Here is a 230,686-nt window from a genome sequence, read left to right as displayed (position 1 = left end):
CTCGGCGGCGCGGTCGGCGACGACCCCGCCGCCGTTCTGGCCAATCGCGAGCGCGCCGCCCGGACCCTCGGTCTGGACCCGGCGCGCGTCGTCTGGATGAACCAGGTGCACGGGCGGGACGTCGCCGTCGTCGACGGCCCCTGGGGGGACGCCTCGCGGATCCCCGCCGTCGACGCCGTGGTGACCGCGCGGCCCGGACTCCCGCTGGCCGTGCTCACCGCCGACTGCACCCCGGTACTACTCGCCGATCCGGTGGCGGGGATCGCGGCGGCCGCGCACGCCGGCCGTCCCGGCCTGGTCGCCGGAGTCGTTCCCGCAGTGGTCGAGGCCATGATCGGACTCGGAGCCGAGGCATCCCGGATTGTCGCCCGCACCGGGCCGGCCGTCTGCGGACGGTGCTACGAAGTCCCGTCCGGGATGCGGGCCGAGGTGGCCGAGGCCGTACCGGCCTCCTGGTCCGAGACCAGCTGGGGCACTCCGGCCGTGGATGTCACCGCCGGGGTCCACGCCCAGCTCGACGCCCTCGGGGTGACGGACCGGCAGGCATCGCCGGTCTGCACCCTCGAATCGGTTGATCACTTCTCGTACCGCCGCGACCGCACCACAGGGCGGCTCGCCGGATATGTCTGGTTGGACGGATAGGGCATGACGGACCGCAGGGCTCAACTCGCCGAGAATCTGGCACGGGTGGAGGAGCGCATCGCCGCGGCGTGCGACGCCGCCGGCCGTGCGCGGCAGGACGTGACCCTCATCGTGGTCACCAAGACCTACCCCGCGAGCGATGTGCGGATTCTGCATGAACTCGGTGTGCGCCATGTCGCGGAGAACCGCGATCAGGACGCCGCACCCAAGGCGGCCGAATGTGCAGATTTGCCGCTCACATGGCACTTTGTTGGTCAGTTGCAGACGAATAAGGTTCGTTCTGTGGTCAGTTACGCCGATATCGTGCAGTCCGTGGACCGGATTCGACTGGTTACCGCCCTGTCCGCGGCGGCCGCGCGCGAGGGCCGTGAACTCGGCTGCCTCGTCCAGGTCGCGCTCGACGCGGAGAGCGGGGAGCGGGGCGAACGGGGCGGCGTCGGGCCGGACGGGATCGAGGAGTTGGCCGCCGCGGTCGAGTCCGCACCCGGGCTGCGGCTCGACGGTCTGATGACCGTGGCGCCGCTCGCCGGACCGTATGCCGGACGCCAACGCGCCGCCTTCGATCGGCTGATGGAATTCTCATCCCGCCTGCGCGGGAACCATCCTGCTGCGAACATGGTCTCCGCGGGGATGAGTTCGGACCTGGAGGACGCGGTGGCGGCCGGAGCGACACATGTACGCGTCGGTACGGCGGTACTCGGAGTCCGACCGAGGCTCGGGTAACGTCGCCAAGCGAGTCGGACCACAGCAGAAAATATGGTCAATCCCGCCGATGGCGGGCAGGCCACAGTGGATCGCGGGGCACTTGGTGACAGATGCCGATCCACCACAGAGCGGAGGATGCAGAGCATGGCCGGCGCGATGCGCAAGATGGCGGTCTACCTCGGCCTCGTGGAGGACGATGGGTACGACGGTCCGGGGTTCGACCCCGACGACGAATTCGAACCCGAGCCGGAGCCCGAGCGGGACCGGCGGCGGCACCAGCCCGCGCATCAGGTCGAGCGGGAGCGCGAACGGGAGCGCGAGCGGGACGAACCGGTGCGAGCGGTGCAGCCTCCCGCACAGCGGGAGCCGGTTCAGATCCCGGCGGAAAGGGAGCGACCCGCCCGAATCGCCCCCGTGGCATCCATCACACCTGAACGTCCGAACATGGAGAAGAACGCACCGGTGATCATGCCCAAGGTCGTGTCCGAGCGGGAGCCGTACCGCATCACCACGCTGCACCCCAGGACCTACAACGAGGCCCGTACCATCGGGGAACACTTCCGTGAGGGCACTCCGGTGATCATGAATCTCACGGAGATGGACGATACGGATGCGAAGCGACTTGTCGACTTTGCCGCAGGACTCGTCTTCGGTCTCCATGGCAGCATTGAGCGCGTGACGCAGAAGGTGTTCCTGTTGTCGCCTGCTAACGTCGATGTCACGGCGGAGGACAAGGCCCGCATCGCTGAGGGCGGATTCTTCAACCAGAGCTGAGAACACGACAACGGGAACGACTCGGCCGAGAGGCCGGAGCCAGAGAGCCAGGGGAGAGGGAAGCGCGAGATGGGCGTCGCACAGCAAGTTGTCTATATCGCGTTGACGTGCTTCTTCATCGTGCTGATCTTCCGGCTGGTCATGGACTACGTCTTCCAGTTCGCACGTTCATGGCAGCCCGGCAAGCCGATGGTCGTCATACTCGAGGCCACCTATACGGTCACCGATCCACCGCTCAAGCTTCTGCGACGGTTCATCCCGCCGCTGCGTATCGGGGGCGTGGCACTTGACCTGTCCTTCTTCGTTCTGATGATCATCGTTTTCATCCTGAGAGGCATCGTGATCGGGTTGTGAGCGATACGGTCTTGCCGACTGCCGACGACTACGTAGAGGTGAAGAAGAGATGCCGCTGACCCCCGAGGACGTGCGGAACAAGCAGTTCACTACCGTCCGTCTCCGAGAAGGCTACGACGAGGACGAGGTCGATGCCTTCCTCGACGAGGTCGAGGCCGAGCTGACCCGCCTGCTCCGTGAGAACGAGGACCTGCGCGCCAAGCTGGCCGCCGCCACGCGTGCCGCCGCGCAGAACCAGCAGCAGCAGGGAATGCGCAAGCCGGAGCCGCAGGACCGGCCCGGGGCCCCCGTGCCCGCCGCCATATCGGGTCCGCCGGTCCAGCAGCAGCCCCCGCAGATGGGTCCCCCCCAGCTGCCCGGTGGTGCTCCGCAGCTGCCCGCCGGTCCCAGTGGTCACGGCCCCGGTCCCCAGGGCCCGCACGGCCCCGGTCCGCAGGGCCCGCACGGCCCCGGCCCGATGCAGGGCGGTCCCATGGGCGGCCCGATGGGTGGTCCCATGGGCGGTCACGCCCCGCAGCAGCAGATGCAGCAGATGCAGCAGCCGCCGCAGATGCAGCAGCCCGGTCAGGGCCCCGGCGGCGACAGCGCCGCCCGTGTCCTCTCCCTCGCGCAGCAGACCGCCGACCAGGCGATCGCGGAGGCCCGTTCCGAGGCCAACAAGATCGTCGGCGAGGCGCGCAGCCGTGCCGAGGGTCTGGAGCGCGACGCGCGGGCCAAGGCGGACGCGCTGGAGCGGGACGCGCAGGAGAAGCACCGCGTGGCGATGGGCTCGCTGGAGTCGGCCCGCGCGACGCTGGAGCGCAAGGTCGAGGACCTGCGCGGCTTCGAGCGCGAGTACCGGACGCGGCTGAAGTCGTACCTGGAGAGCCAGCTGCGTCAGCTGGAGACGCAGGCGGACGACTCGCTCGCCCCGCCGCGGACCCCGGCTGCCGCCTCGCTCCCGCCGTCCCCGTCCCCGTCGCTGGCCCCGGCCGGTGCGGGTGCCATGGGGCACAGCATGGGCGGCAACCACGGCAGCCAGCCGATGGGCGGCAGCCCGTCCATGGGCGGTGGGCCCTCGTACGGCGGCCAGCAGCAGATGTCGCCCGCGATGACCCAGCCGATGGCGCCGGTGCGCCCGCAGGCGCCGCAGCCGATGCAGCAGGCACCCTCGCCGATGCGCGGCTTCCTCATCGACGAGGACGACAACTGAGCCGGGTGCGCGCGGTGAGCGCGTAGCCGTCGGCAGGCTGAGGGCCGGGCCCCGGGGATTCCCCCGGGGCCCGGCCCTTTGCCGTGGGCGGGCCGGGACTCGCCGGGAACATGCCGGAGGCCCGCCCCGGAACAGGGCCTGTTCCGGGGCGGGCCTCCGTGCGGTGCGCTCGGACTACTGCCCGGTGTGCTCCGTCTTGCGGAGGCGGAACGTCAGGGCCAGGCCCTCGTCCTCGAACGGGGTGCCGTAGTCCGGGTCGGCCTCGCCCTGCGCGTAGTCGAGTGCGAGGACCTCATCCGCGATCAGGGCGGCATGTTCGGTCAGCGCCTCCGCCGTGGCGGGGGAGGCCGACGTCCAGCGGACGGCGATGCGGTCGGCGACGTCAAGGCCGCTGTTCTTGCGGGCCTCCTGGATGAGCCGGATCGCGTCACGGGCGAGGCCCGCGCGCCGCAGCTCCGGGGTGATCTCCAGGTCCAGGGCGACCGTCGCTCCCGAGTCGGACGCGACCGACCAGCCCTCGCGCGGGGTCTCGGTGATGATCACCTCGTCGGGGGCGAGGGAGACCGTCTCGCCGTCCACCTCGACCGAGGCCGTCCCCTCGCGCAGGGCCAGCGAGAGCGCGGCCGCGTCGGCGTCGGCGACCGCCTTGGCCACCGCTTGGACGCCCTTGCCGAAGCGCTTGCCGAGCGCGCGGAAGTTGGCCTTCGCGGTGGTGTCGACCAGCGAGCCCCCGACCTCGGAGAGCGAGGCCAGCGAGGAGACGTTCAGCTCCTCCGTGATCTGGGCGTGCAGTTCGGGCGAGAGCGACTCGAAGCCGGACGCCGCGACCAGGGCGCGGGACAGCGGCTGACGGGTCTTGACGCCGGACTCGGCACGGGTGGCCCGGCCCAGTTCGACAAGGCGGCGCACCAGCGCCATCTGCGTCGAGAGCGACGGGTCGATCGCCGCCGGGTCCGCCGCGGGCCAGGTCGAGAGGTGCACCGACTCGGGGGCGTCCGGGGTGACCGGAACCACCAGGTCCTGCCAGACCCGCTCGGTGATGAACGGGGTGAGCGGGGCCATCAGCCGGGTCACCGTCTCGACGACCTCGTGCAGCGTGCGCAGCGCGGCCTTGTCGCCCTGCCAGAACCGGCGGCGCGAGCGGCGGACGTACCAGTTGGACAGGTCGTCGACGAAGGCGGACAGGAGCTTGCCGGCGCGCTGGGTGTCGTAGCCCTCCAGCGCCTGCGTGACCTGGGCCACCAGCGTGTTCAGCTCGCTCAGCAGCCAGCGGTCCAGGACGGTGCGCTCCGCCGGGGCCGGGTCGGCCGCGGACGGCGCCCAGTTCGACGTCCGGGCGTACAGGGCCTGGAAGGCGACCGTGTTCCAGTAGGTCAGGAGGGTCTTGCGGACGACTTCCTGGATGGTGTTGTGGCCGACGCGGCGGGCTGCCCACGGGGAGCCGCCGGCCGCCATGAACCAGCGGACCGCGTCGGCGCCGTGCTGGTCCATGAGCGGGATCGGCTGGAGGATGTTGCCGAGGTGCTTGGACATCTTGCGGCCGTCCTCGGCGAGGATGTGGCCCAGGCAGACCACGTTCTCGTAGGACGACTTGTCGAAGACCAGGGTGCCGACCGCCATCAGCGTGTAGAACCAGCCGCGGGTCTGGTCGATGGCCTCCGAGATGAACTGCGCCGGGTAGCGGCTCTCGAAGATCTCCTTGTTCTTGTAGGGGTAGCCCCACTGCGCGAACGGCATCGAGCCCGAGTCGTACCAGGCGTCGATGACCTCGGGGACGCGGTACGCCTCCAGCTGGCAGTTCTCGTGCGAGCAGGTGAACGTGATCTCGTCGATGAACGGGCGGTGCGGGTCGAGCCCGGAGAGGTCGGCGCCGGTGAGCTCGCCGAGCTCCGCGCGCGAGCCGACACAGGTGAGGTGGCCGTCCTCGCAGCGCCAGATCGGCAGCGGGGTGCCCCAGTAGCGGTTGCGGGACAGCGCCCAGTCGACGTTGTTGTTCAGCCAGTCGCCGAAGCGGCCGTGCTTGACCGAGTCCGGGAACCAGTTGGTCCTCTCGTTCTCCGCGAGCAGCCGCTCCTTGACGGCGGTGGTGCGGATGTACCAGGAGGGCTGGGCGTAGTAGAGCAGCGCGGTGTGGCAGCGCCAGCAGTGCGGGTAGCTGTGCTCGTACGGGACGTGCCGGAAGAGCTTGCCGCGGGCGGACAGGTCCTCGGTGAGCGCCTCGTCGGCCTTCTTGAAGAAGACGCCGCCGACCAGCGGCAGGTTCTCCTCGAAGGTGCCGTCCGGGCGGACCGGGTTCACGACCGGGAGGCCGTACGCCTTGCAGACCAGGAGGTCGTCGGCGCCGAAGGCGGGGGACTGGTGGACCAGACCCGTGCCGTCCTCGGTCGTCACGTACTCGGCGTTGACGACGTAGTGCGCCTCGGCGGGGAAGTCCACCAGCGTGAACGGGCGCTCGTACGTCCAGCGTTCCATCTCGCGGCCGGTGAAGGTCTCACCGGTGGTGGTCCAGCCCTCGCCCAGGGCCTTCTCGACGAGCGGCTGGGCGACGACGAGCTTCTCCTCGCCGTCGGTCGCCACGACGTACGTGACGTCGGGGTGGGCGGCGACGGCGGTGTTGGAGACCAGGGTCCAGGGGGTGGTCGTCCAGACCAGCAGCGCGGCGTCGCCGGCCAGCGGGCCGGAGGTGAGGGGGAAGCGGACGAAGACCGAGGGGTCGACGACTGTCTCGTACCCCTGCGCCAGCTCGTGGTCGGACAGGCCGGTGCCGCAGCGGGGGCACCAGGGGGCCACGCGGTGGTCCTGGACCAGCAGGCCCTTCTTGAAGATCTCCTTCAGCGACCACCACACCGACTCGACGTACTCGGGGTCCATCGTGCGATAGGCGTCGTCGAGGTCGACCCAGTAGCCCATCCGGGTGGTGAGCTCGGTGAACGCATCGGTGTGGCGGGTCACCGACTCGCGGCACTTGGCGTTGAACTCGGCGATGCCGTACGCCTCGATGTCCTTCTTGCCGTTGAAGCCCAGCTCCTTCTCCACCGCGAGCTCGACCGGCAGCCCGTGGCAGTCCCAGCCGGCCTTGCGGCCGACGTGGTAGCCCTGCATGGTGCGGAAGCGGGGGAAGACGTCCTTGAAGACGCGGGCCTCGATGTGGTGGGCGCCCGGCATGCCGTTGGCGGTGGGCGGGCCCTCGTAGAAGACCCACTCGGGGCGGCCGTCGGACTGTTCGAGGGTCTTGGCGAAGACCTTGTTCTCGCGCCAGAAATCGAGCACGGCGTGCTCCAGCGCGGGCAGGTCGACCTGGGCGGGGACCTGGCGGTACTGCGGCGATGTCATGGGCGGACTTCCTCCGGCGGACGATTTCCACTTCCGTCGGAGGGACGAGAGCCTGGCTCCCGCGGTACCACCCTCCTTGGCCCCGGGCACAGGCCCGTGGCCCCCTCATTGGGGTCGCGATGCCGGTTCTACTTGCCCTGGGGCGTTCTTCCGGCTGCTCCGGGTGATCTTCACGACGCGCTCGCCCCCGGGCTTCCACCGTCCCCGGGTCGCTCCTGGCTGCGTACGACGCTACTCGTCCCATCCACGCCTCTCGCTCAGGCCAGTGTACGGGCCCGTACGGGCATCGGCCGACCGGATATCGCGCGGCGCGGGCGTGACCCGAATGGGCAGACGGGGACGGGGCGGTCCGGAGGCGGTCGCCGGGCTGCCGGGGGCCGGATTACCGGGCGGTGAGCTGGGCACAACGGATTCAGGCAGGTCGGCGTACGGGGGCGGGCGCGCGCGAACGGGCGGCGTGCCACGTTGCCGCGGGGCCGGTGTCGATTTATCGTCCCAGCACGATTCACGTGCAAGATCACAATATGTGAAGGGGCCGCGGCCATGGTGGCGAAGAAGTCCGCCGCGAAGAAGACGGCGTCGGCGAGATCCACGGGGGCGGCGGCAGGGAGCACGGGTCCGAAGGAGGGTACGGAGAGCGGCGAGGGGGCGGGCTCGGCCACGTCCGGCGGGAGGAGCGGTGCCGGGCCCGCCGCGGCGGAGGGGACGGCCCCGGCAGGGACGTCCGCGGGGAGGACCGCGGCGAAGAGGGCCACGGGGGCGAAGGCCGCGGCACCGGCCCGCAGGGCCCCCGCGAGGAAGAGCGCGGCAGAGAAGGCTTCGAAGAAGGCCGCCCCGGCGGCCACGGAGGCGGCCGAGTCCGCCGAGCAGACGGGAGTCCACACGGTGGTAGCCAAGAAGAGCAAGGCCGGGGCCCGCAGGGCCGACGAGGACGCGCCGGGCGGCGGGGTCGCCACGACCGCCCCGGGCGAGCTGGCGGTTCGGCCCGGAGAGGACCCCTGGACCCGCGAGGAGGTGGACGAGGCACGGGCCGTCCTGACCGGCGAGTTCACTCGGCTGCGCAGCGAACTGGAATCGGCGGGCGCGGCGCTCGCCGGGCTGATGCGCGACTCCGGTGACGGGGCGGGCGACGACGAGGCTGACACCGGGACCAAGAACATCACCCGGGAGCACGAGATGGCGCTCGCCGCCAACGCCCGGGAGATGCTGGACCAGACCGAGCGGGCGCTGGCCCGGCTCGACGCCGGCACGTACGGACTGTGCGAGGTCTGCGGCAAGCCGATCGGCAAGGCGCGGATGCAGGCGTTCCCCCGCGCCACCCTCTGCGTCGAGGACAAACAGAAGCAGGAGCGACGCGGTTGATCCACCGCGGTGTGCCGTACCCTCGTCCTCAGTCAGGAACCTAGGTTGAGGGACTCACGTGGCAGAGGCGGAGCGCATCATCGATACGCCGGACATCCCCGATGCTGAGGGGGCCGAGGGGGAGGGGACCGGGAGCCCGGTCGGCGGGACGTCCGGGGCGACGACGGAGGAGACGTCCGAGGCGGCGCCCGGTGCGGGCAGGCGGAAGATCGCGGTGCTCTTCGGCGTGGCCGTCGTCGCCTACCTGCTGGACCTGGTCAGCAAGGTGGTCGTGGTCGCGAAGCTGGAGCACCACCAGCCGATCGAGGCCATCGGCAGCTGGCTGAAATTCGACGTGATCCGCAACTCGGGTGCCGCGTTCAGCTTCGGCGAGGCGTACACGATCGTCTTCACCGCCATCGCGGCGACGGTGATCGTCGTGATCGCACGGCTGGCCCGCAAGCTCTACAGCCTGCCGTGGGCGATCGCGCTCGGCATGCTGCTCGGCGGCGCGCTCGGCAACCTCACCGACCGTCTCTTCCGCGCCCCCGGTGTCTTCGAGGGCGCGGTCGTCGACTTCATCTCCGTGGAGCACTTCGCCGTCTTCAACCTCGCCGACTCCGCGATCGTCTGCGGCGGCATCCTGATCGTGCTCCTCTCCTTCCGGGGCCTGGACCCCGACGGCACCGTGCACAAGGACTGACCGCCGAGACCGGCCGAGAGTGCACGGTGGCCGACGGCACCGTGCACGCGGACCGGCGACCGCAAGGCATACTCGATCGGGTGAGTACGTATCCCGAGGTCCGCACCCTGCCCGTTCCCGACGGTCTGGAGGGCGAGCGCGTCGACGCCGCCATCTCCCGCATGTTCGGCTTCTCCCGCACCAAGGCCGCCGATCTGGCCGCCGCCGGGAAGGTGCAGGTGGACGGTGCGGTGGTCGGGAAGTCCGAGCGGGTGCGGGGCGGCGCCTGGCTGGAGGTGGAGATGCCGCAGGCGCCCGCACCGGTGCAGATCGTCGCCGAGCCCGTCGAGGGCATGGAGATCGTGCACGACGACGACGACATCGTGGTGATCGTGAAGCCGGTCGGGGTCGCCGCCCATCCGAGCCCCGGCTGGACCGGCACGACGGTGATCGGCGGGCTCGCGGCGGCCGGGTACCGGATCTCCACGTCCGGTGCGGCCGAGCGCCAGGGCATCGTCCACCGCCTCGACGTCGGCACCTCCGGCCTGATGGTCGTCGCCAAGTCGGAACGCGCGTACACCCTGCTGAAGGCGCAGTTCCGCGACCGGGTCGTCGAGAAGAAGTACCACGCGTTGGTGCAGGGCCACCCCGACCCGATGAGCGGCACCATCGACGCCCCCATCGGGCGCCACCCGAACCACGACTACAAGTGGGCCGTCACGGCCGAGGGAAAGCCCTCCGTGACGCACTACGACCTCATCGAGGCGTACCGGGCCGCCAGCCTCCTGGACATCAAGCTGGAGACCGGCCGCACGCACCAGATCCGGGTGCACATGTCCGCCCACCGCCACCCCTGCGTCGGCGACCTCACCTACGGCGCCGACCCGACGATGGCCAAGCGCCTCGGTCTGACACGGCAGTGGTTGCACGCCGTCCGGCTCGGTTTCGAGCACCCCTCCGACGGCAGCTGGGTGGAGTTCTCCAGCGACTACCCGGACGACCTGCGGACGGCGCTGGACAGGATCGCGGCGGAGAGCCGGTGACCGGCATCCCCGCCACCGCGTACACCACCCGCGTCGCCGTCGGTGAGCAGGACCTCGCTGCCTGCTTCCAGGTCCGCAAGGACGTCTTCGTCGGCGAGCAGAACGTGGCCGAGGAGATCGAGTACGACGACCTCGACGCGGTCGCGGTGCACGTGCTCGCCGTCGCCGCGGACGGCACCGCGCTCGGCACCGGCCGACTGCTGCACGGCCCCGAGGCCGCCGACCGGACCGGCGGCGACCTCGCCGTCGGCTCGCTGGGCCGGCTTGCCGTCACCGCCCGCGCACGCGGCCTGGGCGTCGGGGCGGCGCTGGTCCGGGCGATCGAGGACGCGGCACGCGACCGCGGCCTGACGGCCGTCGACCTGCACGCCCAGACGCATGCGCTCGGCTTCTACGAGCGGCTCGGATACGCGGCGTACGGCCCGGAGTTCCCGGACGCCGGCATCTCCCACCGGGCGATGCGCCGCACCCTCTGACGGCCCGCGGATCAGCGCCGGCCACGGGTACGTCGCCCGGCCGCAAGTCGGGCGAAGGGGGTGTTGTCCGGAAAGTGACCCTTGCGTGGCAGGCTTGAGGTCCAGACCGGTCGGCCGCGGAGGTCGGCCCACCGTGCTCCGGAAGGCATCCCGTGGACCAAATGGCCCTGCTCCTCCTGTTGTTGCTCGGAGCCGTGGTCACGGTGCCACTCGGGGCGCGTCTCGGCCTGCCCGCTCCGGTCCTGATGACGCTCGCCGGAGTCGGCATGGCGTTCCTCAGCTTCGTGCCGAACGTGAACATCCCGCCGGAGGTCATCCTGCCGGCGCTGCTGCCGCCGCTGCTCTACGCCTCCGTACAGCGCACCTCCTGGCGCCAGTTCGCCGCCAACAAGCGGCCGATCTTCCTGCTGGCCGTGGCACTGGTCTTCGTCACCACGGCCGCTGTGGCAGCGGTCGCCAACGCGATAGTCCCCGGACTGCCCATCGCCGCCGCCGTGGCGCTCGGCGCGCTCGTCGCGCCGCCCGACCCGGTCGCCGCGACGGCCGTCGCCGGTTCGGTCGGGCTGCCGCGCAGGCTCGTCTCCATCCTGGAGGGCGAGGGCCTGTTCAACGACGTGACCGCGATCGTGCTGTACCACGTGGCGATCGCGGCCGCGGTGAGTGGGACCTTCTCCCTGCCCGAGGCGTTCGGGCTGCTGATCCTCTCCGCGGTGGTCGCCGTGGTGGTCGGGCTCGTGCTCGGCTGGTTCACCATCAAACTCATGGGCCTGCTCGGCGATGCCACGCTTCAGGTCGGTCTCACCCTGCTGGTGCCGTTCGTGAGTTACGTGCTCGCGGAGGAACTGATGGGCTCGGGCGTTCTCGCCGTCCTCACCACCGCTCTCTTCCTCGCCGAGCACACCGCCGACGCCGACGACGTGCTCGGCCGGCTCACCGGCCGCTCCTTCTGGGAGATCGTCGACACCCTCGTGACGGGGGTCGCCTTCGGACTGATCGGCCTCGAACTCCACAACGTCTTCGGGACCTCGGACGGCCGCGAACTGGAGATGCTCGGCTGGGGGCTGGCCGTCGTCGCGGTCGTCGTCGGGGTGCGGCTGCTGTACCTGCTGCCCGCGACCTGGCTCGCGAAGCGGCTGCACACGCGGCGCGACGTCAGCGAGGAGATCCCCACCAGCTGGCGGGAGACCGTCGTCATGTGGTGGTCCGGGATGCGCGGGGTCGCCTCCGTCGCGCTGGCCCTGGCCATTCCGCTGAAGACGGACGCCGGACAGCCGTTCCCCGGCCGCGATGAGATCATCTTCATCGCCTTCGCGGTGATCATGGCCACGCTCGTGGTCCAGGGGCTCACCCTGCCGTGGCTCGTCCGCAGGCTTCACGTCAAGGCCGATACGGCGGCCGAGGAGGCGCTGGAGAAGGACCTCGCGATCCGTGCCGCCAAGGCCGCGAAGCTGCGGCTGAAGGAGATCGAGCAGGACGAGGAGTTCCCGGAGGAGGTCGCCGAGCGGTTGCAGCGCCTCGCGTACGACATGGGGGCCCGGATCAGCCCGGACATGGTCGACGAGGAGCGCCGCGAGGCGTACGCCCAGCGGGCCGAGCGTTTCAAGGCGGTCAGCCGCGTCCAGCGCGAGATGATGTCGGCCGCCCGCCATGCGGTGCTGGCGGCCCGCAACGAGGCGGGCACCGACCCGGAGGTCGTCGACCGGGTGCTGAGGCAGCTGGACGTGCGCAGCCTGCGATGACTCCGGGGCCCGCGGCCCGCCGGAGCGTGTCCGGGCCGCGCAAGCCGTGCGGCGGGCCCCCGGCGGCCCTGGCACCATGGGCCCATGAACATCATGCTCTTCCACTCGATGTACGGTCTGCGTCCGGCGGTGCACGCCGCCGCCGCCCGGCTGCGTGCCGCCGGTCACGAGGTACAGGTGCCCGATCTCTTCGAGGGACGCACCTTCGACACCGTCGAGGAGGGCCTCGCCTTCAAGGAGGAGCTGGGCAAGGACGAACTGCTGCGCCGGGCCGTGCTGGCCGCCGCGCCCTATTCGGACCGGGGCCTGGTGTACGCCGGGTTCTCCCTCGGGGCGGCCGCCGCCCAGACCCTGGCGCTCGGCGACGCGAAAGCGCGCGGCCTGCTGCTGTTCCACGGCACCTCGGACATCGCCGAGAACGCCTCGGTCGACGAGCTGCCCGTGCAACTGCACGTCGCCGACCCCGACGTGTTCGAGACGCACGACTGGCTGAACTCCTGGTACCTCCAGATGCAGCGGACCGGCGCGGACGTCGAGATCTACCGCTACCCGGGAGCGGGCCACCTCTTCACCGACCCCGACCTGCCCGACCACGACCAGGCGTCCGCCGAGCTGGCCTGGAAGGTCGCGCTCGGCTTCCTCGCCACGCTGTGACCGCCGTGCGGGCCCGGCCGAGCGGGCCCGCACCGGGGTCTTCCGGCATCGGGCCGCTCAGCGCACCGGCCGGTCCGCCCGCTCGATCCGCTGCGTCCCGCTGAGCGTCCGGTAGGACCGTGCCCAGGCGGAGGTCGCGTCCCGCTTCGTCCGGTCGGACACCACGTAGTAGTCCATCTGCGAGCGCTCCGCGGTCACGTCGAGCACGCCGTAGCCGTGCGAGTCCATGTCCACCCATTTGACATGGCGGTTGGCGGCCTTGACCGCCGCGCCCGCGACGGCCGAGACGGTCCCCGGCGCGACGCGCAGGATGTCGTCGAGGTTGTCCGAGGTCACCGACGTCACCACGAACTCGGTGGCGGCCGAGGCCGAGAGCGGGTACGTGGCCGCCTTCACCGGCACGTCGTTGGCCCATGCCATGTGGATGTCGCCGGTCAGGAAGACCGTGTTGGTGATCGAGCGGTCCCGCAGATGCGTGATCAGTTCCTTGCGGTCGCCGGTGTAGCCGTCCCACTGGTCGACGTTGACGGCGATGCCCTCCTTCGGCAGCCCCAGCAACTCGGCCAGCGGCTCCAGCAGATGCGCGGGCAGGGAGCCGAACGCGAGCGGCGAGATCATCACGGACGTCCCGACCAGCTTCCAGGCGGCGTCCGAGCCGGCCAGCCCCGACTTCAGCCAGTCCAGCTGCGCCCGGCCGGTGATCGTACGGTCCGGGTCGTCGACCGAGCCGTTGCCGATCGACGACTGCTGGGAGCGGAAGGTGCGCAGGTCCAGGAGGTGGAGATCGGCGAGGCTGCCGAAGCGCAGCCGCCGGTAGACGGTGCCCTCGGTGGACGGGCGGACCGGCATCCACTCGAAGTACGCCTGCTCGGCGCCCGCGGCGCGGTCGGTCCAGGAGCCCTCCGTGCCCGGCGTGTGGTTCTCGGCACCGCCGGACCAGGCGTCGTTGGCGAACTCGTGGTCGTCCCAGATCGCGATCACCGGGTGGGCGGCGTGCAGGGACTGGAGATCGGTGTCCGTCTTGTAGTTGCCGTGCCGGGTGCGGTAGTCGGCGAGGGTGAGGATCTCGTGCCGGGGCTCGTGCGGGCGCACCGTGTACTTCGCGGCGGGGTAACTTCCCGACGCGTACTCGTAGATGTAGTCGCCGAGGTGCAGCACCGCGTCGAGATCCGTGCGGGCGGCGAGGTGCCGGTACGGGGAGAAGAACCCGGCCTCCCAGTTGGCGCACGAGACCACGCCGAAGCGCACACCGGCGACGGCCGCCGAGGTGGCGGGCGCGGTGCGGGTGCGGCCGGTCGGCGAGAGGACCGTCGCGTCCTCGCCCGCCGAGAAGCGGAACCAGTACGTGGTGGCCGGGGCCAGCCCGCGCACGTCGGCCTTGACGGTGTGGTCGGACGCGGCCCGCGCGACGGTGGAACCGTGCGCGACGACCCGGGCGAACCCCTTGTCCTCCGCGACCTCCCAGCGCACCGCCGTATCGGCGCCGCGGCCGGAGCCGGGCACGGCGTCCGGCGTCGGGGTGACGCGGGTCCACAGGAGTATGCCGTCGGGGAGCGGGTCGCCGGAGGCGACACCGTGCAGGAAGGCGGGTCCGTCCGCGGCGCGCGCGGTGGCGGCGGAGCCCAGCACGGGAGCCGCGACGGCGGTGGCGGCGACGGCCTTGACGACCGTGCGGCGGCTGGGGGCGGAGAGCTGCGGGGAAGGGTGTCGACTGGTCACGACGCTGCACCTTACTGACTGGTAAGGCGAACGGGCAGGCGAACGAAGGAAGTTCGCCTGCCCGTCGGGAAGCCGACGCCGGGATTTCGCCACGTGCCGGGCGGTGGCACGACCACCCGGCACGTGGCGAGCGGCTCAGCCCTTCAGCGCCTTGTCGACGGCGGTGGTGAACTCCTCCACGGTCATGGGGGCGTTGTCGCTGCCCTCGCTGGTGACCAGCTTGCCGTCCATCTTCAGCGACGGGGTGCCCCTCACGCCGCTCTTGTCGAAGGCCGCCGACATCTTCATCGCCCAGGCGTCGAACGTGCCGTCCTCGACGTCCTTCTGGAACGCCTTGTTGCCCTTCAGCGCGTCGACCGAGTTCGCGATCTCGATCAGGTAGGAGTCCTTCTTGAACTTGTCGTCGGTCTCCTCCGGGTGGTACTTCGCGGAGTAGAGCGCGTTCTTGTAGTCGAGGAACGCCTCCGGGCTGACGTTGAGCGCCGCACCGAGTGCGCTCAGCGCGTTCTTCGAGCCCTCGCCGTTGGCGGCGTCGTCGATGAAGGTGGCGCCGACGTACTTGATCTTGTACTTCCCGGCGTCGACGTCCTTGTGCACCGTCTCGCCGATGGTCTGTTCGAACGTGGCGCAGATCGGGCAGCGCGCGTCCTCGTACAGCTCCAGGGTCTTCTTCGCGGTCGGCTTGCCGATGACGACCGTCGTGCCGTTCTCGCCGGAGGTGTTCTTGGGGGCCGTGACGTTCTTCTCGTCCTTGGCCGCCTCCCAGTGGCCCGGCTTGTTCATCTCCATGATGCCCCAGCCGACGCCGCCGGCGATCGCCAGCACGGCGACGATCGAGACGCCGACGACTACCTGCCGACGGGTCTTCTCCCTCTTGGCCTGGCGCTCGCGCTCGGCGCGCAGACGCTCGCGGGCCGCCGCCTTGTTGGCCTGGCTGTTGCGCTTGCTCATGTTCTTCTCTCCATGGATGTGGGTGGTACGTCGTCGGGGACGTGCGTGCTCAGGCGATGGCGCAGGCCGAGCGCGGCGGTCCCCTCCGTCCCACGGAGTGCACGAGCAGACGGGCGTGGACGAGCGAGCGCGGGCCGTATCCGGCGGGCCGTACCCGGCGCGGTACGCGGTGACCGGCCGCGCCGACCGCGCCGACCGCGGTCAGCAGCGGGCGGAATGCCAGGGCGGCAGCCGCGCCCACCAGGGAGACCAGCGCGGACTCGCCGCGCCGGAGCCAGGCCGCGGCGAGCAGCCCGACCGAGACATGGGCGGCGAGCAGCAGCCAGGGCACCGCGGGAGCGGGCGAGGCCAGCAGCGCGGCGGCCGTGTGCCCGGCGTCCGTCACGTTGGCGAACGGCGTACCGACGTCACCGGCCGCGGCGCCCGCGCCGATCTCGCCCCCGCCGCACAGCAGGTCGACCCCGACCGAGCGCAGCGGTCCCGTGATCGGGCCGCCCGCCGCGCCGTAGCAGAGGTGCTGACCGGAGGTGAAGACGGTGTCGGCGGCCAGCTCCAGCGGGACCAGCAGCCCGGCGATGGCCCCGAAGCCGCGCTCCCGGCCGGCCAGCGCGTACGCCACGGCGAATACCGCGCCGGCCAGCAGCGCGACGACGTTCAGCGGCAGCGCGACCCGGGAGAGCAGCACGTGGGACGCGGCGGAGAGCGTCACGACGAGCGCCGTGAAGAGCGCCGCGCGAACGACTCTGAGCTGCGTCCCGGATATGTCCATCGTCGAGGAGTGTGCCATGCGAACCTGTGGGCGTACCCCGAAGGGCCCGGATTTCCCGGCCGCCCCGTGAAGCCGGGGCGGCCCCGTGAACACCACGGCGGCTACAGCCCCGGAATGCGGCCGTTGCGGAAGAGGTCCACGAAGACCTGGTGATCCGCACGGGCGCGGGCCCCGCAGTCGTGGGCGAAGTCCACCAGCAGGCCGGCGAAACCGTCCTCGTCCGCCGCGATGGCCGCGTCGATCGCGTGCTCCGTGGAGAACGGCACCAGCGAGTGGCCGCTCTCGTCGTCCGCCGCCGCGTGCATCGTCGCCGTCGCCCGGCCGAGGTCGGCGACGACGGCGGCGATCTCGGCCGGCTCGTCGATGTCGGACCAGCCCAGATCGACCGCGTACGGCGACACCTCGGCGACCAGCTGCCCCGCGCCGTCCGGCTCGGTCCACCCGAGCCACGGGTCGGCGTGCGCCTGGAGGGCGCGCCGGGAGATGACTGTGCGGTGACCCTCGTGCCGGAAGTACTCGCGCACGGCCAGGTCGGTGATGTGACGGGAGACCGCGGGCGTCTGCTTCACCCGGAAGGCGGCGGGGTCGGCCGCCGGCAGCTCGCCGAAGGCGGTGTCGAAGACCTGAAGAATCTGCTCCCCGCGCTGCGCTTCCGGCATCTGTGCTGCCTCCTGCTGCCTGACGTGCATGGACGAACCGGGTCGGTCCTCCCCCGCACCTCACTACGCGCGACCGGGCCGGGGAGTGCCCCTCGCCCGGCCGTCCGGAGACGTAGACTTCCACGCTGTCCCCTCCCGTCACCCACCGCCCGTTCCCCGGAGGCACAGCGCCGTGAGCAAGCCGCCCTTCACGCACCTTCACGTCCACACCCAGTACTCGCTGCTGGACGGTGCCGCGCGGCTCAAGGACATGTTCAACGCGTGCAACGAGATGGGCATGACGCACATCGCGATGACGGACCACGGCAACCTGCACGGGGCCTACGACTTCTTCCACTCCGCGCAGAAGGCGGGTGTGACGCCGATCATCGGCATCGAGGCGTACGTGGCCCCCGAGTCCCGCAAGCACAAGCGGAAGGTCCTGTGGGGCCAGCCGCACCAGAAGCGCGACGACATCTCGGGTTCGGGCGGTTACACCCACAAGACGATCTGGGCGTCGAACTCCACCGGTCTGCACAACCTCTTCCGGCTGTCCTCGGACGCCTACGCCGAGGGCTGGCTGCAGAAGTGGCCGCGCATGGACAAGGAGACCATCGCCCAGTGGTCCGAGGGGCTCATCGCCTCCACCGGCTGCCCGTCGGGCGAGGTGCAGACCCGGCTGCGGCTCGGCCAGTTCGACGAAGCGGTCCAGGCGGCCTCCGACTACAAGGACATCTTCGGCGAGGGCAGGTACTTCCTGGAGCTGATGGACCACGGCATCGAGATCGAGCGCCGGGTCCGTGACGGGCTCCTGGAGATCGGCAAGAAGCTCGGCATCCCGCCGCTGGTGACCAACGACTCGCACTACACCTACGCGCACGAGGCCACCGCGCACGACGCGCTGCTGTGCATCCAGACCGGCAAGAACCTCTCCGACCCGGACCGCTTCCGCTTCGACGGCACCGGCTACTACCTCAAGACGACGGACGAGATGTACGCCGTCGACTCCTCCGAGGCATGGCAGGAGGGGTGCCGCAACACGCTGCTGGTCGCCGAGCAGATCGACACCACCGGCATGTTCGAGAAGCGCGACCTGATGCCGAAGTTCGAGATCCCGGACGGCTACACGGAGGTCACCTGGTTCCAGGAGGAGGTCCGGGTCGGCATGAACCGCCGCTTCCCGGGCGGCGTCCCCGAGGACCGGCAGAAGCAGGCCGAGTACGAGATGGACGTCATCATCCAGATGGGGTTCCCGGGGTACTTCCTGGTCGTCGCCGACTTCATCATGTGGGCGAAGAACAACGGGATCGCGGTCGGCCCCGGCCGCGGCTCGGCGGCCGGTTCGATCGTGGCGTACGCCATGGGCATCACCGACCTCGACCCGATCGAGCACGGGCTGATCTTCGAGCGGTTCCTCAACCCCGAGCGCGTCTCCATGCCCGACGTCGACATCGACTTCGACGAGCGTCGGCGCGTCGAGGTGATCAGGTACGTGACGGAGAAGTACGGCGCCGACAAGGTCGCCATGATCGGCACGTACGGCAAGATCAAGGCGAAGAACGCCATCAAGGACTCCGCCCGCGTCCTCGGCTACCCGTACGCGATGGGCGACCGCCTGACCAAGGCCATGCCCGCCGACGTCCTCGGCAAGGGCATCGACCTCGACGGCATCACCAACCCCAAGCACCCGCGCTACAGCGAGGCGGGCGAGATCCGGGGGATGTACGAGAACGAACCGGACGTGAAGAAGGTCATCGACACCGCCAAGGGCGTCGAGGGCCTGGTCCGGCAGATGGGCGTGCACGCGGCCGGCGTCATCATGTCCAGCGAACCGATCGTCGACCACGCCCCGGTCTGGGTGCGGCACACCGACGGTGTCACCATCACGCAGTGGGACTACCCGCAGTGCGAGTCGCTCGGCCTGCTGAAGATGGACTTCCTCGGCCTGCGCAACCTCACCATCATGGACGACGCCGTCAAGATGGTGGAGAGCAACAAGGGCGTCAAGCTCGACCTGCTCGGCCTGCCGCTGGACGACCCGAAGACGTACGACATGCTCTGCCGCGGCGACACGCTCGGCGTGTTCCAGTTCGACGGCGGGCCGATGCGCTCGCTGCTGCGCCAGATGCAGCCCGACAACTTCGAGGACATTTCCGCCGTCTCGGCCCTCTACCGGCCGGGCCCGATGGGCATGAACTCGCACACGAACTACGCCGAGCGCAAGAACGGCCGCCAGGAGATCACCCCGATCCACCCGGAGCTGGAGGAGCCGCTCAAGGAGACGCTCGGCCTGACCTACGGCCTGATCGTCTACCAGGAGCAGGTGCAGAAGGCCGCCCAGATCGTCGCCGGGTACTCGCTCGGCGAGGCCGACATCCTGCGCCGCGTGATGGGCAAGAAGAAGCCCGAGGAACTGGAGAAGAACTTCGTCCTCTTCCAGGCGGGTGCCAAGAAGAAGGGCTACTCCGACAAGGCGATCCAGGCGCTGTGGGACGTGCTGGTCCCGTTCGCCGGGTACGCCTTCAACAAGGCGCACTCCTCCGCGTACGGCCTGGTCACCTACTGGACCGCGTACCTCAAGGCGAACTACCCCGCCGAGTACATGGCCGCACTGCTGACCTCGGTCAAGGACGACAAGGACAAGTCGGCGGTCTACCTCAACGAGTGCCGTCGCATGGGCATCAGGGTGCTGCCGCCCAATGTGAACGAGTCCCTGTCGAACTTCGCGGCGCAGGGCGACGACGTGATCCTCTTCGGCCTGACGGCGGTGCGCAACGTCGGCCAGAACGTGGTCGACTCGATCATCCGGTGCCGCAAGTCGAAGGGGAAGTACAGCAGCTTCCCGGACTTCCTGGACAAGGTCGAGGCGGTGGTCTGCAACAAGCGGACCGTCGAGTCGCTGATCAAGGCCGGGGCCTTCGACGAGATGGGCCACACCCGCAAGGGCCTGGTCGCCCACCACGAACCGATGATCGACAACGTGGTGCAGGTCAAGCGGAAGGAGGCCGAGGGACAGTTCGACCTCTTCGGCGGCATGGGCGAGGAGGAGAGCGACGAGCCGGGCTTCGGGCTCGACGTCGAGTTCTCCGACGTCGAGTGGGAGAAGTCCTACCTGCTGGCCCAGGAGCGCGAGATGCTCGGCCTGTACGTCTCCGACCACCCGCTCTTCGGCCTGGAGCACGTGCTGTCCGACAAGGCCGACGCGTCGATCTCCCAGCTGACCGGCGGCGAGCACGCCGACGGCGCCGTCGTCACCGTCGGCGGCATCATCTCCGGCCTCCAGCGCAAGATGACCAAGCAGGGCAACGCCTGGGCCATCGCCACCGTCGAGGACCTCGCCGGTTCCATCGAGTGCATGTTCTTCCCCGCCACCTATCAGCTGGTCTCCACGCAGCTCGTCGAGGACACCGTCGTCTTCGTCAAGGGGCGCCTGGACAAGCGGGAGGACGTGCCCCGGCTCGTCGCGATGGAGATGCAGGTCCCGGACGTCTCCATGGCCGGCACCAACGCCCCGGTGGTCCTGACCATCCCCACCGTCAAGATCACCCCGCCCATGGTCAGCCGTCTCGGCGAGGTGCTCAGCAGCCACCGGGGCGACACCGAGGTGCGGATCAGGCTCCAGGGCCCCCGCAAGACCACGGTGCTCCGCCTCGACCGGCACCGGGTGAAGCCGGACCCGGCACTCTTCGGCGACCTGAAGGTGCTGCTCGGGCCGTCCTGTCTGGCCGGCTGAGGGTCCGCCCGGCCGAGAGCCCGTCCGGCTGAAAGCCAGTCCGGCCGGAGGCCGCCCGACGGACTTCGGGCGAGGCCGCCACGGCGACGCGCGAGGGGGGCGCCCCGCGAAAGCGGGAGCGCCCCTCTCGGCCGTCCGGGCCGTCGGCCGGACCGGCAGTCCGCCCGGTCAGTTGTGGCCGAAGCGCCGCTGGTGCTTGCGCGCAGCATCGGAAGGGCTGCCCTGGGCCTGCGACTGGGGCTGTATCTGCGACTCGTACGCGGTCTGCTTGGCCTCATCCGTGCCGTGCTGCGGAGCGGACGCGCGGTTCTGCTGGCTGCCCTGCTTGCGGTTCTTGTTCTTGGCCATGGTCTTCCTCCTGGGGGGACTCTCGGGGCCAGGACCGCGTTCAGACTCACATAATTGGGTAAAGGGTGCATGTTGGATCATTACCGTGTGTAGTGAAGGGGGTATCATGCGCCGTTTTCCGGTTCCGCCACGCCGATGATCGAGTTCCGGCCGTCAACCCCCGCTCATTCGGGCAGACTCGATGGAAACCCTTGGCAAAGACCGCACCCAACCTTCCGGAAGAGGGTGGAACGCGTGGACCGTTGCGTCGTCCTGGTGGACGCCGGCTACTTGCTGGGCGCAGCCGCGAGCCTGCTGGCCGGAGAACCCGCCCGTTCCCGCATCGCCGTCGACCACGCGGCCCTCATCCGGGGGCTGCGTGAACTGGCGGAGACCGACACCCGCCAGCCACTGCTGCGGATCTACTGGTTCGACGGCGCCCCCGACCGGGTGCCCCAGCCCGAGCACCGCAGACTCCGGGTGATGCCCCGGGTGACCGTCCGGCTCGGCGCCCTCACCCGCAGTGACGGGCGCTGGGCGCAGAAGGGCGTCGACGCCGCGATGCACGCCGAACTCACCGAGCTGGCCAGGAACCGGGCCTGCTCCGACGTGGTACTGGTGACCGGCGACGGCGACCTGCTGCCGGGGCTGATGTCCGCCAAGGAACACGGCGTCGCCGTCCATCTGTGGGCCGTGCAGGCCGCCGACGGCGACTACAACCAGTCCGAGGACCTGGTCGCCGAGGCCGACGAGCGCCGGGTGCTCGACCGCAGCTGGATCACCCTCGCCGTACGGGCCAAGGAGACCGGTGGTGTCTGCGCCCCGCCGCCCGTGCCCCGCCCGGAGATCGCCGCGATCCTCTCCGCGCCGCTGCCCGAGGCCGCCCTCGCCGCCTCCGCCGAACGGGCGTCCGAGGCCCAGGCGGCGGCCGCGGCACGCGACACCGTCCCGCCGGCCGAGGAGAACGCCGCCGACCGCCCCGGCCAGGGCCCGAGGTCCGTCCCCACTCCGAAGGACCTGGCGGGCAGCCTGCGCGGTCCCGGCGCCCAGCCCTCCGTCCAGACACCGCCCGCGGGCGCCACGCTGCGCTGGTCCTCCGACAAGGGGTGGATCGAGCGGGGCGGGCCGCTGGGCGAACCCGCCGACACCGCGTCCCTCCCCACGCTCGCCCAGCTCACCAGCGCCGAGCAGCGCTGGGCGGACCGCGAGGAGGACATCACCACCGTCGGCGGCGACCCCTTCGAGGTGGGCCAGGTCTTCGCCCGCCGATGGATGGAGCGGCTGCCCGAGACCACCCACCTCCAGAAACTGTCGACGATGTATCCGCGCATTCCGCACCGCATCGACGGCGAACTGCTGCGCTACGCCGCGCGCTTCGGTCTGCTCGCCCACAAGGACGACCAGATCGACGAGCACGACCGCTACGCCATCCGGGCGGGATTCTGGCGGGAGATCGATGTGCGCGCCGCGGCCGAGCACGCCCCGGTGCCCGAGCGCACCGGCCCGTCCGCCGGTTGACGGTCGGGCGGACCCCCGAACGGGCGACGCGGCCGCCGGACGCGGCGGCGTCGCCCCGCGGGCATGGCCCCGGGCGCGATCCGGGCCGTCCGACCCCGTACCCTCATACCTCGTGAGCACGGGCACAGCACAGGCGCAGACGGAGACCGAAACCGTGTGCACGGTGCGTGAACTGGTCAAGACCTATCCCCCCGCCCGCGGCCGCCGCGGCGTACCGGCCGCACCGGAGGTCCGCGCCACCGACGGGATCAGCCTGGATGTGCGGCGCGGCGAGATCTTCGGACTGCTCGGCCCCAACGGCGCCGGCAAGTCCACCCTGGTCCGCCAGCTCACCGGGCTGATGCGGCCCGACTCCGGCACTGTCACCGTGCTGGGCCACGATCTCGTGCGCCATCCCGAGCGGGCCTCCCGGCTGATCGGCTACCTCGGGCAGGAGTCCACCGCGCTCGACGAACTCACCGTGTCGCTCGCCGCCGAGACCACCGGACGGCTGCGCGGTCTCACGGCGGGAGCGGCCCGCGCCGAGCGCGACGAGGTCCTCGACGAACTCGGTCTCACCGGGATCGCCGGCCGTCCTTTGAGGAAACTCTCCGGCGGGCAGCGCCGGCTCGCCTGCTTCGCCGCCGCGCTGGTCGGCGAGCGCCCGTTGCTCGTGCTGGACGAACCGACGACCGGCATGGACCCCGTCGCACGTCGCGCCGTATGGGCGGCCGTGGACCGGCGCCGGGCCGAGCGCGGCACGACCGTGCTGCTCGTCACCCACAACGTCATCGAGGCCGAGACGGTCCTCGACCGGGTCGCGGTCGTCGAGCACGGCCGGGTCATCGCCTGCGACACGCCGACCGGGCTCAAGGAACGCGTCGCCGGTGAGGTCCGGGTCGAGCTGGTGTGGCGGGAGCGGGCGCCGCTGGACGTGCCGGAGGTGGCCGCCCTGCGCGGCTCGGCGCAGGAGTCGGGGCGGCGCTGGACGCTGCGCCTGGGACCCGACGAGGCACGGGCTGCGGTCGCCGCGGTGACCGGCGGTGCCGCGTTCGCCGCGCTCGACGATTTCACGCTGGCGACGCCCAGCCTGGAGGACGTCTATCTCGCGCTCGGCGGGGACGAGACCGGGGGACTGGTGAAGTCGTGACCGCGGCGTGCGGGGGGCCCGGAGCGATCGGAGCGGCCGCGGGCGCACGCCCGGCCGGGCAGGCAGTGAACAGGAGCAGTACCAGGTGACGAGCATCGTTCCCGCCCGCACGGCGGCCGGACCGGTCCGGCCCGCCGACGACATCCCCGCCGCGGGCGGTGACGGCCGTGACCGGGCGGCACCCGTGCCACTCGCGCCGCGGGCCCGGCTGTTCCCCTCGCTCGGGGCCGTGTACCGGGCCCAGCTGTCCCGGGCCCGGGTCGCCCGTATCCCGTTGCTCTTCGTCGCGACGTTCCAGTCCATCGGGATCATGGTGCTGATGCGCGGAGTCGTCGACGGCGGCTCCGAGGCACGGGCGGTCGTCGCCGGTTCCAGCGTCCTCGTGGTGGCCTTCGTCGCGCTCAACCTGCTCGCCCAGTACTTCGGGCAGCTGCGGGCCGGCGGCGGGCTCGACCACTACGCCACCCTGCCGGTGCCGCCCGCCGCCGTGGTGCTGGGCGCGGCCGGGGCGTACGCCTCCTTCACCGTGCCCGGCACGATCGTCACGGCGGTGACGGGAAGCGTGCTGTTCGGACTCCCGCTGTCGCATCTGTGGGTGCTCGTCGCCGTCATCCCGCTGTCCGGGGCGGCGCTCTCCGGGCTCGGTGCCGCGCTGGGGCTGCTCGCGCCCCGGCAGGAACTGGCCACGCTGCTCGGGCAGCTGGGCATGTCGGCGGCGCTGCTGCTCGGCGTCCTGCCGGCCGACCGGCTGCCCGCGCCGATCGGCTGGGCCCGCGACCTGCTCCCGTCGACCTACGGGGTCGAGGCGCTCTCCCGGTCGTTCGACGCCCACCCGGACTGGGCGGTCGTCGCGCTGGACCTCGCCGTCTGCGCCGTCGTCGGCGTCCTCTCGCTGGCCGTGGCCACCTGGGCCTACCGCAGGGCGGCGGTCCGATGAGGCGGCACACAGGCATGCCTGGCACGATGGCACGGTGACCGCACCTCTGACGCCGCCCCACCGGCCCTCCTCCGACGATCCCTGGCAGACCCCGCCGCGCTGGGACGGTCCCGGGGGGTCCCACCCCGTCCCCTCGGCCCCGCAGGGCGAGGGGGACGTCGGACGGGAACTGCTCGGTGCGGCGGCCGTCACCCTTCTGGTGGCCGTCACCGGTGTCGGGCTCGGGGTCCTCTGGGCGTGGTTGGCGCCGAAGGTTCCGTTGATCTCCGACGGCACCGCCGTTTTCCTGCGGGACAGCGAGGGCGAGGAGGCGATCGGCGCCGACGGAACGTTCGTACTGCTGGCGCCGGCCTTCGGAGCCCTCTCCGCCGCACTGGTCTTCTGGTTCCGGCGGCGCGGCGGCATCGCCGTGGTGGTGGGACTGGCGCTGGGCGGGGTGCTCGGTTCGCTGCTGGCCTGGCGGCTCGGGGTGTGGCTCGGGCCGGAGCAGGACGTGGTCGCGCACGCGCGGGCGGTCGGCAAGGGCGTCGTCTTCGACGCGCCGCTCCAGCTGCGGGCGGTGTGGGTGGCGTGGCTGGCCTGGCCGGTGACGGCGATGGCGGTGCACCTCGCGCTGACGGCGCTGTTCGGACCGCGGGACCCGGAGCCGGAGTGGGGCGTCTTTCCGGGCTGGGCCGCGGGCGGACCGGTGCCGGGCGCGGGGTACGGGGCGCCGGTACCGGGAGCGCCCGGCAACGAAACCGCACCTCCGACGCCGCCGGCCGCCTCGTAGCGGAGCCGGCCCGGCCGGGTGCCGGGAGCCGGGCGTCCGCGGGGCGGTGACGGCCGCGGGCCCGGGGCGCCGGGCTTCCCGGCCGGGCGCGGTGGCCCGGCCCCGGGCGGACGGCGGCGTGGCGACACGGCCCGGGGTCCGTCCCGGTGACGGGCCCCGGGCCGGGCGCCCGGCTTCCCGGCCGGGTGCGACGGCCCGGTCACCCGCGGCCGATCTCCGCGAACACCGCCCCGGTCAGCGTGGCCAGATCCTCCGGGGACAGTTCGACCTCCAGGCCGCGACGGCCCGCCGAGACGCAGATCGTCGCGTGCGACCGCGCCGACGCGTCCAGCACCGTGCGCAGCCGCTTGCGCTGGCCGAGCGGGGAGATGCCGCCCCGGACGTAGCCGGTGGTGCGTTCCGCCGCGGCCGGGTCGGCCATCGCGGCCCGTTTGCCGCCCACCGCGGAGGCCAGCGCCTTGAGATCGAGCGAGCCGGCCACCGGGACGACGGCCACGGTGAGGGAGCCGTCCACGTCGGCGACCAGGGTCTTGAAGACCCGGTCGGGGGAGACGCCGAGCGCCTCGGCGGCCTCCTCGCCGTACGAGGCCGACGCCGGGTCGTGGTCGTAGGCGTGGACGGTGAACGCCGCGCCGGCCGCGGTCAGCGCGACCGTCGCGGGAGTGCCGCCGGACTGTTGCTGCTTCTTGGGCTTCTTCGCCACGGTGAGGGGTCCTCGGACGGGGTCGGTCGGGCGGTCAGTTGGGGTGGGTCGGGGCGCGCGTAAGATCCACCGCCGGAAGCGACGGCAGATGCCGGATGACGGCGGTCTCGGCACGCAGCATCTTCAGTTCCTCGCGCAGCCGGGACGCGGTGTCCGGGGCCTGGAGCAGCCGCTGCTTCGACGGGACATCGAGTACGGCGGCCGCCGCGACGAGATACGAGACGACCGAGGGGTCGTCGGGCAGCTCCGCCCCCGTCGTCAGGGAGCGTTCGCTCGCCCCGGCCAGACGCTTCTGGTAGCCGCGGAAGGCCCGCAGGACGCCCTCGGCGAGCGCGCCCGCCTCCTCGCCCGGCTTTTCTTCCAGCTCCTTCAGCTCCGCCGTCAGGAACGGGCCGCTCGCATCGACGGACAGCAGCTCGACCCGGGTGGTCCCGGTCGCGAGGACCTCGAAGCTGCCGTCCGGCCGCTCCCGGATCTTCGCCGCGTCGGCGACGCAGCCGACGTGATGGAAGGACCGGATCGGCTCGGCGCCGAAACCGGCTGCGGGGCCCTTGTCGACGGGGGTGCGCACCGTGTCCGGCATCCCGGTGGCGGTCGGTGCCACCTCGTGGCCGTCGCGGATCGCGACCACCGCGAAGCGGCGGGGCTCGTCCTCACCGGTCCTGAGCAACTCGCGCATCATGGCGCGATATCGCTCCTCGAAGACGTTCAACGGCAGCACGAGGCCCGGGAAAAGCACCGCGTTCAGCGGGAACAGGGGCAGGCGAGCGGTGGTCACAGCGGTCAAGCGTAACTTCCCCGCCGACGAGGGTCAGCGGCGTCGGTGGGCCCGGACCGCCGCGGACCCCGTGGTGCCGCGGCGCAGGGCCTCGCCCCGTGCGTCGAGGAACCGTCGGAGCGGGTCGTCCGAGACCGACGACCACGGGAACGACGCCGCGTGGGGCCCGATCCGCCGGAACTGTTCCAGCGCCGCGTCCCACCTGCCCAGGGCGACCAGGACGAACGCCAGCAGGTTGCGGACCTCGGCGGGCCAGGGGTCGCCCGGTGCGAACGAGGCGGACAGGGTGATCGCCAGATCCGCCGCCGCGTCGATCCGCTCCTTCTGGACCGACGTGATCCGTGTCCCCGGCCCCTCGATCATCAGGGCGAACGCGGCCCGCAGCGGCAGCGCCCGCACCAGCGAGCCGGGCAGGGAGTCCTCGGCGGCCCGCTCGGCGAAGTCGAAGCACTCCCGGTGCGAGCCGTACCAGGCGGCGGAGAGGTACCGCAGGGCCGCGACGTGGCAGCCGTAGTGGTGCGAGGACCGGCGGACCGCCTGCTCCCACAACGCCTCGAAGACGGTGTGCGTGGCGTGGGTGCCGCGGGCGTGGTCGAGTGCGAGCCGCCACGGCACCGGGTCGCGCGGATCGCTCTCCGCCGCCGCGGTGATCAGCGGCCCCACCTCGCGCAGCTGATCGGCCCGGACCGGCGACTCCCAGGCCCTGCGGACCGCGAGTTCGGCCTTGACCAGCAGCGCGTCGGGGTCGTGCGGGGCGGCGGCGAGCCAGGCGGCCAGCCAGCCGTCGCGACTGCGGGCGAAGACGACGAGCCGGCCGAGGTACCGGTCCCGGTTCTCCCACTCGGCGTCCTCCCGGGTGGTGGCGAGGAGCTTCGCGGCCGGCTCGTACTCGCCGAGGGCGGCGGCGACCAGCGCCGGGGAGAGCCTCTCGTCGGGGGCGTCGAGCAGCACCGCGTCGTCCGCGAGCAGCCCGGCGGACCCCTGGGGGGAGCGCCGGGGCAGGCGCGCGGCACGGAGCAGGGCGCGGAGGAATGGCATGGTGCAGACCATTGAAAAGCGCTGGTCGGGACGGCGCCAGGGGAGCACTGTGAAACTTTGGTGCCGAGTGAACGGGTTGTATCGAGCGCGGTCAATAAAAAGTAAAGAAAAACGTGGAACCTGGCTTGTTCCTGTCTTCGCCGTGATCGGTGTCCGGGGCTTCGTCCGGGGGCGTGCGGCCGTTCGAGCCCGCTCCCGGGCCGTGGTGCCCGCTACGCCACGGCGGCGGGTCCGTGGGCCGGGCGGTCGGCCGCCCGACCCGTCATGGCCGGATCGCGTTCAGCCCCGGCGCAACAGCCTGGTCGCGCCGGTCGCGACCGTCGTGGCCAGGATCCAGCCCAGCAGGATGATCACCGTCGCCGCCCACTGCCAGCCGCCGTCCATCCGCCAGTAGCCGTCCTGGCCGAGATTGATCACCGGAATCAGCAGGTCGAGCGCGTAGAGCGCCGGATTCCACTGCGGATGCTCGTCCTCCTTGATCGGCACCGGCGCGTGTTGGGAGAAGGCGAGTGTCCCCGCCGCCCACAGCACCGCCATCCACACCGCGGCCCGTCCCGGCCGGTAGCCGTACGCCACCGTCCAGTCCTGGAGGAACCCCCACAGCTTCGCGGCGAGCGGCAGCGTCTCGCGCCGCCGCCGCTGCTTGGCCAGCAGCACCTCGCGGGCGTCGGCGTCCTCCCCGCAGTTGCGCAGCACCGTCGCCAGGCGCTCGTACGGCTCCGGCACGTACTCCGGCGTCGCGGCGGTCACCCACTCCAGGCGCCGGGCCAGCGGGAAGTGCCCGTACGGCACGAGGTTCTCGTACACGAAGCCGCCCATCGCCAGCCCGCCCGGCCCCGGCCAACTCGTCGACACGTCGATCAGCGTGACCACCCGCGCGCCGTTCAGCACGACCCGGCCCTCCTCCGGCCGCTCCGCGTTGAACCGCAGCTCCGGGGTGACGATCCGGCGCAGCGACAGCTCCTCGTGCCGGGCCAGCACGAAACGTGCCTTGTGCAGGTCGACCGCGTCGCCGAACCGCCCGTCGTCCAGCCGCACCCCGCCGCGGCACTCCAGGGTCTGCGAGCGCGTGCCGTGCGCCGGGGTGGCGGCCGTGACGATGCCGTACGGGGGAGTGGTGCCCTGGATCCCGGTGTCGACGCTCACCCACGCCTCGCTCATGTACAGCGTCCGCTCGACCGTCAGCTGCGGTGCGTTCAGCGCGCGCCGCCCCTCCCGGCCGCGCAGCCGGCTGCCGCGCAGGCTCAGCGAACCGCCGACCTTCGCCCCGCGCAGGCTCAGCTCGCCGCGCGCCTCGATCAGCTCCGCCTGGAGGTCCTGGGCGACCGCCAGCCCGTCGGCGGCCAGGGCGCGCCCGCTGCGGTCGGGGCCGATCTCGATCTGGTTGATCAGCAGATCGGTGCCGATCTGGGCGTCGGTGATCCGGATCCCGCGCGGAATCCGGCAGCGCGGCAGATGCAGGTCGCCCTCGGTGCGCAGCCGGGCCGCCTCCAGACGGGGCATCGCGCAGCCCACGATCCGCAGGGTCGTGAAGTGGCACTCCGGCAGCACCACCTCGTTCTCGAAGCGGCAGCCGGTCATCTCGACGTACGGCGCGACGCGCCCGCCCGCCAGGTCCAGCGTTCCGGTGATGCGCACGCCGCGGAGCTTCAGCGCGGCCACCCGGCCGGGCCGCGGCGGCGGACCGGACAGCAGCAGCCGGGCGACGACGCGCCCGTCCACACTGCGCTCCGGACCCCAGACCCGCGGAGCGAACGGATCGTCCCGCGCCGGGTCGCGGGTACGCAGGTCGTAGGTGCTGCCGTTCCGGAACGACTGCCACATGCCCAGCTCCGCCGCGCTGAGACCGTCCGGAAAATCGCTGTCGTGCGGTTCGGTCACGGGTGACCCCCTTCCGCTCGGAGCTGTTCTTCCCCGCGAGTGACGACGTGAACGCTATTGGTGAGCACCGGCGGCCGGGACACGTATCAGCCAGTGATACGGACGACCGGGCGCGCGCGGTGGTCTGCGAGAATTGCGGTGTGATCTCTCGAATCGATCTGCGCGGCGACGCCCTCCCCGAGGGCGGAGCCCTGCGCGACCTGCTGCCCCGTGCCGAGTTCGACGTGGAAGCCGCCCTGGAGAAGGTGCGGCCCATCTGCGAGGACGTGCATCATCGGGGCGACGCGGCGCTGATCGAGTACGCGGAGAGGTTCGACGGCGTCCGCCTGGAGCGGGTGCGCGTTCCCGCCGGAGCGCTCACCGCCGCGCTCGACGGACTGGACCCGCTGGTGCGGGCCGCCCTGGAGGAGTCGATCGCCCGCGCCCGGCTCGTCCACCGCGAGCAGCGCCGCGCCGCGCACCCCGTCCGGGTCGTGCCCGGCGGCACCGTCACCGAGAAGTGGGTGCCCGTCCAGCGGGTCGGCCTCTACGCTCCCGGCGGCCGGTCCGTCTACCCGTCCTCCGTGATCATGAACGCGGTGCCCGCGCAGGAGGCCGGTGTCGAGTCCATGGCCCTGGCGTCCCCGCCGCAGAAGGAGTTCGGCGGCCTGCCGCACCCGACGATCCTCGCCGCCTGTGCCCTCCTCGGCATCGACGAGGTGTACGCGGCCGGCGGCGCCCAGGCCGTCGCGATGTTCGCGTACGGCACCGAGAGCTGCGCGCCCGCCAACATGGTCACCGGCCCCGGCAACATCTGGGTCGCGGCGGCCAAGCGCTACTTCACCGGCCGCATCGGCATCGACACCGAGGCCGGGCCGACCGAGATCGCGGTCCTGGCCGACGACACCGCGGACCCGGCGCACGTCGCGTCCGACCTGATCAGCCAGGCCGAGCACGACCCGCTCGCCGCGGCCGTCCTCGTCACCGACTCCGAGGCGCTCGCCGACGCGGTCGCCGCGGAACTGGAACCGCAGGTCGCCGCCACCAAGCACGTCGAGGACCGGATCGCCCCGGCCCTGAGCGGCAAGCAGTCCGCGATCGTCCTCGTCGACGGCCTCGACGAGGGCCTGCGCGTGGTCGACGCCTACGGCGCAGAGCACCTGGAGATCCAGACCGCCGACGCCGCCGCCGTCGCCGAGCGCGTGAAGAACGCGGGCGCGATCTTCGTCGGCCCCTGGTCGCCGGTCTCGCTCGGCGACTATTGCGCGGGCTCCAACCACGTGCTGCCGACCGGCGGCTGCGCCTGCCACTCCTCCGGCCTGTCCGTGCAGTCCTTCCTGCGCGGCATCCACATCGTCGACTACTCGCGCGACGCCCTCGCCGACGTGGCGCACCACGTGGTCACGCTGGCCGAGGCGGAGGACCTGCCCGCGCACGGCGCGGCGATCAGGGCACGCTTCGGATGGGAGGTGCCGAACCGGTGAGCACGTCCCCCGAGCGCCCCGTGCGCATCGACGACCTCCCGATCCGCGACGAGCTGCGCGGCAAGTCCCCCTACGGGGCCCCGCAGCTCGACGTCCCCGTGCGACTGAACACCAACGAGAACCCGTACCCGCTGCCCGAGGCACTGGTCGACCGGATCGCCGAGCGGGTCCGCGAGGCCGCCCGCGACCTCAACCGCTACCCCGACCGGGACGCCGTCGAGCTGCGCACGGAACTCGCCCGCTACCTCAGCCGCACCGCCGGGCACCAGGTCGCCCTCGCCAACGTCTGGGCCGCCAACGGCTCCAACGAGGTCCTCCAGCAGCTCCTCCAGACCTTCGGCGGCCCGGGGCGCACCGCGATCGGCTTCGAGCCCTCGTACTCCATGCACGCCCTCATCGCCCGCGGCACCGGCACCGGCTGGATCTCCGGACCGCGCAACGAGGACTTCACCATCGACGTCGAGGCCGCCCGCGCGGCCATCGCCGAGCAGCGGCCCGACATCGTCTTCATCACCTCGCCCAACAACCCGACCGGCACCGCCGTCGACGCCGGGACCGTCCTCGCCCTGTACGAGGCGGCCCAGGCGGCCAAGCCGTCGATCGTCGTCGTCGACGAGGCATACGGCGAGTTCAGCCACCGCCCCTCGCTGCTCCCGCTGATCGAGGGCCGCCCGCACCTGGTGCTCTCCCGCACCATGTCCAAGGCGTTCGGCGCCGCCGGGCTGCGTCTGGGCTACCTCGCCGCCGCCCCGGCCGTGGTCGACGCGGTCCAGCTGGTGCGGCTGCCGTACCACCTGTCCTCCGTCACCCAGGCCACCGCGCTCGCCGCCCTGGAGCACACCGATACGCTGCTCGGATACGTCGACCGGCTCAAGAGCGAGCGCGACCGGATCGTCGCGGAGCTGCGCGGACTCGGTTACGAGGTCGTCGAATCGGACGCCAACTTCGTCCAGTTCGGCCGCTTCGACGACAGCCACACGGTCTGGCGGCGGATCCTCGACCGGGGCGTCCTGGTCCGGGACAACGGCGTGCCGGGATGGCTGCGGGTCTCCGCGGGCACCCCGGCGGAGAACGACGCGTTCCTCGATGCGGCACGCGAACTCAAGAAGGAGCACCACGCATGACCCGCGCGGCCCGCGTAGGAAGAGTCGAACGCACCACCAAGGAGACGTCGGTCCTCGTCGAGATCAACCTCGACGGCACCGGCACGGTCGACGTGTCGACCGGCGTCGGCTTCTACGACCACATGCTCGACCAGCTCGGCCGCCACGGCCTGTTCGACCTCACCGTCAAGACCGACGGCGACCTGCACATCGACTCGCACCACACCATCGAGGACACCGCCCTCGCGCTCGGCGGCGCGTTCCGGCAGGCGCTCGGCGACAAGACGGGCATCTACCGCTTCGGCAACTGCACCGTCCCGCTGGACGAATCGCTCGCCCAGGTCACCGTCGACCTCTCCGGCCGCCCGTACCTGGTGCACACCGAGCCGGAGAACATGGCGCCCATGATCGGCGCCTACGACACGACGATGACCCGGCACATCCTGGAGTCCTTCGTCGCCCAGGCCCAGATCGCCCTGCACGTCCACGTGCCCTACGGGCGCAACGCGCACCACATCGTGGAGTGCCAGTTCAAGGCACTCGCCCGGGCCCTGCGGTACGCCTGCGAGCACGACCCGCGTGCCGCGGGGATCATCCCCTCCACGAAGGGCGCGCTGTGACCGGGCTGAGCACCATATTGATCGTCGTCGGCCTGTTCCTGGCCGGCGGTGTCATCTCCTTCTCCAAGCAGAAGATGCCCCGGGGCGTCATCGTCCTGCTCGGAATCGGGTCCGCGATGTGCCTGGTCGCGGGCGTCATGCGGATCCAGGGACTCTGGGACTGAGGTACGGCCGGATGAGCGAACAGAGCAAGAGCGGCAAGAAGAAGGTCGTCGTCTTCGACTACGGCTTCGGCAACGTCCGGTCCGCCGAGCGGGCCCTCGCCCACGTCGGCGCGGACGTCGAGATCACCCGCGACTACGACACGGCGATGAACGCCGACGGCCTGCTGGTGCCCGGCGTCGGTGCGTTCTCCGCCTGCATGGACGGGCTCCGGAAGGCCCGTGGCGAGTGGGTCATCGGCCGCAGGCTGGCCGGCGGACGCCCCGTCATGGGCATCTGCGTCGGCATGCAGATCCTCTTCGAGCGGGGCATCGAGCACGGCGTGGAGACCGAAGGACTCGACGAATGGCCCGGCACCGTGGGCCCGCTGAGGGCCCCGGTCGTGCCGCACATGGGCTGGAACACCGTGCGGTCCCCCGAGGACTCCCAGTTGTTCGCCGGGCTCGACCCGGACGCCCGGTTCTACTTCGTGCACTCGTACGCCGTGCACGACTGGACTCTGGAAGTCACCAACGCCAAGATCCGCGCCCCCCGGGTCACCTGGTCCACCCACGGCGAACCGTTCGTCGCGGCCGTGGAGAACGGCGCCCTGTGGGCCACCCAGTTCCACCCCGAGAAGTCCGGCGATGCCGGCGCCCAGCTGCTGACCAACTGGATCGAGACGCTGTAATGCCGAAGCTTGAACTCCTTCCCGCCGTCGATGTCCGCGACGGCCAGGCCGTCCGCCTCGTCCACGGCGAGTCCGGTTCCGAGACCTCCTACGGCGACCCGCTGGAGGCGGCCCTCGCCTGGCAGCGGGCGGGTGCGGAATGGCTGCACCTCGTCGACCTGGACGCCGCGTTCGGCACCGGTGACAACCGGGAGCGGATCGCCGAGGTCGCCCGGTCGATGGACATCAAGGTCGAACTGTCCGGCGGCATCCGCGACGACGCCTCGCTCGCCGCCGCCCTCGCCACCGGCTGCACCCGGGTCAACCTCGGCACCGCCGCCCTGGAGACCCCCGAATGGGTCGCCGAGGTCATCGCCGAGCACGGCGACAAGATCGCTGTCGGCCTCGACGTCCGCGGCACCACGCTGCGCGGCCGCGGCTGGACCCGCGACGGCGGCGACCTCTACGAGACGCTCGCCCGCCTCGACTCCGAGGGCTGCGCCCGCTACGTCGTCACCGACATCGCCAAGGACGGCACCCTCCAGGGCCCCAACCTGGAGCTCCTGAAGAACGTCTGCGCCGCCACCGACAAGCCCGTCGTCGCCTCCGGCGGCGTCTCCTCGCTGGACGACCTGCGGGCCATCTCCACACTCGTCCCGGACGGCGTCGAGGGCGCGATCGTCGGCAAGGCGCTGTACGCGAAGGCGTTCACCCTCGAAGAAGCCCTGCGGGCGGTCTCCGCATGACCGACTCCGTCAACCGCGTCTCCTCCGGGGCCCCCTGGGAGGAGAGGTTCGGCTACTCCCGCGCGGTCCAGCTGCCGAACGGGCTGGTCCTGGTGGCCGGCTGCACCTCGGTGGAGAACGGCCAGATCGCCGCGGGCGGCCCCTACGAGCAGACCGTCACCTCCTTCAAGGTCGCCTTCGACGCGCTGAAGCAGCTCGGCCTGGGGCGCGAGGACGTCGTCCGCACCCGGATGTACGTCACGCACGCCCGGGACGTGGACGAGGTCGGCCGTGCGCACAAGGAGCTGTTCGACGACGTCCGGCCGGCCGCCTCCATGATCATCGTGGCCGGCCTTGTGGACCCGAGCCTGGTCGTCGAGGTCGAGGTCGAGGCGTACCGGGCAGGTGCCCGATGACCCTCGCCGTACGCGTCATCCCGTGCCTGGACGTCGACGGCGGCCGGGTCGTCAAGGGTGTCAACTTCCAGAACCTGCGCGACGCCGGTGATCCCGTCGAGATGGCGAAGCTGTACGACGCCGAGGGCGCCGACGAGCTGACCTTCCTCGACATCACCGCCTCCAGCGGCGACCGGGAGACCACCTACGACGTGGTGCGCCGCACCGCCGAACAGGTCTTCATCCCGCTCACCGTCGGCGGCGGCGTCCGCACGGCCGACGACGTCGACAAGCTCCTGCGGGCCGGTGCGGACAAGGTCGGCGTCAACACCGCCGCCATCGCCCGCCCCGACCTCATCCGGGAGATCGCCGAACGCTTCGGCCGCCAGGTCCTGGTGCTCTCCGTGGACGCCCGGCGCACCCCCGGGGGCACCTTCGAGGTCACCACGCACGGCGGTCGCCGGGGCACCGGCATCGACGCCGTCGAATGGGCGCACCGGGCCGCCGAACTGGGCGCGGGCGAGATCCTGCTCAACTCGATGGACGCCGACGGCACCAAGGACGGCTACGACACCGAGATGATCAGGGCGGTCCGCGAGCACGTGACCGTCCCGGTCATCGCCTCCGGCGGCGCCGGACGGCTCGCCGACTTCGCCCCGGCCATCGCGGCGGGCGCCGACGCGGTGCTGGCCGCGTCCGTCTTCCACTTCGGCGACCTGCGGATCTCCGAGGTCAAGGGCGCGCTCCGGGAGGCCGGGCACCCGGTCCGCTGACCGGGCCGGCGCACCGGCCCACCGGGCGGCCCCACCACGGGCCGCCCGGTGCCGGGGGCGGCACTACATTCCCAGCTCCGCCGTCCGCAGCCGGTCCACCGCCTCCTGGTCGCCGTCCAGCCCCACCGCCGCCGCGTTCTGGCGGCCGAACGCGAAGAGCAGCAGCTCGCCCGGCTCGCCGGTCACCGTCACCACCGGGGCGCCCTTGTGCGCCACCACCGTCTGGCCGTCCGGGCGGCGCAGCACCAGCCCCACCGGGGACTTGCGGCCCAGCAGCCGGGCCGTCCGCTCCGCACGCGACCACAGCAGATCCGCGAAGACCGGGTCCAGCTCGCGCCGCGACCAGTCCGGCTGGGCCCGGCGCACGTCCTCCGTGTGGACGTAGAACTCGACGGTGTTGGCGGCCTCGTCGACCTGCTTCAGACCGAACGGGGACATCCGCGGCGGCCCGGTCCTGATCAGCTGGATCAGCTCCTCGTACGGCTTCGCGGCGAACTCCGCCTGCACCCGTTCGAGGCGGTTGCGCAGGACACCCAGCACCATCCCTCCCGCGGCGTCCGGACGGCGCTCCCGCACCACCACATGGGCGGCCAGGTCCCGGGTCGTCCAGCCTTGGCACAGGGTCGGGGCTTCCGGTCCCGCCGCCTCCAACAGGTCGGCGAGCAGAAGTCGTTCACGCTTCGCATGGGTCGACATGTCCGCCAGCGTACGACCGCCGCACCCCGTCCGCCCAGCGGACGGCGCACCGGCCCGACCCCGCGACCACGGCACAATGGGCGCATGACCAGCGCGCCCACGCCCAGCACCCCGCCGCCGTCCGGCACCCTCGACCCGGCCATCGCCGCCCGCCTCAAGCGCGGCGCCGACGGCCTCGTCCCGGCCATCGCCCAGCAGTACGACACCGGCGAGGTGCTGATGCTCGGCTGGATGGACGACGAGGCCCTGCACCGCACCCTCACCACCGGCCGCTGCACCTACTGGTCCCGCAGCCGCCAGGAGTACTGGGTCAAGGGCGACACCTCCGGCCACATCCAGCGGGTCAAGTCCGTCGCCCTCGACTGCGACGCCGACACCGTCCTCGTCAAGGTCGACCAGACAGGTGCCGCCTGCCACACCGGTGACCGCACCTGCTTCGACGCCGACGTCCTCCCGCTCGGCCAGTAGGGTCCAGGGCCATGGATCTCGACACGTTCCGCAAGCTTGCCGTCGAACGGCGCGTCATCCCCGTCAGCCGCAGGCTCCTCGCGGACGGCGACACCCCGGTCGGCCTCTACCGCAAGCTCGCCGCCGAGCGCACCGGCACCTTCCTCCTCGAATCCGCGGAGAACGGCCGCACCTGGTCGCGCTACTCCTTCATCGGGGTGCGCAGCGCCGCCACCCTCACCGCGCGCGACGGGCACGCGCACTGGCTCGGCACCCCGCCGGTCGGCGTCCCCGTCGACGGCGACCCGCTGGAGGCCCTGCGCGCCACCGTCGAAACCCTGCACACCCCCCGCGACCTGGTCGCCGACGACGGACTTCCCCCGTTCACCGGGGGCATGGTCGGCTATCTGGGCTACGACGTCGTGCGCCGCCTGGAACGCATCGGCGAGAGCGGGGAGGACGACCTCCGCCTCCCCGAGCTGACGATGCTGCTCACCTCGGACCTGGCGGTGCTCGACCACGGGGACGGCAGCGTCCTGCTGATCGTCAACGCGATCAACCACAACGACCTGGCCACCGGCGTCGACGAGGCGTACGCGGACGCCGTCGCCCGCCTCGACGCCATGGAACGGGACCTCTCGCGCCCCGTCGAGACCACCCCCGCCGCCCTCCCGCCGTCCGAACTCCCCCCGTACACCGCCCGCTGGGGCGGCACGGCGTACCAGGACGCCGTCGAGGACGTGAAGGAGCGCATCCGGGCCGGCGAGGCCTTCCAGGTCGTGCCCTCGCAGCGCTTCGAGACCCCCTGCTCGGCGAGTGCGCTGGACGTCTACCGGGTGCTGCGCGCCACCAACCCGTCCCCGTACATGTACCTCTTCCGCTTCGACGGCTTCGACGTCGTGGGCTCCAGCCCGGAGGCCCTCGTCAAGATCGAGGACGGGCGGGCGATGCTCCACCCGATCGCGGGGACCCGGCACCGGGGGGCCACCCCGCAGGAGGACCAGGCCCTCGCCGAGGAACTCCTCGCCGACCCGAAGGAACGCGCCGAGCACCTGATGCTCGTCGACCTCGGCCGCAACGACCTGGGCCGGGTCTGCGAGCCCGGCAGCGTCGAGGTCGTCGACTTCATGTCGATCGAGCGGTACTCGCACGTGATGCACATCGTGTCCACCGTCACCGGCCGCGTCGCCGAGGGCCGCACCGCCTTCGACGTGCTCACCGCCTGCTTCCCGGCGGGCACCCTCTCCGGCGCCCCCAAACCCCGCGCGATGCAGATCATCGAGGAGCTCGAACCGACCCGCCGCGGACTGTACGGGGGCTGCGTCGGCTACCTCGACTTCGCCGGGGACTCCGACACCGCCATCGCGATCCGCACCGCCCTGCTGCGCGACGGCACGGCGTACGTCCAGGCCGGAGCGGGCGTCGTCGCCGACTCCGACCCGGTCGCCGAGGACACCGAATGCCGCAACAAGGCGGCGGCCGTGCTCCGGGCGGTGCACACCGCCAACCGGCTCCGCGACGCGTGAGACCACCGTGACCTCCCCCGCGGCCGGGCATCGGGACCCCGCTCCCCGCCGCGGTGGGGGCCGTGGGGGATAGTGGAGCACGTGAGTGCTGTCCCCGTACCCCAGCCCCGTGCCCGCACGGCCGCCGCCCCCGGCGCCGCGGGAAGCCGCCGCAGCCTGGCCGCCGGCCTGCTCCTCGGGGCGGCCGGTGCCACCGTCGTCCTGCTCGCCTCCGGCCAGACCTGGGCCGAGGGCACGGCGGCCGTCGGCGGCGGTTCCCTGCCGCTGACCGCCGACGGCCAGGACGTCACCGGCCTCCCGGCGGCCCTCGCCATCGTCGGCCTGGCCGCCCTCGTCGCCGTCTTCGCCGTCCGCAGCGGCGGACGGCTGGTCGTCGCCTGCCTGCTCGCCCTCAGCGGCCTGGGCGCCGGACTGAGCGCCTGCCTCGGTGCCTCCGACAGCGCGGCACTGGACGAGAAGGCCGCGCAGACCACCGGCGACACCTCGGCGACCATCCAGGCCCTCAGCCACACCGCCTGGCCCTACGTCACCGCGGCCGGCGGCCTGCTGATCCTCCTCGCCGGGCTCCTCGCCCTGCGCTACGGCAAGCTCTGGCCCAGCATGTCGGGACGGTACGAACGGGCCGGCACGTCCCGGCCGCGCAGGGGCGCCCGCACCGCCCCGGACCCGGACCGGCCCGAGGACCTGTGGAAGGCCCTGGACCGCGGCGAGGACCCGACGCGCGAGGGGTGACCCCCCAAGCTCACGTCCTACCCGCACGTACGGGACAATGGAGTTGAGCTTTCAGCAAGCGGCACCAACAGCGGCACCAGCTTTGCGTACAGCGATACCAACAGCGCAACACCAACAAGGAGCAACTCATGGCGGGCAGCAGCCACGGACACACCCCGGCCGCCTGGACCGGTGTCATCATCTCCTTCATCGGATTCTGTGTCGCGGGCGTCTTCATGGTCGCGGCCAACCCGGTCGGCTTCTGGGCCGGTATCGCCGTCGTCCTCCTCGGTGGGGTCGTCGGCCTCGCGATGAAGGCCGCGGGTCTCGGCATGCCGAAGGAGTCGCCGGAGATGGCCGCCGCCCGGGCGCGCGCCGCGCAGGCCCAGACCTCCTGACGCAGGCGGAAGCCGTACGGACGCGAGGCGCAGCCCGGACCGGGCTGCGCCTCTCCGCGTCAACGGGGACAATCACCGAGTGGACGCAACCTCTCCCGCCGCACCGCGGACGCCCGGCCCCGCCGCCGACCGCCCGGCGACGCCCGTGCCCCCGCCGCCACCGGTCCGCCCGCCGGGCGCCGTGCCCGCCTCACGCGTACGGCGGGTCGCCGTCCCGGTCGGAGTCATGGCCGCGGTCGTCGGCGCCTTCGGCTACGTCGGCGCCGTGGACCCCAACGAGCCGGGCCACTACCCGGTCTGCCCGCTGCTCCGCCTCACCGGTCTGTACTGCCCGGGCTGCGGCGGACTGCGCAGCGCCCACGCCTTCGCACACGGGGACGTCGCCGCCGCCCTCGGCTCCAACGCCGCGGCCGTCGTCGGCTACGTGGTCTTCGCCGTGCTGTGGGTGGTCTGGATCTCCCGGGCGGCCCGGGGCAGGCCCATGAGCATCGCCGCGAAGCCCGTCGTCTGGTGGGGCGTCGGGGCCGTGCTGATCGTCTTCTCGGTCGTCCGGAACCTGCCGTTCGGCTCGGCGCTGGCGCCCTGAATGCCCACGTAGTGGGACGCCCGCCGACAGGATTCGGGCCTCGGCCCTCCTGCGGATAGCATTGACCTGATTGATCCTGTTCCCTCAGCACCGTTCCGGAAGGGGGCCGCTCGCGTGAGTGTGCTCGACGAGATCATCGACGGCGTACGCGCCGACCTCGCGGAGCGACAGGCGCGCGTCGGCCTCGACGAGCTGAAGGAACGCGCGGCGCGCGCTCCGCAGGCCAAGGACGGAGCCGCCGCCCTGCGCGGCGAGGGCGTCAACGTCATCTGCGAGGTCAAGCGCTCCAGCCCCTCCAAGGGAGCCCTGGCCGCGATCGCGGACCCGGCCGGGCTCGCCGCCGACTACGAGGCGGGCGGCGCGTCCGTCATCTCCGTCCTCACCGAGGGGCGCCGCTTCGGCGGTTCGCTCGCCGACCTGGAGGCCGTCCGCGCCAAGGTCGACATCCCCGTCCTGCGCAAGGACTTCATCGTCACCTCGTACCAGCTCTGGGAGGCCCGCGCGCACGGCGCCGACCTCGCCCTGCTGATCGTGGCGGCCCTCGACCAGGAGGCCCTGGTCTCCCTGATCGAGCGGGCCGAGTCCATCGGCCTGACCCCGCTCGTCGAGGTGCACGACGAGGACGAGGCCGAGCGCGCGGTGGATGCCGGGGCGAAGGTCATCGGTGTCAACGCGCGCAACCTGAAGGACCTCAAGGTCGACCGCTCTGCCTTCGAGCGCGTCGCCCCCGAGATCCCCGACCACATCGTCAAGGTCGCCGAGTCCGGTGTCCGCGGCCCGCACGACCTGATCGCCTACGCCAACGCCGGCGCGGACGCGGTGCTCGTGGGGGAGTCCCTGGTCACCGGCCGCGACCCGCGGGCGGCCGTCGCCGACCTGGTCGCCGCGGGCGCCCACCCGGCCCTCCGGCACGGGCGGGGCTGACCGCCACCATGTCCGCCGACCGTCCCGCGTCCCGCGTCCGGCCGGGCGTGCGACCCGCCGCGACGGCGGCCCGGGACCCGCACGCGCCGCTGGCGCGCGGGTGCAGGCCCCGCGGCTGCCGTGCCCCGGCACGCCGCGTGCACGGCCGACGGGTTCGGTACGTGATCGGCGACGAGCCCGGCCAGGTCAACGGCATGCGATGGCGCACGGGGTCCGCGCCGTAGCGAGCCCCGGCCGGCGTATCGGCACCATGTCCGCCGTACGTACGACCGGCACCGCCCGACCCCCTGCGGTCGCGGCGGCGCTCCGCCCACGGCGCATACGGTGAAATCACCCGTTGCGATGTCGAGGAGCATGTCGGATGTCATCTGACTTCTTCATCCCGGACCCGGAGGGTCTGATCCCCAGCGCCGAAGGCTACTTCGGTGCGTTCGGCGGCAAGTTCATCCCGGAGGCGCTGGTCGCCGCCGTGGACGAGGTCGCCGTCGAGTACGACAAGGCGAAGGCCGACCCGGCGTTCGCCGCCGAGCTCAACGCGCTCATGATCGATTACACCGGCCGGCCCAGCGCGCTGACCGAGGTCCCGCGCTTCGCCGAGCACGCGGGCGGTGCCCGGATCTTCCTCAAGCGCGAGGACCTGAACCACACCGGCTCACACAAGATCAACAACGTGCTGGGGCAGGCGCTGCTCACCCGGCGCATGGGCAAGACCCGGGTCATCGCGGAGACCGGCGCCGGCCAGCACGGTGTCGCCACCGCGACCGCCTGTGCCCTCTTCGGCCTCGACTGCACCATCTACATGGGCGAGATCGACACCGAGCGGCAGGCGCTGAACGTGGCGCGGATGCGGATCCTCGGCGCCGAGGTCATCGCCGTGAAGTCCGGTTCCCGGACCCTGAAGGACGCCATCAACGAGGCGTTCCGCGACTGGGTCGCCAACGTGGACCACACGCACTACCTCTTCGGCACGGTCGCCGGACCGCACCCCTTCCCGGCCATGGTCCGCGATTTCCACCGGGTCATCGGTGTCGAGGCCCGCCGCCAGATCCTGGAGCACACCGGCCGGCTGCCGGACGCCGCGATCGCCTGCGTCGGCGGCGGCTCCAACGCCATCGGCCTCTTCCACGCCTTCATCCCGGATGCCCGCGTCCGGCTGATCGGCTGCGAGCCCGCCGGACACGGGATGGAGACCGGTGAGCACGCGGCCACCCTGACCGCGGGCGAGCCCGGTGTCCTGCACGGTTCGCGCAGCTACGTCCTCCAGGACGACGAGGGCCAGATCACCGAGCCGTACTCGATCTCGGCCGGTCTGGACTACCCGGGCATCGGGCCGGAGCACGCCTACCTGAAGGACATCGGCCGCGGCGAGTACCGCGCGGTCACCGACGACGCCGCCATGCAGGCGCTGCGCCTCCTCTCCCGCACCGAGGGGATCATCCCGGCGATCGAGAGCGCCCACGCGCTGGCCGGGGCCCTGGAGGTCGGCAAGGAGCTCGGCAAGGACGGACTGCTCGTGGTCAACCTCTCCGGCCGCGGCGACAAGGACATGGACACGGCGGCCCGCTACTTCGGGCTGTACGACGAGACCGACGGGGTCGTCGAGGCCGATGTGGCCGACGGGGAAGAGGAGGTCACCAAGTGAGCGGCAAGGTGAAGTTGCTGAGTTCCACCCTCGCGCGGGCGAAGGCGGAGAACAGGGCGGCGCTCATCGCGTACCTCCCGGCCGGCTTCCCGACCGTCGACGGCGCGATCGCCGCCGTCAAGGAGGTCGTGGCGGGCGGTGCGGACGTCGTCGAGGTGGGCCTGCCGCACAGCGACCCGGTGCTCGACGGCCCGGTCATCCAGACGGCGGACGACATCGCCCTGCGCGGCGGTGTGCGGATCGCCGACGTGATGCGCACGGTCCGCGAGGCGCACGAGGCGACCGGCGCCCCGATCCTGGTCATGACGTACTGGAACCCGATCGACCGGTACGGCGTCGAGCGCTTCACCGCCGAGCTCGCCGAGGCGGGCGGGGCCGGGTGCATCCTGCCCGACCTGCCGGTCCAGGAGTCCGAACTGTGGCGCGAGCACGCCGACAAGCACGGCTTGGCGACCGTCTTCGTCGTCGCGCCGAGCAGCAGGGACGAGCGCCTGGCCACCATCACGGCGGCCGGCTCCGGCTTCGTCTACGCGGCCTCGCTGATGGGGGTCACCGGCACCCGCGAGTCCGTCGGCGAGCAGGCCCAGGACCTCGTCGCGCGCACCCGCGCCACCACCTCGCTCCCGGTCTGCGTCGGCCTCGGCGTCTCCAACGCCCGCCAGGCCGCCGAGGTCGCGGGCTTCGCCGACGGGGTGATCGTCGGCTCCGCCTTCGTCAAGGGCCTGCTGGACGCCCCCGACGAGGAGGCGGGCCTGGCCGCGGTCCGCGCCCTGGCGGGTGAACTCGCCGAAGGCGTTCGAAAGCGCTGAATCGGAGTCATCCGAACGGGTGGACCTGGACCGGGGAGGCACGCACGTGCCTCCCCGGTTCGTTGCTGCGGGTGTGAGCGAGAAGAACGAACAGGGAAAGAGAGCCGCGCGCGAGCGGCTCGTCCGGCAGCGCGAGCGCGAGAAGGCGCACGAGCGCCGCAGGCGCACGCTGATCGTCGGCGGCGCCGTGGTGGGAGTGCTGGCGCTGGCCGCCGTCGTCGGCGTGATCGCTGCGAACAGCGGCGGCAAGAGCAAGAAGAACGAGGCGTCGGGCCCCGCCGTCGCACCGTCCGGCGCCACCGGCAAGGACGCCCTCGCCATCCGGGTGGGTCCGGACGACGCCCCGTCCACGCTCACCATCTGGGAGGACTTCCGCTGCCCGGTCTGCGCCCAGTTCGAGAACGTCTTCCGGGACACCTTCCACGACCTGGAGCGCGCCGGTCAGATCAAGGTCGAGTACCACCTCGCCACGATCATCGACGGCAACCTCGGGGGCACCGGATCACTTCGGGCGGCCAATGCGGCGGCCTGCGCCCAGGACGTCGGCAAGTTCGGCGCGTACCACGACATCCTCTACCGCAACCAGCCGAAGGAGTCCGACGACGCCTTCGCGGACAACGCCAAGCTGATCGACCTGGCAGGCGAGGTCCCCGGCCTCGACACCCCGGCCTTCCGCAGCTGTGTGGACGACGGCAGGCACGACAACTGGGTGCGGAAGTCCAACACGGCCTTCCAGAACGGCGGGTTCAAGGGCACGCCGACGGTTCTGCTCAACGACGAGGCGATCTTCCCCAAGAAGGGGGACGAGCCGATCACCACGGAGAACCTGAAGAAGTGGGTCGCCGAGGCCAACAAGGGCAAGAAGCCGGGCACGGTCGCGCCCGCGAAGTCCGGCACGGCCGCTCCGGCGCCGTCCGGTACGGCGGCCCCCTCGTCGCCCTCCGGTGCGGCTCCCGAATCGTCCGGTGCGGTGGTCCCCGCGCCGCCCGCCTCCTGACCGCTCGGTGACGGCCCGGGGGTGCTCCGCGCCTCCCGGGCCGCGGGGGAAATCGATGACCCGCCCGTTACGCAGACGTTGCCCGGTGGGTTGCCGTAGGCCCCACCCGGCAGGGTAGCGTCGACCTTGCCATGGACCTTGCCTACATTCCCAGCCCGTCGACCGGCGTGATCAATCTCGGCCCGATCCCGCTCCGCGGCTACGCGTTCTGCATCATCATCGGTGTCTTCGTCGCCGTCTGGCTCGGCAACAAACGCTGGATCGCCCGCGGCGGAAGAGCCGGCACCGTTGCCGACATCGCCGTCTGGGCGGTGCCCTTCGGCCTCGTCGGCGGTCGGCTCTACCACGTGATCACCGACTACCAGCTGTACTTCAGCGAGGGCGAGAACTGGGTCGACGCCTTCAAGATCTGGCAGGGCGGCCTCGGCATCTGGGGCGCGATCGCGCTCGGTGCCGTCGGCGCCTGGATCGGCTGCCGTCGGCGCGGGATCCCGCTTCCCGCCTGGGCGGACGCGCTCGCCCCCGGCATCGCCCTGGCCCAGGCGTGCGGCCGCTGGGGCAACTGGTTCAACCAGGAGCTGTACGGCAAGCAGACCGACCTGCCGTGGGCGCTGAAGATCAGCGAGGGCCCCAACCGTGTCGCCGGCACCTACCACCCGACGTTCCTCTACGAGTCGCTGTGGTGCGTCGGTGTCGCCCTCCTGGTGATCTGGGCGGACCGCCGCTTCAAGCTCGGACACGGCCGGGCGTTCGCGCTGTACGTGGCCGCGTACTGCGCGGGCCGCGGCTGGATCGAGTACATGCGGGTCGACGAGGCGCACCACATCCTGGGCCTGCGTCTGAACGTGTGGACCGCGCTGATCGTGTTCGTCCTGGCGGTGGTCTACATCGTGATCTCGGCGAAGCTGCGACCGGGCCGCGAGGAGATCGTGGAGCCGGCGGCGGCCGAGGACGCGAAGGACGCCGAGGCTGCCGAGAAGGCGAAGGATGCCGAGGGCTCCGAGAAGGCGGCGGACGTCGCGGACCCCGAGGAGACGGCGGACACGGAGGGCTCCGAGAAGGTGGAGGACGCCGCGGACCCCGACGCGAAGGCTTCGGGGAAGTCCGGCACCGCGCGGGCGGAGACGGCGAAGAACGCCTGAGCCGTATGTGTCGATGGGGCCCGAACCGGACGGTTCGGGCCCCACGCGTGTGTCCCACGCGTGTGCCCCGCGCGGGTCAGCGCGCCCGTCGTGCCAGTGCCAGGGTGCGGTGGGCCGTGGCCACCACGGCCGCGTCGACGAACCGGCCGTCCGGGAGGGCGAGCGCCCCCTGCTCCGTCGCCGTCGCGGCCGCGATCTCCTCCGCCGCCTCGATCTCCCGGGCCGTCGGCCGGAACACCCGCTCGATGACGGGGAGCTGGCGGGGGTGGATCGCGGCCCGGCCCAGAAAGCCCAGCGCCCGGCCGTGCGCGCAGGACGCGCGCAGCCCGTCCAGGTCCCGTACGTCCGGATAGACCGACTGGGTCGGGGGAGCGAGCCCGGCCGCGCGGGCGGCGACCACGACCCGGCCGCGCGACCAGTCGAGCCCGGTGTCGTCCCGCAGCCCCAGATCGGCCCGGAGGTCGGCCTCGCCCAGGGCGATGGAGCGTACCTGGGGATGGGCCGAGGCGATCGAGTACGCGTGCTCGATGCCGAGCGCCGACTCCAGCAGCGGACACAACGCCACCCCGGGGGCCACGGCCGCGAGGTGGTGCACCGACGCCGCGTGAGTGATCTTGGGCAGCCGGAACTCGGCGAGACCCGGCAGACCGGCCAGGGCGCGGACGTCCGCCTCGGTGTGCACCCGGACGTGGAGCGGTACCGCGGTGTCCCCGGCGGGTTCGGACAGCAGCTCGGCGGTGGCCGACCGGGCGTACTCCTTGCGGTCCGGCCCGACCGCGTCCTCCAGATCGACGATCACCACGTCCGCGCCCGCCCCGCGCGCCTTGCGCACCACCTCCGGCCGGTCGCCCGGGACGTACAGCAGGGTCAGCGGGACCGCCTCCGTCACAGCACGCCCTCCGCCCGCAGCACGGCGATCTCGGCCGCCGGCAGACCGAGGCCGGTGAGGATCTCCTCGGTGTCCGCGCCGTGCGGGCGGCCCGCCCAGCGGATGGAGCCGGGTGTTCCGGAAAGGCGGAACAGGACGTTCTGCATCCGCAGTGGGCCGAGTTCCGGGTCGTCGATCTCGGTGACGGAGTCCAGGGCCCGGTACTGCGGGTCCTCCATCACGTCCCGGACGTCGTACACGGGGGCGATCGCCGCCTCGGCCTTCTCGAACGCGGCAAGGGCGTCCTCGCGGGTGCGCCGGGCGATCCAGCCGCCGACCGCCTCGTCGAGTTCGTCGGAGTGCTCCGCGCGGCCGGTGCCGGAGCCGAACCAGGGCTCGCCGATCAGCTCGGGCCGGCCGACCAGACGCATGACCCGCTCGGCGACCGACTGCGCGGAGGTGGACACGGCGACCCAGTGCCCGTCCGAGGTGCGGTAGGTGTTGCGCGGGGCGTTGTTGCGGGAGCGGTTGCCGGTGCGCTGCTGGACATGGCCGAGCTGGTCGTACCAGAGGGGCTGCGGGCCGAGCACGGTGAGGATCGGCTCGATGATCGCCATGTCGACGACCTGCCCCTGCCCGGTCCGGTCGCGCCCGGCGAGCGCGGTCATCACGGCGTACGCGGTGGCCAGGGCCGCGATCGAGTCGGCGAGACCGAACGGTGGCAGCGTGGGCGGACCGTCCGGCTCCCCGGTGATCGCGGCGAACCCGCTCATCGCCTCGGCGAGGGTGCCGAAGCCGGGGCGATGAGCGTAGGGGCCGAACTGGCCGAAGCCGGTGACCCGGGTCAGGACCAGGCGCGGGTTGACCGCGTGCAGTTCCGCAGGGCCCAGGCCCCAGCGCTCCAGGGTCCCCGGCCGGAAGTTCTCGATGATCACATCGGTGTCCGCGGCCAGCCGGAGCAGGAGGTCGCGCCCGGCGGGGACGGAGAGGTCGAGGGTCAGGTTGCGCTTGTTGCGGCCGAGGAGTTTCCACCACAGGCCGACCCCGTCCTTCGTGGGGCCGTGCCCGCGCGAGGGGTCCGGCCTGCGCGGATGCTCGACCTTGATCACCTCGGCGCCGAAGTCGCCGAGCACGGTGGCGGCGAGCGGCCCGGCGAAGAGCGTGGCGAGGTCGACGACCCGCAGTCCGGACAGGGGCGGCTGCGCGGGCGCGCTCATGCGGTGTCGATCTCGTGGCGGTACGGCATGGACGACGACGCGCCGGGCCGTTGCACGCACAGCGCGGCGGCGGACGACGCCCAGGCCAGGGACTCGGGCACGGGGCGACGCTCGCCGAGTGCCACGGCCAGGGTGCCGACGAAGGTGTCACCGGCCCCGGTGGTGTCGACGGCGGTGACCTCGGGGGCCGGGAAGAGGACGGGCTCGCCGCCCCGGGCCGCGTACAGGCAGCCCTTCGCCCCGAGCGTGACGACGACCGCGGGGACCTGGCCGAGCAGCAGTTGGGCCGCCGCGCGGGGGTCCTCGGTGCCGGTGAGGGCCGCCGCCTCGTGCTCGTTGGGGATCAGCAGGTCGACGCAGTCGAGGAGCTCGGGAGGCAGGGGCTGCACGGGGGAGGGGGTGAGGATGGTGCGCACCCCCTGGGCGTGGGCCACCCGCGCCCCTTCCACCACGGCGGTCAGCGGCAGCTCCAGCTGGAGCAACAGCAGGTCGGCGGAGGCGATGGCGGCCATCTCGCCGGGGCCCAGGGCGGTGACGGTGCCGTTGGCGCCCGGGACCACCACGATGGAGTTGGACCCCAGGTCGTCGACGACGATGTGCGCGGTGCCGCTCGGGCCCTCGGCCGTGTGCAGCAGGTCGGTGTCGACCCCCGCGTGTTCCAGACCGGTCCGCAGCACGGTGCCGTACGCGTCGTTCCCGACCGCGCCGATCATCGTCACGTCGCCGCCCGCGCGGGCGGCGGCCACGGCCTGATTGGCCCCCTTGCCGCCGGGCACGGTGCGCAGCTCCCGTCCCGTGATGGTCTCTCCGAGACGTGGAGCCCGTGCGACGTATACGACAAGGTCCATGTTGGTGCTGCCGAGCACCGCGATGCCGGTCATGGGCGGCGTGCCTCCTCGGGGGTGGGCCGGTGGGTCCGTGCACGGCGTGCGTCCGGGCCGGTGGTGGGGCCGGGCCCGGCCGCCGCGGTACGGTCCCGGACCGTACCGCCGGGACGTCCGCCGCCGACAGGCGCTGCGCCGGACCGTTCACCGGGTGCGGGCGGTGCGGTTCCCGTTCCGGTCCGGAAGATCCTCGTGCACGTCATGACCGAATTGTCCACCCGTGGGCCTCGGTTCCCTGTCTGCCAGCAGCCCGGCGAGTTCGATGAGATCGGTTCCCGCGAGCCGGGGCAGCGCGCAGCCGGCGAGGGTGCGGCACGCCTCGCGCCAGCCGTTCGGCACGGCGTCGATGCCGTCGAGCGCACCGGTGAGCGCGCCGGCCAGGGCGGGCGCCGAGTCGGCGACCCGGGACAGGCAGGCCGCCGCGGGAACGGCCTCGGCGATCCGGCCGCGGGCGGCGGTGGCCAGGGCGAGGGCGACCGGGACGGTCTCGGCGGCGGCGATCCCGTAGCTGTAGACGTGGTCGACGATCTGGTGCTCCAGCACCGGCACGAGGCCGAACACGCCTGTGGCCCCGCCGGCGAAACCGCGGGCGAGCCGGACGGCGTGGGCGGCGTTGCGGGCGATCTCGGTGCCGTCGGGGAGCTGTGCGAGCGCGGCGTCCACCGCGATGTCGACGTCCGCGCCGCCCAGCGCCTCGGCGACGGCCGCCGCCATCGCACGGGCGCCGTGCACACCGTCGCCGTCCTGGGTGTAGCGGGCGTCGAACTCGGCGAGGTCGGCCGCTGCGGCCGGGTCGCCGGGATGGGCGACGGCCAGTACGGCGGCCCGCACGCAGGCCGCGTCGTCGAAGTAGTGCGGGTTGTCGTGGCCGGTGGCGGGCGGGCGCAGTCCGGCGGCGAGATTGCCGAGTCCGGCCCGCACCGAGATCCGGGCCCGCAGCGGCAGCACCGCCGACTCCACCTCGGGGGCGCGGGCGGCAGCGGCGGCGACCTCGGCCGCCAGCGCGTTCCAGGCGATGTCGACGGCCGCGCGCAGCCGCTGCCCGGGGGACAGCCCGTGCAGTGGACCGGCCGCGGAGGCGAGCACGGTCCCGGCGGCGAACGCCGCCCATTCGGCGTCGTCGGAGGGGCCGAGCCGCAGGGGTTCGGGCGGCTGGTTGAGCGCGATGGGGACGGGCAGCGTCGTCGTGGCGTTCTGCTCGGCGAAGGTGTCGAGCTCCCGGGTGAGGCGACGGGTCCATTCGGGCATCCGGGCCGCCCGGTGCCGTGCGGCGGGCCATCCGGCGGCATCCCCGGCGGCGAGCCCGAGCAGGAGTCCCTCGACCCGGGCCCGGTGTCGGTCGCCCGGTGGGGCCGCGGGTCGGCGCGGGCGCCGGCGCGGCGGGTCCGCCTCGGGGGACACGGACCCGGCGCGGGCCGGTGACACGTGCCCGGCCCGGGTGCCGCCGCAGGGCGCCGGACCGCGCTCCGGCGCGGGGGTGGCGCCGGACCCGCGCCCGGGGCCGTCGTACGGCTCGTCGGGGATGAGCAGTTCCGCGATGTCCAGGACGTGGTGGCCCCGCATCGACGGCAGGCAGCTGCCCCGCACCGGGCCGATCGCCTCCGCCCAGTGCCGCGGGATCGCGGACGCCCCGTGCAGCGCACCGGCCAGGGCCCCCGCCACTGCCGCCGTGGTGTCCGCGTCGCGTCCCATGTTGACGGCGGTCAGCACCGCCGTGCGGAAGTCCCCGCGCGCCGCCGCGAACGCGCCGAAGGCAAGGCCGACCGCTTCCGGCGCCAGGTCAGTCCAGGGGTAGCCGCCGACCACCACCGCGGAACGCACCGCGCGTTCCCCGGTGAGCCGGTCGGGATACGTGCGCTGCGCGGCGGCCACCGCGCGGCGCAACGAGCGCGCCGTCCAGGAGTCCATGGGGACGACGGACAGCGCGGCGGCGATCACCGAAGCGACCCCGCCGCCCGTCATGGCGGCTGCCACCCCGGCCGCCACCGCCCGGCCGCCGTAGATGCCCTCCCCGTCGTGGCTGACCCGCCCGTCCACGGAGACCAGCCGTGCCGCCTCGTCCGGCCGGCCCGCCGCGAAGACGCCGAACGGTGCCGCCCGCATCGCCAGCCCGTCGCTCCAGGCGTGCCGGTGCTGGGCGGAGATCGGGGCGGCGAGCCCCCGGCGGAGGTTCTCCAGCGTGCCGCGCTCGCTGAAGCCGGCACCGCGGAACGGGCCCTCGTCGAGATCGGCGATCCACAGGTGCCAGGCCCGCTCCACATGGGCGACGGTCAGCGCCGAGCCGTGCCGGGCGAGCAGCAGCCCGGAGAAGATCGCGTACTCCGTGTCGTCCGTACCCGCCGGGTCGTCGTCCACGAAGCCCTCGATGCGTCCCCAGCGGCGGCGGATCTCGGACGGCCGCAGGTTCTCCGCCGGTGCGCCCAGCGCGTCACCGACCGCGAGGCCGAGCAGTGAGCCGCGGGCCCGGTCGACCGGACCGCCGCAGGGCGCGCCGCCCGTGCCGTCCCGCACCCCCGCCCGCGCCGGATTTCCTGAAGTCAACTCCATCGTGTCGACCCTTCGCTCGCCCCAGACAGTTCTGGTACTTGCTCGATCTGTGCCACGCCGGGCCCCGGCAAAGGCGGGTATCCGCGACAAAAGGGCCAGTCGGATGATGGCTTCCGGACAGCAAGGAAGGCCGTACTTACCTGGTCACTCAGCGTGGTAAGTACGGCCTTCCTTGCTGGCGGGAGCCGTTTTTCGTGCGTATTTTCGAGCATGTTGAGCGGGGGCGGAGCGCAGGAACCCGCTGCCGGAGAAGGGGAGAACCGTGGCCATCATCGAGACCGACGCCGTACTGCACGAGGCGCACCGCGACAACCACACCCACCGCGACGTGAACGGCGGCTGGCTGCGTCCGGCGGTCTTCGGCGCCATGGACGGGCTGGTCTCCAACCTCGCGCTGATGACCGGTGTCGCGGGCGGTGCAGTCTCCCAGCAGACGATCGTGATCACCGGCCTCGCGGGCCTGGCTGCCGGTGCGTTCTCCATGGCGGCGGGCGAGTACACCTCCGTCGCCTCGCAGCGCGAGCTGGTCGAGGCGGAACTCGACGTCGAGCGGCGCGAGCTGCGCAAGCATCCCAAGGCCGAGGAGCGGGAGCTCGCGGCGCTGTACGTGTCCCGCGGCGTCGAGCCCGAGCTGGCCCGTGAAGTGGCGCGGCAGCTGTCGCGCGACCCCGAGCAGGCCCTGGAGATCCACGCCCGCGAGGAGCTCGGCGTCGACCCCGGCGACCTGCCCTCGCCCCTCGTCGCCGCCGTGTCGTCGTTCGGCGCGTTCGCGCTGGGTGCTCTGCTGCCCGTGCTGCCGTACCTGCTGGGGGCGAACGAGCTGTGGCCGGCCGTGCTGCTCTCGCTGGTCGGGCTGTTCGGCTGCGGGGCGGTGGTGGCCCGGGTGACGGCGCGCAGCTGGTTGTACAGCGGGCTGCGCCAGCTGGCGCTGGGCGGAACGGCCGCCGCGGTCACCTACGGTCTGGGCACGCTCTTCGGCGTGGCCGTCGGCTGACGCACCCCCGATCGGGGGAACCGGTCAGGACCCGGCGGCGGGGGTGCCGGCCCATGGGCCCGCACCCCCGCCGCATCCGCCACCCGTGTGATGTACGTCCTGGCACCTGCCTCTGGGCGGGGCGGCGCCATCCGGCGTAAAATGAGTCTCTATACGGGGCCTCACATAAGCAGTCATGACCCGGCGGTTTCGTTTTCTGCTCCGCCGGGCAAGAGCCGTAGACACCGCGGGCAACGACGCCTGCTCTCTGCGGCCCCTGCGGGCGCCGGTCTTCCAGCTGCGACACACCCCCCACCGCACCACCCCCTCTTCGCACCACCCCCTTCGCATCCCCCCAGTGCGTCACCCCATCGCGTCACCCCCACGCACCACCCTCGCCGCATCACGTGATGTCCGCATGCTGGAACGAACTTTCCGCTTCTTGGGAAGCGCCTCATCATGTAAATCTGCACGAACTTTCGCAGAGGGCCAACGTCGTCCCTCGGCACAGCACATGCCACGACGACGACGGGAGAGCCCATGCGTACCGACGCCTGGTCGCCCATGGACGGTCGCCCCGCCCAGCAGGGGCTGTACGACCCCCGTAACGAACACGACGCCTGCGGTGTCGGGTTCGTGGCCACCCTGACCGGTGTGGCCAGCCATGAGCTGGTCGAACAGGCGCTGACCGTACTGCGCAACCTCGAACACCGCGGCGCCACCGGTTCCGAGCCCGACTCCGGCGACGGCGCCGGGATCCTCCTCCAGGTGCCGGACGCCTTCCTCCGCGAGGAGGTCGCCTTCGACCTCCCCGAGGCCGGTGCGTACGCCGTCGGCATCGCCTTCCTGCCCGCGGGCGACTCCGTCGAGGCCGTCCGGAAGCTGGAGAAGATCGCCGCCGAGGAGGGCCTCAAGGTCCTCGGCCGACGCGAGGTCCCGGTCACCCCCGACATCCTCGGCAACGGCGCCCGCGCCACCATGCCCGAGTTCTGCCAGCTCTTCGTCGCCGACGGCGAGTCCACCGGCATCGCGCTCGACCGCAAGGCGTTCGTCCTGCGCAAGCGCGCCGAGCGGGAGGCCGGGGTGTACTTCCCCTCGCTCTCCGCCCGCACGATCGTCTACAAGGGCATGCTCACCACCGGGCAGCTGGAGCCGTTCTTCCCGGACCTCTCCGACCGTCGCTTCGCCACCGCCGTCGCCCTGGTCCACTCGCGGTTCTCCACGAACACCTTTCCGAGCTGGCCGCTCGCCCACCCGTACCGCTTCGTCGCGCACAACGGCGAGATCAACACGGTCAAGGGCAACCGCAACTGGATGCGGGCCCGCGAGTCGCAGCTCGCCTCCGCCCTCTTCGGCGACGCGCGCCTCGACCGGATCTTCCCCGTCTGCACCCCGGACGCCTCCGACTCCGCCTCCTTCGACGAGGTCCTGGAGCTGCTCCACCTCGGCGGCCGCTCGCTGCCGCACGCGGTGCTGATGATGGTCCCCGAGGCATGGGAGAGCCCCGAGTCCACCGCCACCATGGACGCCGGACGGCGGGCCTTCTACCAGTACCACTCCACGATGATGGAGCCCTGGGACGGCCCCGCCTGCGTCACCTTCACCGACGGCACCCAGGTCGGCGCGGTCCTGGACCGCAACGGACTGCGCCCCGGACGCTACTGGGTCACCGACGACGGACTCGTCGTGCTCTCCTCCGAGGTCGGCGTCCTGGACATCGACCCCGCGAAGGTGGTCCGCAAGGGCCGCCTCCAGCCCGGCCGGATGTTCCTCGTCGACACGGCCGAGGGCCGCATCATCGAGGACGACGAGATCAAGGCGTCGCTGGCCGCCGAGCAGCCCTACCGGGAGTGGCTGGAGGCCGGCGTCATCGAGCTCGGCGACCTCCCGGAGCGCGAGCACATCGTGCACACCCACGCCTCCGTCACCCGCCGCCAGCAGACCTTCGGCTACACCGAGGAAGAGCTCCGGGTCATCCTCGCCCCGATGGCCCGCACCGGCGGCGAACCGCTGGGCTCCATGGGCACGGACTCCCCGATCGCCGCCCTGTCCGAGCGCCCCCGGCTGCTCTTCGACTACTTCACCCAGCTGTTCGCGCAGGTCACCAACCCGCCGCTGGACGCCATCCGCGAGGAACTCGTCACCTCGCTGCGCTCCACCCTCGGCCCGCAGGGCAACCTGCTGGAGCCGACCGCCGCCTCGTGCCGCAGCGTCACCCTGCCGTTCCCGGTGATCGACAACGACGAGCTGGCCAAACTGATACACATCAACGCCGACGGCGACATGCCGGGCATGAAGGCCGCCACACTCTCCGGCCTCTACCGGGTCGGCGGCGGCGCCGAGGCCCTCGCGGCGCGGATCGACCGGATCTGCACCGAGGTCGATGCCGCGATCACGGACGGCGCCCGCCTCGTCGTCCTGTCCGACCGGCACTCCGACGCCGAGCACGCGCCGATCCCGTCGCTGCTGCTCACCGCGGCCGTCCACCACCACCTCATCCGCACCAAGCAGCGCACCCAGGTCGGGCTGCTGGTCGAGGCCGGGGACGTCCGCGAGGTCCACCACGTCGCGCTGCTGATCGGCTACGGGGCCGCCGCAGTCAACCCGTACCTGGCGATGGAGTCCGTCGAGGACCTGGTGCGCGCCGGCACGTTCATCGAGGGCATCGAACCCGAACGGGCCATCCGCAACCTGATCCACGCCCTCGGCAAGGGCGTCCTGAAGGTCATGTCCAAGATGGGCATCTCGACGGTCGCCTCCTACCGCGGCGCCCAGGTCTTCGAGGCGGTCGGCCTGGACGAGGGCTTCGTCGCGACGTACTTCGCCGGCACCGCCACCAAGATCGGCGGCGCGGGCCTCGACGTCGTCGCCCGCGAGGTCGCCGCCCGCCACGCCAAGGCGTACCCGGCGTCCGGCATCTCCGCCTCGCACCGCGCACTGGAGATCGGCGGCGAGTACCAGTGGCGCCGTGAGGGCGAACCGCACCTGTTCGACCCGGAGACGGTCTTCCGCCTCCAGCACGCCACCCGCACCAAGCGCTACGACATCTTCAAGAAGTACACCGACCGGGTCAACGAGCAGTCCGAGCGCCTGATGACGCTGCGCGGCCTGTTCGGCTTCACGTCCGACCGCGAGCCGGTCCCCCTCGACGAGGTCGAGTCCGTCTCCGAGATCGTCAAGCGGTTCTCCACCGGCGCCATGTCGTACGGCTCGATCTCCCGCGAGGCGCACGAGACCCTCGCCATCGCCATGAACCAGCTGGGCGGCAAGTCCAACACCGGCGAGGGCGGCGAGGACCCCGACCGCCTCCACGACCCGGCGCGCCGCTCGTCCATCAAGCAGGTCGCCTCCGGCCGCTTCGGCGTGACCAGCGAGTACCTGGTCAACGCGGACGACATCCAGATCAAGATGGCCCAGGGCGCCAAGCCCGGCGAGGGCGGCCAGCTGCCCGGCCACAAGGTCTACCCGTGGGTCGCGAGGACCCGGCACTCCACGCCGGGCGTCGGGCTGATCTCCCCGCCGCCGCACCACGACATCTACTCCATCGAGGACCTGGCCCAGCTGATCCACGACCTCAAGAACGCCAACCCGGCGGCCCGCATCCACGTGAAGCTGGTCTCCGAGGTCGGCGTCGGCACGGTCGCCGCCGGTGTCTCCAAGGCCCACGCGGACGTCGTCCTGATCTCCGGCCACGACGGCGGAACGGGTGCCTCCCCGCTCACCTCGCTCAAGCACGCGGGCGGCCCCTGGGAGCTGGGCCTCGCCGAGACCCAGCAGACCCTGCTGCTCAACGGCCTGCGCGACCGGATCGTGGTGCAGACCGACGGTCAGCTCAAGACCGGCCGCGACGTCGTCATCGCCGCACTGCTGGGCGCCGAGGAGTTCGGTTTCGCCACCGCGCCGCTCGTCGTCTCCGGCTGCGTCATGATGCGCGTCTGCCACCTGGACACCTGCCCGGTCGGCATCGCCACCCAGAACCCCGTCCTGCGGGACCGGTTCTCCGGCAAGGCCGAGTACGTCGTCAACTTCTTCGAGTTCATCGCGCAGGAGGTCCGCGAGCTCCTCGCCGAGCTGGGCTTCCGCACGATCGAGGAGGCCGTCGGCCACGCCGAACTGCTCGACACAGACCGGGCGATCACCCACTGGAAGGCGCAGGGCCTCGACCTGGCCCCGCTCTTCCACGTCCCCGAACTGCCCGCGGACGCCGTCCGCCACCAGCGCGTCGAGCAGGACCACGGCCTCGCCAAGGCCCTCGACAACGAGCTGATCCGGCTGGCCGCCGACGCCCTGGACGCGCGCAGCGCCGAGGCCGCCCGGCCGGTCCGGGCCCAGGTCGCGATCCGCAACATCAACCGGACCGTCGGCACCATGCTCGGCCACGAGGTGACCAAGCGGTTCGGCGGCGCCGGACTGCCCCAGGACACCATCGACATCACCTTCACCGGCTCGGCCGGCCAGTCCTTCGGCGCCTTCGTGCCCAGCGGGGTGACGCTGCGCCTGGAGGGCGACGCCAACGACTACGTCGGCAAGGGCCTCTCCGGCGGCCGGATCGTCGTCCGCCCGGACCGCGGCGCCGACCACCTCGCCGAGTACTCCACCATCGCGGGCAACACCATCGCCTACGGCGCCACCGGCGGCGAACTGTTCCTGCGCGGCCGTACCGGCGAGCGGTTCTGCGTCCGCAACTCCGGCGCCACGGTCGTCTCGGAAGGCGTGGGCGATCACGGCTGCGAATACATGACCGGCGGCCACGCCGTCGTGCTCGGCGAGACCGGCCGCAACTTCGCCGCCGGCATGTCGGGCGGCGTCGCCTACGTCATCGACCTGGACCGCGCCCACGTCAACGCCGGCAACCACGGCGCGATCGAGGAACTCGCCGACACCGACCGGCAGTGGCTGCACGACGTGGTGCGCCGCCACCACGAGGAGACCGGTTCCACCGTCGCCGAGAAGCTGCTCGCCGACTGGGACACCGCCGTGGCCCGGTTCAGCAAGATCATCCCGTCCACGTACAAGGCAGTGCTCGCCGCCAAGGACGCCGCTGAGCTCGCCGGTCTCTCCGAACAGGAGACCACCGAGAAGATGATGGAGGCGGCGACCCATGGCTGACCCCAAGGGCTTTCTGACCACCGGGCGCGAGGTCGCCGAGACCCGCCCCGTCGCCGAGCGCGTCCAGGACTGGAACGAGGTCTACGTCCGCGGCTCGCTGCTCCCGATCATCAGCAAGCAGGCGGGCCGCTGCATGGACTGCGGCATCCCGTTCTGCCACAACGGCTGCCCGCTCGGGAACCTCATCCCCGAGTGGAACGACTACGCCTACCGCGAGGACTGGTCGGCGGCGTCCGAGCGCCTGCACGCCACGAACAACTTCCCGGAGTTCACGGGGCGGCTCTGCCCCGCCCCGTGCGAGTCGGCGTGCGTGCTCGGCATCAACCAGCCGGCCGTCACCATCAAGAACGTCGAGGTCTCCATCATCGACAAGGCGTGGGGCAACGGCGACGTCACCCCGCAGCCGCCCGAGCGGCTCTCCGGCAAGACCGTGGCGGTCATCGGCTCGGGCCCGGCGGGTCTCGCCGCCGCCCAGCAGCTGACCCGGGCCGGTCACACCGTCGCCGTCTACGAGCGCGCCGATCGGATCGGGGGCCTGCTGCGGTACGGCATCCCCGAGTTCAAGATGGAGAAGTCGCACATCAACCGCCGCATCGAGCAGATGCGCGCGGAGGGCACCAAGTTCCGCACCGAGACGGAGATCGGCCGCGACATCGACGCCGCCAAGCTCCGCCGCCGCTACGACGCGGTCGTCGTCGCCGCCGGTGCCACCGTCTCCCGCGACCTGCCCGTCCCGGGCCGCGAGCTCAATGGCGTCCACTTCGCCATGGAGTACCTGCCGCTCGCCAACAAGGTGCAGGAGGGCGACCTGACGGTCTCCCCGATCACCGCCGAGGGCAAGCACGTCGTCGTCATCGGCGGCGGTGACACCGGCGCCGACTGCGTCGGCACCGCCCACCGCCAGGGCGCCCTGTCCGTCACCCAGCTGGAGATCATGCCGAGGCCGGGCGAGGACCGGAACGCCAACCAGCCCTGGCCGACCTTCCCGATGCTCTACAAGGTCACCTCCGCGCACGAGGAGACCACGTACCTGGCGCAGAAGAGGGCGGGCCTCGATCCGGACGAGGGATCCTCCTGCCCGAAGGCGGGCGAGGAGGGGCGGGTGTACTCCGTCTCCACCACCCACTTCGAGGGCGACGAGAACGGCGACGTCCAGGCGCTCCACCTGGTCGAGGTGGAGTTCACGGACGGCAAGCTGGAACAGAAGCCCGGCACCGAACGCAGGATCCCGGCCCAACTGGTCACCCTCGCCATGGGCTTCACCGGCACCGACCGGTCCAACGGCCTGGTCCAGCAGTTCGGCCTGGAGCTCGACGAGCGCGGCAACGTCGCGCGCGACGCGGACTTCGCCACCAACGTCGACGGCGTGTTCGTCGCCGGTGACGCGGGCCGCGGCCAGTCCCTCATCGTGTGGGCCATCGCCGAGGGCCGCTCCGCGGCGCGCGGTGTGGACCGCTACCTGACCGGCGCCAGCGCCCTGCCGGCCCCGATCCGCCCGACGGACCGCGCGCTCATGGTCTGATCACGGCCCCGAGGATGTCCCGTACAACGGCGTACGGAACTCGACGCGGCGCCTGCCCGTCCCCGACCGGACACCCGGCAGGCGCCGCGGCATGTACGGGGACGGGCGGCACGGCGCGCCAACAGGGGCGCGGCGCCCCGGTACGGGGCCGGAGCGGCCGGTTCAGCCCGACAGCGCGGACGTCTTGAGCACCACCAGCAGCACCAGCACGGCGAGCAGCACCACGCACGCGGCGGCCTGGACCACCGTGCGCCCCTTCGCCGGGGCGTACGCGTATGCGACCGTGACGATCCCCCCGGTCAGCAGCCCGCCCAGGTGGCCCTGCCACGAGGTGAATCCCGCCGAGACCAGCATCCAGATCAGGAACCCGGCCATGAACCGGTTGACCGCCTGCATGTCGCGCCCCAGACGCCGGTTGATGACGTAGAACGCTGCCCCGAGCCCGAAGATCGCGCCCGAGGCCCCCACCGTGCCGTCGAACGGCGCGATCAGGTACACCAGGACCGAGCCGCCCAGCGCGGACAGCAGGTACAGCGCCAGATACCGGGCCCGGCCCAACTGCTCCTCGACCACCCGGCCCAGATTCCACAACGCGTACATGTTGAAGGCGATGTGCAGCACCCCGAACGGCAGCGGTCCCAACATCGCCCCGCCCGGCGGGAGATGAAGGAACGCCCCGGTCAGCAGCCGGTACCACTCCCCGTCCACCACGCCGATCACGTCGAAGCCGATGAAGCTCCCGTTCTCGTACAGGTACTGGCTGCCGTCGGGGGCGGTGAGCCCCGCGCCGAGCATCGCGAACCGGTCGACGATGTCCGGGAACACCAACTCGCCCAGGTACACGAGGATGTTGAGGCCCATCAGCAGGTACGTGACGAGCGGCACCGCGGACCGTGCCACGGAACCGCCGAACACCGTGCGGGCCTGCCGGACCGACCGCTGTCCCTCCCGCACACACTCCACGCAGTGATGACCGACGGCCGCCTCCCGCATGCAGTCGGGGCAGATGAAGCGTTCGCAGCGGGTGCAGCTCACATACGTCTCGTAGGACGGGTGGCGGTAGCAGGTGGTGGCCGCGGCCTCCACGGCGGACTCCTTCACGGTGGGCGGGTCACGAAGCGGCCGGTGGGGGCGGCGGCGATCAACATAGCGAACATCGGCGCGGGGGGTGCGCGCGGGTGCCTCCGGCCCGGGCCTGCACACTGGCGTCGCACGCAGGCAGCAGTTCGAGGAAGCGGCTCGGGCCGGGGAGCCCGGCACGTCGAGGATCGGAGTACCCGCATGACCGGCTCGTCCACCGCCCCAGGCCCGGCGATCAGCCTCCGGAAGATCGAGGAGACCGCGCCCGCGCTCGTCGGCCTCTACAAGAACGCGTCGGTCTCCCTGACGAAGAACGGCATGAGCGGGGTGCGGGCCGCGGTCTACCTGGTGCTCGACTACTCCGGTTCCATCTCTCTTCGGAGGGAATCCTCGACTGTAGGCGGGGAGGGAATCCGATCTCAGGAATGCTCTGACCCGCAGACTACGATGGACGTTTCTGCTGCTCGATGTACTGCTCGACGATGCTCGGCGGAGCCCCGCCGCAGGACCCGGCGAAGTAGGAGCCGGACCAGAACCGGCCGTGCGTGATGAAGCGATTGACGCGGTCGGTGAACTCCTGTCGCAGGTAGCGTGACGACACCCCCTTGAGTGAGTTGACCAGGGAGGACAGAGCGATCTTCGGCGGATAGTGCACAAGAAGGTGTACGTGGTCCTCTTCGCCGTTGAACTCGATCAGGTCCGCGCCGAAGTCTGTGCAGACGTTCCGCATGATCTCCTCGCACCTGGTCAGCATCTCGTCGCTGAAGACCCCCCGCCGGTACTTGGTCACGAACACCAAGTGGGCGTGAAGGTTGTGGACGACGTGACGACCCCGGCGGATATCGGGATTTGGTTCCCAACGTGGTGACATAGACCAAGCGTAGTAAGCTCTTCAGGGCTAACCAGGAAGGGGGTGGGCCAAATGATCCGTGCGTACAAGTTCCTCATGCGGCCCACCGTCCGCCAGGCGCAGGCCCTCGGCGAGATGCTGCGCGATCACTGCTCGTTGTACAACGGCGCCCTTCAAGAGCGTCGTGACGCCTACCGGCACGTGTCGAAGACCTCGGTCAAGTACGGGCAGCAGTCCGCGCAGCTCAAGGACATCCGAGCGTTCGACCCGGAACGTCAGGGCCGCTGGTCCTTCTCGTCCCAGCAGGCGACGCTTCGCCGTCTGGACAAGGCGTTCGCCGCGTTTTTTTCGCCGGATCAAGTCCGGGGAAACACCCGGATATCCGCGATTCCGGGGCGTGAGCTGGTTCGACACGGTGGACTTCCCGAAGGACGGGGACGGGTGCCGCTGGGACTCCACCCCGCACGCCCCTGTCACCCGCGTCCGTTTCCAGGGTGTCGGGCATGTCAAGGTCAACCAGCACCGTGCCGTGGTCGGCAAGGTCAAGACCGTCTCGGTCAGGCGCGAAGGCAACCGCTGGTACGTCGTCCTGACTGCCGAGCAGGCCCGGCCCGAGCCGCTTCCGGTGACCGGCGGTGTGATCGGCATCGACATGGGCATCGCTTCCTTCCTCACCACGTCTGATGGGGAGCACGTCACCAATCCCCGACACGCGCGGAAGGCTGCTGCGAAGCTTGATGCTGCACAGCGAAGGCTCAGCCGGTTCGGGCGGGTGCGCCGTGACAAGCGGTCGGCCAATCACCAGCGGGCTGTTCAGAGGGTTGCTGACCTTCACCGGAAGGTTTGCCGTCAGCGCCTTGATCACGCGCACAAGACCGCGCTTGGCCTCGTGCGGGAGCATGATGTCATTGCGCATGAAGACCTCAAGATCCGCAACATGGTCAAGGCCGCCGCGCCAAAGCCCGACCCCGACCGGCCGGGTGTCTTCCTGTCCAACGGGGCCAGTGCGAAGACGGGCCTGAACCGTTCGATCTCGGATGCCGGGTGGGGGGTGTTCCTGACGATCCTGCACGCCAAGGCTGAAAGCGCCGGACGGGAAGTGATCGCCGTGGACCCCCGCAACACCTCCCGGACCTGCCCCGAATGCGGGTATGTCTCGGCGGAGAACCGGCTCACCCAGGAGAAGTTCCATTGCGTCAGCTGCGGCCATCGGGCGCACGCCGACCATGTTGGGGCGCTCAATGTTCTACGGGCCGGGCTGGTCCGTCGCGACGCCAACCAGGCGTAGCGAGAAGCCACCCCGTTCACGGGGTGGAGGAGTCACGCGGGAGTACTGCAAGGACGATTCCGCTGTTCTGGCAGTTCATCGGCTTCGGCGACAGGCGCAGCAACCAGTTCGACTTCCTGCGCAAGCTCGACGAACTGCCCGTACCGGCCGAGCGCCCGGTCGACAACGCGGGTTTCTTCCACGCCGGATCCGACCCGAGCCGGGTGCCGGACGCGGAGTTGTACGACCGGCTGGTCGGTGAGTTCCCGCAGTGGCTGGCGGCGGCCCGGACCGCGGGAATCGTCGGCTGACGACGCGGGCGAATTCCGCGCACTGCCGCTGTCCCGTTCGTCTCGGGCCCTTGTCGCCCTGCCCGGAGGTCCCACAGACTGGCGGCATTTGCCGCACAGACTCAGGGGGACCGATGGTCAGGGAAGCCGAGCGCGCGTTGGGTGCATTCGTCCGCAACCATCCGACGGACAACGATCGTCGGGGGCGCGTCGCGATCGTCGTGCTGCTGATCGGCCTGGCCCTCACAGGCGTCGCCATCCCGGTGACCATCGCCGTCTTCTCCTCGAACGGCGACGGCACCAATTTCGCCGGGCTGCTGTGGGGCGGTGCGTTCCTCGGCGTCTACGGCGGAGTCTCCAACGGCCTGCGGGCCCTGCGGCGGCACGGCGAGGTCTTCGTCCTGCGCGAGCAGGGACTGGTCTACCGGCGGACCGGGGAGACCCGGGTACTGCCCTGGACGGCGATCCGCGGCGTGGTCGAGCGCGGGCAGGACCACGCCCTGGGCCGGCTCATGGGCTGGGACGTCCACCTGGTCATCCGGCCCCGGGACGGCGGACGGCTGGTGCTGACCGGATACACCGAGGACGCGGCCCGGCTCTCCGGGGTGATCCGGACTGCCGTGGCGGCGGCCGGCACCCGGTAGGGCGGCGCCCGGCACTCGCCGGGACGGATCGGGGGAGGCGGCGGGTCGTGGTGCTCCGACCTGCCGCTCCCGTTCGATCACTCCCGTCCGACCGCTCCCGTGAATCCGGACAGAGGATGTCGGGTATCCGGGGTTCCATGTCCGCATGACACCGACACCGACACCGACACCGACACCGACTCCGACACCGGCCGCCCGGAACTCCTGGGCGGAGTTCCGGGCGGCCGAGCCCGCCCTCGCCGACACCGTTCGCACCCGCTTCGGGCAGTACCGGCACCACGTCCTGGCAACCCTCCGCAAGGACGGATCCCCGCGGGTGACCGGCCTGGAGGTGGACTTCCGCTTCGGCGAGCTGTGGCTCGGCATGATGCCGTACTCGCGCAAGGCGCAGGACCTCCGGCGCGACCCGCGGTTCGCGGTGCAGGCGAACCCGGGCCCGGACGCCGAGATGGCGGACGGCGACGTCCGGGTGTCCGGCCGCGCGGTGGAGGTGACCGATCCCGACGTCCTGGCCCGCTTCGTCGCCGAGGTGAAGCCACCGGAACCGTTCCACCTCTTCCGCGCGGAAATCGCGGAGGTGGTCCTGACGGGCCTGGAGGGCGAGGAACTTGTGGTACGGGTGTGGCGGCCCGGCGTGCCGGTGCGCACCATCCGCCGGGGCCCGGACAACATCGCCAGAACCGACCCCTGACCGGACCGGCGCCTGACCGGCCCGCCGCTCAGGCGCCTCCCGCTCCCCGGTCCGGCGTGCGGGAGGCGTCCTGGCCGGCGGGCCCCGCGGGCTTCGCCAGCACCCGCGCCCGGCAGGCTCCGGGCGTCCCCCACGCATCCCGCAACGGCCGTGCCTTGCGGAGCCACAGCGACAGGTCCAGTTCCTCGGTGTACCCCACCGCACCGTGGAGTTGCAGCGCCGCCCGCGCCGCCGCGTACCCGGCCTCGCCCGCCGTCACCTTCGCCGCCGCCACCTCCGCGTCGGCGTCCGGCGCCCCCTCGGCCAGCGCGACCGCCGCCCCGTACAGCAGCGGGCGGGCGAACTCCAGCCCGAGCAGGACGTCCGCGAGCCGGTGCTTGACCGCCTGGAACGACCCGATCGGCGCACCGAACTGGCTGCGCCGCCCGACGTGGGCGACCGTGGCCCGCAGCAGCGCCTCCCCGACACCGAGCGCCTGCGCGGCCGTCGCGAACGACGCCCACCGGCCGGCCCGCACGGCCGCCCGGACCACCCGCGGCCCGGACGCCAGCAACTCCCCGCCCGGCGGAGGGCTCAGCAGCCGCCGGGCCGGGTCCGTCGAGACCGTGAGGGCGCCGGGCCCGGGGGCGAGCCGCAACTCGTCGCCGCTCACCGTGAACACGGCGTCCACCGCGTCCGCGTCCAGCGCGTACGGCCCGTACCCGTCCGTGCGGAGCGTCGCCGTCGCCGCCCCCGACGCCAGTCGCGGCAGCCACTCCTTCGCCGCCGCCTCGTCCGCCCCGGCCAGCAGCACCCCGGCCGCGACCGTCTCCACCACCGGCCCCGGCACCGCGTGCCGCCCCAACTCGGTGAAGGCGACCGCCAGTTCCACCGGCAACGGTCCGACACCCCCGTACGGCTCCGGGACCGCGAGGGCGAACACCCCCGCCTCCGCCAGCCGGTTCCAGAGCGTCCGGCCCGGCCCGTGGTCGCCCGCCGCCCAGGCCCGTACCACCGCGGGCGTGTCCGCGGCCGTCAGCATCGCGTCCAGCGAGCGGGCGAAGTCGCGCTGCTCGTCGTCGAGGAGGAAACGCATTAGCGCCGTCCCTTCGGCAGGCCGAGCAGACGCTCGGCGACGATGTCGCGCTGGATCTCGTTGGTGCCCGCGTAGATGGGGCCCGCGAGGGAGAAGACGTACCCCTCGGCCCACGGGGAATCGGCCGACTCCGCGTCCGGGCCCAGCAGATCGAGCGCCGTCTCGTGCAGGGCGATGTCGTACTCGGACCAGAACACCTTGTTCAGGCTCGATTCGGCGCCGATGGCCGCCCCCGCCGCGAACCGCGAGGCGCCCGCGCAGGTGAAGAGCTGGTAGGCGCGTGCCCCGATCACCGCGTCGGCGACCCGGTCGCGCAGCGCGGTGTCCGAGGGGTCGCCGTGCGCGCGCCACAGTCCGGCCAGCCGGTCCGCCGCCGCGAGGAACCGGCCGGGGGAGCGGAGCGTCAGCCCGCGCTCGTTGCCCGTCGTCGCCATGGCGATCCGCCAGCCCTGCCCAGGCTCCCCGATGACGTCCGCGTCCGGTACGAACACCTCGTCCAGGAACAGTTCGGCGAAGGCCGGCTTGCCGTCCAGCCGCCCGATCGGCCGCACCGTCACCCCCGGCGCCGACAGGTCGAACATGAGGTACGTCAGCCCGTGGTGCGGCTTCGCGGGCGCCGGATCCGTGCGGAAGATGCCGAACGCCCGGTCCGCGAACGCGGCCCGCGAGGACCAGGTCTTCTGCCCCGACAGCAGCCAGCCGCCGTCCGTGCGCACCGCCCGTGATCGCAGCGACGCCAGGTCCGAGCCCGCCTCCGGCTCCGACCACGCCTGCGCCCAGATCACCTCGCCGCTCGCCATCGACGGCAGGATCCGGGCCCGCTGCTCCTCGGTGCCGTGGTCGAGGAGGGTGGGGGCCAGGAGGTTGATGCCGTTCTGCGAGACCCGGCCGGGCGCGCCCGCCGCGTAGTACTCCTCCTCGAAGACCAGCCAGTGGAAGATGTCCACCCCCCGGCCCCCGTAGGCGCGCGGCCAGGACACGGCCGACCAGCGGTCCGTGTGCAGCGTCGCCTCCCAGGCGCGGTGCGCGGCGAACCCCTCGGCGGTCTCCAGCGACGGCAGCGGCCGGTCCGGTACGTGCTCCCGCAGCCAGGCACGGGCCTCGGCCCGGAAGTCCTGCTGCCCGGCGGTGTACGACAGGTCCATCAGCTGCCCGCCCGCTTCATCGCGGCGACGTCCATGCCGCCGAGCGGGTCGGCCGCCGTCTCCGCGTTGTGCGCGTGCGCGAGGTGATGCAGCCCGAAGACCGAGTCCAGGCCGGTGTGCAGCCCCTGGAGGTCCTCGGCCTGGTTGACCGCGCGCTTGGCGAGGGCCAGCCCGAGGCGCGGCATCCGTGCGATGCGCTGCGCCAACTCATCGACCGAGGAGGTGAGTTCCCCGTCCGCCACCACCTTGTTCACCATGCCGATCTCGTACGCCCGGCGGGCGGTCATCCGGTCGCCGGTGTACAGGAACTCCTTGGCGATCCGGGGCGGCATCACCCACGGGTGGGCGAAGTACTCGACGCCGGGGATGCCCATCCGCACCACCGGATCGGCGAAGAAGGCGTCCTCGCTCGCCACGATCAGGTCGCACACCCAGGCGAGCATCAGCCCGCCCGCCACGCAGGCCCCCCGGACGGCGGCGACGACCGGCTTCGGCAGCTCGCGCCAGCGCCTGCACATGCCGAGGTACACCTCCGACTCGCGGGCGAAGCGGCTCTCCGCCCCCGCCTTGTCGGTGTGGTCCCACCACAGCCCGGCCCGGCGCCCGAACGGGAGATGGGCGTCGCGTCCCGGGGAGCCGATGTCGTGGCCCGCGGAGAAGTGGTCCCCGGCGCCGCCGAGCACGACCACCTTGACCTCGCCGTCCTCGGCGGCCCGGTAGAACGCGGCGTCCAGGGCATAGGTCATCGCCGAGTTCTGCGCGTTGCGGTAGCGGGGACGGTTCAGCGTCACGTACGCGACCGCGCCCCGGCGTTCGTACAGCACGGGTTCGGTGTCGGGGCGGTCGGCGGACGTGTCGTGGGCAGCGGGCATCGGCTCATCCTTCCCTAACAAGTGTTTGGTAGGTTAACGTACGGGTCGGGCACCGTCGAGCACCCCGCGGAACGGCACCGAGGAGGCACGGGCGTGAACGCACCGCAGTACGTACCCGGACACGGGCTGCTGGCCGGCCGGGGCGCCGTCGTCACCGCCGCCGCGGGCGCCGGAATAGGCGGCGCCACCGTGCGCAGGTTCCTGGAGGAGGGCGCCCGCGTCGTCATCGGCGACACGCACGCCCGACGGCTGAAGGAGACCGAACGGGCCCTCGCCGACGAGTTCGGCGCCGGCCGGGTCGCCGCCCTGCCCTGCGACGTCACCGACGAGTCCCAGGTCCAGGCACTCCTCGCGCTCGCCGAACGCACCCACGGCGGACTCGACATCGTCGTCAACAACGCCGGCCTCGGTGGCACCGCGACGCTCACCGAGATGACCGACGAGCAGTGGACCAAGGTCCTCGACGTCACCCTGAACGGCACCTTCCGCTGCACCCGGGCCGCCCTGCGCGCCATGCGGACGGCGGGCCGCGGCGGCGTCGTCGTCAACAACGCCTCCGTCGTCGGCTGGCGCGCCCAGAGCGGTCAGGCCCACTACGCCGCGGCCAAGGCGGGTGTCATGGCGCTCACCCGGTGCGCCGCGGTCGAGGCGGCCGAGTACGGCGTGCGCGTCAACGCCGTCGCACCCAGCCTCGCCATGCACCCGCACCTGGTGAAGGTCACCTCCGCCGAACTCCTCGACGAACTGACCGCGAAGGAGGCGTTCGGCCGCTGGGCGGAACCGTGGGAGGTCGCCAACGTCATCGTCTTTCTTGCCAGCGGCTACTCCTCGTACATGACGGGCGAGGTCGTCGCCGTCAGCAGCCGGCGTGCCTGAGCGGGGCGCCGCCGCGCCGGCCGCGCGGTCCGCGGCGACGCGGGCGCCGGGGGCGCCGACGGGCCCCGCGCCGCCCCCGGCGGAGTGCGGCGGGCGGAGAATGGGCGGGTGCCTACAAAGAAGAAGCCCCAGGTGACCCCCTCGCCCGAGCGTCGCCGCGAACTGCTCGACACCGCCGCCGAGGTGTTCGCCGCGCACGGATACAACGCCACCACGGTCCGCAGGATCGCGGACGAGGCAGGGATGCTCGCGGGCAGCCTCTACTACCACTTCGACTCCAAGGAGTCGATGATCGACGAGATCCTCTCGACCTTCCTCACCGAACTCTGGGAGGGCTACGACACGGTGCTCGCCGCCGGGCTCGGGCCCCGGGAGACCATCGAGGCCCTCGTCACCGAGTCCTTCCGGGAGATCGACCGGCACCGCGCCGCCGTCGCGATCTACCAGAAGGAGTCCAAGCACCTGGCGGCCCAGCCGCGCTTCCAGTATCTCGCCGACTCCCAGCGGAAGTTCGAGCAGGCCTGGCTCGGCACGCTCGAACGCGGCGTCGCCGACAAGTCCTTCCGCGCCGACCTCGACATCCGCCTCACCTACCGCTTCGTCCGCGACACCGTCTGGGTCGCGGCGTCCTGGTACCGACCCGGCGGACAGCACAGCCCCGACGAGATCGCTCGCCAGTACCTCTCGATGGTCCTGGACGGCATCGCCCTGGACACCTGACCCGTGTGACACCCCGCGAAGGAGCAGCAGTCATGGCCGAGGCATACATAGTCGAAGCGGTACGCACCCCGGTCGGCCGGCGCGGCGGGGGACTCGGTGCGGTCCACCCCGCCGACCTCGGCGCCCACGCCGTCAAGGCCCTCGTACGGCGGTCCGGTATCGATCCGGCGGCCGTCGACGACGTGGTGTTCGGCTGCCTGGACACCGTGGGCCCGCAGGCCGGGGACATCGCGCGGACCTGCTGGCTGGCGGCCGGACTGCCCGAGGAGGTCCCGGGCGTCACCGTCGACCGCCAGTGCGGCTCCTCCCAGCAGGCCGTGCACTTCGCCGCCCAGGGCGTCCTCTCCGGCACCCAGGACCTGGTCGTCGCGGGCGGCACCCAGAGCATGACGCAGATCCCGATCGCCTTCGCCTCCCGCCGGGCCGCCGACCCGCTCGGCCTGACCGACGGCCCGTACGCGGGCAGCGCGGGCTGGCGCGCCCGGTACGGCGACGCACCGGTCGACCAGTTCCACGGCGCCCAGTTGATCGCCGAGAAGTGGGGCATCAGCCGCCTCGACATGGAGGAGTTCGCCCTCCGCTCCCACCGGCGCGCGATCCGCGCCATCGACGAGGGCCGCTTCGCACGCGAGATCGTCGCCCTCGGCGACGTCACCACCGACGAGGGTCCGCGCCGCGACACCTCCCTGGAGAAGATGGCGGCGCTCAAGCCGGTCGTGGAGGGCGGCACGATCACCGCCGCGTGCTCCTCCCAGGTCTCCGACGGTGCCGCCGCCGTGCTCATCGCCTCCGAACGCGCCGTCGCGGAGCACGGCCTCACTCCTCGCGCCCGGATTCATCACCTCTCGGTACGCGGCGAGGACCCGATCCGCATGCTCTCGGCGCCGATCCCGGCCACCGCCCGCGCCCTGGAGAGGACCGGCATGACGATCGACGACTTCGACCTCGTCGAGATCAACGAGGCGTTCGCCCCGGTCGTCCTGGCCTGGCTGAAGGAGACCGGGGCCGATCCCGACCGGGTGAACGTCAACGGCGGCGCGATCGCGCTGGGCCACCCGCTCGGCGCGACCGGGGCGAAACTCCTGACCACGCTGCTGCACGAACTGGAACGGACGGGGGGCCGCTACGGGCTCCAGACCATGTGCGAGGGCGGCGGCCAGGCGAACGTGACGATCATCGAACGGCTCTGACCGCCCGCGTGGCCGGGCGGTGCCGCGCGGACGAATTCGGCGGAGTCCCGGCCCCGCTCCCGGCCAGTTGTGCCAAGGGCGGGGCCGGAACGCAGCCGGTCGACGAGCGACGCCTTCCGTTCGCGGACCGGTGGGACGTGCTACCGTTGCCACGTTGCAGTTTTGGTACCCATGAACTTTATGTGCGCCTGACGGGAATGCTTCGTCAGGCGCATTATTGTTTTCCGGCTTTCTCCGGATGGGGCTCAATGCGGCGACTTGGAATTCGTAAAGTGCGGATTTCCGGCACTGCACCTGTTTGAGGAGAATGACATGGCCACTGGAACCGTGAAGTGGTTCAACTCGGAAAAGGGCTTCGGCTTCATCGAGCAGGACGGCGGCGGCGCCGACGTCTTCGCCCACTACTCCAACATCGCGTCCTCCGGCTTCCGTGAGCTGCACGAGGGCCAGAAGGTGACCTTCGACGTCACGCAGGGCCAGAAGGGCCCGCAGGCGGAGAACATCGTCCCGGCCTGACCGTCGGACGCGTAACCCGCAGCCGGGGCCCGCACCGTCAAGGTGCGGGTCCCGGCTTGTGCTGTCCCCGGCGCACGACGCGGCAGCGCGCCGTCCCGCAGGGGGCGGACGGACCGGGCGGTCCCCTCCGGCCCGGTCCGTCCGGCCGGTCCCCGCGGTCCGGCCGGTCCCGCGCGCAGCCACGGCGGCCCGCGTACACCCAGCAGCGGTCTCAGCAGTCCAGCAGCAGTCCAGCAGACTTGTAGTCCCGTAGTCCCGTAGTCCCGTAGTCCCAGCGGTTCCCGGCGGTTTCCGGGGATTCCTGGGAATCCTCAGGAATCCCCCAGGAGGGCAATTCCGTATGACCCGCTCCGAGCGCCAGGACCGTCCCGCCCGCAACCGCCCGTCGAGGGGGCGCGGTACGGCCCCGGCAAAGGCGACCGCCAAGGGTTCCGGCAAGGGACCCGGCAAGGCGTCGTCCCGTCGCAGGGCCACGCCGCCGCAGGGAGAGTTCGCCCTGCCCGAAACCATGACCCCGGCCCTGCCCGCCGTCGAGGCGTTCGCCGAGCTGGACATGCCCGCAGCCCTGCTGAAGACCCTGGCCGCGCAGGGGGTCACCGCCCCCTTCCCGATCCAGGGCGCCACCCTGCCGAACTCGCTGGCCGGCCGGGACATCCTCGGCCGCGGTCGTACCGGCTCCGGAAAGACCCTCGCGTTCGGGCTCGCGATGCTGGCCCGCACCGCCGGGCGCCGCGCCGAGCCGCGCACCCCTCTCGCCCTGGTCCTCGTCCCGACCCGGGAGCTCGCCCAGCAGGTCACCGATGCCCTGACGCCGTACGCGACCTCCCTGCAACTGCGCCTGACCACCGTCGTCGGCGGGATGTCGATCACCCGGCAGTCCGGTGCGCTGCGCCGCGGTGCCGAAGTGCTCGTCGCCACCCCGGGGCGGCTCAAGGACCTCATCGAGCGCGGCGACTGCCGGCTCGACCGGGTCGCCGTCACCGTCCTCGACGAGGCCGACCAGATGGCCGACATGGGCTTCATGCCGCAGGTCGTCGCCCTGCTCAAGCAGGTCGAGCCGGACGGGCAGCGGATGCTGTTCTCGGCGACGCTCGACGCGAACATCGACCGTCTGGTCAGGATGTTCCTGACCGACCCCGTCGTGCACTCGGTCGACCCGTCGGCCGGGGCGGTCACCACCATGGAGCACCACGTGCTGCACGTGGCCGACGAGACCGACAAGAAGGCGGTCGCCACCCGGATCGCCGCCCGCGACGGTCGCGTGATCATGTTCGTGGACACCAAGCGGTCCGCCGACCGCTTCGCCAAGCGGCTGCTGGCCAGCGGTGTGCGGGCCGCCGCCCTGCACGGCGGACGTTCGCAGCCGCAGCGCAACCGGACGCTGGACCAGTTCAAGAACGGCCAGGTCACCGCGCTCGTCGCGACCAACGTGGCGGCGCGCGGCATTCATGTGGACGATCTCGACCTCGTCGTGAACGTCGATCCGCCGACCGATCACAAGGACTACCTCCACCGCGGCGGGCGCACCGCGCGGGCCGGGGAGTCCGGCAGCGTCGTCACCCTGGTGCTGCCCGAGGAGAAGCGGGAGATGACCCGGCTGATGGCCGACGCGGGCATCGTGCCGCGCACTGCCCGCGTCAGGTCCGGCGACGCGGAGCTCAGCAGGATCACCGGGGCCCGCGAACCGTCCGGTGTCGCTGTCGTCATCGAGGTCCCGCAGCCGGTGGCCCCGCCGAAGCAGCGCACCCGGTCCGGTGCGGACACGCCGGGTGAGTCCGGCCCCCGCACGGGCGGTCGTCGTCGCCGACGCGGTGGCAGCGGCCGGAGCGGTGACGGCGAGGGCCGGGGGACGGGCGGCTCCGCCGCCGGTGGGGGCGCGGGCGGTTCCTCCCGTGCCTCCGGTACGGGCGGCCGGTCCGGTGGCGCGGGCCGCTCCGGATCGGCGGGTACGGCCGGTTCGGCGCGGGGTGCCGGGGCCGGCGCCGGGCGCTCCCGGTCCGGAGCCGGACGCGGCGGCGCCGAGCGTCCGGGACGCGGCGGACGCCGGGCCGCGTAGTCGGCGGCGGATGCCTCGCCCGGCCGCCCGGCAGACGGCGGCCGGGCGAGGCATCCGGCACGTCCGGCACCCCGCCCCACCCGCTCCTCTGCCCCGCCCGCTCCTCTGCCCCGCCCGCTCCTCTGCCCCGCCCGCTCCTCTGCCCCACCCCGTCCCGGGTTCCGGTACGCGGGGTGTACGGGCCGGGCGCGGAACGGTGGCTGCGTCGGAGGGATGCCGGGCCGGGTGCGGAACGGCGGGTGCGGTGCGCCGGAGGTGCCGGTCACCGTGCGGCGGTGCCGCCTTCCCGGGGGGGCGTCGGCGCGTCCAGGGCATGGGCCACCGTGTCCAGCGCGGCGTGCGCCTGGGCCATGACGCGTTCCACCAGTTCCGCGCAGCTGGGCAGATCCTCGATCACGCCCGCCACCTGCCCCGACGCCATCACGCCCAGATCGGTGCGGCCGTCGACCATGGACGCCTTCAGCAGCATCGGAGTGTTCGCGGCCAGCAGGACCTGGCTCCAGGACAGGCCCTTGCCGTGTTTCATCGCGAGGCCGTCGCGGACCATCCTGGTCCAGCTCGTTTTGGAGATCCGGCGGAAGCCCGCCGCCCGGCGCACCGCGTGGGCCAACGCCCGGACCCGGCCCGCGTGTTCGAGCGCGGCGACCATCTCCGTACGCAGCATCCGGTGCGGCAGCCCGTCCACCGCCGTGGTCACCGTCACGTCCCGGACGCCCGCCGCCAGGTAGCGGGCCTTCACCGCGTCCGGCACCGTCGAGTCGGACGTCAGCAGGAACCGCGTGCCCATCGCGATGCCCGCCGCCCCGTAGGCCAGGGCCGCGACCAGGCCCCGGCCGTCGTGGAAGCCGCCCGCCGCGATCACCGGGATGTCCACGGCGTCGACGACCTGCGGCAGCAGCACGGTGGTGGCCACCTCACCGGTGTGCCCGCCGCCCTCGCCGCCCTGGACGACCACCGCGTCCGCGCCCCATGCCGCGACCTTCTCGGCATGTCGCCGGGCCCCGATCGACGGAATCACGATCACACCGGCGTCCTTCAGCTCCGCGATGAGGTCCTTCGACGGGGCGAGCGCGAAGGACGCCACCCGCACCCCCTCCTCGACGAGGATCCGCACTCGCTCGCGGGCGTCCGCGGCGTCGGCGCGCAGGTTGACGCCGAACGGTTCGTCCGTGCGGGACCTGACCTCCCGTATCGCCGACCGCAGTTGCCCGGTGGTCATCGTCGCGGACGCCAGGATGCCGAGCGCCCCGGCCCGGGCCGTGGCGGAGACCAGCCGGGGGCCCGCGACCCAGCCCATGCCCGTCTGGACGAGGGGGTGGCGCACGCCGACCAGATCCGTGAGCGCGGTTCGCATCAGCCCCGCACCTCGCGGTTTCGGGCGCCGTCCGGGTCGATCACCTCGCGGATGAGGGCGAGTTCGGCGGCAGTGGGCTCCCGGGTGAACGGGACGTCGTCCGCGACGGCGAGCGCGAAGCCGGTGGCCTCGCGGACCTGTTCGACGGTGACGCCGGGGTGCAGCGAGGCCAGGCGCATCGAGTGGTCCGGGGTGGCGAAGTCGAGGACACCGAGATCGGTGACGACCCGGGGGATGCGGTGGTGTCGCGTCGCCGACGGACCCGCCGCCGCGGCGCTGTCGTAACCGACGCCGCAGATCATGTCGACCCGTTCCACGAAGACCCTGGGTGAGTGCTTGGGCACCCAGTAACTTACCGGGTTGTTCAGGGTGTTGACGGGTGCGCCGCGCACACCGAGCAACTGACGGCCGGGCCGGTGCCAGTCGCCGATGCAGGAGATGTTCTGATTGCCGAACCGGTCGAGCTGGCTCGCCCCCATCATCACGTGACGTCTGCCGCCGGTGACCAGGGCGAGGTGCTGCCGGTACGGCAGCCAGCCCTCCGCGGCGCCGTCCGGGCCGACGATCAGCGCCTCGCCGTCCGTGAGCAGCAGATCGGGCGAGAAGGTGAGCCGGGCGAGCCGGGCGCCGATCGACGGGATCACGCCCATCGGACTGGCGAGCACCTCGCCGTCACCGCGCCAGGCGTCGGCGCACGCGATCACGCAGTAGTCGGCCCGGCCGGCGGGCGCGGCCCCGGCAGTGGTGTGCTCGGCGGCGGTGTGCTCCGTCACTTCTTCTGCTCCTCGTGCCAGGCCCGGACGGCGCGCCGGTAGCTCTCCTCGTCGCCGTGCGCGGGCAGGAAGCGTTCACGGAAGGCCGCCCAGGCGGCGGGGTCGGCGGCAGCGGTGGCGTAGGCCCTTTGGAACGCCTCGTCGCGCGGATGGTCGGGGACGCACGAGGTGAAGTGCGCGCCGTTCGGGGTCTCGACGACGCCGGTGACCGAATGTCGTTTGACCAGGAGGGTCTGCGGGGCTGCCTGCTCGGTCAACTCGGCGGTTTCCACGAGGCGTTCGCAGGACATGTAGGCGGTGTCGGCGGCTTCGCAGAACAGGTCGTCGAAGTACGGGTCCGGGCCGAGGTACTGGCCGTTGCCGAACCGGTCGGCGCGGTTCAGATGGACGAGTGCCGCGTCCATCCGCAGGGCGGGCATCGCGACGAATTCCTCGCCGTCGTCGTACGGTGAAGTGACCGTGCGCAGACCGGGGTTGACCCGCATCACGTCCGAGCCGAGGCCGGCGCGGACGGGGAGGAACGGCAGCCGGTTCGCGGCGGCGTGCAGCCCCCACATGAACATCGCCTCGTCGACCTCCGCCAGTTCGAACGCGGCGCGCTGGCGGGCCGCCCTGAAGTGCGGTTCGAGCGGGATCGAGTCGAGCGTGACGAAGGCCGTGACCAGCTTTCGGATCCGGCCCGCCGCGGCGAGCAGGCCGACGTCGGGGCCTCCGTAGGAGATCACGGTGAGGTCGGTGACGTCGGAGCGGAGCAGGGCCCGCACCAGCGCCATGGGTTTGCGGCGCGAGCCCCAGCCGCCGATGCCGATCGTCATCCCGCTGCGGAGCCGGGAGACGACGTCCCGGACGGTCATGGTCTTGTCGGTCCTCGCGCCGAAACCGGTCGCGGTCACGGTCGTGCCTCCTTGCCGAAGGTGTCGCGGACCCGGTCGGCGACCCCGCTGAGATTGGCCTCGAAGGTGAAGCCCTGCTCGAAGCGGTAGCTGCGGCGTACGTCCACCGGGTCGATGCCGTTGATGGCGGCCTTGGCGAGCCGGATCAGGTATCCGTCCTTGCGGGCGATCTCGCCCGCCAACTCCAGTGCCGCATCGAGGAGTTCGTCGCGCCGGACGACCTTCCAGACCGAGCCGTGGGCGTGCAGCTCGGCGGCGGTGGCGGTGCGCGAGGTGTAGTACAGCGCGCGCATCAGGTGCTGCGGCACGAGCCGGGCGAGGTGGGTCGCGGCACCCAGCGCGCCCCGGTCCAGTTCCGGCAGGCCGAAGGTGGCGTCCTCGCTCGCCACGATCGCGTCCGCGTTGCCGGCCAGGCCGATGCCGCCGCCGAGGCAGAAGCCGTGCACCGCGGCGACCACCGGCACCTCGCACGCGTACACCGCCGAGAACGCCTCGGCGCACCCGCGGTTGGCGCCGAGCAGGGCGTCGTGCCCGCTGTCGCGCTGCATCTCCTTGATGTCGACGCCCGCGTTGAAGCCGCGGCCCGCGGCGGCCAGCACGACGCAGCGGACCTCCGCGTCGCGCCCGGCCGATCGCAGGGCGTCGGCGAGGTCGTACCAGCCCTGGACCGGCAGTGCGTTGACGGGTGGGTAGTCGACGGTGACCAGCCGGATGCCCTTGTCGGGGCTTGTGGTGGAGACACCCATGAGCGAATCAGCTACCTTTCCACCAAACATTTGTTAGGTGTGGAAGGTAGCAGTCTGCCCCCGCATCGCCAACAGGGGAGAGGTGTGATGGCCACGAGCAGCGACGGACACGGTGCCGTACGGGGACGGCCGGAGCGGGGCGAGGGGGAGCTGTGCGCCGGGCGGGTGGTGGTGGTGACCGGCGCCGGACGCGGGCTGGGCCGGGCCCACGCGCTCGCCTTCGCGGCCGAGGGGGCGCGGGTCGTGGTCAACGACCTCGGTGTCGGCGCCGACGGGGCCGGGGGATCGGACGGCCCGGCACGGCAGGTGGCCGACGAGATCACGACCGCGGGCGGCGAGGCGGTCGCCCACACCGGCGACGTCGCCACGAGGGAGGGGGCCGCCTCCCTGGTCGCCACCGCGCTGGAGACCTTCGGACGGCTGGACACCCTGGTCAACAACGCGGGGTTCCTGCGCGACCGGATGCTGGTGAATCTGGACGAGGACGACTGGGACGCGGTGATGCGGGTCCATCTGAAGGGCCACTTCCTGCCCCTGCGCACGGCGGCCGCGCACTGGCGGGCCGAGGCCAGGGCGGGCCGTCCACCGGTCGCCCGGGTCGTCAACACCAGCTCCGGCGCGGGGTTGCTCGGGAGCGTCGGGCAGGGCAACTACTCCGCCGCGAAGGCCGGCATCGTGGGACTGACCCTGGTCGCCGCGGCCGAACTGGGTCGGTACGGGGTCCAGGTCAACGCGATCGCCCCGGCGGCCCGGACGCGGATGACCGAGCGGACGTTCGCCGAGGCGATGGCGGCCCCGAGGGAGGGGGAGTTCGACGCGATGGCCCCGGAGAACGTGTCCCCGCTGGTGGTGTGGCTCGGCTCGGCGGCGAGCGACGGGGTGACCGGACGGGTCTTCGAGGCGGAGGCCGGCCGGATCACGGTCATGGAGGGCTGGCGTCCGGGCCCCACGGCGGACCGGGGGGCGCGATGGGCACCGGCCGAGGCGGGGGCGGCGGCCCGGGAACTGCTCGCCCGGACAAAGGAGGCGCGTCCGGCGTACGGGGCGGAGTAGGGCGTCGCGGTAACGCCCGTGGCGCGAGATCCTCGTGGCCGCGGGCGCACGGGGTGGCGCGGGCGTGGTGGCGGACTCCGGCGTCCCGGCCGAGGGGTCAGGTCTCGCAGTCCAGGACCGTCCGGCACAGCCCGCACCGGGCGCGCGTCGGCCCGCGCACCGGGAGACGGATGCGCTGGAGGCAGGTGGGGCAGGGGAAGGAGACCCGGAGCCCCTGCGGGCCGTGCTCGAAGGCGTACGGGGTGTTGGAGCCAGGGGACGCGGCCGGGCGGTCGCGGGCGTGGCGGCGGTCCTGGGCGTAGCGGCGGCGGGCGGACCAGCCGGCGGCGGCGAGAGGCGGCTGCCGGTTGTCGCGCAGGGCCCGGGCGCGCCCCTTGGTGTAGGCCGTGTACCCCTGCGGGCTGGTGAACCACGGGGAGGGGTCCTCGTCGAAGGCGAACGCCCTCTTGGCCAGGACGTACCCGAACTCCTCCGGGGTGAGGTAACCGAGCTTCTGGCTGGAGACGGCGTCCTCGCGGAAGGCGTCCAGCAGCAGCCAGCCGGCGCCCAGGTACGTCGTCACCGTGTCGGTGAGGATCTCGTTGTCGCGGGTGCCGGGGAACTCCAGGCCGAGCCGGTGCAGCAGCACATGGGTGGTCTCGTGCGCGAGCGCGGCTCCGACGTCCGCGCGATGGGTGCGGAATCGGTCGTTGAGTTCGACGAAGTACTCGGGCCCCGCGGCGAGTTCGACGGCGGCGGCATGCTCCATGGTCCGGAAGCCGACGATCATCCGGGCGTCCGGCAGGTTCAGGTGCTCGACCACGGCCCGTGCCACCCGCTGGGCGCCGAGGTGCGGATCGTCATGGTCGAAGAAGGCGACGTCGGCCGCGGTGAGGCTCGTGTCGTGGGCGCGGACGCCGTCGCAGGACAGCCGCCGGTACAGCGCCGTGATCGCCGAGCGGACGGTGTCGAGGTGCGGGAAACCATGAACGACCGGGCCGCCGCCGCTCCGGCCGCCGTCCCGGTCACCGCTCCGGCCGCTCCCCGTCACGTGCCCACCCCCGTCCGTGTCCTTCGACCGTCCCACTGTATCGGCGCGGGAAACAGGCGATCTTGGCCGAAAACTGAACCTTGTGGAGGGTGTGATCACTTCCCGATAATCCCAACCATGTCTTTGTCACGAGCATGACCATCGGGTGTTCCTGTCCGGTGGCCGGCCCGCGACGAGGACGCGCGTACTCCGCGAGACACGTGGGAGGCCCGTCGACGGACCTCCCGAAACCCCCCACGAAAGAAGGCAGTCTCTTGAAGCAGCTCCTGCGCGCAGTGAAGAGATGCTCCGTCATCGCCGCCGTGGCCCTCGCGGCCGTCAGCCTCCAGCCCGCCGGCGCCTCCGCGGCGCCCGCCCCCGTCGTCGGCGGAACCCGCGCCGCCCAGGGCGAGTTCCCGTTCATGGTCCGGCTCTCGATGGGCTGCGGCGGCGCCCTGTACGCCAAGGACATCGTGCTCACCGCCGCGCACTGCGTGGACGGCTCGGGCAACGACACCTCCATCACCGTGACCGGCGGCGTCGTCGACCTCCAGTCCTCCAGCGCCGTCAAGGTCAAGTCCACCAAGGTCCTCCAGGCCCCCGGCTACAACGGCCAGGGCAAGGACTGGGCACTGATCAAACTGGCCAAGCCGATCGACCAGCCCACCCTGAAGATCGCCAACACCACCGCGTACAACAACGGCACCTTCACCATCGCCGGCTGGGGCGCGGCCACCGAGGGCGGCGCCCAGCAGCGCTACCTGCTCAAGGCCAACGTGCCGTTCGTCTCCGACGCCGAGTGCCAGGCGGCCTACGGCGGCGACCTCGTCCCCGGCGAGGAGATCTGCGCCGGCCTGATCGACACCGGCGGCGTGGACACCTGCCAGGGCGACTCCGGCGGCCCGATGTTCCGCAAGGACAACGCCGGGGCCTGGATCCAGGTCGGCATCGTCAGCTGGGGCCAGGGCTGCGCCAGGGCCGGATACCCGGGCGTCTACACCGAGGTCTCGACGTTCGCGTCCGCCATCGCGTCCGCCGCTGCCACCCTCTGACCAGGTCCACCGGCCGGTGAGGGTCCGGGCCGGCCGCGCACGAGGCGGCCACGCACGACGGTCCGGACCGACCGCACACGACCGCCCCGCCACCGGCGACCGCCGGCGGCGGGGCGACCGTGCGCCGACCGGCCGACGCGTCACCCCCGGACATCCCCGGGGCTGCCCGTCCGGACCGGCAGCCCCGGACCCACCTCCACGTACGGCGGGCCCGCGTCCTCCAACTCCAGCACCCACACCTCGTTGACGCCCTCCCGCAGCACCGGCCCCGGAACGTACAGCGTCCGCTGTGCGCCCCTCGACCAGTACCGCCCCAGGCAGAATCCGTTCACCCACACGAACCCCCGCGTCCAGCCCGGCAGTTCGAGACCCGCATGCCCCGTCTCCGCCGCGCCCGCGACCTCGAACGTCCCCCGGAACAGCCCGGTGCGCCCCGCCTCACCGCTCTCCCCGGCCCTTCCGAACACCACCTCGGCCAGCGCGTCCGGCTCCTCGAACGCCTCCAGCCGCAGCGCCCGCGCCCGCACCCCGTGCAGGTACTGCCGCTCGTGCATCACCCCGCCGCTGATCCCCTTGGGCTCACCGAGCCGCGGCCCGTAGTTCACCCGGCCCAGCGACTCCACCCACAGCTCGACCTCGGCGGGTCCGGCCACCGGCTCGTCCAGGGTCTCGTTCTCCTCGTCCAGCACCCCCGCGCGGGCCCCGTCCACGTACACCACGGCCCGGTCCCGCAGCCCCGCCGCGGTCAGCGCGTACGGGCGGCGCGGACCCGGCACACCGACCCGGTAGCGCACCACACCCCGGTCCACGCCCAGCTCCTCGAACGTCGGCGCGGCCCCCGACGCGGCGGGCTCCTCGTCACCCAGCACCTCCAGCACCGCGGACAGCGACGCCCACCCGGTGAGCTCGGCGCGCACCTCGGCCGCCAGCGGCGCCGGCTCCGGCGGCACGTCCGGAACCGGCCCGTCCGTGTACGGTGCGAGCACCTCCCGGAACCGCCAGAACTTCTCCGTGGGGCGGCCGTACTCGTCGATCGGCGCGTCGTAGTCGTACGACGTCACCGTCGGCAGGAAGCCCTGGTCCTGCAACGTCCCCGACCGGTTGGCCCCCGCCCATCCGCCGAAGTTCGTCCCGCCGTGCGCCATGTAGACGTTCACCGACGCCCCGCACTCCAGAATCTCCCGCAGCGCCCCGGCGGCCTGCTCCGGACCCCGCACGATCGGCTCGGCACCCCAGTGCTCGAACCAGCCGCACCAGAACTCCATGCACATCAGCGGCCCCTTCGGCTGATGCCGACGCAGCACCTCGAACGCCTCACGGGCCCCCGACCCGAAGTTCGCCGTGGCGAGCAGCCCCGGCACCGAACCACCCGTGAGCATGTGGTCCTCCGGCCCGTCGGACGTGAACAGCGGCACCGTCACCCCGAACTCCCGCAGCATCCCCGCCACCCGCCGCAGATAGACCGCGTCGCTGCCGTAGCTCCCGTACTCGTTCTCCGCCTGCACCATGATCACCGGGCCGCCGCGCCCGATCTGCCGCTGCACCACCTGCGGCAGCAACGCCGCGAACCAACGCTCCACGGCCTCCAGGTACTCCTCGTCACGGGTCCGCACCCGGCGCCCGAACCGCCCGGTCACCCAGACCGGCAGCCCCCCGTTCTCCCACTCCGCGCAGATGTACGGCCCCGGACGGACGATCGCCCACAGCCCGGCCCGCTGCGCCGCGTCCAGAAACCGCCCCAGCGCGCCCACGTCCCGCAGCCGGCCCGGCCGCGGCTCGTGGAGGTTCCACGGCACGTACGTCTCGACGCAGTTCAACCCCATGGCGCGCAGCATCGACAGCCGGTGGTCCCACTGCGCCTCGTGGACCCGGAAATAGTGCAGGGCCCCCGACAGCAGCCGTACGGGCTTCCCGTCCAGCCGGAAGTGGTCGTCCCCCACGGTGAAGTCAGCCATCGTGCTCGTACTCTCCTGTGCGTGCGGTTCCGGGCGGACCGGCCCCGGTCGCACGAGCGCACGCACCACGGAGCGGGCGAACCCGGGAGGAATGTCGCGGCCAAGCCTCGCCCCCTGGCGTGCCGCCGGTCCATGGACAAAGATCATGGCTGTTTGGACACAATTGTTCGGACCAATGCGATGAGACGATTCCGGCCGGTGGGACGGTTCGGACCGGCCGGAACGGCACCGACCGACACGACGAGGGGGAGGCAGGAAGGCCGATGTACCACACCTGGATGCGTTTCTTCACCCCCAGCCCGCTCCACCACCGGCTGGGCCTCGTCTGCCTGGGCGTGGGGCTCCAGCACGGTGCCCTGCCGACCGTCGGCCCGCGCACCCTGGACCACCACGTGGCCGTCGTCATCAACTCCGGCAGCGGCTGGTTCACCGGACCCGACGGCCGCCGGGTCCCCGTCGTCGCCCCCAGCCTGATCTGGCTGACCCCCGGCACCCCGCACCACTACGGCGCCGACCCGGGCACCGGCTGGGACGAGAGCTTCGTCGACTTCACCGGCCCCGCCACCGCCACGTACACCGAGCTCGGCTACATCGAACCCGACCGCCCGCTCGTCCCGCTCTCCGACACCGCGGGCCCCCGCGCCGCGGTGAGCCGGATGGTACGGGCCGCCCGGCGAGGGAACCCGCTGCTGGAGGTGGAGACCGGGGCCGCCGTCCACGAGCTCCTCGTCGCCCTGCGCCGGGCCCGCGCCGACGTCGGCCCCGACGGCGACCCGGTCCTCCGGGCCCTCGCCCGTGACGCCTTCCAGCCGCTGTCCGTCGCCGAGCACGCCGCCCGGCACGGCATGACCCCCGCCGAACTGCGCACCGCGGTCCGGCGCGGCGCGGGCTGCAGCCCCAAGGACTACCTCCTCGGCATCCGGCTCGGCCGCGCCAAGGAACTCCTCGCCGCCACGGACCTGCCGGTCGCCGCGGTCGCCCGGCGCGTGGGGTACGACGACCCCGCCTACTTCTCCCGCCTCTTCGCCCGCAGGGTCGGCACCGCCCCGGTCCGGTTCCGCGAACAGCAGGGCCGCAACGTTCCGGGCGGCTGGAGCGACCGGGTGCCGGACCCGGAACACCCGCCCATGATCAACCCGCCCGGCCCGGCCGTCTGACCCCACGCCGCTCCCCGCCCGGCCGTCGGCCCCGCACCGCTCCCGCCGGCGTCCGTGGCCGGGACTCACGGCGCCGGGCCGCCCCGGGACCTCGGACCGACGGCCGTGGGCGAGGCCGTAAGCTCGCTGACCATGACCACGAAGGACATCGACGAGTCCGTGAGCACGGAACTGAATCGGCTGCGCGAGAGCATCGACAACATCGACGCGGCTGTTGTCCACATGCTCGCCGAACGCTTCAAATGCACCCAGCAGGTCGGCCACCTCAAGGCCGCCCACCACCTGCCCCCCGCCGACCCGGCCCGCGAGAGCCGGCAGATCGCCCGGCTCAGGCAGCTGGCGGAGAGCGCGCACCTGGACCCGGCGTTCGCGGAGAAGCTGCTGAACTTCATCGTGGCGGAGGTGATCCGCCACCACGAGCGGATCGCGGAGGAGTCGGCGAACGGGGACGCGGGGGTCTGAACGGCCCGCGTACGTGCGCGCGGGGCCCGAGCGGTCCCCTACGTGCGCGCGGGGGCCCGAGCGGCCCCGCACGTACCCGCCGCGGGGATCAGTGCGGCATGTCGTCCAGGGCGGTGGAGACCTCGGTGACCTGCGGAGGTTCCACCACCATCAGGGTCACCGTGCGTTCGTGCAGATCGGCCTCGGCGACCGTACGGAAGTGCCCCGCGGTGTACCGCTCCCGGGCGGGAACGTCCTCGGCGTCCGGGGCCGCCATGATGCGGCGACAGCGCGGGTCGGCGCCGAAGAGGGCCCGGGTGAGCGCGCCGAGCAGGGCGGCGGTCTCCGGCTCGGGCTGCGGGGCGAGCGGCTGGAGGACGAGGAGCAGGTCCTGGGCGCCCACCGGGTAGCAGCCGCGCAGCGGGTGGCTCAGCACCCGCTGGATCTCCACCCGGAACGCGGGTGCGGATTCGCCCCGCCGCGCGCTGTACGCGCGGGCGGTGACGGGAAGGGGAAGGCCGCCGTCCGGGGGTGTGGACGGTACCGGCCGCAGGGTCCACGTGCCGAGGTCGGCAGGGAGAGCGGGTACCGGCTCCGGGCCGTGACTCATGGTGTGGGGGGACATCGGCGTCCTTCCGCGGGACGAGGGAGGAGGGCGTGTCGTCGTACGGCGAACGGCAGTCCGACGACACGACCGGGGAGAGCGCCGGGCGGACGCGGGGCGCAGGAGTCGCCCCCGCCGCACCATCCGCCGCGGGCGTGGTCAGTCCGCGACCGCGGTGCCCTGCTGGAGGACGATGTCGCGCACCTGGCCCTTGAGCAGCTTGCCGCCCGCGTTGCGCGGCAGCTCCGGGGCGACCATCAGCCGGGTGGGCAGCTTGTACCGGGCGAGCTGACGGCTCGCGAAGTCACGCACCTCCGCCAGCAGCGGCTCGACTCCCGGCTCGCAGACCAGGACCGCGACGACGGTCTCGCCCCATTTGGGGTCGGGTACCCCCACGACGGCGACCTCGACGGTTCCGGGAAAAGCGCTGAGGACCCGCTCCACCTCGGCGGGGTAGACGTTCTCCCCACCGCTGATGATCATGTCCTTGAGGCGGTCGACGATGAAGTAGTGGCCGTCCTTGTCCCGGTAGCCGACGTCGCCGCTGTGGAACCAGCCCGCATCGTCGAAAGCCTCACGGGTGGCGGTCTGGTTGTTCCAGTAACCGCTGACGACATTGGGGCCGCGCACGCAGATCTCACCGCGCACATCGGGCTCCTCGATGGTGCCGCCCTTCCCCGGCGCCCTCAGGCACACCTCCGTGTACGGCATGGGAAGCCCTGCCGAACCGGTCTTCTCCAGGGTGAGCGCCGCCGGGAGGTAGGTGGCGAACGGGGCGGTCTCGGTGAGGCCCCACGCCTGCTGGAGAAGGACCCCGTGGGTGTGCGCGTAGTCCTCGATCAGCTGCGGCGGCACGGCCGCACCCGCCACGATGACCGCCCGCAGCGCGGACAGGTCCGCCTCGGTGAACCCCGGCACGCGGGCGAGCGCCGCGAACATGGCGGGCACCGCGAAGATGCTGGTCACCCGGTGTTCCATCAGGTCGTTCAGACACTGCGCGGGGTCGAAGGAGCGGCGCACGACGACCGTGCCGCCACGGGTCAGGGTACGCAGCGTGAGGGCGTTCAGCCCGCCGATGTGGAACAGCGGGGCGACGGCAAGGTTCACGTCGTCGGGGCGGGTGTCGACCATGGAGTCCACGTTGACCGCGTTCCACCACAGATTGCCGTGCGTGAGCATGACGCCCTTGGGACGGCCGGTCGTCCCCGACGTGTACATCAGGGCGGCCAGGTCGTCGTCGCACAGCGGCACCGCGGCCGGCCGTCCCCCGTCGACCGACAGCAGCTCCGACAGGAGCGTCCACACGGCGGGCGGAGCGGGTGCGGCCGGGCACGCGGGGTCCGTGTCCACGAGGACGGGCCGGCGCACCGGAATCTCGGCGAGGATCGACTCGGCCAGCGCGCGGTGGCTCTCCTCGACGACCAGGGTGTGGGCACCGGAGTCGGCGAGGATGTGCCGCACCTCGTCGGCCGCGAGGCGGTGGTTGAGCGGCACGAACACCGCCCCCAGATGGCCGGCGGCCAGCAGCGCCTCGAACAGCGTGACGCTGTTGAGCCCCAGATACGCCACCCGGTCACCGCGCCGCAGCCCCCGTGCCGCGAGGCCCGCGGCCAGTCGGCTCACGGTGGTGGCGAGGGCGCCCGCGGTGACGGTCCTGCCCTCGTAGACGAGGGCGGTCGCGGCTGCGTCGTACCGGGCTCTGCGCTGCACGGCGGCGGCGGGACTGATGTCGACCATGACCCGAACGGCTCCTTCGGTGGCTGTCGGCAGGTGGGCGTGATAGGGGAGGGACAGGCGGTGGGGCGACCTCGGGGCCGGGCTCAGAGATCGCTGCCACCGGCCGCGCTGCGGAATCCGCGAACGGCGATACCGCCGTCGACGGGCACCACGGCACCGGTGATGTTGCCGCTGTTGCGGCGGGAAGCCAGCAGAACGTACGTGCCGGTGAAGTCCTCCGGCTCCACACTCGCCTCGTACAGCGGCACGTGCGGACGGGCGCCGGCGGCCTCGGCGCGGGCGAACGAGTCCTCGATCCGGCGTGCCTCCAGCCCCAGGCTCTCCGGACCGCGCAGCTGGGTGCGCATACCGCCGCAGGCGACACCGTTGACCCGGACCTTGGGGGCGAGCTCATAGGCGAACTCGCGGACCAGACCGAGACAGGCGTGCTTGCTCGCGGTGTAGACCGGTCCGCCGCCGTTGGCATGGAAGGAGGAATTGGAGAGCGTCATGATGATGCTGCCTCTGGTCTCGACCAGCTCTCGCCAGGCCGCCTCCACGGCGAGCAGATAGCCCTTGACGTTGACGGAGAAGATCTCGTCGAACGCCTCGGCCAGCTCCGCGCCCGAGAGCCGGGTGAGGCTGCGGTGATAGTCCCAGATCCCGGCATTGGGTACCAGGACGTCCAGTCTGCCGAACCGCTCGACGGTCCCCGCGACCGCTCCGTGCAGATCCTCGGTCGAGCGTACGTCACCGGAGATCGGCAGCACCCGGTCGGCGTGCTCGCCCGCGGCCTCGACCAGCGCCGCGAGCTGCCCGGCATCCCGGTCCAGGACGGCGACCGACGCGCCCTCGGCGAGGTAGCGCAGTGCGATGGCGCGGCCCAGGCCGCTCGCGCCGCCCGTGATCAGCGCGACGTCTCCGGCGAGCCACCCCGCGGCCGGGGCGTTCGCGGTGTTCGGTACGGGCTCGGACATGATTCAGCGCTCCTGGAGGAAGTCGGTGACGAGACGCTCGAACTCGGCCTGCCGTTCCAGCTGCACCCAGTGGCCGCAGCCGCCGAAGACATGCAGCTGGACATCCCGGATCTGCCGGAGCATGAGCTGCGCGCCGTCCAGGGTGATGGTCCGGTCGTCGCGGCCCCACAGCAACAGGGTCGGGGCCTTGATCCGGTGCACGTCGCGCCAGAGCGGGTCCATGCCGTGCCGCTTGGCGAACGCGGCGTTGTAGCGGTGGTAGAACTCGATGTGGCTCGGGTCCAGGGACGCCTCGTAACGGGCCTGGACGGTGTCCTCCCACCGCTTGGGCTCGGCCGTCATGACGCGGATGAAGTCCCGCATCTTCTTCACCGTCGGGCCTTCGCCGTTGTAGTACCGGAACATCGCCTTCTGCCCCTCGGTGGGGGTGGGGCCGAAGGGCAGCCAGCCGCCGCCGGGCGCCATCAGCACCAGCCTCTCGACCCGTTCCGGGGCCGCCAGGGCGATGCCGAGGGCGGCCGCGCCGCCGAGGCTGTTGCCCAGCAGATGGAAGCGCTCGATGCCGAGGCCGTCCAGCGCCCGGAGGACGGCGTCGACGCCGATCTCGGTGATCGACCGGGCGTCGAGATCCTCCTCGGTCGGGCGGTAGCTGCCGCCGAAGCCCGGCTGGTCGGGCAGCACCACCCGGAAGTGCGGGGCGAGCGCGGCCAGGTTGTGCCGGTAGTTGGCCAGGCCGTCGGCCCCCGGCCCGCCCCCGTGCAGCATCACGAGCACCGGGCCTTCGCCCGCCTCGCTGACCGAGACCGGGCCCAGCGAGGTCTGGACGGTGTGGGTGATGATCCGGGGCTGTACGGCGTCGTCGAGGGCAGGGGCCACGGGGAACTCCAGGAGATGCGGGGGATTTCGGGGATACGGGGACAGGCGGATACGGGGACAGGCGGATACGGGGCAGGGGACCGGGGGCGCCCGCCGGGAGCGCGACCGGCGCCCAGGAGACTGCCGGGTGACCTCCGACCGGTCGGTCACGCCCCGGCACGCACGTCTCCCGCGTCGCCGAAATGCCCTGGTGGCTCCTCCCGAGTTCGCCGGGAGCAGGGGGACCCCACCCGAGGACGTCTCGGCGCCGTGGAACCGCACGCACCGGACAGCGTCCGCCGACCGGCCGAAGGCCGCCCGGCAGCCCCTCAGAGGAAGGTGCTGATGTTCTTGGCGAGCAGCACGTTCTGGTCGAGCAGGATGTGGCGGCGCACCACCTTCAACGAGCCGTCGGCGGCCCGCCGCAGCAGATCGGTGCGGCCGCCCGCGTACAGATCGACCTCACGTTCCAGACGGTTGCGGTAGACCAGGAACGAGGACTCGGCGAGGTACGTGCCGTCCTCGTCGCCGGGGCGCACGGCCACGTTGGTGATCAGGTGCCGGGTGCGCGACGGCGGGTCCTCGGCCCAGGCCATGCCGGAGTCGAAGCGCCGGATGCGCCAGGCGAGGCTGTCCTTCGTCTCGTCGAAGATCGCCACCTCGCCGGGGGTGCCGTCGGCGAGCGACTGCTGGCGGCGCAGCCGGTTGGTGCGTACGGGCGCCCAGTAGTGCAGGTCGTCGGCGAGCAGCTCCAGCCAGTCGGCGTACCGGTGCTGGTCGAGCAGATGGGCTTCGAGGGTGTAGAAGCGCTCCACCTCGAAGTGGAGCAGCAGATCGTCCAGGGCCGGCCCGCCCGTGGGGGCGGCGGCGGATTCCGTGGTGTGGATGCTCATGGATCCTCCTTGCGTGCCGCGCTGTGTCGGCCATCCCATCGCACGGCGGCGGGTGCGGGGAGCGGGTGTGCCGAAGGGCGGCACACGCCATGACGGGGCCGGGGGAGAAGGGCGCAGCGGGGCGGTTCAGCCGCGGAGCAGGGCGCGCAGCTCGGTCGCCGGGTCGGCGAGCCGGTCCGCGGAGACGGGCACCGCGCGGGCGATCAGCCGCTGGGCGGCCTTGATGTCCTTGGGCCGGTCGATCGCGGCTGCGGCGACCAGCACCGGGCCACGCAGCCCGAACACCGTGAAGGCGCCGGAGGCGACGTCACCGCGCACGACGGTCTCCTCGGCGTCGGCCATCGAACCGACCCCCTCCAGCCGACTGCCGTACCGGTCGGACCAGAACCACGAGGCGCCGCGGTCGGGCGCGGCCGCCCCGAGCAGTCCGGCGGCCGCGGCCCGGCCACCGTTCCGGGCGGCGTCCCAGTGCTCGTGCCGCACCGGTTCACCGTCCCGCCGGGCCACGTCGCCGACCGCGTACACCCGCGGGTGCGAGGTGCGCTGCGCAGCGTCGACGACGATGCCGTTGTCGACGGTGAGCCCCGCGGCCTCGGCCAGCGCGGTCGCCGGGCGGATGCCGATGCCGACGACCACGGTGTCGGCGGTGACGGGCTCGGGGCGTCCGCCCACGGTGACGGTGACCTCCTCGGCGCCGGGTGCCCGGTCGATGCGCTCCACGCCCCCGGTGACGACCTCGACGCCCTCGGCGCGGTGCCGGGCGTGCAGCGCCCCGGCGATGTCCGGGCCGACGACCGTGGTCAGCGGTACCGGCACCGGGTCGATCAGGGTGACGGAGCAGCCCAGCGCGGTGGCGACCGCCGCGGTCTCGGCACCGATGAGCCCGGCACCGACGACGGCGATCCTGGCCCCCGGCACCAGCCGCGCCCGCAGCCGCCGCGCTTCCTCCCAGGTGCGCAGGGTGTGCACGGCCGGGTCGTCCCCGCCGGGCACCGGGAGGGTGCGGACGGTGCCGCCGGTGGCCAGCACGATCCGGTCGGCGGTCAGCTCGGTGCCGTCGGCCAGTTCCAGCACACCCTCGTCGGGGCGCAGGGCGGTGACGACGGCACCCGTCCGCAGCTCGACGCGCTGCTGCTCGTACCAGTCGGCCGGCCGCAGGGCGATGCCGTCCTGTGCGGTCACGGCACCGTTCAGGACGTCCTTGCTCAGCGGGGGACGGTCGTAGGGCAGCCCGTCCTCGCCGCTCAGCAGGACGATCTCGCCGTCGAAGCCGCCGCCGCGCAGGGCGTCGCAGGTCGACACGGCGGAGATCCCGGCACCGACCAGGGTGATCCTCGTCATGACGTCGGCTCCTGGCCCGGGTGCAGCCAGATCTCGCCGTCGACGACCTCGACCCGGTGGGCCCGGACCGCGAGGGTGGCCGGCATGCACTGCGGCTCGCCGGACTTGAGGCAGAAGCGGGCGCTGTGCAGGGGACACTCCACCTCGCCGTCCTCGATCCAGCCGTCGGCCAGGGACGCCTGGCCGTGCGAACAGGTGTCGTCGAGGGCGTAGTACTTCCCGCCGTCGTGGAAGACGGAGATGGCGTCGAGGTGCCCGGTCTGCTCGGCGGGCACCCGGAGGGCTTCGCCCTCCTCGATGCCGCCCGCGGCGGCGACGCGCACGGAGGTGAGCGCGGTGTCGGTGGATTCGGCGGAGATCATCGTTCGTCAGCTGCCTTCTCGTGCCAGGCCGGGGTGTTCATCAGGTCGCGCCAGCGGGTGTAGAAGCCCCGTGCGGCCCCGTCGGAGTACAGGTGTCCGGTGGTACCGGGGTGGACGCCGTCCTCGGCGCCCATGCCGATGCCCATCTGGTAGTTGAGCGTCATGCCGCCGGCCATGAAACCGTGCGCGGTGGCCTGGCACTCGCTCCAGTTCTCGCCGTCGTCCTGCTCGAAGATGCCGGTCGGCCCGAAGGTGCGCAGGTTGTACAGGCGCTGGGCGTTCTTGACCTCGTCGGGCATCGACTTGTCGACGACCGTCCAGGCCCAGACCTCCATCTTGTCCGGCCCCTTCGGGTGCCAGACCCGGATGCTGCCGTTGACCGGCAGATACGAGAAGTTGGGGAAGACGTTGGCGTGCCCGGTCGTCATCGGACCCTCGGCACGGCCGTCGCCGAGGCGCTCGCGCAGCCGGTCGTAGTCGTAGTACTCGTGCACCACGCGGTCGTCGAAACGGCTCTTGGGGTGGGTCGGGAAACCGGCGCCGTGACCGTTCGGGTCGGTGTACTGGCGGCCCGGGGTCTGCACGATCCCGGCCTTGGGGCCCTTGCCGCTGGGCGACATGACCATCAGCGCGGAGGCGTGCGAGATGTTCACGTGGTACCAGTCGGAGGAGAACTGCTCGGCGGCGAGCTTCCAGTTGCCCTCCAGGACCCACTTGTGCACACCGCCGATGACCTCGGTGCCCTCCGGGTCACGGTCCAGCATGGCGTCCATGTACCAGGTCATTCCGCCGAGCGCCTCGGTGAGCGCGGGCGCCTCCGGGTTCCAGGTCGCGAAGATCAGCCCCCGGTACGTGTCCAGCTGGGCGACCTCGGTCAGGCCCCAGCGGTCCTGGTCGAAGCTCTCCGGATACCCCTCCCGGTTCGGGACGTTGATCAGCGCGCCGGAGGTGTCGTACGCCCAGCCGTGGTAGCTGCACGTGAACGCCTTGGTCGCACCGGCGTCCGCCCGGCAGACCCGCATACCGCGGTGGCGGCAGGCGTTGAGGAAGGCGCGGATCCGCCTCTCCTTGTCCATGGTCACGATGACCGGGTCCTCACCCATGTACGTGGTGAAGAAGTCGCCGGGCTTGCGGAACTGCGAGGTGTGGGCGAGGAAGAGCCAGCTCGGCGCGAAGACGCGGCGCAGCTCCTGCTGGTAGAGGGCGGTGTCGCCGAAGATACCGCGGTCGACGAGACCGTTGTCGAGGTCGAAGTACTCGGTGACGTCGACCGCGGGGGCGGGGGTGCGGTGGAGGTCGCTCATGCCTTCGTTCCTTCCTGTCCGGCCGGGGCGGCGGGTCGCGCCGGGCGGTGGTGACCCCACAGGGTGGTGCCGTCGACCCGGGTGGCGGTCCAGGGGTCGTCGACGGTGATGGCGCCGTACCCGTACTCGACCTCGAAGCCGGACGGAGTGACCGCGTAGAAGGACAGCATCCGGTCGTTGCTGTGCCGCCCGATCGTCAGGGCGAGCGGCGCCGCACCGTCCAGGCAGCGGTCGTACGCGTACCCCACCGTGTCGAGCGCGTCGGCCTCCAGCATGAAGTGGAAGAGCTCGCCCGGCTCCACGTCCTTGCGCGGCTTGCGCTCGGGCTCGATGACGAGCCCGGCGAACGCCAGTGAGTGGTGACGCGGGTTGGTGTGCAGGAACGCGACCCGCTTGCGGCCGAGGTCGCAGAAGTCGGAGATCCGGAAGCCGAGCAGCTCGGTGTAGAACCGCAGGGTCGCGGCGTAGTCCTCGACGGAGAACACCACGTGGCCCAGGCCCTGTTCACCCGTGACGAAGCGGGCGCCGGTCGGCGAGACGAACGGGGTGATGGCGGTGCGCGCACCGTAGAAGATCTCCACGCGTACGCCGTTGGGGTCCTCGATGTGGAAGAGTCCCAGGACGTCCCGGTCGCGGAGCAGCTGCTCGTCGGCATGACGGACCTCGACACCGGCCCGCGTCAGTTCATCGGCCGCCGCGGCGAGTTCGGCGGGGCCCGGAACCTCCCAGCCGACGTAGCCGAACTCCTCGGAATCGGCCTCGTGCAGCGCGATCCGCCAGGCGCGGTCGTCGGCGCGCAGCCGCAGCCCGTCGTCGGTGGTCCGCACCGACAGGCCGAGCACGTCCTCGGCGAAGGTGCGCCACTCGTTGATGCGCCGGGTTCGGAGTCCGAAGTATCCCAGTCCGCTCAGTTGCATGACGGGCCGTCCCTTCAGGTCTGATTCGGGGAGTAGGGCCGGACGGCTCGGCGGTCCGTTCGGGCATTTCACAGCAGACCGCCTCCGGCCCGGTCGTGCCATGTGCTGTGCCGCCCTGTGGAACACACCGCGTCACGTTCCGGCGCGACGGTCCCGGCCGGCAGAACCGCATGGGTACGGGGGCGGGCTCCGGCGTGCCGCGTCACGGCACGGCCGCTTGTCCGGAGGGACGCGGACGCGGAGCGTGGCCGCCGTGCGCTGCCGCGCACCGCCCTGTGGACCCCCTCACGCCCGGAGGACCGATGCTCGCCGCCGTCGCCGTACGCCAGGACCCCGCCGACCCGCTGAGCGGGCTCGAACTGCGCGAGGTGCCCGCGCCGGTGGCCCCGCCGGGCTGGACCGTGGTCGAGGTCGTCGCGGCGGCGCTGAACCACCACGACATCTGGACACTGCGCGGTGTCGGTCACCCCGCCGACCGGCTGCCGATGGTGCTGGGCTGCGACGCCGCCGGGTACGACGAGGACGGCAACGAGGTCGTGATCCACCCGGTGATCGGCGACCCCCGGGCGGGCGGCGGCGACGAGACCCTCGACCCCGGACGGGCATTGCTGTCGGAGCGGCACGACGGGGCGTTCGCCGAGCTGCTGTGCGTGCCGCGCCGCAATCTCGTCCCCAAGCCGGCGTCGCTGTCCTTCGCGGAGGCCGCATGCCTGCCGGTCGCCTGGCTGACGGCGTACCGGATGCTGTTCACCCAGGCCCGGATCCGGCCCGGCGACCGGGTGCTGGTGCAGGGCGCCGGCGGCGGGGTGGCCTCGGCCGCGATCACCCTGGCTCGCGCCGCCGGGGCCAGGGTGTACGCGACCAGCCGGTCGGAGCGCAAGCGCGCGGCGGCCCTGTCGATGGGCGCCCACGTGGCGCTGGAAACGGGGGAGAGGCTGCCCGAGAAGGTCGACGTGGTCGTGGAGACCGTCGGAGAGGCGACCTGGCCGCATTCGCTGCGGTCGCTGCGCCCGGGCGGCACGGTCGTGGTCGCCGGGGCGACCAGTGGGGCCAATCCGCCGGCCGACCTGAACCGGATCTTCTACCTCCAGCAGCGGGTGCTGGGCTCCACGGGCGGCACCCGTGAGGAGTTCGTCTCGCTGCTGAGGTTCATGGAGAGCGCCGGGATCCGGCCCCGGATCGACCGGGAGATCCCGCTGTCCGGCATCCACGACGGCTTCCGGGCCATGATCGACGGCGAGGTCACCGGGAAGGTGATCGTCAACCCGTGACGCCCGCGCCGCGATCGGCGGCGCACCGGGACGCACCGATCGGGGTGCCCCGTACGGAACGACCGGTGCCGTATGCCCGATTGTGACGTACGTGGCACCGCGATTTCTGTTTTGCCTGCTCTTGACGGTTCACACGCGGCAAACCGTTCTCTACAGTGGACGGACGTCCACTGAAGTGGTCGCCAGGAATGTGCGGAGGCGAACATGCTCGACCGTGTCCCGATCGACGAACTCACCGGAACCACCGGCCCGAAGGGCCAGGACACCGCTCGTGAGCAGCAGACCGCCGTGGACAAGGCGCTCACCCTGCTGATGTCGCTCGCCGAGGAGGACCGCGAGGTCGGCGTCAGCGAACTCGCCCGCCGCACCCGGCTGACCAAGTCCACCGCCTTCCGGCTGCTCGGCATCCTCCAGCGCAACGACGTCGTCGAGAGGGTCGGCAGCAGCTACCGGCTGGGCCCCCAGCTCTTCGACATCGGCCGCCGGGTCTACGGCCCGACCCCGCTGATGCTGCAGGAACGGCTGCTGCCCTTCCTCACCGAGCTGTACGTCCTCACCCAGGAGACCGTCCACCTGGCCGTGCTGCACCGCACCGACGTCATGTACGTCAACAAACTGCACGGCCACCGCCGCGCCCGCACACCCACCCGGATCGGCACCCGGCTGCCCGCTTCCTGCACCGCCGTCGGCAAGGCACTGCTCGCCTTCGACCACGACGCGGCCGAGCAGGCGATCGCCGACGGACTGCCCGCACCGATGGACAACTCGGTGACCGACCCCGAGGACTTCCGGGCCGAGCTCGCCCGTATCCGCCGCGAAGGGATCGCCTACGACCGGGAGGAGATCCTGCCCGGCGTCTCCTGCGTGGCGGTCCCCGTCATGGGGGGCGGCGGGCGCCCCGTGGCCGCCGTCTCCGTCTCCGGCGTGGCAGGACGCTTCGAACCCGCACGCATCGCACCCGAACTGCGCCGGGTCGCGTTCGAGGCCGCCAGGGAACTCGGAGCCACGACCCGCACACGGCCCCGCAGGAATCCCGGGGCGAGCCGGGAGACGGCCGCCGCCTGATCCCTCCCACCGCATGGGCGCGACCGGCCGGACGGGGGCGGACCCGGGCGGGCCGGGCGGATCGGCCGGACACGAGCGGGCCGGGCGGCCCGGGGCGCCGCGGCCCGCGGATGTTTCCGGACCCGGGGGCGCCGGACACGGCCGGACCCGGGCGGGCCGGCGGGACGCGGGCGGGCCGGCCGGACGCGGGCAGACCTGAGCGGAACGGCCGGGGCCGGACGGCCCGCCCGGACCGGCCCGCAGCAGAACCGCGGCAGACCCCGGCGGGCGGCTCAGGAGGACGGCGCGTCCCTCCCGGCCCCGTGCGCGTGGCCCCGCGCAACGCCGCCCGTACCCGGCTGGACACGTGGCACACTCACCACGATGTGCACCACGCACTCACCCCCGAGGGCCGCGTACAGATGCGGACGGTCGCCGGGAAACCGCACGAAGTCGCCCGCACCCAGCTCCACCGGGCCGTCCTCGGGACCCACCCTGACCCGCCCGCTGATCACGTACAGATGCTCCAGCGTGCCCACCGGATGCGGCCCCGAACGGCCCGTGCCGCGTATGCGCAGGATGTAGTTCTCGATGACACCCGAACCGTAGACATGGTCCAGGCTGCGGCTCTCGTACCCCTCGTGCTCCTGCCAGACGGCCTCGTCACCCGGGCGCACCGTCATGACCTGCTCGCGCTCCGCGACCAGCCGCGTCACCGGCACACCGAGGGCCAGCGCCACCGCGAACAGCGTCTCGACAGTGGGGTTGCCCGTGCCCTGCTCGACCTTGGACAGATTCTGCTTCGACAGACCGGCCTGCCGGGCGAGCTCGGCCAGCGACAGCCCGCGCTGCTCCCTGAGGATGCGCAGGTTCCGCGCGACCACGTCGTTTCCTGTTGACACCGCACCACCATAGGTCACACGAAACAGCAGGTCCCCGGGCCGGCCGACAGGACGACCGCACCCGCCCACGGAATTCGCCGACACCGTTCCATGTCGCGGAACGACCCTTGGCGCAGGCACCGCCCCGACGTCTATACCGGAGTCCCGGCGGCGCCCGCGCCACGCCGACGACGCGTTCCCGCACCCCTGCCCCCTTCCCTTCCCCGGAGGTACCCCGTGACCGCCGCACCGTTCGCCGCCGTCGCCCAAGCGGCCGAGGCTCTGGCCGAGGCCGCGCGGTCCGGCATCCCCTGCCCACCCGTACGCGATCTCTTCGACACCGGGGACGTGGCCTCCGCATACGCCGTGCAGCGCCGCACCATCGAGTCGAGCCTCACCGGCGACCGCCGCATCGTGGGCCGCAAGATCGGCCTGACCTCGCCGGCCGTCCAGCGCCAGCTCGGCGTCGACCGGCCGGACTTCGGCGCACTCCTGTCCGACATGGCCGTCCCCGACGGCGGCACCGTCCCGGCCGGCCGGCTTCTCCAGCCCAAGGTGGAGGCCGAGGTGGCCCTGGTGCTGGGCACCGGTCTCCCGCACCCGCAGCCGACGGTCGCCGACGTGATCCGCGCGGTCGACTTCGCCCTGCCCGCCCTGGAGATCGTCGACAGCCGGATCGCGGACTGGGACATCAGCCTCGTCGACACCATCGCCGACAACGCCTCCTGCGGACTGTTCGTCCTCGGCGGCGCCCCCGTGCCACTGACCGCCGTGGACCTGCGCGGAGTCCGGATGACCATGACCCGCGACGGCGAGAAGGTCTCCGAGGGCACCGGCTCGGACTGCCTCGACGGCCCGCTGAACGCCGCGGTCTGGCTGGCGTCCACCCTCGCCGCTATGGGAGACCCACTGCGGGCCGGAGACATCGTCCTCACCGGAGCGCTCGGTCCGATGGCCGTCGCGGCGCCCGGCGACACCTTCGAGGCCCGGATCTCGGGCCTCGGTTCCGTACGGGTCGGCTTCGCCGCCCCCGAACAGGGAGACCAGAGTTGAGCAGCGCAATGACGGACGGCGGCCGCACCAAGGTCGCGGTGATCGGCTCCGGGAACATCGGCACCGACCTCATGATCAAGGTCCTGAGGCTCTCGGACCGCCTGGAAATCGCGGCGATGGCCGGCATCGACCCGGCATCCGACGGCCTCGCACGTGCCCGCCGACTGAAGGTCGCCACCACCCACGAAGGCGTCGACGGCCTGCTGGAGATGGACGAGTTCGCCGAGGTCCAGATCGTCTTCGACGCCACGTCCGCAGGCGCGCACCGCTACCACGACCAGGTGCTCCGCGCCGCCGGCCGCACCGTCGTCGACCTCACCCCGGCCGCGATCGGCCCCTACGTGGTCCCGCCCGTCAACCTCGGCGAACACCTCGGCGCCAACAACGTCAACATGGTGACCTGCGGTGGACAGGCCACAATCCCCGTGGTCGCCGCCATCAACGCCGTCACCCCGGTCCACTACGGAGAGATCGTCGCCTCCATCTCGTCCCGCTCCGCCGGACCCGGCACCCGCGCCAACATCGACGAGTTCACCGAGACCACCTCCTCGGCCATCGAGAAGGTCGGCGGCGCCGCCCGCGGCAAGGCGATCATCGTCCTCAACCCGGCCGAACCACCGCTCATCATGCGCGACACCGTGTACTGCCTGGTCGGCGAGTGCGACGACGCCGCCGTGACAGCCTCCGTCGAGGAGATGACCGCCCGCGTCCAGACGTACGTACCCGGCTACCGCCTCAAGCAGAACGTCCAGTTCGACCGGGTCACCGACGACGACCCGCTGCGCGGGCTGCTCCCCGCAGGCGCCGGAAAGGAAGCCGTGAAGGTCTCCGTCTTCCTCGAAGTCGAGGGCGCCGCCCACTACTTGCCCGCCTACGCCGGCAACCTCGACATCATGACCTCGGCCGCTCTGCGCACCGCGGAGCACATGGCCGCTCACCGCTCCAGCAAGGTGGCACCCCGATGACCGACCACACCACCACCGCGGCCACCACTGCACAGCCCCACCCCCGCGGCCCGCTGTACATCCAGGACGTGACCCTGCGCGACGGCATGCACGCAGTCCGCCACCGCTACAGCGTCGAGCAGGCCCGGACCATCGCGACCGCCCTCGACGACGCCGGAGTCGGCGCGATCGAGATCGCCCACGGCGACGGCCTGTCCGGCTCCTCCGTCACCTACGGCGTCGGCGCACACACCGACTGGGAATGGATCGAGGCCGTCGCGGACGCCACGAAGAAGGCAATCCCCACCACCCTGCTGCTGCCGGGCATCGGCACCCTGCACGACCTCCGGCAGGCGCACGCGCTCGGCATCCGCTCGGTACGCGTGGCCACCCACTGCACCGAGGCCGACATCTCCGCGCAGCACATCGCGGCCGCCCGCGAACTCGGCATGGACGTGGCGGGCTTCCTGATGATGTCCCACATGGCCGAGCCCGCCGAACTCGCCCGCCAGGCAAAGCTGATGGAGTCCTACGGCGCACAATGCGTGTACATCACCGACTCCGGCGGCCGACTCACCATGGACGGCGTACGGGAACGGGCCCTCGCCTACCGCGAGGTGCTGGACGCCACGACGGAACTCGGCATCCACGCCCACCACAACCTCGCGCTCGGCGTCGCCAATTCGGTCGTCGCCGTCGAAAACGGCGTCACCCGGGTCGACGCCTCACTGGCCGGCCAGGGCGCCGGCGCGGGCAACGCCCCGCTCGAAGCGTTCATCGCCGCCGCCGACCTGATGGGCTGGGAACACGGCTGCGACCTGTTCCCGCTCATGGACGCCGCCGACGACCTGGTACGTCCGCTGCAGGACCGCGAGGTCCGAGTCGACCGCGAGACCCTGACCCTCGGCTACGCGGGCGTGTACTCCAGCTTCCTGCGGCACGCCGAGAACGCGGCCCGCCGCTACGGACTCGACACCCGGGCCATCCTGGTCGAGGCCGGCCGCCGCAAGATGGTCGGCGGCCAGGAAGACATGATCACCGACATCGCGCTCGACCTGCTGAACCTCAAGGCGGCGCAGGAGACGACGCCCCGCGACTGACCCCACCGGGCAGCCGGAGCGACACCGCCCCCCGACCCCGGGAGCGCCCCCGCCCCACGACCCCACCGGCGGCCCGCCCGCCCCGGCACACGAGACGGGCCGGCCCGTCGGCACGGGCCGGCCCCGGCCCGCACACGAAAGCCGCCGCCCACCCCCCCGGCGGAAACCACCCACCTCCCCACCCGAGCCGACACAACCCGCAGCCGGACCCCCGCGAAACCCGCGCCCCCCGCAGCACTCAGCCCTGCGAGAACCCGCCTGCGCCCCGCCCCACCCGTACGGCAGCATGGACACATGTCCGTACTGACGCGCGACGAAGCGCAGACCCGAGCCCAACTCCTCGACGTGCACCACTACACGATCGACCTCGATCTGACCGCGGGGGAGGAGACCTTCGACTCCCGCACCGTCATCCGGTTCACCACCACCGAAGCCGGAAACACCTTCGTCGAACTCAAGCCGGACACCCTGCGCTCCATCAGCCTCGACGGACACCCCCTCGACCCCGCCGACCTCGTCGAGAACCGCTTCCCCCTCACCGCCCTCACCGCCGGCCCGCACGAACTGCGCATCGACGCCGCCATGCGCTACTCCCGCACCGGCGAAGGCATGCACCGGTTCACCGACCCCACCGACGGCGAGACCTACGTCTACACCCAACTCTTCATGGAAGACGTCCAACGCGTCTTCGCCGCCTTCGACCAGCCCGACCTCAAATCCGTCTTCGCCCTCACCGTCACCGCCCCCGAAGGCTGGACCGTCCTCGGCAACGGCATCGCCGACCACCGGGGCGACGGACACTGGACCCTCGCCCCCACCCCCCTCATCTCCACCTACCTCGTCGCCGTCGCCGCCGGCCCCTGGCACTCCGTGACCACCGAACACGCCGGCCTCCCCTTCGGCATCCACTGCCGCCGCTCCCTCGCCCCCCACCTCGACGCCGACGCCGACGAAATCCTCGACATCACCCGCGCCTGCTTCGACCGCTTCCACGAAAAATTCGACGAGCCCTACCCCTTCGACTCCTACGACCAGGCATTCGTCCCCGAATTCAACGCCGGCGCCATGGAGAACCCCGGACTCGTCACCTTCCGCGACGAATTCGTCTACCGCTCCGCCGTCACCGACACCGAACGCCAGACCCGCGGCATGGTCATCGCCCACGAAATGGCCCACATGTGGTTCGGCGACCTCGTCACCCTCGCCTGGTGGGACGACATCTGGCTCAACGAGTCCTTCGCCGAATACATGGGCTACCAGACCCTCGCCGAAGCCACCCGCTTCACCGACACCTGGGTCGACTTCGGAGTCGCCCGCAAGGGCTGGGGATACGACGCCGACCAACGCCCCTCCACCCACCCCGTCGCCCCCGACCCCGCCGCCGTCCCCGACACCGCCGCCGCACTGCTCAACTTCGACGGCATCTCCTACGCCAAGGGCGCCTCCGCCCTGCGCCAACTCGTCGCCTGGCTCGGCGAGAAGGACTTCCTGGCCGGCATCAACACCCACTTCGCCCGCCACAAATTCGCCAACGCCACCCTCGCCGACTTCATCGACAACCTCGCCTCCGCCACCGACCGCGACGTCCACGCCTGGGCCGACGCCTGGCTGCGCACCACCGGAGTCGACACCCTCACCCCCCGCATCCAGGAAACCGACACCACCTGGACCCTCACCGTCGACCACCACGGCAGCCGCCCCCACCGCATCGCCGTCGCCGCCTACGACCACGCACCCGACCACCTCACCACCCCCGGCAACCACCCCGGACCCGAACGCCTCACCCTGCGCGAACGCATCGAGATCGACGTCCCCGGCAACGGCACCCCCACCACCCTGACCGGCCGCCGCCCCGCCCTCGTCGTCCTCAACGACAAGGACCTCAGCTACACCAAGGTCCGCCTCGACCCCACCTCCTGGAACACCGCCCTGCACCGCCTCTCCGGCATCCCCGACGCACTCACCCGCGCCGTCATCTGGAACACCGCCCGCGACATGGTCCGCGACGGCGAACTCGCCCCCACCACCTACCTCGACGCCGCCCGCACCCACCTCCCGCACGAAACCGACCTCGCCCTCGCCCAAGGCGTACTCGCCTTCGCCGGCACCCACATCACCGGCCACTACCTCACCCCCGAAAAACGACCCGCCGCCCTCGCCACCCTCACCGCCCTCTGCCGCGACCTCATCCGCCGCACCGAGGACGGCCACAACCCCGGCCTCCGCCTCATCGCCGTACGCCACCTCATCGACGCCGCCACCCAACCCGACACCATCCAGGACTGGCTCACCAACGGCACCGTCCCCGGCGGACCCGAACTCGACCCCGAACTCCGCTGGCGCATCCTCACCCGCCTCGCCGTCCTCGGCGCCACCGACGAAACCCACATCGCCACCGAACTCGAACAGGACCCCAGCGCCACCGGACAGGAAGGCGCCGCCCGATGCCGCGCCGCCCTCCCCACCCCCGAGGCCAAAGCCGCCGCCTGGCACTCCCTGTTCGACGACGACACCCTCTCCAACTACCTCTTCACCGCCACCGCCCAAGGCTTCTGGCAACCCGAACAGACCGACCTCGTACGCGACTACATCCCCCGCTACTACCCCGACGCCACCCGCCTCGCCGCCCGCCGCGGCCCCGCCATCGCCGAAGCCGCAGGCCGCTACGCCTTCCCCGCGCACGCCGTCGACACCGACAACCTCCACCACGGCGAACAAGCACTCGGCGACCCCCACCTCACCCCGGCCCTCCGCCGCAAACTCACCGACCAGATCGACGACCTCCGCCGCGCCCTCGCCGTACGCGAAGCCCACTGACCGACCCCCACCCACCGCACCACACCACCCACCCGGTCGACCGGACCGCACCACATCACCCACCCGGTCAACCGGACCGCACAGCACCACCCACCGTGCCCGGCGCCACCCCCACCCCAACGGGGGAGACGCCGGGCACACCCATGCCCACCACACGCCATTACCACCCGAACACCCACCACCCACCACCCACGCACCCCACATCCCCCATACGAGTTCAGAACACGGCACTCCACGGCCACGCCCCCGAAAACCCGGACAAGCTGACACACACACCCATGTCCGCACACCACACCCGAAGGGCCCCGCCGCCGTGCCCACCCCACCCCTCGCCGGCTCCACCACCGGCCCCACCGCCCTGCGCCCCCTCATCGACACCGTCCTCACCGCACTCCACGACGGTGCCCACCGACGCAACGGCCCCCTCCCCACCGGCGGCCCCGAAACCGTCACCCACCACACCCGCACCACCACCCACCCCGTCCTCCCCGACCACGGCACCGGCCCCCACGAAGCCCTCCGCACCCTCATCACCACCCTCACCGAAGGCGCAGCAGACCCCGCACACCCCCTCTGCACCGCCCACCTCCACACCCCACCCCTCGCCCTCGCCACCGCCGCCGACCTCGCCGCCTCCGCCCTCAACCCCTCCATGGACTCCTGGGACCAGGCACCCGCAGCCTCCACCCTCGAAACCCAAACCACCGCCGCCCTCGCCGCCGAGATCTACCCCCGCCACCCCACACCCGACGCCCTCATCACCACCGGCGGCACCGAAGCCAACCAACTCGCCCTCCTCCTCGCCCGCGAACGCCACGGCCCCGTACAAACCATCTGCGCCGCCAACGCCCACCACAGCATCACCCGCGCCGCCTGGCTCCTCGGACTCCCACAACCCCTCGTCGTCCCCGCCCCCACCGGCGTCATGGACCCCAACGCACTCCACGACACCCTCATCCGCCACCACCACCGCCACCTCCTCGTCACCGCCACCGCAGGCACCACCGACACCGGCCGCATCGACCCCCTCACCGACATCGCCGACCTCTGCGCCACCTACGGCGCCGAACTCCACATCGACGCCGCCTACGGCGGAACCCTCCTCCTCAGCCCCACCCACCGCCACAAACTCCACGGCCTCGACCTCGCCCACAGCGTCACCCTCGACCTCCACAAACTCGGCTGGCAACCCGCACCCGCAGGCATCCTCGCCGTCCCCCACCACACCCACCTCGACCCACTCCACCACCACGCCCCCTACCTCAACGCCGACGACGACACCGAAGCCGGCCTCCCCGACCTCCTCGGCCGCTCCCTGCGCACCACCCGCCGCCCCGACGCGCTCAAAATCGCCGTCACCCTCAAAGCCCTCGGCCGCGACGGACTCGCCGACCTCATCGACCACACCATCACCACCGCCCACCACCTCGCCGACCTCATCACCAAACACCCCGCCCTCGACCTCCACGACCGCCCCACCATCACCACCGTCCTCTTCCGCCCCACCCACACCGACGACCACACCGTCGCCACCATCCGCCGCACCCTCCTCACCCGCGGCCACGCCGTACTCGGCCGCGCCCGCATCGACAACCGCCTCTGGCTCAAAGCCACCCTCCTCAACCCCCACACCACCCCCCACGACCTCCAGACCCTCCTCGACCTCGTCGCCGACACCGCCGCCGACATCACGAAAGGCCCCACCCGCCGATGACCGACCGACCCACCCCCCCAACCGGCCAACCACACGACCTCGTCGGCATCGGCATCGGCCCCTTCAACCTCTCCCTCGCCGCCCTCGCCCACCCCCTCCACCCCCTCACCACCGCCTTCTACGAACAACGCCCCGCCTTCCACTGGCACCCCGGCCTCCTCATCGACGGAGCCACCCTCCAAGTCCCCTTCCTCGCCGACCTCGTCACCCTCGCCGACCCCACCAACCCCTGGACCTTCCTCAACTACCTCCGCACCCGCGACCGCCTCTACCCCTTCTACTTCGCCGAACGCTTCCACATCCCACGCACCGAATACGACGCCTACTGCCGCTGGGTCACCCACCAACTCCCCACACTCCACTTCGGCCACCAGGTCGAAGCCATCCGCTGGAACGACCGGCACCACCACTTCGAAGTCGACTACACCCAACTCAACGCCGACGGCGAAGCCGAAGCACTCGGCCGCACCCACACCCGCAACATCGCCCTCGGCATCGGCACCGAACCCCGCATCCCCGAACCCCTCAAACCCCTCGCCGACGACCCCTCAACCCCCGTCATCCACTCCGCCGACTACCTCCACCACCGAACAACCCTCCGCAACGCCGAACACATCACCGTCATCGGCTCCGGACAATCCGGCGCCGAAATCTTCCTCGACCTCCTCCGCGACCGCCCCACCGGCCACGAAAACCTCCACTGGCTCGCCCGCACCCAGGCATTCGCCCCGATGGAATACTCCAAACTCGGCCTCGAACACTTCACCCCCGACTACACCCGCTACTTCCACGCCCTCCCCGAATCCGTCCGCGACGAACTCGTCCCCCGCCAATGGCAACTCCACAAGGGCATCGACGCCGACACCATCGCCGCCATCCACGACGAGCTCTACCGCCGCACCCTCCACGACGACTGGCCCCGCACCACCCTCACCCCCGGCGTCTCCGTACGCACCGCAGAACGCACCAACAACACCCGCATCGAACTCCACCTCGAACACACCCAACAAAACACCCGCACCACCCTCACCACCGACGCCGTCATCCTCGCCACCGGCTACCAGGAACGCCCCCTCGACCGCATCCTCACCGCCCTCCACCCCCACCTCCACCGCGACACCTCCGGCCGCCCCCGCATCGACCAGCACCACCGCCTCGAACTCGACCCCGCCATCACCGGCAACATCTACGTACAGAACGCCGAACGCCACACCCACGGCGTCGGCGCCCCCGACCTCGGCCTCGCCGCCTGGCGCAGCGCCACCATCCTCAACCACCTCACCGGCACCACCCCCTACCCCCTCCCACAACGCACCGCCTTCACCACCTTCGGCCTCACCCCACAAACACCCCCCGCACCCACCCACAACCACATCCCCGCCCCCCTCAGCAACCACAACTGACCCACCACGCCCCACCCACCACGCCCCACCCCGCCCACACCGCCGACCCGCCGCCACGACGAACCACCCCCACACAAGGCGGCCGCCCCCTCCCGAAAGAGAAGACGGCCGCCACACACCACACCCGCACCGCCCCGAGCGGCCCGACCATCAGAACACCGGCACACCGTCCCGCGTCAGACGCCAGTCCACCGAAGCGAACTGCGAAGCATCCACCGAACCCTTCGCCTGCACCCACGCGATAATCGTGTTCCGAATCTCCTCGGAGTTCGCCCACACCTGCTTGGCAGCCGCCACATGCGGGAAGTTGCCACCACCACTCGCCCGGTAGTTGTTCACCGCCAGCACGAACTCCGCAGCAGGATCGATCGGCTTGCCCTCGAACGACAGATTCACGATCCGCGAACCACTCGGCTTCGCAACGTCGATCTCATACGTCAACCCCGACACCGCGTCATAGTTGTAATCAGGAGTGTTCTCCGCATTCGTCAACTTCGACGGATCCACCGGAGCCCCCGCAGCCGTCTGCACGTAATAACGCGCCGAGAACTCCAGATACTCCCTGACCTGCGCACCCGTCAGCACCCGGGCCTCAAGCGTATTCTCGAACGGATACAACCCCGCCGCATCCCTGATCGTCACATTCCCCGCCGGAATCTGCGCCGTACGAGAAAAACACGACGCCTGCGACAACACCGGCAGCGACGCATACGCACCACCCGCCAACGCCGACCTCACCGTCTCCGTCTGAACGACATTGATCAGATCGATGATCGGCTCGTCCTTCCAGGCCGCCTCCGCCGTCGACATCGCCGCCGTCGACGTACCGATCACCTGATTGACATACGCCACAACCTTCTCGTGCTCATCCGCCAACAACCGCGTGATCTTCGGATCCTCGGCCACCGTGTTCGAGTTCAACACCCGGGAACCGGCCCGCTCCACCACCCAACGCCCCTTCTCCCACACCAGATCGAAGTCGAACAACGTCAACCGCTGCCCCCACTTCAACGGCTCGGACAACACCACCTTCTTACCGGTCCGCTTGTTCTCCACGAAATACTCGGGAATCTCCAGATGCGCATGCCCGACCAGAATCGCATCAATACCCGGAACCTGCTCGGCCACCAGACCCGCCGCATTCTCCACATACGGAATCTGATCACCGTACGACGACGTGCCACTGTTCCCCGAATGCGCCGAAACGATCACCACATCCGCACCCATCGAACGCAACCGCGGCACAAACTTCGCCGCCTGCTCCTCCAGCCCCGGAAACACCATCTTCCCGGACACATTCGCCTTGTCCCAGATCGCGACACCCGGATTCGTCAGCCCAAGAATCGCCACCCTCACATCCCGACCGTGCGGCGTACGCATCCGCTTCATCACATACGGCGCGAACGCCGGCCGCAACGACTTCGCATCCAGCACATTCGCACCCAGCAGCGGAAAATCACACTGCTCCTCGAACTTCCGCAGCACCGGAATCCCATAGTTGAACTCGTGATTCCCCAACGCCGCCGCGTCATAACCGATCGCATTCATCGCCTGCGCCATCGGATGCACCGGACCACGTCGCGCCGTGATCGGATCCACCTTCGCGTAGTAATACGACAACTGAGTGCCCTGAATCGTGTCACCCGCGTCGATCAACAGCGTGTTGCCACGCCCCTTCTCGCGACGCACCTGATCCACCAACGTGGAGATCTTCGCCAGACCCACATCATTGTGATCCTTGTCGTCGAACTCCTTGTCCGTGAAATAATCCCAATTGAACACATTCCCATGCAGATCGGTCGTCCCCATCACGGTGAACGAATACCGCTTCGACGGGCGCCCACGCCCATGACCAGGCTCCTGCCCACGACCGAACGCCGCAGCCGGAACAGCGGAACCACCCACCAACGCCGCACCGGCACCGGCAACCGCCGACGTGCCCAGGAACGCCCTACGATTCAGCGGCATTTCGTCTCCCACATCCCATATCTCGCACAACTCGGTTCTCGCGCCACCCGGTTCCCGCCCGGACCAGCGCACGCGCGACGCAGCTCCCACCGCGCACAACGCGCGTAGATAATGACCCAGGACCCACACCCCGCAACACCCCCCACACGTGTCGATCTGATGACCACCCGCTGTCCGACCCCGATGCGACAGTGGAACCATGACCGACACACCAGCCCCCTACGGCACCCCCGAACACCCCCGCGTCGCCGTCCGAGGCGAAGCCCGCATCGAAGTCGACCCCGAAACCGCCCGCATCGGCATCACCGTCAGCGCCCGCGGCAAAGACCGCCGCACCGCCCTCGACGACCTCACCCGCCGCAACAACACCGTCCTCGAACTCGTCCGCACCTACGGACCCGCCGTCGAAAAACTCGAAACCGGCACCCTCTCCATCACCCCCGAACTCACCACACGCAGCCGCGACGAAAAAATCCGCGCCTACCACGGCCGCGTCCACATCACCGCCGTCCTCAACGACTTCACCGCCCTCGGCGAACTCACCACCCGCATCGCCGACCTCGACATGACCCACGTCAACGGTCCCTGGTGGTCCCTGCGCCCCGACTCGCCCGCCCACGCCGCCGCCCGCCGCCACGCCGTGCACGAAGCCGTCCAGCGCGCCCGCGAATACGCCGAAGCCCTCGGCTCCCACCTCACCGCACTCGTCGAACTCGCCGACCTCGGCGCCGAGAACACCACCCCCGCACTTCCCATGCCCCCCGCGCCCGGCGGCCTGCGCAGCGCCGCCGGCTACGGCGCCGCACCCGACACCGCACCGGCCCTCGACCTCGAACCCCAACGCCAGACCGTCTACGCCCAGGTGAACGCCCGATTCAACATGGCACCGCCGAAACTGTAGAAGCAGAAGCGCTCATCCGAGCACCCCGGCGCCCATTCAATACTTGTCAACAACCCTTCATCCAAAGGTCGTTGGGTAGTCACACGCGGCCAAATAACTACCCGTAGGTAAGGTCTAGGGTCGAACCATGCGCCGAGCGAAAATCGTTTGTACCCTGGGCCCCGCCACCACCTCGTACGACCGGATCAAGGCACTCGTCGAAGCGGGAATGGACATCGCCCGCCTCAACCTCAGTCACGGCACCTACGGCGAACACGAAGAGCGATACCGCCGTGTGCGCAAGGCAGCCGACGAGACCGGACGCAGCGTCGGCATCCTCGCCGACCTTCAAGGCCCGAAGATCCGCCTCGGCCGCTTCCGCGAAGGCCCCGTACTCCTTGAACGCGGCGACACCTTCACCATCACCGTCGAACCCATCGAGGGCGACCGCCACACCTGCGGCACCACCTACGACGGCCTCGCCACCGACGTCACCCCCGGCGAACGCATCCTCGTCGACGACGGCCGCGTCACCCTCGAAGTCACCGACGTCGAAGGCCCCCTCGTGCGCACCACCGTCGTCGAGGGCGGCATGGTCTCCGACCACAAGGGCCTCAACCTCCCCGGCGTCGCCGTCTCCGTCCCCGCACTCTCCGACAAGGACATCGAAGACCTCCGCTGGGCCCTGCGCACCGGCGCCGACGTCATCGCCCTGTCCTTCGTGCGCAGCGGACGCGACATCGAGGACGTCCACCGCATCATGGACGAGGAGGGCCGCCGCCTCCCCGTCATCGCCAAAATCGAGAAACCCCAGGCCGTCGAGAACATCGAAGGCATCGTCGCCGCCTTCGACGGCATCATGGTCGCCCGCGGCGACCTCGGCGTCGAAATGCCCCTGGAACAGGTGCCGATCGTCCAGAAGCGCGCGATCAAACTCGCCAAACGCAACGCCAAACCGGTCATCGTCGCCACTCAGATGCTCGACTCGATGATCGACAACTCCCGCCCCACCCGCGCCGAGGCATCCGATGTCGCGAACGCCGTCATCGACGGCACCGACGCGGTGATGCTCTCCGGCGAGACCAGCGTCGGCACGTACGTCGTCGAGACCGTCCGCACGATGGCCCGTATCGTCGAGGCCGCCGAGGAGGACCTCCTCGCCAAGGGCCTCCCGCCCCTCACCGAGCGCAACAAGCCCCGCACCCAGGGCGGCGCCGTGGCCCGCGCCGCCGCCGAGATGGGCGACTTCCTCGGCGCGAAGTTCCTGGTCGCCTTCACCCAGAGCGGCGACACCGTCAGGCGCCTCTCCCGCTACCGCTCGCCCATCCCGCTCCTTGCCTTCACCCCCGACCCGGCCACCCGTTCCCAGCTGAACCTGACCTGGGGCGTCGAGACCTTCCTCGGCCCGCACGTCGACTCGACGGACGCGATGGTGGCCCAGGTCGACGAGGAGCTGCTCAGGATCGGCCGCTGCCAGGAGGGCGACGTCGTCGTGATCACAGCCGGCTCCCCGCCCGGCCTCCCGGGCTCGACGAACCTGGTCCGGGTGCACCGCATCGGCGAGGACGACGGCGCGCGGTAGGCCGCGCCAGCACTCAGTACTCAGTACTTCGGCCCGACGTGGGCGTCCATGAGCGCGACGGACGCCCGCCGGGCGACGGAGATGTTGCGTGAGTTGGCCTGCTTCCATTCGGCACCGACGAGGTCGAGAGCCCCCGTGAACAGCCCGATGATGTCGGAGGACAGGTTGGTGAAGAAGTAGCGCGGGTATTCGTAACGACGTTTTTCTCCGGCAACGACACGAGTTGTCCAGTTGATGACGCGGCAGCCGTCGGAATGAATGAGGCCTCGAATGAATTCCCATGGATGGGCGTCGACGAGACCCCGTTGCCATGGTTCGAGGGCGATCTCACGCCCGTGTTTCTTACCGGGACCATGCTGGGGGAAGAAGCAGGGCCAATGCTTGCTGTGGCACGTGACGTATTGGCAGCCCTGACGCTGGACCCGGAGCACTTTGTTCTCGGGCCGCACCGCCTGCACGGCTTCGGAGCAGGCATCGATCAGGCCGGGCCAGGCGTCAGCGCACGCGATGCGGAGGGAGTACACGCCTTGCTTGGTGCGGTTGATGCATCCGTCGCCGAGGTAGAGGCCCAGTAAGTAGACGTAGGCGGAGGGGGCTTCGAGATCGCCCGGTGGGTCGCTGCACATGGGGCAGGTTGCGGACGGTCCGCAGCGCAGGGGTTCTATCCGTGTCTGCCATGAACGGATGGCGGCGCGAGAGATTCCCGTCTGCTTGCTCACGGAGTTCTGACTGAAGCCCTGGTCGATGAGGGCCAAAGCCCGTCGACGCGTATCGAGGTCGTACACGCAGCCGATTTTGGTCCGAGTGTCATGTGTGAAGGTGGACTCCATGAAACAGTCACACGATCAAGTGAAGTCCCGCTATCGGCTTACAGCCTTCGAAATGAAGGAAAAGTGCCCCGAGTCGGACTCGAACCGACACTGGATGGGTTTTGAATCCATTGTCTCTAACCAATTGGACTACCGGGGCTCGACGAATCGAAGGTTTCCTTCAACCCGCTGGGCACCTACCTTACCCCAGCTGGGTAGGCTGCTTGGCAGTAGTACCGTTCTGGAACGAGGAGCACCGTGACAACCCCCGAGTCGCCCCAGCCCGCCGACGACGACAAGTCGCACGTTCCGCCGATGACGACGCGTGTCGTCATCGCCGAGGACGAGGCGCTCATCCGTCTCGATCTCAAGGAGATGCTGGAGGAAGAGGGCTACGCGGTCGTCGGCGAGGCCGGTGACGGGCAGAAAGCCGTCGAGCTGGCCCGGGAGCACCGGCCGGACCTGGTCATCCTGGATGTGAAGATGCCCATCCTGGACGGGATCTCCGCGGCGGAGAAGATCGCGGAGGAGTCCATCGCGCCGGTTCTGATGCTTACCGCGTTCTCGCAGCGGGATCTCGTGGAGCGGGCCCGGGACGCGGGGGCGATGGCGTATCTGGTGAAGCCGTTCAGCAAGAGCGACGTGGTGCCGGCCATCGAGATGGCGGTGTCGCGGTTCGCGGAGCTGAAGGCGCTGGAGAGCGAGGTCGCGGACCTCGCGCAGCGGCTGGAGACGCGGAAGCTGGTGGACCGGGCGAAGAGCATTCTGCAGACGGATTATGGGCTGTCGGAGCCTGCCGCGTTCCGGTGGATCCAGAAGACGTCGATGGATCGTCGGCTGTCGATGCAGCAGCTTGCCGAGGCGTTGATCGCGGATGCCGAGGAGAAGAAGGCCGAGGAGAAGAAGGCTGCGGAGTAGGCGTATGTGCGCGTGTGCGTGCATGGGGAGGGGCCCGCGTCCGGATCGGTGAATCCGGGGGCGGGCCCCTTCCATGGGTGGGGCCACTCGGTGTGTGAGCGGTCAGTCCTCGCCGAGGTAGGCCTTGCGGACGGATTCGTCGTGCAGGAGGTCCGTGCCGGTGCCGGAGAGGACGATCTTGCCGACTTCCATGACGTGGCCCTGGTCGGCGAGGGAGAGTGCGGCTTGGGCGTTCTGTTCGACGAGCAGGATGGTGGTGCCCTGGGCCTTGAGCTCGACGATGGTCTCCATGATCTTCTGCATCATGATCGGGGAGAGGCCCATGGAGGGTTCGTCGAGCATGAGGAGCTTGGGCTGGCACATGAGGGCCCTGCCCATGGCGAGCATCTGCTGTTCGCCGCCCGAGAGGGTTCCGGCTGCCTGCTTTCGGCGTTCCCCGAGGATGGGGAAGAGGTCGTAGGCGCGCTGGATGTCTTTCTCGATGCCTGCTTTGTCGCTGCGGAGGTAGGCGCCGAGCTGGAGGTTCTCGGTGATCGTCAGCCGGGGGAAGATGTGGCGTCCCTCGGGGGAGTGGGCGAGGCCCAGGGAGACGATCTTGTGGGCGGGGACGTTGCCGAGTGGGCGGCCGTCGAAGGTGATGCGGCCTCCGGCTGGTTTGAGCAGTCCGGAGAGGGTGCGCAGGGTGGTGGTCTTGCCGGCGCCGTTGGTGCCGATGAGGGTGACGATCTGGCCGGCTTCGACGGTGAAGGAGATGCCTTTGACGGCTTCGATCTTGCCGTAGGCGACGCGGAGGTCCTCGACTTCGAGAAGTGTGGTCATCGGGCGTCCTCCTCCTCGTTGCCGGTGGTGGCGTCGGTGGGTTCGGTGGGTTCGGTGGGTTCGGTGGTGGTGTCGGTCGAGTGTGTCGTCTTGGTGGTGGCGCCGGCTTCGGCGGCCTCGACTTCGGCGACTTCCTCGGCGCCGGGGGCGCCTTCGAAGGGGGTGCCGAGGTAGGCGGCGACGACGCGTTCGTCGCTCTGGACGACGTCGGCGGTGCCTTCGACGAGTTTTTCGCCCTGGACGAGGACGGCGACGCGGTCGCAGAGGTTGAAGATGAACCGCATGTCGTGCTCGATGACGAGGACGGCGATGCCCTGGTCCCGGATGGCGAAGATGAGTTCTTCGGTGACGCGGGTTTCCTGGGGGTTCATGCCGGCGGTGGGTTCGTCGAGGAGCAGGAGGCCGGGTTCGCTGGCGAGTGCGCGGGCGATTTCCAGTTTGCGCTGGTCGCCGTAGGGGAGGTTGCGCGCGAGGTGGTCGGCCTTGTCGGCGAGGCCGATGAACTCCAGGAGTTCCATGGCGCGTTCGCGGCTTGCCTGTTCGGCTCTGGTGAAGCCGGGGAGGCGCAGGAGGGCTGACCAGAGGCCTTCCTTGGTCCGGGTGTGTCGTCCGACGAGGACGTTTTCCAGGACGGTCATGTTGGCGAAGAGCCGGATGTTCTGGAAGGTGCGGGCGATGCCTGCCTGGGTGACGAGGTGGGGCTTGGGGGGCAGGACGGTGCCCTTGTAGCTGACCTTGCCCTCGGTGGGGACGTAGAGGCCGGTGAGGCAGTTGAAGAAGGTGGTCTTGCCGGCGCCGTTGGGGCCGATGAGTCCGACGATCTCGCCTGCGTTGACGGTGAGGTCGACGCCGCGTACGGCGGTGAGGCCACCGAAGCGCATGGTGACGCCGTTGGCGTCGAGGACGGTGGTGGCGGTTTTCGTGGTGGTGGTCATGGTGGTCACGCCCCCGCCTTGGCGATGCCGGTGCCGGTCTCTTCGGGCCGGTGTGGTTCCGGTACGTCGGGCTGGTCGGTCTCGTGGAATTCGAGTTGTTTCCTGCGGTCGGCGACCAGTCCTTCGGGGCGCAGGCGCATCAGGAGGATGAGGGCGACGCCGAAGAGGAAGAGCTGGTAGTCCTGCATGAATTGGAGTTTGGCCGGGATGAGGTAGAGGAGTGCGGCGCCGATGAGGGGTCCGCTGAGGGTTCCCATGCCGCCGAGGATGACTGCGGCGAGGAGGAAGGCGGAGTTGGGTGGGACGGAGCCGGCGAACTGGTATTGCTCGGGTGTCACGGTGTAGTTGACGTGTGCTTGGACGGTTCCGGCGAGTCCGGCGAGGGTGGCGCCGAGGGCGAAGGCGATGAGTTTGAGCCGGAAGGCGTTGATGCCCATGGCGGTGGCGGCGGTTTCGTCTTCGCGGATGGCGACCCAGGCGCGGCCGATGCGGGATTCTCCGGAGCGGCGGAAGACGAGGACGACGACGGCGGTGAAGACGAGCATCAGCAGGTAGTAGTTGGCGGACCTGCCGAGGGTGAAGCCGAGGATGTCGTGTTTGGTGCCGAAGTCGAATCCGAAGAGGTTGAGGTCGGGGATGCTGGGGATGCCTTGGGAGCCGTTGGTGAGGTCGGGTCCGCTGTTGCCGTTGAGGTTGTTGACGGTGAGGCGGAAGATTTCGCCGAAGCCGAGGGTGACGATGGCGAGGTAGTCGCCGCGGAGTCGGAGTGTGGGTGCGCCGATGAGGACGCCGAAGACGAGTGAGGCGGCGGCTCCGGTGAGTACGGCGGCCCAGAAGGGGAATTCGACGCCGATGGCGGACATGGTGGAGCCGGATACCAGGGCTGCGGCGTAGGCGCCGACGCCGAGGAAGGCTACGTAGCCGAGGTCGAGGAGGCCGGCGAGGCCGACGACGACGTTGAGGCCGAGTGCGACGGTGCCGAAGATGAGGATGTTGGCGCCGATGAGCGCGTATTCCTCTTTCTGCTGGGTGAAGGGGAAGCAGACGGCTGCGACGAGGGCGGCGGTGAGGGTGATGTTGCGGTGCTTCGCGGTGAGTGCGGTGAGGCGGGAGATGAGTCCTGCCCGGTGGAGTGCGGTGAAGGCGAAGCCGGTGGTGATGAGGAAGCCGATGAAGAGTTCGGTGTAGTCGGTGTCGATGCCGTAGGTGAAGACGTAGAGGCCGATGCCGAACGCGGCGACGACGATGAGGATTTCGGCCCAGTCGGGGAGGGCCTTGGCGCGGGGGGCGGTGGGGGCGCGGAGGCTTTCGCGGAAGCGTTCCCAGGCGGTGGCGCCGGTGGTGGTGTGGGGTTGGTCGCCGGGGAGGCCGAGTGCGGCGATGGCGGCGATGAGGGCGCCGGCGGTGCTGACCCAGGCGCCGGGTTCGAGGTTGACGACGCCGCCGAGGGCGTAGGAGATGGCGCCGATGGCGTAGCCGGTGGTGCCGAGGGTGCCGAGGGCGAGGAGGCGGGCGGGGCTGTTGGTGCCGCCGGGGGTGAGCCAGCCGAGGCCGCGGATGCCGTATCCGGAGAGTGTGATCAGCAGGGTGAGTGCGGCGCCGATGAGGGTGAGGACTTGGAGGCCGCCGGGGTAGCCGGTGACGGTGAGGTCGCCGGGGAATTGTTTGGTCCAGGTCCAGGCGAGGAAGGTGCCGGCGAGTGCGACGGCGGCGCCGGTGAGGGTGCCGATGCGGGCCGCGTTCGCGGGGATGGGGAGGAGGGGTGCCGTGGTGGTGTGGTTGGTGGTCATCGGTATCACGCCCGATCCGCGACGCGTTCGCCGAGCAGGCCCTGGGGGCGGAGCAGCAGGACGATGATGAGGAGGACGAAGGCCCATACGTCCTTCCAGGCGCCGCCGCCGAAGAGTTCCATGCCGGGGACGTTGCTCATGTAGCCGGTGGCGAGGGATTCGGCGATGCCGAGGACGACTCCGCCGAGCATGGCGCCGTAGATGTTGCCGATGCCGCCGAGTACGGCTGCGGTGAAGGCTTTGAGGCCCATGATGAAGCCCATTTTGAAGCCGATCTGGCCGTTTTTGAGTCCGTAGGCGACGGCGGCGACGGCGGCGAACGCGGCACCGATGGCGAAGGCCATGACGATGATGCGGTCGGTGTTGATGCCCATGAGTTTGGCGGTGTCGGGGTCCTGGCTGGTGGCTTGCATGCCGCGGCCGGTGCGGGTCTTGGAGACGAAGAGGCCGAGGGCGAGCATGCAGAGGGGTGCGGTGATGAGGACGAAGAGGTCACCGCGTTGGATGTGGGCGCCGAGGATGTCGAGGGCTTCTCCCTTGAATTGGGGGAAGGACCGGTCCTTCTTGGCGTCGGGGTACCACTTCCAGATGGCTTGCTGGAGTGCGAGGGAGAGCCCGATGGCGGTGATGAGGGGGGCGAGTCGGGGTGCGCCGCGCAGGGGCCGGTAGGCGAAGCGTTCGGCGGCGGTGCTGACGGCGACGGAGCATATGACGCCGCCGATGATCATGAGTGGGATGATCGCGAGGAGGGAGACGCCGGCCGGCATCCAGAGGTACACGGTGAGTGCTCCGAAGCCTCCGATCATGAAGATTTCGCCGTGGGCGAAGTTGATGAGCTGGATGATTCCGTAGACCATCGTGTAGCCGATCGCGATGAGTCCGTACATCGCGCCGAGGATGAGTCCATTGGCCAGCTGTTGCGGCAGTTCGTTCACCGCAGGGCCTCCGTGGAGTGGTTCGGATATGGCACCGCGCGGGGCGCTGGTAGCGCTCCCGCGCGGTCTGGGTTCTGCTTCAGTGCGGGTGCCCGGGAGGGCTGGGTGGGGTGGGGGTCAGGGCTTGTAGACCTCGCTGAGCTTGGAAGTCCACTTGCCGCCGTCGACCTGGTAGGCGGTCATCATGGTGTTGGTGGTGTCGCCGAATTCGTCGAAGGAGACGGGGCCGGTGACGCCTTCGAACTTGACCTTGGCCATGGCTTCGAGGACCTTGGCGCGGAGGTCGTCGGGGGCCTTGCCGTTGTTGTCGGCGACGGCGATCTTGACGGCCTCGATGATGGACCAGGTGGCGTCGTAGGTGCCGCCGCCGTAGGCCTCGTAGGCGTCCTTGTATCCGGCGGTCTTGTAGTCCGCGATGAACTTCTTGGCGGATTCGAGTTCTTCGACGGGCTTGCCGACGGAGGTGGCGATGTCGCCCTGGGCCTTCTTGTTGAGCTTGATGAAGTCGGCGCTGTACATGCCGTCGCCGCCCATGAGCGGGATTTGGACGCTGTCCTTGAGCTGCTGGCTCAGGGGTGCGCCGGCGGGGTATTCGCCGCCGTAGTAGACGGCCTTGGCGCCGGACTTCTTGACCTGGGTGACGACGGCGTTGAAGTCGCGGTCGTCGGGGTTGACGTGGTCGGTGCCGACGATCTTGCCGCCGAGGGCGGTGAAGGTGTTCTTGAAGGAGGCGGCGAGGCCGGCGCCGTAGGGCTTCTGGTCGTCGATGAGGTAGACCTGGTTGATCTTCGCGTTGTTGAAGAGGTACTTCGCGGCGAAGGCGCCCTGGATCTGGTCCGTGGTGGCGGTGCGGAAGTAGGTCTTGAAGGGGCGCTTCTTGTCGCCGGTCTTCCAGTTCTCGCCCTGGGTGAGTTCGGTGCCGGTGTTGGCGGGGGAGACCTGGGTGAGGCCGGCGTCGTTGAGCGGCTTCTGCATCGACTGGGAGACGCCGGAGTTGAGGGGGCCGACGACGCCGACGACGTTCTTGTCGTCGATGAACTTCTGTGCGTTCTGCTGGCCGACGGAGGGCTGCGCCTGGTCGTCGAGCGGCTTGACCTCGAAGGTGATGCCGGGGACGATTTTTTCCTTGTTGGCCGTTTTGGCGGCGAGGTCGGCGGAGTTCTTGATGCCGAGGCCGAGGGCGGACAGGTCGCCGGTGATGGGGGCGTCGAGGCCGATGACGACGGTTTTGGTGTCTCCGTCGCCGCTGCTGTTGTTGTCGTCGCGCGACCCGCAGGCCGTGAGTGTCAGTGCTCCTGTGGTGAGCGCTGTGGTGAGTATGAGCAAAGAACGGTGTCGCACGAAAGGTCCTTTCCCTGGCGCGGCCTCCTCTGCATGAGGTGCCGTTTCGTTCGCCGGGCCGTACGGGTTGGTACAGGGCCGTGCTCGATGACGCGCCCGGCGGCGCGGTGACTGGCCGTGACTCTAGGCGCAGGCGTGGTGGTGCGGGGTGGGTCCGCCGCAGGATGTGACTTTCTTGTTATGCCCTTGAGCAAGGCTTGAGGTGGCTGTGCGGACATGTACGGCTTTTTACCGGCCGGTGGAATTGACCGCATGGTGAGAACGCGCAGCTCTGCTAAGGGGCTTGAGGGGATCTTGCTGCTGTCGCGCGTTGTGGGGAGGCGGGTGGGCGCGGGTGGGCGCGGCGGGGTGTCCGGTCTGTTTCGGGGCCGGGTCCGGGGTGTGTTTTGTGGCCTGCACGCACCGCATGATGGTTACGCAGGGTAATTTTTGACGTGATGTGTTCGACGCGGTGTTGCGTGTGTGGGGTGGGTGGTCAGGGTGGTTGGCGTGCCGAGTGGGCCATACAAGGGGTTGCGCGGTCAAGGGAGTTGACTGGGGTTATTGCTCAACTGTGCTTGTTTGCTTGGTGGTTGTGTGCGGGAATGCGGCTGCCCGACCGGATTGTGTTCCGGTCGGGCAGGGGAGGTGGGGTGTGCGGCGTGATGTGTTGTGTTTCGGTCAGGCGGCGTCGGGGCGTGGTGCGTCGCGGAGCAGGCAGGTGAGGCGGGCGGTGCAGACCCGCTTGTCGTGTTCGTCGGTGATGACGATTTCGTAGGTGGCGGTGGAGCGGCCGCGGTGCACGGGGGTGGCGGTGCCCGTGACGAGTCCGCTGCGGACGCCGCGGTGGTGGGTGCAGTTCAGGTCGACGCCGACGGCGATCTTCGTGGCGCCGCCGTGGAGCATGGAGCCGACCGAGCCGAGGGTTTCGGCGAGGACGGCGGAGGCGCCGCCGTGGAGCAGGCCGTACGGCTGGGTGTTGCCCTCGACGGGCATGGTGCCGACGACCCTGTCGGCGGACGCTTCGACGATCGTGACGCCCATGCGTTCGCCGAGGTGGCCGGCGGAGAAGAGGGCGGGGAGGTCGACGCCGAGTGCGGCGTACTCGTCGATGATCTCCTGGGGGAACGTGGGTGTGGTGTGCTCGCCCATGGGGTCCGGCTCCGATCGTCTGCGGTGGTTCGTGGTTCGGTGCTGTCTGCACCGTTCATATCAGACGGCTGAGCGGGCGCTTAGTAGCTGAGTCGTGGAGGGAGGTGGGACGGGGGCGCGGCCTCGCTCCCGCTCCTGTTCCTGGCCTCGCCCCGTCCCCGTCCCCGTCCCTGGCCGGTCCCCGGTCCGTCCCCGGCCCGTCCCTGGCCGGTCCCCGGCCCCGTCCCCGTCCCGTTCCCGTCCCGTCCCTGGCCGGTCCCCGGTCCGGCTTCCGCTCCGGGCGCGGGGCAGGTGGTCAGGTGGTGGCCGGCAGGAAGTCCTCTCCGCTCGACGGGCGCAGACCGTCGCCGCGATCGGCGAAGTAGCGATCGGCGAGCAGGGACCCCGGTACGTGCCGTGCGTCGGCGAAGCCCGCTTCGTGGGCCAGGGACAGCATGTCCTGCGGGGTGCAGAAGCTGAGGAACGGTGTTCCGGACGTCTGGGGGCCTTCCTTGCTCGTCCGGAGGCCGGGGCGGTCGGCGGGGGCGACGAGTTCGGGTGGCGGCAGGAAGGTCATGGCGAGCGTGGTGCCCGGGGCGAGCCCGGCGATCCGGCGCAGGGTGGCGGCGGTGGCGTCCCGGGTGAGGTACATGGTGACGCCGGTGGAGACGACGACCGCGGGCCGGGTGCTGTCGAATCCGGCGGCGGCCAGCTGCTCGGGCCAGGAGTCGCCGCCCTCGAAGTCCACCGGAACCAGGCGGAGCCGGTCGGGGATGCCGTAGCCGAGTTCGATGAGGCGACGGCGTTTCCAGGGCTGGGTGGCGGGCCGGTCGATCTCGGGGGATCCACCTGGACGTGCATCGCCCGCCAGAGGGCGACCCGTAGTGCGGTGTTGTCGGGTGCGCCGGCCTGCTCGTCCGTCATGGTGTTTCCCTTCCGCTCGCTCGCGCCGGGGCGTTCTCGGGCTATTCCCGGGCGTTCTGCTCCCGGACGTTCTCGAAACGGATGACGACGGACTTGCTGGCGGGCGTGTTGCTGGTGTCGGCCGTGGCGTCGAGGGGGACCAGCACGTTGGTCTCGGGGTAGTAGGCGGCGGCGCAGCCGCGGGCGGTCGGGTAGTGCACGACGCGGAAGTCCGGGGCGCGGCGTTCCACTCCGTCCTTCCATTCGCCGACGAGGTCGGTGTAGGCGCCGTCGGGCAGGGCGAGTTCGTGGGCGTCGTCGGGGTTGACGAGGACGACGCGGCGGCCGCCCTTGATGCCGCGATAGCGGTCGTCGAGGCCGTAGACCGTGGTGTTGTACTGGTCGTGGGAGCGCAGGGTCTGCAACAGCAGTCTGCCTTCGGGGAGTTCGGGGTATTCGACGGGGGCGGCGGTGAAGTTGGCCCTGCCGGTCGTGGTGGGGAAGCTGCGTTCGTCGCGCGGGGCGTGGGGGAGGGTGAAGCCGCCGGGGTGGGTGACGCGGGCGTTGAAGTCCTCGAAGCCGGGGACTACGCGGGAGATGCGGTCGCGGATCGTGGCGTAGTCCTTCTCGAACTCCGCCCACGGGGTGGTCGAGGTGGGGCCGAGGACGGCGCGGGCGAGGCGGGCGACGATGGCGGGTTCGGAGAGCAGGTGCGGGCTCGCGGGGGTGAGGTTGCCGCGTGAGGCGTGGACCATGCTCATGGAGTCCTCGACCGTGACGAACTGTTTGCCGCTCGCCTGGATGTCCTTGTCGGTGCGTCCCAGGGTCGGCAGGATCAGGGCCCGGGTGCCGGTGACCGCGTGCGAGCGGTTGAGCTTGGTGGAGATGTGGACGGTGAGGCGGGCGCGGCGCATCGCGGCCTCGGTGACCTGGGTGTCGGGGGTGGCGGCGACGAAGTTGCCGCCCATGGCGAGGAAGACCTTGGCGTCGCCGTCGCGCAGTGCCCGGATGGCGCGGACGACGTCGTAGCCGTGGTGGCGCGGTGAGGTGATGGAGAACTCTTTGTCGAGTGCGTCGAGGAAGGCGGGGGAGGGGCGTTCGAAGATGCCCATGGTGCGGTCGCCCTGGACGTTGGAGTGGCCGCGGACGGGGCAGACTCCGGCGCCGGGGCGGCCGATGTTGCCGCGCAGGAGGAGGAAGTTGACGATTTCGCGGATCGTGGGGACGGAGTGTTTGTGCTGGGTGAGGCCCATGGCCCAGCACACGATGGTGCGTTTCGAGGCGAGGACCATGGCGAGGGCCTGTTCGATGGCGGTGCGGTCGAGGCCGGTGGCGGTGAGGGTCTGTTCCCAGTCGGCTTCGTGGGCCGCGGCGGCGAATTCCTCGTAGCCGTGGGTGTGTTCCCGGACGAAGGTTTCGTCGACGGCGCCTTCGGTGCGGAGGATCAGTTTGTTGAGGAGGCGGAAGAGTGCCTGGTCGCCGCCGATGCGGATTTGAAGGAAGAGGTCGGTGAGGGGGGTGCCCCTGAGCATGCCGCGCGGGGTCTGCGGGTTCTTGAACCGTTCCAGGCCGGCCTCGGGCAGCGGGTTCACCGAGATGATCTTTGCGCCGGCGGACTTGGCCTTTTCCAGGGCGGAGAGCATTCGGGGGTGGTTGGTGCCGGGGTTCTGTCCGGCGATGATGATCAGGTCGGCCCGGTGGAGGTCTTCGAGGGAGACGCTGCCCTTGCCGATACCGATGGTCTCGGTGAGTGCCGAGCCGGAGGACTCGTGGCACATGTTGGAGCAGTCGGGGAGGTTGTTGGTGCCGAATTCGCGGGCGAAGAGCTGGAGCAGGAACGCGGCTTCGTTGCTGGTGCGGCCCGAGGTGTAGAAGACGGCCTCGTCGGGGGAGGCGAGTGCGCGCAGCTCCTCGGCGATGATGTCGAAGGCGCGTTGCCAGGTGATCGGCTCGTACCGCTCGGCGCCTTCGGGGAGGTACATGGGGTGGGTGATCCGGCCCTGCTGGCCCAGCCAGTAGCCGCTGCGGCCGGCGAGGTCGGCGACCGGGTGCGCGGCGAAGAACTCGGGGGTGACGCGGCGCAGGGTCGCCTCCTCGGCGACGGCCTTGGCGCCGTTCTCGCAGAATTCCGCGGTGTGGCGTTTGTCGCCCTCGGGCCAGGCGCAGCCGGGGCAGTCGAAGCCGTTCTTCTGGTTGACCTTGAGGAGGGTCTGTGCGGTGCGTCGCGCGCCCATCTGCTGTTGGGCGATGAGCAGGCTGTGGGCGACGGCCGGCAGGCCGGCGGCGGCGTGCGGTGCCGGTTCGACCCGCGGTGCGTCCTGGACCGGGTCACCGGTGGGCGGCTTCGTGGCCATGGTGGACTTCCCTTCGGTCGATGCGGGGCCGCGGTGTGCGCCGCAGGGCGTGCGCCGGCCGTTCTCCCTCGATTGTCGTTCGCCCCTCGATCCTGTCACGCGGTACTGACAGTGAGGGAGGCCGAGCGAGGTCCGGTCGGGTTTGTCGGTGGTCCGTGGCAGGATCGGGGGCGTGGCTGAGACGGCATCGAAGAAGACGGCAGACAACCGACCGCGCCTGCTCCTGATGGACGGGCATTCCCTGGCGTACCGGGCGTTCTTTGCGCTGCCCGCGGAGAATTTCACGACCGGGTCGGGGCAGACGACGAATGCGGTGTACGGCTTCGCGTCGATGCTGGCGAACACGTTGCGTGACGAGGCGCCGACGCATTTCGCGGTGGCGTTCGACGTGTCCCGCAAGACGTGGCGCTCGGAGGAGTTCCCGGAGTACAAGGCGAACAGGTCGAAGACCCCGGACGAGTTCCGAGGTCAGGTCGAGCTGATCGGCGAGCTGCTGGACGCGATGCGCGCCGATCGTTTCGCGGTCGACGGCTTCGAGGCGGACGATGTCATCGCGACGCTGGCCACGCAGGCCGAGGCGGCGGGTTTCGAGGTGCTGATCGTCACGGGCGACCGGGATTCGTTCCAGCTGATCACGGACGCCGTCACCGTGCTGTACCCGACGAAGGGCGTCTCGGAGCTGACGCGGTTCACTCCGGAGAAGGTCGAGGAGAAGTACGGTCTCACGCCGCAGCAGTATCCGGATTTCGCCGCGCTGCGGGGTGACCCGTCGGACAATCTCCCGGGTATTCCGGGTGTGGGGGAGAAGACCGCGGCGAAGTGGATCAAGCAGTTCGGTTCGTTCGCGGAGCTGGTGGAGCGGGCGGAGGAGGTCAAGGGCAAGGCCGGGCAGAATTTCCGTGACCATCTGGACGCGGTCCGGCTGAACCGTCGGCTGACGGAGATGGTCCGGGACGTGGAGCTGCCGAAGACCCCGCAGGACTTGGCGCGTGCCCCGTACGACCGCACGGCGGTGACGGGGGTGCTGGACGTGCTGGAGATTCGCAATCCGAGCCTGCGCGAGCGGCTGCTGGCCGTCGATCCGGGCGCGGCTGAGGACGAGTCCCCGGCGCTCGCGGCGGGCGTCGAGCTGGACGGTGCGGTGCTGGGCGCGGGCGAGCTGGCGCCGTGGCTCGCCGAGCACGGCGGGGAGCCGCTCGGTGTCGCCACCGTGGACACCTGGGCGCTGGGCGCCGGTACGGTCACCGAGGTGGCGCTCGCCTCGGCCGGCGGTGCTGCCGCCTGGTTCGATCCCGCGGAGCTCGACGAGGGCGACGAGCGGGCGTTTGCCGCGTGGATCGCCGACGCGGCGCGGCCGAAGGTCATGCACAACGCGAAGAACGCCATGCGGGTCTTCCCGGAGCACGGCTGGCGGGTCGACGGTGTCGCGATGGACACGGCGCTGGCGGCCTATCTGGTCAAGCCGGGCCGTCGTTCCTTCGCGCTCGACGCGCTGGCGGTGGAGTACCTGGGCCGGGAGCTGGTGCCGGCCTCGGCGCCCGACGGCCAGCTGGCCTTCGGTGCGGACGACCGGGCCGAGGCCGACGCCCTGATGGCGCAGGCGCGGGCGGTGCTGGATCTGGGCGAGGCATTCGGCACCCGGCTCGCGGAGGTCGGGGCGGCCGAGCTGCTGCACGACATGGAACTGCCGACGTCCGCGCTGCTGGCCCGCCTGGAGCGGCACGGCATCGCCGCCGACCGGGCTCATCTGGAAGGCATGGAGCAGCAGTTCGCGGGTGCGGTGCAGCAGGCGGTGAAGGAGGCGCACGCGGCGGTCGGCCGGGAGTTCAACCTCGGTTCGCCCAAGCAGCTCCAGGAGGTCCTCTTCGGTGAGCTGGGGCTGCCCAAGACGAAGAAGACCAAGACCGGGTACACGACGGACGCCGATGCCCTGGCCTGGCTCGCCGCGCAGACGGAACACGAGCTGCCGGTCATCATGCTGCGCCACCGCGAGCAGGCGAAGCTGCGGGTCACCGTCGAGGGTCTGATCAAGACGATCGCGGCGGACGGCCGTATCCACACCACGTTCAACCAGACGGTGGCGGCGACCGGCAGGCTCTCCTCCACCGACCCCAACCTGCAGAACATCCCGGTCCGTACGGACGAGGGCCGGGCCATCCGCCGGGGCTTCGTCGTCGGCGAGGGCTTTGAGTCGCTGATGACGGCCGACTACAGCCAGATCGAACTGCGGGTGATGGCACACCTCTCCGAGGACGCGGGCCTGATCGAGGCGTTCACCTCCGGCGAGGACCTGCACACCACGGTCGCCTCGCAGGTGTTCGGGGTCGAGAAGTCGGCCGTCGACCCGGAGATGCGCCGCAAGATCAAGGCGATGAGCTACGGGCTGGCGTACGGGCTCTCGGCGTTCGGTCTCTCCCAGCAGCTGAACATCGAGGCGGGTGAGGCGCGCGGCCTGATGGACACCTACTTCGAGCGGTTCGGCGGGGTGCGTGACTACCTGCACCGGGTGGTGGAGGAGGCAAGGGCCACCGGCTACACCGAGACGGTCTTCGGCCGGCGCCGGTACCTCCCGGATCTCAACAGCGACAACCGTCAGCGTCGTGAGATGGCCGAGCGGATGGCGCTCAACGCTCCGATCCAGGGCACGGCGGCGGACATCGTCAAGGTCGCCATGCTCCAGGTCGACCGGGCGTTGACGGAGGCGGGGCTGAAGTCCCGGATGCTGCTCCAGGTCCATGACGAAATCGTTCTGGAGATCGCCCGGGGCGAGCGGGAGCGGGTGGAGGAGATCGTCCGCCACGAGATGTCCACGGCCGTGCAGTTGCGCGCTCCGCTGGACGTGTCGGTCGGTGTGGGTACGGACTGGGAGTCCGCCGCGCACTGACGGGCGCACCGGGAAGGGTGGTGCCGGGCGAGGGCGGAACCGGCCCGCCCGGCACCGTTGTCCCGGCACCGTTGTCCCGGCACCGTTGTCCCGGCACCGTTGTCCCGGCACCGTTGTCCCGGCACCGTTGTCCCGGCACCGTTGTCCCTGGCCGGGGCGCCGCAGCCGGGGCCGGCGGCCCGGGGATGCGCGGCCCGGGTCAGCGGGGCGAGCGGGGCCGTTCGTCGTCGGCGGAGGCGGGATCGGGCGTGCGCGGCCGCCGCAGCCGCATCCACAACCCGTACAGCACCAGGCCCACGGCCAGCCCCGCCCCGGCGCCGAAGCACGCGGTCGGGATGATGTCCAGCGGGGTGTCGACGCGCCCGAAGTACGCGTACCGGCGTGCGCATCGATGAGCGAGGCCGAGCAGTACGCAGACGCCCAGCAGCGTCCCCGCCGCGCGGCGCTCGCGTCGGCTCAGCACGGGGACGTCCGGCGGGGCCGGCTGCGGCCCGGTGCGCCGCAGCCCCGATGCCGTGAACCGGGCGAGCACGCCCAGGGCCATCGCCGAACTGCCGTACTGCACCAGCTGGAACACGGGATACCCGGCGATCTCCCCGTCGAGTCCCGGGACCAGTCGCACGCCCCAGCGGTCGTGATGGGTGAAGGCGTCCCAGACGACATGGGTGACGGACCCGATCGCCGCCGACAGCGCGAACCACCCGCCTTCCCGGATCCGGGCGCCCGCCCGGCCGTTCCGGGCCTCCGGGCCATGCCCGCCACGCCCCCCGGGGCGTCCCCGGAGGAACGAGTGGACCCGCCCCTGCCAGGCCCTCGGCAACAGCGCCACCAGCGGTTCGCGCAGCAGCAGCCACAGTGCCACCGCCGCCCCGGTGATCAGCACATCGACCGTGAACACGCCCCACACCGCATGCGTGACCTGCCCGAACTCCATGGCGCCGGGGATCACCGAGTCCGCGAAGTACGTCAGGTCGGGGGCGAACGAACCCGCGACGAGGGCCGATGCGAGGAGCGGTCCGCGCGCCGTACCGTCGCGCCGCATCCCCGGCAGCACCGCCGCGGCATGACTGAGTGTGAACGGCATGGCGGCAAGTATGCGCGAGGCACCTTCGCCTCCTCGCACGGCGTCGGCGCCGGCGTCGTACACCGCACAGCCGCGGTACGACTTGGCGACCGGAACGTGAAAAACAGGTAAGAACCGGTCGGTGTGCCGTGCCTCCGCCGCACGAGGTGCCGTAGGGTCGCCTGAGTCCCGGCGCCGGGGAGCGCGGGCAGCCGATGACGGGGAGGGGCCACGGGTATGGCAGCGCAGTTCGGTCGTCGACTTCGCAAGGGGGCGACCACCACCGCCGTGGCCGCCATTGCCGTGGCGGCGCTGTCCGCCTCGGGGGCACCCGGGACACCGCTGGTCGGCGCCGACGGCGACCCGCAGGCGGCGGGCACGACGACGCCGCCCGACGACAGCGCGGCCACCGGCAACTCGCCCTACTACACGGACCTGCCGCCGCTGAACACGCCCGACAGGCCGAGCACCACGACCGAGTCGCCCCTCACCGGGCGATCGGAATCCGGCATACCGGCTTCGGTCCTCGCCGCCTACAAGAAGGCGGAGCAGAGCCTGGCCGACAGCGACGCCGCCTGCCGGCTGCCGTGGCAACTGCTCGCGGCGATCGGCAAGGTCGAGTCCGGCCACGCCCGCGGCGGACGCGTCGACGCGAACGGCACCACGTTCGCCCCGATCCTCGGCCCGGTGCTCGACGGCCGGGGGTTCGCCCTGATCAAGGACACCGACAACGGGGCGTACGACGGGGACGCGACGCACGACCGCGCCGTCGGCCCGATGCAGTTCATCCCGTCCACCTGGGCGAACTGGGGCCAGGACGGCAACGGTGACGGCAGCAAGGACCCCAACAACGTCTACGACGCGGCGCTCGCCGCCGGCCACTACCTCTGCGCGGGCTCGCGCGACCTGTCCGTCGCCGCGGACCTCGACCGGGCGGTGCTGAGCTACAACCACTCGAACGCCTACCTGCGCACGGTCCGTTCCTGGTTCGACTACTACAAGCGCGGCACCCACGAGATCCCCGACGGCACCGGCACGGTCCCGCCCGGCCTCGGCACCACGAATCCGTCCCCCTCGCCGTCCGGAAGCACCCATCCGACGTCGAAGCCGAAGCCGAAGCCGAAGCCGACGTCGAAGCCGAAGCCGGGCCCCGATCCGACGAAGCCGGGCGGCGGCACCGACCCGTCGCCGACGCCCACGCCGACCCCGACCCCGACCCCGACCCTTGCCAAGGTGGAGAACGCGGGCACCGGCCCCCTGACCGCCACCGCAGGCGGCGAGTTCGCCGAGCGGATCAAGGTGCGGGCCGAGAACAGCCTCGGCGGCCCGCTCGCCAAGGTCTCCGTCACCTTCACGGTCACCGGCGACACGGACGCCGCCTTCACCGGCAAGAAGAGCACCGTCACCCTCCTCACCGGAGCCGACGGGACGGTCACCGCCCCGGTGCTGAAGGCGGGCGAGAAGACCGGCACGTTCACCGTGCGGGCCGTCGCCACCGGCCGCTCGCTGCCCGCCGTCACCTACACCGCGACCGTCGGCGCCCGCCGGGCCGACGCGATCGTCCGGACCGACGACAAGGTCCTTACCGCCGCACCCGGCACGGAGTTCGCCGACACCGTCGAGATCGCGGCCACCTACAAGGACGCGGTCGCCGCGGGCGTCGCGGTCACCGCCACCATGATCACCGACGCCGACGAGCCGGTCGAGAACGACAAGGGCCCGTACTTCGAGGACGCGGACGGCAAGGCGGTCCGCACCCTCACCGACCTGCGGACGGACAAGGACGGCAGGTTGACGCTCCCGAAGATCCACGCCGACGGCACCGAAGGCACGTACAAGCTGCGCCTCACCACCGAGGACGGCGCCACGCTGATCGTCGAGCTCACGGTCGAGGCCCCCGCCGCCTGACCCCCACCACCACGGCACCACCACGGCCCCTCCGCCACCCGGCAGAGGGGCCGTTCCACGTGTTCCCCTCTCGCGCCCGTGTTGCTACGGTGCCCCAATCCTGACGCACCATCAGATTCGCGCTCACCGGGAGGCCCGACATGCGTGCCCTCGTCGCCGCCGCGATCGGACTCACCGCGGCCCTCGCGCTCGTCCTCACCGCCGCCGCGATCGGCGCCCCGCCCGGAAAGACCTCGCCCGAACCCCTGCTGACCACCGTCCCGAGTCCCGGGAACCGGTGACCGCGAGCGGTCGGCACCGCACGAAGCGGCAGAGGCCGCAGAAGCAGAAGGAGGGCACCACCATGCGCCGCCGAGCCAGCCTCGTACTCCTGGCCCTCGCCGTCTTCTTCACCGCCATGGCGCCCCTGCTGCGCTGGTACGCCTTCCCGAGGCTGGCGAAGATACCGCCCAGCCAGTACCAGGAGACGGTGATGGAGGCGAAGCCCGCCACCCTCCTCGACTACAACGACAACATGAAGGTCAAGCAGGTGCCCCGGGTCACCATCGTGCAGACCCTCAAGGGCAACGTGGAGGAGTCCGAGCGGATCGAACGCGACGCCGGACGCGACGTCGTCGTCTGGGACGCCCTCAGCTTCGTGGCCGGCCCGGACGGCAGGATGGTCTCCGAGATCCCCGAGCGCTACATCTTCGACGCCCACAGCCAGGAGCCCGTCCACGCCACCGGCGAGATGGTCGACGGCGACCCGGTCAGGCGCGAGGGCATCGAGTTCAAATGGCCCTTCCTCACCGAGAAACGCGACTACGAGTACTTCGACGCGCAGGCCCGCACCAGCTCACCCATCCACTATCGGGGCACCCGCACCTTCCGCGGCATGGACGTCTACTACTTCGAGCAGACCGTCCCGTGGACCAGGGTTCCGATGCCGAAGAAGATGCCCATCAAGGGCGTCACCCCGGAGCAGATCGCGAAGACCGGCATGACCCGCTGGTACACCACCAAGCGGATGTTCTGGGTCGACCCGGTCACCGGAGCACCCGTCAACGGCGAGGAGGTGCACCGGGAGGAGCTGCGCAACGCCAAGGCGATGGGGATGCCGCAGGACACCGTCACCGTGTTCGCCGGACACGTGAAGATGCGCGAGGACTACGTCGACTCGACCGTCGCCCTCGTCAAGTCCCAGCGGGTGCTGGTCCTGCTGCTCACCTCGTACCTGCCGTGGGGCTTCCTGGTCCTCGGCGCGCTGCTGCTGCTCCTCGCCCTGTGGCTGGAGGCGCGCTCACGCCGACCGGACGGCGAACGTCACGACGACACGACGGCGGCCGCCCCCGACCCGGCGCCCGCCCCCGCCTGAACCGGGGCGCCGGGACGGGGGAGGGGCGGCGCCCCGGGACCCGCCGCCTACCGCCCGGCCCGTTTGGTGAACCGCGTCGCCGCCACCGTCGTGGGATCCTCCGGCCACGGATGCTTCGGATAGCGGCCGCGCAGTTCCGCCCGCACCGCCCGGTAGCCGTCCCGCCAGAACGACGCCAGGTCCGCGGTGACCGCTGCGGGCCGGCCGGCGGGGGACAGGAGATGGACCAGCACCGGTACCCCGGCCACGCTCGGCGTCTCCCGCAGGCCGAACAACTCCTGGAGCTTCACCGCGAGCACCGGCTGCTCCCCGCCGTAGTCCACCCTGATCCGGGAGCCGCTCGGCACCTCGATCCGCTCCGGCGCCAGCTCGTCCAGCCGGGCCGCGTCGCCCGTCGCCCACGGCAGCAGCCGCCGCAGCGCCTGCCCGGCGTCGATCCGCGCCAGATCCGAACGCCGCCGGGCCCGTGACAACTCGGGCTCCAGCCAGTCCCCGGCACGGGCCACCAGCGCGGCGTCCGACATGTCCGGCCAGGGCGCCCCCACCGTCCGGCGCAGAAACGCGAGCCGTTCCCGCAGATGCTCCGCCTCCCGCGTCCAGCGCAGCAGCCCCAGGCCCTCGCGCCGCATCCCCTCGGCCAGCGCCTCGCGCACCGCGTCGGGCGCCGGCTCCCGCAACGGACGCACCGACAGCTCGATCGCGCCCAGCCGCTCGACCCGACGGGCCACCACATCGCCGTCCGCCCAGCGGACCTCCTCGCCCGTGACCCGCACGTGCCCGGCGGCCGCGCGGGCGGTGTCCTCATGGATCACGGCGGCGAGCCGCACCCGCGCGGACGCCGCATGGGCGGGCCGGTCGGCGACCGCGACCGCCAGCCACGACGCACGGTGCAGCCCGGACCCCTCGCCGACCTGCGCACCCGTCCCCGACGCCATCAGGAACGCGCCCGCACCCCGCGCCCGCGCCACCCGCTCCGGGAACGCCAGCGCGGCCACCAGGCCCACGGCGGCATCGTCGGCAACGGCGTCCCCGGTCCCCCCGACCGCGGCGGAGAGCCGCCGGACCTCCTGCCGCCAGCGCGCCGCATAGCCGTCCCCGCCGCGCCGGGCCGTACGCAGCGCCGCGGCCAGATCGTCCCCGTACGCGCGCGGCGGTTCCTCGCTCAGCAGCGCCACCGTCTCGGCCGCCCGCCGCCCGCCCACCTCGGCGGCGCCGTCCAGCAGCGCCCGGGCCAGCCGCGGATGCAGCCCCAGCCGGGACATCCGCACGCCGCGCTCCGTGGCCCGCCCCCGTGCGTCCACCGCGCCGACTGCCGCCAGCACCTCGCGCGCCGCCGCCATCGCCCCGGCCGGCGGCGGGTCGAGCAGTGCCAGCCGCGAGGCATCCGGATCGCCCCAGCAGGCCGCCTGGAGGGCGAACGCGGTCAGATCGGCGACCGCGATCTCCGGGGACGGGAACCGTGCGAGCCGCCCGTCCTCCGCCTGCTGCCAGCACCGGTACACCACCCCGGGCGCCTCGCGTCCGGCCCGCCCCGCCCGCTGCCTCCCCGTCGCCTGCGAGGCCCGTACGGTCGTCAGCGCGCCCAGCCCCCGTGCGTGATCCGTGCGGGGCTCCCTGGCCAGCCCCGAATCCACCACCACGCGCACCCCGGGCACCGTCAGCGACGACTCCGCGACCGCGGTCGCCAGCACCACCCGCCGACCGTCGGACGACCCGGCCAGCACGGCGTCCTGCACTGCCGCCGGGGCCCGTCCGTGCACCTGGAGCACCTCGGCGTCCACCCCCGCGAGCATCCCCGCCACCCGGCCGATCTCGCCGACACCGGGCAGGAAGCACAGCACGTCGCCGTCGCGTTCGGCGAGCGCCCGCCGCACCGTCGCCGCTACATGCCCGAGCAGCACCGGATCGACGTGCATCCCGTGCGGCGGCCGCACCTGCCCCGTGGGCGGTGCCCACACCGCCTCCACCGGGTGCGAGACACCCCGCGCCTCCACCACCGGGGCGTCGCCCAGCAGCCGGGCCCAGCCCGCCGCGTCCGTCGTCGCGGAGGCGGCGACGAGCCGCAGATCGGGCCGGAGCGTCTCGCGCACGTCGAGCAGGAACGCGGCGACCGTGTCCGCGTCCAGGTGCCGCTCGTGGCACTCGTCGACGATCACCGCGTCGACCCCGGCCAGCTCCTGGTCGCGCTGGAGCCGCTGGAGCAGTACCCCGGTGGTGACCACCTCCACCACGGTCTCGCGCCCCGCAGCCCGCTCCCCGCGGACCGTGAAGCCCACCCGCCCGCCGACGTCCTCCCCGACGAGCCAGGCCATCCGCCGTGCCGCGGCCCGCGCCGCGATCCGCCGCGGCTCGGCGACCACCACCCGGCGGATCGGGCCGTCACCGGTCAGACCGGCCAGGGCCAGGGGCACCAGGGTGGTCTTGCCGGTGCCGGGCGGTGCGCACAGCACCGCGGTGCCGTGTCCGTCGAGGGCCCGCCCCAGGGCGGGCAGGGCGGTGCGTACGGGCAGTTGTCGCAGGGCGTCGGTACGGATCACGCCCCCAGTCTCGTACGGGGCGCCGCAGCCGCCCGTTCCCGGGCCCGGGTCGTCAGTCCCGCTCGCAGACGAAGATCGCCGTGCCCGGGATCAGGTTGCCGCGCAGCGGGGACCAGCCGCCCCACTCCTGGTGGTTCCAGGCGGGCCACTCCGGTTCGACGAGGTCGACCAGCCGGAAGCCGCCCGCGACCACGTCCCGCACCCGGTCGCCCAGCGTCCGGTGGTGCTCGACGTACACGGCCTCGCCCCGCTCGTCCTGCTCGACGTAGGGCGTGCGGTCGAAGTAGGAGGCCGCGACCGACAGGCCCTCGGGCCCCGGCTCGTCCGGGAAGGCCCAGCGCACCGGATGCGTCACCGAGAACACCCAGCGCCCGCCCGGCCGCAGCACCCGGTGGACCTCGCGGAACACCCGCACGGGGTCGGCGACGAACGGCACCGCGCCGTAGGCCGAGCACGCGAGGTCGAACGACCCGTCCCGGAACGGCAGCACCCCGGCGTCCGCCTCCACCAGCGGGACGTCGCCGCCGATCCGCAGCGCGTGCTGCAACTGCCGGTGCGACAGGTCCAGGGCGACCGGGTGGGCGCCCCGGGCGGCCAGCCAGCGCGAGCACTGCGCGGCACCCGCGCCGATCTCCAGGACGTCCAGGCCCTTCAGCGACCCGGCCGGGCCGAGCAGGCCGGCCTCGGCCTCGTCGAGCCCCTCGGGGCCCCAGACGAAGCGGTCGTCGCCGAGGAAGGCGCCGTGGTCGCCCTGGTACTCGTCGGCGTTCCGGTCCCACCAGCCGCGACTGGCCCGGCTGCTCTCGGTCTCCGAGGCGTCCCGGCGTGTCGCCTCGGGCTCGGAGGTGTACATCTCTTGGCTCATCGGGTCCGTCGTTGTAGTTTGCCTTCACCCCGTCGTACGCGATACGCACCAGGGGTCGTCCGTCGGCGGGGCTCCGTGCCCATGGACGGTCTCCCGCAGCCGACACGGCACCGGAGAACACGAAATCTGCCGGATATGGTCCGGTGCGCCCTTGGTGTGTGCCTTCGCGCATTGACCGTGCCCGGCCGCCCCCGTATGCTACAAGTTGCGCTGCGAGCCTGCGCGCCTCAGACCTAGCAGGTCGCGCTCGCATCTGCATGTATGTCCCCTCGGTTCACGAGGCGCCTCCCGTTCGGCGGGTCCGGTGCTTCCCGGGCTGTCCGGCTTCTGCAGAGGCGATACGGGCTCCTGGCGTAGCAGTACCTACGACTCACTGTCCGTACCGGAGCCCTTTCCCACATGACGAGCAGCACCGAGACCACCGCCACCACCCCGCAGGTAGCGGTCAACGACATCGGTAACGAGGAAGCCTTCCTCGCCGCGATCGACGAGACGATCAAGTACTTCAACGACGGCGACATCGTCGACGGCGTCATCGTGAAGGTCGACCGGGACGAGGTCCTGCTCGACATCGGTTACAAGACCGAAGGCGTCATCCCCTCCCGCGAGCTCTCGATCAAGCACGACGTCGACCCCAACGAGGTCGTCAAGGTCGGCGACGAGATCGAGGCCCTGGTTCTCCAGAAGGAGGACAAGGAAGGCCGCCTGATCCTGTCCAAGAAGCGCGCTCAGTACGAGCGTGCCTGGGGCACGATCGAGAAGATCAAGGAAGAGGACGGCATCGTCACCGGTACCGTCATCGAGGTCGTCAAGGGTGGTCTCATCCTCGACATCGGCCTCCGTGGCTTCCTGCCGGCGTCCCTCGTCGAGATGCGTCGTGTCCGTGACCTCCAGCCCTACGTGGGCAAGGAGCTCGAGGCCAAGATCATCGAGCTGGACAAGAACCGCAACAACGTGGTCCTGTCCCGCCGTGCCTGGCTGGAGCAGACCCAGAGCGAGGTCCGCCAGACGTTCCTCACGACCCTGCAGAAGGGCCAGGTCCGCTCCGGCGTCGTCTCCTCGATCGTCAACTTCGGTGCGTTCGTGGACCTCGGTGGCGTCGACGGTCTCGTGCACGTCTCCGAGCTGTCCTGGAAGCACATCGACCACCCCTCCGAGGTCGTCGAGGTCGGCCAGGAGGTCACGGTCGAGGTCCTCGACGTCGACATGGACCGCGAGCGCGTCTCCCTGTCGCTCAAGGCGACGCAGGAAGACCCGTGGCAGCAGTTCGCCCGCACGCACCAGATCGGGCAGGTCGTTCCCGGTAAGGTCACCAAGCTCGTTCCGTTCGGTGCGTTCGTCCGCGTCGACGAGGGCATCGAGGGCCTGGTCCACATCTCCGAGCTGGCCGAGCGCCACGTGGAGATCCCGGAGCAGGTCGTCCAGGTCAACGACGAGATCTTCGTCAAGGTCATCGACATCGACCTGGAGCGCCGCCGCATCAGCCTCTCGCTGAAGCAGGCCAACGAGTCGTTCGGTGCCGACCCGGCCTCGGTCGAGTTCGACCCGACCCTGTACGGCATGGCCGCGTCCTACGACGACCAGGGCAACTACATCTACCCCGAGGGCTTCGACCCCGAGACCAACGACTGGCTCGAGGGCTACGAGGCTCAGCGCGAGGCGTGGGAGACGCAGTACGCCGAGGCGCAGCAGCGCTTCGAGCAGCACCAGGCCCAGGTCATCAAGTCCCGCGAGGCCGACGAGGCCGCTGCTGCCGAGGGCGCTGCCGCCCCGGCCGGCGGTGCCCCGGCCGCCTCCGGCGGCAGCGGTGGCTCGTACTCCTCGGAGTCCGCGGACAACTCCGGCGCCCTGGCGTCGGACGAGGCCCTGGCCGCCCTGCGCGAGAAGCTGGCGGGTGGCCAGAGCTGACGCTCTGATCCGCCGCATCGCCGGTCGGTGATTGACCGGACCAGCTGACGGTGAGGCCCGTTCCCTTCGGGGGACGGGCCTCATACGTGTCCGCGGACCTGTGTTCGCGACGGTGTCACGGGGGCTGCTACGGCGTGACCACGATGTTGGTCAGCCCCTTGCCGCCGGTGACGGTGTTGCTGCTGTGGACGGTGGTCGGGCAGTTCGCGCCGAAGTTCGTGACGTTGATGGCGATCCGCCGGTCGCCGGTGGAACCGGACAGGTCCGAGGCGTTGTCGCGGAAGACCGTGCCGCAGCCCCAGCCGCTCTGCTGGGTGTGGGTCTCGTAGCCGTTGTTGGTCGTGCGGGAGCCCCTGTTGCCCTCGACCAGGACGTCGTTGCCCTTCACATCGACCCAGGAGTCGTCGTAGTTGGCACCCGGTCAGTCCGCTGCCGTCGAAGGTGTTGCCGGTGATCCTCGCCCCGGTGGTGCCCTCCTTGATGTCGACGTTCTCGCCGCCGACCCCGGGGCCGATCGTGTTGTTCAGGATCTGGATCCCATCGCTCCGGTCGGAGAGGTCGCCGGCCGTGCCGACGTAGACGCCTTCGCCCATGCCGCGGCCGTCGTGCCCGGTGTCGTGGATCCGTGAGTTCTTGATGACGCCGTTCCTGCTGGACCTGCGGAAGTGGACGCCCTCCATGTCCAGGTCGTGCACGGTCACGGAATCGATCACGACGCCGGTGGCGGCGTCGGCCATGATGCCCTTCTGGCCGCCGGTGACGGTGACGCCCCGGACGGTCCAGTAGGAGGCGCCGTCGAGGTGCAGGCCGTAGCCGCCGCCGGTGGTCAGGATCGCCAGGGCGGAGCCGGTGAGGGTGATCCTGGCGGAGGCGGTGCCGGGTGCGGTCGCCTTGAAGTTGCCGCGGTAGGTGCCGTCGGCGAGCCGGATCGTGACTCCTGGTGCCGCGGCGGCGAGGGCGGACTTGAGCTGTGCGGCGGTGCTCACGTCGACCACTGCGGCGGCCGGGGCGGCGGTGGCGGCGGTGGGGGCGAGGCCGCCGGTGGTGAGCAGTGCGGAGGCCAGCAGGGCGGGGAGCAGGACGCGGGTGAGCATGGAGGCCTTCCCGTCGGAGGAGTTCGAGAGATGCTCGGTACGTGCTGTGCTCGTGGGGGGAACAGCGGCGTTCTCGTACATGAATGCGGTGCGAGTCCCTGAACTTGCTGCCGAGTGACGGTATGGACGCCCTGCTGCCCTGTCAAGGTATGGACCAGCGCTGGGGAGGGCGGTGGCGCGGAGCCGACGGGCGGGGTGGTGAAGGTGCGGTGGTCGGACGTCCACGGTTTTCCGGTGCGTGGTCCAAGTCCCTTGATGGGAAAGGGAAATGGCGGGCCCCGCAGCCCCCGGTCGCGGGGCTCGGCCCGCGGGGTGCCGAAGGTCGCGTGAACTCGACGCCCATGCGCGCGAGTTCATCCGGGTGACGTTCGACGCCGCAGCCATCGGCCCGCCGTCGTGCGGATGTTCCGTGGTGCGGCGAGGTGATCGTCCCGGCGCGCAGAGCGGGGATGACCGTGTACGCCCGCCGTCTCGCATAGGTTGCCGGCATGAACCGTCGGGCGTGGGGGCACGCTCCGGGAATGCCCGTGCCCCGCCTGACGTTCTTGTGCAGGAACACGAGGAGGAGCGGTAACCGTGCCTGATCCGCAGAGTTTGTACGAATGGGAGCCGAAGGGGCTGGCCGTCGTCGACATGGCGCTGGCCCAGGAGTCGGCCGGTCTGGTCATGCTCTACCACTTCGACGGGTACATCGACGCGGGCGAGACCGGCGAGCAGATCGTCGACGGCCTGCTGGAAACGCTGCCGCACCAGGTCGTCGCCCGTTTCGACCACGACCGGCTCGTCGACTACCGCGCGCGGCGTCCGCTGCTGACCTTCCGGCGCGACCGCTGGACGGCCTACGAGACCCCGGCACTGGAGGTCCGGGTCGTCCAGGACGCCACCGGCGCCCCCTTCCTGCTGCTCTCCGGTCCGGAGCCGGACGTGGAGTGGGAGCGGTTCGCCGCAGCCGTCGAGCAGATCGTCGAGCGCCTCGGCGTCCGTCTCGCGGTCACCTTCCACGGCATCCCGATGGGCGTCCCGCACACCCGCCCCGTCGGCATCACCCCGCACGGCAACCGCACGGACCTGATGCCCGGCCACCGCAGCCCGTTCGACGAGGCGCAGGTCCCGGGATCCGCCGCCGCCTTGGTCGAATACCGGCTGATGGAGGCGGGACACGACGTCCTCGGCGTCGCCGCCCATGTACCGCACTACGTCGCCCGCTCCGCCTATCCGGACGCGGCGCTCGCCGCGCTGGAGGCGATCACGGCCGCGACCGGCCTGGTCCTGCCGGCCGTCGCCCACGCCCTGCGCACGGAGGCCCACCGCACCCAGACCGAGATCGAGCGGCAGATCGGCCAGGGGGACGAGGAGCTCGTCTCGCTCGTCGAGGGACTTGAGCACCAGTACGACGCTGTCGCGGGCTCCGAGACCCGGGGCAATCTGGTCGCCGAGCCGGTCGACCTGCCGTCCGCCGACGAGATCGGCCTCGAATTCGAGCGGTTCCTCGCGGAGCGCGAGGGAGACGCGTGAGCGGGTGCCCGGGGCCCGCTCCGTGCGGGAACCCGGCGGGGCACTAGGCTTCCCGGCATGCTGAAGGTGGGCCTGACCGGCGGGATCGGCGCCGGCAAGAGCGAAGTGTCACGGCTGCTCGTCGGCCACGGGGCCGTGCTGATCGACGCGGACCGGATCGCGCGCGAGGTCGTCGAGCCGGGCACGCCCGGGCTCGCGGCCGTCGTCGATGCCTTCGGCGCCGATGTCCTCACCGCCGACGGCGCACTGGACCGTCCGAAACTCGGCTCGATCGTCTTCTCCGACCCCGACCGGCTCGCCGTCCTCAACGCGATCGTCCACCCGCTGGTCGGCGCCCGTTCCGCCGAACTGGAACAGGCCGCGGGCGAGGATGCGATCGTCGTCCACGACGTCCCCCTCCTCACCGAGAACGGCCTCGCACCGCTCTACGACCTCGTCGTCGTGGTGGACGCCGGCCCGCGGACCCAGCTCGACCGGCTCGTCCGGCTGCGCGGCATGACCGAGCCCGAGGCCCGTGCCCGGATGTCCGCACAGGCGACCCGGGAGGAGCGGCGTGCCGTTGCCGATCTGGTCATCGACAACGACGGCCCGCTGGCGGAACTGGAGCCGCAGGTGCGCGCGGTGTGGTCGGAGCTGACCCGGCGGGCCGCGGCCAAGGGCTGACGGGGCGTCGCGCCGGGTGGATCCCGGGCGCGTCGTCCGGTGTGCCGGATGCCGGACAGCGGCCCCGCGCCGACGCTCCGGGGAGGGAGGGAAGGTGCCCACGTGCCCGGGAGGACCCCGGAAACGAATGTGATCGACTTCCGCGCGGCGGAGCGTCTGCCGGCCGCACGCGACCCGCGGGGCGCGGTCAAGCTTCTGGACCCGGTGATCGCGGCCCATCCCGAGAACACCGCGGCCCGGCTGCTGCGCGCCCGCGCGTTCTTCGCCGCCGCCCAACTGTGCCCGGCCGAGTTGGAGTTCGAGCTCGTTTTGGAGCGTGAACCGGACAACGCCTGCGCCCACTTCGCACTCGCCCGCACCTTCGAGCGCTCCGGTCGCACCGATCGGGCCTCCCGCCACTTCCGGCTGGCCGCCGCGCTCGACCCGAAGCCGGAGTACCTGAGGGCGGCCCGCTTCCGCACGGCGGACTGACCGCCCCCGGGTGCCCGCCGTCCGGCGGCGGGCCGGGTCAGTGACCGTACCTGCCGGGCCCGCCGTGGTCGGGTTCGTACGGCGGGATGTCGCGTCCGGGCTGGTAGTGCGGGCCCTGGTGGATGTGGTGGATGATCACCGCGAGATCCACGAGGACCAGCACGAGAAACAGGCCGCAGGCGGCGGCCCAGCCCGGGCGTCCGGTCAGGGTGAAGGCCGTCAGGCCGAAGACTGCCCAGGCCAGCCCCCATAGACTCAGGCACAGCCGCAGCCGCAGAGGACTGCGGGCCGTCGTCGGTTCGTTACCGGTACGCATGGTGATCGCCTCACCTACCAGGATGGACCCGCGGCAGCGATTTGGGGATATGAGGGCATGGGGACATGTCGACATCGATTCGAGGGGATCGTGCGTGAACGGCGCATCGTGGGAGGACCGTACGGACCGCAGGGCGCGGGTGCGGGGCTGTCTGCTGGGCGGGGCGATCGGGGACGCGCTGGGCAATCCGGTGGAGTTCCTTTCGCTCGCCGGTATTCGGCGCGCACACGGTGAACATGGGGTGCGCGGACCGATCGCGGACGACGAGGGCGTCGTCGGCCGGATCACGGACGACACCCAGATGACCTTGTTCACGGCCGAAGCGCTGATCAGGGCCCACTCCCGGGCGGCGGCGAAGGGCATCGGCGGCGCCGAGACCGGGATCGTGCGCAACGCCTATCTGCGCTGGCTGGACACGCAGAACCACCCCGCCCCGCCGGTGCGCGGGGGCGACGACCAGGTGCGGACCGGCTGGCTCCGGCGGCAGCCCTGGCTGTACGCGCGCCGGGCCCCCGGCAACGCCTGCCTGACCGGCCTCGCCACCGGTCACGTTCCGGAACCGGTGGACCGGCTCGGTGCGCCCGGTCCGGTGAACACCGGCTCCAAGGGGTGCGGCACCGTGATGCGGTCCGCCCCGTTCGGACTCGTGGCGCGGGACGCCGAGGAGGGCTTCCGGCTCGCCTACTGGTGCGCACAGATCACCCACGGCCATCCGACCGGCGGGTACGCGGCCGGGGCGCTCGCCGCGGTCGTCACCCACCTCCTAGAGGGCGACTCCATGGCCGGCGCGGTGCTGCGGGCCATGGAACTGCTGGGCCGGCACCCGGGCCACGAGGAGACCACCGCGGCGCTGCGCGCGGCCGTCGAGCTGGCCGCCGACGGGCGGCCCACGGCCGAGAAGGTGGAGACGCTGGGCGCGGGCTGGGTCGCCGAGGAGGCCCTGGCCATCGCCGTGTACTGCGCGCTGGCACTGCCGGACGCCGATCAGGTGGGCGGGGCGCTGCTGCTCTCGGTCAACCACTCCGGCGACAGTGATTCCACCGGTGCGATCTGCGGCAACCTGGTCGGCGCCCGCCACGGTGACGTGCACCTCCCGTCGTCCTGGCTGGTGGCGACCGAGGGCCGGGGCGTGATCGCCGAGGTCGCCGACGATCTGTGCCTGGAGTTCGCGCACGCGGTCGACTGGCCGGACGACCGGTACCCGATGTGCTGACGGCCGACGGGCGGCCGCCCGCCGGCACATGATGCGTCAGTCGGTCAGCAGCTTGGCGCGCAGCGCGGCCACCGTCGCGTCGTCGAGCTTCAGGCCGTCGCGCACGTAGGTGTCGAAGTCTCCGTAGATGTGGTCGACCTCCGCGAACGCCGCCCGCAGCCAGCTCAGCTCGACGGCCTTCGGGTTGCCGGTGTACTGGTTGCTGGCGAGGTAGTCCGCCTCGACGGTCTCGCGCGGGACGCCGAGCAGGGTGAGCAGGACGGCGGTGCCCCAGCCGGTGCGGTCCTTGCCCGAGCTGCAGTGGAAGACCGTCGCGCCCGAGTCGTTCGTCGCGACGGCCGTGAGCAGGTCCCGGAACGCGTAGTCGGCGCCCACGAAGTTGACCATGAACGGGTAGCCGATGGACTGGCCGAGGTCGGACGATCCGGAGAACAGTCCGGCGGCGATGGCCTCGGCCAGGGTCATCAGCGCCGAGTCGTGGAAGCGGAGGCCGTGGCTGAGCGACACCACGTCGGCGACCTGGTACTTCACCCCGGCGGGCACCCGGTCGGGATCGTCGTGCCGTTCCACCGCGTTGCGCAGGTCCACGTCGAGGGTGAGCCGCTGGGAGAGCAGGCGCTGCTGCTCGGCGTCGGTCAGCTTGTCGAGCTTGTTGGAGCGGTAGACCAGGCCGGGGCGCACCCAGCGGCCGTCTGTGGTGCGGTAGCCGCCGACGTCCCGGAAGTTGCGGGCGGAGTCGATCCCGAGCGAGCGCTCGGCGACGACGAGGGAGGAGCCGCTGTCCGGCGTCAGCCGGAAGTACCAGCGTCCGGTCCCGGAGAGGGCGGCGGCCGGGACGGTCAGCGATCCGGTGCCGGGGCCGCTGCCCACCGGGGTGCCGGTGGTGGCGTCGGGGGAGGTGACGGCGGTGACGGTCACCGAACCGGCCGGGGACGACCAGGAGAGGGTGTGGCCGCCGTCGGCGTCGCGCCGGGCGGTGGCCGCGGTGAACGGCACGGTTGCGGCCCGCGCGCCGGCCTCGGCGCTCGCCGCCGGTGCGCCTGCCGGGGTGGCGGCGAGCGCGGGCGGGACGAGGACCGTGCCGGCGAGCAGAGTGGCCGCGACGGCGGCCTGGACGATGCGGTGCGTACGCATGGTGCTCCTTGTCTGCATCCCTGTCGGGGTGGGGGGTGTCAGGAGGTGGGGACGGCGGTGCACGGCGTGTTGCCGCAGACATCGAGGACACGGCCGGTGGTCAGGAAGGTGGCCTTCTGCTGACGTGCGGCCGACGAGTTGCGGGGGTCGGAGTGCGGATCGTGGCCGTACTCCGGTTCGGTGGGCGGGGTGTTGGTGGTCGGGGGCGACGGTGTGCCGCTGTCCCACACCGTCATCGCGGAGCCCCGGTAGGGCAGTTCGGTGCGTTTGAGGGGCCTGATGCCCCAGTACGGGACGGTGTCCGGGCTGCGGCCGGGCGCGAGTGCGGGGGCGAGCAGCCGGGCGCCGACGGTGCGCGCCTCCACGTCGGCCGCCGCGTTCGCGACCTGGTGGTCCCCGTACGCGATGTGCATCAGCACCTGGTGGTGGTCGGTGAGGCGGTTCGCGTACCCGTCGGTCTCGCCCCGGTCCCACACCATCTGGAAGAGCTGGAGGACGATCTGCTGGCGCAGCTTGTCCGGGTAGGACCGGTCCAGTACCTGCTGGAACGGTGCGAAGTCGGCGCTGCGGTTGAGGAGCAGGCCGTAGTTCATGCCGGTGACGCCGAGGACCCCGCGCCGGATGTCGGGCGAGGCGGCCAGCAGGGCGCCGCCGAGGATGCCGCCCTGGCTGTTCCCGTCGTATGCGACGCCGTGCCGGAGGTCGACGAGCGGGCGGCCGGTGTCGTCGCGGAAGGCGGCGTCGGTGGTCAGCCCGCGGGGGTGGATCAGGGCGCGGGCCAGGAAGAGGGCGTTCAGCATGCCCTGTTCGGTGCGCTCCGGGACGGCGGGGAAGAGGTTCGGGTCCGCGAGCGCGCCGAGGACCACGGGGATGTCCTCCTCGGCCATCCCGATCCAGTCCGTCGCGCAGAACGTGAAGTCGCCCTCCGCCGCCATCGCCCTGACGTTGCCCGCGCCGACCTCGGAGCGGCGGCCGAGGAGGCCGTGCCCGTAGAGGGAGGGCCGGGAGGGGGTGCGGAACGCGGCGCGCGGGATCTCGCAGCGGAACGTGGCGACCTGGGTGTGGTGCGGGAGCCGGCGTGGTTTTCCGTCGCGGCCCCGGTGCAGGACGGAGCCGGGCGGGCCGCCGGGCCGGTCCAGGTAGCTGGGCACCCGGATCCGTCCGGTCACCTCGCGGGCGATCCGCGGATCCTGTTCGACGGTGAGGTCCGTGACGTCGGTGATGTCGGCATCGGGGGCACGGCCGCCGAGACGGCGGAACGCGTCGTCGCGGAGGGCGAAGAGGTCACCGGTGAGGCTGCGGGTGCTCGCGACGGTGAAGTCCCAGGCGAGGTACAGATCCTCGGAGGACACCCCGGCGCTGTGCAGTGCCGCGAGCGCCGGGCGCAGTTGGCGTTGCCGGGCATGCAGCGGGTGACCCGTCGGCAGTGCCCCGCCGGCGACGGCGGCGAACGGGGCGGCGGCCGGGATCGTGCGTCCCGCGTCGTCCTTCAGCCGCCGCAGGGCGACGGCGTAGTGGTGGCCGTCGCGGAAGTTGCGGGCGGGGTGGACCAGCAGCGCCCGGCGGGAGGTATCGGTGGCGTTCGCGTCGAGTTCGGCCCAGTACGGCCACCGCTCGCCGGTCCCGGTGTCGAGCAGGACGACGGGGGCGTCCGGGGCGAGGGAGCGGCCGATGTCGGTGAGCGGGGCCGCTCCGGTCGCCGTCAGGTCGACGCCGGGAACCTGTGCGATCAGGGCGGAGCCGGGGGAGAAGCCGTCGGACCGGTTCCAGGCCGTGGGGTCGATGGCGCCGCCGCCCGCGGTGCGGGGGAGGTCGGCGGTGCCGAAGGCCACCCGGCGCCCGGTGTCGGTGCCGGGGTCGGGCCGGGTGTACCAGTCGTTCGGGAACGGCAGCAGACACTCGGCGGCTGCCAGCGGATCACAGCCCGGTGTGTGCGGTGCGGCGGCCCGTGCCGGGGGCGCGGACGGTACGAGCGTGGCGGCGGCGCAGAGCGCCGCCGCCATCAGCCCGTGCAGCAGTCGCTGCCGCAACGGGGATCAGCTCCCCTGGATGTGCGCGCCGATGACGGCCGCGTAGTTCGCCTCGCCGTTCCGGTTGGGGTGCAGCGGGGCGGCGAGCGAGGTCGGGACGTACCCCTCGACCCACCGGTCCGACGGCTCCTGGCAGGAGTCGTGCCCCTTGCTGGGCGTGGCCAGGTCGATGTACTCGGCGCCGTGCGCGGCGCTCTGCTCGGCGATCGTCGCGTTCATCCGGTCGACGCTGCCCTGCAGGAAGTCGGCGTCCACCGGCAGCACCGGTTGCGTCGGCCAGCAGCCGCCGGGCTTGATGTAGAGGCCGTAGCCCGTCACGACCACCCGGGCCTGCGGCGAACGCTGGTGGATGGTGTCCAGCACGGTTCCCAGCTTCGGCGCGAACTCCGCGATGCGCTGCGCCACCTGGTCCACTCCGCCCTCGTTGTACTTCTCCTTGCACGGAGTGGCGTTCGGGTCGAGGGTGGTGCACTTCTGCGCGATGCCGACCAGGCCGGCGTCGTTGCCGCCGATGGTCAGCGTCACCAGGTCGGTGTCCGGGCGCAGCGCGTCGAACTGGGGCGGCGCCGAACCCATCGGGATGTCGAGCAGCGAGAGCGACTGCTTCTCGGTCATGTGCTTCGATGCGGCGCCGCTGCACGTGACGTCGGTGAGCGACGCGCCCAGCCGCTCGGCGAGTTCGTGCGGGTAGTTGTGCGTCGACCGTCCGCAGGCCAACGGCCCGGTGATGTCCGGGATGAGCGGCCCGGAGGCCATCGAGTCGCCGAGTGCCACGTAGGACACGGTGTCGTCGGCGGTGGCGGACGCGGGCACCGCGCCGGCCCCCAGGGCCAGTCCGGCCAGGGCGAGCGCGCCCAACACTGTTCTGACGGGACGACGGAAAGCCTTGTTCCGCTGCTGGTTCACAGAATCCTCCGACGGTGGGGGGAGGGGGAGGTGTGGCATGGCGTGTGACGCCGGTCATCATGCAGACTCGGGTGCCGTCGTTTAACTGGTGGGTAACGCAGACTTCCGCGGGGGAACTTGTGACGCGTGACAATCGGCGGCCGGTCGCGACGGATGAGCGGGACGGCTCCGGGCGCCCGGCGTCCGGGCCGCTGTCCATCGCGGGACGGCCGGTCGCCCCGTACCTGCGCGCCCGGGTCCCCGCCCTGACGGGCAGGGTCGTCGCCCGGCTCCTCGCCGACCTGCCCGTCTACGCCGACCTCCCCCGGGAGGAGATCTCCGGCGACATCGCGGACATCGTCCAGCACAACCTGCGACTGTTCGCCGATGTCATCGAGTACCGCCGCCCCGCCACCGAGGGCGAACTCGCCCAGCAGCGCGACTCCGCCGCACAGCGGGCCGAGGAGGGCGTCCCGCTGGACGCGATTCTCACGGCCTATCAGGTCGGTACGGCCATGTGCTGGCAGGAGACGGCGAAGGGGGCGCTGCCCGGCGATCTGCCCGCCGTGCTGGAGATCATGGACCGCATCATGGTGCTCCAGCAGCAGCTGACGTCCGCCGTCAGCAACGCCTACCTGGAGGCCCGCCGGATTCTCGACAGCCAGGAGCACGGCGGACGTCACGCCCTGATGGCTGCCCTGCTGGCCGGTGACGCGCTGGACCGTTTCAGCCATGCCACCGGGCCCCGGCCCGCCGCGTGCTACCTCGTCCTGACCCTGGCCCTGGCGCCGCACCCGGACGAACGGGTCCAGCCGCCGGGTCCGGGAGCCGGTGTCGCGGCGCGCCGCAAGATCCGCCGGGTCCGCTCCGTCCTCGACCGCTTCGCCGGTGCGCCGGTGCTCACCGCCCTGGACGCGTCCGGCGGCACGGTGCTGCTGCCCGCCCCCGAACCGCTCCCGTGGCACGGCCCGGACGGGCTGTGCGCCATGGTCGACGAGGCGGCCCGGGCCGCGGGGGTTCCCGTCGTCGCGGCCGCGGAGGCCGTCGAACCGGAGGCGGTTCCGGCCGCCGCGGCCCGTAACGCCGAGATCGTGGACCTGGTGGCCCGCACCGGCCGCCCGCCCGGCCTGTACCGGCTGGCCGACGTTCTGCTGGAGTACCAGCTCAGCCGGCCCAGCGAGGCACTGCACGGGCTGGCGCAGTTACTGGCGCCGCTGGAGGCGAAACCCGAACTGCTGCAGACCCTGGAGACGTATCTGGAGCTCGGCCTGGACCGGCGGACCACTGCGGCGGCCCTGCACATCCACCCCAACACCGTCGACTACCGCATCCGTCGCATCGACCGGCTGACGGGTCTCTCCCCGTCCCGCCCGGCCGATCTCCAGCACATCAGCGCGGCACTGGTGGCACGTCACTCCTTGTGATGAGGCGTGCGTGTACGGGAACGGGTGCGGAAGGTTGCTCGTTCGGCCGTACATGAGCGAGTCATATGTGCGAGAAGGGTATGCGGGGACGGGACCCGGTGCCATCACGCCGGACGGCTGTGCGGTCGAGCTGTACCGGCGGCTGGCCGTCGGCGACGAGCCCGAGGTGATCGCGTCGGCGGTGCCCGCCGGGGCGAGCATTTTGGAGCTGGGCTGCGGGGTGGGACGGGTGACCCGTCCCCTGGTCGAACGCGGCTTCGTCGTCACCGCGGTGGACGAGTCGGCGCAGATGCTGGAGCACGTGACGGGCGCCCGCACCGTACGCAGCCCCATCGAGTCGCTGGACCTCGGGGACGAGAGGTTCGACGTCGTGATGCTGGCGTCGCTGCTGGTGCACGCGAGTGAGCACCGGGTGCGCGACGGCATGCTGCGGGCCTGCCGGAAACACGTGAAGGACGACGGGGTCGTCCTCATCCAGCGCGAGCGCTTCGGACCGCGTCCCGAGCTGCCGAGGGAGCGGATCGACCCCGGCGGCTGCGTCATCCGGTTCGTCTCGGCCGAGCCGGTGGGCGACGGGGTGGACTCCATGCACGTCGAGTACGTCTTCGACGACGCGCGGTGGACCCAGACGTTCCTGACCCGGAACCTGCCCCGGGACCAGTTCGAGAGATACCTGGACGCGGCGGGCCTGGCGGTGGACCGCTATCTCACGGATGACGGGATATGGGTCCGGGCCGTGCCGCAGTAGCGCCGGGGCGAGCGGGGTCCGCCGGTGGCCCGACGGGAGGGGACCACGCGGCCGGGGGTGGTCCGTCAGTGGACCGTGGAGAAGCTGCGCCAGGGCGGTTGCCCGGTTCCGACGACATCGCTGACCGTGGCCGCGAGGTAGGTGGTGCCCGGTCCGGTGCAGTCGGGCGTCCGATACAGGATGAGGTCGATGAGCGTGCGGTTGGCCACCTCCTTGGCGCCCGCGGGGGCGAGCCGGTGGCAGCCCCTCACCAGCGGGCTGTGCACCGTGACCACGGCATCCCGCTCGGTCGTGTACGTGACCGGTCCGACCGCGGTCCTGCCGAGTCCGGAGCAGCCCGCGACGGTGAGGGCCAGGCATGCGGTCGCGGCTGCGATGCCGGGGCGGCGGCGGTGATCGATCACAGGCATGGGCGGGGTCCTCGTCTGTCTCGTCCGGCTCGTTCGTCGGCTCGCCCCGCCCGCGTCCGGGGATGACGTGGTGACGCCTGCGCCATCGCGGAGCAGCACCGTCATACGGAACGCATGCGTCGTCCCGAGGCGTCCACGCCGCGGGACGCGTGCGTCGGGGAGATCGTGCCGACGCTCGTCACCCTGCCCGTTTCCGGCCGCGGCGGCATCCGGTGTGCGGCCGGGCGGGCGAAGGCGCGCAGGAGGCCGCACGGCCCCGCGCACCGGATGCAGCTGTGCGGGGTTGTGCGGGGTCCCCGCGCGGAGGCCGCGCGGGGACCCCGCGCGCCGAGCCTGCGCGGAGGCCGCGCGGGGACCCCGCGCGCCGAGCCTGCGCGGAGGGCTTCCCGCCCGTCTTCATATCGGTAGATATTGGGCATACCGTGGTATCAGCGACGAATTGCTTTTCATGGTGCAGATGTTTCCGGTCAGGGGGCCGTCATGGTCCAGGAGCTCGTGATCGCGATAGTGGCGGCAGTGGCGGCGGGTGCGCTGTACCTGGCCGCGGCGGCCAAGGTCGTCAAGCAGTACGAGCGGGGTGTCGTGCTGAGGCTCGGCAGGCTCCGCGACGACGTGCGCGGCCCAGGGTTCACCATGGTGATCCCCGGCATCGAACGGCTGCGCAAGGTCAACATGCAGATCGTCACGATGCCGGTGCCCGCGCAGGACGGCATCACCCGGGACAACGTGACGGTGCGGGTGGACGCCGTCATCTACTTCAAGGTGGTCGACGCGGCGAGCGCGGTGATCCAGGTGGAGGACTACCGGTTCGCGGTGTCGCAGATGGCACAGACGTCACTGCGGTCGATCATCGGCAAGAGCGATCTGGACGACCTGCTGTCCAACCGCGAGAAGCTGAACCAGGGGCTGGAGCTGATGATCGACAGCCCGGCCGTCGGGTGGGGCGTGCAGATCGACCGGGTGGAGATCAAGGATGTCTCGCTGCCGGAGACGATGAAGCGCTCCATGGCGCGCCAGGCCGAGGCCGACCGTGAGCGCCGCGCCCGGGTGATCAACGCGGACGCCGAACTCCAGGCGTCGAAGAAGCTCGCGGAGGCGGCGGGAGCGATGTCGTCCCAGCCGGCCGCGCTCCAACTGCGTCTGCTGCAGACGGTGGTCGCGGTCGCCGCCGAGAAGAACTCCACACTGGTGCTTCCGTTCCCCGTGGAGCTGCTCCGCTTCCTGGAGCGGGCGCATCAGGAGGTGCCGCAGGCGGCGGCACAGCCGCAGCAGGCGATCCGGCCGCCGCAGCCGGGCGCCCGGACGCCGCGCCCCGCGTCGTCCCAGCGAGCCGCGCAGCCGCAGGAACGGCCGCGGCCGCACCCGCCGCAGCACCCACCGACGGCGGCACCTGCCGCCCCCGCCGCCCCGCCCGCCGCGCCACCCGAACCTGCTCCGACGCCGGCCGCCGCGTCGGGGGAGCGGCCGGGGACCTCTCGCCCGAAGCCGTTCGCCCATCACTGACCGGGGCCCCGCCCCGGCCGATCGGTTCCGTGCGCCGGCCCGGGGCTCCTGCCCGGGTCCGGGACTCCCGCCCCGGCGGAGGCGGGGAACCGAGGCCGAACCGTGAGCCGTTCCTCATGCCCGGTGACTACCAGGGCATCCCTGGTGATCGCGGGTGGTGATCCAGCGGTTGTCCGAGGGCCGTCCGGCAGCGGTCGGAGGGGGTGCGGCGGTCCCGGGGCGACGACGACGGGGGAGTCGTGGCGGAGGCCCGCACACGACTGGTCCGGTGCTTCTGACCTGCTGGGACGCAGACGTGAGAGACCGGTTGTCGGACCCCCCGCCTAGACTCGCAGGAGTCATGTGGACCAAGGCGGTCCGAGGAGACCGGAGCGGGGCGGGAGGGAGCCGATGTCCACGGCGCGGCACCAGCTGGACGCATCCGCCGTCCGCCTGCTCGGCTGTGCGGCCGTCTTCCTGCCCGCACCCCTGCCGAGGGACGGGCAGATCGCCTTCTGGGCCCCCGACGGCGGCAGACTCCCGGAGCCCGATCACTTCCGAGACCGCCTCACGGCTCCCGGGGACGACAGTTCCCCGGCTCCCGGAGGCGCGGCATCCGGAGCCGCCGCCGGGGAGATCACCGTCGTCCGCAGGCACGGGCAAGGGGGCGGCGTCCGCCGGAGCACGGTGGAAGCCGTGCTGCTGCCCGTGGCCGACGCGCTGCCCCTGCTGACCCACGCCCGACACCTGCGGTCCGCGCACCCCGCCACCCGCTGCTGGGGCGCCGCCGCACTCCAGGCGCTCAACCTGGCGGCGCGCGGCAGGCTGCTCCCCGGCCTGACGGCCGATGACGTCGACGCCTGGCGGGCCGGCCCGCGCGATGCCGAGGACATCGCCCACCTCCGGGCGATCGCCGCCGCCCTGCCGGCCGAGGGACACGCGGTTCCGCTTCCGGACCGCACACCGCTCCGGCTCCCCGATCCGGAATGGTTGCTGGGATCGTTCCTCGACGCCGTGGCGGACACCCTGCCCCGCACGCCCGCCGCCGCATTCGCGATGGGGGCGCCCTTCGCAGCCCGGGAGGCCCAGCACCTGCCCGGAGCCCGTGACTGGGCCGTCGAGGTCGCGGCCGGCCTCGACGCGGGGGTGAAGATCTCGCTGCGCCTCGACCTCTCCGCGTACGAACTCTTCGACACGGTCGGTGGCCGCGACGACACCGCCAGGACCCACGACCGCCCGCGCGGTTCAGATGGCCCCGACGGGGACGACGCGGGCGCGGCCGCTGAGGACGTTCTCGTCCCGGCCGCTGTGCACCCGGGTGATGGCCGCGGCGCCGCACGGCATGCCGCCGCGGCCATCACCCAGGTGCACAGCCTGGCCGACCCGACCCAGGTCGTCGACGCCGCCGCGCTCTGGCACGACGGCGGGGGAGAACCGTTCGGCCCGAGGGCGAGAATCGACGCCGTCCTCGCGCTGCGCCGCGCCGCTCGTGTCTGGGCACCGTTGGAGCGGCTGCTGGAACAGCCGGTTCCCGATGTGCTCGCGCTCGGCGAGGACGAGCTGTACGAGCTGCTGAGCGACGCCGGGGCCCGGCTGGCCGCGGCGGGCGTCGGCGTCCACTGGCCCAGGGAACTCGCCCGTTCCCTCACCGCCACCGCCGTCGTGCGGCCCGCGCCGGGCTCGGCCACGGACGGCACCGCCTTCTTCGACGCCGAACAGCTCTTCGCCTTCGACTGGCAGTTGTCGCTGGGCGACGAACAGCTCACCGAGCGGGAGATGGACGTTCTCGCGGAGGCCCACCGTCCCGTGGTGCGCCTGCGCGACCGGTGGGTCGTCGTCGACCCCGCACTCGTCCGCAAGGCACGCAAGCGCGAGCTCGGCCTGCTCGATCCGGTCGATGCCCTCGCCGTCGCGCTGACCGGCAGCGCCGAGGTGGACGGCGAACAGGTCGAGGCGGTGCCCGTCGGGGCGTTGGCAGCCCTGCGGAGCCGTATCACCGCCGACACCACCGCCATCGCCCCGCCGCCCGGTCTCCATGCCACGCTCCGCGACTACCAGCTCCACGGGCTCGCCTGGCTGGACCGGATGACCTCGCTCGGCCTCGGCGGCTGCCTCGCCGACGACATGGGACTGGGCAAGACGATCACCCTCATCGCGCTGCACCTGCGCCGCGCCCGTCCCGCGCCCACCCTGGTCGTCTGCCCCGCCTCCCTCCTGGGCAACTGGCACCGGGAGATCAACCGCTTCGCCCCCGGCGTCCCCGTGCGCCGATTTCACGGCACCGACCGCACCCTCGCCGAATCCGACGGCGGCTTCGTCCTCACCACCTACGGCACGATGCGTTCCAGTGCGGCACAACTTGCCGATCACACCTGGGGGCTGATCGTCGCCGACGAGGCCCAGCACGTGAAGAACCCGCACTCCTCCACGGCGAAGGCGCTGCGCACCATTCCGGCTCCGGCCAGGGTGGCGCTCACCGGCACGCCGGTGGAGAACAACCTCTCCGAGCTGTGGGCCCTGCTCGACTGGACCACGCCCGGACTGCTGGGCCCCCTCAAGGCGTTCCGGGCCCGCCACGCCAGGATCGTCGAGAGCACCGGGACGGCGGCGGGAATCGGCAACGACGAAGCAGTGGAGCGTCTTTCCCGTCTGGTCCGGCCCTTCCTGCTGCGCCGCAAGAAGTCCGACCCGGGCATCGCGCCCGAGCTGCCGCCCAAGACGGAGACCGACCACCCCGTCTTCCTCACCCGCGAGCAGGCCACGCTCTACGAGGCCGCGGTCCGCGAGACGATGGCACTGATCGAAGCCTCGGAAGGCATCGCCCGGCGCGGGCTGATCATGAAGCTGCTCGCCTCCCTCAAACAGATCTGCAACCACCCCGCGCAGTACCTGAAGGAGGAGCCGACCCGCCTCGTCGGCCGGTCGGGGAAGCTCGTCCTGCTCGACGAACTCCTCGACACGATCCTCGCCGAGGACGGCTCCGTCCTCATCTTCACCCAGTACGTGACGATGGCCCGCCTCCTCTCCGCCCATCTCGCCTCACGCGGCGTCCCCTCCCAGCTCCTGCACGGCGGCACACCGGTGGCCGAACGGGAGCGACTGGTGGACCGCTTCCAGTCGGGTGAGGTCCCGGTGTTCCTGCTCTCCCTCAAGGCGGCGGGCACCGGGCTGAACCTCACCAGGGCCGCCCACGTCATCCACTACGACCGCTGGTGGAACCCCGCCGTCGAGGAACAGGCGACGGACCGGGCGTACCGCATCGGCCAGACCCAGCCCGTGCAGGTGCACCGGCTGATCGCGGAGGGCACGGTCGAGGACCGGATCGGCGAGCTGCTGGCGGCCAAGCGGGACCTTGCCGACGCGGTCCTGGGCACCGGAGAGACCGCGCTGAGCGAACTCAGCGACAGCGACCTGGCCGACCTCGTCTCGCTCAGGAGGCCGGAGTGACCCCCCGACACGAGCCCGGCCCGCACACCGGCCGCGACGTCCGGCCCGGACACCCTCCGCACACCGGCCGCGAGCGCGGTGCCGTCGTGCGTCCGCGCCCCGGCCCCGACGACCTGCGCCGCACGTTCGAGGCCGTGCCGCCCCGCACCTCCCGGGACGACGAACCCTTCGCTGACAGCTGGTGGGGGCGCGCCTGGGTGTCCGCCCTGGAGTCCCTGTCCATGGACGGCGGGCGGCTCGCCCGCGGCCGTGCGTACGCCGACAGCGGGAAGGTCGCCGCGATCACCATCACGCCGGGCCGCGTCGTCGCCTACGTCCACGGCAGCCGCCCCCGCCCCTACCGTGCCGAACTGCGCCTGAGGCCGTTCACCGACCCGGACTGGAACACCTTCCTCGACGCGATCGCCGCCCACCCCGGACACCTCGCCGCACTGCTCGGCAAGGAGATGCCGCACTCGCTGGTCGACACGGCGACCGGGGCCGGAGTCCGACTGCTGCCCGCCGGCGACGACCTCGACCCGGGCTGCTCCTGCCCCGACCACGGCCGGCCCTGCAAGCACGTGGCCGCCTTCTGCTACCAGACGGCCCGGCTCCTGGACGCCGACCCGTTCGTCCTGCTGCTGCTGAGAGGCAGGGGCGAGCGCGAACTCATCGAGGAGTTGGGTCGCCGCAACGCCGCGCACGAGGCGCGGGAACGCCCCGCCGCCCCCGCGACGCCCTCGGTGCCGGCCCGCGAGGCCCTCGCCGATCGCTACCTCCCGCCGCTTCCCGCCCCGCTCCCGGTCCAGCCGTATCCCGGCGAGTCGCCCTCGTACCCCAGCCTGCCCGGTGCCCGCGACCCGCTCGCCCTCGACCATCTCGCCACGGACGCGGCGGCCCGCGCGCACACGCTCCTCACGACCGGCCGCGATCCGCTCGCCGGCCTCACCGCGTGGCAGGACGCGGTACGACTCGCAGCGTCCCGCCCCACCGCCGGACTCACGGCGACCACCCGCGCCCTGTACCGCGAGCTCGCGTATGCCACCGGCCGTACCACCACCGACCTGGCCCGGGCCGTCGCCGCCTGGCGCCAGGGCGGTGCCGCAGGACTGGCCGTCCTCGAAATACCCTGGGACCCACCGGCGGGTCCCTTCGACCGGGCCCGCCCCGCGCTCGCGGCGGCCGACTTCCCGCGGTTCCAGCCGTGGCGCAACCGCCTCACCCACCCCGACGGCACGTTCCAGCTGCGCTTCGGCAATGACGCCCGCTGGTACGGCTACGAGTCGGAACCGGGGGAGGACGACTGGTGGCCGCGCGCCGCCCCCGACACCGACCCGGTCGGCGCGCTCATGGAGCTCGTCGGGAGCTGAACCCCGCGGCGGCGCTCCCCGCCCCGTGCCCGGAGCCGGGTCGCCCCGGAACCGGGTAGCACACGTCGACGGCGAGGGACATGGGGCGCCCGCCCGTATCCACCCGCCCGTACCGGTCCGCCGGTCCGGCGGACTGCCGCGAACGCCGTGGCGTCTTCTCGCACGGGTCGGTCGGACTCGGCGCATGACCTCGGAGATCAGAAGGACCAAACCGGACGCGCTGCACGCCACACCCGGCTGTCACCACATCACCGTCGTGGAGGCGGACCGTGCCCGCACCCGGCCCCGTCCCGCGACGCTCCCGTCGCACCCATGCGCCGATCACGGCTCCCCGCGTCCCGCCCACGACACCCCGCGCCCCGCGAAGAAGGGCTCGAACTCGGACAGCGCCAGATCCGCCGCCCGTGTCCCCGCCGTCGTGCCGGAGGGGTTGTGGAAGTGGACGCCCCCGCCGTCGGCCGTACAGGAGGTCAGCAGCACCAGATGCCCGCCCCGTCCGGGCGCGGGGCGTCGTGCGTGCCGGATGCCGGGGTGCACGGAGGCCATGACCGTCCGGCCGTCGTCCAGCAGGCCGAGGAGCTCGTCCGGCGAGAGATGCCGGTGGACCGTGGCGTCGAGGGCGTGCGCCTGCCGGACGTACGCCGCGAACGGCGCGTAGATCAGGCCCCGGATCGTTCCTTCCGCGTCCTGGGTGTAGGCGCCGTGCTCGACCGCCCCGTCGCGCAGTGCGAACAGGGACGGGGCCCCGGAGCCGAGCGCCATGCGCAGGCAGGTCATACCGCACAGATGACCCGACCAGCGCGCGTACTCGGCCGGTGACACCGCGCCCGACTCCGCCCAGGCCGGATCGGTGGCCGGGTCGCCCCCGCCCTCGACGATCGGGCCGACGAGGGCGGGCGAGGCGAACTGGGTGAGGACGGGTACGGAGCAGGCGGAGCAGATCACCGGGGCATCCCTCGTCGGCAGCGTGCGTTCGATTCGATTACTGACGGTATCCGGTCAGGAAGCGCCCGATGCGACTGATGGCCGCATCGAGATCGTCGGCGTACGGAAGGGTCAGGATGCGGAAGTGGTCGGGCCGCGGCCAGTTGAAGCCCGTGCCCTGCACCACCTGGATCTTCTCCCGCAGCAGGAGATCGAGAACGAACTTCTCGTCGTCGACGATCGGATACACCTTCGGATCGATGCGCGGAAACGCATACAGTGCGCCCTTGGGCTTCACACACGACACACCCGGGATCTCGTTCAGCTTCTCCCAGGCCCGGTTGCGCTGTTCGTACAGCCTGCCGCCCGGCGCGACCAGCTCCCGGATCGACTGCCGGCCGCCGAGTGCCGCCTGGATGGCGTACTGGGCCGGTGCATTGGGGCACAGCCGCATGGAGGCGAGGGTCGTCAGCCCCTCCAGATAGCTGCGGGCGTGCTGCTGCGGGCCGGAGACCACCATCCAGCCGGAGCGGAATCCCGCGACACGGTACGTCTTGGACAGGCCGCTGAACGTGAGGCAGAGCAGGTCGGGGGCGAGGGACGCCGCCATGTGGTGCTCGGCGTCGTCGTAGAGGATCTGGTCGTAGATCTCGTCGGCGAACACCATCAGGCCGTGCCTGCGTGCCAGATCGAGGATGCCGTCGAGGACCTCGCGCGGATAGACGGCGCCGGTCGGGTTGTTCGGGTTGATGATCACGACGGCCTTCGTGCGGTCGGTGATCTTCGATGCCATGTCGGCGAGGTCAGGGTTCCAGTCCGACGCCTCGTCGCAGGTGTAGTGCACCGCCCTGCCGCCCGCGAGCGTCACCACCGCCGTCCACAACGGGTAATCAGGGGACGGGACGAGCACCTCGTCGCCGTCCTCCAGCAGCGCCTGGACCGCCATGGAGATCAGCTCGGAGACGCCGTTGCCGAGAAAGATGTCGTCGACCCCGACATCCGTCAGCCCCATCGCCTGGTAGCGCTGCGCCACCGCCCGGCGCGCGGACAGAATGCCGCGCGAATCGGTGTAGCCGTGGGCCTGGGGGAGCATCCGGATCATGTCCTGGACGACTTCCTCCGGGGCCTCGAATCCGAAGAGCGCGGGATTGCCGGTGTTGAGGCGGAGCACGCTGTGACCCGCCTCCTCCAAGGCGTTGGCGTGCTCGATGACCGGGCCCCGGATCTCGTAACAGACCTCATCCAGCTTGCTGGACTGCCGGAATTCCATGCGGTGGCCTCCCCGACCTGATTGCGATACTTGGTTTTACCAAGCTCGGGCTTGGAAAGTCCAACAACATGTCTAGACTGCGTCGCATGCCACGTCAGCAACAGCCCGCAACGCGCCCGCCCCGCCGCCGGAGTTACGACCAGTTCTGCGCCACCGCGCGCTCGCTCGATTCCGTGGGCGACCGGTGGACGCTGCTGATCGTCCGTGAACTGCTGGCGGGGCCGCGCCGATACACCGATCTCCACGCCGACCTGCCGGGCGTCAGCACCGACGTCCTCGCCTCCCGGCTCAAGGACATGGAGCAGAACGGGCTGGCCACCCGCCGTCGGCTCCCGCCGCCCGCCGCGGCCTCGGTGTACGAGCTGACGGAACGCGGTCGTGGCCTGCTGCCGGTGCTCGCCGCCCTCGCCGAATGGGGCGCGCCCGCGCTCGTCGAGCGGCGGCCGACCGACGCGGTGCGCGCGCACTGGTTCGCGCTTCCGCTGTTGCGCGCCCTGGACGGGGTGGCCCACCCCGGGGTCGTCGAAGTCCACCTGGACGAGGGCGAGTTCCACGTCCGCGCCGGCGCTGGTGCCAGTGCGGGTGCGGGTGCTGCGGGGCGTGCCGGGGAGGACGGCGCGGCAGTGGCGGACGACGGGCGGTCGTCGGTCGGTGCGGTCGTGTATGGGGACGGTCCGGCCGCCCACGCCGATGCCCGTATCACGCTCGACGCCGAGGTCTGTCTGGCGCTCGGACGGGGAGAGCTGACTCTGGCCGAGGCGGTCGGGGACGGACGCGCCGAGGTGGTCGGCGACGGACCGCTCGCCGTCGAGCTCCGCGGGGAGTGACGGCGGATACGCAGGTAACGGTCCGACCGGCGTGCGCGGAAGCCCGGCGACTTCCGTAGCCGGGAGGGGCGTTCGGGAGCCATGGTCGGGCCGGAGCGCTGTGCCGACCGGTGGTTCCGTGCTGACCGGTGGCCGTCGGCCCGCTCGGACCGGTGGCCCTGTACTGTCCGGGAGCCCGGAGTGTCCGGGAAGCCTGGAGCGTCCGGGAGTTCGCACCGTTCGGGAGTTCGCACCGTTCGGGGCGATGATGGCCGTGTGCGATTCGAAGCGATCACCTGGGAGCGGCTGTCCGAAGCCTTCGCCGCGCGTGCCGACGGCCTGAGCCCGGCCGAGGCCGGACCCTGGCCGAAGGTCGCCGTCGACGGGGCTCCGGCCGCCCCCACCGGAGAGTTCGCGGGACGGATCGCGCAGGCGCTGCGTGTCCAGGGACGCGCGGTGCTCGTCGTGTCCACCGAGGGGTTCCTGCGGCCGGCGAGTCTCCGGTACGAGTACGGCAAGGAGGACCCCGACTCGTACTACGGCGGTTGGTTCGACACGGGCGCGCTGTGGCGTGAGGTGTTCAACCCCCTGGAGCCGGGCGGCAGCGGGCGGGTACTGCCCGACCTCTGGGACCCCGTCACCGATCGGGCGACCCGCAGTCCCTACCGGTCCCTGCCCGGGGGAGGGGTGCTGGTGCTGCACGGCCCGTTGCTGCTGGGGCATTGGTTCCCGTTCGACCTGAGCGTCCATCTGCGTCTGTCGCCCGGCGCGCTGCGGCGGCGTACCTCGGAGCACGAGCAGTGGACCCTGCCCGCCTTCGCCCGGTACGAGAACGAGGTGGAGCCGGGCAATCACGCGGACGCGGTCGTACGCGTCGACGACCCGCTGAGACCCGCCTGGAGTGGGTGGCGGGACGGCTAGCCGGTGGTGGTCCGTCCGGGCCGGAATCCGGCGGCGACCGGACACGTCGCCGCCGGTGGCGGCACGGAGGACGTCGGTACCGACGTGTGGCGAGCCCGGCGGGCCCGACACGTCGGGGGCCGGAGCGGGCCGTCCGGGCATCGCCGCACCCGATGCCTCAGGGGGCGGGCCGGGCCCCGACCGTGGCAACGGCCTCGGCCCCCGACCGGCAGCCCGCCGCCAGGGCCGAGGCGTCGTCCGACCCCGAGAGGCTCGCCGCGAGGAAGCCGCCGGTGAACGCGTCGCCCGCGCCCGTCGAGTCCACCGCCGCCGGCACCGGGACCGCCGGTACGCGGGCCGTTACCGTGCCCCCGGCGGCCAGCAGGGCTCCGCCGCCGCCGAGCGTCACGACCACGCGGGGTATCCGGCGACTCAACTCGGCGGCGGCATCCGCCGGTTCGATGAGCCCGGTGAGCAGCCGGGCCTCGTCCGTGTTGGGCAGCAACAGATCGGCGCCCGCCACGAACGACAGGAAGCGATCGACTCCCGTCTCGGCGAGGAAACCGGCCGAGGCCGGATCGACGCTCACGGTGATCCGCCGTCGCCGCGCCTCCCGCACGGCGAGCAGGACCGTCGCCCGGCTCGTCGCGGCGAAGAAGAGGTAGCCGGAGACGTGGAGATGACCGATCCCGTCCAGCATCGAGAGCGACAGGTCGCCGGGGGAGAGGCGCAGCACCGCACCGCTGTCGGTGAGAAAGGTGCGTTCGGCGCCGGAGTCGACGAGGGCGACCACCGTGGCCGTCGGCGCCTCGTCGTCCACGGCCAGCAGGCAGCGCACCCCCGCCCGTCGCAGCGCGTCCCGGTGCCAGGCGGCGCTGTCGACGCCGACCCGGGCCAGCAGCCGCACATCGGAACACCCCGAACGCACCGCCCAGCAGGCGACATTGGCGCCCGCACCGCCCGGCAGCGTGCGGATGCGGGCGGCGGTGTCCGTACCGCGGACCAGGGCCGTCGCGTGCCGTGCCACCACGTCCGTGACCACGTCCCCGATGACGAGCAGTCCACCGTCGGATGCCGGGCGGCCGTCGGGCACGCACGGACTGCCGTGCTCCGCACGTCCCGGCTGCGCACGTTCCGGTTCCGCGCCGTGCCCCGTGCGTTCCGGGGCGACGGCGCCTCCCGGGCGGTCCCGGTCCGCGCCGCTCCCCGGGCGGTCCGGGCCGACGCGGTTCCCGGTCTCCTTCGCTCCGGTGCCCTCCGCTCCGGCGCCGTTCGCCGCGTACCGCCGCGCGACGTCGTTCACCGCGCGCCGTCGTGCGTGCTCGGGCTCCGGTCGTTCGGGCGCGCTGCCGCGTCCGGCGCGGTGGCCGTCCACGCACCGGCGACGCGCGCGGCCAGCGACACGTTCCCCCGGACGGCCGCCAGATTGGCCTCCAGCGAGGCTCCCGCGGTCCGCCGTGTCAGCCGTTCCAGCAGAAAGGGCGTGACGGACTGCCCCGTGATGCCGCGCTCCCGGCACGCGTCGAGGGCCTCGGCCAGTACACGATCGTGCAGTTCGGGGTCCAACTGTTCCGCCACCGGGACGGGGTTGGCGACGATCAGCGCGGACTCCGGCCCTCCCAGCGCCTCCTGGGCCCGCATCACCTCCGCCACCTCCTCGGGCGTCCGCACCGTCCAGTCGACCGGCTCGCCCGAACTGTGCAGGTAGAAACCGGGAAACTGCTCGGTGCCGTAGCCGAGCACCCCTACACCGAGGGTCTCCAGCCGTTGGAGGGTGGCGGGGACGTCCAGGATCGACTTCACTCCCGCGCAGACCACCGTGATGCCGGTCCGCGCGAGCAGCCGCAGGTCCGCCGACTCATCCTGGGTCCGTGTCCACTCCCGGTGCACGCCGCCCAGACCGCCGGTCGCGAAGACGCGCAGGCCGACCCGGGCGGCCAGGAACGCCGTCGCGGACACGGTGGTCGCCCCGCTCGCGCCCGTCGCCAGGGCCGGGGCGAGATCGCGGTGGCCCAGCTTCCGCACGGCCGGATCCGTGGCGACCCGGTTCAGTCCCGCCTCGTCCAGACCGATGCGGGCCCGCCCGTCGAGTACCGCGATCGTGGCCGGCACCGCACCCTCGGACCGCACGATTCCTTCGAGTTCCTGGGCGACCCGCAGATTGCGGGGGCGTGGCAGACCGTGAGCGATGATCGTCGATTCCAGGGCCACGACAGGGTGGTTCGCGGCGAGGGCCGCCCGTACCTCGGTGGAGAGCACGGGGGCGTGGGGATGCGCGTCACTCGACGCATTGAATGACATGTTCACATCCCTGTCGCGGGCGTAGGGGCCTCAAACGTGCCGCCGGACCGCCCGCCCCGCCCGAACGACGTCCCGGTGCAGGCGCCGGTCCTGGTCCCGGCTGCGGCCCCGGTCCCGCTCCCGGTGTCGAGCTGTCGTGAAACGGTCGCTAGGGTGACCGGCCATGACTGCATTTGATCGGAATCCCGCCTCATTCGCCGTGCACATCCCGGATGCGGAACTCGAACCCGAACCGCTCGACCCCGCGCAGATCGTCTCGGGCGATCCCGTCGTGACCGGCAAGGTCCTGTGGGAGTCGACCGACGGCAAGCAGGTGCGCGGCATCTGGCAGATCACACCCGGTGTGGTCACCGACACGGAGGCCGATGAACTGTTCGTTGTCGTCAGCGGCCGGGCGACCGTGGCGGTCGAGGGCGGGGCGACGCTGGAGGTCGGGCCGGGGGACGCCTGCGTACTGCGGGAGGGCGACCGTACGACGTGGACCGTGCACGAGACACTGCGCAAGGCATACCACATCAGCCTCTGAAGCCGCCCCCGTCGACAGGGCCCTCCCTCGGGAACAGGGCCTACCTGCGACAACAGGTCCCATCTACGGCATCAGGGCACCCGATGTCTCAAGGGCGGTTCCGCGCGTCGGGTGCCTCTGGTGCCTCTGGTGCCTCTGGTGCGTCGGGTGCGGCGGATACGTCCGGTGACGCGGACGCGGCGGGCCCATGAGGCCCCCCGGACTCCGTGGATATCCCGGACTTCCCGGACTCCCCGGACGCCGCGGGTCGTGCGAGGGAGCGGCGCAACGCGGCCGCCGCCAGCGGGAGCAGCAGGCACGCTCCCGCCACGTTCAGCCAGCCGTAGCCGGCCCCGGCGACGATCAGGCCGGCCACCGCGCCGCCGACGCCCGCCGCCGTGTTCATGGTCAGGTCCGACAGGCCCTGTACTGCCGCACGGGCAGGCTGCGGCACGGAGTCGGTGAGGAGCGCCGAACCGGCGACCAGACCGGCCGACCAGCCGAGTCCGAGCAGGAACAGGCCCGCCGCCGTCCGGCCGTGGGAGGCGCCCGCGGTGCCGGCCAGAAGCGCGGCGCAGGAGAGCAGCCCGACCGCCAGTCCGATCACGGCCAGGCGGCCGAACCGGTCGGACAGCCAGCCCATCACCGGGGAGAACGCGTACATCCCCGCGATATGACCGCTGATGACGAGACCGACCAACTGGAGTCCGGCGCCGTGATGGCCCAGATGGACCGGGGTCATCACCATGATCGAGACCATCGCCGTGTGCGAGACGGCCACCGTCACCAGGGCCAGCCGTGCCCCTGCCGATGCCCGGACCGCGGCGATCCCGGCACGCAGCGATCGACTCGCGGGGGAATTGTCGCCCTGCGGCGCCAGGGATCGCGCGGTGAGCAGCGGATCCGGCCGCAGCAGCGTTTCGACCAGCACGGCGGCCAGCAGGAAGATCCCGGCCGCGAAGAAGAACGGGCCGGCGTTCTCGGGTATCGCCGTGCCGCGGAAGAGCCGTCCCACCGGCGCCGCGATGTTCGGCCCGAGAACCGAGCCGATCGTCGTGGCCCAGATGACGGTGGAGATCGCCCGGCCCCGGCGGTCGGGCTCGACCAGATCCGCGGCGGCGAACCGGGCCTGCAGATTGGCCGAGGATCCGGCGCCGAACGCGGCCATGCCGAGCAGCAGCAGGGGGAAGCTCTCCACGAGCGTGGCCAGGACGACGAGACCCGCGCCGAGTGCACCGGTCAGATAGGCCAGAACGAGGCCGGGCCGCCGGCCCCGCGAGGTCATCAACGCCGCCAGTGGCAGGGAGAGCAGGGCGGTGCCCGCCACCGATGCCGTCGGGGCCAGGCCCGACAGGGCTTCGGAGCCGCTCACCTCCGTGGCCAGGACCGGAGCCAGGGCGATACCTATGGGCACGCCGAGGCCGCCGAGTATCTGGCTGGCGATGAGCACCGTGGACGTTCTGCGCCGCAGCGCGGGCAGGTCGGCCGCCGTCACCCGCGCGGTGGCCCGGTCCGGTCCGGTGGGGGTGTCAGGAGCGTCGAGGGCTTTGGTCACCGGCGCAGTGTGCCAGTCCGTACACAGATGCGAAACATCGGACAGAGGGCGCGGGTGGCGCTGCGGCGGTCGCCGGTCGGAGCGCCGGCCCCGAAGACGTTCGGAAGGTGTGACGACAGCCGCGCAGCGGAGCAATGGCCGGGGACGTCCGGGAGGTGACGGCATCCGCGGACCGGAGCGACGGCCCGGGGCGTCCGGTGGCGACGGCGGCCGCGGATCAGAACAGCGGCTGGGGCAGCACGCCTTCCAGCGCCAACAGCTTCCGTTTGGTGTCGAGCCCGCCGCCGAACCCGCCGAGCCCGCCGTCGCTCTCCACCACCCGATGGCACGGCACCACCACCGGCAGCGGATTGGAGCCCATGGCCGCCCCCACCGCCTGCGCCGCCCCCGGCTGACCCACTCGCCCGGCCAGGTCCCCGTAGCCGACGACCGTTCCGTACGGCACCCCCGTGGCCAGTTCACGGAGCACCTGACGGTTGAAGCCGGACGTCAGCGACCAGTCCAGGTCCAGCGAGAACGCCCGCGACGAGCCCGCGAAATACTCCCCGAGCCGGCGTATCGGCTCGGCGAGCCGCACGGAACCGGGACGCTCCACGGGTTCCGTGCCAAGGCGTGTCCGCAGGCGCCCGAGCGCCCGCTCCCGCACCTCGGGCCCGGCGTGGAACACCACGTTCACCAGACCCGTGCGGGTCGCGGCGAGCAGCAGCGGACCGATGTCGCTCTCCACGGCGGCCCACTCGACAACCTCATCGTCGTTCACGGGAACCACGGTACGACCGGCCACTGACAGGGGCCCCGCGCCGGCGGGGGAGACCGTCAGCCGATGGCCCCGCGCACCACGTCGGGCCGGTTCGTGATGATCCCGTCGACGCCGAAGCCCGCCGCCCTCGTCGCGCTCGCCGCGTCGTCGACCGTCCAGGTGTTGATCCGGAGCTTCCTGCCGTGGGCGCCCTTCAGCGCGTGGACCGCCTGCACGTAGTCGGCCGAGACCGACGTGTACGAGGGATTGATCTGGTCGGTGAACGCCGCGTACGAGGGCAGATCGGCCACCGCGGGGGTCCCGAGGAAACCGGTCGTGACGTCCGGACGTTGCTGATGCACCTTCTTCACGCTGTCCGCGCCGAAGCTCTGGACGACGAGCCTGCGCTCGACGTGATCGCGGTCGAGCCATCCCTTCTCGCCCAGCACCCGCAGGGTCTCCCTCTCGATGCCCGGGTACATCTCCGGGCTCTTGATCTCCAGCAGCAGGCTCTGCTCGTTGTGCTCGATCCGGTCCAGGTACCGGTCGAGCGTGGGCACCCGGGCACCGGCGAACCGCGGCCCGAACCAACTGCCCGCGTCCAACCGGGCGATCTCGGCCGCGGTGAAGTCCTTGACCGCCCACGGAGACCGGTCCGGGAAGACCTCCTCGGCATCGGTGGTCCGCCTCAGATCGGTGTCGTGCACGACCACGAGCACACCGTCCCGGGTGAGCTGGACATCGTTCTCCACCCAGTCGAAGCCGAGCGCGTCGGCCCTGTCGACGGCGGCCAGAGTGTTCTCCGGGGCGTAGGCCGAAGCGCCCCGGTGGGCGAGGACGACAGGGGCGGTCCGTGCGGTACCGGAGGTCCGGGCACTCGCGGTCCGGACCCCCGGTACCGGACTCGTGTGCCCGGCCGCGACCGTGCGGGTGTCCGTGGACCGCGTGTCGGCCGTCGACATCAGCAGGGCGCCGGCACCCATCGTGACGGCGGCAGCGGCGATGGCGGTTGCGATGCGTGCGTACACGTGTACTCCTCGCGTCGGAGTTGCGGACGGGCCGAGAGTGACAGCCGCACCCCGACAGGGACAGGCGAAGGATGGCCACAACGTGAACGCCGCTGTTGAGACCGGGTCACGGGCCGATTTCCTTGTCGATAAAATGCAGTTCTTCTGTTTGTTTGCCGGGTTTCGCGGCTTAGGGTCACCCCGGACCGGGCTTCCGCGAAGGGCGACCAGCATGCAGGGCACGATCGACGGTTTCGGCTACGGAGCGGTGACGCCCGTCGCGGCCTTCCTCATGGCCTGTCTCGGCGCGGCCCTCGGCCTGCGCTGTACGACCCGCTCGCTGCGCACCGAACGTTCCTTCAAGGCGGGCTGGCTGGCGCTCGGCGCGACCTCCATCGGCTCCGGCATATGGACGATGCACTTCATCGCGATGACGGGATTCACCATCGAGGGGGTGACCATCGACTACGACAAACCGATCACCTTCGCCGGCCTCGGGGTCGCGATCGGCATGGTCGCCGTCGGCATCTTCGTCATCGGGTACCGGGGCGCCACCCGGATGGCACTGGTGACGGGCGGCACCATCACCGGGCTCGGCATCGCCACCATGCACTATCTGGGCATGGCCGGAATACGACTGGAGGGACGGTTGGAGTACGACACGCTCACCGTGGTCCTCTCCGTCGCGATCGCCGTGGTGGCCGCCACGACCGCGCTCTGGGCGGCCGTCTCCAACCGGGGTTTCCTGCCCAGCCTCGGTGCCAGCGTCGTCATGGCGGTCGCCGTGAGCGGCATGCACTACACCGCCATGTCCGCGCTCAGCGTCCACCTGCACCCCGGAGCCCTCGCGGACAACGCCGCGACCGGGGAGCCGAGCGGTTCCCTGCTGTTCCTGCTGATCGGCCCCGGCTGTTTCCTGCTGCTCGCCGCCGTGGTGGTGATGTTCGACCCCCTGATGGTCATGGGGACCCCGGACTGGAACGACGACGCGTCCGCGAGCGGCGCCGGACGGCCCCCCGGGATTCCGGCCCCGCGGCAGGTCCCGAGCTTCGGCACGCACGCCGACCCGGCGTCGTTCCACTCCCGCCCGCGCGATCCCGCGCCGCCGGGGGAATGGTGACCGGGCCGGTCCGGAGACCCGGTCCCGACATGTGATCGGCCCCGGTTGTCGGTGGTGGGTCGTACGGTGGTTGCATGCGGCCCGTTTCGAAGATCGAACGTTCGGTGGCGCCTTTCGAGGTCGTCAGCCCCTACCAGCCCAGCGGCGACCAGCCTGCGGCCATCGCCGAGCTGGAGCGGCGCATCCGCGCGGACGAGAAGGATGTCGTGCTGCTCGGCGCGACCGGCACCGGCAAGTCGGCGACCACCGCGTGGATGATCGAGAAACTTCAGCGGCCCACCCTCGTGATGGCGCCGAACAAGACCCTCGCGGCCCAGCTGGCGAACGAGTTCCGCGAACTCCTGCCCAACAACGCCGTCGAATACTTCGTCTCGTACTACGACTACTACCAGCCCGAGGCGTACGTCCCCCAGTCGGACACCTACATCGAGAAGGACTCCTCGATCAACGAGGAGGTCGAGCGGCTGCGCCACTCGGCGACCAATTCGCTGCTCACCCGCCGCGATGTCGTCGTGGTCGCCTCCGTCTCCTGCATCTACGGCCTGGGTACGCCCCAGGAGTACGTGGACCGGATGATCCAGCTCAAGGTCGGCGACGAGATCGACCGCGACGCGCTGCTGCGCCGTTTCGTCGAGATCCAGTACACCCGCAACGACCTCGCGTTCACCCGCGGCACCTTCCGGGTCCGCGGCGACACCATCGAGATCTTCCCGGTCTACGAGGAGCTCGCCGTTCGCATCGAGATGTTCGGCGACGAGATCGAGGCCCTCTCCACCCTCCACCCCCTCACCGGCGAGGTGATCAGCGAGGACCGGTCCCTCCACGTCTTCCCCGCCAGCCACTACGTCGCCGGCCCGGAGCGCATGGAGAAGGCGGTCAACGGCATCGAGCGGGAGCTGGAGCAGCGCCTCGCGGAGCTGGAGAAGCAGGGCAAGATGCTGGAGGCCCAGCGCCTGCGGATGCGGACCACCTACGACATCGAGATGCTCCGGCAGATCGGCACCTGCTCCGGCGTCGAGAACTACTCGATGCACTTCGACGGACGCTCGCCCGGCACCGCCCCCAACACCCTTCTCGACTACTTCCCCGAGGACTTCCTCCTCGTCCTCGACGAGTCGCACGTCACCGTGCCCCAGATCGGCGCCATGTACGAGGGCGACGCCTCCCGCAAGCGGACCCTCGTCGACCACGGCTTCCGGCTGCCCTCCGCGCTCGACAACCGCCCGCTGAAGTGGGAGGAGTTCCTGGGCCGGATCAACCAGACCGTCTACCTCTCGGCCACTCCCGGACCGTACGAACTGTCCCGGGGCGACGGCTTCGTGGAGCAGATCATCCGTCCCACCGGTCTCGTCGACCCGGAGGTCGTCGTCAAGCCCACCGAGGGCCAGATCGACGACCTGGTGCACGAGATCCGCAAGCGCGCCGAGAAGGACGAACGGGTCCTGGTCACCACCCTCACCAAGAAGATGGCCGAGGACCTCACCGACTACTTCCTGGAGCTCGGCATCCAGGTCCGCTACCTCCACAGCGACGTCGACACCCTGCGCCGCATCGAGCTGCTGCGCGAGCTGCGTTCCGGCGAGTACGACGTACTGGTCGGCATCAACCTCCTGCGCGAGGGCCTGGACCTGCCCGAGGTGTCGCTCGTCGCCATCCTCGACGCGGACAAGCAGGGCTTCCTGCGTTCGGGGACGTCCCTGATCCAGACCATCGGCCGCGCCGCCCGCAACGTGTCGGGGCAGGTCCACATGTACGCGGACAAGATCACTCCCGCGATGGAGCAGGCGATCGACGAGACCAACCGCCGTCGCGAGAAGCAGATCGCCTACAACACCGAACGCGGTCTCGACCCGCAGCCGCTGCGCAAGAAGATCAACGACATCGTCGCCACGATCGCCCGCGAGGAAGTCGACACCGAGCAGCTGCTCGGTACCGGCTACCGCCAGTCGAAGGGCACCAAGGCTCCCGTCCCCGCGCTGGGCGGCAAGGCCGCCGGTTCCGGGAAGAAGGGCGCAGCGGTGGCCACCGACCGGCCCGCCACCGAACTCGCCGGAATCATCGAGGAGATGACCGATCGGATGCGGGCGGCCGCCGCGGATCTGCAGTTCGAGGTGGCGGCCCGGCTGCGCGACGAGGTCGGCGAACTGAAGAAGGAACTGCGCCAGATGCGCGAGGCGGGCCTCGCCTGATCACCGCCCGATCGGTGTGTTGCAGGACCGACACAAAATCGCCCCAAGCGGCCGCGTTGTCAGTGCGACTGCGTAGGGTGCTGACAACACCGCGCACGGACGGTTGCGGGGCAAGCGGAGAGGGGACAGCGCGTGACGGTCAATATGACCAAGGGTCAGGCCATCAGCCTGCAGAAGAGCGATGGGGGGACCCTGACCGCAGTGCGGATGGGTCTCGGCTGGCAGGCGGCGCCGCGCCGCGGCCTGTTCGGATCGCGCACGCGGGAGATCGACCTCGACGCGTCGGCGGTGCTGTTCGCCGACAAGCAGCCGGTCGACGTGGTCTTCTTCCGTCACCTCGTCAGTGACGACGGATCGGTCAAGCACACCGGTGACAACCTGGTCGGCGGTGCCGGTTCGGGCGGCGACGACGAGGCGATCCTCGTCGACCTCCAGCGGGTTCCGGTCCACATCGACCAGATCGTCTTCACGGTGAACTCCTTCACCGGCCAGACGTTCCAGGAGGTGCAGAACGCCTTCTGCCGGCTCGTCGACGAGACCAACGGCCAGGAGCTCGCCCGCTACACGCTGGACGGCGGCGGGCAGTACACCGCCCAGATCATGGCGAAGGTGCATCGCTCCGGGAACGGCTGGCAGATGACCGCCCTCGGCAACCCGGCCAACGGCCGCACCTTCCAGGATCTGATGCCGGCGATCCTGCCGCATCTGTAGGCACGTCCCGGCCGGTCGGCCGGCAGAGGTATCGCGCAGCTCCCGGAGGCCACGGCCACCGGGAGCTGCACCACATGGTGCCGTGCGACACCGCACCACGCCGCACGAGTACACGCGCCACACACCGCGCACACCGCAGGCACCACACACCGCACCGAACGCGTCGAGGGGACAGGGCAATGACGGCCGAGCTGGTCCGGGGGCAGAACCACACCTTGCCCCAGACCCGACTGGAGATCCGAGTGTCGGCCGGCACGCCCGTCGTGGCCGGTGCCACGCTCGGCGACGAGAACGGCACCGTGCAGGGCACCGAATGGGTCGCCCACCCGGGGGAGCCCCGACTGCCGGGGCTCGAAGTGTCCCGCCAGGCCGCCGCCGACCACCGGATGGCCGCCGACCTCGACGCGCTGCCCGCCGGGGTGCACCGGCTCACCGTGCTGCTGGCCCTGCCCACCGGCACCGGCGGCCCGGTCCGGTTCGGCGCGACCGCCGCCCCCCACGTCGCCGTCACCGGCCTCGACGGGGAGGAGATCGCCACCTTCACGCTCACCGGCCTGGACACCGAGTCCGCGGTCTGTGCCCTGGAGCTCTACCGCCGTCAGGACGCCTGGAAGGTCCGCGCCGTCGGCCAGGGATACGCGGGCGGTCTCGCCGCCCTGCTCGCCGACCAGGGCCTGGCGCGGGCGGCCGAGCTGGCCCACACCGTCCAGGACGCGGTCTCCCGTGCGATGGCACGGTCGGTCGCGCCGCCCCCGCCCCGCTCCCCGAACGGCGACCGGGTCGGCCCCGGCGCGGGTTCCGTACCGCCGCCGGACACCCCGCCGCCTCCCGCCGCACCGCCGACGGCGGTCCCGGCCCAGGAGCCGCTCGCCGAGCCCGCGGCCCCGCAGACCCCGGGCGGCCCCATCGACTACCGGCACCCGCGCCGCCGGACCTCCGCGCCTCCGCCGCCGCCCCCCGTCGCCCCGCCCGCCGAGCCCGGCCGCCCGGCCCAGCCCGTCGCCGGGGACGCCACCGGCTGGTCCATGGAGGAGCGCCTCTACAACCAGATCTGGGGCATGTTCGAGGATCTGGCCCGCACCACCGCCGCGTACCGCAGTGCCGTCGAATTCGCCGAGTCCCGCATGGGCCAGGAACTCGACAGGACCCTGTCCGATCCGCGCAACCGGATCGGCGGCGCCGGGGACCGGGCCCGCGAACAGGCCCGTGCCAAGCGCGACGAACTCACCTCCCGGGCACGGGAAGCTCTCGACCGCGACCTCGCACAGCTCACCGCCGAGTCCGCCGTGGTGGAACCCGCACTCCCTCCCGCGTACGCGGGATGGGACAACCCCGTCTGGCACGCCCACCGCGTCCCGATGGAAAACCCCATGGCACTGCGGATCGGCGACCTCCACCTCCCCGAGGCCACCGACCTGCGCATCCCGTTGCTGGTCAGACTCCCGTTGGAGCGCGGCATGTGGGTCGACAGCGGCCGCACGGCATCCGAGGCGGCGGCCCTGACGGACGCCTCCCAACTGCGCCGCCTGGCCACGGAGAGCGCGGTCCTGCACGCGGCCCGGCTGCTGGCCGTGTATCCGGCCGACGAGTTCTCCGTCCACGTCATCGATCCGGCAGGTTCGGCGGCCGGTGCGCTCGCCCCGCTGGTTCGCTCGGGCGCTGTCGCCGGGCCGCCCGCCGCCGGGGCAGCCGGAGTGTCCTCGGTGCTCGGCCTGCTCACCCGGCGGGTCGATCTGGTGCAGATGGCGATCCGGGCGGGTGCCGCCGACGCGTTGCCGCCGGATGTGGACACGGGGCAGCACCTGCTGATCGTCAACGACTTCCCGCACGGCTTCGACGACCGGGCCGTCACCCAGTTGCGGTACCTCGCCGACGAGGGGCCCGCCGTCGGCGTCCACCTGCTGATGGTCGCGGACCGCGAGGACGCCTCCGCCTACGGCCCGGTGCTCGACCCGCTGTGGCGTTCGCTGCTCCGGGTCACCCCGGTCGCCGATGATCATCTCGCCGACCCCTGGGTGGGCCACGCCTGGACGTACGAGCCGCCGAGGGTGCCGTCGGGCAGCCGGGTGCTCGACGACGTGCTCGCCCGGGTGGCCGCGGCCCGTCGCACCGGACACCGCTGACGGACCCGGCGGGACGGACACCGCAGCCCGTCGGCGGTGTCCGTCCGGCCGGGCGTCACCCGCCGTGTCGAGAGCCGTCGTTCCGGGTACCACCGCCTGCCGCACGAGGCGGTACGGCACCGGCCCCGTGGACGCGATGTCACCGAGTCGAGGTGAGGTCACGGGGTGCTACATCACGCCTCCCACCAGGGATTTTGGTGAGTCTTTAGTCATCTCTTTACCTTCTCTTGGTGTTTCCTGTACTGTTTCTCGGGCGGAGGGGAGTACTCCCACAGGCGACGTTCCCGTCAGTACGGACTGTGACCGGTCCCGGGGCGTCGGCCCGCGGTGCGCGGCGTGCGCGCCCGGGTGGAAGAGACCTCCGGCAGCGACGACGCTGATCAGTAGCCGTAGCGAACTGCCGGAGGCGCAGTGGACGTTTCATGGACCCTCTGGGCGCTGACCATTCTCGGTCTGTCAGCCCTCATCGCCGTCGACTTCTTCATCGGGCGCAAGCCCCATGACGTGTCGACCAAGGAGGCCGGCATCTGGACGGTCGTCTGGATCACGCTGGCCGTGCTCTTCGGCCTCGCGCTGCTGGTCTTCGGGGAGAGCCAGGCGTCGGGCGAGTTCTTCGCGGGCTTCATCACGGAGAAGTCGCTCAGTGTGGACAACCTCTTCGTCTTCGTCCTGATCATGGCGAAGTTCTCGGTGCCCTCCCACCTCCAGCAGCGGGTGCTGCTCGTCGGTGTGCTGATCGCGCTGGTGCTGCGGGCGGTCTTCATCGCCGCGGGCGCCGCCGTCATCGCCAACTTCTCGTGGGTCTTCTACATCTTCGGCGCCTTCCTGATCTTCACCGCCTGGAAGCTCGTCCAGGAGGCGCGGGCCGGCGAGGAAGAGGAGGAGTTCGAGGAGAACCGTCTGCTCAAGTCGATCGAGCGCCGCTTCGGAGTCGCCGACCGGTATCACGGCACCAAGCTCTTCATACGTGCCAACGGCAAGCGCGTCCTGACGCCGTTGATGGTCGTCATGCTCGCCATCGGCACCACCGACGTGCTGTTCGCCCTGGATTCCATCCCCGCGATCTTCGGCCTGACCCAGGACCCGTACATCGTGTTCACCGCCAACGCCTTCGCGCTGATGGGGCTGCGGCAGTTGTACTTCCTGATCGGCGGTCTGCTGAAGAAGCTGGTCCACCTCAGCTACGGTCTCTCGGTCATTCTCGGGTTCATCGGTGTGAAGCTGGTGCTGCACGCGCTGCACGAGTCCGGGGTGCACGTCCCCGAGATCTCCATACCGGTCTCGCTGGGCGTCATCGGCGGGGTCCTGGTCATCACCACGATCACCAGCCTGATGGCCGACCGGAAGCGGAAGCGGGCCGAGGCGGCAGCGGCGGCCGAGAAGTCGGCCGGCACCGCGGGTACGGGGACGCGCCTCGACGGCTGATTGCGGACGGCACCCCGGCCCCGGCCCCGGCCCCTGCCGCTCCCGGCCCCGTCGGCGGGGCCGGGAACCGGTGCCGGCCGGGGCGGACATCCGGACGCCGCCCACCCCGGCCGACGGGGGTTCACGCCTCCGGGGGCCGGGGCAGTGCCGTCACCAACCGCGTGCGCGCCACTGCGGCAGTTGCGGACGTTCGTCGCCGAGTGTGGTGTCGCGGCCGTGGCCCGGGTAGACCCAGGTCTCGTCGGGCAGCCGGTCGAAGAGCTTCGTCTCCACGTCGTGCAGCAGGCTCGCGAATGCCTCGGGGTCCTTGCGGGTGTTGCCGATCCCGCCGGGGAAGAGGCAGTCCCCGGTGAACAGGTGCGGGGCGCCGTGCGGGTCGTCGTAGACCAGCGCGATGGAGCCCGGGGTGTGTCCGACGAGATGACGCGCGGTCAGGGCGACCCGGCCCACCCGGATCGTGTCGTTGTCGTCGACCAGGACGTCGGTCGGGACCGGGATGCCCTCCGCGTCGTGACGTCCGGCGAACGTACGGGCACCGGTGGCCGCGACCACCTCGCCGAGCGCCTGCCAGTGGTCGCCGTGCCGGTGCGTGGTGACGACGGAGGCGATGCCGTCGTCACCGATCAGCCGCAGCAGGGTCCCGGCCTCGTTGGCCGCGTCGATCAGGAGCTGCTCACCGGTGGCCCGGCAGCGCAGCAGATACGCGTTGTTGTCCATCGGGCCGACGGCGACCTTGGAGATCATCAGATCCGTCAACTCGTGCACGTCCGCACGCCCGCCGACCTTGACCGCTCCGCTGTACGTCATGGAGTTCAGCCTATAGCGGTGCGGTGCCGGGAGGGGTTACAGCGGGGGAAGGGCGGGGAGGGGGCCGCTGTCGACGGTCAGTGCCGATCCGTCGCGGCGGCCGGAGAGCCAGCCGAGCAGCTCGGTCGCGGTGCCGCGGACCACGGCGGTCGTGCCCCCGGCGCCGCCGCCGGTGGTCCAGGAGCGGCCGTCGTCCGCGGCGAGCTCCGTGGCCACGACGTCGGGGTGTCCGGCGAACCTGTCCGCGAGAAAGTCGATCTCCCGGCCGACGAATTCCTCCGGGAGGTCCTCCAGCTCGTAGCCGATCCCCAGGTCGACGTGGTGCAGCTCGACCTCGACGCGGCGGCGGAACGGAATCCGTGAGGCGGAATCCGTCACGCCGTTGCGCAGGGCGACCGTCCGCGACCAGTCGGCGGGGGCCGAGGCCGCCTCCACGAAGCGGGCCGCGCTGTCGGCGAGGTCGGCCAGCTGCTCGGCCTGCGGCCGGGGGGCGCCGCGCTCGATGTCGCGGTCCCGGGTTTCGCTGTCTGCGTACATCGGGCGGCCCCGGAGAACATTTACGAGCGCGTCGGCGTTACGGGAGAGGTGCGCGACCACATGGCCGCGGCTCCAGCCCGGCAGGCGCGACGGCGCGGCGAGTGCGGCGTCGTCCAATGTCGCGGTGGCGCCGAGCAGCCGCTCGGTCGCTTCACGTACGGCGTCCAGGTCGTGCGCATGATCAATCATGGGGCCGAGCGTAGCCCCGCCACTCATTCGGGTGAAGGAGACCGCGGCCGTCCATAAATCGAATGTGCGTGCTATACGCTCGGAGTCGAAGCTTCGTACATCGCTGTGGCGCCCCCCATACCCTGGGACAGGGGCTCAGTTCCCCCACTTCTCCTAAGAAAGGTGCGGACCGGCGTGGCCGACCGTCTCATCGTTCGTGGCGCTCGTGAGCACAACCTCAGGAACGTCTCGCTCGACCTCCCCCGCGACTCCCTCATCGTCTTCACCGGGCTTTCCGGGTCGGGCAAGTCGTCGCTCGCGTTCGACACGATCTTCGCCGAGGGGCAGCGGCGCTACGTGGAGTCCCTCTCCTCGTACGCCCGCCAGTTCCTCGGCCAGATGGACAAGCCGGACGTCGACTTCATCGAGGGTCTGTCGCCCGCCGTCTCCATCGATCAGAAGTCGACCTCGCGCAACCCGCGCTCGACGGTCGGCACCATCACCGAGGTGTACGACTACCTCCGGCTCCTCTTCGCCCGGATCGGCAAGCCGCACTGCCCCGAGTGCGGTCGGCCCATCTCGCGCCAGTCGCCGCAGGCCATCGTCGACAAGGTGCTGGGCCTTCCCGAGGGCAGCCGGTTCCAGGTGCTCTCGCCGCTGGTGCGCGAGCGCAAGGGCGAGTTCGTCGACCTCTTCGCCGATCTGCAGACCAAGGGCTACAGCCGGGCCCGGGTCGACGGCGAGACCGTCCACCTCGCCGAGCCGCCCAAGCTGAAGAAGCAGGAGAAGCACACCATCGAGGTGGTCGTGGACCGCCTCACGGTGAAGGACAGCGCCAAGCGCCGACTGACCGACTCGGTCGAGACCGCCCTCGGGCTCTCCGGCGGCATGGTCGTGCTCGACTTCGTCGACCTCCCCGAGGGTGACCCCGAGCGCGAGCGGATGTACTCCGAGCACCTCTACTGCCCGTACGACGACCTCTCCTTCGAGGAACTGGAGCCGCGCTCCTTCTCCTTCAACTCGCCCTTCGGCGCCTGCCCCGACTGCACGGGCATCGGTACGCGGATGGAGGTCGATCCGGAGCTGGTCGTCCCCGACGAGGAGAGGTCGCTCGACGAGGGTGCGATCCACCCCTGGTCGCACGGCCACACCAAGGAGTATTTCGGCAGGCTGATCGGTGCTCTCGCCAAGGCCCTCGGCTTCCGCACGGACATCCCGTGGGCCGGTCTGCCGCAGCGCGCCAGGAAGGCTCTGCTGTACGGCCACAAGATCCAGACCGAAGTCCGCTACCGCAACCGCTACGGACGCGAGCGCGCGTACACCACGCCCGCCTTCGAGGGCGCGGTGCAGTTCGTCAAGCGCCGCCACTCCGAGGCCGAGAGCGACTCCAGCCGGGAGCGCTTCGAGGGGTACATGCGCGAGGTGCCCTGCCCGACCTGTGAGGGCACCCGCCTCAAGCCGATCGTCCTCGCGGTGACGGTGATGGAGAAGTCCATCGCCGAGGTCTCCGCGATGTCGATCAGCGAGTGTGCGGACTTCCTCGGCCGGATGAAGCTGAACGCCCGCGACAAGAAGATCGCCGAGCGGGTACTGAAGGAGGTCAACGAGCGGCTGAGGTTCCTCGTCGACGTCGGCCTCGACTACCTCTCGCTGAACCGCGCGGCGGGCACCCTGTCCGGCGGCGAGGCCCAGCGCATCCGGCTGGCCACCCAGATCGGCTCCGGCCTGGTCGGCGTGCTGTACGTACTGGACGAGCCGTCCATCGGCCTGCACCAGCGGGACAACCACCGGCTGATCGAGACCTTGGTCCGGCTCCGCGACATGGGCAACACGCTCATCGTCGTCGAGCACGACGAGGACACCATCAAGGTCGCCGACTGGGTGGTCGACATCGGTCCCGGCGCCGGTGAGCACGGCGGGAAGGTGGTCCACTCCGGATCGTTGAAGGAACTGCTGGCCAACGACGAGTCGATCACCGGCCAGTACCTGAACGGCAAGAAGGCGATCGCGACGCCCGACGTGCGGCGCCCCGTCGACCCGTCGCGCTGCCTCACGGTGCACGGAGCCAGGGAGAACAATCTCCAGGACATCGACGTCTCCTTCCCGCTCGGCGTGCTCACGGCCGTCACGGGTGTATCGGGTTCCGGGAAGTCGACGCTGGTTAACGACATCCTCTACACCCACCTGGCGCGCGAGCTGAACGGCGCCAAGTCGGTCCCCGGCAGGCACACCCGGGTCGACGGCGACGACCAGGTCGACAAGGTGGTGCACGTCGACCAGTCGCCCATCGGCCGCACGCCCCGGTCCAACCCGGCCACGTACACCGGGGTCTTCGACCACGTCCGCAAGCTGTTCGCGGAGACGATGGAGGCGAAGGTGCGCGGCTACCTGCCGGGCCGCTTCTCCTTCAACGTCAAGGGCGGCCGCTGCGAGAACTGCTCCGGTGACGGCACGATCAAGATCGAGATGAACTTCCTGCCCGATGTGTACGTCCCGTGCGAGGTCTGCCACGGCGCGCGGTACAACCGGGAGACCCTGGAGGTCCACTACAAGGGCAAGTCCATCGCCGAGGTGCTGGACATGCCGATCGAGGAGGGCCTGGAGTTCTTCGAGGCCGTCCCGACGATCGCCCGGCACCTGCGCACGCTCAACGAGGTCGGTCTCGGATACGTGCGGCTCGGCCAGTCCGCGCCGACGCTCTCCGGCGGCGAGGCCCAACGGGTGAAGCTGGCGAGCGAACTGCAGAAGCGCTCCACCGGCCGAACGGTCTACGTCCTGGACGAGCCGACCACAGGTCTGCACTTCGAGGACATCAGCAAGCTCATCAAGGTGCTCTCCGGACTTGTCGACAAGGGCAACTCGGTGATCGTCATCGAGCACAACCTCGACGTGATCAAGACCGCCGACTGGGTCGTCGACATGGGCCCCGAGGGGGGCAACGGCGGTGGTCTGGTGGTCGCCGAGGGCACGCCGGAGCAGGTCGCCGGGGTTCCGGCCAGCCACACCGGCAAGTTCCTCCAGGACATCCTGGACCCGGACCGGGTGAACGAGGCTGTCGTGCCCGCGGCCCGCAAGCCGGTGCGCAAGAGCACGGCGAAGAAGGCGGTCGCCGCCAAGGCGGCCCCGGCCAGGAAGACGGCCTCGGTCAGGACGGGGGTGGGACGGGCCGCCAAGTCCGCCACCGCCGCGACGGCCGCGGCGAAGAAGGCGAGCCGCGCCCGCAAGGCCTGAGCCCGTCGACATGTGCGCACGCCGCCCGGTCCATGGGTCATTCGTGGACCGGGCGGCGCGCATGTGCGGGTCCGCGCGTCCGTCCGGCGGCTCCCGGCCGGAGGGGCCGTCGGACGAGGCGGCTGTCGGACGAGGGGGCCGTCGCCGCGGGGGGAGGCGGAGCCCGATGGCACGCGGGTCGTCGGCTCCCGCCGACGCGATGGCGGGGCTGCGGGGGTCGCCCGAACGGTCCGTAGCCTGCGCCCTTCCGGTATCCGGGCCCTGACCAGGAGGGACGTGTCTCAGGTGGCCCGCGCGACGGCCGCTCGATCTCCGCCGGTATCGTCGGTTCTGTCACCGATGGCTCCGAGACCCGCCGCCGCGTCCCCGGCGTGCCCGGCATCCCGGCCGTCCGGCGACCTGCGCAATTCTGCCCCTCCGAACCATTGGAGACCGCATGCCCGGCCAGCCCGCCGCCCGCCGTACCGTGCTGAAGGGCGCCGCTCTCGTCGGCGTCGCCGGGCTGGGAGCGGCCGCCTGCTCGACCGATTCGAAGCTCGGCCACGCCGGGACGCCGACGCCCACCGCCCCCGTCGAACTCGGTCCGCCCGAGGAGATCCCGGTCGGCGGAGCCAAGCTCTACCGCGAGCAGCGGGTCGTCGTCAGCTGCCCCGCCAAGGGCCAGTACAAGGCGTTCAGCGCCCAGTGCACCCACGCGGGATGCGTCCTCGACAAGGTCGAGGACAACCTCGGGAACTGCCCCTGCCACGGCAGCCACTTCGACGTCACCACCGGCGAGGCGAAGCGGGGTCCGGCGACCGCGCCGTTGCCCGCGGTCCCCGTCAGGGTCGAGGGCGGAAGGCTCGTGGCAGGCCCCGAGGCCTGAGACCCCGCCGCTCCGGACCCGCCCGTTCCGACACGCACCGCCTCCGCCGGTCGCGACCGGGACCGGTCCGCCGCCGGTTCGGGGCCGGAGCCGGCGAGATCCGTGCCCGGTCGGGTTCGACCGGGCACGCCTCCCGCCAGGTCCCGGTCGATCCCGCCCGGGCCCGGGCGCACCCCCGCTCCACCACGTGCACGGTCCGGTGCCTTCCGGTGAGCGCGAGCTCCGTACGCGCACCGCGCGGCGCCCCCGCCGACACCCGGGCGAAGCCGCAGAACCGTACCGGCAGGGCCGCCATGTCGAAGCCCGCCCGAAGCACATACCGCCCGCCGCCGACGCCTCCACCGGCGAGCGGTACGAACGCCCGAAGGGCCGATCCGCGTCCGCCGTCCGCCGCCCGTAGCCGGAGCAGCGAGGTCTCCGGCAGGCCGAGCACCTCCTCCAGCGCCTTCACCGCTCTCGGGGACTCGGCGCGCCGCGGGTGCCCGGCGCCCTGCTGCCGGTAACTCGGGCTGGTCGCCCCGGCCCTCATGCCCGTTCCGGCCCGGCGGGAGGTTACGCGCCGCCCGCCGGGGGCCCGCGGGAGGACGCCGCCACAGCCGCCCGGACCGCGTGAAGGCACCCGCCCGAGCGGGGCGGCACTGTCACCGTCCGCAAGTAGGGTGGGACACATGGCAGACCCCTCCAGCTACCGCCCCAAGCCGGGACAGATCCCCGACTCCCCGGGGGTCTACAAGTTCCGCGACGAGCACCGCCGGGTGATCTACGTCGGCAAGGCCAAGAACCTGCGCCAGCGTCTGGCCAACTACTTCCAGGACCTGGCCGCTCTCCACCCGCGCACGCGCACGATGGTCACCACGGCCGCCTCGGTGGAGTGGACGGTCGTCTCCACGGAGGTCGAGGCGCTCCAGCTGGAGTACTCCTGGATCAAGGAGTTCGACCCCCGGTTCAACGTCAAGTACCGCGACGACAAGAGCTACCCGTACCTCGCGGTCACGCTCGACGAGGAGTTCCCGCGCGTCCAGGTCATGCGCGGGGCGAAGAAGAAGGGCGTGCGCTACTTCGGCCCCTACGGGCACGCCTGGGCGATCCGCGAGACGGTCGACCTGATGCTCCGGGTCTTCCCGGTGCGCACCTGCTCCGCCGGGGTGTTCAAGAACGCGGCCCGGACCGGCCGCCCCTGCCTCCTCGGCTACATCGGCAAGTGCTCGGCCCCCTGCGTCGGCCGGGTCACCCCCGAGGAGCACCGCGAACTCGCTCTCGACTTCTGCGACTTCATGACCGGCCGCACCGGCACGTACATCCGCCGCCTGGAGAAGGACATGACGGCGGCGGCCGAGGAGATGGAGTACGAGCGGGCAGCCCGGCTCCGGGACGACGTGGAGGCCCTCAAGCGGGCCATGGAGAAGAGCGCCGTCGTCCTCGCCGACGCCACCGACGCCGACCTGATCGCGGTCGCCGAGGACGAGCTGGAGGCCGCCGTCCAGATCTTCCACGTACGCGGCGGCCGGGTGCGCGGCCAGCGCGGCTGGGTCACCGACAAGGTCGAGAACGTCGACACCTCCGGCCTGGTCGAGCACGCCCTGCAGCAGCTGTACGGGGAGGAGAAGGGCGACGCCGTCCCCAAGGAGGTCCTCGTACCGGCCCTCCCCGAGCACCCCGACGCGGTCTCCCAATGGCTCGCGGACCGCCGGGGCTCCCAGGTCAGCCTGCGCATCCCGCAGCGGGGCGACAAGAAGGACCTGATGGCGACGGTCCAGCGCAACGCCCAGCAGGCCCTGGCGCTGCACAAGACCAAGCGCGCCTCCGACCTCACCACCCGCTCCCGTGCCCTGGAGGAGATCGCCGAGGCGCTCGGCCTCGACACGGCTCCGCTGCGCATCGAGTGCTACGACATCTCGCACCTCCAGGGCGACGACGTGGTCGCCTCCATGGTCGTCTTCGAGGACGGGCTGGCCCGCAAGAGCGAGTACCGCCGCTTCCAGATCAAGAGCTTCGAGGGCCAGGACGACGTCCGGTCGATGCACGAGGTGATCGGGCGCCGCTTCAAGCGCTACCTCCAGGAGAAGGAGCGGACGGGGGAGTGGGAGGAGGCACCCGCCGAGCCCGGCCTCGCGGTACCCGCCGAGTCCGGCGGTACCGGCCCCGACCCGGCCACCGGCCCCGCCGGTACCGGCCCGTGCCCGGCCGTCGCGCCCGGTTCGCCGGGCGGGCCCCGCGACGAACCCCGTGAGGACGACGGCCGCCCCAAACGGTTCGCCTACCCGCCGCAGCTCGTCGTGGTCGACGGCGGGCAGCCGCAGGTCGCCGCGGCCAAACGGGCCCTCGACGAGCTCGGCATCGACGACATAGCCGTCTGCGGCCTCGCCAAGCGCCTCGAAGAGGTCTGGCTGCCCGATGACGACGACCCCGTCGTCCTGCCTCGCTCCAGCGAGGGCCTCTACCTCCTCCAGCGCGTCCGCGACGAGGCCCACCGCTTCGCGATCACGTACCAGCGCGCCAAGCGCGCCAAGCGCATCCGGTCCGGCCCCCTGGACGCCGTCGCCGGACTCGGCGAGAGCCGGAAACAGGCGTTGATCAAGCATTTCGGCTCGGTGAAGAAGCTGAGGCGGGCGACAATCGAAGAAATCTGCGAGGTCCCGGGGATAGGCCGCCGGACGGCGGAGTCCGTGGCCGTCGCCCTGGCCTCGGCGGCCCCGGCCGCGCCCGCCGTGAACACGGCGACAGGAGAGATCATGGAAGAGGACGACGGGGGCAGCACGACATGACCGAGCACGAACACGGATACGAGACCGGGCGCGAGCGCAGAGCCGAGCACGGCGGCACCGACCGAACAGACGGAGCAGGACACGTGAGTACGGGCAGCACGATCGACACCGTCGACGGGAACGCGGCCATCCCCGAACTGGTGATCATCTCGGGCATGTCGGGGGCAGGCCGCAGCACCGCGGCCAAGTGCCTGGAGGACCTGGGGTGGTTCGTCGTCGACAACCTCCCGCCCGCCCTGATCCCCACCATGGTCGAGCTCGGCGCCCGCTCGCAGGGCAATGTGGCACGCATCGCCGTCGTCGTCGACGTGCGGGGCCGCCGCTTCTTCGACAATCTCCGCGAATCCCTCGCCGACCTGGAGGCCAAGCACGTCACCAGGCGGATCGTTTTCCTGGAGTCCTCCGACGACGCCCTGGTCCGCCGCTTCGAGTCGGTCCGCCGCCCGCACCCGCTCCAGGGGGACGGCCGGATCGTCGACGGCATCGCCACCGAGCGCGACCTGCTGCGCGAGCTGCGCGGCGACGCCGACCTGGTGATCGACACCTCCAGCCTCAACGTGCACGAGCTGCGCGCCAAGATGGACGCCCAGTTCGCCGGCGAGGAGGAGCCCGAGCTGCGCGCCACGGTGATGTCGTTCGGCTTCAAGTACGGCCTGCCGGTCGACGCCGACCTGGTGGTCGACTGCCGCTTCCTGCCCAACCCGCACTGGGTTCCCGAGCTGCGCCCGTTCACCGGGCTCAACGAAGAGGTCTCGGCCTACGTGTTCGACCAGCCGGGCGCCAAGGAGTTCCTTAACCAGTACACGGAACTGCTCCAGCTGGTGGCCGCCGGATACCGCCGCGAGGGCAAGCGCTACGTGACGATCGCCGTCGGCTGCACGGGCGGCAAGCACCGTTCGGTCGCCATGTCCGAGAAGCTCGCGGCCAGACTCGTGACCGAGGGCATCGAGACCGTTCTCGTGCACCGGGACATGGGGCGCGAGTGACCAGCCGCAACCTGCGCCTGCGACGGCTGCGCCGAGCCGCGTCCGCGCTTCCCGGCCGCAAGCGCGGCACCCAGCCCAAGGTCGTCGCCCTCGGCGGCGGCCACGGGCTGTCCGCCTCGCTCACCGCGCTCCGCCGGATCACCGGCGACCTCACCGCGGTGGTTACTGTCGCCGACGACGGCGGTTCCAGCGGCCGGCTCCGCGAGGAGCTCGGCGTCCTGCCCCCCGGCGACCTGCGCAAGGCGCTGGCCGCCCTGTGCGGTGACGACGACTGGGGGCAGACCTGGTCCCAGGTCATCCAGCACCGCTTCCAGTCCAAGGGCGACCTGCACGAGCACGCGGTCGGCAATCTGCTGATCGTCGCGCTGTGGGAGCAGCTCGGCGACCACGTGCAGGCGCTCGACCTGGTCGGCAAGCTGCTCGGCGCGCACGGCCGGGTGCTGCCGATGTCCGCCGTGCCGCTGGAGCTCCAGGCACTCGTGCGCGGACACGACCCGGCCCACCCGGACGACGTGGGCACGGTCCGAGGCCAGGCGACGGTGGCGCTCACCCCGGGCGAGGTGCAGTCCGTCCATGTGGTCCCGTCCGATCCGCCGGCCGTGCCCGAGGCGGTCGCCGCCGTGCTGGACGCCGACTGGGTGGTGCTCGGCCCGGGGTCCTGGTTCTCCTCCGTGATCCCGCACCTGCTCGTCCCGGAACTGCTCGACGCACTCGTCGAGACCAAGGCCCGCAAGGTCCTCTCGCTCAACCTCGCCCCGCAGCCCGGTGAAACTGATGGCTTCTCCCCGCAGCGTCATTTGGAGGTTTTGGGACGACACGCCCCTAAACTCGCCATGGACGTGGTACTGGCCGACGAAGCCGCCGTGCCCGATCGTGAGTCCCTAGCCGATGCCGCCAAGCGGCTCGGCGCCGCGGTCGAGTTGGCGCCGGTGGCCTCACCCGACGGAGTTCCGATCCATGATCCGGAGCTGTTGGCCGCCGCGTACGACCGTATTTTTCGGATGCATGGAAGGATCGGCCCATGGCGATGACGCCGGCGGTGAAGGACGAAGTGTCCAGGCTTCCCGTGACCCGGACCTGCTGCAGGAAGGCGGAGGTCTCGGCGATTCTTCGGTTCGCGGGCGGGCTGCACCTGGTGAGCGGCCGGATCGTGATCGAGGCGGAGCTGGACACCTCGATGGCGGCGCGTCGGCTCAAGCGGGACATCCTCGAAATCTTCGGACACAGCTCGGAGCTGATCGTGATGGCCCCCGGCGGGCTGCGGCGAGGCTCCCGCTATGTCGTGCGCGTGGTGGCGGGCGGCGACCAGCTGGCCCGCCAGACGGGTCTGGTGGACGGCCGGGGCCGTCCCATCCGCGGCCTGCCCCCGCAGGTGGTCTCGGGCGCCACCTGCGACGCCGAGGCCGCCTGGCGCGGGGCCTTCCTGGCGCACGGTTCGCTCACCGAACCGGGCCGCTCCTCCTCGCTGGAGGTGACCTGCCCGGGACCGGAGGCCGCGCTCGCCCTGGTCGGCGCGGCCCGCAGGCTCTCGATCGCCGCGAAGGCTCGTGAGGTGCGCGGGGTGGACCGGGTCGTCGTCCGTGACGGTGACGCGATCGGCGCCCTGCTGACCCGGCTCGGCGCCCACGACTCGGTGCTGGCCTGGGAGGAGCGGCGGATGCGCCGCGAGGTCCGCGCCACCGCCAACCGACTCGCCAACTTCGACGACGCCAACCTGCGTCGTTCCGCGCGGGCGGCGGTCGCCGCGGGCGCCCGGGTGGGGCGCGCGCTGGAGATCCTGGGCGAGGACGTGCCCGAGCACCTCGCCGCGGCCGGACGGCTGCGCATGGAGCACAAGCAGGCGTCGCTGGAGGAGCTCGGCGCGCTCGCCGACCCGCCGCTGACCAAGGACGCGGTCGCCGGCCGGATCCGCCGCCTGCTGGCGATGGCCGACAAGAGGGCCCAGGACCTGGGCATTCCCGGAACCGAGTCCACCCTCGGCGAGGAGCTCGCCGACGGACTGGTGGGATGAACCGGCAGTTTCGTGGGACAGGTCGGACCGCGCCCCGGGCGGCGAGTGCGAAGCATGGGAAATCGGTCGAATGCGGAACGCGCCGCACGATCAAGCATGTTGACGCTCCGTAGTCGTCATCGTGTGCGCGGACGTGTGTCCGAAGGCCCGTACTCCTACCGAGGAGTACGGGCCTTCGGGGCTCTTCCGGCTCCGCTCGATGTCACCCGGCAGCCATCGGAGAGGTAGGGTCGGAGGCGGTCGGGGACATCCCTATACAACTCGCCGGCGTCGAAAACCGGCGTACCTAACGAGGAGATCGGTTCGTGACGATCCGCGTAGGCATCAACGGCTTTGGCCGCATCGGTCGTAACTACTTCCGCGCGCTGCTGGAGCAGGGTGCGGACATCGAGATCGTGGCTGTCAACGACCTGGGCGACACCGCGACCACGGCCCACCTTCTGAAGTACGACACCATCCTGGGACGTCTGAAGGCCGAGGTCAGCCACACCGCCGACAGCATCACCGTCGACGGCCACACGATCAAGGTGCTCTCCGAGCGCAACCCGGCCGACATTCCGTGGGGAGAGCTGGGCGTCGACATCGTCGTCGAGTCGACCGGCATCTTCACCAAGAAGGCGGACGCCGAGAAGCACATCGCCGGTGGCGCAAAGAAGGTCCTCATCTCGGCCCCGGCCAAGAACGAGGACATCACCATCGTGATGGGTGTCAACGAGGACACGTACGACCCGGCCAACCACCACGTCATCTCCAACGCCTCCTGCACCACCAACTGCGTGGCGCCGATGGCGAAGGTGCTGGACGAGAACTTCGGCATCGTCAAGGGCCTGATGACGACGGTCCACGCGTACACCAACGACCAGCGCATCCTGGACTTCCCGCACTCCGACCTGCGCCGCGCCCGCGCCGCCGCGGAGAACATCATCCCGACGACGACCGGTGCCGCGAAGGCCACCGCCCTGGTGCTCCCGCAGCTCAAGGGCAAGCTCGATGGCCTGGCGATGCGCGTCCCCGTCCCGACCGGCTCGGTCACCGACCTGGTCATCACGCTGGACCGCGAGGTCACCCGGGACGAGATCAACGCCGCCTTCCAGAAGGCCGCCGAGGAGGGCCCGCTCAAGGGCAAGCTGGTCTACACCCAGGACCCGATCGTCTCCTCGGACATCGTCTCGACCCCGGCCTCCTGCACCTTCGACTCGCTGCTGACCATGGCCGAGGGCACGCAGGTCAAGGTCATCGGCTGGTACGACAACGAGTGGGGCTACTCCAACCGTCTCGTCGACCTGACCGTCTTCGTCGGCCACCAGCTCTGACCCTCGAAACGGCAGGCGACACTTCGATGTGAGCACGGGGCTCGGACAGCGCGACGGCGCGCTGTCCGAGCCCCGTGGCATGCCCTCTCGCCCTCCCAAGGAGACCCAGCACCATGAAGACGATCGACGAATTCCTCGCCGAAGGAGTCGCCGGCAAGCGCGTATTCGTCCGCGCCGACCTCAACGTGCCGCTCAACGGCACCACCATCACCGACGACGGCCGTATCCGTGCCGTCCTGCCGACCGTGCGGAAGCTCGCCGCCGCGGGTGCGCGCGTCGTCGTCGCCTCGCACCTCGGCCGCCCCAAGGGCGCGCCGGACCCCGCGTTCTCCCTGGCACCCGCCGCCGTCCGGCTCGGCGAGCTCCTCGGAGCCGACGTGGCCTTCGCGACCGACACGGTCGGTGAGGCGGCGCGCGCCGCGGTGGCCGCACTCGCCGACGGCGGCGTCGCCGTCATCGAGAACCTGCGCTTCAACCCCGGTGAGACGTCGAAGGACGACGCCGAGCGCGGCGCCTTCGCCGACCGGCTCGCCGAGCTCGCCGACGTGTACGTCGGCGACGGCTTCGGGGCCGTGCACCGCAAGCACGCCTCGGTCTTCGACCTCCCGGCCCGGTTGCCGCACGCCGCCGGCTACCTGATCGCTGCCGAGGTCGCCGTGCTGAAGCGGCTCACCGAGAACGTCGAGCGCCCGTACGCCGTGGTGCTCGGCGGTTCCAAGGTCTCCGACAAGCTCGGTGTCATCGACCACCTGCTGGAGCGTGCCGACCGCATCCTCATCGGCGGCGGCATGGCATACACCTTCCTCAAGGCCCGGGGCCACGAGGTCGGCAGCTCCCTCCTCCAGGAGGACCAGATCCCGGCGGTGCTGGAGTACCTGCGGCGCGCCGAGGAGAAGGGCGTGGAGTTCCTGCTCCCGGTCGACGTCGTCGTCTCCGAGCAGTTCCCCGACCTCGCGGCCCAGGCGCCCACGGAGCACCGCACGGTTGCCGCGGACGCGATCCCGGCCGGTTTCCTGGGCCTGGACAACGGCCCGGAGACCAACAAGCTGTACGCCTCGAAGCTCGCCGACGCGGCCACCGTCTTCTGGAACGGCCCCATGGGCGTCTTCGAGCACCCCGACTACGCCGAGGGCACCCGGGCCGTCGCCCAGGCCCTCGCCGACTCATCGGGCTTCAGCGTGGTGGGCGGCGGCGACTCCGCCGCGGCCGTCCGCACCCTGGGCTTCGACGAAAACGCATTCGGACACATCTCGACCGGTGGCGGTGCCAGCCTCGAATACCTCGAGGGCAAGACGCTTCCCGGCCTCGCCGCTCTGGAGGACTGACCTTTCATGACTGCTCGTACCCCGCTCATGGCGGGCAACTGGAAGATGAACCTCAACCACCTGGAGGCCATCGCCCACGTCCAGAAGCTCGCCTTCGCCCTTTCCGACAAGGACTACGACGTCGTCGAGGCCGCGGTTCTGGTGCCGTTCACCGACCTGCGCTCCGTGCAGACCCTGGTCGACGGCGACAAGCTGCGGATCACCTACGGCGCCCAGGACATCTCGGCGCACGACTCCGGCGCGTACACCGGTGAGATCTCCGGCCCGATGCTCGCCAAGCTGAAGTGCACCTATGTCGCCGTCGGGCACAGCGAGCGCCGCCAGTACCACGCCGAGACCGACGAGGTCTGCAACGGCAAGGTGAAGGCCGCGTACAAGCACGGCTTGACCCCGATCCTCTGCGTCGGCGAGGAACTGGACGTCCGTGAGGCCGGCGACCACGTCGCGCACACGCTCTCCCAGGTCGACGGCGGCCTCAAGGACATCCCCGCCGAGCAGGCCGAGTCGATCGTGATCGCGTACGAGCCGGTCTGGGCCATCGGCACTGGCAAGGTCTGCGGTGCCGACGACGCGCAGGAGGTCTGCGCCGCGATCCGCGGACGCCTCGCCGAGCTGTACTCCCAGGAGCTCGCCGACAAGGTCCGCATCCAGTACGGCGGCTCCGTGAAGTCCGGGAACGTCGCCGAGATCATGGCGCAGCCCGACGTGGACGGCGCGCTGGTCGGCGGCGCCTCGCTCGACGCCGACGAGTTCGTCAAGATCATTCGCTTCCGCGACCAGTGAGTATGCGGTAGCGCCGATCCGTCGTACCCTTGCGGGGGCCGGGCAGGACACACCCTGCCGGCCCCCGTTGCTCGCAATGCAGTCCAGAGGATTCCGGAAAGTAGGGACCAGCCGTGATTTTGGGGTTCGAGATCGCCCTGATCGTCTTCAGCCTGCTGCTGATGCTGCTGGTGCTGATGCACAAGGGCAAGGGCGGCGGTCTCTCCGACATGTTCGGTGGCGGCATGCAGTCGTCCGTGGGCGGTTCCTCGGTGGCGGAGCGGAACCTCGACCGGATCACGGTGGTCGTGGGCCTGCTCTGGTTCGCGTGCATCGTCGCGCTCGGTCTGCTGATCAAGCTGGACTGACGCGGCATACGCGAATCCCGGTGAGGGTGTAACTCCTTTCACTGGACGCGCGTTGGGCCTTACGTAGACTGGGGCATCTTCGAGCACCATCACGCAGGGAGTTACGACCGTGGCAAGTGGCAACGCGATCCGGGGAAGCCGGGTCGGGGCGGGGCCGATGGGGGAGGCCGAGCGGGGCGAGTCCGCGCCGCGCCTCCGCATCTCCTTCTGGTGCTCGAACGGGCACGAGACGCAGCCGAGCTTCGCCAGTGACGCGCAGGTACCGGAGACATGGGACTGCCCGCGCTGTGGTTTCCCGGCCGGTCAGGACCGGGACAGCCCGCCCGACCCGCCGCGCACCGAACCGTACAAGACACACCTCGCGTACGTGCGCGAGCGGCGCAGCGACGCCGACGGCGAGGCCATCCTCGCCGAGGCCCTGGCGAAACTCCGGGGCGAGATCTAGTGCCGTGACGGCATGAGGAATTGACCGGCCGGGCACCCACGGGGTGTCCGGCCGGACCACTTGTGCGTGCCGCAGTTCTCAGCCGCGTCGTCAACCCCTCCGATCAATTAGGTTGGGAGGTCGGCGGGGCATCTGCAAGCACGAGAAGAAGTGGGCTGATATCCGGGATGAACACTCCGAACCGAACCAGGCTCGACCGGACCCCCCAGTGGACGGCTCTGGGCAAGCACCGCGAGCAGCTCGGGACGACGCATCTGCGGGAGCTCTTCGCGAACGACCCGGAGCGCGGTACCCGCTATACGCTCCAGGTGGGCGACCTGTACGTCGACCACTCCAAGCACCTGGTCACCGACGAGACGATGCGGCTGCTCCGCGATCTCGCCGCGGCAACCGGGGTCGCCGAGTTGCGGGACGCGATGTTCCGCGGCGAGAAGATCAACACCACCGAGGACCGGGCCGTCCTGCACACCGCGCTGCGCGCCCCGCGCGACGCGGTGATCGAGGTCGATGGCGAGAACGTGGTGCCGGGTGTGCACGCCGTCCTCGACAAGATGGCCGCATTCTCCGACCGGATCCGTTCGGGGGAGTGGACCGGTCATACCGGCAAGCGCATCAGGAACATCGTCAACGTCGGTATCGGCGGCTCCGACCTCGGCCCCGCCATGGCGTACGAGGCACTGCGCACCTTCACCGACCGCGCGCTCACCGTCCGTTTCGTGTCGAACGTCGACGGCGCCGATCTGCACGAGGCCGTGCGCGATCTCGACCCGGCCGAGACGCTGTTCGTCATCGCGTCGAAGACCTTCACCACGATCGAGACCGTCACCAACGCCACCTCCGCCCGCAGCTGGCTGCTGAACGGGCTGAACGCCAGTCAGGAAGCGGTCGCCGACCACTTCGTGGCGCTGTCCACCAATGCCGAGAAGGTCGCGGACTTCGGCATCGACACCGCCAACATGTTCGAGTTCTGGGACTGGGTGGGCGGCCGCTACTCCTTCGACTCCGCCATCGGCCTCTCGCTGATGATCGCCATCGGGCCGGACCGCTTCCGCGAGATGCTCGACGGTTTCCATCTCGTCGACGAGCATTTCCGCACCGCGCCCGCCGAGGCCAACGTCCCTCTGCTGATGGGGCTGTTGGGTGTCTGGTACGGGGCGTTCTTCGACGCGCAGTCCCACGCCGTGCTGCCCTACAGCCACTATCTGTCCAAGTTCACCGCGTACTTGCAGCAGTTGGACATGGAGTCCAACGGCAAGTCCGTGGACCGGGACGGCAACCCCGTCGACTGGCAGACCGGACCCGTCGTCTGGGGCACCCCCGGCACCAACGGCCAGCACGCCTATTACCAGTTGATCCACCAGGGCACCCAGGTCATCCCGGCCGACTTCATCGGCTTCGCCGAGCCGGTCGTCGGCCTGGAGCCCGGCCTGGCCGCCCAGCACGACCTGCTGATGGCCAACTTCTTCGCCCAGACCCAGGCCCTGGCCTTCGGCAGGACGCCGACCGAGGTCCGCGCCGAGGGCGTCGCCGAGGAGTTGGTGCCGCACAAGACCTTCAGGGGCAACCACCCGACGACGACGATCCTCGCCGACCGGCTGACCCCGTCCGTCCTCGGCCAGCTCATCGCGCTGTACGAGCACAAGGTCTTCGTCCAGGGCGCCGTCTGGAACATCGACTCCTTCGACCAGTGGGGCGTCGAACTCGGCAAGGTGCTCGCCAGGAAGATCGAGCCGGTGCTCACCGGGGGCGAGGAGGGCGAGCACCTGGACAGCTCCACCGCCGCCCTCGTCCAGGCGTACCGCGCCCGCAGGGGGCGCTGAGCCGATGCGCACGGGGGAGCGGACCGTGCGGCTGAGGCCGCCGAAGAACACCCTGGACCCGAGGGCGGTCGGCTGGTGGCGGGCCCAGTGGCTCCTGCTGACCGCGGTGCCGGTGGCCGTCCTGGCCGTGCTGGGTGCACTCATCGGCCCCGCCCGGTTCTGGCTGCTGCTGCCCGCGGCCGTCCTCGCGGTCCTCGGCGTCGGCTGCGCCGTCCTGTTCCCCCTGTGGTGGTTCCGCACGCACCGCTGGGAGGTCACCGACCAGGCGGTCTACGTCAGGACGGGCGTGCTGCGGCAGGAGTGGCGGATCGCCCCGATGTCCCGCATCCAGACCGTGGACACGGTGCGCGGACCGCTCGAACAGCTCTACCGGCTCGCCACCGTCACCGTGACCACCGCCTCCGCCAGGGGCGCGGTACGGATCGAGGGACTGAGCCACGAACTGGCGGCGGAACTCGCCGAACGCCTCACCCGGATCACCCAGGACACGCCCGGGGACGCCACATGAGTGCCCCCGCAGCCGTGCCCCCGGCCGCGGCGGACGACGACGGCGACGGCTCCCGTCCGGCCGGGGCACCGGCCGCCGAGTGGCGGCGGCTGGACCGGCGCACGGTCCTGGTCAGCGGGCTCCTCACGGCCGGAGTGGCGCTGGGTGCGGCGGTGCCCGCCACGCTCGGGCTGTCCGGACGGTTCGGGCTCGGTGCCGCGGTCGCCTGGGTGCTCGCCGGTGCGTTCGTGCTGATCGGCGGCGCCGCGGCCGGCGACTGGGTGCGGTGGCACCGGACCCGCTACCGCATCGGGGTCGACCGGGTCGAGCTGCACACCGGGCTGATCCTGCTCAAGAAGCGGTCCCTGGCCCGCGAGCGGGTCCGCAGCGTCGACCTCACCGCCCATCCGCTGCAACGCGTCCTCGGCCTGGTCACGGTCCGCATCGGCACCGGCGAGCACTCCGGCAACGACTCCACCCTGGAACTCGACCCGGTGTCCCGGGCGGAGGGCGAACGGCTCCGTCGCGAACTGCTGGAACGTGCCGGCACCCGAACCCCGGGCACCCACCGCGAGGGCGTCCTCGCCGCGCTGGACCCGCGCTGGATCCGCTACGCGCCGGTCTCGTTCGTCGCCCCCGCGCTCGGCAGCGCGGCGGTCGGGGCGGTGATGCAGGTCAGTGACTGGTTCGGGGCGCAGGGGAAGGTGATCGGCTGGGTCGGCGACCGGTTCCGGGACACCGCGCTGCCCGTCGTGATCGTGGTTCTCGCCGCCGCCGTGGTGGCCGCCGGGGTCGTCGGCGCACTCGGCCTGTGGGTCGAGATGTGGTGGAACTACCGGCTGGAGCGCGAACCGGGCGGCACCCTGCGCATCCGGCGCGGGCTGCTGACCTCCCGATCCGTCTCCGTCGAGGAGCGCCGGCTGCGCGGCGTCGACCTCGTCGAGCCGCTCGGCGTCCGGCTGTTCGGTGCCGCCCGGGTCGACGCGATCACCACCGGACTCGCCAAGGACGACGAGGACCAGCACGGCGACCACAACACCCTGCTGCCCGCCGCGCCCCGGCCGTTCGCCGACGCGGTGGCCGCCGACGTCCTGCGCGAGCCGGTCCCGCCGACCGGTGCCGTCCTGACCGGGCACCCCCGCGCGGCCCGCGGACGGCGGGTGCGCCGCGCGCTGGGGGCGGTGGCCGTGCCCGTGACCGTCCTCGCCGCCCTGGGGGCGTTCCTGACCCCCGTCCTGCTCTGGATCGCGCTCGGCTGCGCGCTCGTGGGACTGCCGATCGGGCTGTTCCTCGCCCGGGACGCCTACCGGGGCCTGGGGCACGCACTGAGCGGCGACTACCTGGTGGTGCGCTCCGGAACGGTCCGTCGTTCCACCGCCGCGCTGGAGCGGGCCGGGGTGATCGGCTGGACGGTCCGGCAGACCTACTTCCAGCGGCGGTCGGGGGTGCTGAACATCGTCGCGACGACGGCGGCCGGATCGGGTGCGTACACGGCCCGCGACGCGGACGCCGACGAGGGGCTCGAATTTGCCGCGCAGGCCGTACCGGGCCTGCTGGAGCCCTTTCTGGAACGCGTCCCGCCGACGGGCCGGCCGCTGGACGGCGGCTGAGGACCGGGCCCGCGGGACAGCCGGTACGCCCGCGGGCCCGGCCGCTCCGAGGAGCGAACCGGGCCCGCGGGCACAGGTGGTGACGGTCAATCAGGAAGACGCCGGAGGGTACAGGGCCCGCGGCAGCTGCGAGGCCGCCGCCGCGTCCAGCAGCCACAGGGTGCGGGCGCGTCCGTAGGCACCGGCCGCCGGGGCCTGGATCTCCCCGGCGCCCGAGAGCGCGATCTCGGCGGCCCGTGCCTTGTCCTCGCCCGCGGCGAGCAGCCACACCTCACGCGCCGCCCGGATCGCGGGCAGCGTCAGCGAGACCCGGGTGGGCGGCGGCTTGGGGGCGCCGTGCACACCGACGACGGTGCGCTCGGTCTCCCGCACCGCGGGCAGCTCCGGGAAGAGCGACGCCACGTGCGTGTCCGGGCCGACGCCCAGCATCAGCACGTCGAAGGTCGGCACCGGACCGTGGTCCTCCGGACCGGCCGCCGCGGCCAGCTCGGCGGCATAGGCGGCCGCCGCCGCGTCGGCGTCGCTGCCCCAGGGACCGTCGGAGGCGGGCATGGCGTGCACCCGCGACGGGTCGAGGTCCACCGCGTCCAGCAGCGCTTCGCGGGCCTGGGTCACGTTGCGTTCGGGGTCGCCCTCCGGCAGGAACCGTTCGTCGCCCCACCACAGATCGAGCCGTGACCAGTCGATGGCGTCCCGGGCGGGCGCGGCGGCGAGGGCGGCCAGCAGGCCGTTGCCGTTGCGCCCGCCGGTGAGGACCACCGACGCATAGCCGCGTGCGGCCTGGGCGTCCACCACCTTGGTGATCAGCCGGGCTGCGGCGGCCTGCGCCATCAGCTCCTTGTCGCGGTGCACGACGAGTTGAGGGGCACTCACTTCGCTGCCGCCTTCTTGGCCGGTGCCTTCTTCGCGGGGGCCGGGGCGGGCTCGGCGGACTTCGGCCCGTCGGACTTCGGCTCGGCCGCCTTCGGCCGCTCCGGTCCGCCGAGCTTCTCCACGCCGAACTTCACCGTCGCCTCGTAGGTGTTGTCCGGGTCCAGACGCCGCAGCTCCTCCGCGAGCAGCTCGGCGGTGTCCCGGCGCTTGAGCGCCACCGCGCGGTCCGGCTGGTTCTGCATCGAGAGCGTGGCCAGCGAGCCGTCCGGACGGTCCAGGACGATGACGCCGTTCTTGGTCTCCATCCGCACGGCCGTCAGACCGGGTCCGCCGGACAGGGTGCGCTCCACCGGAACCTTCAGCCGGTCCGCCAGCCACATGGCGAGCAACTCGCAGCTCGGGTTCTCCGACTCGCCCTCGACCGTCGCCGCGACGACCTCGACGTGCTGCTGGTCGAGCGCCGCCGCCAGCATCGAGCGCCACGGCGTGATCCGGGTCCAGGACAGGTCGGTGTCGCCCGGGGCGTACGAACGGCCGCGCATCGCGAGTTCGTCACCGGGGTGCTCGGCCGAGTACGCGTCCGTGATCCGGCGCTGTGCGAGCGCGCCCAGCGGGTCCTTCGACGGCTGCTCCGGGGCGTCCTGCGGCCACCAGACCACGACCGGGGCGTCCGGCAGCAGCAGCGGCAGGACCACCGACTGCGCGTGGTTGGCAAGTTCGCCGTGCAGACGCAGCACCACCGTCTCGCCGGTGCCCGCGTCGGAACCGACCCGCACCTCGGCGTCGAGCCGGGCGTCCCGGCGGCTGCGCGGCGAGCGGGCGGCCCGCTTGATCACCGCGATGATCCGCGAGGGGTGCTCGCGCGAGGCGTCGCCCGCCGACTTGAGGGCGTCGTACGCGTTCTCCTCGTCGGTGACGATGACCAGGGTGAGCACCATGCCGATCGCCGGGGTGCCGATGGCACGACGGGCCGCCACCAGCGCCTGGTTGATCTTGCTGGAAGTGGTCTCCGTGAGATCGATCTTCATGGCCGGCGCCAGCTCCGTCCGTCTCGTGCGAGCATCTCGTCGGCCTCGGCCGGGCCCCAGGTGCCCGCCGGGTACTGCGCGGGCTTGCCGTGCTTGTCCCAGTACTCCTCGATCGGGTCGAGGATGTTCCAGGAGAGTTCGACCTCCTGGTGCCGCGGGAAGAGGTTCGCGTCGCCGAGCAGCACATCGAGGATGAGCCGCTCGTACGCCTCCGGGCTGGACTCGGTGAAGGACTCGCCGTACGCGAAGTCCATCGTGACGTCCCGGACCTCCATCGAGGTGCCGGGCACCTTCGAACCGAACCGCACCGTCACGCCCTCGTCCGGCTGGACCCGGATGACCAGGGCGTTGCCGCCCAGCTCCTCGGTCGCGCCGGACTCGAACGGCAGGTACGGGGCGCGCTTGAAGACGACCGCGATCTCCGTGACCCGGCGGCCGAGCCGCTTTCCGGTGCGGAGGTAGAACGGCACGCCTGCCCAGCGGCGGTTGTTGATCGTCAGCTTGATCGCGGCGTAGGTGTCGGTCGTCGACCCGGGGTCGATGCCGTCCTCCTCCAGATAGCCGAGGACCTCCTCGCCGCCCTGCCAGGCGTGGGCGTACTGGCCGCGCACCGTGTGCTTGCCCAGGTCCTCCGGCAGCTCCACGGCCGCGAGCACCTTGAGCTTCTCGGCGACCAGGGCCTTCGGGTGGAAGGAGCCGGGCTCCTCCATGGCCGTCAGCGCCAGCAGCTGGAGCAGGTGGTTCTGGATGACGTCACGGGCGGCGCCGATGCCGTCGTAGTAGCCGGCCCGGCCGCCGATGCCGATGTCCTCGGCCATCGTGATCTGGATGTGGTCGACGTACGACCTGTTCCAGATCGGCTCGAACATGGTGTTGGCGAACCGCAGCGCCAGGATGTTCTGGACCGTCTCCTTGCCCAGGTAGTGGTCGATGCGGAAGACCTCGTTGGGCGGGAAGACGTCGTGCACGATCCGGTTGAGCTCCTGCGCGCTCTTCAGGTCGTGCCCGAAGGGCTTCTCGATGACGGCACGCCGCCAGGAGCCCTCCTTCTGGTCCGCGAGGCCGTGCTTCTTGAGCTGCTGCACGACCTTGGGGAAGAACTTCGGCGGCACGGACAGGTAGAAGGCGAAGTTGCCGCCCGTGCCCTGTGCCTTGTCGAGCTCCTGGATCGTGGCCTTCAGCGTCTCGAACGCCTCGTCGTCGTCGAAGTTGCCCTGGACGAAGCGCATCCCCTGGATGAGCTGCTGCCAGACCTCCTCGCGGAACGGCGTGCGGGCGTGCTGCTTGACGGCGTCGTGGACCTCCTGGGTGAAGTCCTCGTCCTGCCATTCACGACGCGCGAAACCCACGAGTGAGAAGCCCGGCGGCAGCAGGCCGCGATTGGCCAGGTCGTAGACGGCGGGCATCAGCTTTTTGCGGGACAAATCGCCCGTGACGCCGAAGATCACCAGCCCCGACGGCCCCGCGATGCGCGGGAGCCGTCGGTCCTGGGGGTCACGAAGCGGATTGGCTCCGGGAACACCGGACAAGGTGGTCAGCCCTCCGAAGGGGCGAGGCGCTTGAGCTCCGCCTCGGTCGAGTTGAGCAGGTCGATCCAGGACGTCTCGAACTTCTCGACGCCCTCGTCCTCCAGCAGCTGGACGACGTCGTCGTAGGAGATCCCGAGCTTCGCGACGGCGTCGAGGTCGGCGCGCGCCTGCTCGTAGGTGCCGGCGATGGTGTTGCCGGTGATCTGCCCGTGGTCGGCGGTGGCGTCCAGGGTGGCCTCGGGCATGGTGTTGACCGTGCCGGGGGCGACGAGGTCGTCGACGTACAGGGTGTCCTTGTACGCGGGGTCCTTGACACCGGTGGAGGCCCACAGCGGACGCTGCTTGTTGGCCTGCGCCTTGTCCAGGGCGGCCCAGCGCTCGGACGACCGTGTCGACTCGTCGGCGGAGCCGAACACCTCCTCGTACGCCTGGTAGGCGAGGCGTGCGTTGGCGAGCGCCGCCCGGCCCCGCAGGGCCTTGGCCTCGTCGGTGCCGATCGAGTCCAGACGCTTGTCGATCTCGGTGTCCACCCGGGACACGAAGAACGAGGCCACCGAGTGGATCTTGGACAGGTCCAGGCCCGCGGCCTTCGCCTTCTCCAGACCAGCCAGGTAGGCGTCCATGACCTCGCGGTAGCGCTCCAGCGAGAAGATCAGCGTGACGTTGACGCTGATTCCCCTGCCGATCACCTCGGTGATCGCGGGGAGACCGGCCTTCGTGGCCGGGATCTTGATGAGCGTGTTGGGCCGGTCCACCAGCCAGGCCAGCTGCTTGGCCTCGGCGACGGTGGCGGTGGTGCGGTGCGCCAGCCGCGGGTCGACCTCGATGGAGACCCGGCCGTCCTGGCCGTCCGTGGCGTCGAAGACCGGACGCAGGATGTCCGCGGCGTCGCGCACGTCGGCCGTCGTGATCATGCGGATGGCCTCGTCGACGGTGACCTTGCGGGAGGCGAGGTCGGCGAGCTGCTGCTCGTAGCCGTCCCCGTGCGAGATCGCCTTCTGGAAGATCGACGGGTTGGTGGTGACGCCCACGACGTGCTGCTCGTCGATCAGCTCGGTCAGGTTGCCCGAGGTGATCCGCTTGCGCGACAGGTCGTCGAGCCAGATCGCCACGCCCTCGTCGGAGAGGCGCTTGAGTGCGTCTGTCATGAGAATTGCATCTCCTACTTTTCGTATATCGGCGTCAGCGCGCGGCGGCGGCGAGAGATTCCCGCGCGGCGGCGGCGACGTGCTCGCCGGTGAAGCCGAACTCGCGGAAGAGGACCTTGGCGTCGGCCGAGGCACCGAAGTGCTCCAGCGAGACGATCCGTCCGGCGTCCCCGACGTATCGGTGCCAGGTGAGACCGATCCCGGCCTCGACCGCGACCCGGGCCTTCACGGACGGCGGCAGGACGCTGTCCTTGTACGCCTGATCCTGCTCCTCGAACCACTCGACCGAAGGCATCGACACCACACGCGTCGGGATGCCCGCGGCCTGGAGCTCCTCGCGCGCCTCGACGGCGAGGTGGACCTCGGAGCCCGTGCCGATCAGCAGGACCTGGGCCTCGCCGCCCTCCGCGTCGAGCAGCACGTAACCGCCCCTGGCCGCGTCCTCGTTCGGCTCGTACGTCGGCACGCCCTGCCGGGTCAGCGCCAGACCGTGCGGGGTGCCCTTGCCGAACACCTTGGTGTGGCGGCGCAGGATCTCGCGCCAGGCGATGGCGGTCTCATTGGCGTCGGCCGGGCGGACGACGGTCAGGCCCGGGATGGCGCGCAGCGAGGCCAGGTGCTCCACCGGCTGGTGGGTGGGGCCGTCCTCGCCGAGACCGATCGAGTCGTGCGTCCACACGTACGTCACCGGCAGGTGCATCAGGGCGGACAGCCGCACGGCGTTGCGCATGTAGTCGGAGAACACCAGGAAGGTGCCGCCGTAGATGCGGGTGTTGCCGTGCAGCGCGATGCCGTTCATCGCCGCGGCCATGGCGTGCTCGCGGATGCCGAAGTGGATCGTGCGGCCGTACGGGTCGGCCTCCGGCAGCGGGTTGCCCGCGGGGAGGAACGACGACGTCTTGTCGATCGTCGTGTTGTTCGAGCCCGCCAGGTCGGCGGAGCCGCCCCACAGCTCGGGAACGACCTCGCCGAGCGACTGGAGCACCTTGCCGGAGGCGGCGCGGGTGGCCACGCTCTTGCCCGGCTCGAAGACCGGGAGCCGGTCCTCCCAGCCGGCGGGCAGCTCGCCCGCGGAGATCCGGTCGAACTCGGCGGCGCGCTCCGGGTTGGCGGTGCGCCACGCGGCGAGGGACTTCTCCCACTCGGCGCGGGCCTCGCGGCCGCGGTCCAGCGCCTCACGGGTGTGCGCGATGACCTCGTCGGAGACCTCGAAGGTCTGCTCCGGGTCGAAGCCGAGCACCCGCTTGGTCGCGGCGACCTCCTCCTCGCCGAGCGCCGAGCCGTGCGATGCCTCGGTGTTCTGGGCGTGCGGGGCGGGCCAGGCGATGATCGAGCGGGCCGCGATGAACGACGGGCGCTCGGTCTCGGCCTGTGCGGCCCGCAGCGCCGCGTACAGACCCGCCGGGTCCAGGTCGCCGCTGGGCAGCTGCTCGACGCGCTGGACGTGCCAGCCGTACGCCTCGTACCGCTTCAGGGTGTCCTCGGAGACCGCGGTCTCCGTGTCGCCCTCGATGGAGATGTGGTTGTCGTCCCACAGCAGGACCAGGTTGCCGAGCTTCTGGTGGCCGGCCAGCGAGGACGCCTCCGCGGAGATGCCCTCCTGGAGGCAGCCGTCACCGGCGACGACCCAGACCATGTGGTCGAACGGGGAGGTGCCGGGCGCCGCCTCCGGGTCGAACAGGCCGCGCTCGTAGCGGGCGGCCATCGCCATGCCCACGGCATTGGCGACCCCCTGGCCCAGCGGGCCCGTGGTGGTCTCCACGCCGGCGGTGTGGCCGTACTCCGGGTGGCCGGGGGTCTTGGAACCCCAGGTGCGGAAGGCCCTGAGGTCGTCGAGCTCCAAGCCGTACCCGGCCAGGTAGAGCTGGATGTAGAGGGTCAGACTGCTGTGGCCGGCCGAGAGCACGAACCGGTCGCGACCCGTCCACTCCGGGTCGGCGGGATCGTGCCGCATCACCTTCTGGAAAAGGGTGTACGCGGCGGGAGCCAGGCTCATGGCCGTGCCCGGGTGGCCGTTTCCGACCTTCTGCACGGCGTCGGCGGCAAGGACACGAACGGTGTCCACGGCCCGCTGGTCCACTTCGGTCCACTGGAGATCTGTGGTGGTCGGCTTGATGCTCACCCTGAGTCAGGGCTCCTCTCCACTGTCGTAAACCGGTGACTGTGACCGCACCGGGCGTTGTCGAGCCTACCCTCGTCGGAACGCGCGATTTCCGCTGCTTTTCCAGGGTGCGGGCGGTCCGGGGAATTCGCCTCCCGTATGAGCGCGACGGCTCACTTCTGGGCCGCTCCGGTGAGCGCACCCCCATGCGCATGCGCTCTCCGACGAGCGGCTGTCCTTACTTATGTGCGGCACTCATGCGCGGTACCACCGCTCATGCGCGACGCCACTCGTGCGCGGCGCCCGTACACGCTCCGGCGGGCGCGGCCGCCCTGCCCTCCGGGCGCTCCGCCGGGCCGCCGGGTGGGCCCGCGCACCACCTCAACACGAGTCCACCCCCGCGAAGGGCGGCATGTGCCCAACGTCTACAGTGGTCTGGTTCGCGCAAGTCTTTACCGGGCCCTCACGCCCGGAGCTTGCTGGGATTTCTCTGTCAGGGGTGTGCGTGACGGCCGTCGAGTCCCGACCCGCAGGGGTCGCCTTGACTCCCAGCCCAGGGGGCCATCGCCCGTTCGGGGCCCGTGTCAAGGCATTCGTGGCGCTGACCAAGCCTCGGATCATCGAGTTGCTGCTGATCACCACCGTTCCGGTGATGTTCCTGGCCGCTCAGGGCGTACCCGATCTGTGGCTCGTACTCAGCACCACCATCGGCGGATACCTCTCCGCGGGCGGTGCCAACGCGCTGAACATGTACATCGACCGCGACATCGACGCGCTGATGGACCGTACCTCGCAGCGCCCGCTGGTCACCGGCATGGTGAGCCCGCGCGAGTGCCTGGCCTTCGGTATCTCCCTCGCGGTGATCTCCACGGTCTGGTTCGGGCTGCTGGTCAACTGGCTGTCGGCGTGGCTGGCGCTCGGCGCGCTGCTGTTCTACGTCGTGGGCTACACCATGCTGCTGAAGCGGCGTACCTCGCAGAACATCGTCTGGGGCGGCATCGCCGGCTGCCTGCCGGTGCTCATCGGCTGGTCCGCCGTGACCAACTCGATGTCGTGGGCCGCGGTCATCCTCTTCGCCGTGATGTTCTTCTGGACGCCGCCGCACTACTGGCCGCTGTCCATGAAGATCAAGGAGGACTACGCCCGCGTCGGTGTCCCGATGCTGCCGGTCATCGCCTCCAACAAGGTGGTCGCCCGCCAGATCGTCATCTACAGCTGGGTGATGGTGGCCGTCTCGCTGCTGCTGACCCCGCTCGGCTACACCGGCTGGTTCTACACCGCGGTGGCGCTGCTGACCGGCGGGTTCTGGCTCTGGGAGGCACACGCCCTGCTCAACCGGGCCAAGGCCGGGGTGACCGGTGGGAAGCTCAAGGAGATGCGGCTGTTCCACTGGTCGATCACCTACGTCTCGCTGCTCTTCGTCGCCGTGGCGGTCGATCCCTTCCTGAGGTAGTCCCGCTCCCTCGACTCCTGCCGACGGGCGGGGTGCGTGGTCCATGCCACGCACCCCGCCCGTCGCGCGTTGCGCTACCCGTCGGTAGCATCCTGACCATGGCAGAGACGGCTGAGACCCAGGTGGAGAACGGCAGGCGGGAGGCCCGCGCGGAGCGCAGGGCGGCGAAGCTCGCCAAGGAGATCGGCGCCTTCTCCAAGGCGCACGGCGGCGCGGAGGGGCAGCTCGCCTACCTCGGACAGATGGGCGCCCGCATCGTCCTCGTGGGCGAGGACGGCGACTGGGGCGATCTGGTCGCCCCCACGTACGAGATCGCGGAGAACGCCGCCCGGAAGGCCGGGATCACGATGCACGAGTCCTTCGACGGGGACTTCGCGGCGAAGGTCCGCACCGGCCCGTACGAGTGGACGAGGATGGCCGGCATCCAGGTGGGCGGCCCGTCCAACAAGTCCTGAACGCCGGCGGGCCGGAGCGCGGCGGCACCTCACACGCCGGTCGCCGGTGGCTCCTCCAGGTGGGGGAACCACCGGCGACCGGCGTATGTATGAAGAGGAAGGGCCCTCCGGGGCCCGGCCCGGTTCAGCCGGCGGCGGCCGGCTCCGGCCGTTCGACGGCGGGGCCGGGTACCGCGGGCGTGACCACGGGACGCTCGCGCAGCGACAGCAGCACCCGCACCACCGCGATCCACACCAGGCACGAGCCGAGCATGTGCAGCCCGACCAGGATCTCCGGGGTGTCCGTGAAGTACTGCACGTATCCGATCACGCCCTGCCCCAGCAGGACCAGGAACAGGTCACGGGTCCGGCTCCGCGGACCCACCGGCGCGTCCACGGCCTTCAGCACGAACCACAGGGCGACCGTCAGCGCCACCACGACCCAGGCCAGGTCGGCGTGCAGCTGCGCGACCATCTTCCAGTCGACCGGGATGCGGGGCACGTCGCTGGAGTCACCCGCGTGCCGCCCGGCTCCCGTGACGACCGTGCCGACCGCGATCAGCAGCCCCGCGGCCACCACGAGCAGCCAGGTGAGCTGGGACACCGCCTTGCCCACCAGCGGCCGGGGCGCCTCGTCGCCCTCGCCGATCCGCTGCCACATCACCATCGCGACCGTGAGCAGGGCCGTGGTGAGCAGGAAGTGTGCCGCGACCGTGTACGGGTTGAGGCCGACCAGCACCACGATGCCGCCGATCACCGCGTTGCCCATGACCACCCAGAACTGGATCCAACCGAGCCGGGTGAGGCTGCGCCGCCAGGGCTTCGCCGAACGGGCGGCGATGATCGCCCAGCCGACGGCGGCGCACAGCACGTACGTCAGCATCCGGTTGCCGAACTCGATGGCGCCGTGGAAGCCCATCTCGCTCGTCGCGGTCAGGCTCTCGTCGGTGCACTTGGGCCAGGTGGGGCAGCCGAGACCGGAACCCGTCAGCCGCACCGCACCGCCGGTGACGACGATGACGACGGACATGACGACGGCCGACATGACGGCGCGGCGGACGATGCGTTCCGTCGGCGTCCACCGTTCGGCGATGTAGAGAAGCGGGTTCCGCGCGGCTTGAGCGACTTCGGCTCGGTTCAGCTTGGGCACGCGCACCATGGTAGGCGGCCGCTTGTGCAAGCTTTCACGAGGGGGACGAGTTGCACGAATGCGTCCACGGAGCGCTGCCGCGGGCTCACGCCGAGCGTATGTTCCGGCCCGCTCCGGACCGGTCGGCTCACTCCCAGCGGAAGAACTTCGCCGCCGCGCCGAGACCGAGCACCGCCCACACCGCGAGGATGCCGAGGTCGCCCCAGGGCATCGCCGCCCCGTGCTGGAGGACGTCACGCAGCCCGTCCGACAGCGCCGCGATCGGCAGCAGTCCCAGCACCGACTGGACGGCGTCCGGGAACTTGTCCAGCGGCACGATCACGCCGCCGCCGACCAGCAGCAGCAGGAAGACCAGGTTGGCCGCGGCGAGCGTGGCCTCCGCCCTCAGCGTCCCGGCCATCAGCAGCCCGAGCCCGGAGAAGGCCGCGGTGCCGAGCACGAGCAGCAGCACGACGGCGAACGGGTTGCCGTGCGGCGACCAGCCCAGCGCGAAGGCGATCACCGTGAGGAGCGCCACTTGGAGCACCTCGGTGACCAGCACCGCGAGGGTCTTGGCGGTCATCAGCGCCCAGCGCGGCAGCGGTGAGGCGCCGAGCCGCTTGAGCACCCCGTAGCGGCGCTCGAAACCGGTGGCGATGGCCTGGCCGGTGAAGGCCGTCGACATCACGGCGAGCGCCAGGATGCCGGGCGTCAGGAAGTCCACGGAGCTGCCCGCGCCGGTGTCCACGATGTCGACCGCGCTGAACAGCACCAGCAGCAGCGTCGGAATGATCACGGTCAGCAGCAGCTGCTCGCCGTTGCGCAGCAGCATCCGCGTCTCCAGCGCCGCCTGCGCGCCGATCATGCGGGACAGCGGGGCGGCGCCCGGCCGCGGGGCGTACGTACCGGCGCTCATGCGCGCAGCTCCTTGCCGGTCAGTTCGAGGAAGACGTCCTCCAGCGTGTGCCGCTCCACGGAGATGCCGGAGGGCATCACCCCGTGCTGCGCGCACCAGGACGTGACCGTGGCGAGCAGCTGCGGGTCGACGTCGCCGGTGATGCGGTACGTGCCGGGGGTGAGTTCGGCCGCCTGGGCGCCGTCGGGCAGCGCTTTCAGCAGGGAGCCGAGGTCGAGGCCGGGGCGACCGGTGAAGCGCAGGGTGTTCTCGGCGCCGCCGCGGCAGAGCGTCTCGGGGCTGCCCTGGGCGATGACCCTGCCCGCGTCGATGACGGCGACGTCGTCGGCGAGTTCCTCGGCCTCGTCCATGAAGTGCGTGGTGAGGACGGTCGACACCCCGTCGGCGCGCAGTTCGCGCACGAGCTCCCAGGTGGAGCGGCGGGCCTGCGGGTCGAGACCGGCGGTCGGCTCGTCCAGGAAGACCAGCTCCGGCCTGCCCACCACGGCCATCGCGAGGGAGAGCCGCTGCTGCTGGCCGCCGGAGAGCCTGCGGTAGGTCGTGCGGCCGCAGCTCCCGAGGCCGAGGCGTTCGATCAGGGTGTCGACGTCCAACGGATCGGCATGCAGCTTGGCCATGTGGCGGAGCATCTCGTCGGCGCGCGCGCCCGAGTAGATGCCGCCCGACTGGAGCATCACGCCGATCCGGGGCCGCAGCCGCGCCGCGTCGGCGATCGGGTCGAGGCCGAGGACCCGTACCGTGCCCTCGTCCGGGCGGCGGTATCCCTCACAGGTCTCGACGGTGGTGGTCTTGCCGGCGCCGTTGGGGCCGAGGACGGCGGTGACCGTACCGGCTCGGACGCACAGGTCGAGGCCGTCCACCGCGGTCCTGCGGCCGTACCGCTTCACCAGCCCGCGGATCTGGACGACCGGCTCGCTCTTCATGGCGGACCAGTCTAAGGGCTGTCTCGTAATCCCTGGCGGGCGCCCGGCGACAGCCCGTGGGGCGGGTGCGGAGGGCCCGTTCCCCCGGGCTGAATTAGGTGACCCTAAGTGATGAAGCGCACCGTAGATCGTTTCGGACCGTGGTTGTCAGGGCCGGATGAATTACGCAACAATGGCGTTGTGAAAAACGGTGAGGCCAAGCGGGAGACACTCCGGGAGGAACTCGCGACCGGCGAGCGTTCGACGCGCAACCGGGTCGCGCGCTCCATCCTGGATCACGGCCCGTCCACCGTCGCCGAGCTCGCGGGGCGCCTCGGGCTCACCCAGGCGGCGGTCCGCCGCCATCTCGACGCGCTCGTCACCGATCGCATCGTCGAGGCCCGTGAGCAGCGGGTGTACGGGACGCGGACCCGTGGTCGGCCGGCCAAGGTCTTCGCCCTGACCGACTGCGGCCGGGACGCCTTCGACCAGTCGTACGACCAGCTCGCCGCGGACGCCCTGCGCTGGATCGCCGAGACCTCGGGCGACGCGGCGGTCACCGCATTCGCCCGGGCCCGGATGGAGACCCGTGCCGGGGCGTACCGCGCCGCGGTCGAGGCCGCCGAGCCCGGTTCCCGCACCGAGGCATTGGCCAAGGCCCTGTCCGCCGACGGGTACGCTGCTACGGCGCGTAGCGCGCCCGATCCGCAGCAGGGCGAGCAGCTGTGCCAGCACCACTGCCCGGTCGCCCATGTCGCCGAACAGTATCCGCAGCTGTGCGAGGCGGAGACGGAATTCTTCTCCAGCCTCCTCGGTACACATGTGCAGCGTCTGGCCACCATCGCCCACGGCGACGGGGTGTGCACGACGTACATTCCGCGCAGCGGCCACACAGCACCACAGACCACCCCATCAGCATCTGCAAGCACGGCCGGGAGGAACCCCGCATGACGCTCCCCACGGAGACTGCCCACCCCGAACTCGAGGGCCTGGGCACGTACGAATTCGGCTGGGCCGACTCCGACGCGGCAGGCGCCGCGGCCAAGCGCGGGCTCTCCGAGGATGTCGTCCGCGACATCTCCGCGAAGAAGAACGAGCCCGAGTGGATGCTGAAGCTGCGCCTCAAGGGTCTCAAGCTGTTCGACAAGAAGCCCATGCCCAACTGGGGCTCCGACCTGTCGGGCATCGAGTTCGACAACATCAAGTACTTCGTGCGCTCCACGGAGAAGCAGGCGGAGTCCTGGGAGGACCTGCCCGAGGACATCAAGAGCACCTACGACAAGCTCGGCATCCCGGAGGCGGAGAAGCAGCGCCTGGTCGCCGGTGTCGCCGCGCAGTACGAGTCGGAGGTCGTCTACCACCAGATCCGTGAGGACCTGGAGGAGCAGGGCGTCATCTTCCTCGACACCGACACCGCGCTGAAGGAGCACCCGGAGCTCTTCAAGGAGTACTTCGGCACCGTCATCCCGGTCGGTGACAACAAGTTCGCCTCGCTGAACACGGCGGTGTGGTCCGGCGGATCGTTCATTTATGTGCCCAAGGGCGTCCACGTCGACATCCCGCTCCAGGCGTACTTCCGTATCAACACGGAGAACATGGGGCAGTTCGAGCGGACGCTGATCATCGTCGACGAGGACGCCTACGTCCACTACGTCGAGGGCTGCACCGCGCCGATCTACTCCTCCGACTCGCTGCACTCCGCGGTCGTCGAGATCATCGTGAAGAAGGGCGGCCGCTGCCGCTACACGACGATCCAGAACTGGTCGAACAACGTCTACAACCTGGTCACCAAGCGTGCCGTGGCCTACGAGGGCGCGACCATGGAGTGGGTCGACGGCAACATCGGCTCCAAGGTCACGATGAAGTACCCGGCCGTCTACCTGATGGGCGAGCACGCCAAGGGCGAGACCCTGTCGATCGCCTTCGCGGGCGAGGGCCAGCACCAGGACGCCGGCGCCAAGATGGTCCACATGGCGCCGAACACCTCCTCCAACATCGTCTCCAAGTCGGTGGCCCGGGGCGGCGGCCGCACCTCCTACCGCGGTCTGATCGAGATCGGCGAGGGCGCGCCGGGCGCGAAGTCCAACGTCCTGTGCGACGCGCTGCTGGTCGACACGATCTCGCGCTCCGACACCTACCCGTACGTCGACGTCCGCGAGGACGACGTGTCGATGGGGCACGAGGCGACCGTCTCCAAGGTCTCCGAGGACCAGCTCTTCTACCTGATGAGCCGCGGTCTGACGGAGTTCGAGGCGATGGCGATGATCGTGCGCGGTTTCGTCGAGCCGATCGCCAAGGAACTGCCGATGGAGTACGCGCTCGAACTCAACCGGCTGATCGAGCTCCAGATGGAGGGTTCGGTCGGCTGACCGGCCGACGACCGAATCCCCGGACACTTCACTGAGAAAGCGAGCACCACGACAGCCATGGCTGAGGCTCAGAACTCCCCCAAGGACCTCCGACAGGCTCGGGTCCAGGGGGGACCCCCTTCGGCGGGATCCGCCACCATCGGTGCCCTTGCGGTGGCCGCCGAGTCCACCGTCGCCACGCGCATGAGCGCGCCCCCGTCCTTCGACGTCGCGGACTTCCCGGTCCCGCACGGCCGCGAGGAGGAGTGGCGGTTCACGCCGCTGGACCGGCTGCGCGGACTCCACGACGGCACCGCGGTCGCCGACGGCGGCGGCGTGAAGGTCGCCGTCGAGGCCCCCGAGGGCGTCACGGTCGAGACCGTCGGCCGGGACGATTCCCGGCTCGGGAAGGCCGGTACTCCGGTGGACCGCGTCGCCGCCCAGGCGTACTCCTCCTTCGAGCAGGCGTCCGTGATCACGGTTCCCAAGGAGGCCGTGCTCACCGAGCCGATCCGGATCGCCGTGCACGGCGAGGGCGGCGTGGCCTTCGGTCACCAGGTCGTCGAGCTGGGTGCCTTCGCCGAGGCCGTCGTCGTCATCGACCACACCGGTGACGCGGTGCTCGCCGCCAACGTGGACTACGTCCTCGGCGACGGTGCGAAGCTGACCGTCGTCTCCGTGCAGGACTGGGACGAGTCCGCGGTCCACGTCGCCCAGCACAACGCGCTGGTCGGCCGGGACGCCTCGTTCAAGTCGATCGTCGTCACCTTCGGCGGCGACCTGGTCCGCCTCCACCCGCGCGTCAGCTACGCGGGCACCGGCGGCGAGGCCGAGCTGTTCGGCCTGTACTTCACCGACCGGGGCCAGCACCAGGAGCACCGCCTGCTGGTCGACCACAACACCCCGCACTGCAAGTCCAACGCCGCCTACAAGGGCGCGCTCCAGGGCGACGACGCCCACGCGGTATGGATCGGCGACGTGCTGATCCGCGCCGCGGCCGAGGGCACCGACACCTACGAGATGAACCGGAACCTCGTCCTCACGGACGGCGCCCGCGTCGACTCGGTGCCGAACCTGGAGATCGAGACCGGCGAGATCGTCGGCGCCGGCCACGCCTCCGCGACCGGTCGGTTCGACGACGAGCAGCTGTTCTACCTGATGTCCCGCGGCATCCCGGCCGAGGAGGCCCGTCGGCTCGTCGTGCGCGGCTTCTTCGCCGAGCTCGTCCAGCAGATCGGACTGCCGGACGTCGAGGCGCGGCTGCTGGAGAAGATCGAGGCCGAGCTGAGGGCGTCCGTCTGATGGCCTTCGTCAGAGTGTGCGCGCTCAGCGAGCTGGAGGAGGACACCCCGAAGCGGGTGGAACTCGACGGCGTCCCGGTCTCCGTCGTCCGTACCGAGGGCGAGGTGTTCGCGATCAACGACATCTGCTCGCACGCGAACGTCTCGCTGTCCGAGGGAGAGGTGGAGGACTGCATGATCGAGTGCTGGCTGCACGGCTCCAGCTTCGACCTCCGTACCGGCAAGCCGTCCGGCCTTCCCGCGACGCGCCCCGTCCCCGTATACCCCGTCAAGATCGAAGGGGACGATGTGCTCGTCTCCGTCACCCAGGAGTCCTGAGTCACCCATGGCAACGCTTGAAATCCGCGACCTGCACGTCTCCGTCGAGGCCGACAACGCCACGAAGGAGATCCTCAAGGGCGTCGACCTGACCGTGAAGCAGGGCGAGACCCACGCCATCATGGGCCCCAACGGGTCCGGCAAGTCCACCCTCGCCTACTCGCTCGCGGGTCACCCCAAGTACACCGTCACCAGCGGTTCGGTGACCCTGGACGGCGAGGACGTCCTGGAGATGTCGGTCGACGAGCGCGCCCGCGCCGGCGTGTTCCTCGCGATGCAGTACCCGGTCGAGATCCCCGGCGTCTCGGTCTCCAACTTCCTGCGGACCTCCGCCACCGCCGTCCGCGGCGAGGCCCCCAAGCTGCGCACCTGGGTGAAGGAGGTCAAGGAGACGATGGCGCGGCTCCAGATGGACCCGGCCTTCGCCGAGCGCAACGTCAACGAGGGCTTCTCCGGCGGTGAGAAGAAGCGCCACGAGATCCTCCAGCTGGAGCTCCTCAAGCCGAGGATCGCGATCCTCGACGAGACCGACTCCGGCCTGGACGTCGACGCCCTGCGCATCGTCTCCGAGGGCGTCAACCGGGTCCGCGAGACCGGCGAGGTCGGCACCCTGCTGATCACGCACTACACGCGGATCCTCCGCTACATCAAGCCCGACTTCGTGCACGTCTTCGCCAACGGCCGCATCGCCGAGTCCGGCGGCGCCGAGCTCGCCGACAAGCTGGAGAACGAGGGCTACGAGGCATACGTGAAGGGGGGCGCTTCCGCGTGACACAGCTGCCGGGCCTCCTCGACACCGAGGCGATCCGCAAGGACTTCCCCCTGCTGGATCGGACGGTCCACGACGGGAAGAAAGTCGTCTATCTGGACAGCGCGGCGACCTCGCAGAAGCCGCGCCAGGTCCTCGACGCCGTCAACGAGTACTACGAGCGGCACAACGCCAACGTGCACCGCGGTGTGTACACGATCGCGGAGGAGGCCACGGCGCTGTACGAGGGCGCCCGTGACAAGGTCGCCGCGTTCATCAACGCGCCCAGCCGCGACGAGGTGATCTTCACCAAGAACGCCTCCGAGTCGCTGAACCTCGTGGCCAACATGCTCGGCTGGGCCGACGAGCCCTACCGGGTGGACCAGGACACCGAGATCGTCACCACGGAGATGGAACACCACTCCAACATCGTGCCGTGGCAGCTGCTCGCGCAGCGCACCGGCGCGAAGCTGAAGTGGTTCGGCATCACCGACGACGGCCGCCTGGACCTGTCGAACATCGACGAGATCATCACCGAGAAGACGAAGATCGTCACCTTCACGCTGGTCTCGAACATCCTCGGCACGGTCAACCCGGTCGAGAAGATCGTCCGCCGGGCCCAGCAGGTCGGCGCGCTGGTCTGCATCGACGCCTCGCAGGCGGCCCCGCACATGGTGCTCGACGTGCAGGCGCTCCAGGCCGACTTCGTGGCCTTCACCGGTCACAAGATGGTCGGCCCGACGGGTATCGGGGTGCTCTGGGGACGGCAGGAGCTCCTGGAGGACCTGCCGCCCTTCCTGGGCGGCGGCGAGATGATCGAGACCGTGTCGATGCACTCGTCGACGTACGCCCCCGCGCCGCACAAGTTCGAGGCCGGTACGCCCCCGATCGCCCAGGCCGTCGGCCTCGGTGCGGCCGTGGACTACCTGTCGGCGATCGGCATGGAGCGGATCCACCGGCACGAGCAGGCGATCACCGCGTACGCGGTGAAGCGGCTGCTGGAGGTCCCGGACCTGAGGATCATCGGCCCGGCCACGGCCGAGGACCGCGGGGCCACGATCTCCTTCACCCTCGGCGACATCCACCCGCACGACGTGGGCCAGGTGCTCGACGAGCAGGGCATCGCGGTCCGGGTCGGACACCACTGCGCGCGGCCGGTCTGCCTGCGGTACGGAATTCCTGCGACGACGCGAGCGTCGTTCTATCTGTACTCCACGCCCGCCGAGGTCGACGCCCTGGTGGACGGTCTGGAGCACGTACGGAACTTTTTCGCATAATGGACGAGCGGCTGAGGGTTGACTGGTGAAGCTTGATTCCATGTACCAGGAAGTGATCCTGGACCATTACAAGCACCCCCACGGGCGCGGCCTGCGGGACGGCGACGCCGAGGTGCACCACGTCAACCCGACGTGTGGCGACGAGATCACTCTCCGGGTGAAGTACGACGGCGAGACCATCGCCGACGTGTCGTACGAGGGACAGGGCTGCTCCATCAGCCAGGCCAGCGCCTCCGTGCTGAACGACCTGCTGGTCGGCAAGGAGCTGGGTCAGGCGCAGAAGATCCAGGAGACCTTCCTGGAGCTGATGCAGTCGAAGGGCCAGCTGGAGCCGGACGACGCGATGGAGGAGGTGCTGGAGGACGCTGTCGCGTTCGCCGGCGTCTCCAAGTACCCGGCCCGGGTGAAGTGCGCGCTGCTGAGCTGGATGGCGTGGAAGGACGCGACGGCGAAGGCGCTGTCCGAAGGGAAGACGGCATGAGCGAGAACACGGTGACATCCGACGAGACCCCGGCGATCAAGCCGGCCTCCGAGGAGGAGGTCCGCGAGGCCCTGTACGACGTCGTCGACCCCGAGCTGGGCATCGACGTCGTCAACCTGGGCCTGATCTACGGCATCCACATCGACGACGCCAACATCGCCACCCTCGACATGACGCTGACGTCCGCGGCCTGCCCGCTGACCGATGTCATCGAGGACCAGGCGAAGTCGGCGACCGACGGCATCGTCAACGAACTGCGGATCAACTGGGTCTGGATGCCGCCGTGGGGTCCGGACAAGATCACGGACGACGGACGCGAGCAGCTGCGCGCGCTGGGCTTCAACGTCTGATCGCACCACCGGTCCCGGCGCACCGCACCGACGACGAACGGCCCCCGGCAGGGATTCCCCTCCCGCCGGGGGCCGTTCGCCGTCTCTTCGCCGACCGTACGCACGAAGTGTGCCGGCCGTTGTCATGGGTACCGGAACCTACCCGCGACATCACGCCGACGAGAGGCATGCCGTGCTGCATCAGCTTTCGCTCCCCGGGCGCCGGGTGGCCGCCGCCGCGAGCACCGTTCTCGCACTGACCGCTGTCGGACTGAACGCCCCCGCGCACGCGGCGAGTTACGGCACCCCGACGATCACGTTCTCGGCCTCCTACCTCTCCGGCGCCGTGGGCGCGACCGGTGACCCGGTGGTCACCGTCACCGTCGCGCAGAGCGGCGCGGACGCCGGGGCGCTCGCGGTGGCGGCGTCCGCCAGCTCCGCGTCCTCCGTCGCCCGTACCGGCGATGTGCGCGTGACCGGTTCGGGCGCCACCCGGACCCTGTCGGTGGCCGCCCGCGGACGCGGCTACACCGACCTGACGATCGAGGTCACCGGGCTCGACGGGAAGACCGCCACGAAGAAGCTGCACTACGCCGCGTCGGCCGCCGTGCGCGACGCCGCCGACACCCGCTACTTCACCGGTTCCTCGGACGCCTCGGCCTCCGTCGACGTCGGTGACGGCTACACGGTCGTCGCCGACGACGAGTCCAACACGCTGCGCCTGTACGACCGTTCGGCATCGGGTGGGCCCGTGCGGAGCTGGGACGTCGGCGCGGACCTCGGTGTGTCGAAGGAGATCGACATCGAGGCCGGCACCCGGGTCGGGAACACCATCTACTGGACCGGCTCGCTCGGCAACAACAAGAGCGGCGTGTACAAGTCCGACCGCAACACCGTCTTCACGACGAAGGTGACCGGGTCGGGCGCCGACACCCGGCTGAAGGTGGGCGGTTCGTACAAGAAGCTCCGCGACGACCTCGTCGCCTGGGACAGGAAGCAGGGCGACCGCTACGGCTTCGCCGCCGGGACGGCCGAGGGCCAGGTGCCCAAGCAGATCGACGGATTCAACATCGAGGGCCTGGAGTTCGCACCCGGCTCCACGACCACCGCGTACCTCGGTTTCCGGGCCCCGCTGGTGCCGCCGAAGTCGGGCGGCAAGGCCCTGATCGTGCCCGTCACCAACTTCGACGAGGTGGCCGGCAAGGGGGCGAAGGCGGTCGTCGGCAAGCCGATCGAGCTGGACCTCGGCGGGCTCAGCATCCGCGACATCCGGAAGAACGCGGCCGACCAGTACCTCATCGTGGCAGGCTCCTGGGCCGCCGACGACAACTCCGACCCGTACGCCCTCTACAGCTGGGACGGGGTCGCCGGGCACGCGCCGGTCAAGCGGGTTGACCTGCCCACCGGCGACCCGGGCGGCTGGGAGTCCGTCGTGGAGGTCCCGGACCTGACGGTTCCGGGCGCCCGGGCGCAGTTGGTCACGGACTCCGGATCGGCCGATCTGTACGGGGACGGCACGGAGGCCAAGGACCTCGACCACGCGGAGTGGAAGAAGTCCCGGGCCGTCTGGTTCACCGTCGGCGGCTGACGGAACACCGGCCCCCGGAAGGTACGGGGAGCCCGGCGATCCGGTCCGGTGGACGGCCGTGCCCGCGGGGCAGAATCGCGGGCACGGCTCTCTCCTTCCACAGCATCGCCGTCGACGCCCACGACCTTCCCTCGCTCGCCCGCTTCTGGTGCGCCGTCCTCGACCGGCAGGTGCTCCACGAGGCCGACGACGAGATCGTCATCGGTGCCGACGCGTCGACGGTTCCCGGTGTCACCTTCGTCCCCGTGGCGGAGGGGAAGACGGTCAAGAACCGGCTGCACATCGACCTCGCCCCCGACGACCGGGCCGCCGAGGTCGAGCGGGTCGTCGGCCTCGGGGCGCGGTGGGTCGACATCGGACAGGGCGCGGACGTGCGCCGGGTCGTCCTGGCGGACCCCGAGGGCAACGAGTTCTGCGTTCTGACGCCGAAGAACTCACTCATCGACTGAGACCGGGGCGGGCCGCGGGGCTACGCGCCGTACGGGGTGTGGCCCGGGGACACGGCCGCGGCCTCGGCCAGGACCGGGCCCAGGTTCTCCGTGCGCATGCGCCGGTCGATGTAGAGGAGTCCGGTCACCAGCTGCGGGAACGTCGTGACGATGAACTGTCCGACGAGCTGGCCCAGCGCCATGATGATCATGTAGCCGCTCATGGCGAGGGCGATCGCGGCGGGGTTCGGGTCCTCGTCGAGGCCCGCGCTGCCGATGACGCCGGAGAACATGCCGAGGAACGTGAAGGGGATCTGGATCACGTAGCTCGCCACGGCGGCCATCGCGGAGGCCAGCAGGCCGATCCCGAAGATCCGCCACCAGTCGCCCCGCACCAGGTGCGACGAGCGGCGCAGGGACATGACCGGGCCCTGCCCCTCGATGACCGCCACCGAGGGGGCCAGGCTGAACTTCACCCAGAGCCAGACGGACAGCGGAGCGACGGCCAGGGCGCCCAGGAACCCGAAGAGGGTCCACAGCACGGTGCCGCCGTCGGACAGGGTGATCGCACCGATCACGAGGGCGAAGAAGCCGACCATCACGAGCACGACCGGGATCACCATGATCAGGCCCATCAACAGCACCGTCCCGATCAGCGACGGCACACGGGACCAGGCCCGGCGCCACACGGCGGAGAAGGTGGTCGGCCTGCCCAGCACCGCGTCCTGGAGCACCGCGGGCACTGCCGCGTAGACCACGGCCGTCGCGATCAGGAACATGACCATGCCGATCAGCCAGACGGTGCCCAGACCGATCAGCACCGGCACCACATCGCTCGACGACGGGTCCTCGTCGGCGCTGAGTTCGAGGAGTCGGCGCAGTTGGTCGCCGGCCGCGGAGTACGCGACAAGGGCCGCCACCGCCACCACGACCAGCGTCCCGCCGTACGCCGTCGCGCCCACCCCGAGCAACTGCTTCCAGTAGCGCCCCAGCGTGCTGAAGGCGCCACCGAGTATGTCGGCCAGTTTCAGCGGTGCCAGCGGTATCACCCCCGGCTTCGGCGGAGGCGTCCAGCCGCCCCATCCCGTCGGTCCGCCGTACGGTCCTCCGCCGTACGGCGAACCGCCGCCCCACCCTGTCTCCTGCGTCACTGCTGCTCCGTCGTGTGCTGTCGGCGACCGTCCCGGCCGCATCCCGGTTCGCACACCGTAGCGTCCACCGGTGGCGAGAAAGTGCCGTACAGGGGTGCGAGCAGCGATGCGTACACTCGTACACATGGGATACGGACTGCTGGCCGCGGCGATCGCGGCGGAGGTGGCCGGGACGACGGCCATGAAGTACAGCGAGGGATTCACCCGGCTCTGGCCGTCCGTGATCACCGTCGTGGGCTATCTCGCCGCCTTCTCGCTGCTCGCCCGGACACTGAAGACGCTCTCGATCGGAACCGCCTACGCGATCTGGGCCGGTATCGGCACCGCCGCGGTCGCCGCCATCGGCATCCTGTTCATGGGGGAGTCCGGCGGCCCGGTCAAACTGGCGGGCATAGCGCTGGTCATCGCGGGAGTGGTGGTGCTGAACCTGGGCGGAGCCCATTGATGGCCCGCCGCTACGATCCCGAGCGGCGCGACCGCATCATCGACGCCGCGATCCGCGTGGTCGGCAGCAGGGGCATCGCCGGGCTCAGCCACCGTTCGGTGGCCGCCGAGGCGGATGTGCCGCTGGGATCGACGACCTACCACTTCGCCTCGCTGGACGAGCTGTTGATCGCCGCGCTGCGCCGGTCGAACGAGAACTTCGCCGAGGTCATGCGGGAGAGCCGGGCGCTCGCCGACCCGTCGGCCGATCTCGCGGGGGAGCTGGCACGGCTGCTGGGAGAGTACTTCTCGGCCGGGCGCGGGCGGGCGGAGCTGGAGTACGAGCTGTACCTCGCGGCCTTGCGCAGGCCCGCGCTGCGTCCCGTCGCCGCCGAGTGGACCGACGACACGGCCGAACTGCTGGCCCGGCGCACGGATCCGGCCACGGCCCGCGCGCTGATCGCGCTCATGGACGGAATCTGCCTCCAGGTGCTGCTCACCGGCGGTGCGTACGACGAGGCGTACACCCGGGAGATGCTCGGGCGCGTCGTGGGCTGAGCCGGGCCGGTGGGGGCGGGGCGAGTCGCGCCGTGCCGTTGCCGGCCGGACCGGTCTCCGGGGGCGACGGCCGGGCCCGCCTCCGTTCATGCACCGGCCGGGCCCGCCTCCCGTTCACGCGTCGGCCGGGTCCGCCCCGCGTACGGCGGCCAGCGCGGCCCGCACGCTCGCCTCGATGTCCGTGATCGGATACAGCGCCTCCCGGATCGTCCGGCCCCGGTCCACCACCAGCGTCAGCCGTTTCAGCCGACTGGTCCCCGCCGCGCGGAAGGCCGGCAGCCGCAGGGCCGCCGTCAGCTCCAGTTCCGCGTCGGACAGCAGCGGGAAGCGCAGGCCCTCCGCCGCGGCGAACGCCCGTTGTTCGTCCGGGCGTTGGGTGGACACCCCGTGCACGGTCGCGCCCGCCGCCGTGAACTCGGCCAACTGGTCGCGATACGCGCGGGATTCCAGGGTGCAGCCGTGCGCGCCCGGAATGTCGGACCAGCCCGGTGGATAGGCGTCCTTGCGGGCGTAGGCGCCGGGGAAGCAGTACAGGACGGTGTGCGGGGTGTCGGCGACCGGGTCACGCGAACCGCCCCCGTCGTCCGGCAGCCGCAGATCCGGCAGCCGGGTGCCCACCAGGGCATGCACCCGGGCCGCCTCCGCCGAGGTCTCCTCGGCAGTCGCCATCGGTTCCCCTTCCCCCATCACCCAGGTGTCGCCCCAGTCCTGGAGCGCGATCAGTACCGGCAGCAGCGCGCGTCCCCGCCGGGTGAGCCGGTACTCGTACCGGGGCGGCCGGTCCTGGTACGGCTCCCGGGACAGCACGTCCGCGTCGACCAGGAGGCGCAACCGCTCGGTCAGCACCTTGCGGGACACGCCGAGCTCCGCCTGGAGCGCGTCGAACCGGTGCACCCCGCGCGCCGCGTCCCGCACGATCAGCAGCGTCCACCAGTCGCCGACGACGTCGAGGGCCTGGGCGATCGCGCAGTCGGCGCCGGCCAGGCTGGTGCGTCGGGGCATGCAGTTCTCCGTCGGTCCGCGCGGACCGGTCGCTCACCGGAACGGCCCCAGGGGCTCATGATGCCATAGTGAGTTCACAAGGGAGACTTGCTCGGGCGTCCGGGCGTCCGGGCGTGCAGGCCTCCGGGCCTCCCATACCCCGGGGCGCCGCCCGCGGGGCTCCCGTGCCGGTGGCGCAGCGGTGGGCGCGGTCCGGCCGACCGCACGGGCGCGGTCGCCGGGACATGCCACGACCACCCGGCGAGACCGGTTGGCTCCGATCGCGCGCGGCCGGTTAGGTTTCGTTCATGACCGACACGACTTCACCCCGCACCACCGGCGCCGTCGCCGCCGGCCTCGCCACCGTCGCCGGCGACGGTTCCGTTCTCGACACCTGGTTCCCCGCCCCCGAACTCACCGCCGAGCCCGGCCCGGCCGGAACCGAGCGGCTCACCCCCGACCAGGCCGTCGACCTCCTGGGTGAGGGTGCCGCCAAGGCCGTCGGCGTGGACGCCCGCCGCGGCGTCGAGGTCGTCGCCGTCCGCACGGTCATCGCCTCGCTCGACGACAAGCCGCTCGACGCCCACGACGCGTACCTGCGGCTGCACCTGCTCTCGCACCGCCTGGTCCGGCCGCACGGCCAGAACCTGGACGGACTCTTCGGCCTCCTCGCCAACGTCGCCTGGACCTCGCTCGGCCCGGTCGCCGTGGACGACTTGGAGAAGGTGCGGCTGAACGCCCGCGCCGACGGTCTGCACCTCCAGGTCACCTCGGTCGACAAGTTCCCCCGGATGACCGATTACGTGGCCCCGAAGGGTGTCCGGATCGCCGACGCCGACCGGGTGAGGCTCGGCGCGCACCTGGCGCCCGGTACCACCGTCATGCACGAGGGCTTCGTCAACTTCAACGCGGGCACCCTCGGCACATCCATGGTCGAGGGCCGGATCTCGGCCGGTGTCGTGGTCGGTGACGGCTCCGACATCGGCGGCGGCGCCTCCACCATGGGCACCCTCTCCGGCGGCGGCAAGGAGCGCATCGTCATCGGCGAGCGCTGCCTGATCGGCGCCGAGGCCGGTGTCGGCATCGCGCTCGGCGACGAGTGCGTGGTGGAGGCCGGGCTCTACGTCACGGCCGGCACCCGGATCACGATGCCGGACGGACAGATCGTCAAGGCCCGCGAGCTCTCCGGTGCCTCGAACATCCTCTTCCGCCGCAACTCGGTCACCGGTGCCGTGGAGGCCCGCCCGAACAACGCGGTCTGGGGCGGTCTCAACGACATCCTGCACAGCCACAACTGAGCGACGCGCCGCCGGGGGTCCCCGGTAGGCCGTCCGTGACCCTTGGCGTGCCGCCCGCGTGGCCCCGGTATGCCGTCCGCGGATTCCCCCGCGGGCCCGTCGGGGAGTGCGGTGCAAGCCGCTCAGGGGGCGACGGGGAGGAGCTCCCGGCACGTCTCCCGCAGCTGCCGGTGTGCCGCGCGCAGCCCGTCGACCGCCTCGCGGTCGGCGGGCAGCAGCGGTTCCCGGACCGGTCCGGCGTCCAGCAGCGCCTTCGCCGTGACCGCACCGGGCAGGCCGGACGCCATCATCAGTGCGGTGAGCGGGAGCGTCAGCAGATTGAGCTGCGCGGCCCCGGTGGTGTCACCGGCGTCGAAGGCGTCGAGGACGGCCCGCAGTTCCCGGGGCGCCGCGTTGGCGACGGTGCTGACGTAACCTGCCGCGCCCACCGCGTACAGCGGCAGGTTCATTTCCTCGCAGCCCGAGTAGTACGCCAGAGAGGTCGCCCCGATCACCTTCGTCGAGCCGAGCACGTCGTACGCGCAGTCCTTGACGGCCGCGATCCGTGGATGCTCCGCGAGCCGCAGCAGGGTCTCCGGCTCGATGCGGGTGCCGGTGCGGCCCGGGATGTCGTACAGCATCACCGGCAGGCCGGTCGCATCGGCGACCCGCAGGAAGTGTGCCTCGACGGCGGCCTGCGGCGGTCTGCTGTAGTACGGCGTCACCACCAACAGGCCGTCCGCTCCCGCCTGCTCGGCCTGCCGGGCGAGGGCGATCGTGTGCCGGGTGTCCGGGCTGCCGACCCCGGCGACGATCGGCAGGCCGTCGCCGACCGCCTCCCTGACGGCCCGCAGCAGTGCGGTCTTCTCGGCATCGGTGGTGGTCGGGGACTCGCCGGTGGTGCCGTTGAGCACCAGGCCGTCGCAGCCGTCGGCGACCAGGGCGACGGCATGCTCCGCCGCGGCGTCCGGGTCCAGTGCGCCGGAGGCGGTGAACGGCGTGATCATGGCGCAGAGCGTGCGGCCGAAGGGGGTCACGAGTGCAGGCATGTCTGAAGTGTCGGCGGACCGACGGTGAAGGTCCACTTAGATCTTCTTCGTGCGAAGAGTAAGGAACGCTCAACAGTCGAGTGGGCGTCCCGGGGTCCCGCGCTCCGGCATGATCGAACGCCAGTGTGTCGGGGAGCCGTCGGGGTGGACGCATGAATGTGCCGGAACGGGCAGGGGCGGGGAGCGGGACCGCGACCGGGCGGTGCCGTCCGGTGGCCGCCGTGTTCCTGGCGGGGGTGCTCGGCCTGTCGCTCTCGGGCTGCGCGGGATTTCTCGTGCCGGCGGGCGAGGGCGGGCCGGGACCGGCGCCGAGCGCGTCGTACCCGCCCGGCACCGTGCACGCCGACACGCTGCCGTCCCCGTTCCCGACCGCCCCCGCGACGCTCCCCGAGCGGCCGTCGCCGCCGTCGGCCCGGGGGCCCGGCCCCGCGTCGACCGCGGCCGGGGACCGGGCCGGCTGCCCGTCCGCCGGTGTCGTCGTCGACATGGGCGACGTGGAGGCGGCGTTGGGGCACCGGGCCGTTGGGCTCACCCTCACCAACTGCGGCAGCGAGCCGTACCGGGTCCACGGCCATCCGTCCGTCCGGGCCCTGGGCGAGGACGGGAAACCGCTCGCGATCCCGGTGAACCCGGGCTCCTCCTACATGGGGACCGACCGGGGCCCGCAGGAGATCACCCTGAAGCCGGGGGAATCGGTGCGCTCGCTCCTCGCCTGGGTCTCCACACCGACCGGCGGCGATCTCGTCGAGGGCGACGCACTGGAGATCGCACCGGCGCCCGGAATGGAGGGCCGCGTCTTCCCGCTGGAGGGGAGTGACGTGCGGCTGCTCGACGAATTGAACATGACCGCATGGCGGCTCGATCCGGCGTAGTGGCGCCCGGGACCCGGGAGGGCCCCGGGCTCAGCGGCGGGCCATGTACAGCGTGAAGGCCCGGTGGAGCAGTTTGTTGATCGGGTAGTCCCATTCGCCGACGTACTCGGCGGCCCGCCCGCCGGTGCCGGCCTTGAAACGCAGCAGGCCCAGCAGGTGGTTGCCCTCGTCCAGGGTGTCGGTGATACCGCGCAGGTCGTAGACGGCCGCGCCCCGTTCGTGCGCGTCGCTCATCATGCGCCACTGGATCGCGTTGCTGGGCTGCACCTCACGCCTGCGGCCGGTCGAGGCGCCGTAGGAGTACCAGACGTGGTTCCCGACGGTCAGCATGGTCGCGGCGGCGAGCGTCTCGCCGTCGTGGTGGGCGAGGTAGAGGCGCATCCGTTCGGGGGCCTCGGCCCGCAGGGCGGTCCACATGCGCTGGAAGTAGCCGAGCGGACGAGGGACGAAGCGGTCGCGCTCGGCGGTCTCGCGGTACAGCTCGTGAAAGGCGGCGAGATCCGCGTAGTCGCCCTCGGCGACCTTCACCCCCGCCTTCTCCGCCTTCTTGATGTTGCGCCGCCACTGCTGGTTCAGATCGCCCCGGATCTGCTCCAGCGTCCGGCCGGCGAACGGCACCTGGAAGACGTACCGCGGCTGTCCCGCGCCGAAGCCGCCCTCCCCGCCCTCCGCACCCGGCTGCCAGCCCAGGCGGCGCAGCCGTTCGGCGAGCGCCGCGGCCCGCGGCTCGTCCGCGTCCGCCGGTACGTCGCTCAGCCGCCGGGCCGCCGGGTCGGCGATGGCCTCCTTGACCGTCCCGGCGTCCCACCACCGGGCGATCACGGGCGGCCCCATGCGTACCGAGAACGCCCCCCGGGCCCTCAGGTGCGCCAGCATCGGCTCCAGCCACCGGCCCAGGCCGGGGTCGTGCCAGTCGATGACGGGCCCCTCGGGCAGATAGGCCAGCGTGCGTCGGGTCCGGGGGATCGGCCGGTGGAGCACGAGCGCCGTGCCGACGAGCCGTTCCGCACCGTCGCTCCCGCGGTCGAACCAGCCGATGCTCTCCGCGCGCCAGTCGGGCTTCACATCGCCCCACGACGGAACCTGCATATGGCTCGCGGCGGGCCGGCTCGCGACGAACGCCAGATGATCCTCGCGGGTGATCGTCCTGAGATACGGATTCATGGGGTGCTCCGATCGTCGTCCGTCGGCACCGGTCGGTCCCGGCGGTGGAGGCGCCGTTGACCTCAAGCGCACTTGACCCGGCAGTGTGACCGTCGGTGGCGCACCGCACGGGTGCGCCGGTCAGGAGGATCCCTCATGAACGTGCGATTCGCATCCCGTCCCGATCCGGCCCGCAACGATGTCGGACTGGTCAAGGCGAGCACCTGGGACGTCGGCACCCCCGAGCGGCAGCGGCGTACGGTCGAGGCCATCCGTGAGGCGTGGGACGGCCGGGACTGGCCGCACCGGGGGCTGCTCTCGTACACGGTCCATGCCGGTGAGGACGGAAGGACTCTGTTCCACTACAGCCAGTGGAGTGGCGAGCAGGCGTACCAGGACTTCCTCCGCGACGGCCGGGACGAGCGCAACGCGGACATCGACGCCGCCGTGCCGGGCATCCGGCGGCTCGGACTGCACACCTTCGAGACGTACCGGTCCCGGCCGGCGGCGGAGGGGGACGGGCGGGAGCCCGGCTGTGTGGTGATCGTCGACGTGGAGTTCGACGGGGCGGACCCGGCCCGGCAGCGGGACTGGGTGGACACCGTGTGCGAGGCGCTGGCGACCGATCCCGCGCTCGCGCCCGGGGGCATCTCCGCGCACTTCCACGTGAGCACCGACGGGACGCGGGTGCTGAACTATGCCGAATGGGAGAACGCGCGGGCCCACGCCGACGCCCTGGCCGGACCCGGCGACGGCGTCGGGTCGAGGACGCCGCAGTGGGAACGGGTGCGGGCCTACCCGGGGGTGTCGGGCGGCGGCGTGAACCGCTACGCGCCCGCGCTCTCCATGCGGCCGAGCGCGGGCGCGTAGCGTCGCCGCGGGCCGCACGGCCCGCGGTGACGCTACGGGCGGAAGCGGATCACCTGCGGGTCGTGGTCGCTGTTCTGCGCCGCGAACTCGGCGTTGATGTGCACGCTGTCGTACGCGAAGCGGCGGATCGACGGGCTGGTCAGGATCTGGTCGAGCACCTGGCTGTTGCCCTGGTAGACGTACGAGTAGCGCTCCGGCCGCGGCAGGGACTCGATGGCCGGGTACAGCACGCCGCCGTCCGTGAGCGCCCGGGTCGTCCCGGAGAACTCGAAGTCGTTGATGTCGCCGACGACAAGGACGTCCGCGTTCCTCTGCACCTTCAGCAGCTTCTTGACGAAGGTGTTGACGACCGCGGCCTGCGCGTGCCGCTGGACCTCCGACGAACGGGTGGGCGGCTGGTGCTGCGAGACGATGGACTCGTCGCCGCCCTTGGACGCGAAGTGGTTCGCGACGACGAAGACCGTGCGGCCGCGGAAGACGAACTCCCCGACGAGCGGCTTGCGGCTGTTCTCCCACGCGGCGTTCGCCGGGTCGATCCGGCCGGGGGAATGGGTCAGCGCGGCCCGGCCACGCTCGCGGACGACCCCGGTCGCCGTCGTGGCGTCGCCGCCCGCCCGGTCGGTGAACGAGACCCGCTCCGGGTTGAAGAGGAACACCTGGCGGATGTTGCCGCCGGGCTCGCCGCCGTCCTTCTTGTCCTGCGGGTCGACGGAACGCCACTGGTACGCCGGACCGCCCGCCGCCACGATCGCGTCGACGAACTTCTCGACGGTGCGGCCCGCGGTGACCGTGCCGTCGTCCGTCGCGCCGTTGTCGTCCTGGATCTCCTCCAGCGCGACGATGTCGGGCGAGGCGAGGTTGTCGACCACCGCGGCGGCGAGCGCGTCGAACTTCTCCTGCGGGTCGGTCGGGTCGAGGTTCTCGACGTTGTACGTCGCCACCGCCAGTTCGCCGCCGCGCTGCTTGCGGGTTTTCTCCCGACGCAGACCCTTGCCGGTGACCTCGCCCAGGTTGCGGGCGGCCAGCGTGTAGCCGCCGTACTGGTTGAAGTCGAGCGGGCCCTCGGTCGTGCCGGACAGCACGTCGCCGACGTCGGCGGTCGGGAAGGGCTGCTCGGCGAGCGGCACCAGTGACTGGACCTGGAGCCTGCCGGTGTTCTGCGAGTCGTACGAGCCGTAGACCGTGCCGCCGCGGCCGTTGGCGTTCTCGTGCGGCTTCACCGTGACCCACAGCTCGGCGTACGGGTCGGTGGCACCGACCACCCGCGAGGAACCGATCCGGACGTTCATGCCCTCCAGCGACTCGTAGAAGTCCAGGGCGTAGCGGGAGGGAGCGAGGCGGAGCGCGTCGACGGAGCCGCCCGCGGCGGGGTCGCCCGCCGGTGTGTAGCGGGAGGGGACGGAGCGTTCGGAGATCGTCACCGGCGCGGGCAGCGCGTTGCCGGACGACACGACCTCGACGGTGGGCCTGCTGATCTGGGTGAGCGACTGGTTTCCCGAGGCGGTGCCGCCCGGCACGTACTCGGTGACCGTGCCGGAGACCGTGACCGCGTCGCCGACGGCGACGGTCGGCGTGGACGAGGTGAAGACGAAGATGCCCTCACTGGTGGCGGGATCGGCGTCCGGGTGCGGGTCCTGGAACCAGAAGCCCTTCGAACCGTACGTCCGCACCCCGGTGACGATGCCGGGGACACCGCCGACCTGCCGGCCGGCGAGCGGCGATATCCGGGTGTCTCCCTGGATGTCGTGAATCCGGACCGGGCCGTCGGAGGACGGCGCCGCGGAGGCGGACGCGGCGGGACTCGCGGCGCCGGTGAGCAGGCCGGCCGCGAGCGCGGCGGCGATGACGGCGCAGACGGCGGTCGTTCTGGGCGATGCGGTGGGCATCAAGGACTCCGGAGATGTCGAGGTTCGTTCGAGGGTCTGTGCGGGCGGGACGCCGCGCGCATGCCACGGTCCTGCACGGACCGGGGGACCGCGCGGGGTTGTGAACCGGTGTGGGTCGCAGGGCGGTACGGGGAGACGGACGGACCGTCTACGCGCGTCAATCTCTTGTGTGGGCAGGGTAGTTGTCAAGGTCTTCCGGGGGTCCTCCCACCGGCGTTCGCCTGAACCGGGCGGCACCGGGCCAAATGGGTCTACGCTTGGGCCGCCCGACCGGTACGCGTACGCCCGAGGAGAATCACCAGATGTCCGCAGAGCGCCCCACCCTGCCGCCCGTACGGCTGCACACCGAGGCCGAGCTGGCACGGGACGCGCTCGTCGCGCCGCTGCTCGCCCGCGCCGTCCGGCTCGCTCGCTGGGCCGGTCCGGAGACCAGGGTCGGCGCGGGCGGTGAACTGGTGGAGGCGCAGTTGCCGGCTGCGGCCGAGCACCTCGGCCTCGCGCCCGACGAGGACGGCGCGGCGCAGGCGAGCGAGGCGTGGCGGCTCGCCGTCGACACGGGGCTCGTCGACGTCGAGGACCCGGACGAGGACGACGGACCCGACGCGGAGGGAACCGCAGCCGCCGGGGAGAACCTCGCGCTGATCACCGAGGGTTCGCCGCAGGACGTCCTCTCGATCTGGCTCGACGGCTTCGAGGCGGCCCACGCCGACGCCACCGCGCCCGTCCTCGACGACTTCGCCGACATCGTCGCCGAGGACGGCTCGGTCGACTTCGACGCCCTGGACTGGGATCCGGAGGCCGAGGCCGAGTTCCTCGACGGGGTCCTCGGCAACCTGTACCTGCTCACCGTCGGCGACGGCGACGCGGAGACGGCCCCCGTGCCGCTGCCCGCACTCGCCGCGTCGGTGATCGTGCCGGACGACATGGGCGAACCCACCGACGACATCCTGGAGCAGGTGTCCGAGGCGATGATGCGCCTCGACGACCAGTTCCGGGTCCTCGAACCCATCGGAATCGTCGAATACCAGCCGGTGGACGAGACGTTGCTGGTCGAGGAGGGCGAGGACGCCGACGCGGTGGACGACGAGGACGTCACCCGGTACGGGATGGTGAAGCTGACACCCCTCGGCCTGTACGGCATTCGGGCCCGGATGCTGGACGCCGGGGTGGACGCCCCGGCGGTCGGCGACCTCGCGGACAAGGGCGCCGAAGCGCTCCTCGGCGGCATCGCCCACTACCCCGAGGCGGCGGCCCGCAGCGAGGCCGAGCAGTGGCTCGCCCGCCGCGGTACGGAGGGCGCCGCGGCCGAACTCCTGGCCGCGGCACGGGGCACTGATCCGCAGGCACCGCTGCGCAGGCTCCACTGCCAGCAGGCGCTCGCCCTGGTCGGCGCGGAGGCGGAGCCCGCGGTGCGCGCGGTCCTGGACGACCCCGAACTGGGCGGTCTCGCGCGGGTCTGGCTCGTGGAGCTGGGCGCGGCGGACGTACCCGCGCCGCCGGAGTCGATGATCTTCTGGCTCGCCGTCGACACCATCGCGGCCCAACTGGAGGCCGAGGGCGACCTGGACGAGCTCCAGGGGCTGGTGGAGAGCCTGGCCGGTCGGCACAGCGGCTTCTTCGACGAGGCGTGGCGGGTGGAGCACCCGGCGACGGCGGACGTCCTTGAGGCGATGGGACGGCTGCACAGCGACAAGAAGAAGGCCAAGGAGGCCCGCAAGGCGGCATTCAAGGCCCGGTCGCGCGCCGACACCTGAGCGGGAGGCGGCCGAGACGCCGCCCGCCCGGAGCGCGGGCGGCGGTGCGCGTCCGCAGGAGCGGGCGGCTCGCGGCTCGTCGTACGGGCCGCGGCGTACGGGCGGCGCGGACGCGTCCGGTCGACCGCGAGAGGCCGGACGGGCCCGGCCGACGCCCCCGGCCGACGTGTCCCGTCCGGCGCATCGGCCGAGTGCACAGGTCGAGTGCCCCTCGTCGTCGCCCGTGGTTCACCCGGAGTTGGGGCGGGGGCGTCACTGTGGGCGCGCCCACCACCCGCCCAGCCGCTCCAGGAGCACGCGATGTCCTTCACGCGCAGGGAATTCACCACACAGTCCGCCCTCACCGGCGCCGGTATCGCGCTGACCGGCACGGTCGCCGCACTGGCCACCGCGCCCGGCGCCCTGGCCGCCGCGGGCCCTGAGAACGGCAACGGCAAGGGACATGACCACGACCACGACCACGACCACGACCACGGGAACGGCCACGGTCACAAGGACGAGCCCGGCTACGGGCCGCTGATCGCCGACCCCGAGGGCATTCTGGCGCTGCCGGCCGGCTTCTCCTACCGCGTCCTCACCCACAGCGGCGTCACCAGGCTGGAGTCCGGCGAGTACACCCCGTCCAACCACGACGGCACCGCCTCCTTCGAGGGCCCCCGCGGCGTCACCCTGCTCGTCAACAACCACGAGCTGAGCGGCACCCGCGCCGGCTGGGAGCACCCGGTGCCGCTCGCCGAGGGCCTCGTCTACGACCCGGTCGCGGCCGGCGGCTGCACCGTGGTGGAGACCCGCCGCGACGGCCGTACCGCCGAGTGGGTCGGCATCGCCGGCACGTCCACCAACTGCGCGGGCGGCGCCACCCCGTGGGGCACCTGGCTCACCTGCGAGGAGACCGAGGACCGGGCGGGCAGGAACGGTCTCCTCAAGGACCACGGCTACGTCTTCGAGGTCGACCCGTACGACCGGCGCGCCAACCGCGACCCGCGGCCGATCAAGGCGTTCGGCAGGTACGCCCACGAAGCCGTCGTCATCGACCCCAGGCGCGGTCACGCCTACCTGACCGAGGACGCCTCCGGCCCCAACGGGCTGCTCTACCGCTGGGTTCCGCCGCACGGCTTCCGGCACGACCGCGGCAGGCTGCGCACCCTCGCCGACGACGCAGGGGTGCTCCAGGCCAGCAAGTGCTTCGACCGCGACGGCGCGTTCGTCGACGACCTGTCCCGCGCCACCACGATCGGCACGGTCTACGGGGTGGACTGGGTCGACGTGCCCGACCGCGACGCGCGGACCGTCTCGGTGCGCAAGCAGTTCACGGACGGCCAGGTCACCCGTGCGCGCAAGCTGGAGGGCATGTGGTGGGGCGACGGGGGTGTGTACATCGTCTCCTCGTACGCCCGCGACGAGAGCCCCGCCCAGCACGACGGCCAGGTCTGGTTCTACGACCCGAAGCGCCGCACGCTGACGCTGAAGGTGCTTCTCGGAGTGAACGCCGACCCCTCGAAGGAAGGCGCCTTCGACGGTCCGGACAACATCACCGTCTCCCCGTACGGCGGCCTGGTCATCGCCGAGGACGGCGACGGCCTCCAGCACCTCTTCGGAGCGACGGACAGCGGGCGCACCTACCCGATCGCCCGCAACGAGCTGAACATCGGCAGTGAACAGGAGCCGGAGTACAGCGAGTTCACCGGAGTGACGTTCTCGCCCGACGGCCGCACCCTGTACGCGAACATCCAGGAGCCGGGCATCATGCTCGCCATCACCGGCCCCTGGAAGCGGCAGCCGAACCGGCACTGACGTTCCCGTCCGCCCGGGCCCGCCGCTCACGCGGGAGCCGGGCGGACGGGACCCGGGAGCCCACTCGCGCTTGCTCCCCAGGCCGTAATTCCGTCGCGCCGCGCGGAGTTCCCCCTCTAGAGTCCTGTCCGTGCCCAGGTGCGCAGGCAGGACCTACTTGCACTCTTCATGGGGAGGCCGCGGGTTCGAGTCCCGCCACCGGATCTCGATCCGGTGCAGCTCAGCCGGCAGAGCACCATCGTCGGTTCCGCCGCAGGTGATCTCTGGGCATCACAACTGCATCAGCAAGGACTGCATGCACCTCCCGGTGCGCGGGCCGCGGCTACTTCCTGAATCGAAACCGCCGCCGCCGACTCCGATCTCGGGAGGCACGGAGCCGGGAGGACGCCCGGTGCGAAGGCGACGGATACTTCGGGATCCGACGGTTGCGGGTTCGAGTCCCGCCCGGCCCCGGCCGGTAGCTCAATATGGCAGAGCATCGGACAATTCCGTCGCCGAACCCGATCTCGGGCGTCCTTCCCCCGCTGTGCCTTCTCCCCATGAATTCGGGGGAATTCACATGGCACGCTTCAACACACGTACCACCCGGCCCCACGCCACCTCGCCCGTGAAATCGACCGGGCGCACCGCACGGAACCATCAGGGCGGCCTGGGCACCCTGCGCGACAACCGTTCCGAACTCTTCCTGCTCGCGGTCGCCAACTTCGTCTCGCAGCAGACCTTCTACGAGGATGCCGGGGAACGCGACAACCGGTTCGCCGAACTGGTGCGGATACTCGCCGTGGGCGACCCGGAGTGGACCGCGGGCCTGCTCCACTGGCTGCGCCGCGAGGGGCAGATGCGGACCGCCTCGCTCGTGGGCGCCGCCGAGTACGTGAAGGCGCGTCTCGACGCGGGCGCCGAGGACGGTCCGTCCAACCGGCGGGTCGTCGACTCCGTCCTGCTGCGCGCCGACGAGCCCGGCGAACTCCTCGGCTACTGGACCTCGCGCTACGGGCGGGCCGTTCCCAAGCCCGTCAAGCGCGGCATCGCGGACGCCGTGCGCCGCCTCTACAACGGTGCGTCGCTGCTGAAATACGACACCGCGTCCAAGGGGTACCGCTTCGGTGACATCCTGAACCTGGTGCACGCCTCGCCCGACCCCGGGAAGCCGTGGCAGGGCGAACTGTTCCGGTACGCACTCGACCGCCGCCACCACCCGGAGGCTGCCGTGGTACCCGCCGACAACCGCACGCTCGTGGCGCACCGTGCGCTGATGGAGCTTCCGGTCGCGGAGCGGCGAGCCGTGGTCACCGGCCCGGACGGCGCGGACCGGCTGGCCGCCGCGGGCATGACCTGGGAGGCTCTGGCGGGCTGGTTGCAGGGGCCGATGGACGCCGCGGCCTGGGAAGCGGTGATTCCGTCGATGGGGGCGATGGCACTCGTCCGCAATCTGCGGAACTTCGACGAGGCGGGTGTCCGCGACGAGGTCGCCGCACGGGTGGCGGAGAGGATCAGCGACCCGGACGTGGTCGCCGCGTCCCGGCAGTTCCCGTTCCGCTACCTCGCGGCCTATCAGCACGCGCCCTCGCTGCGCTGGGCATACCCGCTGGAGAAGGCGCTCGGCCACTCCCTGGCCCAGGTCCCCGCACTGCCGGGGCGGACGCTGATCCTGGTGGACCGCTCGGGGTCGATGTGGTCGCCGCTCTCGGACCGCTCGCAGCTCGACCGGGCCGACGCCGCGGCGATCTTCGGCACGGCGCTGGCGCTGCGGGCCGACCGGGCCGATCTCGTGCAGTTCGGCACGAGCAGCGCACCGGTGGAGTTCCGCCGAGGCGAGTCGGTGCTGAAGGTGCTGGAACGCTTCGGGAACCTCGGGGGCACCAACACCGCGGAGGCGGTGCGTCGGCACTACCGGAAGCACGACCGGGTGCTCGTCGTGACCGACGAACAGGCGTCGTTCTCGTACGCGTCGGATGCCACGGACGCCGTTCCGGCCACCGTGCCGGTCTACACCTGGAACCTGGCCGGCTACCGGGTCGGGCACGCGCCGTCGGGAGGGAGGAACCGCCACACCTTCGGCGGGCTCTCCGACGCGGCGTTCCGCATGGTGCCGCTGCTGGAGGCGGGCCGGGACGCCGACTGGCCGTGGAACCACCGATGACGAACCGGGCGTGAACGCACCCCGGCGGGGCGGCCCCGTCCTGCCGCCCCGCCCGGGTGCCCCGTGCCGTCGGTCCGTGCCATCGGCCCGTGTCGTCGGCCCGTGCCGGATTCCGGAACTCCGTCTACAGCGCCTGAGCGGCGGGCTTCACCATGCCCCGGACCGTGCGCGACTTCACGAAGTCACCCATGGCCGTCATCTCCCATTCGCCGGAGAACTGCTTGATCAGCTTGGCCATCATCACGCCGGTCTGCGGCTCCGCACCGGTCAGGTCGAAGCGGACCAGCTCCTCGCCCGTGACGGCGTCGACCAGCCGGCAGTATGCCTTGGCGACCTCGGTGAACTTCTGGCCGGTGAACGAGTTGACCGTGAAGACGAGCCCGGTCGCCTCCGCCGGGATCCGGCCCAGGTCGACCACGATCACCTCGTCGTCGCCGGCGCCCTCGCCCGTGAGGTTGTCCCCGGAGTGCTTGATCGCGCCGTTCAGGATGGAGAGCTTGCCGAAGTAGCAGCTGTCCAGGTGATTGCGGTTGGGGCCGTAGGCGATCACCGAGGCGTCCAGGTCGATGTCCTTGCCGCGGAACGCGGGCTCCCAGCCGAGACCCATCTTGACCTGGGAGAGCAGCGGCCGACCGCCCTTGACCAGGGACACCGTCTGGTTCTTCCGGAGACTGACCCGGCCCTTGTCGAGGTTGATCCGGCCGGTGGCCGCGGGGGCGGACGGCGGGGCCGCGGGGGCCGGGGGCGCGGCGATCCGCGGGTCCGCGGGAGGCGCCGCGGGCATCGGGGGAGCGGCCGGGGCGGGGGCGACGGCCGGGGCGGGCGGCGCGGGAGGCGCCACGGGCGCGGCGGGCGCGGGCTCGTCCTCGACGGAGACACCGAAGTCCGTGGCGATGCCGGCCAGGCCGTTCGCGTAGCCCTGGCCGACCGCGCGGACCTTCCACGCGCCGTTGCGGAGATAGACCTCCATGACCACCAGTGCCGTCTCGGCGGTGAGCCTGGGCGGGGTGAACGTGGCGAGCACGCTGCTGTCGTCGGCGTTGCGCACGGTCGCCGTGGGCTCGATGCCCTGGAAGGTCTGCCCGGCCGCGTCCGGGCTCGCCGTGATGACGATCTTCTCGATGCCGGGCGGAACCGCGGTGGTGTCCACCACGATCGCGTCCGGCGCCGTGCCGCCGCCGGAGCGGTACGTCACACCCGGGCCGACGGGCTGGTTGTAGAAGATGAAGTCGTCGTCGGAGCGCACCTTGCCGGAGGCGGTGAGCAGCAGGCCCGAGACGTCGAGCCGCACCGGTGCGGAGACGTCCACCGCCACGCGGGCGGCGGAGAGCGGGATGTTCGAGCCGGGGGTCATAGCGGTCATGCACGGGGTAACGAACGACGGGCCTTTGCCGTTCCCTTACCTTCACCGCCTTGACGCCCCCGTGACACGGTCCGACATGACCCCGATGTCATGACCCCTCCCGGCATGGCGCGGGGCGTCGCCGTGCGCCGCTTCGTACCGCCACCCGCCGCACGTCCGTACCCGCGCGAACGACAGCACCCGCCCCGCGCCCCGGCCCGGGGCGGGGCGGGTGCCCGATCGGACGCGGCATCGCCACCTGTCAGCGCGCCAGTGCCGCCTTCATCATCTTCTGGGCGATCGGCGCGGCCAGGCCGTTGCCGCTGACCTCCGAGCGGGCGGCGCCGGAGTCCTCGACGACCACCGCCACCGCCACTTCGCCGCCGCCGGACCGGTCCTTCGCATACGCGGTGAACCAGGCGTACGGGGTGCTGCTGTTGCCCACGCCGTTCTGCGCGGTACCCGTCTTGCCGCCCACCTCGGCCCCGGCGATCCGGGCGTTGGAGCCGGTCCCCTTCTCGACGACCGTGACCATCGCGCTGCGCAACTGCTCGGCCGTGGACGCCGAGACGACCCGCTTCGTGTCCCCGTCGGCGAAGTCCTGCACGGTGTTGCCGTCGGCGTCGGTCACCTTCGACACCATGTGCGGGGCGGCGAGTTCGCCACCGTTGGCGAGGGCCGCCGACACCATGGCGATCTGCAGCGGCGTCGCCGTCACCTCGAACTGACCGATGCCCGACAGCGCCGTCTGCGCCCGGTCCATGCCGGTCGGGTAGACGCTCGCGGAGGCCCGCACCGGCACATCGAGCTTGTCGGCGTTGAAGCCGAACTTCTCCGCCATCGCCCGGACCTTGTCCTGGCCGAGGTCGACGGCGGCCTTCCCGAAGACGTTGTTGCAGGAGTACTGGAGTGCGGTCCGCAGCGTGGCGTTCTCGCAGGGCGCCGAGGCGCTCTCGTTCTCCAGATTCCTGCTGCTGCCGGGCAGGGGGTACGGATTGGGGCTGTCCGTGCGCTCGTCGACGGAGCCGTACAGCCCGTCCTCCAGCGCCGCTGCCGCCACCACCAGCTTGAATGTCGAACCCGGTGCCAGCGGCTGCCGCAGCGCCCGGTTGACCATCGGCTTGTCCTCGTCGTCGAGGAGCTTCTTCCAGGCGTCGCCGTCCGTCGTCCCGCTGATCGACGAGGGGTCGTAGGACGGGGTGGAGACCATGCCCAGGATCTGCCCGGTCCGGGGGTCGATCGCGACGGCCGCCCCCTTGTCGTCACCGAGCGCCTCGTACGCGGCCTTCTGCACATCGGGGTCGATCGTGGTCAGGACGTCGCCCGGGGGCGTCTGCGTGCCCGTCAACGCGGCAAGCGGGTTCTTCAGGCGGTCGTCGGAGCCGTCGAGCACCGGGCCGTAGATCCCTTCGAGCTGGGTGGCGCCGTACGCCTGGGAGCTGTAGCCGGTAACCGCCGAGTAGAGCGCGCCCTGCGTGTAGGTGCGCTTGTACGCGAGGTCGCTGCCCACCGTCCTCTTCGATCCGGTGACCGGTCCGCCGGCCACGATGATGTCGCCGAGCGGTTGCGCGTACTGCGCGATGGTCTTCCGCCGGTTGTGGTCGTCGTCTGCGAGTGCCCGTGCCTGATACGCCTGCACCCAGCTCGCCCGTACCAGCAGGGCGAGGACCAGCAGCAGGCAGAAGACCGAGCTCCGCCTGATTGTCTTGTTCATCTCGAAGGAGGACGAACGGGGCGTCGGCCGGCGTTCCCGGTCCGGGCGCTTCTCATCCACTCCTCATGTTCTCCGCGTCTCGCGCGGGCGGCCCGTTCGCGACCGGCCGGTCCGGCCGGGGAAGCGAGCGCCATGGGCGTCGCGCGATTCAGAGCCGTCGGGTGGCCGGGGCCAGCCGGTCCCGCGCGTCGAACAGCGCCTCCTTCACCGCCCGTTCGTGCGCGGGCGTGAGCCTGGCGACCGGAACCGAGCAGCTGACGGCGTCGCGCGCGGGGGTGCGGTACGGGACGGCGACACCGAAGCAACGCAGACCGAGGGTGCTCTCCTCGCGGTCCACCGCGTATCCGCGCTCGCGGATCAGGTGCAGTTCCTCGATGAGCCTCTCGCGGTCGGTGACGGTGTGCTCGGTCAGCGCGGGCAGTGTTTCCGGCAGCACCTTGCGGACCTGCTCGTCGCTGCGGGTGGCCAGCAGCGCCTTGCCGAGCGAGGTCGAGTGGGCAGGCAGCCGACGGCCGACCCGGGTGACGGGGCGCAGATGGTGCGGGGACTGCCGGGTGGCGAGATACACCACGTTCGTCCCGTCCAGACGGGCGAGATGGATGGTCTCCGTCGTGTCGTCGGACAGCCGGTCCGGCGTGGCGCGGGCCGCCGCGACCACCTCGTCGCCGTCGATGTACGAGGTGCCGACCAACAGCGCCCGCACACCGATCCCGTACCGTGTGCCCGTCGCGTCGGTCTCCACCCGGCCGAGTTCCACCAGCGTGCGCAGCAGCATGTAGAGACTGGACTTGGGATAGCCGACGGCCTCCTGCACCGCGGCGAGCGAGTGCATACCGGGCTGCCCGGCGAAGTATTCGAGCAGTTCCACCGTGCGTACGGCGGATTTCACCTGGGCCCCGCCCAATTCGGCAGACGACATCGCTTTTTCGTCCCTTCCCGCCTTCCGGCACATGCGTGAAGCCCCGTGGCACAAGGATTTCGCGGCAGCGCAGCCGCGCGGTACGCGGTCCGTGAGCCCCCGGGGCGTTCGCCCGCGGTGACTTCTTGCCAACACCGAACACCCGGAAATAGGGTCGCTTCATATTCATGATCAGGAACTCTGTTCAGAATACCGAACGCATTTCGGTGCGTGGCGGCGGAGCGGAAGGAATCACGGTGGCAGCAGCACCAGTCTGGAGCGTCGACCCCCGTACCGGGAACCCGCGTGAGCAGGTCGCGGTCGAGGCCACGGCGGAGGAGGTCGACCGTGCGGTCCGTTCCGCCCATGCGGCGCGCGGTCCGCTCGCCGACCGGGCCGTGCGCGCCGCGTTCCTGCGCGGGGCCGCCGAGCTGCTGACCGAGTCCGCGGAGCACGTCATCGAGGCCGCCGACGCCGAGACCGCACTCGGCCCGGCCCGGCTCGCCGGTGAACTCGCCCGTACCGCCGCGCAGTTGAAGGCGTTCGCGGATGTCGTCGACGAAGGCGCCTTCCTCGACATCCACATCGACCACGAGGACCCCGACCGGACCCCGCCGTGGCCCGACCTGCGCCGCTACCGGGGCTAATCGCAGTGCTCCCCCGTTCACGGGGGAGGTGAAGCGATTCTCAAGACTGCTCTGACCCGCAGGTCACAGCGGACGATTCTGCTGTTCGATGTACTGGCGGACAGTAGCCAACGGTGCACCGCCGACCGATCCGGCGAAGTACGAGCCGGACCACAGCCGTTGCGCCCGCCAGTAATGCCGAACCAGTTCCGGGTACTCCTGACGGAGCCTGCGGGAGCTGACCCCCTTGAGGCTGTTGACCAGCTTGGAGACGGCGACCTTGGGCGGGAAGTTGACCAGCAGGTGCATGAGCCGCCCCGGGTTCGGTAGAGATCTCAGATTGTGATTGTGACCTGGGGTTTCGTGGATTCCATGTAGTAGTTGGCTTCGTACTCGACGGGCGGGACGTGGCCTATCTCACCGTGCAGGCGTCGGTGGCAGTACCAGTCGACCCACTCGGCGGTGGCCAGTTCGACCTGGGAGAGGGTCTTCCAAGGCCGCTGCGGCTTGATCAACTCGGTTTTGAACAGGCCGATCGTGCTCTCCATCAGGGCGTTGTCGTATGCATCGCCGACGGAGCTGATCGAGGCCGCGATGCCGGCCGTGTCCAGGTGCTCGGCCAGCCGGAAACTGGTGTACTGGCTGCCCGTGTCGCTGTGGTGTATCAACTCGCCGCGAACGTGAGGGTGTTCATCGCGGTCGCGCTGCCACAGCGCCATCTCCAGGGCGTCCAGGACGAGCTGGGTCTCCTTCGACGTCGCGGCGGACCAGCCGACGATCCGGCGGGAGAAGGTGTCCACGACGAAGGCGACGTAGACCACTCCGGCCCAGGTGGCCACGTGCGTGAAATCCGCGACCCAGCAGCGGTTCGGCGCGCCGGCGACGAAGTCGCGGTCCACCAGGTCCGGTGCCCGCTCGGCCTGCTGGTCCGGAATCGTGGTGACCACCTTCTTGCCGCGGACGGCGCCGGCGATGCCCAGCTCGCGCATCAGACGTTCGACGGTGCAGCGGGCCACCGTGTGACCTTGCCGGTTCAGCTCCCGCCAGATCTTCCTCGCCCCGTAGACACGGTAGTTGTCGGTGTGGACCTGGCGGACCAGCTCCTTGAGTTCCGTGTCCCGCACGGTACGGGCGGACGGGACGGCCAGTCGTTTCTTGTGGGCGTAGTAGGTGGAAGGGGCGATCTTGCAGTCGTGCTCGGTGAGTGTCCTGCAGATCGGCTCGACCCCGCCGAAGCGGTCCCGGTGCTCGTCGATGAACGCTACGAGCGCGTGTGTGGCCGGTCGAGCTCGGCCGCGAAGAAACTCGCCGCCGCCTTGAGGATCTCGTTCGCCCGCTTCAGCTCGGCGATCTCCTTCTTCATCGCCTTGAACTGGGCCGATTCCTCCGTCGTCGTCCCCGGCCGCGTCCCCGCATCGATCTCGTGCTGCTTCAGCCAGTTCCGCAGCGTCTCGCGGGAACCGATGCCGAGCTTGTCGGTGACCGCCTGCAGAGCGGCCGTCTCGTTCGGGTAGTCGCCGCGCACCTCGGCAACCATGCGCACCGCACGACGGCGGAGCTCAAGCGGGTAACGGGAAGGTCGTGCCATGACTCGATCCTTTCATGAAATCGAGTCTCCATTCGAATCGGGGCGGTTCAGCACGTGGTTGTTCTCGCCATTGAATTCCACCAGCTCACATTCAAAATCCTTGCAGACGGCCCGCATGATCTCCTCCACCCGCTTGAGGTGAACGTCCTTGAAAACCTTGTGCCGGTACTTCGTCACGAAAACCAAATGCGCGTGCATGACGAACGCGCAGTGCCTGCCAGTGCGAACATTCTGATACTCGGCCATAAACCAACTGCAGTACGCTCGTTGGTATGCAGCTCAGGTACTCCTTCCGCGTGTACCCGAACACCCCGCAGCGCACAGCGTTAGCGAAAGCGTTCGGGTGTGCCCGCGTGGTCTGGAACGACGGGCTGCGTCTACGCCAGGATGCCTATAAACAGGGCCTTGAGCGACCGAAGGCGGCGGAGCTGTCGAAGCGGTTCATCACCGAGGCGAAGAAGACCGAGGAGCGGGCCTGGCTGTCCGAGGTATCGGCCGTGGTGCTCCAGCAGTCCCTTAGGGACCTGGAGACCGCCTACTCCAACTTTTT

197 protein-coding genes, 1 tRNA gene and 8 pseudogenes (1 of these 206 cut by a window edge) are annotated in these 230,686 nt (G+C 71.3%); 121 read left to right on the top strand and 85 right to left on the bottom strand.

Features of this window, described 5'->3' with window-relative positions:
- The 5 genes from pgeF to ACFC79_RS14030 form a co-directional block, all read left to right on the top strand.
- Positions 1-642, top strand: partial view of a peptidoglycan editing factor PgeF gene (gene pgeF, locus ACFC79_RS14050; RefSeq protein ID WP_376239403.1) — the 3' portion only. The gene continues 120 nt to the left of window position 1, outside the view; 642 of the gene's 762 nt are visible here — the last part of the coding sequence; its start codon lies off the left edge, out of view; its stop codon occupies positions 640-642.
- A 3-nt stretch (positions 643-645) separates the two neighbouring features.
- Complete coding sequence (locus tag ACFC79_RS14045) at positions 646-1,365, top strand: YggS family pyridoxal phosphate-dependent enzyme (protein ID WP_376239400.1); 720 nt, start codon at positions 646-648, stop codon at positions 1,363-1,365.
- A gap of 126 nt (positions 1,366-1,491) precedes the next feature.
- Positions 1,492-2,121 (top strand): cell division protein SepF, encoded by a 630-nt coding sequence (locus ACFC79_RS14040; protein ID WP_376239593.1) that lies wholly within the window; start codon positions 1,492-1,494, stop codon positions 2,119-2,121.
- A 69-nt stretch (positions 2,122-2,190) separates the two neighbouring features.
- On the top strand, positions 2,191-2,475 hold the full coding sequence (locus ACFC79_RS14035; protein WP_376239398.1) for a YggT family protein: 285 nt from the start codon (positions 2,191-2,193) through the stop codon (positions 2,473-2,475).
- 49 nt (positions 2,476-2,524) lie between these two features.
- Positions 2,525-3,667: a DivIVA domain-containing protein gene (locus tag ACFC79_RS14030; protein WP_376239395.1), complete on the top strand. Its 1,143-nt coding sequence runs from the start codon at positions 2,525-2,527 to the stop codon at positions 3,665-3,667.
- 174 nt (positions 3,668-3,841) lie between these two features.
- On the opposite strand, the gene ileS is transcribed toward ACFC79_RS14030, so the two are convergent.
- Entirely contained in the window at positions 3,842-7,000 is a 3,159-nt protein-coding gene (ileS, locus tag ACFC79_RS14025; protein ID WP_376239392.1) for an isoleucine--tRNA ligase, read from the bottom strand.
- A 543-nt stretch (positions 7,001-7,543) separates the two neighbouring features.
- On the opposite strand from ileS, the gene ACFC79_RS14020 reads away from it, so the two are divergent.
- The 6 genes from ACFC79_RS14020 to ACFC79_RS13995 all read left to right on the top strand — a co-directional run bounded on the left by ACFC79_RS14020 (position 7,544) and on the right by ACFC79_RS13995 (position 12,935).
- Positions 7,544-8,362 (top strand): TraR/DksA family transcriptional regulator, encoded by an 819-nt coding sequence (locus ACFC79_RS14020; RefSeq protein WP_376239389.1) that lies wholly within the window; start codon positions 7,544-7,546, stop codon positions 8,360-8,362.
- Positions 8,363-8,420: 58 nt separating this feature from the next.
- Entirely contained in the window at positions 8,421-9,044 is a 624-nt protein-coding gene (gene lspA, locus ACFC79_RS14015) for a signal peptidase II (RefSeq protein ID WP_376239386.1), read from the top strand.
- A gap of 80 nt (positions 9,045-9,124) precedes the next feature.
- Entirely contained in the window at positions 9,125-10,066 is a 942-nt protein-coding gene (locus tag ACFC79_RS14010; RefSeq protein WP_376239383.1) for an RluA family pseudouridine synthase, read from the top strand.
- Complete coding sequence (locus tag ACFC79_RS14005; protein ID WP_376239380.1) at positions 10,063-10,542, top strand: GNAT family N-acetyltransferase; 480 nt, start codon at positions 10,063-10,065, stop codon at positions 10,540-10,542. The genes ACFC79_RS14010 and ACFC79_RS14005 overlap by 4 nt, the downstream gene beginning before the upstream one ends.
- 152 nt (positions 10,543-10,694) lie before the next feature.
- Positions 10,695-12,281 (top strand): Na+/H+ antiporter, encoded by a 1,587-nt coding sequence (locus ACFC79_RS14000; protein ID WP_376239378.1) that lies wholly within the window; start codon positions 10,695-10,697, stop codon positions 12,279-12,281.
- Between the two features lie 84 nt (positions 12,282-12,365).
- Positions 12,366-12,935, top strand: coding sequence for a dienelactone hydrolase family protein (locus ACFC79_RS13995; protein WP_376239375.1), 570 nt, complete (start codon positions 12,366-12,368; stop codon positions 12,933-12,935).
- A gap of 57 nt (positions 12,936-12,992) precedes the next feature.
- On the opposite strand, the gene ACFC79_RS13990 is transcribed toward ACFC79_RS13995, so the two are convergent.
- From ACFC79_RS13990 to ACFC79_RS13975, 4 genes and pseudogenes are all read right to left on the bottom strand, one after another.
- Complete coding sequence (locus ACFC79_RS13990) at positions 12,993-14,654, bottom strand: alkaline phosphatase D family protein (protein WP_376239372.1); 1,662 nt, start codon at positions 14,652-14,654, stop codon at positions 12,993-12,995.
- 135 nt (positions 14,655-14,789) lie between these two features.
- Positions 14,790-15,605 carry a DsbA family protein gene (locus tag ACFC79_RS13985; RefSeq protein ID WP_376239370.1) on the bottom strand — a complete coding sequence of 272 codons (816 nt, stop codon included), beginning with the start codon at positions 15,603-15,605 and terminating at the stop codon, positions 14,790-14,792.
- 49 nt (positions 15,606-15,654) lie between these two features.
- The gene (locus ACFC79_RS13980; RefSeq protein ID WP_376239367.1) at positions 15,655-16,374 is read right to left on the bottom strand and encodes a hypothetical protein; all 720 of its coding nucleotides are present in this window, start codon (positions 16,372-16,374) and stop codon (positions 15,655-15,657) included.
- Positions 16,375-16,475: 101 nt separating this feature from the next.
- Positions 16,476-16,937 (bottom strand): annotated as a pseudogene (locus ACFC79_RS13975) (DUF2252 family protein); the annotation flags it as partial.
- Between the two features lie 268 nt (positions 16,938-17,205).
- On the opposite strand from ACFC79_RS13975, the gene dnaE reads away from it, so the two are divergent.
- Entirely contained in the window at positions 17,206-20,745 is a 3,540-nt protein-coding gene (gene dnaE, locus ACFC79_RS13970) for a DNA polymerase III subunit alpha (RefSeq protein WP_376239365.1), read from the top strand.
- A gap of 168 nt (positions 20,746-20,913) precedes the next feature.
- Here the strand turns inward: dnaE and ACFC79_RS13965 are convergent, their stop codons facing one another.
- Complete coding sequence (locus ACFC79_RS13965; RefSeq protein ID WP_376239363.1) at positions 20,914-21,093, bottom strand: hypothetical protein; 180 nt, start codon at positions 21,091-21,093, stop codon at positions 20,914-20,916.
- A gap of 225 nt (positions 21,094-21,318) precedes the next feature.
- Between ACFC79_RS13965 and ACFC79_RS13960 the strand changes: the two genes are divergently transcribed.
- The 4 genes from ACFC79_RS13960 to ACFC79_RS13945 all read left to right on the top strand — a co-directional run bounded on the left by ACFC79_RS13960 (position 21,319) and on the right by ACFC79_RS13945 (position 25,428).
- Positions 21,319-22,590, top strand: coding sequence for an NYN domain-containing protein (locus ACFC79_RS13960; RefSeq protein WP_376239360.1), 1,272 nt, complete (start codon positions 21,319-21,321; stop codon positions 22,588-22,590).
- Positions 22,591-22,744: 154 nt separating this feature from the next.
- Complete coding sequence (locus ACFC79_RS13955) at positions 22,745-23,719, top strand: ABC transporter ATP-binding protein (protein WP_376239591.1); 975 nt, start codon at positions 22,745-22,747, stop codon at positions 23,717-23,719.
- 85 nt (positions 23,720-23,804) lie between these two features.
- Complete coding sequence (locus ACFC79_RS13950; protein ID WP_376239358.1) at positions 23,805-24,656, top strand: ABC transporter permease; 852 nt, start codon at positions 23,805-23,807, stop codon at positions 24,654-24,656.
- 34 nt (positions 24,657-24,690) lie between these two features.
- Complete coding sequence (locus ACFC79_RS13945; RefSeq protein ID WP_376239355.1) at positions 24,691-25,428, top strand: ABC transporter permease; 738 nt, start codon at positions 24,691-24,693, stop codon at positions 25,426-25,428.
- Positions 25,429-25,627: 199 nt separating this feature from the next.
- Here the strand turns inward: ACFC79_RS13945 and ybaK are convergent, their stop codons facing one another.
- The 4 genes from ybaK to ACFC79_RS13925 all read right to left on the bottom strand — a co-directional run bounded on the left by ybaK (position 25,628) and on the right by ACFC79_RS13925 (position 29,828).
- Positions 25,628-26,131 (bottom strand): Cys-tRNA(Pro) deacylase, encoded by a 504-nt coding sequence (gene ybaK, locus ACFC79_RS13940; protein WP_376239352.1) that lies wholly within the window; start codon positions 26,129-26,131, stop codon positions 25,628-25,630.
- 34 nt (positions 26,132-26,165) lie between these two features.
- Entirely contained in the window at positions 26,166-26,909 is a 744-nt protein-coding gene (locus ACFC79_RS13935) for an LON peptidase substrate-binding domain-containing protein (protein WP_376239350.1), read from the bottom strand.
- Between the two features lie 33 nt (positions 26,910-26,942).
- Positions 26,943-27,959, bottom strand: a complete 1,017-nt coding sequence (locus ACFC79_RS13930; RefSeq protein WP_376239348.1) for a hypothetical protein — start codon at positions 27,957-27,959, stop codon at positions 26,943-26,945.
- Positions 27,960-28,226: 267 nt separating this feature from the next.
- On the bottom strand, positions 28,227-29,828 hold the full coding sequence (locus ACFC79_RS13925; RefSeq protein ID WP_376239345.1) for an oxidoreductase: 1,602 nt from the start codon (positions 29,826-29,828) through the stop codon (positions 28,227-28,229).
- A gap of 140 nt (positions 29,829-29,968) precedes the next feature.
- Between ACFC79_RS13925 and hisD the strand changes: the two genes are divergently transcribed.
- From hisD to hisF, 8 genes are read left to right on the top strand one after another with little or no spacing between them, the layout of a single operon-like run.
- Complete coding sequence (gene hisD / locus ACFC79_RS13920; protein WP_376239343.1) at positions 29,969-31,291, top strand: histidinol dehydrogenase; 1,323 nt, start codon at positions 29,969-29,971, stop codon at positions 31,289-31,291.
- Positions 31,288-32,415: a histidinol-phosphate transaminase gene (locus tag ACFC79_RS13915; protein ID WP_376239340.1), complete on the top strand. Its 1,128-nt coding sequence runs from the start codon at positions 31,288-31,290 to the stop codon at positions 32,413-32,415. The genes hisD and ACFC79_RS13915 overlap by 4 nt, the downstream gene beginning before the upstream one ends.
- Positions 32,412-33,014: an imidazoleglycerol-phosphate dehydratase HisB gene (gene hisB, locus ACFC79_RS13910; protein ID WP_376239337.1), complete on the top strand. Its 603-nt coding sequence runs from the start codon at positions 32,412-32,414 to the stop codon at positions 33,012-33,014. The genes ACFC79_RS13915 and hisB overlap by 4 nt, the downstream gene beginning before the upstream one ends.
- Positions 33,011-33,178 carry a hypothetical protein gene (locus ACFC79_RS13905; RefSeq protein ID WP_376239334.1) on the top strand — a complete coding sequence of 56 codons (168 nt, stop codon included), beginning with the start codon at positions 33,011-33,013 and terminating at the stop codon, positions 33,176-33,178. Before hisB ends, ACFC79_RS13905 begins: the two co-directional genes overlap by 4 nt.
- Positions 33,179-33,189: 11 nt before the next feature.
- On the top strand, positions 33,190-33,846 hold the full coding sequence (gene hisH, locus ACFC79_RS13900) for an imidazole glycerol phosphate synthase subunit HisH (protein WP_376239331.1): 657 nt from the start codon (positions 33,190-33,192) through the stop codon (positions 33,844-33,846).
- Entirely contained in the window at positions 33,846-34,571 is a 726-nt protein-coding gene (gene priA / locus ACFC79_RS13895) for a bifunctional 1-(5-phosphoribosyl)-5-((5-phosphoribosylamino)methylideneamino)imidazole-4-carboxamide isomerase/phosphoribosylanthranilate isomerase PriA (RefSeq protein WP_376239328.1), read from the top strand. The genes hisH and priA overlap by 1 nt, the downstream gene beginning before the upstream one ends.
- Positions 34,568-34,966, top strand: coding sequence for a RidA family protein (locus ACFC79_RS13890; RefSeq protein ID WP_376239326.1), 399 nt, complete (start codon positions 34,568-34,570; stop codon positions 34,964-34,966). Before priA ends, ACFC79_RS13890 begins: the two co-directional genes overlap by 4 nt.
- Positions 34,963-35,718, top strand: a complete 756-nt coding sequence (gene hisF / locus ACFC79_RS13885) for an imidazole glycerol phosphate synthase subunit HisF (RefSeq protein WP_376239323.1) — start codon at positions 34,963-34,965, stop codon at positions 35,716-35,718. Before ACFC79_RS13890 ends, hisF begins: the two co-directional genes overlap by 4 nt.
- A 63-nt stretch (positions 35,719-35,781) precedes the next feature.
- Here the strand turns inward: hisF and ACFC79_RS13880 are convergent, their stop codons facing one another.
- A complete protein-coding gene (locus tag ACFC79_RS13880; RefSeq protein WP_376239320.1) occupies positions 35,782-36,414 on the bottom strand; it encodes a TIGR03085 family metal-binding protein in 633 nt (210 codons plus the stop codon).
- Positions 36,415-36,498: 84 nt separating this feature from the next.
- Between ACFC79_RS13880 and hisI the strand changes: the two genes are divergently transcribed.
- From hisI to lgt, 11 genes are all read left to right on the top strand, one after another.
- Positions 36,499-36,882 carry a phosphoribosyl-AMP cyclohydrolase gene (gene hisI, locus ACFC79_RS13875; RefSeq protein ID WP_376239317.1) on the top strand — a complete coding sequence of 128 codons (384 nt, stop codon included), beginning with the start codon at positions 36,499-36,501 and terminating at the stop codon, positions 36,880-36,882.
- An 11-nt stretch (positions 36,883-36,893) separates the two neighbouring features.
- A complete protein-coding gene (locus ACFC79_RS13870) occupies positions 36,894-38,387 on the top strand; it encodes an anthranilate synthase component I (protein WP_376239314.1) in 1,494 nt (497 codons plus the stop codon).
- 72 nt (positions 38,388-38,459) lie between these two features.
- Positions 38,460-39,119, top strand: coding sequence for a TIGR02234 family membrane protein (locus ACFC79_RS13865; RefSeq protein WP_376239311.1), 660 nt, complete (start codon positions 38,460-38,462; stop codon positions 39,117-39,119).
- Between the two features lie 128 nt (positions 39,120-39,247).
- The gene (locus ACFC79_RS13860) at positions 39,248-39,496 is read left to right on the top strand and encodes an HGxxPAAW family protein (RefSeq protein ID WP_376239308.1); all 249 of its coding nucleotides are present in this window, start codon (positions 39,248-39,250) and stop codon (positions 39,494-39,496) included.
- Positions 39,497-39,575: 79 nt separating this feature from the next.
- Positions 39,576-40,082, top strand: coding sequence for a DUF2752 domain-containing protein (locus tag ACFC79_RS13855; protein WP_376239305.1), 507 nt, complete (start codon positions 39,576-39,578; stop codon positions 40,080-40,082).
- Between the two features lie 114 nt (positions 40,083-40,196).
- Positions 40,197-41,006 carry an indole-3-glycerol phosphate synthase TrpC gene (trpC, locus tag ACFC79_RS13850; RefSeq protein ID WP_376239302.1) on the top strand — a complete coding sequence of 270 codons (810 nt, stop codon included), beginning with the start codon at positions 40,197-40,199 and terminating at the stop codon, positions 41,004-41,006.
- Between the two features lie 8 nt (positions 41,007-41,014).
- Entirely contained in the window at positions 41,015-41,230 is a 216-nt protein-coding gene (gene trpM / locus ACFC79_RS13845) for a tryptophan biosynthesis modulator TrpM (protein WP_376239298.1), read from the top strand.
- Positions 41,231-41,367: 137 nt separating this feature from the next.
- Complete coding sequence (gene trpB, locus ACFC79_RS13840) at positions 41,368-42,648, top strand: tryptophan synthase subunit beta (protein ID WP_376239295.1); 1,281 nt, start codon at positions 41,368-41,370, stop codon at positions 42,646-42,648.
- The gene (trpA, locus tag ACFC79_RS13835; protein WP_376239292.1) at positions 42,645-43,457 is read left to right on the top strand and encodes a tryptophan synthase subunit alpha; all 813 of its coding nucleotides are present in this window, start codon (positions 42,645-42,647) and stop codon (positions 43,455-43,457) included. The genes trpB and trpA overlap by 4 nt, the downstream gene beginning before the upstream one ends.
- A 73-nt stretch (positions 43,458-43,530) precedes the next feature.
- Positions 43,531-44,454 (top strand): thioredoxin domain-containing protein, encoded by a 924-nt coding sequence (locus tag ACFC79_RS13830; RefSeq protein WP_376239290.1) that lies wholly within the window; start codon positions 43,531-43,533, stop codon positions 44,452-44,454.
- A 131-nt stretch (positions 44,455-44,585) separates the two neighbouring features.
- Complete coding sequence (lgt, locus tag ACFC79_RS13825) at positions 44,586-45,596, top strand: prolipoprotein diacylglyceryl transferase (RefSeq protein WP_376239288.1); 1,011 nt, start codon at positions 44,586-44,588, stop codon at positions 45,594-45,596.
- Positions 45,597-45,672: 76 nt separating this feature from the next.
- On the opposite strand, the gene ACFC79_RS13820 is transcribed toward lgt, so the two are convergent.
- The 5 genes and pseudogenes from ACFC79_RS13820 to ACFC79_RS13800 form a co-directional block, all read right to left on the bottom strand.
- Entirely contained in the window at positions 45,673-46,485 is an 813-nt protein-coding gene (locus ACFC79_RS13820; RefSeq protein WP_376239286.1) for an HpcH/HpaI aldolase/citrate lyase family protein, read from the bottom strand.
- Positions 46,482-47,681: a CaiB/BaiF CoA transferase family protein gene (locus tag ACFC79_RS13815; RefSeq protein ID WP_376239283.1), complete on the bottom strand. Its 1,200-nt coding sequence runs from the start codon at positions 47,679-47,681 to the stop codon at positions 46,482-46,484. Before ACFC79_RS13815 ends, ACFC79_RS13820 begins: the two co-directional genes overlap by 4 nt.
- The gene (gene rbsK / locus ACFC79_RS13810) at positions 47,678-48,562 is read right to left on the bottom strand and encodes a ribokinase (RefSeq protein WP_376239280.1); all 885 of its coding nucleotides are present in this window, start codon (positions 48,560-48,562) and stop codon (positions 47,678-47,680) included. The genes ACFC79_RS13815 and rbsK overlap by 4 nt, the downstream gene beginning before the upstream one ends.
- Before the next feature lie 147 nt (positions 48,563-48,709).
- Positions 48,710-49,966 carry an ADP-ribosylglycohydrolase family protein gene (locus ACFC79_RS13805; RefSeq protein WP_376239590.1) on the bottom strand — a complete coding sequence of 419 codons (1,257 nt, stop codon included), beginning with the start codon at positions 49,964-49,966 and terminating at the stop codon, positions 48,710-48,712.
- Between the two features lie 81 nt (positions 49,967-50,047).
- A pseudogene (locus ACFC79_RS13800) lies at positions 50,048-51,112 on the bottom strand (ADP-ribosylglycohydrolase family protein); the annotation flags it as partial.
- 262 nt (positions 51,113-51,374) lie between these two features.
- Here ACFC79_RS13800 and ACFC79_RS13795 point away from each other — a divergent pair.
- The 3 genes from ACFC79_RS13795 (at position 51,375) to ACFC79_RS13785 (ending at position 58,716) form a co-directional block, all read left to right on the top strand.
- Positions 51,375-52,106: a VIT1/CCC1 transporter family protein gene (locus ACFC79_RS13795; RefSeq protein ID WP_376239277.1), complete on the top strand. Its 732-nt coding sequence runs from the start codon at positions 51,375-51,377 to the stop codon at positions 52,104-52,106.
- Positions 52,107-52,625: 519 nt separating this feature from the next.
- On the top strand, positions 52,626-57,194 hold the full coding sequence (gene gltB / locus ACFC79_RS13790) for a glutamate synthase large subunit (protein WP_376239275.1): 4,569 nt from the start codon (positions 52,626-52,628) through the stop codon (positions 57,192-57,194).
- Positions 57,187-58,716: a glutamate synthase subunit beta gene (locus ACFC79_RS13785; RefSeq protein WP_376239273.1), complete on the top strand. Its 1,530-nt coding sequence runs from the start codon at positions 57,187-57,189 to the stop codon at positions 58,714-58,716. Before gltB ends, ACFC79_RS13785 begins: the two co-directional genes overlap by 8 nt.
- A 162-nt stretch (positions 58,717-58,878) precedes the next feature.
- Here the strand turns inward: ACFC79_RS13785 and ACFC79_RS13780 are convergent, their stop codons facing one another.
- Complete coding sequence (locus ACFC79_RS13780; RefSeq protein WP_376239271.1) at positions 58,879-59,802, bottom strand: rhomboid family intramembrane serine protease; 924 nt, start codon at positions 59,800-59,802, stop codon at positions 58,879-58,881.
- A 195-nt stretch (positions 59,803-59,997) separates the two neighbouring features.
- On the opposite strand from ACFC79_RS13780, the pseudogene ACFC79_RS13775 reads away from it, so the two are divergent.
- Positions 59,998-60,168, top strand: a pseudogene (locus ACFC79_RS13775) (toxic cation resistance protein); the annotation flags it as partial.
- Between the two features lie 70 nt (positions 60,169-60,238).
- Here the strand turns inward: ACFC79_RS13775 and tnpA (ACFC79_RS13770) are convergent.
- Entirely contained in the window at positions 60,239-60,667 is a 429-nt protein-coding gene (tnpA, locus tag ACFC79_RS13770) for an IS200/IS605 family transposase (RefSeq protein ID WP_376239268.1), read from the bottom strand.
- Positions 60,668-60,718: 51 nt separating this feature from the next.
- Here tnpA (ACFC79_RS13770) and ACFC79_RS13765 point away from each other — a divergent pair.
- The 4 genes and pseudogenes from ACFC79_RS13765 to ACFC79_RS13750 all read left to right on the top strand — a co-directional run bounded on the left by ACFC79_RS13765 (position 60,719) and on the right by ACFC79_RS13750 (position 63,538).
- Positions 60,719-61,934: pseudogene (locus ACFC79_RS13765) on the top strand (RNA-guided endonuclease InsQ/TnpB family protein).
- 47 nt (positions 61,935-61,981) lie between these two features.
- Positions 61,982-62,224, top strand: a pseudogene (locus ACFC79_RS13760) (VWA domain-containing protein); the annotation flags it as partial.
- 113 nt (positions 62,225-62,337) lie between these two features.
- Complete coding sequence (locus ACFC79_RS13755; protein ID WP_376239266.1) at positions 62,338-62,847, top strand: hypothetical protein; 510 nt, start codon at positions 62,338-62,340, stop codon at positions 62,845-62,847.
- Between the two features lie 145 nt (positions 62,848-62,992).
- Positions 62,993-63,538: a pyridoxamine 5'-phosphate oxidase family protein gene (locus ACFC79_RS13750; RefSeq protein WP_376239264.1), complete on the top strand. Its 546-nt coding sequence runs from the start codon at positions 62,993-62,995 to the stop codon at positions 63,536-63,538.
- Between the two features lie 28 nt (positions 63,539-63,566).
- Here ACFC79_RS13750 and ACFC79_RS13745 read toward each other — a convergent pair whose 3' ends face one another.
- From ACFC79_RS13745 to ACFC79_RS13735, 3 genes are read right to left on the bottom strand one after another with little or no spacing between them, the layout of a single operon-like run.
- On the bottom strand, positions 63,567-64,613 hold the full coding sequence (locus ACFC79_RS13745; protein ID WP_376239261.1) for an acyl-CoA dehydrogenase family protein: 1,047 nt from the start codon (positions 64,611-64,613) through the stop codon (positions 63,567-63,569).
- Positions 64,613-65,758 (bottom strand): acyl-CoA dehydrogenase family protein, encoded by a 1,146-nt coding sequence (locus tag ACFC79_RS13740; protein ID WP_376239259.1) that lies wholly within the window; start codon positions 65,756-65,758, stop codon positions 64,613-64,615. Before ACFC79_RS13740 ends, ACFC79_RS13745 begins: the two co-directional genes overlap by 1 nt.
- On the bottom strand, positions 65,758-66,630 hold the full coding sequence (locus tag ACFC79_RS13735; RefSeq protein WP_376239256.1) for an enoyl-CoA hydratase: 873 nt from the start codon (positions 66,628-66,630) through the stop codon (positions 65,758-65,760). The genes ACFC79_RS13740 and ACFC79_RS13735 overlap by 1 nt, the downstream gene beginning before the upstream one ends.
- Before the next feature lie 93 nt (positions 66,631-66,723).
- Between ACFC79_RS13735 and ACFC79_RS13730 the strand changes: the two genes are divergently transcribed.
- The 5 genes from ACFC79_RS13730 (at position 66,724) to ACFC79_RS13710 (ending at position 71,988) form a co-directional block, all read left to right on the top strand.
- Positions 66,724-67,506, top strand: a complete 783-nt coding sequence (locus ACFC79_RS13730) for an SDR family oxidoreductase (RefSeq protein WP_376239254.1) — start codon at positions 66,724-66,726, stop codon at positions 67,504-67,506.
- Between the two features lie 108 nt (positions 67,507-67,614).
- Positions 67,615-68,226, top strand: coding sequence for a TetR/AcrR family transcriptional regulator (locus tag ACFC79_RS13725; protein WP_376239252.1), 612 nt, complete (start codon positions 67,615-67,617; stop codon positions 68,224-68,226).
- A gap of 32 nt (positions 68,227-68,258) precedes the next feature.
- The gene (locus tag ACFC79_RS13720; RefSeq protein ID WP_376239250.1) at positions 68,259-69,416 is read left to right on the top strand and encodes an acetyl-CoA C-acetyltransferase; all 1,158 of its coding nucleotides are present in this window, start codon (positions 68,259-68,261) and stop codon (positions 69,414-69,416) included.
- 312 nt (positions 69,417-69,728) lie between these two features.
- Positions 69,729-69,932: a cold-shock protein gene (locus tag ACFC79_RS13715; RefSeq protein ID WP_376239248.1), complete on the top strand. Its 204-nt coding sequence runs from the start codon at positions 69,729-69,731 to the stop codon at positions 69,930-69,932.
- 340 nt (positions 69,933-70,272) lie between these two features.
- The gene (locus ACFC79_RS13710; protein WP_376239245.1) at positions 70,273-71,988 is read left to right on the top strand and encodes a DEAD/DEAH box helicase; all 1,716 of its coding nucleotides are present in this window, start codon (positions 70,273-70,275) and stop codon (positions 71,986-71,988) included.
- Between the two features lie 262 nt (positions 71,989-72,250).
- Here the strand turns inward: ACFC79_RS13710 and ACFC79_RS13705 are convergent, their stop codons facing one another.
- The 4 genes from ACFC79_RS13705 to ACFC79_RS13690 are packed head-to-tail and all read right to left on the bottom strand — an operon-like array spanning position 72,251 to position 75,754.
- Positions 72,251-73,342, bottom strand: coding sequence for an NAD(P)H-dependent flavin oxidoreductase (locus ACFC79_RS13705; RefSeq protein WP_376239242.1), 1,092 nt, complete (start codon positions 73,340-73,342; stop codon positions 72,251-72,253).
- A complete protein-coding gene (locus tag ACFC79_RS13700) occupies positions 73,342-74,115 on the bottom strand; it encodes a CoA-transferase subunit beta (protein WP_376239239.1) in 774 nt (257 codons plus the stop codon). The genes ACFC79_RS13705 and ACFC79_RS13700 overlap by 1 nt, the downstream gene beginning before the upstream one ends.
- Entirely contained in the window at positions 74,112-74,969 is an 858-nt protein-coding gene (locus tag ACFC79_RS13695; RefSeq protein WP_376239587.1) for a CoA transferase subunit A, read from the bottom strand. Before ACFC79_RS13695 ends, ACFC79_RS13700 begins: the two co-directional genes overlap by 4 nt.
- Before the next feature lie 35 nt (positions 74,970-75,004).
- The gene (locus ACFC79_RS13690; protein WP_376239237.1) at positions 75,005-75,754 is read right to left on the bottom strand and encodes an enoyl-CoA hydratase family protein; all 750 of its coding nucleotides are present in this window, start codon (positions 75,752-75,754) and stop codon (positions 75,005-75,007) included.
- A gap of 87 nt (positions 75,755-75,841) precedes the next feature.
- Between ACFC79_RS13690 and ACFC79_RS13685 the strand changes: the two genes are divergently transcribed.
- Positions 75,842-76,807 (top strand): SDR family oxidoreductase, encoded by a 966-nt coding sequence (locus ACFC79_RS13685; protein ID WP_376239235.1) that lies wholly within the window; start codon positions 75,842-75,844, stop codon positions 76,805-76,807.
- A 97-nt stretch (positions 76,808-76,904) separates the two neighbouring features.
- Here the strand turns inward: ACFC79_RS13685 and ACFC79_RS13680 are convergent, their stop codons facing one another.
- Positions 76,905-77,837 (bottom strand): hypothetical protein, encoded by a 933-nt coding sequence (locus ACFC79_RS13680; protein WP_376239233.1) that lies wholly within the window; start codon positions 77,835-77,837, stop codon positions 76,905-76,907.
- 254 nt (positions 77,838-78,091) lie between these two features.
- Here ACFC79_RS13680 and ACFC79_RS13675 point away from each other — a divergent pair, with 254 nt between their 5' ends.
- On the top strand, positions 78,092-78,868 hold the full coding sequence (locus ACFC79_RS13675) for a trypsin-like serine protease (protein ID WP_376239231.1): 777 nt from the start codon (positions 78,092-78,094) through the stop codon (positions 78,866-78,868).
- A gap of 140 nt (positions 78,869-79,008) precedes the next feature.
- Here the strand turns inward: ACFC79_RS13675 and ACFC79_RS13670 are convergent, their stop codons facing one another.
- Entirely contained in the window at positions 79,009-80,823 is a 1,815-nt protein-coding gene (locus tag ACFC79_RS13670) for a beta-galactosidase family protein (RefSeq protein ID WP_376239228.1), read from the bottom strand.
- A 263-nt stretch (positions 80,824-81,086) separates the two neighbouring features.
- On the opposite strand from ACFC79_RS13670, the gene ACFC79_RS13665 reads away from it, so the two are divergent.
- Together ACFC79_RS13665 and ACFC79_RS13660 are read left to right on the top strand one after the other, a co-directional pair.
- Positions 81,087-81,980, top strand: coding sequence for a helix-turn-helix domain-containing protein (locus ACFC79_RS13665; RefSeq protein ID WP_376239226.1), 894 nt, complete (start codon positions 81,087-81,089; stop codon positions 81,978-81,980).
- Between the two features lie 132 nt (positions 81,981-82,112).
- Positions 82,113-82,442, top strand: a complete 330-nt coding sequence (locus tag ACFC79_RS13660) for a chorismate mutase (protein WP_376239224.1) — start codon at positions 82,113-82,115, stop codon at positions 82,440-82,442.
- A gap of 88 nt (positions 82,443-82,530) precedes the next feature.
- On the opposite strand, the gene ACFC79_RS13655 is transcribed toward ACFC79_RS13660, so the two are convergent.
- The 9 genes from ACFC79_RS13655 to ACFC79_RS13615 form a co-directional block, all read right to left on the bottom strand.
- The gene (locus ACFC79_RS13655; protein WP_376239221.1) at positions 82,531-83,046 is read right to left on the bottom strand and encodes a GNAT family N-acetyltransferase; all 516 of its coding nucleotides are present in this window, start codon (positions 83,044-83,046) and stop codon (positions 82,531-82,533) included.
- Positions 83,047-83,184: 138 nt separating this feature from the next.
- Positions 83,185-84,762: a long-chain fatty acid--CoA ligase gene (locus ACFC79_RS13650; RefSeq protein ID WP_376239219.1), complete on the bottom strand. Its 1,578-nt coding sequence runs from the start codon at positions 84,760-84,762 to the stop codon at positions 83,185-83,187.
- An 83-nt stretch (positions 84,763-84,845) separates the two neighbouring features.
- Entirely contained in the window at positions 84,846-85,718 is an 873-nt protein-coding gene (gene hcaB / locus ACFC79_RS13645) for a 3-(cis-5,6-dihydroxycyclohexa-1,3-dien-1-yl)propanoate dehydrogenase (RefSeq protein WP_376239217.1), read from the bottom strand.
- Between the two features lie 3 nt (positions 85,719-85,721).
- The gene (locus ACFC79_RS13640; RefSeq protein ID WP_376239214.1) at positions 85,722-86,594 is read right to left on the bottom strand and encodes an alpha/beta fold hydrolase; all 873 of its coding nucleotides are present in this window, start codon (positions 86,592-86,594) and stop codon (positions 85,722-85,724) included.
- Between the two features lie 308 nt (positions 86,595-86,902).
- The gene (locus ACFC79_RS13635; protein ID WP_376239211.1) at positions 86,903-87,466 is read right to left on the bottom strand and encodes a 3-phenylpropionate/cinnamic acid dioxygenase subunit beta; all 564 of its coding nucleotides are present in this window, start codon (positions 87,464-87,466) and stop codon (positions 86,903-86,905) included.
- Between the two features lie 126 nt (positions 87,467-87,592).
- Entirely contained in the window at positions 87,593-88,807 is a 1,215-nt protein-coding gene (locus ACFC79_RS13630) for an NAD(P)/FAD-dependent oxidoreductase (RefSeq protein WP_376239209.1), read from the bottom strand.
- Positions 88,804-89,169 carry a bifunctional 3-phenylpropionate/cinnamic acid dioxygenase ferredoxin subunit gene (locus ACFC79_RS13625; RefSeq protein WP_376239206.1) on the bottom strand — a complete coding sequence of 122 codons (366 nt, stop codon included), beginning with the start codon at positions 89,167-89,169 and terminating at the stop codon, positions 88,804-88,806. Before ACFC79_RS13625 ends, ACFC79_RS13630 begins: the two co-directional genes overlap by 4 nt.
- Positions 89,166-90,473: an aromatic ring-hydroxylating dioxygenase subunit alpha gene (locus tag ACFC79_RS13620; protein WP_376239203.1), complete on the bottom strand. Its 1,308-nt coding sequence runs from the start codon at positions 90,471-90,473 to the stop codon at positions 89,166-89,168. Before ACFC79_RS13620 ends, ACFC79_RS13625 begins: the two co-directional genes overlap by 4 nt.
- The gene (locus ACFC79_RS13615) at positions 90,470-91,390 is read right to left on the bottom strand and encodes a VOC family protein (RefSeq protein ID WP_376239201.1); all 921 of its coding nucleotides are present in this window, start codon (positions 91,388-91,390) and stop codon (positions 90,470-90,472) included. Before ACFC79_RS13615 ends, ACFC79_RS13620 begins: the two co-directional genes overlap by 4 nt.
- A gap of 302 nt (positions 91,391-91,692) precedes the next feature.
- Between ACFC79_RS13615 and ACFC79_RS13610 the strand changes: the two genes are divergently transcribed.
- Both ACFC79_RS13610 and ACFC79_RS13605 read left to right on the top strand, forming a co-directional pair.
- On the top strand, positions 91,693-92,661 hold the full coding sequence (locus tag ACFC79_RS13610; protein ID WP_376239200.1) for a zinc-binding dehydrogenase: 969 nt from the start codon (positions 91,693-91,695) through the stop codon (positions 92,659-92,661).
- Positions 92,662-92,865: 204 nt separating this feature from the next.
- Positions 92,866-93,726, top strand: a complete 861-nt coding sequence (locus ACFC79_RS13605) for an IclR family transcriptional regulator (RefSeq protein ID WP_376239198.1) — start codon at positions 92,866-92,868, stop codon at positions 93,724-93,726.
- A 272-nt stretch (positions 93,727-93,998) separates the two neighbouring features.
- On the opposite strand, the gene ACFC79_RS13600 is transcribed toward ACFC79_RS13605, so the two are convergent.
- Positions 93,999-94,607 (bottom strand): helix-turn-helix domain-containing protein, encoded by a 609-nt coding sequence (locus ACFC79_RS13600; RefSeq protein ID WP_376239195.1) that lies wholly within the window; start codon positions 94,605-94,607, stop codon positions 93,999-94,001.
- Between the two features lie 216 nt (positions 94,608-94,823).
- Between ACFC79_RS13600 and ACFC79_RS13595 the strand changes: the two genes are divergently transcribed.
- From ACFC79_RS13595 to ACFC79_RS13570, 6 genes are all read left to right on the top strand, one after another.
- Positions 94,824-95,639 carry a 2-keto-4-pentenoate hydratase gene (locus ACFC79_RS13595; RefSeq protein ID WP_376239193.1) on the top strand — a complete coding sequence of 272 codons (816 nt, stop codon included), beginning with the start codon at positions 94,824-94,826 and terminating at the stop codon, positions 95,637-95,639.
- Between the two features lie 8 nt (positions 95,640-95,647).
- Entirely contained in the window at positions 95,648-96,604 is a 957-nt protein-coding gene (locus ACFC79_RS13590) for an acetaldehyde dehydrogenase (acetylating) (protein WP_376239584.1), read from the top strand.
- Complete coding sequence (gene dmpG, locus ACFC79_RS13585) at positions 96,601-97,683, top strand: 4-hydroxy-2-oxovalerate aldolase (protein WP_376239191.1); 1,083 nt, start codon at positions 96,601-96,603, stop codon at positions 97,681-97,683. The genes ACFC79_RS13590 and dmpG overlap by 4 nt, the downstream gene beginning before the upstream one ends.
- Before the next feature lie 294 nt (positions 97,684-97,977).
- Entirely contained in the window at positions 97,978-100,500 is a 2,523-nt protein-coding gene (pepN, locus tag ACFC79_RS13580; protein WP_376239188.1) for an aminopeptidase N, read from the top strand.
- Positions 100,501-100,813: 313 nt separating this feature from the next.
- Positions 100,814-102,214 carry a pyridoxal phosphate-dependent decarboxylase family protein gene (locus tag ACFC79_RS13575; protein ID WP_376239185.1) on the top strand — a complete coding sequence of 467 codons (1,401 nt, stop codon included), beginning with the start codon at positions 100,814-100,816 and terminating at the stop codon, positions 102,212-102,214.
- The gene (locus ACFC79_RS13570; RefSeq protein ID WP_376239183.1) at positions 102,211-103,617 is read left to right on the top strand and encodes a lysine N(6)-hydroxylase/L-ornithine N(5)-oxygenase family protein; all 1,407 of its coding nucleotides are present in this window, start codon (positions 102,211-102,213) and stop codon (positions 103,615-103,617) included. Before ACFC79_RS13575 ends, ACFC79_RS13570 begins: the two co-directional genes overlap by 4 nt.
- Positions 103,618-103,767: 150 nt before the next feature.
- Here ACFC79_RS13570 and ACFC79_RS13565 read toward each other — a convergent pair whose 3' ends face one another.
- Positions 103,768-105,585 carry a bifunctional metallophosphatase/5'-nucleotidase gene (locus tag ACFC79_RS13565; protein WP_376239181.1) on the bottom strand — a complete coding sequence of 606 codons (1,818 nt, stop codon included), beginning with the start codon at positions 105,583-105,585 and terminating at the stop codon, positions 103,768-103,770.
- A gap of 199 nt (positions 105,586-105,784) precedes the next feature.
- On the opposite strand from ACFC79_RS13565, the gene ACFC79_RS13560 reads away from it, so the two are divergent.
- Together ACFC79_RS13560 and pyk are read left to right on the top strand one after the other, a co-directional pair.
- Complete coding sequence (locus ACFC79_RS13560; RefSeq protein WP_376239179.1) at positions 105,785-106,486, top strand: SIMPL domain-containing protein; 702 nt, start codon at positions 105,785-105,787, stop codon at positions 106,484-106,486.
- Positions 106,487-106,613: 127 nt separating this feature from the next.
- Positions 106,614-108,047 (top strand): pyruvate kinase, encoded by a 1,434-nt coding sequence (gene pyk, locus ACFC79_RS13555; protein ID WP_376239176.1) that lies wholly within the window; start codon positions 106,614-106,616, stop codon positions 108,045-108,047.
- A 20-nt stretch (positions 108,048-108,067) separates the two neighbouring features.
- Here pyk and ACFC79_RS13550 read toward each other — a convergent pair whose 3' ends face one another.
- A complete protein-coding gene (locus ACFC79_RS13550) occupies positions 108,068-108,832 on the bottom strand; it encodes a transcriptional regulator (RefSeq protein WP_376239174.1) in 765 nt (254 codons plus the stop codon).
- 109 nt (positions 108,833-108,941) lie between these two features.
- Positions 108,942-109,016, bottom strand: a tRNA-Leu gene (locus ACFC79_RS13545).
- Positions 109,017-109,114: 98 nt separating this feature from the next.
- Between ACFC79_RS13545 and ACFC79_RS13540 the strand changes: the two genes are divergently transcribed.
- On the top strand, positions 109,115-109,774 hold the full coding sequence (locus ACFC79_RS13540; protein ID WP_376239172.1) for an ANTAR domain-containing response regulator: 660 nt from the start codon (positions 109,115-109,117) through the stop codon (positions 109,772-109,774).
- A gap of 102 nt (positions 109,775-109,876) precedes the next feature.
- Here ACFC79_RS13540 and ACFC79_RS13535 read toward each other — a convergent pair whose 3' ends face one another.
- From ACFC79_RS13535 to ACFC79_RS13500, 8 genes are all read right to left on the bottom strand, one after another.
- Positions 109,877-110,593 (bottom strand): ABC transporter ATP-binding protein, encoded by a 717-nt coding sequence (locus tag ACFC79_RS13535; RefSeq protein ID WP_376239171.1) that lies wholly within the window; start codon positions 110,591-110,593, stop codon positions 109,877-109,879.
- Positions 110,590-111,528, bottom strand: coding sequence for an ABC transporter ATP-binding protein (locus ACFC79_RS13530; protein WP_376239582.1), 939 nt, complete (start codon positions 111,526-111,528; stop codon positions 110,590-110,592). Before ACFC79_RS13530 ends, ACFC79_RS13535 begins: the two co-directional genes overlap by 4 nt.
- A 5-nt stretch (positions 111,529-111,533) precedes the next feature.
- Positions 111,534-113,318, bottom strand: a complete 1,785-nt coding sequence (locus tag ACFC79_RS13525; protein WP_376239168.1) for a branched-chain amino acid ABC transporter permease — start codon at positions 113,316-113,318, stop codon at positions 111,534-111,536.
- 5 nt (positions 113,319-113,323) lie between these two features.
- Positions 113,324-114,253 carry a branched-chain amino acid ABC transporter permease gene (locus ACFC79_RS13520; protein WP_376239166.1) on the bottom strand — a complete coding sequence of 310 codons (930 nt, stop codon included), beginning with the start codon at positions 114,251-114,253 and terminating at the stop codon, positions 113,324-113,326.
- A gap of 117 nt (positions 114,254-114,370) precedes the next feature.
- Complete coding sequence (locus ACFC79_RS13515) at positions 114,371-115,579, bottom strand: branched-chain amino acid ABC transporter substrate-binding protein (protein ID WP_376239580.1); 1,209 nt, start codon at positions 115,577-115,579, stop codon at positions 114,371-114,373.
- A gap of 675 nt (positions 115,580-116,254) precedes the next feature.
- Entirely contained in the window at positions 116,255-116,725 is a 471-nt protein-coding gene (locus tag ACFC79_RS13510) for a PaaI family thioesterase (RefSeq protein WP_376239163.1), read from the bottom strand.
- A 295-nt stretch (positions 116,726-117,020) separates the two neighbouring features.
- Entirely contained in the window at positions 117,021-117,497 is a 477-nt protein-coding gene (locus ACFC79_RS13505) for a class I SAM-dependent methyltransferase (RefSeq protein ID WP_376239577.1), read from the bottom strand.
- Between the two features lie 172 nt (positions 117,498-117,669).
- Entirely contained in the window at positions 117,670-119,961 is a 2,292-nt protein-coding gene (locus tag ACFC79_RS13500; protein WP_376239161.1) for an FdhF/YdeP family oxidoreductase, read from the bottom strand.
- Positions 119,962-120,133: 172 nt separating this feature from the next.
- Between ACFC79_RS13500 and polA the strand changes: the two genes are divergently transcribed.
- Positions 120,134-122,845 carry a DNA polymerase I gene (gene polA / locus ACFC79_RS13495; protein ID WP_376239159.1) on the top strand — a complete coding sequence of 904 codons (2,712 nt, stop codon included), beginning with the start codon at positions 120,134-120,136 and terminating at the stop codon, positions 122,843-122,845.
- Between the two features lie 199 nt (positions 122,846-123,044).
- Here the strand turns inward: polA and ACFC79_RS13490 are convergent, their stop codons facing one another.
- The gene (locus ACFC79_RS13490; protein WP_376239156.1) at positions 123,045-123,929 is read right to left on the bottom strand and encodes a DUF4184 family protein; all 885 of its coding nucleotides are present in this window, start codon (positions 123,927-123,929) and stop codon (positions 123,045-123,047) included.
- 216 nt (positions 123,930-124,145) lie between these two features.
- Between ACFC79_RS13490 and ACFC79_RS13485 the strand changes: the two genes are divergently transcribed.
- The 3 genes from ACFC79_RS13485 (at position 124,146) to ACFC79_RS13475 (ending at position 127,170) form a co-directional block, all read left to right on the top strand.
- Complete coding sequence (locus ACFC79_RS13485) at positions 124,146-125,816, top strand: lytic murein transglycosylase (RefSeq protein ID WP_376239154.1); 1,671 nt, start codon at positions 124,146-124,148, stop codon at positions 125,814-125,816.
- Positions 125,817-125,956: 140 nt separating this feature from the next.
- Positions 125,957-126,097 carry an SPW_0924 family protein gene (locus ACFC79_RS13480; RefSeq protein ID WP_376239152.1) on the top strand — a complete coding sequence of 47 codons (141 nt, stop codon included), beginning with the start codon at positions 125,957-125,959 and terminating at the stop codon, positions 126,095-126,097.
- Positions 126,098-126,159: 62 nt separating this feature from the next.
- Positions 126,160-127,170: a DUF3068 domain-containing protein gene (locus ACFC79_RS13475; protein WP_376239149.1), complete on the top strand. Its 1,011-nt coding sequence runs from the start codon at positions 126,160-126,162 to the stop codon at positions 127,168-127,170.
- A gap of 47 nt (positions 127,171-127,217) precedes the next feature.
- Here the strand turns inward: ACFC79_RS13475 and hrpB are convergent, their stop codons facing one another.
- Positions 127,218-129,707, bottom strand: coding sequence for an ATP-dependent helicase HrpB (gene hrpB, locus ACFC79_RS13470; protein WP_376239147.1), 2,490 nt, complete (start codon positions 129,705-129,707; stop codon positions 127,218-127,220).
- Between the two features lie 52 nt (positions 129,708-129,759).
- Positions 129,760-130,560, bottom strand: a complete 801-nt coding sequence (locus tag ACFC79_RS13465) for a class I SAM-dependent methyltransferase (protein ID WP_376239574.1) — start codon at positions 130,558-130,560, stop codon at positions 129,760-129,762.
- Between the two features lie 411 nt (positions 130,561-130,971).
- Between ACFC79_RS13465 and rpsA the strand changes: the two genes are divergently transcribed.
- Complete coding sequence (gene rpsA / locus ACFC79_RS13460; protein ID WP_073788681.1) at positions 130,972-132,480, top strand: 30S ribosomal protein S1; 1,509 nt, start codon at positions 130,972-130,974, stop codon at positions 132,478-132,480.
- A gap of 127 nt (positions 132,481-132,607) precedes the next feature.
- Here rpsA and ACFC79_RS13455 read toward each other — a convergent pair.
- Positions 132,608-133,574, bottom strand: a pseudogene (locus ACFC79_RS13455) (right-handed parallel beta-helix repeat-containing protein).
- A gap of 576 nt (positions 133,575-134,150) precedes the next feature.
- On the opposite strand from ACFC79_RS13455, the gene ACFC79_RS13450 reads away from it, so the two are divergent.
- The 3 genes from ACFC79_RS13450 to ACFC79_RS13440 all read left to right on the top strand — a co-directional run bounded on the left by ACFC79_RS13450 (position 134,151) and on the right by ACFC79_RS13440 (position 136,223).
- Entirely contained in the window at positions 134,151-135,089 is a 939-nt protein-coding gene (locus ACFC79_RS13450; protein ID WP_376239145.1) for a PAC2 family protein, read from the top strand.
- Between the two features lie 57 nt (positions 135,090-135,146).
- Complete coding sequence (gene coaE / locus ACFC79_RS13445) at positions 135,147-135,752, top strand: dephospho-CoA kinase (protein ID WP_376239144.1); 606 nt, start codon at positions 135,147-135,149, stop codon at positions 135,750-135,752.
- 102 nt (positions 135,753-135,854) lie between these two features.
- A complete protein-coding gene (locus ACFC79_RS13440; RefSeq protein WP_376239142.1) occupies positions 135,855-136,223 on the top strand; it encodes a tetratricopeptide repeat protein in 369 nt (122 codons plus the stop codon).
- Between the two features lie 37 nt (positions 136,224-136,260).
- Here ACFC79_RS13440 and ACFC79_RS13435 read toward each other — a convergent pair whose 3' ends face one another.
- Entirely contained in the window at positions 136,261-136,539 is a 279-nt protein-coding gene (locus ACFC79_RS13435; RefSeq protein WP_376239139.1) for a DUF6343 family protein, read from the bottom strand.
- A 94-nt stretch (positions 136,540-136,633) separates the two neighbouring features.
- On the opposite strand from ACFC79_RS13435, the gene ACFC79_RS13430 reads away from it, so the two are divergent.
- A complete protein-coding gene (locus ACFC79_RS13430; RefSeq protein ID WP_376239137.1) occupies positions 136,634-137,752 on the top strand; it encodes an ADP-ribosylglycohydrolase family protein in 1,119 nt (372 codons plus the stop codon).
- A 36-nt stretch (positions 137,753-137,788) separates the two neighbouring features.
- Here the strand turns inward: ACFC79_RS13430 and ACFC79_RS13425 are convergent, their stop codons facing one another.
- From ACFC79_RS13425 to ACFC79_RS13415, 3 genes are read right to left on the bottom strand one after another with little or no spacing between them, the layout of a single operon-like run.
- A complete protein-coding gene (locus ACFC79_RS13425; protein ID WP_376239136.1) occupies positions 137,789-138,886 on the bottom strand; it encodes a tyrosine-protein phosphatase in 1,098 nt (365 codons plus the stop codon).
- A 38-nt stretch (positions 138,887-138,924) separates the two neighbouring features.
- Positions 138,925-140,916, bottom strand: coding sequence for a hypothetical protein (locus ACFC79_RS13420; RefSeq protein ID WP_376239134.1), 1,992 nt, complete (start codon positions 140,914-140,916; stop codon positions 138,925-138,927).
- A gap of 6 nt (positions 140,917-140,922) precedes the next feature.
- On the bottom strand, positions 140,923-141,822 hold the full coding sequence (locus ACFC79_RS13415) for an SGNH/GDSL hydrolase family protein (RefSeq protein WP_376239132.1): 900 nt from the start codon (positions 141,820-141,822) through the stop codon (positions 140,923-140,925).
- A 191-nt stretch (positions 141,823-142,013) separates the two neighbouring features.
- On the opposite strand from ACFC79_RS13415, the gene ACFC79_RS13410 reads away from it, so the two are divergent.
- Both ACFC79_RS13410 and ACFC79_RS13405 read left to right on the top strand, forming a co-directional pair.
- The gene (locus ACFC79_RS13410; protein ID WP_376239571.1) at positions 142,014-143,225 is read left to right on the top strand and encodes a PucR family transcriptional regulator; all 1,212 of its coding nucleotides are present in this window, start codon (positions 142,014-142,016) and stop codon (positions 143,223-143,225) included.
- Positions 143,226-143,277: 52 nt separating this feature from the next.
- On the top strand, positions 143,278-143,973 hold the full coding sequence (locus ACFC79_RS13405) for a class I SAM-dependent methyltransferase (protein ID WP_376239129.1): 696 nt from the start codon (positions 143,278-143,280) through the stop codon (positions 143,971-143,973).
- Between the two features lie 65 nt (positions 143,974-144,038).
- Here ACFC79_RS13405 and ACFC79_RS13400 read toward each other — a convergent pair whose 3' ends face one another.
- Positions 144,039-144,383 (bottom strand): hypothetical protein, encoded by a 345-nt coding sequence (locus ACFC79_RS13400; protein ID WP_376239127.1) that lies wholly within the window; start codon positions 144,381-144,383, stop codon positions 144,039-144,041.
- Positions 144,384-144,863: 480 nt separating this feature from the next.
- On the opposite strand from ACFC79_RS13400, the gene ACFC79_RS13395 reads away from it, so the two are divergent.
- The 3 genes from ACFC79_RS13395 (at position 144,864) to ACFC79_RS13385 (ending at position 150,661) form a co-directional block, all read left to right on the top strand.
- A complete protein-coding gene (locus ACFC79_RS13395; RefSeq protein ID WP_376239125.1) occupies positions 144,864-145,886 on the top strand; it encodes a slipin family protein in 1,023 nt (340 codons plus the stop codon).
- A 390-nt stretch (positions 145,887-146,276) separates the two neighbouring features.
- The gene (locus ACFC79_RS13390) at positions 146,277-149,312 is read left to right on the top strand and encodes a DEAD/DEAH box helicase (protein ID WP_376239123.1); all 3,036 of its coding nucleotides are present in this window, start codon (positions 146,277-146,279) and stop codon (positions 149,310-149,312) included.
- 86 nt (positions 149,313-149,398) lie between these two features.
- Positions 149,399-150,661 (top strand): SWIM zinc finger family protein, encoded by a 1,263-nt coding sequence (locus tag ACFC79_RS13385; protein ID WP_376239570.1) that lies wholly within the window; start codon positions 149,399-149,401, stop codon positions 150,659-150,661.
- A gap of 321 nt (positions 150,662-150,982) precedes the next feature.
- On the opposite strand, the gene ACFC79_RS13380 is transcribed toward ACFC79_RS13385, so the two are convergent.
- Positions 150,983-151,606 (bottom strand): peptidase, encoded by a 624-nt coding sequence (locus tag ACFC79_RS13380; protein WP_376239120.1) that lies wholly within the window; start codon positions 151,604-151,606, stop codon positions 150,983-150,985.
- Positions 151,607-151,643: 37 nt separating this feature from the next.
- The gene (locus tag ACFC79_RS13375; protein WP_376239117.1) at positions 151,644-152,855 is read right to left on the bottom strand and encodes a pyridoxal phosphate-dependent aminotransferase; all 1,212 of its coding nucleotides are present in this window, start codon (positions 152,853-152,855) and stop codon (positions 151,644-151,646) included.
- Between the two features lie 86 nt (positions 152,856-152,941).
- Between ACFC79_RS13375 and ACFC79_RS13370 the strand changes: the two genes are divergently transcribed.
- Complete coding sequence (locus ACFC79_RS13370; protein WP_376239114.1) at positions 152,942-153,682, top strand: winged helix-turn-helix transcriptional regulator; 741 nt, start codon at positions 152,942-152,944, stop codon at positions 153,680-153,682.
- 255 nt (positions 153,683-153,937) lie between these two features.
- The gene (locus ACFC79_RS13365; protein ID WP_376239112.1) at positions 153,938-154,582 is read left to right on the top strand and encodes a uridine kinase; all 645 of its coding nucleotides are present in this window, start codon (positions 153,938-153,940) and stop codon (positions 154,580-154,582) included.
- Positions 154,583-154,739: 157 nt separating this feature from the next.
- Here the strand turns inward: ACFC79_RS13365 and ACFC79_RS13360 are convergent, their stop codons facing one another.
- Both ACFC79_RS13360 and ACFC79_RS13355 read right to left on the bottom strand, forming a co-directional pair.
- Positions 154,740-155,654, bottom strand: coding sequence for a carbohydrate kinase family protein (locus tag ACFC79_RS13360; protein ID WP_376239567.1), 915 nt, complete (start codon positions 155,652-155,654; stop codon positions 154,740-154,742).
- Positions 155,655-155,860: 206 nt separating this feature from the next.
- Positions 155,861-156,862, bottom strand: a complete 1,002-nt coding sequence (locus tag ACFC79_RS13355; protein WP_376239110.1) for a pseudouridine-5'-phosphate glycosidase — start codon at positions 156,860-156,862, stop codon at positions 155,861-155,863.
- A gap of 163 nt (positions 156,863-157,025) precedes the next feature.
- Between ACFC79_RS13355 and ACFC79_RS13350 the strand changes: the two genes are divergently transcribed.
- Entirely contained in the window at positions 157,026-157,388 is a 363-nt protein-coding gene (locus ACFC79_RS13350; RefSeq protein ID WP_376239107.1) for a cupin domain-containing protein, read from the top strand.
- Between the two features lie 88 nt (positions 157,389-157,476).
- Here ACFC79_RS13350 and ACFC79_RS13345 read toward each other — a convergent pair whose 3' ends face one another.
- The 3 genes from ACFC79_RS13345 to ACFC79_RS13335 all read right to left on the bottom strand — a co-directional run bounded on the left by ACFC79_RS13345 (position 157,477) and on the right by ACFC79_RS13335 (position 160,689).
- A complete protein-coding gene (locus ACFC79_RS13345) occupies positions 157,477-158,922 on the bottom strand; it encodes an MFS transporter (protein ID WP_376239104.1) in 1,446 nt (481 codons plus the stop codon).
- A gap of 217 nt (positions 158,923-159,139) precedes the next feature.
- Positions 159,140-159,706 (bottom strand): methylated-DNA--[protein]-cysteine S-methyltransferase, encoded by a 567-nt coding sequence (locus ACFC79_RS13340; protein WP_376239102.1) that lies wholly within the window; start codon positions 159,704-159,706, stop codon positions 159,140-159,142.
- A gap of 32 nt (positions 159,707-159,738) precedes the next feature.
- On the bottom strand, positions 159,739-160,689 hold the full coding sequence (locus ACFC79_RS13335; RefSeq protein WP_376239099.1) for a glycerophosphodiester phosphodiesterase: 951 nt from the start codon (positions 160,687-160,689) through the stop codon (positions 159,739-159,741).
- A gap of 211 nt (positions 160,690-160,900) precedes the next feature.
- On the opposite strand from ACFC79_RS13335, the gene ACFC79_RS13330 reads away from it, so the two are divergent.
- From ACFC79_RS13330 to ACFC79_RS13310, 5 genes are all read left to right on the top strand, one after another.
- The gene (locus tag ACFC79_RS13330; protein ID WP_376239098.1) at positions 160,901-161,788 is read left to right on the top strand and encodes an MHYT domain-containing protein; all 888 of its coding nucleotides are present in this window, start codon (positions 160,901-160,903) and stop codon (positions 161,786-161,788) included.
- A 74-nt stretch (positions 161,789-161,862) separates the two neighbouring features.
- Positions 161,863-163,977 (top strand): excinuclease ABC subunit UvrB, encoded by a 2,115-nt coding sequence (uvrB, locus tag ACFC79_RS13325; RefSeq protein WP_376239096.1) that lies wholly within the window; start codon positions 161,863-161,865, stop codon positions 163,975-163,977.
- Positions 163,978-164,109: 132 nt separating this feature from the next.
- Positions 164,110-164,688 carry a TerD family protein gene (locus tag ACFC79_RS13320; RefSeq protein WP_073788639.1) on the top strand — a complete coding sequence of 193 codons (579 nt, stop codon included), beginning with the start codon at positions 164,110-164,112 and terminating at the stop codon, positions 164,686-164,688.
- A gap of 179 nt (positions 164,689-164,867) precedes the next feature.
- Positions 164,868-166,811, top strand: a complete 1,944-nt coding sequence (locus tag ACFC79_RS13315) for a TerD family protein (RefSeq protein WP_376239093.1) — start codon at positions 164,868-164,870, stop codon at positions 166,809-166,811.
- Between the two features lie 411 nt (positions 166,812-167,222).
- Entirely contained in the window at positions 167,223-168,236 is a 1,014-nt protein-coding gene (locus ACFC79_RS13310) for a TerC family protein (RefSeq protein ID WP_376239090.1), read from the top strand.
- 150 nt (positions 168,237-168,386) lie between these two features.
- Here the strand turns inward: ACFC79_RS13310 and ACFC79_RS13305 are convergent, their stop codons facing one another.
- Together ACFC79_RS13305 and ACFC79_RS13300 are read right to left on the bottom strand one after the other, a co-directional pair.
- Positions 168,387-169,043 carry an MBL fold metallo-hydrolase gene (locus tag ACFC79_RS13305; RefSeq protein ID WP_376239088.1) on the bottom strand — a complete coding sequence of 219 codons (657 nt, stop codon included), beginning with the start codon at positions 169,041-169,043 and terminating at the stop codon, positions 168,387-168,389.
- Between the two features lie 36 nt (positions 169,044-169,079).
- On the bottom strand, positions 169,080-169,769 hold the full coding sequence (locus ACFC79_RS13300; protein ID WP_376239085.1) for a maleylpyruvate isomerase family mycothiol-dependent enzyme: 690 nt from the start codon (positions 169,767-169,769) through the stop codon (positions 169,080-169,082).
- 174 nt (positions 169,770-169,943) lie between these two features.
- Here ACFC79_RS13300 and uvrA point away from each other — a divergent pair, with 174 nt between their 5' ends.
- The 14 genes from uvrA to ACFC79_RS13230 all read left to right on the top strand — a co-directional run bounded on the left by uvrA (position 169,944) and on the right by ACFC79_RS13230 (position 187,736).
- Complete coding sequence (gene uvrA, locus ACFC79_RS13295; RefSeq protein ID WP_376239083.1) at positions 169,944-172,979, top strand: excinuclease ABC subunit UvrA; 3,036 nt, start codon at positions 169,944-169,946, stop codon at positions 172,977-172,979.
- Between the two features lie 436 nt (positions 172,980-173,415).
- The gene (locus ACFC79_RS13290; RefSeq protein ID WP_376239081.1) at positions 173,416-173,844 is read left to right on the top strand and encodes a Rieske (2Fe-2S) protein; all 429 of its coding nucleotides are present in this window, start codon (positions 173,416-173,418) and stop codon (positions 173,842-173,844) included.
- 668 nt (positions 173,845-174,512) lie between these two features.
- Positions 174,513-176,609 carry an excinuclease ABC subunit UvrC gene (gene uvrC, locus ACFC79_RS13285; protein WP_376239079.1) on the top strand — a complete coding sequence of 699 codons (2,097 nt, stop codon included), beginning with the start codon at positions 174,513-174,515 and terminating at the stop codon, positions 176,607-176,609.
- Complete coding sequence (gene rapZ / locus ACFC79_RS13280) at positions 176,606-177,595, top strand: RNase adapter RapZ (protein WP_376239077.1); 990 nt, start codon at positions 176,606-176,608, stop codon at positions 177,593-177,595. Before uvrC ends, rapZ begins: the two co-directional genes overlap by 4 nt.
- Positions 177,592-178,626 (top strand): uridine diphosphate-N-acetylglucosamine-binding protein YvcK, encoded by a 1,035-nt coding sequence (gene yvcK / locus ACFC79_RS13275; protein ID WP_376239074.1) that lies wholly within the window; start codon positions 177,592-177,594, stop codon positions 178,624-178,626. The genes rapZ and yvcK overlap by 4 nt, the downstream gene beginning before the upstream one ends.
- Complete coding sequence (gene whiA, locus ACFC79_RS13270; RefSeq protein WP_376239072.1) at positions 178,617-179,606, top strand: DNA-binding protein WhiA; 990 nt, start codon at positions 178,617-178,619, stop codon at positions 179,604-179,606. The genes yvcK and whiA overlap by 10 nt, the downstream gene beginning before the upstream one ends.
- A gap of 305 nt (positions 179,607-179,911) precedes the next feature.
- Positions 179,912-180,919, top strand: a complete 1,008-nt coding sequence (gap, locus tag ACFC79_RS13265) for a type I glyceraldehyde-3-phosphate dehydrogenase (protein ID WP_376239070.1) — start codon at positions 179,912-179,914, stop codon at positions 180,917-180,919.
- A gap of 113 nt (positions 180,920-181,032) precedes the next feature.
- Positions 181,033-182,244 carry a phosphoglycerate kinase gene (locus ACFC79_RS13260; RefSeq protein ID WP_376239068.1) on the top strand — a complete coding sequence of 404 codons (1,212 nt, stop codon included), beginning with the start codon at positions 181,033-181,035 and terminating at the stop codon, positions 182,242-182,244.
- Positions 182,245-182,250: 6 nt separating this feature from the next.
- Positions 182,251-183,027, top strand: a complete 777-nt coding sequence (tpiA, locus tag ACFC79_RS13255; protein WP_376239066.1) for a triose-phosphate isomerase — start codon at positions 182,251-182,253, stop codon at positions 183,025-183,027.
- A gap of 113 nt (positions 183,028-183,140) precedes the next feature.
- Positions 183,141-183,374: a preprotein translocase subunit SecG gene (gene secG, locus ACFC79_RS13250; RefSeq protein WP_376239063.1), complete on the top strand. Its 234-nt coding sequence runs from the start codon at positions 183,141-183,143 to the stop codon at positions 183,372-183,374.
- Positions 183,375-183,483: 109 nt separating this feature from the next.
- On the top strand, positions 183,484-183,819 hold the full coding sequence (locus tag ACFC79_RS13245; protein ID WP_072483070.1) for an RNA polymerase-binding protein RbpA: 336 nt from the start codon (positions 183,484-183,486) through the stop codon (positions 183,817-183,819).
- A gap of 167 nt (positions 183,820-183,986) precedes the next feature.
- Positions 183,987-185,639 (top strand): glucose-6-phosphate isomerase, encoded by a 1,653-nt coding sequence (gene pgi / locus ACFC79_RS13240; protein ID WP_376239060.1) that lies wholly within the window; start codon positions 183,987-183,989, stop codon positions 185,637-185,639.
- A 4-nt stretch (positions 185,640-185,643) separates the two neighbouring features.
- Positions 185,644-186,147 carry a PH domain-containing protein gene (locus ACFC79_RS13235; RefSeq protein WP_376239058.1) on the top strand — a complete coding sequence of 168 codons (504 nt, stop codon included), beginning with the start codon at positions 185,644-185,646 and terminating at the stop codon, positions 186,145-186,147.
- Positions 186,144-187,736, top strand: a complete 1,593-nt coding sequence (locus ACFC79_RS13230; protein ID WP_376239055.1) for a PH domain-containing protein — start codon at positions 186,144-186,146, stop codon at positions 187,734-187,736. Before ACFC79_RS13235 ends, ACFC79_RS13230 begins: the two co-directional genes overlap by 4 nt.
- A gap of 90 nt (positions 187,737-187,826) precedes the next feature.
- On the opposite strand, the gene pgl is transcribed toward ACFC79_RS13230, so the two are convergent.
- The 5 genes from pgl to tkt are packed head-to-tail and all read right to left on the bottom strand — an operon-like array spanning position 187,827 to position 194,436.
- Positions 187,827-188,609, bottom strand: coding sequence for a 6-phosphogluconolactonase (gene pgl, locus ACFC79_RS13225; RefSeq protein ID WP_376239053.1), 783 nt, complete (start codon positions 188,607-188,609; stop codon positions 187,827-187,829).
- Entirely contained in the window at positions 188,606-189,637 is a 1,032-nt protein-coding gene (opcA, locus tag ACFC79_RS13220) for a glucose-6-phosphate dehydrogenase assembly protein OpcA (protein WP_376239051.1), read from the bottom strand. The genes pgl and opcA overlap by 4 nt, the downstream gene beginning before the upstream one ends.
- The gene (gene zwf, locus ACFC79_RS13215) at positions 189,634-191,166 is read right to left on the bottom strand and encodes a glucose-6-phosphate dehydrogenase (protein ID WP_376239048.1); all 1,533 of its coding nucleotides are present in this window, start codon (positions 191,164-191,166) and stop codon (positions 189,634-189,636) included. Before zwf ends, opcA begins: the two co-directional genes overlap by 4 nt.
- A 5-nt stretch (positions 191,167-191,171) precedes the next feature.
- Positions 191,172-192,314, bottom strand: coding sequence for a transaldolase (gene tal, locus ACFC79_RS13210; protein WP_376239045.1), 1,143 nt, complete (start codon positions 192,312-192,314; stop codon positions 191,172-191,174).
- A gap of 34 nt (positions 192,315-192,348) precedes the next feature.
- On the bottom strand, positions 192,349-194,436 hold the full coding sequence (gene tkt / locus ACFC79_RS13205) for a transketolase (RefSeq protein ID WP_376239043.1): 2,088 nt from the start codon (positions 194,434-194,436) through the stop codon (positions 192,349-192,351).
- 478 nt (positions 194,437-194,914) lie between these two features.
- Between tkt and ACFC79_RS13200 the strand changes: the two genes are divergently transcribed.
- Positions 194,915-195,868, top strand: a complete 954-nt coding sequence (locus ACFC79_RS13200) for a heme o synthase (RefSeq protein WP_376239040.1) — start codon at positions 194,915-194,917, stop codon at positions 195,866-195,868.
- A 98-nt stretch (positions 195,869-195,966) separates the two neighbouring features.
- A complete protein-coding gene (locus ACFC79_RS13195; RefSeq protein WP_376239038.1) occupies positions 195,967-196,323 on the top strand; it encodes a hypothetical protein in 357 nt (118 codons plus the stop codon).
- A gap of 124 nt (positions 196,324-196,447) precedes the next feature.
- Here the strand turns inward: ACFC79_RS13195 and ACFC79_RS13190 are convergent, their stop codons facing one another.
- The 3 genes from ACFC79_RS13190 to ACFC79_RS13180 form a co-directional block, all read right to left on the bottom strand.
- The gene (locus ACFC79_RS13190) at positions 196,448-197,461 is read right to left on the bottom strand and encodes a heme A synthase (protein WP_376239035.1); all 1,014 of its coding nucleotides are present in this window, start codon (positions 197,459-197,461) and stop codon (positions 196,448-196,450) included.
- Between the two features lie 118 nt (positions 197,462-197,579).
- Positions 197,580-198,347 carry an ABC transporter permease gene (locus ACFC79_RS13185; RefSeq protein ID WP_376239032.1) on the bottom strand — a complete coding sequence of 256 codons (768 nt, stop codon included), beginning with the start codon at positions 198,345-198,347 and terminating at the stop codon, positions 197,580-197,582.
- A complete protein-coding gene (locus ACFC79_RS13180) occupies positions 198,344-199,270 on the bottom strand; it encodes an ABC transporter ATP-binding protein (RefSeq protein ID WP_376239030.1) in 927 nt (308 codons plus the stop codon). The genes ACFC79_RS13185 and ACFC79_RS13180 overlap by 4 nt, the downstream gene beginning before the upstream one ends.
- A gap of 144 nt (positions 199,271-199,414) precedes the next feature.
- Here ACFC79_RS13180 and ACFC79_RS13175 point away from each other — a divergent pair, with 144 nt between their 5' ends.
- From ACFC79_RS13175 to ACFC79_RS13130, 10 genes are all read left to right on the top strand, one after another.
- Positions 199,415-200,200 carry a helix-turn-helix transcriptional regulator gene (locus tag ACFC79_RS13175; protein ID WP_376239565.1) on the top strand — a complete coding sequence of 262 codons (786 nt, stop codon included), beginning with the start codon at positions 199,415-199,417 and terminating at the stop codon, positions 200,198-200,200.
- Positions 200,197-201,618: a Fe-S cluster assembly protein SufB gene (sufB, locus tag ACFC79_RS13170; RefSeq protein WP_376239027.1), complete on the top strand. Its 1,422-nt coding sequence runs from the start codon at positions 200,197-200,199 to the stop codon at positions 201,616-201,618. The genes ACFC79_RS13175 and sufB overlap by 4 nt, the downstream gene beginning before the upstream one ends.
- Before the next feature lie 57 nt (positions 201,619-201,675).
- Entirely contained in the window at positions 201,676-202,899 is a 1,224-nt protein-coding gene (gene sufD / locus ACFC79_RS13165) for a Fe-S cluster assembly protein SufD (protein ID WP_376239025.1), read from the top strand.
- On the top strand, positions 202,899-203,216 hold the full coding sequence (locus ACFC79_RS13160; RefSeq protein WP_335935974.1) for a bifunctional 3-phenylpropionate/cinnamic acid dioxygenase ferredoxin subunit: 318 nt from the start codon (positions 202,899-202,901) through the stop codon (positions 203,214-203,216). Before sufD ends, ACFC79_RS13160 begins: the two co-directional genes overlap by 1 nt.
- Positions 203,217-203,223: 7 nt before the next feature.
- Positions 203,224-203,988 carry a Fe-S cluster assembly ATPase SufC gene (gene sufC, locus ACFC79_RS13155; RefSeq protein ID WP_376239022.1) on the top strand — a complete coding sequence of 255 codons (765 nt, stop codon included), beginning with the start codon at positions 203,224-203,226 and terminating at the stop codon, positions 203,986-203,988.
- Entirely contained in the window at positions 203,985-205,241 is a 1,257-nt protein-coding gene (locus ACFC79_RS13150) for a cysteine desulfurase (RefSeq protein WP_376239019.1), read from the top strand. Before sufC ends, ACFC79_RS13150 begins: the two co-directional genes overlap by 4 nt.
- Before the next feature lie 25 nt (positions 205,242-205,266).
- Positions 205,267-205,722: a Fe-S cluster assembly sulfur transfer protein SufU gene (gene sufU, locus ACFC79_RS13145; protein WP_072483050.1), complete on the top strand. Its 456-nt coding sequence runs from the start codon at positions 205,267-205,269 to the stop codon at positions 205,720-205,722.
- Positions 205,719-206,072 carry a metal-sulfur cluster assembly factor gene (locus tag ACFC79_RS13140; protein WP_376239017.1) on the top strand — a complete coding sequence of 118 codons (354 nt, stop codon included), beginning with the start codon at positions 205,719-205,721 and terminating at the stop codon, positions 206,070-206,072. Before sufU ends, ACFC79_RS13140 begins: the two co-directional genes overlap by 4 nt.
- A 172-nt stretch (positions 206,073-206,244) precedes the next feature.
- Complete coding sequence (locus ACFC79_RS13135) at positions 206,245-207,639, top strand: hypothetical protein (RefSeq protein ID WP_376239014.1); 1,395 nt, start codon at positions 206,245-206,247, stop codon at positions 207,637-207,639.
- Positions 207,640-207,713: 74 nt separating this feature from the next.
- On the top strand, positions 207,714-208,088 hold the full coding sequence (locus ACFC79_RS13130) for a VOC family protein (protein WP_376239563.1): 375 nt from the start codon (positions 207,714-207,716) through the stop codon (positions 208,086-208,088).
- A gap of 20 nt (positions 208,089-208,108) precedes the next feature.
- Here the strand turns inward: ACFC79_RS13130 and ACFC79_RS13125 are convergent, their stop codons facing one another.
- On the bottom strand, positions 208,109-209,218 hold the full coding sequence (locus ACFC79_RS13125; protein ID WP_376239011.1) for a hypothetical protein: 1,110 nt from the start codon (positions 209,216-209,218) through the stop codon (positions 208,109-208,111).
- Between the two features lie 124 nt (positions 209,219-209,342).
- On the opposite strand from ACFC79_RS13125, the gene ACFC79_RS13120 reads away from it, so the two are divergent.
- Positions 209,343-209,663: a DMT family transporter gene (locus tag ACFC79_RS13120; protein ID WP_376239009.1), complete on the top strand. Its 321-nt coding sequence runs from the start codon at positions 209,343-209,345 to the stop codon at positions 209,661-209,663.
- Positions 209,663-210,199, top strand: a complete 537-nt coding sequence (locus tag ACFC79_RS13115) for a TetR/AcrR family transcriptional regulator (RefSeq protein ID WP_376239006.1) — start codon at positions 209,663-209,665, stop codon at positions 210,197-210,199. Before ACFC79_RS13120 ends, ACFC79_RS13115 begins: the two co-directional genes overlap by 1 nt.
- Positions 210,200-210,313: 114 nt before the next feature.
- Here ACFC79_RS13115 and ACFC79_RS13110 read toward each other — a convergent pair whose 3' ends face one another.
- On the bottom strand, positions 210,314-211,201 hold the full coding sequence (locus tag ACFC79_RS13110) for a winged helix-turn-helix transcriptional regulator (RefSeq protein ID WP_376239003.1): 888 nt from the start codon (positions 211,199-211,201) through the stop codon (positions 210,314-210,316).
- Positions 211,202-211,488: 287 nt separating this feature from the next.
- Between ACFC79_RS13110 and dapD the strand changes: the two genes are divergently transcribed.
- Positions 211,489-212,478 (top strand): 2,3,4,5-tetrahydropyridine-2,6-dicarboxylate N-succinyltransferase, encoded by a 990-nt coding sequence (dapD, locus tag ACFC79_RS13105; RefSeq protein WP_376239001.1) that lies wholly within the window; start codon positions 211,489-211,491, stop codon positions 212,476-212,478.
- Positions 212,479-212,600: 122 nt separating this feature from the next.
- Here dapD and dapA read toward each other — a convergent pair whose 3' ends face one another.
- Positions 212,601-213,506 (bottom strand): 4-hydroxy-tetrahydrodipicolinate synthase, encoded by a 906-nt coding sequence (dapA, locus tag ACFC79_RS13100; RefSeq protein ID WP_376238998.1) that lies wholly within the window; start codon positions 213,504-213,506, stop codon positions 212,601-212,603.
- Positions 213,507-213,727: 221 nt separating this feature from the next.
- Here dapA and ACFC79_RS13095 point away from each other — a divergent pair, with 221 nt between their 5' ends.
- The gene (locus tag ACFC79_RS13095) at positions 213,728-214,378 is read left to right on the top strand and encodes a DUF4232 domain-containing protein (protein ID WP_376239560.1); all 651 of its coding nucleotides are present in this window, start codon (positions 213,728-213,730) and stop codon (positions 214,376-214,378) included.
- A gap of 30 nt (positions 214,379-214,408) precedes the next feature.
- Here the strand turns inward: ACFC79_RS13095 and ACFC79_RS13090 are convergent, their stop codons facing one another.
- Complete coding sequence (locus ACFC79_RS13090) at positions 214,409-215,542, bottom strand: lipid II:glycine glycyltransferase FemX (protein WP_376238996.1); 1,134 nt, start codon at positions 215,540-215,542, stop codon at positions 214,409-214,411.
- A gap of 135 nt (positions 215,543-215,677) precedes the next feature.
- On the opposite strand from ACFC79_RS13090, the gene ACFC79_RS13085 reads away from it, so the two are divergent.
- Positions 215,678-216,391 carry an antibiotic biosynthesis monooxygenase gene (locus tag ACFC79_RS13085; protein WP_376238994.1) on the top strand — a complete coding sequence of 238 codons (714 nt, stop codon included), beginning with the start codon at positions 215,678-215,680 and terminating at the stop codon, positions 216,389-216,391.
- A gap of 32 nt (positions 216,392-216,423) precedes the next feature.
- On the opposite strand, the gene ACFC79_RS13080 is transcribed toward ACFC79_RS13085, so the two are convergent.
- A complete protein-coding gene (locus ACFC79_RS13080; protein ID WP_376238991.1) occupies positions 216,424-218,277 on the bottom strand; it encodes an endonuclease/exonuclease/phosphatase family protein in 1,854 nt (617 codons plus the stop codon).
- 302 nt (positions 218,278-218,579) lie between these two features.
- Here ACFC79_RS13080 and ACFC79_RS13075 point away from each other — a divergent pair, with 302 nt between their 5' ends.
- The 3 genes from ACFC79_RS13075 to ACFC79_RS13065 all read left to right on the top strand — a co-directional run bounded on the left by ACFC79_RS13075 (position 218,580) and on the right by ACFC79_RS13065 (position 223,968).
- The gene (locus ACFC79_RS13075) at positions 218,580-220,031 is read left to right on the top strand and encodes a hypothetical protein (RefSeq protein ID WP_376238988.1); all 1,452 of its coding nucleotides are present in this window, start codon (positions 218,580-218,582) and stop codon (positions 220,029-220,031) included.
- Between the two features lie 300 nt (positions 220,032-220,331).
- Entirely contained in the window at positions 220,332-221,825 is a 1,494-nt protein-coding gene (locus tag ACFC79_RS13070; protein ID WP_376238986.1) for an alkaline phosphatase PhoX, read from the top strand.
- A gap of 559 nt (positions 221,826-222,384) precedes the next feature.
- Positions 222,385-223,968, top strand: coding sequence for a TROVE domain-containing protein (locus ACFC79_RS13065; RefSeq protein WP_376238983.1), 1,584 nt, complete (start codon positions 222,385-222,387; stop codon positions 223,966-223,968).
- A 124-nt stretch (positions 223,969-224,092) separates the two neighbouring features.
- On the opposite strand, the gene ACFC79_RS13060 is transcribed toward ACFC79_RS13065, so the two are convergent.
- From ACFC79_RS13060 to ACFC79_RS13050, 3 genes are all read right to left on the bottom strand, one after another.
- A complete protein-coding gene (locus tag ACFC79_RS13060; RefSeq protein ID WP_376238980.1) occupies positions 224,093-225,331 on the bottom strand; it encodes a TerD family protein in 1,239 nt (412 codons plus the stop codon).
- Positions 225,332-225,572: 241 nt separating this feature from the next.
- Positions 225,573-227,024, bottom strand: coding sequence for a penicillin-binding transpeptidase domain-containing protein (locus tag ACFC79_RS13055; protein ID WP_376239558.1), 1,452 nt, complete (start codon positions 227,022-227,024; stop codon positions 225,573-225,575).
- A 148-nt stretch (positions 227,025-227,172) separates the two neighbouring features.
- Positions 227,173-227,943: an IclR family transcriptional regulator gene (locus tag ACFC79_RS13050; RefSeq protein ID WP_376238978.1), complete on the bottom strand. Its 771-nt coding sequence runs from the start codon at positions 227,941-227,943 to the stop codon at positions 227,173-227,175.
- A gap of 236 nt (positions 227,944-228,179) precedes the next feature.
- On the opposite strand from ACFC79_RS13050, the pseudogene ACFC79_RS13045 reads away from it, so the two are divergent.
- Positions 228,180-228,563: pseudogene (locus tag ACFC79_RS13045) on the top strand (aldehyde dehydrogenase family protein); the annotation flags it as partial.
- A 69-nt stretch (positions 228,564-228,632) separates the two neighbouring features.
- Here the strand turns inward: ACFC79_RS13045 and tnpA (ACFC79_RS13040) are convergent.
- From tnpA (ACFC79_RS13040) to tnpA (ACFC79_RS13030), 3 genes and pseudogenes are all read right to left on the bottom strand, one after another.
- A pseudogene (tnpA, locus tag ACFC79_RS13040) lies at positions 228,633-228,857 on the bottom strand (IS200/IS605 family transposase); the annotation flags it as partial.
- A gap of 26 nt (positions 228,858-228,883) precedes the next feature.
- Positions 228,884-230,136 (bottom strand): IS3 family transposase gene (locus ACFC79_RS13035; RefSeq protein ID WP_376238976.1). Its coding sequence is split into 2 segments (ribosomal slippage): positions 228,884-229,854 and positions 229,854-230,136, totalling 1,254 coding nucleotides; the frame shifts between segments, so codons are not numbered across the junction.
- A gap of 12 nt (positions 230,137-230,148) precedes the next feature.
- Positions 230,149-230,382: an IS200/IS605 family transposase gene (gene tnpA, locus ACFC79_RS13030; RefSeq protein ID WP_376238974.1), complete on the bottom strand. Its 234-nt coding sequence runs from the start codon at positions 230,380-230,382 to the stop codon at positions 230,149-230,151.
- Positions 230,383-230,408: 26 nt separating this feature from the next.
- Between tnpA (ACFC79_RS13030) and ACFC79_RS13025 the strand changes: the two genes are divergently transcribed.
- The coding region (locus ACFC79_RS13025) for a helix-turn-helix domain-containing protein (RefSeq protein ID WP_376238971.1) at positions 230,409-230,686 on the top strand (278 nt) is incomplete at its 3' end.

The organism is Streptomyces sp. NPDC056061, assembly GCF_042266885.1.
GTDB lineage: Bacteria > Actinomycetota > Actinomycetes > Streptomycetales > Streptomycetaceae > Streptomyces.
Note: the sequence above shows the minus strand (reverse complement) of the source record. Positions and strands in the feature narration are given on the sequence as shown.

What these genes read in the sequence shown, in the direction of transcription:
- ACFC79_RS14045 (WP_376239400.1), top strand. Translation starts at nt 646, where the DNA reads ATGACGGACCGCAGGGCTCAACTCGCCGAGAATCTGGCACGGGTGGAG.
- ACFC79_RS14040 (WP_376239593.1), top strand. Translation starts at nt 1,492, where the DNA reads ATGGCCGGCGCGATGCGCAAGATGGCGGTCTACCTCGGCCTCGTGGAG.
- ACFC79_RS14035 (WP_376239398.1), top strand. Translation starts at nt 2,191, where the DNA reads ATGGGCGTCGCACAGCAAGTTGTCTATATCGCGTTGACGTGCTTCTTC.
- ACFC79_RS14030 (WP_376239395.1), top strand. Translation starts at nt 2,525, where the DNA reads ATGCCGCTGACCCCCGAGGACGTGCGGAACAAGCAGTTCACTACCGTC.
- ileS (WP_376239392.1), bottom strand. Translation starts at nt 7,000, where the DNA reads ATGACATCGCCGCAGTACCGCCAGGTCCCCGCCCAGGTCGACCTGCCC.
- ACFC79_RS14020 (WP_376239389.1), top strand. Translation starts at nt 7,544, where the DNA reads ATGGTGGCGAAGAAGTCCGCCGCGAAGAAGACGGCGTCGGCGAGATCC.
- ACFC79_RS13995 (WP_376239375.1), top strand. Translation starts at nt 12,366, where the DNA reads ATGAACATCATGCTCTTCCACTCGATGTACGGTCTGCGTCCGGCGGTG.
- ACFC79_RS13985 (WP_376239370.1), bottom strand. Translation starts at nt 15,605, where the DNA reads ATGAGCAAGCGCAACAGCCAGGCCAACAAGGCGGCGGCCCGCGAGCGT.
- ACFC79_RS13980 (WP_376239367.1), bottom strand. Translation starts at nt 16,374, where the DNA reads ATGGACATATCCGGGACGCAGCTCAGAGTCGTTCGCGCGGCGCTCTTC.
- ACFC79_RS13965 (WP_376239363.1), bottom strand. Translation starts at nt 21,093, where the DNA reads ATGGCCAAGAACAAGAACCGCAAGCAGGGCAGCCAGCAGAACCGCGCG.
- ACFC79_RS13930 (WP_376239348.1), bottom strand. Translation starts at nt 27,959, where the DNA reads ATGGTCTGCACCATGCCATTCCTCCGCGCCCTGCTCCGTGCCGCGCGC.
- hisB (WP_376239337.1), top strand. Translation starts at nt 32,412, where the DNA reads ATGACCCGCGCGGCCCGCGTAGGAAGAGTCGAACGCACCACCAAGGAG.
- hisH (WP_376239331.1), top strand. Translation starts at nt 33,190, where the DNA reads ATGAGCGAACAGAGCAAGAGCGGCAAGAAGAAGGTCGTCGTCTTCGAC.
- priA (WP_376239328.1), top strand. Translation starts at nt 33,846, where the DNA reads ATGCCGAAGCTTGAACTCCTTCCCGCCGTCGATGTCCGCGACGGCCAG.
- ACFC79_RS13890 (WP_376239326.1), top strand. Translation starts at nt 34,568, where the DNA reads ATGACCGACTCCGTCAACCGCGTCTCCTCCGGGGCCCCCTGGGAGGAG.
- hisF (WP_376239323.1), top strand. Translation starts at nt 34,963, where the DNA reads ATGACCCTCGCCGTACGCGTCATCCCGTGCCTGGACGTCGACGGCGGC.
- ACFC79_RS13880 (WP_376239320.1), bottom strand. Translation starts at nt 36,414, where the DNA reads ATGTCGACCCATGCGAAGCGTGAACGACTTCTGCTCGCCGACCTGTTG.
- hisI (WP_376239317.1), top strand. Translation starts at nt 36,499, where the DNA reads ATGACCAGCGCGCCCACGCCCAGCACCCCGCCGCCGTCCGGCACCCTC.
- ACFC79_RS13870 (WP_376239314.1), top strand. Translation starts at nt 36,894, where the DNA reads ATGGATCTCGACACGTTCCGCAAGCTTGCCGTCGAACGGCGCGTCATC.
- ACFC79_RS13860 (WP_376239308.1), top strand. Translation starts at nt 39,248, where the DNA reads ATGGCGGGCAGCAGCCACGGACACACCCCGGCCGCCTGGACCGGTGTC.
- trpM (WP_376239298.1), top strand. Translation starts at nt 41,015, where the DNA reads ATGTCCGCCGACCGTCCCGCGTCCCGCGTCCGGCCGGGCGTGCGACCC.
- trpB (WP_376239295.1), top strand. Translation starts at nt 41,368, where the DNA reads ATGTCATCTGACTTCTTCATCCCGGACCCGGAGGGTCTGATCCCCAGC.
- lgt (WP_376239288.1), top strand. Translation starts at nt 44,586, where the DNA reads ATGGACCTTGCCTACATTCCCAGCCCGTCGACCGGCGTGATCAATCTC.
- ACFC79_RS13815 (WP_376239283.1), bottom strand. Translation starts at nt 47,681, where the DNA reads ATGAGCGCGCCCGCGCAGCCGCCCCTGTCCGGACTGCGGGTCGTCGAC.
- rbsK (WP_376239280.1), bottom strand. Translation starts at nt 48,562, where the DNA reads ATGACCGGCATCGCGGTGCTCGGCAGCACCAACATGGACCTTGTCGTA.
- gltB (WP_376239275.1), top strand. Translation starts at nt 52,626, where the DNA reads ATGCGTACCGACGCCTGGTCGCCCATGGACGGTCGCCCCGCCCAGCAG.
- ACFC79_RS13785 (WP_376239273.1), top strand. Translation starts at nt 57,187, where the DNA reads ATGGCTGACCCCAAGGGCTTTCTGACCACCGGGCGCGAGGTCGCCGAG.
- tnpA (WP_376239268.1), bottom strand. Translation starts at nt 60,667, where the DNA reads ATGTCACCACGTTGGGAACCAAATCCCGATATCCGCCGGGGTCGTCAC.
- ACFC79_RS13755 (WP_376239266.1), top strand. Translation starts at nt 62,338, where the DNA reads ATGGTCAGGGAAGCCGAGCGCGCGTTGGGTGCATTCGTCCGCAACCAT.
- ACFC79_RS13750 (WP_376239264.1), top strand. Translation starts at nt 62,993, where the DNA reads ATGACACCGACACCGACACCGACACCGACACCGACTCCGACACCGGCC.
- ACFC79_RS13745 (WP_376239261.1), bottom strand. Translation starts at nt 64,613, where the DNA reads ATGCGTTTCCTCCTCGACGACGAGCAGCGCGACTTCGCCCGCTCGCTG.
- ACFC79_RS13740 (WP_376239259.1), bottom strand. Translation starts at nt 65,758, where the DNA reads ATGGACCTGTCGTACACCGCCGGGCAGCAGGACTTCCGGGCCGAGGCC.
- ACFC79_RS13735 (WP_376239256.1), bottom strand. Translation starts at nt 66,630, where the DNA reads ATGCCCGCTGCCCACGACACGTCCGCCGACCGCCCCGACACCGAACCC.
- ACFC79_RS13720 (WP_376239250.1), top strand. Translation starts at nt 68,259, where the DNA reads ATGGCCGAGGCATACATAGTCGAAGCGGTACGCACCCCGGTCGGCCGG.
- ACFC79_RS13715 (WP_376239248.1), top strand. Translation starts at nt 69,729, where the DNA reads ATGGCCACTGGAACCGTGAAGTGGTTCAACTCGGAAAAGGGCTTCGGC.
- ACFC79_RS13710 (WP_376239245.1), top strand. Translation starts at nt 70,273, where the DNA reads ATGACCCGCTCCGAGCGCCAGGACCGTCCCGCCCGCAACCGCCCGTCG.
- ACFC79_RS13705 (WP_376239242.1), bottom strand. Translation starts at nt 73,342, where the DNA reads ATGCGAACCGCGCTCACGGATCTGGTCGGCGTGCGCCACCCCCTCGTC.
- ACFC79_RS13695 (WP_376239587.1), bottom strand. Translation starts at nt 74,969, where the DNA reads ATGACCGTCCGGGACGTCGTCTCCCGGCTCCGCAGCGGGATGACGATC.
- ACFC79_RS13690 (WP_376239237.1), bottom strand. Translation starts at nt 75,754, where the DNA reads ATGGGTGTCTCCACCACAAGCCCCGACAAGGGCATCCGGCTGGTCACC.
- ACFC79_RS13685 (WP_376239235.1), top strand. Translation starts at nt 75,842, where the DNA reads ATGGCCACGAGCAGCGACGGACACGGTGCCGTACGGGGACGGCCGGAG.
- ACFC79_RS13670 (WP_376239228.1), bottom strand. Translation starts at nt 80,823, where the DNA reads ATGGCTGACTTCACCGTGGGGGACGACCACTTCCGGCTGGACGGGAAG.
- ACFC79_RS13665 (WP_376239226.1), top strand. Translation starts at nt 81,087, where the DNA reads ATGTACCACACCTGGATGCGTTTCTTCACCCCCAGCCCGCTCCACCAC.
- ACFC79_RS13660 (WP_376239224.1), top strand. Translation starts at nt 82,113, where the DNA reads ATGACCACGAAGGACATCGACGAGTCCGTGAGCACGGAACTGAATCGG.
- ACFC79_RS13655 (WP_376239221.1), bottom strand. Translation starts at nt 83,046, where the DNA reads ATGTCCCCCCACACCATGAGTCACGGCCCGGAGCCGGTACCCGCTCTC.
- ACFC79_RS13650 (WP_376239219.1), bottom strand. Translation starts at nt 84,762, where the DNA reads ATGGTCGACATCAGTCCCGCCGCCGCCGTGCAGCGCAGAGCCCGGTAC.
- hcaB (WP_376239217.1), bottom strand. Translation starts at nt 85,718, where the DNA reads ATGTCCGAGCCCGTACCGAACACCGCGAACGCCCCGGCCGCGGGGTGG.
- ACFC79_RS13635 (WP_376239211.1), bottom strand. Translation starts at nt 87,466, where the DNA reads ATGAGCATCCACACCACGGAATCCGCCGCCGCCCCCACGGGCGGGCCG.
- ACFC79_RS13630 (WP_376239209.1), bottom strand. Translation starts at nt 88,807, where the DNA reads ATGACGAGGATCACCCTGGTCGGTGCCGGGATCTCCGCCGTGTCGACC.
- ACFC79_RS13625 (WP_376239206.1), bottom strand. Translation starts at nt 89,169, where the DNA reads ATGATCTCCGCCGAATCCACCGACACCGCGCTCACCTCCGTGCGCGTC.
- ACFC79_RS13620 (WP_376239203.1), bottom strand. Translation starts at nt 90,473, where the DNA reads ATGAGCGACCTCCACCGCACCCCCGCCCCCGCGGTCGACGTCACCGAG.
- ACFC79_RS13615 (WP_376239201.1), bottom strand. Translation starts at nt 91,390, where the DNA reads ATGCAACTGAGCGGACTGGGATACTTCGGACTCCGAACCCGGCGCATC.
- ACFC79_RS13610 (WP_376239200.1), top strand. Translation starts at nt 91,693, where the DNA reads ATGCTCGCCGCCGTCGCCGTACGCCAGGACCCCGCCGACCCGCTGAGC.
- ACFC79_RS13605 (WP_376239198.1), top strand. Translation starts at nt 92,866, where the DNA reads ATGCTCGACCGTGTCCCGATCGACGAACTCACCGGAACCACCGGCCCG.
- ACFC79_RS13590 (WP_376239584.1), top strand. Translation starts at nt 95,648, where the DNA reads ATGACGGACGGCGGCCGCACCAAGGTCGCGGTGATCGGCTCCGGGAAC.
- dmpG (WP_376239191.1), top strand. Translation starts at nt 96,601, where the DNA reads ATGACCGACCACACCACCACCGCGGCCACCACTGCACAGCCCCACCCC.
- pepN (WP_376239188.1), top strand. Translation starts at nt 97,978, where the DNA reads ATGTCCGTACTGACGCGCGACGAAGCGCAGACCCGAGCCCAACTCCTC.
- ACFC79_RS13570 (WP_376239183.1), top strand. Translation starts at nt 102,211, where the DNA reads ATGACCGACCGACCCACCCCCCCAACCGGCCAACCACACGACCTCGTC.
- ACFC79_RS13565 (WP_376239181.1), bottom strand. Translation starts at nt 105,585, where the DNA reads ATGCCGCTGAATCGTAGGGCGTTCCTGGGCACGTCGGCGGTTGCCGGT.
- ACFC79_RS13560 (WP_376239179.1), top strand. Translation starts at nt 105,785, where the DNA reads ATGACCGACACACCAGCCCCCTACGGCACCCCCGAACACCCCCGCGTC.
- pyk (WP_376239176.1), top strand. Translation starts at nt 106,614, where the DNA reads ATGCGCCGAGCGAAAATCGTTTGTACCCTGGGCCCCGCCACCACCTCG.
- ACFC79_RS13535 (WP_376239171.1), bottom strand. Translation starts at nt 110,593, where the DNA reads ATGACCACACTTCTCGAAGTCGAGGACCTCCGCGTCGCCTACGGCAAG.
- ACFC79_RS13530 (WP_376239582.1), bottom strand. Translation starts at nt 111,528, where the DNA reads ATGACCACCACCACGAAAACCGCCACCACCGTCCTCGACGCCAACGGC.
- ACFC79_RS13525 (WP_376239168.1), bottom strand. Translation starts at nt 113,318, where the DNA reads ATGACCACCAACCACACCACCACGGCACCCCTCCTCCCCATCCCCGCG.
- ACFC79_RS13510 (WP_376239163.1), bottom strand. Translation starts at nt 116,725, where the DNA reads ATGGGCGAGCACACCACACCCACGTTCCCCCAGGAGATCATCGACGAG.
- ACFC79_RS13500 (WP_376239161.1), bottom strand. Translation starts at nt 119,961, where the DNA reads ATGGCCACGAAGCCGCCCACCGGTGACCCGGTCCAGGACGCACCGCGG.
- ACFC79_RS13490 (WP_376239156.1), bottom strand. Translation starts at nt 123,929, where the DNA reads ATGCCGTTCACACTCAGTCATGCCGCGGCGGTGCTGCCGGGGATGCGG.
- ACFC79_RS13485 (WP_376239154.1), top strand. Translation starts at nt 124,146, where the DNA reads ATGGCAGCGCAGTTCGGTCGTCGACTTCGCAAGGGGGCGACCACCACC.
- ACFC79_RS13480 (WP_376239152.1), top strand. Translation starts at nt 125,957, where the DNA reads ATGCGTGCCCTCGTCGCCGCCGCGATCGGACTCACCGCGGCCCTCGCG.
- ACFC79_RS13475 (WP_376239149.1), top strand. Translation starts at nt 126,160, where the DNA reads ATGCGCCGCCGAGCCAGCCTCGTACTCCTGGCCCTCGCCGTCTTCTTC.
- ACFC79_RS13465 (WP_376239574.1), bottom strand. Translation starts at nt 130,560, where the DNA reads ATGTACACCTCCGAGCCCGAGGCGACACGCCGGGACGCCTCGGAGACC.
- rpsA (WP_073788681.1), top strand. Translation starts at nt 130,972, where the DNA reads ATGACGAGCAGCACCGAGACCACCGCCACCACCCCGCAGGTAGCGGTC.
- coaE (WP_376239144.1), top strand. Translation starts at nt 135,147, where the DNA reads ATGCTGAAGGTGGGCCTGACCGGCGGGATCGGCGCCGGCAAGAGCGAA.
- ACFC79_RS13435 (WP_376239139.1), bottom strand. Translation starts at nt 136,539, where the DNA reads ATGCGTACCGGTAACGAACCGACGACGGCCCGCAGTCCTCTGCGGCTG.
- ACFC79_RS13425 (WP_376239136.1), bottom strand. Translation starts at nt 138,886, where the DNA reads ATGCGTACGCACCGCATCGTCCAGGCCGCCGTCGCGGCCACTCTGCTC.
- ACFC79_RS13405 (WP_376239129.1), top strand. Translation starts at nt 143,278, where the DNA reads ATGAGCGAGTCATATGTGCGAGAAGGGTATGCGGGGACGGGACCCGGT.
- ACFC79_RS13400 (WP_376239127.1), bottom strand. Translation starts at nt 144,383, where the DNA reads ATGCCTGTGATCGATCACCGCCGCCGCCCCGGCATCGCAGCCGCGACC.
- ACFC79_RS13395 (WP_376239125.1), top strand. Translation starts at nt 144,864, where the DNA reads ATGGTCCAGGAGCTCGTGATCGCGATAGTGGCGGCAGTGGCGGCGGGT.
- ACFC79_RS13390 (WP_376239123.1), top strand. Translation starts at nt 146,277, where the DNA reads ATGTCCACGGCGCGGCACCAGCTGGACGCATCCGCCGTCCGCCTGCTC.
- ACFC79_RS13375 (WP_376239117.1), bottom strand. Translation starts at nt 152,855, where the DNA reads ATGGAATTCCGGCAGTCCAGCAAGCTGGATGAGGTCTGTTACGAGATC.
- ACFC79_RS13370 (WP_376239114.1), top strand. Translation starts at nt 152,942, where the DNA reads ATGCCACGTCAGCAACAGCCCGCAACGCGCCCGCCCCGCCGCCGGAGT.
- ACFC79_RS13355 (WP_376239110.1), bottom strand. Translation starts at nt 156,862, where the DNA reads ATGTCATTCAATGCGTCGAGTGACGCGCATCCCCACGCCCCCGTGCTC.
- ACFC79_RS13350 (WP_376239107.1), top strand. Translation starts at nt 157,026, where the DNA reads ATGACTGCATTTGATCGGAATCCCGCCTCATTCGCCGTGCACATCCCG.
- ACFC79_RS13330 (WP_376239098.1), top strand. Translation starts at nt 160,901, where the DNA reads ATGCAGGGCACGATCGACGGTTTCGGCTACGGAGCGGTGACGCCCGTC.
- uvrB (WP_376239096.1), top strand. Translation starts at nt 161,863, where the DNA reads ATGCGGCCCGTTTCGAAGATCGAACGTTCGGTGGCGCCTTTCGAGGTC.
- ACFC79_RS13315 (WP_376239093.1), top strand. Translation starts at nt 164,868, where the DNA reads ATGACGGCCGAGCTGGTCCGGGGGCAGAACCACACCTTGCCCCAGACC.
- ACFC79_RS13305 (WP_376239088.1), bottom strand. Translation starts at nt 169,043, where the DNA reads ATGACGTACAGCGGAGCGGTCAAGGTCGGCGGGCGTGCGGACGTGCAC.
- ACFC79_RS13300 (WP_376239085.1), bottom strand. Translation starts at nt 169,769, where the DNA reads ATGATTGATCATGCGCACGACCTGGACGCCGTACGTGAAGCGACCGAG.
- ACFC79_RS13290 (WP_376239081.1), top strand. Translation starts at nt 173,416, where the DNA reads ATGCCCGGCCAGCCCGCCGCCCGCCGTACCGTGCTGAAGGGCGCCGCT.
- uvrC (WP_376239079.1), top strand. Translation starts at nt 174,513, where the DNA reads ATGGCAGACCCCTCCAGCTACCGCCCCAAGCCGGGACAGATCCCCGAC.
- rapZ (WP_376239077.1), top strand. Translation starts at nt 176,606, where the DNA reads ATGACCGAGCACGAACACGGATACGAGACCGGGCGCGAGCGCAGAGCC.
- whiA (WP_376239072.1), top strand. Translation starts at nt 178,617, where the DNA reads ATGGCGATGACGCCGGCGGTGAAGGACGAAGTGTCCAGGCTTCCCGTG.
- ACFC79_RS13260 (WP_376239068.1), top strand. Translation starts at nt 181,033, where the DNA reads ATGAAGACGATCGACGAATTCCTCGCCGAAGGAGTCGCCGGCAAGCGC.
- tpiA (WP_376239066.1), top strand. Translation starts at nt 182,251, where the DNA reads ATGACTGCTCGTACCCCGCTCATGGCGGGCAACTGGAAGATGAACCTC.
- pgi (WP_376239060.1), top strand. Translation starts at nt 183,987, where the DNA reads ATGAACACTCCGAACCGAACCAGGCTCGACCGGACCCCCCAGTGGACG.
- ACFC79_RS13235 (WP_376239058.1), top strand. Translation starts at nt 185,644, where the DNA reads ATGCGCACGGGGGAGCGGACCGTGCGGCTGAGGCCGCCGAAGAACACC.
- ACFC79_RS13230 (WP_376239055.1), top strand. Translation starts at nt 186,144, where the DNA reads ATGAGTGCCCCCGCAGCCGTGCCCCCGGCCGCGGCGGACGACGACGGC.
- opcA (WP_376239051.1), bottom strand. Translation starts at nt 189,637, where the DNA reads ATGAAGATCGATCTCACGGAGACCACTTCCAGCAAGATCAACCAGGCG.
- tal (WP_376239045.1), bottom strand. Translation starts at nt 192,314, where the DNA reads ATGACAGACGCACTCAAGCGCCTCTCCGACGAGGGCGTGGCGATCTGG.
- ACFC79_RS13195 (WP_376239038.1), top strand. Translation starts at nt 195,967, where the DNA reads ATGGCAGAGACGGCTGAGACCCAGGTGGAGAACGGCAGGCGGGAGGCC.
- ACFC79_RS13190 (WP_376239035.1), bottom strand. Translation starts at nt 197,461, where the DNA reads ATGGTGCGCGTGCCCAAGCTGAACCGAGCCGAAGTCGCTCAAGCCGCG.
- ACFC79_RS13185 (WP_376239032.1), bottom strand. Translation starts at nt 198,347, where the DNA reads ATGAGCGCCGGTACGTACGCCCCGCGGCCGGGCGCCGCCCCGCTGTCC.
- ACFC79_RS13180 (WP_376239030.1), bottom strand. Translation starts at nt 199,270, where the DNA reads ATGAAGAGCGAGCCGGTCGTCCAGATCCGCGGGCTGGTGAAGCGGTAC.
- sufB (WP_376239027.1), top strand. Translation starts at nt 200,197, where the DNA reads ATGACGCTCCCCACGGAGACTGCCCACCCCGAACTCGAGGGCCTGGGC.
- sufD (WP_376239025.1), top strand. Translation starts at nt 201,676, where the DNA reads ATGGCTGAGGCTCAGAACTCCCCCAAGGACCTCCGACAGGCTCGGGTC.
- ACFC79_RS13160 (WP_335935974.1), top strand. Translation starts at nt 202,899, where the DNA reads ATGGCCTTCGTCAGAGTGTGCGCGCTCAGCGAGCTGGAGGAGGACACC.
- sufC (WP_376239022.1), top strand. Translation starts at nt 203,224, where the DNA reads ATGGCAACGCTTGAAATCCGCGACCTGCACGTCTCCGTCGAGGCCGAC.
- ACFC79_RS13140 (WP_376239017.1), top strand. Translation starts at nt 205,719, where the DNA reads ATGAGCGAGAACACGGTGACATCCGACGAGACCCCGGCGATCAAGCCG.
- ACFC79_RS13120 (WP_376239009.1), top strand. Translation starts at nt 209,343, where the DNA reads ATGGGATACGGACTGCTGGCCGCGGCGATCGCGGCGGAGGTGGCCGGG.
- ACFC79_RS13115 (WP_376239006.1), top strand. Translation starts at nt 209,663, where the DNA reads ATGGCCCGCCGCTACGATCCCGAGCGGCGCGACCGCATCATCGACGCC.
- ACFC79_RS13110 (WP_376239003.1), bottom strand. Translation starts at nt 211,201, where the DNA reads ATGCCCCGACGCACCAGCCTGGCCGGCGCCGACTGCGCGATCGCCCAG.
- dapD (WP_376239001.1), top strand. Translation starts at nt 211,489, where the DNA reads ATGACCGACACGACTTCACCCCGCACCACCGGCGCCGTCGCCGCCGGC.
- dapA (WP_376238998.1), bottom strand. Translation starts at nt 213,506, where the DNA reads ATGCCTGCACTCGTGACCCCCTTCGGCCGCACGCTCTGCGCCATGATC.
- ACFC79_RS13090 (WP_376238996.1), bottom strand. Translation starts at nt 215,542, where the DNA reads ATGAATCCGTATCTCAGGACGATCACCCGCGAGGATCATCTGGCGTTC.
- ACFC79_RS13085 (WP_376238994.1), top strand. Translation starts at nt 215,678, where the DNA reads ATGAACGTGCGATTCGCATCCCGTCCCGATCCGGCCCGCAACGATGTC.
- ACFC79_RS13080 (WP_376238991.1), bottom strand. Translation starts at nt 218,277, where the DNA reads ATGCCCACCGCATCGCCCAGAACGACCGCCGTCTGCGCCGTCATCGCC.
- ACFC79_RS13075 (WP_376238988.1), top strand. Translation starts at nt 218,580, where the DNA reads ATGTCCGCAGAGCGCCCCACCCTGCCGCCCGTACGGCTGCACACCGAG.
- ACFC79_RS13070 (WP_376238986.1), top strand. Translation starts at nt 220,332, where the DNA reads ATGTCCTTCACGCGCAGGGAATTCACCACACAGTCCGCCCTCACCGGC.
- ACFC79_RS13065 (WP_376238983.1), top strand. Translation starts at nt 222,385, where the DNA reads ATGGCACGCTTCAACACACGTACCACCCGGCCCCACGCCACCTCGCCC.
- ACFC79_RS13060 (WP_376238980.1), bottom strand. Translation starts at nt 225,331, where the DNA reads ATGACCGCTATGACCCCCGGCTCGAACATCCCGCTCTCCGCCGCCCGC.
- ACFC79_RS13055 (WP_376239558.1), bottom strand. Translation starts at nt 227,024, where the DNA reads ATGAACAAGACAATCAGGCGGAGCTCGGTCTTCTGCCTGCTGCTGGTC.
- ACFC79_RS13050 (WP_376238978.1), bottom strand. Translation starts at nt 227,943, where the DNA reads ATGTCGTCTGCCGAATTGGGCGGGGCCCAGGTGAAATCCGCCGTACGC.
- tnpA (WP_376238974.1), bottom strand. Translation starts at nt 230,382, where the DNA reads ATGGCCGAGTATCAGAATGTTCGCACTGGCAGGCACTGCGCGTTCGTC.